226 protein-coding genes, 16 pseudogenes and 1 riboswitch (2 of these 243 running past the window's edge) are annotated in these 230,686 nt (G+C 35.1%); of the genes and pseudogenes, 163 read left to right on the plus strand and 79 right to left on the minus strand.

What is annotated here, in order from left to right:
• Positions 1-1,107 carry the 5' portion of a YheC/YheD family endospore coat-associated protein gene (locus MKX31_RS02690; protein ID WP_064473845.1) on the minus strand. It extends 354 nt beyond the left edge of the window, so only the first 1,107 of its 1,461 coding nucleotides appear in the window; its start codon is at positions 1,105-1,107; the stop codon falls past the left edge of the window.
• A 20-nt stretch (positions 1,108-1,127) separates the two neighbouring features.
• A complete protein-coding gene (locus MKX31_RS02695) occupies positions 1,128-2,180 on the minus strand; it encodes a YheC/YheD family protein (protein WP_103655138.1) in 1,053 nt (350 codons plus the stop codon).
• 134 nt (positions 2,181-2,314) lie between these two features.
• Here MKX31_RS02695 and MKX31_RS02700 point away from each other — a divergent pair, with 134 nt between their 5' ends.
• Both MKX31_RS02700 and MKX31_RS02705 read left to right on the plus strand, forming a co-directional pair.
• Complete coding sequence (locus tag MKX31_RS02700) at positions 2,315-3,451, plus strand: DUF445 domain-containing protein (protein ID WP_154131714.1); 1,137 nt, start codon at positions 2,315-2,317, stop codon at positions 3,449-3,451.
• 142 nt (positions 3,452-3,593) lie between these two features.
• Complete coding sequence (locus tag MKX31_RS02705) at positions 3,594-3,950, plus strand: YlbF/YmcA family competence regulator (RefSeq protein WP_064473844.1); 357 nt, start codon at positions 3,594-3,596, stop codon at positions 3,948-3,950.
• Between the two features lie 42 nt (positions 3,951-3,992).
• On the opposite strand, the gene MKX31_RS02710 is transcribed toward MKX31_RS02705, so the two are convergent.
• Positions 3,993-4,589: an NDxxF motif lipoprotein gene (locus MKX31_RS02710; RefSeq protein WP_088047948.1), complete on the minus strand. Its 597-nt coding sequence runs from the start codon at positions 4,587-4,589 to the stop codon at positions 3,993-3,995.
• 24 nt (positions 4,590-4,613) lie between these two features.
• Positions 4,614-5,171 (minus strand): HAAS signaling domain-containing protein, encoded by a 558-nt coding sequence (locus tag MKX31_RS02715; protein ID WP_064473842.1) that lies wholly within the window; start codon positions 5,169-5,171, stop codon positions 4,614-4,616.
• Between the two features lie 359 nt (positions 5,172-5,530).
• Here MKX31_RS02715 and alsS point away from each other — a divergent pair, with 359 nt between their 5' ends.
• Positions 5,531-7,219 carry an acetolactate synthase AlsS gene (gene alsS, locus MKX31_RS02720; RefSeq protein ID WP_340979873.1) on the plus strand — a complete coding sequence of 563 codons (1,689 nt, stop codon included), beginning with the start codon at positions 5,531-5,533 and terminating at the stop codon, positions 7,217-7,219.
• A gap of 16 nt (positions 7,220-7,235) precedes the next feature.
• Positions 7,236-7,994: an alpha-acetolactate decarboxylase gene (gene alsD / locus MKX31_RS02725; RefSeq protein ID WP_088047945.1), complete on the plus strand. Its 759-nt coding sequence runs from the start codon at positions 7,236-7,238 to the stop codon at positions 7,992-7,994.
• Between the two features lie 36 nt (positions 7,995-8,030).
• On the opposite strand, the gene MKX31_RS02730 is transcribed toward alsD, so the two are convergent.
• Together MKX31_RS02730 and MKX31_RS02735 are read right to left on the minus strand one after the other, a co-directional pair.
• Complete coding sequence (locus MKX31_RS02730) at positions 8,031-8,387, minus strand: hypothetical protein (protein ID WP_064473839.1); 357 nt, start codon at positions 8,385-8,387, stop codon at positions 8,031-8,033.
• A 21-nt stretch (positions 8,388-8,408) separates the two neighbouring features.
• Positions 8,409-9,026, minus strand: coding sequence for a DNA-3-methyladenine glycosylase (locus MKX31_RS02735; protein ID WP_340979876.1), 618 nt, complete (start codon positions 9,024-9,026; stop codon positions 8,409-8,411).
• 134 nt (positions 9,027-9,160) lie between these two features.
• On the opposite strand from MKX31_RS02735, the gene MKX31_RS02740 reads away from it, so the two are divergent.
• Positions 9,161-10,033, plus strand: coding sequence for a Cof-type HAD-IIB family hydrolase (locus MKX31_RS02740; protein ID WP_048562434.1), 873 nt, complete (start codon positions 9,161-9,163; stop codon positions 10,031-10,033).
• Between the two features lie 392 nt (positions 10,034-10,425).
• Complete coding sequence (locus tag MKX31_RS02745) at positions 10,426-12,741, plus strand: SpaA isopeptide-forming pilin-related protein (protein ID WP_340979880.1); 2,316 nt, start codon at positions 10,426-10,428, stop codon at positions 12,739-12,741.
• Between the two features lie 56 nt (positions 12,742-12,797).
• On the opposite strand, the gene MKX31_RS02750 is transcribed toward MKX31_RS02745, so the two are convergent.
• Positions 12,798-14,537, minus strand: coding sequence for an S-layer homology domain-containing protein (locus tag MKX31_RS02750; RefSeq protein WP_340979881.1), 1,740 nt, complete (start codon positions 14,535-14,537; stop codon positions 12,798-12,800).
• Positions 14,538-14,797: 260 nt separating this feature from the next.
• Between MKX31_RS02750 and MKX31_RS02755 the strand changes: the two genes are divergently transcribed.
• Both MKX31_RS02755 and MKX31_RS02760 read left to right on the plus strand, forming a co-directional pair.
• Positions 14,798-16,288 carry a coproporphyrinogen III oxidase gene (locus tag MKX31_RS02755; RefSeq protein ID WP_340979882.1) on the plus strand — a complete coding sequence of 497 codons (1,491 nt, stop codon included), beginning with the start codon at positions 14,798-14,800 and terminating at the stop codon, positions 16,286-16,288.
• A 205-nt stretch (positions 16,289-16,493) separates the two neighbouring features.
• Positions 16,494-18,050 carry a fatty acid--CoA ligase gene (locus MKX31_RS02760; protein ID WP_064473717.1) on the plus strand — a complete coding sequence of 519 codons (1,557 nt, stop codon included), beginning with the start codon at positions 16,494-16,496 and terminating at the stop codon, positions 18,048-18,050.
• 27 nt (positions 18,051-18,077) lie between these two features.
• Here MKX31_RS02760 and MKX31_RS02765 read toward each other — a convergent pair whose 3' ends face one another.
• On the minus strand, positions 18,078-18,542 hold the full coding sequence (locus MKX31_RS02765) for a hypothetical protein (protein ID WP_064473718.1): 465 nt from the start codon (positions 18,540-18,542) through the stop codon (positions 18,078-18,080).
• Between the two features lie 188 nt (positions 18,543-18,730).
• Here MKX31_RS02765 and MKX31_RS02770 point away from each other — a divergent pair, with 188 nt between their 5' ends.
• Entirely contained in the window at positions 18,731-20,209 is a 1,479-nt protein-coding gene (locus tag MKX31_RS02770) for a SulP family inorganic anion transporter (protein ID WP_257133739.1), read from the plus strand.
• Positions 20,210-20,407: 198 nt separating this feature from the next.
• Positions 20,408-20,779 carry a hypothetical protein gene (locus MKX31_RS02775; protein ID WP_064473720.1) on the plus strand — a complete coding sequence of 124 codons (372 nt, stop codon included), beginning with the start codon at positions 20,408-20,410 and terminating at the stop codon, positions 20,777-20,779.
• A 110-nt stretch (positions 20,780-20,889) separates the two neighbouring features.
• Here the strand turns inward: MKX31_RS02775 and MKX31_RS02780 are convergent, their stop codons facing one another.
• Positions 20,890-21,771 carry an accessory Sec system S-layer assembly protein gene (locus tag MKX31_RS02780; protein WP_087979592.1) on the minus strand — a complete coding sequence of 294 codons (882 nt, stop codon included), beginning with the start codon at positions 21,769-21,771 and terminating at the stop codon, positions 20,890-20,892.
• Between the two features lie 14 nt (positions 21,772-21,785).
• Positions 21,786-24,152 (minus strand): accessory Sec system translocase SecA2, encoded by a 2,367-nt coding sequence (secA2, locus tag MKX31_RS02785; protein WP_098275418.1) that lies wholly within the window; start codon positions 24,150-24,152, stop codon positions 21,786-21,788.
• 282 nt (positions 24,153-24,434) lie between these two features.
• Here secA2 and MKX31_RS02790 point away from each other — a divergent pair, with 282 nt between their 5' ends.
• The 4 genes from MKX31_RS02790 (at position 24,435) to MKX31_RS02805 (ending at position 33,636) form a co-directional block, all read left to right on the plus strand.
• Positions 24,435-25,955: a putative polysaccharide biosynthesis protein gene (locus MKX31_RS02790; protein WP_098537933.1), complete on the plus strand. Its 1,521-nt coding sequence runs from the start codon at positions 24,435-24,437 to the stop codon at positions 25,953-25,955.
• Positions 25,956-26,095: 140 nt separating this feature from the next.
• Positions 26,096-27,193, plus strand: a complete 1,098-nt coding sequence (gene csaB / locus MKX31_RS02795; RefSeq protein ID WP_087979595.1) for a polysaccharide pyruvyl transferase CsaB — start codon at positions 26,096-26,098, stop codon at positions 27,191-27,193.
• Between the two features lie 684 nt (positions 27,194-27,877).
• Positions 27,878-30,334 carry an S-layer homology domain-containing protein gene (locus tag MKX31_RS02800; RefSeq protein WP_340979889.1) on the plus strand — a complete coding sequence of 819 codons (2,457 nt, stop codon included), beginning with the start codon at positions 27,878-27,880 and terminating at the stop codon, positions 30,332-30,334.
• A 713-nt stretch (positions 30,335-31,047) separates the two neighbouring features.
• Positions 31,048-33,636 (plus strand): S-layer homology domain-containing protein, encoded by a 2,589-nt coding sequence (locus MKX31_RS02805; RefSeq protein ID WP_064473726.1) that lies wholly within the window; start codon positions 31,048-31,050, stop codon positions 33,634-33,636.
• Between the two features lie 104 nt (positions 33,637-33,740).
• Here the strand turns inward: MKX31_RS02805 and patB1 are convergent, their stop codons facing one another.
• Both patB1 and MKX31_RS02815 read right to left on the minus strand, forming a co-directional pair.
• Entirely contained in the window at positions 33,741-34,931 is a 1,191-nt protein-coding gene (gene patB1 / locus MKX31_RS02810; protein ID WP_340979891.1) for a secondary cell wall polysaccharide O-acetyltransferase PatB1, read from the minus strand.
• Positions 34,932-34,955: 24 nt separating this feature from the next.
• Complete coding sequence (locus MKX31_RS02815; RefSeq protein WP_088047937.1) at positions 34,956-36,371, minus strand: MBOAT family O-acyltransferase; 1,416 nt, start codon at positions 36,369-36,371, stop codon at positions 34,956-34,958.
• A gap of 268 nt (positions 36,372-36,639) precedes the next feature.
• Here MKX31_RS02815 and MKX31_RS02820 point away from each other — a divergent pair, with 268 nt between their 5' ends.
• Entirely contained in the window at positions 36,640-36,948 is a 309-nt protein-coding gene (locus MKX31_RS02820; RefSeq protein ID WP_088047936.1) for a putative quinol monooxygenase, read from the plus strand.
• A gap of 36 nt (positions 36,949-36,984) precedes the next feature.
• Here the strand turns inward: MKX31_RS02820 and MKX31_RS02825 are convergent, their stop codons facing one another.
• Positions 36,985-38,364, minus strand: a complete 1,380-nt coding sequence (locus MKX31_RS02825) for an O-antigen ligase family protein (protein ID WP_064473729.1) — start codon at positions 38,362-38,364, stop codon at positions 36,985-36,987.
• A 308-nt stretch (positions 38,365-38,672) separates the two neighbouring features.
• Between MKX31_RS02825 and MKX31_RS02830 the strand changes: the two genes are divergently transcribed.
• The 3 genes from MKX31_RS02830 (at position 38,673) to MKX31_RS02840 (ending at position 40,235) form a co-directional block, all read left to right on the plus strand.
• Positions 38,673-39,461 (plus strand): enoyl-CoA hydratase, encoded by a 789-nt coding sequence (locus MKX31_RS02830; RefSeq protein WP_088047934.1) that lies wholly within the window; start codon positions 38,673-38,675, stop codon positions 39,459-39,461.
• Between the two features lie 112 nt (positions 39,462-39,573).
• Positions 39,574-39,891 (plus strand): hypothetical protein, encoded by a 318-nt coding sequence (locus tag MKX31_RS02835; RefSeq protein ID WP_088047933.1) that lies wholly within the window; start codon positions 39,574-39,576, stop codon positions 39,889-39,891.
• Between the two features lie 17 nt (positions 39,892-39,908).
• Entirely contained in the window at positions 39,909-40,235 is a 327-nt protein-coding gene (locus MKX31_RS02840) for a nucleoside triphosphate pyrophosphohydrolase (protein WP_064473732.1), read from the plus strand.
• A 21-nt stretch (positions 40,236-40,256) separates the two neighbouring features.
• Here the strand turns inward: MKX31_RS02840 and MKX31_RS02845 are convergent, their stop codons facing one another.
• Positions 40,257-40,436, minus strand: a complete 180-nt coding sequence (locus MKX31_RS02845) for a hypothetical protein (protein WP_063263308.1) — start codon at positions 40,434-40,436, stop codon at positions 40,257-40,259.
• A gap of 126 nt (positions 40,437-40,562) precedes the next feature.
• Between MKX31_RS02845 and MKX31_RS02850 the strand changes: the two genes are divergently transcribed.
• The 3 genes from MKX31_RS02850 (at position 40,563) to MKX31_RS02860 (ending at position 44,537) form a co-directional block, all read left to right on the plus strand.
• Positions 40,563-41,612 (plus strand): M42 family metallopeptidase, encoded by a 1,050-nt coding sequence (locus MKX31_RS02850; protein WP_088047932.1) that lies wholly within the window; start codon positions 40,563-40,565, stop codon positions 41,610-41,612.
• Between the two features lie 240 nt (positions 41,613-41,852).
• Complete coding sequence (locus tag MKX31_RS02855) at positions 41,853-43,442, plus strand: N-acetylmuramoyl-L-alanine amidase (protein WP_088047931.1); 1,590 nt, start codon at positions 41,853-41,855, stop codon at positions 43,440-43,442.
• 141 nt (positions 43,443-43,583) lie between these two features.
• Positions 43,584-44,537: a TRM11 family SAM-dependent methyltransferase gene (locus MKX31_RS02860; protein WP_088047930.1), complete on the plus strand. Its 954-nt coding sequence runs from the start codon at positions 43,584-43,586 to the stop codon at positions 44,535-44,537.
• Positions 44,538-44,699: 162 nt separating this feature from the next.
• Here MKX31_RS02860 and MKX31_RS02865 read toward each other — a convergent pair.
• Positions 44,700-44,885 (minus strand): annotated as a pseudogene (locus MKX31_RS02865) (YflJ family protein); the annotation flags it as partial.
• A 147-nt stretch (positions 44,886-45,032) separates the two neighbouring features.
• Here MKX31_RS02865 and MKX31_RS02870 point away from each other — a divergent pair.
• The 8 genes and pseudogenes from MKX31_RS02870 to MKX31_RS02905 all read left to right on the plus strand — a co-directional run bounded on the left by MKX31_RS02870 (position 45,033) and on the right by MKX31_RS02905 (position 49,547).
• A complete protein-coding gene (locus MKX31_RS02870; protein ID WP_088047929.1) occupies positions 45,033-45,494 on the plus strand; it encodes a VOC family protein in 462 nt (153 codons plus the stop codon).
• A 186-nt stretch (positions 45,495-45,680) separates the two neighbouring features.
• Positions 45,681-46,733, plus strand: a complete 1,053-nt coding sequence (locus MKX31_RS02875) for a proline racemase family protein (protein WP_340979898.1) — start codon at positions 45,681-45,683, stop codon at positions 46,731-46,733.
• A gap of 19 nt (positions 46,734-46,752) precedes the next feature.
• On the plus strand, positions 46,753-47,730 hold the full coding sequence (locus MKX31_RS02880; RefSeq protein ID WP_098111177.1) for an ornithine cyclodeaminase family protein: 978 nt from the start codon (positions 46,753-46,755) through the stop codon (positions 47,728-47,730).
• 231 nt (positions 47,731-47,961) lie between these two features.
• Positions 47,962-48,630, plus strand: coding sequence for a hypothetical protein (locus MKX31_RS02885; RefSeq protein WP_340979901.1), 669 nt, complete (start codon positions 47,962-47,964; stop codon positions 48,628-48,630).
• A 13-nt stretch (positions 48,631-48,643) separates the two neighbouring features.
• Positions 48,644-48,736, plus strand: a pseudogene (locus MKX31_RS02890) (DUF4176 domain-containing protein); the annotation flags it as partial.
• 11 nt (positions 48,737-48,747) lie between these two features.
• On the plus strand, positions 48,748-48,939 hold the full coding sequence (locus MKX31_RS02895) for a hypothetical protein (RefSeq protein WP_071759192.1): 192 nt from the start codon (positions 48,748-48,750) through the stop codon (positions 48,937-48,939).
• Between the two features lie 113 nt (positions 48,940-49,052).
• Positions 49,053-49,244 (plus strand): DUF4176 domain-containing protein, encoded by a 192-nt coding sequence (locus tag MKX31_RS02900; protein WP_000639128.1) that lies wholly within the window; start codon positions 49,053-49,055, stop codon positions 49,242-49,244.
• Between the two features lie 21 nt (positions 49,245-49,265).
• A complete protein-coding gene (locus MKX31_RS02905) occupies positions 49,266-49,547 on the plus strand; it encodes a hypothetical protein (protein ID WP_088047924.1) in 282 nt (93 codons plus the stop codon).
• Positions 49,548-49,630: 83 nt separating this feature from the next.
• On the opposite strand, the pseudogene MKX31_RS02910 reads toward MKX31_RS02905, so the two are convergent.
• Positions 49,631-50,028 (minus strand): annotated as a pseudogene (locus MKX31_RS02910) (tyrosine-type recombinase/integrase); the annotation flags it as partial.
• Between the two features lie 382 nt (positions 50,029-50,410).
• Here MKX31_RS02910 and MKX31_RS02915 point away from each other — a divergent pair.
• The 3 genes from MKX31_RS02915 to MKX31_RS02925 all read left to right on the plus strand — a co-directional run bounded on the left by MKX31_RS02915 (position 50,411) and on the right by MKX31_RS02925 (position 51,693).
• On the plus strand, positions 50,411-50,935 hold the full coding sequence (locus MKX31_RS02915; protein WP_340979905.1) for a hypothetical protein: 525 nt from the start codon (positions 50,411-50,413) through the stop codon (positions 50,933-50,935).
• Positions 50,936-51,222: 287 nt separating this feature from the next.
• A complete protein-coding gene (locus MKX31_RS02920) occupies positions 51,223-51,384 on the plus strand; it encodes a hypothetical protein (RefSeq protein WP_179194465.1) in 162 nt (53 codons plus the stop codon).
• Between the two features lie 150 nt (positions 51,385-51,534).
• On the plus strand, positions 51,535-51,693 hold the full coding sequence (locus tag MKX31_RS02925) for a hypothetical protein (RefSeq protein ID WP_340979906.1): 159 nt from the start codon (positions 51,535-51,537) through the stop codon (positions 51,691-51,693).
• A 217-nt stretch (positions 51,694-51,910) separates the two neighbouring features.
• Here the strand turns inward: MKX31_RS02925 and blaIII are convergent, their stop codons facing one another.
• Positions 51,911-52,858, minus strand: a complete 948-nt coding sequence (blaIII, locus tag MKX31_RS02930) for a class A beta-lactamase BlaIII (protein ID WP_340979908.1) — start codon at positions 52,856-52,858, stop codon at positions 51,911-51,913.
• Between the two features lie 512 nt (positions 52,859-53,370).
• Positions 53,371-54,693 carry an MFS transporter gene (locus MKX31_RS02935; RefSeq protein ID WP_064473741.1) on the minus strand — a complete coding sequence of 441 codons (1,323 nt, stop codon included), beginning with the start codon at positions 54,691-54,693 and terminating at the stop codon, positions 53,371-53,373.
• Positions 54,694-54,917: 224 nt separating this feature from the next.
• Between MKX31_RS02935 and MKX31_RS02940 the strand changes: the two genes are divergently transcribed.
• From MKX31_RS02940 to MKX31_RS02955, 4 genes and pseudogenes are all read left to right on the plus strand, one after another.
• On the plus strand, positions 54,918-56,555 hold the full coding sequence (locus MKX31_RS02940; RefSeq protein ID WP_340979910.1) for a sensor histidine kinase: 1,638 nt from the start codon (positions 54,918-54,920) through the stop codon (positions 56,553-56,555).
• A complete protein-coding gene (locus MKX31_RS02945; RefSeq protein ID WP_064473743.1) occupies positions 56,527-57,204 on the plus strand; it encodes a response regulator in 678 nt (225 codons plus the stop codon). The genes MKX31_RS02940 and MKX31_RS02945 overlap by 29 nt, the downstream gene beginning before the upstream one ends.
• Positions 57,201-58,163 carry a tripartite tricarboxylate transporter substrate binding protein gene (locus MKX31_RS02950; RefSeq protein ID WP_340979912.1) on the plus strand — a complete coding sequence of 321 codons (963 nt, stop codon included), beginning with the start codon at positions 57,201-57,203 and terminating at the stop codon, positions 58,161-58,163. The genes MKX31_RS02945 and MKX31_RS02950 overlap by 4 nt, the downstream gene beginning before the upstream one ends.
• A 102-nt stretch (positions 58,164-58,265) precedes the next feature.
• Positions 58,266-58,546: pseudogene (locus MKX31_RS02955) on the plus strand (MrcB family domain-containing protein); the annotation flags it as partial.
• A gap of 417 nt (positions 58,547-58,963) precedes the next feature.
• Here MKX31_RS02955 and MKX31_RS02960 read toward each other — a convergent pair.
• A complete protein-coding gene (locus MKX31_RS02960; protein ID WP_098633285.1) occupies positions 58,964-59,254 on the minus strand; it encodes a hypothetical protein in 291 nt (96 codons plus the stop codon).
• 175 nt (positions 59,255-59,429) lie between these two features.
• Here MKX31_RS02960 and dcm point away from each other — a divergent pair, with 175 nt between their 5' ends.
• The 3 genes from dcm (at position 59,430) to MKX31_RS02975 (ending at position 64,028) form a co-directional block, all read left to right on the plus strand.
• On the plus strand, positions 59,430-60,614 hold the full coding sequence (gene dcm / locus MKX31_RS02965; protein ID WP_340979913.1) for a DNA (cytosine-5-)-methyltransferase: 1,185 nt from the start codon (positions 59,430-59,432) through the stop codon (positions 60,612-60,614).
• Positions 60,615-61,051: 437 nt separating this feature from the next.
• Positions 61,052-62,692 (plus strand): AAA family ATPase, encoded by a 1,641-nt coding sequence (locus tag MKX31_RS02970; RefSeq protein ID WP_098633283.1) that lies wholly within the window; start codon positions 61,052-61,054, stop codon positions 62,690-62,692.
• Positions 62,673-64,028: an LlaJI family restriction endonuclease gene (locus MKX31_RS02975; protein ID WP_098633282.1), complete on the plus strand. Its 1,356-nt coding sequence runs from the start codon at positions 62,673-62,675 to the stop codon at positions 64,026-64,028. The genes MKX31_RS02970 and MKX31_RS02975 overlap by 20 nt, the downstream gene beginning before the upstream one ends.
• Before the next feature lie 144 nt (positions 64,029-64,172).
• Here MKX31_RS02975 and MKX31_RS02980 read toward each other — a convergent pair whose 3' ends face one another.
• A complete protein-coding gene (locus MKX31_RS02980) occupies positions 64,173-64,316 on the minus strand; it encodes a hypothetical protein (RefSeq protein WP_158227756.1) in 144 nt (47 codons plus the stop codon).
• A gap of 641 nt (positions 64,317-64,957) precedes the next feature.
• Between MKX31_RS02980 and MKX31_RS02985 the strand changes: the two genes are divergently transcribed.
• Both MKX31_RS02985 and MKX31_RS02990 read left to right on the plus strand, forming a co-directional pair.
• A complete protein-coding gene (locus MKX31_RS02985; protein WP_340979916.1) occupies positions 64,958-66,205 on the plus strand; it encodes an HNH endonuclease in 1,248 nt (415 codons plus the stop codon).
• Positions 66,206-66,282: 77 nt separating this feature from the next.
• Positions 66,283-66,888 carry a hypothetical protein gene (locus tag MKX31_RS02990; protein WP_340979918.1) on the plus strand — a complete coding sequence of 202 codons (606 nt, stop codon included), beginning with the start codon at positions 66,283-66,285 and terminating at the stop codon, positions 66,886-66,888.
• 245 nt (positions 66,889-67,133) lie between these two features.
• Here MKX31_RS02990 and MKX31_RS02995 read toward each other — a convergent pair whose 3' ends face one another.
• Positions 67,134-67,418 carry a hypothetical protein gene (locus tag MKX31_RS02995; RefSeq protein ID WP_240380633.1) on the minus strand — a complete coding sequence of 95 codons (285 nt, stop codon included), beginning with the start codon at positions 67,416-67,418 and terminating at the stop codon, positions 67,134-67,136.
• A 20-nt stretch (positions 67,419-67,438) separates the two neighbouring features.
• Positions 67,439-68,335 (minus strand): hypothetical protein, encoded by an 897-nt coding sequence (locus MKX31_RS03000; RefSeq protein ID WP_340979919.1) that lies wholly within the window; start codon positions 68,333-68,335, stop codon positions 67,439-67,441.
• Positions 68,336-68,665: 330 nt separating this feature from the next.
• Between MKX31_RS03000 and MKX31_RS03005 the strand changes: the two genes are divergently transcribed.
• Both MKX31_RS03005 and MKX31_RS03010 read left to right on the plus strand, forming a co-directional pair.
• Positions 68,666-69,178 carry a hypothetical protein gene (locus MKX31_RS03005; protein WP_340979920.1) on the plus strand — a complete coding sequence of 171 codons (513 nt, stop codon included), beginning with the start codon at positions 68,666-68,668 and terminating at the stop codon, positions 69,176-69,178.
• Between the two features lie 642 nt (positions 69,179-69,820).
• Positions 69,821-70,593: pseudogene (locus tag MKX31_RS03010) on the plus strand (site-specific integrase); the annotation flags it as partial.
• A gap of 343 nt (positions 70,594-70,936) precedes the next feature.
• Here MKX31_RS03010 and MKX31_RS03015 read toward each other — a convergent pair.
• Positions 70,937-72,145: a hypothetical protein gene (locus MKX31_RS03015; RefSeq protein WP_340979921.1), complete on the minus strand. Its 1,209-nt coding sequence runs from the start codon at positions 72,143-72,145 to the stop codon at positions 70,937-70,939.
• Between the two features lie 332 nt (positions 72,146-72,477).
• Between MKX31_RS03015 and MKX31_RS03020 the strand changes: the two genes are divergently transcribed.
• The 6 genes and pseudogenes from MKX31_RS03020 to dnaB all read left to right on the plus strand — a co-directional run bounded on the left by MKX31_RS03020 (position 72,478) and on the right by dnaB (position 76,537).
• Positions 72,478-72,816, plus strand: a complete 339-nt coding sequence (locus MKX31_RS03020) for a DUF4870 domain-containing protein (protein ID WP_240380637.1) — start codon at positions 72,478-72,480, stop codon at positions 72,814-72,816.
• Positions 72,817-72,819: 3 nt separating this feature from the next.
• Positions 72,820-73,069 (plus strand): annotated as a pseudogene (locus MKX31_RS03025) (hypothetical protein).
• A gap of 8 nt (positions 73,070-73,077) precedes the next feature.
• Positions 73,078-73,821, plus strand: coding sequence for a MerR family transcriptional regulator (locus MKX31_RS03030; RefSeq protein ID WP_340979922.1), 744 nt, complete (start codon positions 73,078-73,080; stop codon positions 73,819-73,821).
• Between the two features lie 48 nt (positions 73,822-73,869).
• Positions 73,870-74,195: pseudogene (locus tag MKX31_RS03035) on the plus strand (nucleoside triphosphate pyrophosphohydrolase).
• Between the two features lie 198 nt (positions 74,196-74,393).
• Entirely contained in the window at positions 74,394-75,254 is an 861-nt protein-coding gene (locus MKX31_RS03040; protein ID WP_340979923.1) for a DnaD domain-containing protein, read from the plus strand.
• A complete protein-coding gene (gene dnaB / locus MKX31_RS03045; RefSeq protein WP_340979925.1) occupies positions 75,251-76,537 on the plus strand; it encodes a replicative DNA helicase in 1,287 nt (428 codons plus the stop codon). Before MKX31_RS03040 ends, dnaB begins: the two co-directional genes overlap by 4 nt.
• 91 nt (positions 76,538-76,628) lie before the next feature.
• On the opposite strand, the gene MKX31_RS03050 is transcribed toward dnaB, so the two are convergent.
• Positions 76,629-77,414: a TrmB family transcriptional regulator gene (locus MKX31_RS03050; protein ID WP_340979926.1), complete on the minus strand. Its 786-nt coding sequence runs from the start codon at positions 77,412-77,414 to the stop codon at positions 76,629-76,631.
• 110 nt (positions 77,415-77,524) lie between these two features.
• Between MKX31_RS03050 and MKX31_RS03055 the strand changes: the two genes are divergently transcribed.
• Entirely contained in the window at positions 77,525-78,292 is a 768-nt protein-coding gene (locus MKX31_RS03055; protein WP_340979928.1) for a TSUP family transporter, read from the plus strand.
• Positions 78,293-78,461: 169 nt separating this feature from the next.
• Here MKX31_RS03055 and MKX31_RS03060 read toward each other — a convergent pair whose 3' ends face one another.
• A complete protein-coding gene (locus tag MKX31_RS03060; RefSeq protein ID WP_088047909.1) occupies positions 78,462-79,349 on the minus strand; it encodes a DMT family transporter in 888 nt (295 codons plus the stop codon).
• Positions 79,350-79,461: 112 nt separating this feature from the next.
• On the opposite strand from MKX31_RS03060, the gene MKX31_RS03065 reads away from it, so the two are divergent.
• Positions 79,462-79,608 (plus strand): hypothetical protein, encoded by a 147-nt coding sequence (locus MKX31_RS03065; protein WP_229135844.1) that lies wholly within the window; start codon positions 79,462-79,464, stop codon positions 79,606-79,608.
• A gap of 49 nt (positions 79,609-79,657) precedes the next feature.
• Here MKX31_RS03065 and MKX31_RS03070 read toward each other — a convergent pair whose 3' ends face one another.
• Complete coding sequence (locus tag MKX31_RS03070) at positions 79,658-80,233, minus strand: TetR/AcrR family transcriptional regulator (RefSeq protein WP_340979932.1); 576 nt, start codon at positions 80,231-80,233, stop codon at positions 79,658-79,660.
• Between the two features lie 142 nt (positions 80,234-80,375).
• Here MKX31_RS03070 and MKX31_RS03075 point away from each other — a divergent pair, with 142 nt between their 5' ends.
• A complete protein-coding gene (locus MKX31_RS03075) occupies positions 80,376-81,851 on the plus strand; it encodes an MDR family MFS transporter (protein WP_340979934.1) in 1,476 nt (491 codons plus the stop codon).
• A 41-nt stretch (positions 81,852-81,892) separates the two neighbouring features.
• Here the strand turns inward: MKX31_RS03075 and MKX31_RS03080 are convergent, their stop codons facing one another.
• The 4 genes from MKX31_RS03080 to MKX31_RS03095 form a co-directional block, all read right to left on the minus strand.
• On the minus strand, positions 81,893-82,420 hold the full coding sequence (locus MKX31_RS03080; protein WP_340979935.1) for a permease: 528 nt from the start codon (positions 82,418-82,420) through the stop codon (positions 81,893-81,895).
• Complete coding sequence (locus tag MKX31_RS03085; protein ID WP_340979937.1) at positions 82,417-82,899, minus strand: hypothetical protein; 483 nt, start codon at positions 82,897-82,899, stop codon at positions 82,417-82,419. Before MKX31_RS03085 ends, MKX31_RS03080 begins: the two co-directional genes overlap by 4 nt.
• Positions 82,892-83,233 (minus strand): PadR family transcriptional regulator, encoded by a 342-nt coding sequence (locus tag MKX31_RS03090; protein ID WP_340979938.1) that lies wholly within the window; start codon positions 83,231-83,233, stop codon positions 82,892-82,894. Before MKX31_RS03090 ends, MKX31_RS03085 begins: the two co-directional genes overlap by 8 nt.
• 223 nt (positions 83,234-83,456) lie before the next feature.
• The gene (locus tag MKX31_RS03095) at positions 83,457-83,582 is read right to left on the minus strand and encodes a YjcZ family sporulation protein (protein WP_000540385.1); all 126 of its coding nucleotides are present in this window, start codon (positions 83,580-83,582) and stop codon (positions 83,457-83,459) included.
• Positions 83,583-83,781: 199 nt separating this feature from the next.
• Here MKX31_RS03095 and MKX31_RS03100 point away from each other — a divergent pair, with 199 nt between their 5' ends.
• Positions 83,782-84,027, plus strand: a complete 246-nt coding sequence (locus MKX31_RS03100; protein WP_000013662.1) for a hypothetical protein — start codon at positions 83,782-83,784, stop codon at positions 84,025-84,027.
• A gap of 341 nt (positions 84,028-84,368) precedes the next feature.
• Here MKX31_RS03100 and MKX31_RS29200 read toward each other — a convergent pair.
• Positions 84,369-84,453 (minus strand): annotated as a pseudogene (locus tag MKX31_RS29200) (carboxylic ester hydrolase); the annotation flags it as partial.
• Positions 84,454-84,696: 243 nt separating this feature from the next.
• Between MKX31_RS29200 and MKX31_RS03105 the strand changes: the two are divergent.
• The 3 genes from MKX31_RS03105 to MKX31_RS03115 all read left to right on the plus strand — a co-directional run bounded on the left by MKX31_RS03105 (position 84,697) and on the right by MKX31_RS03115 (position 87,457).
• The gene (locus tag MKX31_RS03105) at positions 84,697-85,809 is read left to right on the plus strand and encodes an RNA-guided endonuclease TnpB family protein (RefSeq protein WP_445661301.1); all 1,113 of its coding nucleotides are present in this window, start codon (positions 84,697-84,699) and stop codon (positions 85,807-85,809) included.
• Positions 85,810-86,198: 389 nt separating this feature from the next.
• Entirely contained in the window at positions 86,199-86,783 is a 585-nt protein-coding gene (locus MKX31_RS03110) for a CGNR zinc finger domain-containing protein (RefSeq protein WP_001158041.1), read from the plus strand.
• 119 nt (positions 86,784-86,902) lie between these two features.
• The gene (locus MKX31_RS03115; protein WP_000065737.1) at positions 86,903-87,457 is read left to right on the plus strand and encodes an HPP family protein; all 555 of its coding nucleotides are present in this window, start codon (positions 86,903-86,905) and stop codon (positions 87,455-87,457) included.
• Between the two features lie 118 nt (positions 87,458-87,575).
• On the opposite strand, the gene MKX31_RS03120 is transcribed toward MKX31_RS03115, so the two are convergent.
• A complete protein-coding gene (locus MKX31_RS03120) occupies positions 87,576-87,686 on the minus strand; it encodes a YjcZ family sporulation protein (RefSeq protein ID WP_000505686.1) in 111 nt (36 codons plus the stop codon).
• Positions 87,687-87,979: 293 nt separating this feature from the next.
• Positions 87,980-88,246 carry a YmzC family protein gene (locus tag MKX31_RS03125; RefSeq protein ID WP_222660821.1) on the minus strand — a complete coding sequence of 89 codons (267 nt, stop codon included), beginning with the start codon at positions 88,244-88,246 and terminating at the stop codon, positions 87,980-87,982.
• A 558-nt stretch (positions 88,247-88,804) separates the two neighbouring features.
• On the opposite strand from MKX31_RS03125, the gene licT reads away from it, so the two are divergent.
• From licT to MKX31_RS03155, 6 genes are all read left to right on the plus strand, one after another.
• Positions 88,805-89,653, plus strand: coding sequence for a BglG family transcription antiterminator LicT (gene licT / locus MKX31_RS03130; protein ID WP_064473768.1), 849 nt, complete (start codon positions 88,805-88,807; stop codon positions 89,651-89,653).
• 145 nt (positions 89,654-89,798) lie between these two features.
• The gene (locus MKX31_RS03135; RefSeq protein WP_098537909.1) at positions 89,799-91,691 is read left to right on the plus strand and encodes a beta-glucoside-specific PTS transporter subunit IIABC; all 1,893 of its coding nucleotides are present in this window, start codon (positions 89,799-89,801) and stop codon (positions 91,689-91,691) included.
• A 95-nt stretch (positions 91,692-91,786) separates the two neighbouring features.
• A complete protein-coding gene (locus tag MKX31_RS03140) occupies positions 91,787-93,226 on the plus strand; it encodes a 6-phospho-beta-glucosidase (protein WP_098103686.1) in 1,440 nt (479 codons plus the stop codon).
• A 158-nt stretch (positions 93,227-93,384) separates the two neighbouring features.
• Positions 93,385-93,843, plus strand: coding sequence for a MarR family winged helix-turn-helix transcriptional regulator (locus MKX31_RS03145; RefSeq protein WP_064473772.1), 459 nt, complete (start codon positions 93,385-93,387; stop codon positions 93,841-93,843).
• Positions 93,836-94,420: a CDP-diacylglycerol--serine O-phosphatidyltransferase gene (gene pssA, locus MKX31_RS03150; protein WP_242289846.1), complete on the plus strand. Its 585-nt coding sequence runs from the start codon at positions 93,836-93,838 to the stop codon at positions 94,418-94,420. The genes MKX31_RS03145 and pssA overlap by 8 nt, the downstream gene beginning before the upstream one ends.
• A 39-nt stretch (positions 94,421-94,459) precedes the next feature.
• On the plus strand, positions 94,460-94,831 hold the full coding sequence (locus MKX31_RS03155; RefSeq protein WP_242289845.1) for an ATP synthase subunit I: 372 nt from the start codon (positions 94,460-94,462) through the stop codon (positions 94,829-94,831).
• A gap of 143 nt (positions 94,832-94,974) precedes the next feature.
• On the opposite strand, the gene MKX31_RS03160 is transcribed toward MKX31_RS03155, so the two are convergent.
• The 4 genes and pseudogenes from MKX31_RS03160 to MKX31_RS03175 form a co-directional block, all read right to left on the minus strand.
• Positions 94,975-95,409 (minus strand): hypothetical protein, encoded by a 435-nt coding sequence (locus tag MKX31_RS03160; RefSeq protein WP_098275371.1) that lies wholly within the window; start codon positions 95,407-95,409, stop codon positions 94,975-94,977.
• Positions 95,410-95,435: 26 nt separating this feature from the next.
• Positions 95,436-95,792 carry a hypothetical protein gene (locus MKX31_RS03165; RefSeq protein ID WP_340979947.1) on the minus strand — a complete coding sequence of 119 codons (357 nt, stop codon included), beginning with the start codon at positions 95,790-95,792 and terminating at the stop codon, positions 95,436-95,438.
• A gap of 92 nt (positions 95,793-95,884) precedes the next feature.
• On the minus strand, positions 95,885-96,049 hold the full coding sequence (locus MKX31_RS03170) for a hypothetical protein (protein WP_340979949.1): 165 nt from the start codon (positions 96,047-96,049) through the stop codon (positions 95,885-95,887).
• 186 nt (positions 96,050-96,235) lie between these two features.
• Positions 96,236-96,607 (minus strand): annotated as a pseudogene (locus MKX31_RS03175) (dihydroxyacetone kinase subunit DhaK); the annotation flags it as partial.
• Between the two features lie 37 nt (positions 96,608-96,644).
• Here MKX31_RS03175 and MKX31_RS03180 point away from each other — a divergent pair.
• A pseudogene (locus tag MKX31_RS03180) lies at positions 96,645-96,764 on the plus strand (ATP synthase subunit I); the annotation flags it as partial.
• A gap of 105 nt (positions 96,765-96,869) precedes the next feature.
• On the opposite strand, the gene MKX31_RS03185 reads toward MKX31_RS03180, so the two are convergent.
• The 4 genes and pseudogenes from MKX31_RS03185 to MKX31_RS29205 form a co-directional block, all read right to left on the minus strand.
• Positions 96,870-96,974 carry a YjcZ family sporulation protein gene (locus tag MKX31_RS03185; protein ID WP_075310385.1) on the minus strand — a complete coding sequence of 35 codons (105 nt, stop codon included), beginning with the start codon at positions 96,972-96,974 and terminating at the stop codon, positions 96,870-96,872.
• Between the two features lie 897 nt (positions 96,975-97,871).
• Positions 97,872-99,047 (minus strand): MFS transporter, encoded by a 1,176-nt coding sequence (locus MKX31_RS03190; RefSeq protein ID WP_340979951.1) that lies wholly within the window; start codon positions 99,045-99,047, stop codon positions 97,872-97,874.
• A gap of 282 nt (positions 99,048-99,329) precedes the next feature.
• The gene (locus MKX31_RS03195; RefSeq protein ID WP_064473777.1) at positions 99,330-99,641 is read right to left on the minus strand and encodes an ArsR/SmtB family transcription factor; all 312 of its coding nucleotides are present in this window, start codon (positions 99,639-99,641) and stop codon (positions 99,330-99,332) included.
• Between the two features lie 193 nt (positions 99,642-99,834).
• Positions 99,835-99,912, minus strand: a pseudogene (locus MKX31_RS29205) (TetR family transcriptional regulator); the annotation flags it as partial.
• 160 nt (positions 99,913-100,072) lie between these two features.
• Between MKX31_RS29205 and MKX31_RS03200 the strand changes: the two are divergent.
• The 3 genes and pseudogenes from MKX31_RS03200 to MKX31_RS03210 all read left to right on the plus strand — a co-directional run bounded on the left by MKX31_RS03200 (position 100,073) and on the right by MKX31_RS03210 (position 101,801).
• The gene (locus tag MKX31_RS03200) at positions 100,073-100,699 is read left to right on the plus strand and encodes a VanZ family protein (protein WP_064473778.1); all 627 of its coding nucleotides are present in this window, start codon (positions 100,073-100,075) and stop codon (positions 100,697-100,699) included.
• A gap of 45 nt (positions 100,700-100,744) precedes the next feature.
• Positions 100,745-100,999, plus strand: a pseudogene (locus tag MKX31_RS03205) (hypothetical protein); the annotation flags it as partial.
• 148 nt (positions 101,000-101,147) lie between these two features.
• Positions 101,148-101,801: a DUF2306 domain-containing protein gene (locus MKX31_RS03210; protein ID WP_098103358.1), complete on the plus strand. Its 654-nt coding sequence runs from the start codon at positions 101,148-101,150 to the stop codon at positions 101,799-101,801.
• 98 nt (positions 101,802-101,899) lie between these two features.
• Here MKX31_RS03210 and dhaQ read toward each other — a convergent pair whose 3' ends face one another.
• Both dhaQ and dhaS read right to left on the minus strand, forming a co-directional pair.
• Complete coding sequence (gene dhaQ / locus MKX31_RS03215) at positions 101,900-102,898, minus strand: DhaKLM operon coactivator DhaQ (protein ID WP_064473779.1); 999 nt, start codon at positions 102,896-102,898, stop codon at positions 101,900-101,902.
• Between the two features lie 19 nt (positions 102,899-102,917).
• On the minus strand, positions 102,918-103,484 hold the full coding sequence (gene dhaS / locus MKX31_RS03220; protein WP_000204216.1) for a dihydroxyacetone kinase transcriptional activator DhaS: 567 nt from the start codon (positions 103,482-103,484) through the stop codon (positions 102,918-102,920).
• Between the two features lie 178 nt (positions 103,485-103,662).
• Here dhaS and dhaK point away from each other — a divergent pair, with 178 nt between their 5' ends.
• The 4 genes from dhaK to MKX31_RS03240 all read left to right on the plus strand — a co-directional run bounded on the left by dhaK (position 103,663) and on the right by MKX31_RS03240 (position 107,654).
• Positions 103,663-105,414 carry a dihydroxyacetone kinase subunit DhaK gene (gene dhaK / locus MKX31_RS03225; RefSeq protein ID WP_098103360.1) on the plus strand — a complete coding sequence of 584 codons (1,752 nt, stop codon included), beginning with the start codon at positions 103,663-103,665 and terminating at the stop codon, positions 105,412-105,414.
• A gap of 224 nt (positions 105,415-105,638) precedes the next feature.
• Positions 105,639-105,989: an SH3 domain-containing protein gene (locus MKX31_RS03230; protein WP_000946188.1), complete on the plus strand. Its 351-nt coding sequence runs from the start codon at positions 105,639-105,641 to the stop codon at positions 105,987-105,989.
• A 421-nt stretch (positions 105,990-106,410) separates the two neighbouring features.
• Entirely contained in the window at positions 106,411-107,520 is a 1,110-nt protein-coding gene (locus MKX31_RS03235; RefSeq protein ID WP_340979959.1) for a response regulator aspartate phosphatase, read from the plus strand.
• A complete protein-coding gene (locus MKX31_RS03240) occupies positions 107,517-107,654 on the plus strand; it encodes a Phr family secreted Rap phosphatase inhibitor (protein WP_000821340.1) in 138 nt (45 codons plus the stop codon). The genes MKX31_RS03235 and MKX31_RS03240 overlap by 4 nt, the downstream gene beginning before the upstream one ends.
• Positions 107,655-108,120: 466 nt before the next feature.
• On the opposite strand, the gene MKX31_RS03245 is transcribed toward MKX31_RS03240, so the two are convergent.
• Complete coding sequence (locus MKX31_RS03245) at positions 108,121-108,231, minus strand: YjcZ family sporulation protein (RefSeq protein WP_000540371.1); 111 nt, start codon at positions 108,229-108,231, stop codon at positions 108,121-108,123.
• A 403-nt stretch (positions 108,232-108,634) separates the two neighbouring features.
• On the opposite strand from MKX31_RS03245, the gene MKX31_RS03250 reads away from it, so the two are divergent.
• The 4 genes from MKX31_RS03250 to MKX31_RS03265 all read left to right on the plus strand — a co-directional run bounded on the left by MKX31_RS03250 (position 108,635) and on the right by MKX31_RS03265 (position 112,783).
• Complete coding sequence (locus tag MKX31_RS03250; RefSeq protein ID WP_064473783.1) at positions 108,635-108,916, plus strand: LCI fold-containing protein; 282 nt, start codon at positions 108,635-108,637, stop codon at positions 108,914-108,916.
• A gap of 441 nt (positions 108,917-109,357) precedes the next feature.
• A complete protein-coding gene (locus MKX31_RS03255) occupies positions 109,358-109,498 on the plus strand; it encodes a hypothetical protein (protein WP_170957612.1) in 141 nt (46 codons plus the stop codon).
• A gap of 786 nt (positions 109,499-110,284) precedes the next feature.
• Positions 110,285-112,021 (plus strand): S-layer homology domain-containing protein, encoded by a 1,737-nt coding sequence (locus tag MKX31_RS03260; protein WP_088047896.1) that lies wholly within the window; start codon positions 110,285-110,287, stop codon positions 112,019-112,021.
• Positions 112,022-112,147: 126 nt separating this feature from the next.
• Positions 112,148-112,783: a hypothetical protein gene (locus tag MKX31_RS03265; RefSeq protein WP_340979961.1), complete on the plus strand. Its 636-nt coding sequence runs from the start codon at positions 112,148-112,150 to the stop codon at positions 112,781-112,783.
• A 454-nt stretch (positions 112,784-113,237) separates the two neighbouring features.
• Here MKX31_RS03265 and MKX31_RS03270 read toward each other — a convergent pair whose 3' ends face one another.
• A complete protein-coding gene (locus MKX31_RS03270) occupies positions 113,238-113,705 on the minus strand; it encodes a hypothetical protein (RefSeq protein WP_098103367.1) in 468 nt (155 codons plus the stop codon).
• A gap of 192 nt (positions 113,706-113,897) precedes the next feature.
• Here MKX31_RS03270 and MKX31_RS03275 point away from each other — a divergent pair, with 192 nt between their 5' ends.
• The 3 genes from MKX31_RS03275 to MKX31_RS03285 all read left to right on the plus strand — a co-directional run bounded on the left by MKX31_RS03275 (position 113,898) and on the right by MKX31_RS03285 (position 114,865).
• Positions 113,898-114,287, plus strand: coding sequence for a general stress protein (locus MKX31_RS03275; RefSeq protein WP_000448807.1), 390 nt, complete (start codon positions 113,898-113,900; stop codon positions 114,285-114,287).
• Positions 114,288-114,337: 50 nt separating this feature from the next.
• Positions 114,338-114,538 (plus strand): CsbD family protein, encoded by a 201-nt coding sequence (locus tag MKX31_RS03280; RefSeq protein WP_000004264.1) that lies wholly within the window; start codon positions 114,338-114,340, stop codon positions 114,536-114,538.
• A gap of 75 nt (positions 114,539-114,613) precedes the next feature.
• Positions 114,614-114,865, plus strand: a complete 252-nt coding sequence (locus MKX31_RS03285) for a GlsB/YeaQ/YmgE family stress response membrane protein (protein WP_000522902.1) — start codon at positions 114,614-114,616, stop codon at positions 114,863-114,865.
• Positions 114,866-115,046: 181 nt separating this feature from the next.
• Here MKX31_RS03285 and MKX31_RS03290 read toward each other — a convergent pair whose 3' ends face one another.
• Positions 115,047-115,247 carry a methyltransferase gene (locus tag MKX31_RS03290; RefSeq protein ID WP_340979963.1) on the minus strand — a complete coding sequence of 67 codons (201 nt, stop codon included), beginning with the start codon at positions 115,245-115,247 and terminating at the stop codon, positions 115,047-115,049.
• Positions 115,248-115,443: 196 nt separating this feature from the next.
• Here MKX31_RS03290 and rsbV point away from each other — a divergent pair, with 196 nt between their 5' ends.
• The 5 genes from rsbV (at position 115,444) to MKX31_RS03315 (ending at position 118,988) form a co-directional block, all read left to right on the plus strand.
• Positions 115,444-115,782, plus strand: a complete 339-nt coding sequence (gene rsbV, locus MKX31_RS03295) for an anti sigma b factor antagonist RsbV (RefSeq protein WP_064473788.1) — start codon at positions 115,444-115,446, stop codon at positions 115,780-115,782.
• Positions 115,783-115,788: 6 nt separating this feature from the next.
• Positions 115,789-116,271: an anti-sigma B factor RsbW gene (rsbW, locus tag MKX31_RS03300; RefSeq protein ID WP_000970215.1), complete on the plus strand. Its 483-nt coding sequence runs from the start codon at positions 115,789-115,791 to the stop codon at positions 116,269-116,271.
• Positions 116,234-117,010: an RNA polymerase sigma factor SigB gene (gene sigB, locus MKX31_RS03305; protein WP_098103368.1), complete on the plus strand. Its 777-nt coding sequence runs from the start codon at positions 116,234-116,236 to the stop codon at positions 117,008-117,010. The genes rsbW and sigB overlap by 38 nt, the downstream gene beginning before the upstream one ends.
• A 70-nt stretch (positions 117,011-117,080) precedes the next feature.
• Entirely contained in the window at positions 117,081-117,521 is a 441-nt protein-coding gene (locus tag MKX31_RS03310) for a ferritin-like domain-containing protein (protein WP_064473790.1), read from the plus strand.
• Positions 117,522-117,845: 324 nt separating this feature from the next.
• On the plus strand, positions 117,846-118,988 hold the full coding sequence (locus tag MKX31_RS03315; RefSeq protein ID WP_088047891.1) for a fused response regulator/phosphatase: 1,143 nt from the start codon (positions 117,846-117,848) through the stop codon (positions 118,986-118,988).
• A 39-nt stretch (positions 118,989-119,027) separates the two neighbouring features.
• On the opposite strand, the gene MKX31_RS03320 is transcribed toward MKX31_RS03315, so the two are convergent.
• The 3 genes from MKX31_RS03320 to MKX31_RS03330 all read right to left on the minus strand — a co-directional run bounded on the left by MKX31_RS03320 (position 119,028) and on the right by MKX31_RS03330 (position 123,048).
• Entirely contained in the window at positions 119,028-119,885 is an 858-nt protein-coding gene (locus tag MKX31_RS03320; RefSeq protein ID WP_064473792.1) for a CheR family methyltransferase, read from the minus strand.
• A 16-nt stretch (positions 119,886-119,901) separates the two neighbouring features.
• On the minus strand, positions 119,902-122,592 hold the full coding sequence (locus tag MKX31_RS03325; protein ID WP_088047890.1) for a response regulator: 2,691 nt from the start codon (positions 122,590-122,592) through the stop codon (positions 119,902-119,904).
• 204 nt (positions 122,593-122,796) lie between these two features.
• Positions 122,797-123,048, minus strand: a complete 252-nt coding sequence (locus tag MKX31_RS03330) for a hypothetical protein (protein ID WP_002011075.1) — start codon at positions 123,046-123,048, stop codon at positions 122,797-122,799.
• 222 nt (positions 123,049-123,270) lie between these two features.
• Between MKX31_RS03330 and MKX31_RS03335 the strand changes: the two genes are divergently transcribed.
• The 4 genes from MKX31_RS03335 (at position 123,271) to MKX31_RS03350 (ending at position 124,798) form a co-directional block, all read left to right on the plus strand.
• Positions 123,271-123,411, plus strand: coding sequence for a hypothetical protein (locus tag MKX31_RS03335; protein WP_001004564.1), 141 nt, complete (start codon positions 123,271-123,273; stop codon positions 123,409-123,411).
• 36 nt (positions 123,412-123,447) lie between these two features.
• A complete protein-coding gene (locus MKX31_RS03340) occupies positions 123,448-123,978 on the plus strand; it encodes a general stress protein (protein WP_001100080.1) in 531 nt (176 codons plus the stop codon).
• Between the two features lie 166 nt (positions 123,979-124,144).
• Complete coding sequence (locus MKX31_RS03345) at positions 124,145-124,348, plus strand: DUF4028 family protein (protein ID WP_064473795.1); 204 nt, start codon at positions 124,145-124,147, stop codon at positions 124,346-124,348.
• Between the two features lie 138 nt (positions 124,349-124,486).
• The gene (locus tag MKX31_RS03350) at positions 124,487-124,798 is read left to right on the plus strand and encodes a YbjQ family protein (protein ID WP_000637510.1); all 312 of its coding nucleotides are present in this window, start codon (positions 124,487-124,489) and stop codon (positions 124,796-124,798) included.
• Between the two features lie 791 nt (positions 124,799-125,589).
• Here MKX31_RS03350 and MKX31_RS03355 read toward each other — a convergent pair.
• Both MKX31_RS03355 and MKX31_RS03360 read right to left on the minus strand, forming a co-directional pair.
• Positions 125,590-125,896, minus strand: a pseudogene (locus MKX31_RS03355) (hypothetical protein).
• 117 nt (positions 125,897-126,013) lie between these two features.
• Entirely contained in the window at positions 126,014-127,009 is a 996-nt protein-coding gene (locus MKX31_RS03360) for a zinc-dependent alcohol dehydrogenase family protein (RefSeq protein WP_064473797.1), read from the minus strand.
• A gap of 349 nt (positions 127,010-127,358) precedes the next feature.
• Between MKX31_RS03360 and MKX31_RS03365 the strand changes: the two genes are divergently transcribed.
• The 4 genes from MKX31_RS03365 to MKX31_RS03380 all read left to right on the plus strand — a co-directional run bounded on the left by MKX31_RS03365 (position 127,359) and on the right by MKX31_RS03380 (position 130,307).
• Complete coding sequence (locus MKX31_RS03365; protein WP_098103373.1) at positions 127,359-128,576, plus strand: sensor histidine kinase; 1,218 nt, start codon at positions 127,359-127,361, stop codon at positions 128,574-128,576.
• The gene (locus MKX31_RS03370) at positions 128,566-129,210 is read left to right on the plus strand and encodes a response regulator (RefSeq protein ID WP_064473799.1); all 645 of its coding nucleotides are present in this window, start codon (positions 128,566-128,568) and stop codon (positions 129,208-129,210) included. The genes MKX31_RS03365 and MKX31_RS03370 overlap by 11 nt, the downstream gene beginning before the upstream one ends.
• A gap of 159 nt (positions 129,211-129,369) precedes the next feature.
• Positions 129,370-129,804 (plus strand): hypothetical protein, encoded by a 435-nt coding sequence (locus MKX31_RS03375; RefSeq protein ID WP_064473800.1) that lies wholly within the window; start codon positions 129,370-129,372, stop codon positions 129,802-129,804.
• Between the two features lie 104 nt (positions 129,805-129,908).
• Complete coding sequence (locus MKX31_RS03380) at positions 129,909-130,307, plus strand: hypothetical protein (protein WP_064473801.1); 399 nt, start codon at positions 129,909-129,911, stop codon at positions 130,305-130,307.
• A gap of 66 nt (positions 130,308-130,373) precedes the next feature.
• On the opposite strand, the gene MKX31_RS03385 is transcribed toward MKX31_RS03380, so the two are convergent.
• Entirely contained in the window at positions 130,374-130,514 is a 141-nt protein-coding gene (locus MKX31_RS03385; RefSeq protein ID WP_000273536.1) for a YflJ family protein, read from the minus strand.
• A gap of 153 nt (positions 130,515-130,667) precedes the next feature.
• Here MKX31_RS03385 and MKX31_RS03390 point away from each other — a divergent pair, with 153 nt between their 5' ends.
• Complete coding sequence (locus MKX31_RS03390) at positions 130,668-131,030, plus strand: hypothetical protein (RefSeq protein WP_000582796.1); 363 nt, start codon at positions 130,668-130,670, stop codon at positions 131,028-131,030.
• A gap of 24 nt (positions 131,031-131,054) precedes the next feature.
• Here the strand turns inward: MKX31_RS03390 and MKX31_RS03395 are convergent, their stop codons facing one another.
• Positions 131,055-131,240: a YhzD family protein gene (locus tag MKX31_RS03395; RefSeq protein WP_000539550.1), complete on the minus strand. Its 186-nt coding sequence runs from the start codon at positions 131,238-131,240 to the stop codon at positions 131,055-131,057.
• Positions 131,241-131,574: 334 nt separating this feature from the next.
• On the opposite strand from MKX31_RS03395, the gene MKX31_RS03400 reads away from it, so the two are divergent.
• The 19 genes from MKX31_RS03400 to MKX31_RS03490 all read left to right on the plus strand — a co-directional run bounded on the left by MKX31_RS03400 (position 131,575) and on the right by MKX31_RS03490 (position 152,383).
• Positions 131,575-132,816 carry a metallophosphoesterase family protein gene (locus MKX31_RS03400; RefSeq protein ID WP_064473802.1) on the plus strand — a complete coding sequence of 414 codons (1,242 nt, stop codon included), beginning with the start codon at positions 131,575-131,577 and terminating at the stop codon, positions 132,814-132,816.
• Positions 132,813-135,737, plus strand: coding sequence for an ATP-binding protein (locus tag MKX31_RS03405; protein ID WP_098111552.1), 2,925 nt, complete (start codon positions 132,813-132,815; stop codon positions 135,735-135,737). The genes MKX31_RS03400 and MKX31_RS03405 overlap by 4 nt, the downstream gene beginning before the upstream one ends.
• 41 nt (positions 135,738-135,778) lie before the next feature.
• On the plus strand, positions 135,779-136,723 hold the full coding sequence (gene yhaM / locus MKX31_RS03410; protein ID WP_000726645.1) for a 3'-5' exoribonuclease YhaM: 945 nt from the start codon (positions 135,779-135,781) through the stop codon (positions 136,721-136,723).
• 495 nt (positions 136,724-137,218) lie between these two features.
• Positions 137,219-137,548: a hypothetical protein gene (locus MKX31_RS03415; RefSeq protein WP_000566281.1), complete on the plus strand. Its 330-nt coding sequence runs from the start codon at positions 137,219-137,221 to the stop codon at positions 137,546-137,548.
• 630 nt (positions 137,549-138,178) lie between these two features.
• Positions 138,179-139,126, plus strand: a complete 948-nt coding sequence (locus tag MKX31_RS03420; protein WP_340979969.1) for a ring-cleaving dioxygenase — start codon at positions 138,179-138,181, stop codon at positions 139,124-139,126.
• 27 nt (positions 139,127-139,153) lie between these two features.
• On the plus strand, positions 139,154-140,131 hold the full coding sequence (locus MKX31_RS03425; RefSeq protein ID WP_064473806.1) for a ring-cleaving dioxygenase: 978 nt from the start codon (positions 139,154-139,156) through the stop codon (positions 140,129-140,131).
• Positions 140,132-140,319: 188 nt separating this feature from the next.
• Complete coding sequence (locus MKX31_RS03430; RefSeq protein WP_240380665.1) at positions 140,320-141,423, plus strand: response regulator aspartate phosphatase; 1,104 nt, start codon at positions 140,320-140,322, stop codon at positions 141,421-141,423.
• Positions 141,423-141,677: a Phr family secreted Rap phosphatase inhibitor gene (locus tag MKX31_RS03435; RefSeq protein ID WP_061131481.1), complete on the plus strand. Its 255-nt coding sequence runs from the start codon at positions 141,423-141,425 to the stop codon at positions 141,675-141,677. Before MKX31_RS03430 ends, MKX31_RS03435 begins: the two co-directional genes overlap by 1 nt.
• A gap of 237 nt (positions 141,678-141,914) precedes the next feature.
• On the plus strand, positions 141,915-142,787 hold the full coding sequence (locus tag MKX31_RS03440; protein WP_142315402.1) for an alpha/beta fold hydrolase: 873 nt from the start codon (positions 141,915-141,917) through the stop codon (positions 142,785-142,787).
• A gap of 76 nt (positions 142,788-142,863) precedes the next feature.
• Positions 142,864-143,064 (plus strand): sporulation YhaL family protein, encoded by a 201-nt coding sequence (locus tag MKX31_RS03445; RefSeq protein ID WP_000449229.1) that lies wholly within the window; start codon positions 142,864-142,866, stop codon positions 143,062-143,064.
• A 214-nt stretch (positions 143,065-143,278) separates the two neighbouring features.
• A complete protein-coding gene (locus tag MKX31_RS03450; protein ID WP_088047884.1) occupies positions 143,279-144,130 on the plus strand; it encodes a DUF2935 domain-containing protein in 852 nt (283 codons plus the stop codon).
• A 349-nt stretch (positions 144,131-144,479) separates the two neighbouring features.
• A complete protein-coding gene (locus tag MKX31_RS03455) occupies positions 144,480-144,929 on the plus strand; it encodes a helix-turn-helix domain-containing protein (protein ID WP_340979974.1) in 450 nt (149 codons plus the stop codon).
• Positions 144,930-145,017: 88 nt separating this feature from the next.
• Positions 145,018-145,578 (plus strand): glycerol uptake operon antiterminator GlpP, encoded by a 561-nt coding sequence (glpP, locus tag MKX31_RS03460; RefSeq protein ID WP_000394295.1) that lies wholly within the window; start codon positions 145,018-145,020, stop codon positions 145,576-145,578.
• Positions 145,579-145,801: 223 nt separating this feature from the next.
• Positions 145,802-146,623 carry a glycerol uptake facilitator protein GlpF gene (glpF, locus tag MKX31_RS03465; protein WP_064473812.1) on the plus strand — a complete coding sequence of 274 codons (822 nt, stop codon included), beginning with the start codon at positions 145,802-145,804 and terminating at the stop codon, positions 146,621-146,623.
• A 12-nt stretch (positions 146,624-146,635) separates the two neighbouring features.
• Positions 146,636-148,126 (plus strand): glycerol kinase GlpK, encoded by a 1,491-nt coding sequence (glpK, locus tag MKX31_RS03470; RefSeq protein WP_064473813.1) that lies wholly within the window; start codon positions 146,636-146,638, stop codon positions 148,124-148,126.
• Positions 148,127-148,259: 133 nt separating this feature from the next.
• Complete coding sequence (gene glpD, locus MKX31_RS03475) at positions 148,260-149,942, plus strand: aerobic glycerol-3-phosphate dehydrogenase (RefSeq protein ID WP_340979977.1); 1,683 nt, start codon at positions 148,260-148,262, stop codon at positions 149,940-149,942.
• 222 nt (positions 149,943-150,164) lie between these two features.
• Positions 150,165-150,698, plus strand: coding sequence for a sigma-70 family RNA polymerase sigma factor (locus tag MKX31_RS03480; protein ID WP_340979979.1), 534 nt, complete (start codon positions 150,165-150,167; stop codon positions 150,696-150,698).
• Between the two features lie 4 nt (positions 150,699-150,702).
• On the plus strand, positions 150,703-151,110 hold the full coding sequence (locus tag MKX31_RS03485) for a PadR family transcriptional regulator (protein WP_340979981.1): 408 nt from the start codon (positions 150,703-150,705) through the stop codon (positions 151,108-151,110).
• Between the two features lie 7 nt (positions 151,111-151,117).
• The gene (locus MKX31_RS03490) at positions 151,118-152,383 is read left to right on the plus strand and encodes an FtsW/RodA/SpoVE family cell cycle protein (RefSeq protein ID WP_340979983.1); all 1,266 of its coding nucleotides are present in this window, start codon (positions 151,118-151,120) and stop codon (positions 152,381-152,383) included.
• A 6-nt stretch (positions 152,384-152,389) separates the two neighbouring features.
• Here the strand turns inward: MKX31_RS03490 and helD are convergent, their stop codons facing one another.
• Positions 152,390-154,726, minus strand: a complete 2,337-nt coding sequence (gene helD / locus MKX31_RS03495) for an RNA polymerase recycling motor HelD (protein ID WP_340979985.1) — start codon at positions 154,724-154,726, stop codon at positions 152,390-152,392.
• Positions 154,727-155,003: 277 nt separating this feature from the next.
• On the opposite strand from helD, the gene MKX31_RS03500 reads away from it, so the two are divergent.
• On the plus strand, positions 155,004-155,249 hold the full coding sequence (locus MKX31_RS03500; RefSeq protein ID WP_340979987.1) for a cytoplasmic protein: 246 nt from the start codon (positions 155,004-155,006) through the stop codon (positions 155,247-155,249).
• A gap of 218 nt (positions 155,250-155,467) precedes the next feature.
• On the opposite strand, the gene prsA is transcribed toward MKX31_RS03500, so the two are convergent.
• Entirely contained in the window at positions 155,468-156,334 is an 867-nt protein-coding gene (prsA, locus tag MKX31_RS03505; RefSeq protein WP_064473820.1) for a peptidylprolyl isomerase PrsA, read from the minus strand.
• A 279-nt stretch (positions 156,335-156,613) separates the two neighbouring features.
• On the opposite strand from prsA, the gene MKX31_RS03510 reads away from it, so the two are divergent.
• A complete protein-coding gene (locus MKX31_RS03510; protein ID WP_002007073.1) occupies positions 156,614-156,727 on the plus strand; it encodes a hypothetical protein in 114 nt (37 codons plus the stop codon).
• 30 nt (positions 156,728-156,757) lie between these two features.
• On the opposite strand, the gene MKX31_RS03515 is transcribed toward MKX31_RS03510, so the two are convergent.
• A complete protein-coding gene (locus MKX31_RS03515) occupies positions 156,758-156,952 on the minus strand; it encodes a hypothetical protein (RefSeq protein ID WP_000172690.1) in 195 nt (64 codons plus the stop codon).
• Positions 156,953-157,070: 118 nt separating this feature from the next.
• Here MKX31_RS03515 and MKX31_RS03520 point away from each other — a divergent pair, with 118 nt between their 5' ends.
• Complete coding sequence (locus MKX31_RS03520) at positions 157,071-157,406, plus strand: DUF1878 family protein (protein ID WP_340979989.1); 336 nt, start codon at positions 157,071-157,073, stop codon at positions 157,404-157,406.
• Between the two features lie 5 nt (positions 157,407-157,411).
• Here MKX31_RS03520 and MKX31_RS03525 read toward each other — a convergent pair whose 3' ends face one another.
• From MKX31_RS03525 to MKX31_RS03535, 3 genes are all read right to left on the minus strand, one after another.
• Positions 157,412-157,969, minus strand: coding sequence for an HTH-type transcriptional regulator Hpr (locus MKX31_RS03525; protein WP_000834920.1), 558 nt, complete (start codon positions 157,967-157,969; stop codon positions 157,412-157,414).
• A 298-nt stretch (positions 157,970-158,267) separates the two neighbouring features.
• Positions 158,268-158,630, minus strand: a complete 363-nt coding sequence (locus MKX31_RS03530; RefSeq protein ID WP_000030297.1) for a YtxH domain-containing protein — start codon at positions 158,628-158,630, stop codon at positions 158,268-158,270.
• 185 nt (positions 158,631-158,815) lie between these two features.
• The gene (locus MKX31_RS03535) at positions 158,816-159,250 is read right to left on the minus strand and encodes an HIT family protein (RefSeq protein WP_128805705.1); all 435 of its coding nucleotides are present in this window, start codon (positions 159,248-159,250) and stop codon (positions 158,816-158,818) included.
• A 559-nt stretch (positions 159,251-159,809) separates the two neighbouring features.
• On the opposite strand from MKX31_RS03535, the gene ecsA reads away from it, so the two are divergent.
• From ecsA to ecsC, 3 genes are read left to right on the plus strand one after another with little or no spacing between them, the layout of a single operon-like run.
• Positions 159,810-160,553, plus strand: a complete 744-nt coding sequence (ecsA, locus tag MKX31_RS03540) for an ABC transporter ATP-binding protein EcsA (RefSeq protein WP_071711167.1) — start codon at positions 159,810-159,812, stop codon at positions 160,551-160,553.
• Positions 160,546-161,757 carry an ABC transporter permease EcsB gene (gene ecsB / locus MKX31_RS03545; RefSeq protein ID WP_088047881.1) on the plus strand — a complete coding sequence of 404 codons (1,212 nt, stop codon included), beginning with the start codon at positions 160,546-160,548 and terminating at the stop codon, positions 161,755-161,757. Before ecsA ends, ecsB begins: the two co-directional genes overlap by 8 nt.
• 13 nt (positions 161,758-161,770) lie before the next feature.
• Positions 161,771-162,478, plus strand: a complete 708-nt coding sequence (gene ecsC / locus MKX31_RS03550) for an ecs operon protein EcsC (RefSeq protein WP_064473824.1) — start codon at positions 161,771-161,773, stop codon at positions 162,476-162,478.
• 39 nt (positions 162,479-162,517) lie between these two features.
• Here the strand turns inward: ecsC and MKX31_RS03555 are convergent, their stop codons facing one another.
• Positions 162,518-162,670: a sporulation protein YjcZ gene (locus MKX31_RS03555; RefSeq protein ID WP_075310498.1), complete on the minus strand. Its 153-nt coding sequence runs from the start codon at positions 162,668-162,670 to the stop codon at positions 162,518-162,520.
• 156 nt (positions 162,671-162,826) lie between these two features.
• On the opposite strand from MKX31_RS03555, the gene MKX31_RS03560 reads away from it, so the two are divergent.
• The 7 genes from MKX31_RS03560 to MKX31_RS03590 all read left to right on the plus strand — a co-directional run bounded on the left by MKX31_RS03560 (position 162,827) and on the right by MKX31_RS03590 (position 167,447).
• Positions 162,827-163,408 (plus strand): TetR/AcrR family transcriptional regulator, encoded by a 582-nt coding sequence (locus MKX31_RS03560; RefSeq protein WP_340979997.1) that lies wholly within the window; start codon positions 162,827-162,829, stop codon positions 163,406-163,408.
• Between the two features lie 8 nt (positions 163,409-163,416).
• The gene (locus MKX31_RS03565) at positions 163,417-163,602 is read left to right on the plus strand and encodes a hypothetical protein (protein WP_064473836.1); all 186 of its coding nucleotides are present in this window, start codon (positions 163,417-163,419) and stop codon (positions 163,600-163,602) included.
• A 206-nt stretch (positions 163,603-163,808) separates the two neighbouring features.
• A complete protein-coding gene (locus tag MKX31_RS03570) occupies positions 163,809-164,285 on the plus strand; it encodes a PH domain-containing protein (RefSeq protein ID WP_064473826.1) in 477 nt (158 codons plus the stop codon).
• Complete coding sequence (locus tag MKX31_RS03575; RefSeq protein ID WP_340979999.1) at positions 164,278-165,717, plus strand: PH domain-containing protein; 1,440 nt, start codon at positions 164,278-164,280, stop codon at positions 165,715-165,717. The genes MKX31_RS03570 and MKX31_RS03575 overlap by 8 nt, the downstream gene beginning before the upstream one ends.
• Positions 165,718-165,907: 190 nt before the next feature.
• Entirely contained in the window at positions 165,908-166,561 is a 654-nt protein-coding gene (locus MKX31_RS03580) for a DUF975 family protein (protein WP_098102750.1), read from the plus strand.
• A 188-nt stretch (positions 166,562-166,749) separates the two neighbouring features.
• On the plus strand, positions 166,750-167,187 hold the full coding sequence (locus tag MKX31_RS03585) for a hypothetical protein (protein ID WP_340980002.1): 438 nt from the start codon (positions 166,750-166,752) through the stop codon (positions 167,185-167,187).
• A complete protein-coding gene (locus MKX31_RS03590; protein WP_340980004.1) occupies positions 167,184-167,447 on the plus strand; it encodes a CPCC family cysteine-rich protein in 264 nt (87 codons plus the stop codon). The genes MKX31_RS03585 and MKX31_RS03590 overlap by 4 nt, the downstream gene beginning before the upstream one ends.
• Positions 167,448-167,512: 65 nt before the next feature.
• Here the strand turns inward: MKX31_RS03590 and MKX31_RS03595 are convergent, their stop codons facing one another.
• Positions 167,513-167,896 carry a hypothetical protein gene (locus MKX31_RS03595; protein ID WP_340980006.1) on the minus strand — a complete coding sequence of 128 codons (384 nt, stop codon included), beginning with the start codon at positions 167,894-167,896 and terminating at the stop codon, positions 167,513-167,515.
• A gap of 332 nt (positions 167,897-168,228) precedes the next feature.
• On the opposite strand from MKX31_RS03595, the gene MKX31_RS03600 reads away from it, so the two are divergent.
• The 3 genes and pseudogenes from MKX31_RS03600 to MKX31_RS29210 all read left to right on the plus strand — a co-directional run bounded on the left by MKX31_RS03600 (position 168,229) and on the right by MKX31_RS29210 (position 174,537).
• On the plus strand, positions 168,229-168,765 hold the full coding sequence (locus MKX31_RS03600) for a TetR/AcrR family transcriptional regulator (protein WP_000028006.1): 537 nt from the start codon (positions 168,229-168,231) through the stop codon (positions 168,763-168,765).
• Positions 168,766-168,936: 171 nt separating this feature from the next.
• Positions 168,937-169,029, plus strand: a riboswitch (cyclic di-GMP riboswitch).
• A gap of 242 nt (positions 169,030-169,271) precedes the next feature.
• Positions 169,272-174,035 (plus strand): annotated as a pseudogene (locus MKX31_RS03605) (SpaA isopeptide-forming pilin-related protein); the annotation flags it as partial.
• Positions 174,036-174,201: 166 nt separating this feature from the next.
• A complete protein-coding gene (locus MKX31_RS29210; protein WP_445661307.1) occupies positions 174,202-174,537 on the plus strand; it encodes an LPXTG cell wall anchor domain-containing protein in 336 nt (111 codons plus the stop codon).
• Between the two features lie 252 nt (positions 174,538-174,789).
• Here the strand turns inward: MKX31_RS29210 and MKX31_RS03610 are convergent, their stop codons facing one another.
• From MKX31_RS03610 to MKX31_RS03625, 4 genes are all read right to left on the minus strand, one after another.
• Positions 174,790-175,239 carry a DUF1453 domain-containing protein gene (locus MKX31_RS03610; protein WP_262786941.1) on the minus strand — a complete coding sequence of 150 codons (450 nt, stop codon included), beginning with the start codon at positions 175,237-175,239 and terminating at the stop codon, positions 174,790-174,792.
• Positions 175,240-175,339: 100 nt separating this feature from the next.
• Positions 175,340-176,008, minus strand: a complete 669-nt coding sequence (locus tag MKX31_RS03615) for a response regulator (RefSeq protein WP_262786942.1) — start codon at positions 176,006-176,008, stop codon at positions 175,340-175,342.
• Entirely contained in the window at positions 176,005-177,162 is a 1,158-nt protein-coding gene (locus MKX31_RS03620) for a sensor histidine kinase (RefSeq protein WP_064476892.1), read from the minus strand. The genes MKX31_RS03615 and MKX31_RS03620 overlap by 4 nt, the downstream gene beginning before the upstream one ends.
• A 233-nt stretch (positions 177,163-177,395) precedes the next feature.
• On the minus strand, positions 177,396-177,914 hold the full coding sequence (locus MKX31_RS03625) for a hypothetical protein (RefSeq protein ID WP_064476891.1): 519 nt from the start codon (positions 177,912-177,914) through the stop codon (positions 177,396-177,398).
• A gap of 234 nt (positions 177,915-178,148) precedes the next feature.
• Here MKX31_RS03625 and MKX31_RS03630 point away from each other — a divergent pair.
• Positions 178,149-178,535, plus strand: a pseudogene (locus tag MKX31_RS03630) (transposase); the annotation flags it as partial.
• Positions 178,536-179,127: 592 nt separating this feature from the next.
• Here MKX31_RS03630 and MKX31_RS03635 read toward each other — a convergent pair.
• On the minus strand, positions 179,128-179,940 hold the full coding sequence (locus MKX31_RS03635; protein ID WP_000440177.1) for a MerR family transcriptional regulator: 813 nt from the start codon (positions 179,938-179,940) through the stop codon (positions 179,128-179,130).
• A gap of 84 nt (positions 179,941-180,024) precedes the next feature.
• Here MKX31_RS03635 and MKX31_RS03640 point away from each other — a divergent pair, with 84 nt between their 5' ends.
• From MKX31_RS03640 to MKX31_RS03670, 7 genes and pseudogenes are all read left to right on the plus strand, one after another.
• The gene (locus MKX31_RS03640) at positions 180,025-181,197 is read left to right on the plus strand and encodes an MDR family MFS transporter (RefSeq protein WP_000384374.1); all 1,173 of its coding nucleotides are present in this window, start codon (positions 180,025-180,027) and stop codon (positions 181,195-181,197) included.
• 128 nt (positions 181,198-181,325) lie between these two features.
• Positions 181,326-182,756 (plus strand): IS4 family transposase, encoded by a 1,431-nt coding sequence (locus MKX31_RS03645; RefSeq protein ID WP_340980011.1) that lies wholly within the window; start codon positions 181,326-181,328, stop codon positions 182,754-182,756.
• 415 nt (positions 182,757-183,171) lie between these two features.
• A pseudogene (locus MKX31_RS03650) lies at positions 183,172-184,008 on the plus strand (ribonuclease).
• A gap of 63 nt (positions 184,009-184,071) precedes the next feature.
• On the plus strand, positions 184,072-184,602 hold the full coding sequence (locus MKX31_RS03655; protein WP_340980013.1) for a cell envelope integrity protein TolA: 531 nt from the start codon (positions 184,072-184,074) through the stop codon (positions 184,600-184,602).
• Positions 184,603-184,977: 375 nt separating this feature from the next.
• Positions 184,978-185,439, plus strand: a complete 462-nt coding sequence (locus MKX31_RS03660) for a CarD family transcriptional regulator (RefSeq protein ID WP_000486311.1) — start codon at positions 184,978-184,980, stop codon at positions 185,437-185,439.
• A gap of 552 nt (positions 185,440-185,991) precedes the next feature.
• A complete protein-coding gene (locus MKX31_RS03665) occupies positions 185,992-186,138 on the plus strand; it encodes a BC1881 family protein (RefSeq protein WP_000738547.1) in 147 nt (48 codons plus the stop codon).
• 265 nt (positions 186,139-186,403) lie between these two features.
• Positions 186,404-186,637, plus strand: a complete 234-nt coding sequence (locus MKX31_RS03670) for a hypothetical protein (protein WP_340980016.1) — start codon at positions 186,404-186,406, stop codon at positions 186,635-186,637.
• A gap of 328 nt (positions 186,638-186,965) precedes the next feature.
• Here the strand turns inward: MKX31_RS03670 and MKX31_RS03675 are convergent, their stop codons facing one another.
• The gene (locus MKX31_RS03675; protein WP_064476888.1) at positions 186,966-187,241 is read right to left on the minus strand and encodes a hypothetical protein; all 276 of its coding nucleotides are present in this window, start codon (positions 187,239-187,241) and stop codon (positions 186,966-186,968) included.
• Positions 187,242-188,207: 966 nt separating this feature from the next.
• On the opposite strand from MKX31_RS03675, the gene MKX31_RS03680 reads away from it, so the two are divergent.
• From MKX31_RS03680 to MKX31_RS03695, 4 genes are all read left to right on the plus strand, one after another.
• Positions 188,208-189,080 carry a hypothetical protein gene (locus MKX31_RS03680; protein WP_098111602.1) on the plus strand — a complete coding sequence of 291 codons (873 nt, stop codon included), beginning with the start codon at positions 188,208-188,210 and terminating at the stop codon, positions 189,078-189,080.
• Between the two features lie 249 nt (positions 189,081-189,329).
• On the plus strand, positions 189,330-189,626 hold the full coding sequence (locus MKX31_RS03685; RefSeq protein WP_103655563.1) for a protoporphyrinogen oxidase: 297 nt from the start codon (positions 189,330-189,332) through the stop codon (positions 189,624-189,626).
• Between the two features lie 73 nt (positions 189,627-189,699).
• Entirely contained in the window at positions 189,700-190,176 is a 477-nt protein-coding gene (locus MKX31_RS03690; protein WP_098573187.1) for a PH domain-containing protein, read from the plus strand.
• Positions 190,169-191,587 carry a PH domain-containing protein gene (locus MKX31_RS03695; protein ID WP_340980021.1) on the plus strand — a complete coding sequence of 473 codons (1,419 nt, stop codon included), beginning with the start codon at positions 190,169-190,171 and terminating at the stop codon, positions 191,585-191,587. Before MKX31_RS03690 ends, MKX31_RS03695 begins: the two co-directional genes overlap by 8 nt.
• A gap of 150 nt (positions 191,588-191,737) precedes the next feature.
• Here the strand turns inward: MKX31_RS03695 and hmoB are convergent, their stop codons facing one another.
• Positions 191,738-192,241 carry a heme-degrading monooxygenase HmoB gene (gene hmoB / locus MKX31_RS03700; RefSeq protein ID WP_088047876.1) on the minus strand — a complete coding sequence of 168 codons (504 nt, stop codon included), beginning with the start codon at positions 192,239-192,241 and terminating at the stop codon, positions 191,738-191,740.
• Between the two features lie 128 nt (positions 192,242-192,369).
• Here hmoB and MKX31_RS03705 point away from each other — a divergent pair, with 128 nt between their 5' ends.
• The 4 genes from MKX31_RS03705 to hemY all read left to right on the plus strand — a co-directional run bounded on the left by MKX31_RS03705 (position 192,370) and on the right by hemY (position 198,114).
• Positions 192,370-194,487, plus strand: coding sequence for a transglycosylase domain-containing protein (locus MKX31_RS03705; RefSeq protein WP_340980024.1), 2,118 nt, complete (start codon positions 192,370-192,372; stop codon positions 194,485-194,487).
• A gap of 189 nt (positions 194,488-194,676) precedes the next feature.
• Complete coding sequence (gene hemE, locus MKX31_RS03710; RefSeq protein ID WP_000252608.1) at positions 194,677-195,723, plus strand: uroporphyrinogen decarboxylase; 1,047 nt, start codon at positions 194,677-194,679, stop codon at positions 195,721-195,723.
• Between the two features lie 14 nt (positions 195,724-195,737).
• Complete coding sequence (gene hemH / locus MKX31_RS03715; protein WP_064469230.1) at positions 195,738-196,673, plus strand: ferrochelatase; 936 nt, start codon at positions 195,738-195,740, stop codon at positions 196,671-196,673.
• A gap of 19 nt (positions 196,674-196,692) precedes the next feature.
• Positions 196,693-198,114, plus strand: coding sequence for a protoporphyrinogen oxidase (gene hemY / locus MKX31_RS03720; protein ID WP_222655101.1), 1,422 nt, complete (start codon positions 196,693-196,695; stop codon positions 198,112-198,114).
• A 39-nt stretch (positions 198,115-198,153) separates the two neighbouring features.
• Here hemY and MKX31_RS03725 read toward each other — a convergent pair whose 3' ends face one another.
• Positions 198,154-199,506, minus strand: a complete 1,353-nt coding sequence (locus tag MKX31_RS03725; protein WP_340980028.1) for a DUF4026 domain-containing protein — start codon at positions 199,504-199,506, stop codon at positions 198,154-198,156.
• A gap of 247 nt (positions 199,507-199,753) precedes the next feature.
• Between MKX31_RS03725 and MKX31_RS03730 the strand changes: the two genes are divergently transcribed.
• Both MKX31_RS03730 and MKX31_RS03735 read left to right on the plus strand, forming a co-directional pair.
• Complete coding sequence (locus MKX31_RS03730) at positions 199,754-202,114, plus strand: DUF6359 domain-containing protein (protein WP_340980029.1); 2,361 nt, start codon at positions 199,754-199,756, stop codon at positions 202,112-202,114.
• A gap of 134 nt (positions 202,115-202,248) precedes the next feature.
• Positions 202,249-202,548 (plus strand): hypothetical protein, encoded by a 300-nt coding sequence (locus MKX31_RS03735; protein ID WP_340980031.1) that lies wholly within the window; start codon positions 202,249-202,251, stop codon positions 202,546-202,548.
• Between the two features lie 87 nt (positions 202,549-202,635).
• On the opposite strand, the gene MKX31_RS03740 is transcribed toward MKX31_RS03735, so the two are convergent.
• Complete coding sequence (locus MKX31_RS03740; protein WP_064476878.1) at positions 202,636-203,490, minus strand: hypothetical protein; 855 nt, start codon at positions 203,488-203,490, stop codon at positions 202,636-202,638.
• Between the two features lie 230 nt (positions 203,491-203,720).
• Between MKX31_RS03740 and MKX31_RS03745 the strand changes: the two genes are divergently transcribed.
• From MKX31_RS03745 to MKX31_RS03770, 6 genes are all read left to right on the plus strand, one after another.
• On the plus strand, positions 203,721-204,122 hold the full coding sequence (locus MKX31_RS03745; protein WP_088047870.1) for a BlaI/MecI/CopY family transcriptional regulator: 402 nt from the start codon (positions 203,721-203,723) through the stop codon (positions 204,120-204,122).
• Positions 204,123-204,124: 2 nt separating this feature from the next.
• Positions 204,125-206,023, plus strand: coding sequence for a M56 family metallopeptidase (locus MKX31_RS03750; RefSeq protein WP_242290335.1), 1,899 nt, complete (start codon positions 204,125-204,127; stop codon positions 206,021-206,023).
• 212 nt (positions 206,024-206,235) lie between these two features.
• Complete coding sequence (locus MKX31_RS03755; RefSeq protein WP_098275586.1) at positions 206,236-206,808, plus strand: TetR/AcrR family transcriptional regulator; 573 nt, start codon at positions 206,236-206,238, stop codon at positions 206,806-206,808.
• Between the two features lie 215 nt (positions 206,809-207,023).
• Positions 207,024-210,191 (plus strand): YhgE/Pip family protein, encoded by a 3,168-nt coding sequence (locus MKX31_RS03760; protein WP_340980034.1) that lies wholly within the window; start codon positions 207,024-207,026, stop codon positions 210,189-210,191.
• A gap of 141 nt (positions 210,192-210,332) precedes the next feature.
• Positions 210,333-210,545: a hypothetical protein gene (locus tag MKX31_RS03765; RefSeq protein ID WP_002096814.1), complete on the plus strand. Its 213-nt coding sequence runs from the start codon at positions 210,333-210,335 to the stop codon at positions 210,543-210,545.
• A 38-nt stretch (positions 210,546-210,583) separates the two neighbouring features.
• On the plus strand, positions 210,584-210,889 hold the full coding sequence (locus MKX31_RS03770; RefSeq protein WP_064476873.1) for a DUF2087 domain-containing protein: 306 nt from the start codon (positions 210,584-210,586) through the stop codon (positions 210,887-210,889).
• 34 nt (positions 210,890-210,923) lie between these two features.
• Here the strand turns inward: MKX31_RS03770 and MKX31_RS03775 are convergent, their stop codons facing one another.
• On the minus strand, positions 210,924-211,277 hold the full coding sequence (locus tag MKX31_RS03775) for a PH domain-containing protein (protein WP_141669148.1): 354 nt from the start codon (positions 211,275-211,277) through the stop codon (positions 210,924-210,926).
• A 124-nt stretch (positions 211,278-211,401) separates the two neighbouring features.
• Here MKX31_RS03775 and MKX31_RS03780 point away from each other — a divergent pair, with 124 nt between their 5' ends.
• Positions 211,402-211,911, plus strand: coding sequence for a GNAT family N-acetyltransferase (locus tag MKX31_RS03780; protein WP_064476871.1), 510 nt, complete (start codon positions 211,402-211,404; stop codon positions 211,909-211,911).
• Between the two features lie 237 nt (positions 211,912-212,148).
• Positions 212,149-213,165 (plus strand): LacI family DNA-binding transcriptional regulator, encoded by a 1,017-nt coding sequence (locus MKX31_RS03785; RefSeq protein ID WP_064476870.1) that lies wholly within the window; start codon positions 212,149-212,151, stop codon positions 213,163-213,165.
• A 40-nt stretch (positions 213,166-213,205) separates the two neighbouring features.
• Here MKX31_RS03785 and yhfH read toward each other — a convergent pair whose 3' ends face one another.
• The gene (yhfH, locus tag MKX31_RS03790) at positions 213,206-213,334 is read right to left on the minus strand and encodes a protein YhfH (RefSeq protein WP_000567010.1); all 129 of its coding nucleotides are present in this window, start codon (positions 213,332-213,334) and stop codon (positions 213,206-213,208) included.
• A 179-nt stretch (positions 213,335-213,513) separates the two neighbouring features.
• Between yhfH and MKX31_RS03795 the strand changes: the two genes are divergently transcribed.
• From MKX31_RS03795 to MKX31_RS03820, 6 genes are all read left to right on the plus strand, one after another.
• Complete coding sequence (locus MKX31_RS03795) at positions 213,514-214,248, plus strand: MBL fold metallo-hydrolase (RefSeq protein ID WP_340980037.1); 735 nt, start codon at positions 213,514-213,516, stop codon at positions 214,246-214,248.
• A 9-nt stretch (positions 214,249-214,257) separates the two neighbouring features.
• Positions 214,258-215,247 (plus strand): lipoate--protein ligase, encoded by a 990-nt coding sequence (locus tag MKX31_RS03800; RefSeq protein ID WP_088047865.1) that lies wholly within the window; start codon positions 214,258-214,260, stop codon positions 215,245-215,247.
• 171 nt (positions 215,248-215,418) lie between these two features.
• The gene (locus tag MKX31_RS03805; protein WP_088047864.1) at positions 215,419-215,862 is read left to right on the plus strand and encodes a hypothetical protein; all 444 of its coding nucleotides are present in this window, start codon (positions 215,419-215,421) and stop codon (positions 215,860-215,862) included.
• A gap of 146 nt (positions 215,863-216,008) precedes the next feature.
• The gene (locus MKX31_RS03810) at positions 216,009-217,541 is read left to right on the plus strand and encodes a fatty acid--CoA ligase family protein (protein WP_064476868.1); all 1,533 of its coding nucleotides are present in this window, start codon (positions 216,009-216,011) and stop codon (positions 217,539-217,541) included.
• A 112-nt stretch (positions 217,542-217,653) separates the two neighbouring features.
• On the plus strand, positions 217,654-217,905 hold the full coding sequence (locus MKX31_RS03815; RefSeq protein ID WP_340980042.1) for a hypothetical protein: 252 nt from the start codon (positions 217,654-217,656) through the stop codon (positions 217,903-217,905).
• An 89-nt stretch (positions 217,906-217,994) separates the two neighbouring features.
• Entirely contained in the window at positions 217,995-219,020 is a 1,026-nt protein-coding gene (locus MKX31_RS03820) for an S-layer homology domain-containing protein (protein WP_154131641.1), read from the plus strand.
• Positions 219,021-219,093: 73 nt separating this feature from the next.
• Here the strand turns inward: MKX31_RS03820 and MKX31_RS03825 are convergent, their stop codons facing one another.
• The gene (locus MKX31_RS03825; RefSeq protein ID WP_340980045.1) at positions 219,094-219,639 is read right to left on the minus strand and encodes a TetR/AcrR family transcriptional regulator; all 546 of its coding nucleotides are present in this window, start codon (positions 219,637-219,639) and stop codon (positions 219,094-219,096) included.
• 168 nt (positions 219,640-219,807) lie between these two features.
• Here MKX31_RS03825 and MKX31_RS03830 point away from each other — a divergent pair, with 168 nt between their 5' ends.
• Positions 219,808-220,725, plus strand: coding sequence for an alpha/beta hydrolase (locus MKX31_RS03830; RefSeq protein ID WP_258125610.1), 918 nt, complete (start codon positions 219,808-219,810; stop codon positions 220,723-220,725).
• Positions 220,726-220,871: 146 nt separating this feature from the next.
• Positions 220,872-221,978 carry a metallophosphoesterase gene (locus MKX31_RS03835; RefSeq protein WP_258125611.1) on the plus strand — a complete coding sequence of 369 codons (1,107 nt, stop codon included), beginning with the start codon at positions 220,872-220,874 and terminating at the stop codon, positions 221,976-221,978.
• Positions 221,979-222,121: 143 nt separating this feature from the next.
• On the opposite strand, the gene MKX31_RS03840 is transcribed toward MKX31_RS03835, so the two are convergent.
• Positions 222,122-223,012: a CPBP family intramembrane glutamic endopeptidase gene (locus MKX31_RS03840; protein ID WP_340980048.1), complete on the minus strand. Its 891-nt coding sequence runs from the start codon at positions 223,010-223,012 to the stop codon at positions 222,122-222,124.
• 33 nt (positions 223,013-223,045) lie between these two features.
• Complete coding sequence (locus MKX31_RS03845) at positions 223,046-223,399, minus strand: DUF5412 family protein (RefSeq protein ID WP_098102774.1); 354 nt, start codon at positions 223,397-223,399, stop codon at positions 223,046-223,048.
• A gap of 340 nt (positions 223,400-223,739) precedes the next feature.
• Here MKX31_RS03845 and MKX31_RS03850 point away from each other — a divergent pair, with 340 nt between their 5' ends.
• The gene (locus tag MKX31_RS03850) at positions 223,740-224,717 is read left to right on the plus strand and encodes an HD domain-containing protein (protein ID WP_088047856.1); all 978 of its coding nucleotides are present in this window, start codon (positions 223,740-223,742) and stop codon (positions 224,715-224,717) included.
• Positions 224,718-224,752: 35 nt separating this feature from the next.
• Here the strand turns inward: MKX31_RS03850 and MKX31_RS03855 are convergent, their stop codons facing one another.
• Both MKX31_RS03855 and MKX31_RS03860 read right to left on the minus strand, forming a co-directional pair.
• A complete protein-coding gene (locus MKX31_RS03855) occupies positions 224,753-225,877 on the minus strand; it encodes an anti-sigma factor (protein WP_242290143.1) in 1,125 nt (374 codons plus the stop codon).
• A gap of 5 nt (positions 225,878-225,882) precedes the next feature.
• Complete coding sequence (locus MKX31_RS03860) at positions 225,883-226,368, minus strand: RNA polymerase sigma factor (protein WP_064476859.1); 486 nt, start codon at positions 226,366-226,368, stop codon at positions 225,883-225,885.
• Positions 226,369-226,505: 137 nt separating this feature from the next.
• Here MKX31_RS03860 and MKX31_RS03865 point away from each other — a divergent pair, with 137 nt between their 5' ends.
• Positions 226,506-227,408: an AraC family transcriptional regulator gene (locus tag MKX31_RS03865; RefSeq protein WP_088047854.1), complete on the plus strand. Its 903-nt coding sequence runs from the start codon at positions 226,506-226,508 to the stop codon at positions 227,406-227,408.
• A gap of 198 nt (positions 227,409-227,606) precedes the next feature.
• On the opposite strand, the gene MKX31_RS03870 is transcribed toward MKX31_RS03865, so the two are convergent.
• Together MKX31_RS03870 and MKX31_RS03875 are read right to left on the minus strand one after the other, a co-directional pair.
• Positions 227,607-229,349 carry a sensor histidine kinase gene (locus tag MKX31_RS03870; protein WP_064476857.1) on the minus strand — a complete coding sequence of 581 codons (1,743 nt, stop codon included), beginning with the start codon at positions 229,347-229,349 and terminating at the stop codon, positions 227,607-227,609.
• 9 nt (positions 229,350-229,358) lie between these two features.
• Positions 229,359-230,063 (minus strand): response regulator transcription factor, encoded by a 705-nt coding sequence (locus MKX31_RS03875; protein ID WP_064476856.1) that lies wholly within the window; start codon positions 230,061-230,063, stop codon positions 229,359-229,361.
• Between the two features lie 134 nt (positions 230,064-230,197).
• On the opposite strand from MKX31_RS03875, the gene MKX31_RS03880 reads away from it, so the two are divergent.
• Positions 230,198-230,686, plus strand: partial view of a CPBP family intramembrane glutamic endopeptidase gene (locus MKX31_RS03880; RefSeq protein ID WP_081257412.1) — the 5' portion only. The gene runs 375 nt beyond the window's last position; 489 of the gene's 864 nt are visible here — the first part of the coding sequence; its start codon is at positions 230,198-230,200; its stop codon lies off the right edge, out of view.

Consider the following 230,686-nt stretch of genomic DNA (forward strand, 5'->3'; position numbering starts at 1 on the left):
ATTTTCAATTTGAACTTGTTTCGTCGAATCCGGAAAAAGTTCTTGCAGTAATTTTGTATCGCCACCGCTATTTACATGCGTTGTTAAGCTACCTTTGCCAGCAATTTTTGCAACGATTGCACTGACCATCCATTGGCCAAAATGATTTTTATTTGTGTGAATGCGAAAATCAACAGGTTGCCCATCGAAGCGAAGTAAGGAAATACCTTGTTGTACGATAAATTTTTTTAAATCATGTCCTTTTAATACATGGTTCAGAAGCGTTTCTAATGATTGGTACTTTCTTAGTTTATTTTCTTCATTTTCGCGATAACGACAGTAGTAGCAATTCTCTGTTTGAGAGTAAAATATTTGATGAATGTTTCTCCCGAAGCTACCGTGTATCGGTTTCATGTAAACAGATTTATACGTGCCAAGAAAGCGTTCTACTTGTTCGAAATGTTGAAAAGCTTCCGTGTTTGGTAATAAGGGAATAATGGATTCATCTTTCATAAGAAGTTGATGCACTTCCCATTTATTGAAAAAGCCTGGATTAAACCATGGAATAGCATAGTCATGCTCTAATTTTCTTTTTGCTCTTACGATCGGTTTATAATTTTCGGCTTTCCGATTTGGTAATCGATCATAAATGACATTCGGTAAAGGGACTTTTTTCTTAATCCACTGTTCCTCTTGAAAGAAATACCCTTCAATTGTTTCGTCTGCCCAGTTTATATGTTGCACACCAAAAACAAATACAAATGGTCGCAAGGTGAATGGCGGCGTTAGTAACTCACTGAGAGAAGTTGAACGGTTTCCTAAAGGATTAGAAGAGTCATCGTTAAAACCAGTTGTGAAAATCCCGATTAACGGTCCGAAAATAATGGTTTCATTTTGCGTGAATGCATGGATAGTAGTGGAATGAGGAAGTAAAAGTTTCTCTGCAATTTGTTTTCCGATAATGATTTCGCGAGTAAAGGAATAATGAATTTTCACCTCTTCACTTGCAACATGGCGTACGCCGAAGGAAAGAGATGCAATTGGTGGTGTAATGGAAAAAATATAAGGTAAAGTAATACTATTTGGATGCTCATCTGAAATATTTAATGTATATATGTGCTCTTTCAAAATGGTGTTACCTCCTTTCATTATGGTGTGAAGCGACTAAACTTTAGTGGTCCGTGATATATTTTTTCGGCTAGTGCATCACTATGACGAATGTAATGTTCGTACGGGGGAATCGTGTTGACATACATAAGCCAAATTGCCCCTTTTTGATCCATAATGGTGGAAAGCTCTAGCTCGAATAAAGAAGAATAAGATTCATCTAATGTTTGAAACACTTCATTTATAATGTCATGTAAAGCGTCTTGTAATAATTGTACACCGGTACTAGATAGTACGTATTTAATTTTTGAAAATGAATGCAGCGAGGAATCATCTGTTGCTGAAAGTAAAAGTTGATTCGGAAATGAGCTTTTTTGTATAAATTGGCCGATAGCAGTCCACTTCTGTTCTTTATTTTTTTGCAAAATGGTTCGAATATGAAGCGGGTATGTTAATTGATTTGGTGGTTGCAGCATTGTATGGGTGATGTAACGTGCTGATCGTATGTTAGATTTGTACCAAGATATAAATTCATCTGTCCGTTTGATTGGAGTAGAAGTATGATAGTCATCATTTATCGTATCGATATGAAACGTTTTATTTTTATAAGCGATCCGGTACAGACTTTCATTGGAATGTGTGTTAGTAGGCCGTATAATAATATCTTTTGTTTTTAATAACAGTTTGAAAATGTTTTGTATCGTTGCTATTTCGAATTTTGGTATATAAGGAGATAATTTTTTATTCGTGAGAAATACATCATGTAGTTCGCTCAAGTCAATGAGTGTGTTATTTAAAAAGGTAGTGGAAGCACGGTTGTGTAATGAATGAATAATTGATTTTGCTTTGTCGAAGTCAGTTTCCTCGTTAAAAGAAGAACGATCGTAAATATAAGAAGGAATAGGGAATATTTGCTCTTTCCATTTTCCTGTATCTGTATCATAAATCAGACCAGAGACAAGATCTGTTTTAGGATCAATACCAAATGGCGTAAACTGGGCAACGACATTATGATAAAACCGAGCGCGTTTAGCGATTTCGGTGTAATACATTTGCTCATAATGAGGGTGAGAAGTTAAAATACCGAGAACCAACGAAATCACTCCTTTACTAACAAAATGTTGACATAATAGGCATAGCTATATATTGCAAATACGTTTTTATACCATTATACTTTTGTCCGTATGATGATATGCTATAGTTTTGGAGAAGCGAAAGGTTGATTGTAATGAATATATGGTTAAGTATGTTAACGACGACAGGGCTCGGAGCGATTATTGGAGGATTCACAAATCATTTAGCGATAAAAATGTTATTTCGTCCTCATCGCCCTATTTATATTGGAAAGTTTCAAGTTCCATTTACACCAGGGTTAATTCCGAAGCGCCGCGATGAACTTGCTGTTCAATTAGGAAAAATGGTTGTTGAACATTTGTTAACGCCAGAAGGAATCGGAAAGAAATTAACAAATGAAGAGTTTCAAAAAAGTTTAATTCAATGGACACAAGTAGAAGTGGATAAAGTAATTACGAATGAACAGTCGTTACGAAAAATGTTAGAAAAATGGAACGTAGCGCATGTAGAAAAAGAAGCAACCGAGAAAATCGAACATGTGATTACAGAAAAAATAGAGGCATTTTTAGCAGAGTATTATACATATACATGGGAACAGGCTTTACCTCATTCTGTTCATGAAAAAATAGAGAATACAATCCCAAATGTCTCGGCGTTTATTTTAAATCGAGGAATTCGTTTTTTTGAAAGTGAAGAAGGAAAAGCACGTCTTTCAAAAATGATTGATGATTTCTTTGCTTCTAGGGGAACGCTACTTAACTTAGTCGGAATGTTTTTAGGGAATGTAAGTGTAGTGGATCGTGTGCAACCAGAAGTTATTAAGTTTTTAGGGCAAGATGGCACAAAGCAACTTTTAACTGACGTACTGCAAAAAGAGTGGGAAAAGTTAAAAGGAAGAGATGTAAAAGAATTAGAAACGTTTGTAGAAAAAGAAATGATTGTAAGCTCCATATTGTCAGCAGTTAAAGTTGAAGAAACAGTGAATAAGTTTTTAAATCAATCTGTGCAGCAAGTATGTGAGCCAGTTCGAGAAACAATTATTGAAAAAGTGCTTCCAAGTGCAGTAACAAAAGGCTTGAAGTGGGGAACAGAAAACGTAGAGAGTATATTAAGCAATCTCCACCTTGCGGAAATTGTCCAGCAAGAAGTGTCTACGTTTTCAACAGAGAGACTAGAAGATTTAGTGCTGTCCATTACGAAAAATGAACTGAAAATGATTACGTATTTAGGAGCACTATTAGGCGGGATGATTGGGCTCTTGCAAGGACTGTTACTGTTGTTTCTTAGATAATAAGGTGAGTACATAGAAATAAAAGTGAAATTTCTTCACATCTCTTGCATAGTTTGATATGGTAAGAAGAGGTGCGTATGTAAATGCACTTAAAAGGCAGTGTGAGCGAAAAGCGCTAGCCTTCTAAAGGAGGAAAAATAAAATGACAAAAAACATTCATGATGTTGCATATGAATTACAAAAAGCAATCGCTGAAAACGAAGATTTCCAAACATTAAAAGCAAGCTACGCAGCAGTTCAAGGTGATGCGGCTTCAAAGAACTTATTCGATGAGTTCCGTACAATGCAACTTGGCTTACAACAAAAAATGATGCAAGGTCAAGAAATCACTGAAGAAGATAACCAAAAAGCACAAGAAGTTGTAGCTCGCATTCAACAAGATGCTAAAATCACAAAGTTAATGGAAACTGAACAACGCCTAAATATCGTTATCACTGACGTTAACAAAATTATCATGCAGCCACTTGAAGAATTATATAACGCGCAACAACAAGCGTAATAGTGGAAGACGCTCCTGGTATGGGAGCGTCTTTTTTGTTTGTTATTTGTGGAAATACTCAGTCTCAATCTTCTTTTCCTTTAAAAACTTTTCAATTTCTTTTTGCTTCCTACCATTAACTTGCTCAAAGCGTTTTGTAAAAGAAAAATCAGTTTTGAATAAGTTACCATCTTGCGCGATTTTGTCTAATTCTTGCTCTAGTTCTACTGAAAGTGCCGTAGACGCTGAAATAAAATCATGAATTTCCTTCGAAGGCTGTTTGTAATCATCAGGGATCGTATTGTTACTAATAAAATCATGGAAATTCGCATCATTTTGTTTTGCTAAATCTACTAGTTGTTTTAATTTCTTTCGGTTGGATTCCGTGACTTCCTCGTCAGACATGGCTGATGAAAGTGGAACGATATTTTCGTCTAACTCCCCGCTATAATCTAAATACGTTTTTATATTTTGTTTCATTTCGTCTTCGTTAATCGTTACATTCTTTTGTGAGGAAGTGAATATAGTTTCTGGAATTTTAATCGTTACATCTTTAATAGATTCTATATCGTTTTCTTCCGTAGGTTGTGCACTGTTTGAACAAGCTGATAGAAATAAAATTGTAAGTAACATGAGTAGATATAAAGTATACTTCTTCATTTTAATCTCCTTTTATATTCATTATTATCTTTGTAAAATAGCTATATTCCATTTCAAATACTTTACTAAAGTTGCGTATAGATGTTTTACCATTTGGTAAGATATGACGGATATGAGCAAACCGCTGCAAAAAGCGATGAACACATTATAAACATCGGAATAACTAATTTGATGAAACCCTTTGAAAAATCCTAATCCTATTAATAAAATAGGTGAAATAATTAATAATGGAGTAGCAATGATAAGTGCTAGAAGGATCGGTAATAAAAAGAGTAATACGAAAAAGGCGATAATGATAAAGGTAAAGTTTAAAACACTTAAGCTCATAACAGAAAATAGTGCAGTTATCATATTTTTAAAGCTTCGTTTATTGTCAGCATTGCTTATTGCATAGGAAACAGTAAGTTCTTTCGCGATCGTTTTAGGGTTTCCTAGTTTTCTAGCAATTTCTTCTTCACATTTCCCATCTTGTTTACCACTGATAAAATGAGTTTCATACTCCGAAATAATATCTTTCTTTTCTACATTAGGCATATTCCGCAGGGAAGAACTAAGTTGTTCCAAAAATTCACTTTTGTTCATAACAATCACTTTCCTTTATAAAATGATGAATTACAAAACACATTCCAATTGCTGGGTATTCCAATATTTACAAATATATCATTTAGTAGTGTTCTTTGCAAGGTACTGTAATGTTTTTAATACTGTGACTAGATGAAAGTTTTTCGTGCATTTTTAGATGAGATATAAAATTATTATTCTAGGATAAACAAAGGGTTGTAAGCGTATTCCTTAATGGTTGTCAAAAAAATGCCAAATTCATATTGTTGGAAAAATAATGCATTTGTAATATAATGATAAATAATACTTCACCACATTAATTAACTAGGTGAAATTAAAAATCTTTATTACACACATTATGAAATAAAGGGATGATTAGTTTGAGTACAGGTGTAAAAGCAAACGACGTGAAAACAAAAACAAAAGGAGCAGATCTTGTTGTTGATTGTTTAATTAAACAAGGTGTGACACATGTTTTCGGTATTCCAGGAGCGAAGATTGACTCTGTATTTGATGTACTGCAAGAAAGAGGACCAGAGTTAATTGTTTGTCGTCATGAACAAAACGCAGCATTTATGGCAGCTGCTATTGGTAGATTAACAGGGAAACCGGGTGTATGTCTTGTAACTTCAGGACCAGGGACATCGAATTTAGCGACAGGTCTTGTTACTGCGAATGCGGAGAGTGATCCCGTTGTTGCTTTAGCTGGTGCAGTTCCACGTACGGATAGATTAAAGCGTACGCATCAATCTATGGATAATGCTGCACTATTCGAACCAATCACAAAATATAGCGTAGAAGTAGAGCATCCTGATAATGTGCCAGAAGCACTTAGTAATGCATTTAGAAGTGCGACTTCCACAAATCCAGGAGCTACTTTAGTAAGTCTTCCGCAAGACGTTATGACTGCGGAAACGACTGTAGAGTCTATCGGTGCGCTTTCTAAGCCACAGCTTGGAATCGCTCCCACACATGAAATTACATATGTAGTAGAAAAAATAAAATCAGCGAAATTACCAGTTATTTTACTCGGTATGAGAGCGAGCACGAATGCAGTAACGAAAGCGGTTCGTGAATTAATTGCTGATACAGAACTTCCTGTCGTTGAAACATATCAAGCAGCTGGCGCGATTTCACGTGAGTTAGAAGATCATTTCTTCGGCCGCGTTGGATTATTCCGTAACCAACCAGGTGATATTTTACTAGAAGAAGCAGACCTTGTTATTTCGATCGGTTATGACCCAATTGAGTATGATCCGAAATTCTGGAATAAACTTGGAGACAGAACGATTATTCATCTTGATGACCATCAAGCGGATATCGACCATGATTACCAACCAGAGCGTGAATTAATTGGCGATATCGCTTTAACTGTAAATAGCATTGCAGAAAAATTACCGAAACTTGTATTAAGTTCGAAATCAGAAGCAGTGTTAGAACGATTACGCGCGAAATTATCAGAACAAGCAGAAGTTCCAGACCGTGCTTCAGAAGGTGTTACGCATCCGCTTCAAGTTATTCGTACACTTCGTTCTTTAATTAGTGACGATACAACTGTGACATGTGACATCGGTTCACATTCTATTTGGATGGCAAGATGTTTCCGTTCTTATGAACCACGTAGATTATTATTTAGTAACGGTATGCAAACGTTAGGTGTTGCACTTCCTTGGGCGATTGCCGCTACTTTAGTTGAACCGGGCAAGAAAGTTGTTTCCGTGTCAGGTGATGGTGGTTTCTTATTCTCTTCGATGGAATTAGAAACAGCGGTACGTTTAAACGCACCGATCGTACATCTTGTATGGAGAGACGGTACGTATGATATGGTTGCGTTCCAACAAATGATGAAATACGGTAGAACATCAGCTACAGATTTTGGCGATGTCGATCTTGTGAAATATGCAGAAAGCTTCGGTGCAAAAGGTCTTCGCGTTAACACGCCTGATGAATTAGAAGGTGTATTAAAAGAAGCACTAGCAGCAGACGGCCCTGTCATTATTGATGTTCCAATTGACTACCGTGACAACATTAAATTAAGCGAAAAATTATTACCAAACCAATTAAACTAATGGAGGCATGATTGAGATGACTGTTGCACAATTCATTGATATTGATGCAAAAAGAACGAAAACGAGTAATGAAGTATATCAAACATCTACAATGCTTGCGCTATTAGATGGTATATATGATGGTGTGATTAGCTTTGAGGAATTGAAAGAACGTGGTGATTTCGGCATCGGCACATTTGATCAATTAGATGGTGAAATGATTGCGTTTGATAACGAATTTTATCATTTACGTTCAGACGGTTCAGCAGAAAAAGTAGAACCGGAAGAAACAACACCGTTTGCGACTGTAACGTTTTTTGAAAAAGAAATGAGTTATACAGTAGAGCGCCCGATGAATCGTGAAGAAGTTGAGGCATTATTACATGAATTAATGCCAAGTAAAAACCTATTTTATGCGATTCGAATGGACGGTACATTCCGTGAAGTAAGAACGAGAACTGTTCCAAGACAAGAAAAACCGTATACACCGCTCGTTGAAGTGACGAAATCACAACCAATCTTTTCATTTAAACATACAGAAGGTACGCTTGCTGGATTTTGGACACCAGATTACGCGCAAGGTATTGGTGTAGCGGGTTTCCACTTACATTACATTGATGATGAAAGAAGCGGAGGCGGACATGTTTTCGATTATGTGGTAGAAAACTGTACGATCCAAATTTGTCAAAAGGCTCATATGCATTTAGCACTTCCAGAAACAGCTGACTTTATGGCGGCTGAATTATCAAGAGAAAATTTAGAGGATAATATTGCGACTGCGGAAGGCGCGGAGTAAAAAGAGAAGCCGATTTGGCTTCTCTTTTATTTTAGGTTACTCCCGATATGCGGAACAATGCTCATCAGAAATGAAATAATTCTCTTTACCTGTTACGGCTGATACTTCTACCAATCGATGTCCAAGCCCATCCCATACTGTAACAGTATATAAGGATGACCATTCTATATTTCCACGAGCTAGTCGGAAAGAATAATAGTCGTTATCTGTTGTGACTAAAACTTTGCTATAAATAATATGTTTCGTTTTTCTATTTTGTAGAATAAGCACAAAGTCTAATTGATTTTCTGCTTTCGGAACTTGTAGTATTCGCGCTACAAACATTCCGTTCGGGTTTTTCTTCGTTTTATATACTTTTTCTGATTCTATTTTTAGTTCAGGTTTACCCCTCATAGTCTCTCCCTTTACATATGCTTATTTCTTTGAAACGAACGGATTCCCCTCGTAATAAAAACGCCACGGATAATGTACAGCTTCTTCTGCATAGGCGATGTTAATACGAGGACCTGCTGTTATTTGATATTGTGATGACATGTGTTCTTCTTCTCGGACGAGTTCAATATGTAATGTGTCACTTTGTAACGATACGCCGCGTTCTTCTAAAGTAATTCCGAGTGCACGGCATAGTTTGCCAGGACCGTTCGTTAAATTTTTATATTGTGCCTTCGTAACGTCTGTTTTGTTGTAACGTGCTAGTTTTATTTCTTCAATCCCGTCTACTGGTTCAAGGGCTCGAATGAGAATGCCTTGCGGGGTGCCAACTGGCGCTGTAATGACGTTAAAACAATGATACATACCATAAATTAAATATACGTAAGCATGCCCCGGTGCGCCAAACATGACTTCTGTACGGTCCGTTCGTCTGCCGCCGTAACTATGTGCGGCCTTATCATCGGGACCCTTATATGCTTCTACTTCTACAATGATTCCGCTTCGTTTTACCCCGTCTACAATATGTACAAGTTTTTGTCCGAGTAATTTCTTTGCGACTTCTAACGTATCGCCTTCATAAAAGGAAGGGGGTGCTTGCATTGTACTATCTCCTTTGCTGAGTGTATATGTATATAGTAAACCAAATTTTCAGTAGTAATTCTAACTCGTTCTATTTGTTACATTTATTTCATAAATTATGGATAGAGTACAACAGCGAAGAGGGGGAGTGCGACATGATTTATCGCTTACTAGCTCTTAATATAGATGGGACACTACTATACAACAACGGAAAAATCGCAAAAGGATTAAGAGAAACAATTGAATTTGTGAAAAGAAAAGATGTATACGTTACATTATTTACGAGCCGTAATTTTCAGTCCGCTCATAAAGTTGCAAAGGCGTTAAAATTAGATTCTATATTAGTGACACACGGCGGTGCTTTCGTTTCAGCAACGATGGATAAACCGTACGTTCAAAGAAGATTATCGGAAGAGAAGACGTTTAACATTGTGCAAGTGTTAGAGCACTTCGATTGTAACGTCCGCATTTCTCATGAACGGTTTTCAATCGGAAATCGTGAGAGAAATACACCAAACTTAATTGCGCGTACTGTATTATCAAGCGCAGATCCGTTATTTTATCCAGTTCAGTTTGTAGACTCGTTAGGTGATGCGCTTCGTGATCATCCAGTAGCGGCGCCAAAAATTGATGTGATTTTCCAAAGTAAAGGTGAAAAAGAACGAGGGTTAAATACATTACGAAAAGCATTCCAAGATATAGAGTATGTTGAGTGTGATTCAAAACGAATAGAAATTTTGCCGCAAAATGTATCAAAATTACGCGGATTACAATTGCTTGGAGAGCATTTAAATATTTCGCTAAACGAAATGGTTGCGATTGGAGATAGTTTAGAAGATCTAGAAGTAATTGAAAATGTAGGGCTTGGTGTAGCGATGGGGAACTCGCCAGTAGAGTTAAAACAAGCAGCTGACTGGATTACACGTTCGAATAGTGAGAACGGTGTAGAGTATATGATTAAAGAACATTTTCGTAAGCAATTCCCGCTTCCATTTTTGAAGAATCATAAAAATACACCGAAACGATGAAAGAAAAACGTAGCTTTTTGGCTACGTTTTTTTGTTAGTTTTATTCGAAAAATGAAAACGTTTTACCGAATAAATTGTGTCTGAAGTTCATACAATTCACTTGAATCATTTAGAAAATTGTTGTAAAGTGGTTGATGTTGCCAAAATAGTTACACCACATGAAATATTCTCCAGATTAATTTTATTGAGCTCCATATGCAAAAATACTTCCGCATGATAGTTTCGTTCACGTATTATCTCAAAAATGAATTGTAGTAATTTTATTGATCAGTTGTAGAGTTTCTTGTTTTTATTTAAATGGATGATTTTAAGTTATTGTGAGTAAGCCTTGGTACATATGAAAGGTGCTTTTTTGTTTGGTTTTAGGAAGTTTAAAAGGGGGAATGAATTTCTTGAGGAAATCATTTAATCAAAAAATAAAAAAATTAAGTAGTAGTTTTATAGTTATGTTACTAGTATGTATGAATTTTTTAATCCATTTACCATATAAAGCAGAGGCAGCTACAACAGAATTAAAAGGTTTAGGTGATGTATCTTATTACAATGCAATCATTTTTGGAGATCATAGTGCAACGAGTGCGGATATTGAGGGTGCGATGGCTGTTCAAAAAAATATGAACGCATCAAGTTATACAGTCTTAGCGGCTGCAACGGGAGCGCATAACTTAGCTGGAGCAACATGGGTAGATGAAGGATATCCATCATTATTACTAGGTGGTCAATTTACGAAAGCGGGAACAGGACAAGTAATTATTCAAGATGGAACAGTGGCGATGACAAAAGATGGTGATCCAGAAGGTGCAATGAAATTATCATATGACCGCATCTCTTATAAAGAGCAAGCGGAGATTGATGCTAAATTTAAAGAATTTAGAAAAGACGTTGATAGCGTAATTGAGGATGCGGGCCAATTACATACGGATAAACCAAAATCGGGTATGACCTTTGGGATCGGTGAAGATGTAAATAATCCTAATATTTATGTCTCTTCAGGATTAGAAGGGCAAGAACCATTCAATGTAAAGGATGTTTATCTTCCAAATGTAAATAACAAAGATTTTATTGTTATTCATTCAGATGCGGAAGAAGTTAATTTTGGTGGCGGTGCAATCTTGTATGATACAACAGATAAGGGCGGGTTCACATTAGTTAATACATCTCAAGCATATGACCCTAATTCCTTTTTTACTGAGTTAGCTAGTAAAGTCATTTGGGTGTTCCCTAATGCTACAAAGATAACAACTAAAGGATATGGTGTAGTAGGAAGTGTATTTGCGCCTAATGCAGTTGTAGAGACAAAAGGTGGCTCTATTAACGGACAAGCCTATGTTGGTGGCTTACATCAAAGAGATGGATTTGAGGTTCATAATTTTAAATTTAATTGGCCGAAATGGAATAAGCCATCCGTTGAAAAAGTAACAGGTCAATTTGAAATTGTAAAAGTTGATGCAAGTGATGAAACAAAGTTATTACCTGGTGCCGAATTTGAAGTGTATAAAGATGGTAAACAAATAGATACATTACGAACAGATAAGACAGGTAAAGTAATCTCTAAGAAATTAGAACCAGGTAAATATACATTAAAAGAAACGAAAGCACCAGAGGGATATAAATTACTAAAAGAAGAAATTGAAGTTACTGTGGAAGAGAACAAAGTAGTACCGGTAATAGTTAAAAATGTGAAAGCGTTGGGAAGCTTACAGGTAGTCAAAAAGGATGCTGAGAGCAGAAATGTGCTAGAAGGCGCGGAATTTAGACTAAAAAACGAAAATGGTCAAATAGTTGGAGAGGCGAAAACAACAAATAAAGATGGTGTTGTTACATTTGAAAACTTAGTGCCAGGTAAGTATACGTTAGAAGAAACGAAAGCACCAGAAGGTTACAAAGCGATAGACGCTACAGTAGAAGTAAACGTTGTAGCAAATAAAGTAGCGAAAAAAGAAGTATTGAATGAAAAAGAACCAAGTAAAGGTCCAGAAAATCCAGGTGAGGAAACAGAAAAACCAGGTGGAGAAACAGAAAAACCAGGTGAAGAAACAGAAACACCGGGTGGAGAAACAGAAACACCGGGTGGAGAAACAGAAAAGCCAGGTGAAGAAACAGAGAAGCCAGGTGAGGAAACAGAAAAACCAGGTGGAGAAATAGAGAAACCAGGTGAAGAAACAGAGAAACCAGGTGAAGAAACAGGAACACCGGGTGAAGAAACAGAAAAACCAGGTGGAGAGATAGAAAAACCAGGTGAAGAGACAGGAACACCGGGTGAAGAGACAGGAACACCGGGTGAAGAAACAGAGAAACCAGGTGAAGAAACAGGAACACCGGGTGAAGAAACACAGAAACCAGGTGAAGAAACAGAGAAACCAGGTGAAGAGACAGGAACACCGGGTGAAGAAACACAGAAACCAGGTGAAGAAACAGGAACACCGGGTGAAGAAACAGAGAAACCAGGTGAAGAAACAGGAACACTGGGTGGAGAAACAGAAACACCGGGTGGAGAAACAGAAAAGCCAGGCGAAGAGACAGAGAAACCGGGTGAAGGAATGGTAAACGTAGATAAAGAACAACCAACCTTACCAGAAAAAGGACAAGATGCATCTCATGCACAACGCCTTCCAGCCACAGGACATGATATGAATTATCTTCCATTCGTTGGTTTTGCCCTTGTTTTATTAGGAATACGACTTAGATTTATGATTAAAAATAGTTAATAGTTTTATAAAAGGCATAAGAGAAATGTTATCTCTTATGCCTTTTAGTTTTTTGTTTAAGCTTCAATAACTTTAAGCATTCGATTTAAAAAAGCGGCTGATTCAGCACGTGTTGCTGTGCCTTTTGGTACGAATTCATTACGCTCGTTCCCTTTTACGATTCCGTATGCGTAAACATTTTGTAATGCCTTCTTATCGTATGCTAAATTTTGATCAGTGAATGGTAATTTCATTTCTTTTCTATAAATCCAGTTATATGCTAATGCACGGTCAATCATAATAACAGCTTCATCACGTGTTATTGTAGCGGTTGGATCAAATTTATTATTTCCGCGACCACTAATGATACCTGCGCTAGCAGCACGGTTAATTCCATCTACTAAAGATGGATGCGCTTCGTTTAAATCTGTAAATTTAGCGTTTCCGGCAGGTAATTTTAAAGCTCGCGACATTAAATTCGCAAATTCAGCTCGTGTTACGAGGCGGTTTGGCCAGTAAGAACCATTTCCATCACCGAACATAATTTTCCTAGCTGCTAACTGACGAATATCTTGTTCATACCATCCACCTGTAATGTCGTCTTTTTCATGAGGGACTTCTGGCGGCGGAATAACATCTTTACGGTGTTCATTATAGTAAGCGTTTGTGCCCTTTAAGAAAGCATCCCATTGCCCGCGTTGAATCATAAATGCAGGGCAGTTTTTTCCGCTCCAAAATTGATGCTTTTGCACGTGATCTAGAGATATGTTTAATTCGTTCATTAAATAAGCAGCTAATTTCCGGGCATTTTCTACCGCTTTCGTATAATTTCCATCACTATTCACAGCAATTTCAATTCCGATAGATTCATAGTTTCCGGTCTTATTTCCAGCATGCCAACCAACTTCATTTAATGGAAGGTGTTGATAAATTTCTTTATCATCGACAGTAAAATGCCAAGATGCTGAACGATCAGTATTTCCGCGGGCTTGACTATCTAAGTACTTCGCATGATTTAACGCGTTAGCACCTTTACTCGTATTAGCAGTTTCATGAATTGTAATGTATTTCGGTTCCATTGCGTATCCAGGACGAATGTTTTCATTCCCTTTTGGAACGATCATTTCTTTAAATGTAACACCATAAACGTTATTTGTAGGCAAATTAGATGGTGTTTTGAAGAAAGTTGCGCTTCTTTTTTCGATAGAACCTGTTTTTTCAAATAATGATGCTTTCGTACCTTCGAATGTAGCTGAAGGAGCATAAATCCATTTCTCAGTTCCGTTCAGTTGAATTTTAAACCAATTTCCAGCTTGTTCAGTAGGAGCTACTGTTTGTGGCTGTAATATCGTTTCTTCTTTAAACGATTGGAAAGGGAATGAGTATACTGATGTTTCTTCAGTTACAATTAGTTTTTGATTTGAAAGTTTATGAATCTCTTGTATTTCTAAACTATTATTTTCCTTATTAACCGAACCAGAACCGGATGTAGTTTGTACGTAATATGTATTACCTTTTTTCTTCGTTGCCTTTACTACTCGTTCAGTAATTTCAATATTTGTTTTGGTTTTTAAGTCGTTTGCATCGTATAGTGGAAGTTTTGTTGATAAGTGGAGAAGATATTCACCTGAGATTTCAAGGTCGTTTTCCTCGTCATGTCTATGCTGCTTTGCATGTTCTTCAATGCTTTTTAAAGCTTGTTCATCAATAGACAATTCCGCAGTTTTCTCTATATTTTCTGCGAATGAAAGGGTAGGTGCTACAAATGTTTGTAATGCCAAAGTTAGTGCCAAAATGTTGTAAAACCTTTTTTTCATAGTTGTTTTTTAACACGTTATAGTATCTATGTCGTGTTAACAGTCCTCCTTTAGATGTATTTTAAATTAGTAGCAAGTACTAATACGTTCTAGATTGTAACAAGAGTATATTACAATGTCTATACAACTAAGAAAAGTTCGTGAAAAACCAATATTCAGTTTGTTTTAAATAGGATATAGAAATAAGGTAAAACCTTCTGTATTGACCTACAAACGCCCTTCAAGTAAACTAAAGAGAGTTTGCAAATGAAAAGGTGATAATGTTGTTAATTTCAATTAAAACGTTACAAGATGATCGTTTTTTACGTCCGCTGCAAAATATTGGCGGCTTATTTTTTGAAGATAGTAAGATTGGGTTTGAACAAGAGGAAGCAAATCTTATCGTTGATATACACATTGAAGAGAATGTGAAAGCATCTGCTCGTTTAACAGATGTTGCTACTGGAAATGTGTATGAAGAAACATTCGCAAAAGATTTATCTGCTTTCACAGATGAAAAAGAGCGTATGAAGCAAGTGAAGCACGTTGTTTCTTATGTATATCTTTCTGTTCTTCAGCAGTTAACTGGTCTTGAACAAAGCTGGGGCATTTTAACAGGAGTTCGTCCGACAAAACTTCTTCATAAAATGCTTCAAAGTGGTATGTCAAAAGAAGAAGCACACCAAGAACTTCGTGAAAGCTATTTAATTCATGAAGAGAAAATTGAACTTCTTCAGCGTATTGTGGATTGCCAATTAGCGGTAGTTCCGGATTTATACCGTTTGAAAGAGGAAGTAAGTATTTATATCGGTATTCCATTCTGCCCAACAAAATGTGCATATTGTACATTCCCGGCGTATGCAATTAACGGACGCCAAGGTTCTGTTGATTCATTCTTAGGTGGTTTACATTATGAAGTTCGTGAAATTGGTAAGTTTTTAAAAGAAAAAGGTGTAACAGTTACGACGATTTATTACGGCGGCGGTACACCGACAAGTATTACAGCGGAAGAGATGGATATGCTGTATGAAGAAATGTATGAAGCGTTCCCAGATGTGAAAAATGTGCGTGAGGTAACAGTTGAGGCAGGTCGCCCAGATACAATTACGCCAGCAAAACTAGAAGTGTTAAATAAATGGAATATTGACCGCATTAGTATTAATCCGCAGTCATACCATCAAGAGACATTAAAAGCAATTGGACGTCATCATACTGTAGAAGAAACAATTGAGAAGTATCACTTAGCTCGTGAAATGGGAATGAACAATATTAATATGGACTTAATTATTGGTCTTCCAGGTGAAGGGCTAGATATTTTCAAGCACACGTTAGATGAGACAGAAAAGTTAATGCCAGAATCGTTAACAGTTCATACGTTATCATTTAAACGTGCTTCTGAAATGACGCAAAACAAACGTAAATATAAAGTAGCAGGTCGCGAAGAAATTACAGCGATGATGCATGAAGCAGAAGAGTGGACGCAAAAGCATAATTACGTACCATATTACCTATATCGTCAAAAGAATATTTTAGGTAACTTAGAGAACGTTGGTTATGCAATGCCGACGCAAGAAAGTATTTATAACATTGTTATTATGGAAGAAGTTCAATCGATTATCGGACTTGGTTGTGGTGCATCAAGTAAATTTGTTCATCCGAAGACAGGTGCAATTACGCACTTCGCAAATCCGAAAGATCCAAAATCATATAACGATGGCTTCGTAAAATATACAGAAGACAAACTGAAAATTTTAGAAGAGCTATTTGTATAAGAAGAAAGAGGTTGTTCCAATTTGGAACAGCCTCTTTTTTATATTGTTGTGAGTAAGTTGCTATAATTTCATTTACCAAGAGACCACACTGTTTGTAAAACTATGTCGATAATAATCAGAAAAATTAGTCAAAACATTAGAGGACAATGTCTACTTATGGACGAAATGATAGATTTATGAAAGAGAAAAGGGGGAAATTGTTGGCATGTACATGACGATAGGGAGAATATTTGATTTAGCGGTTGGTAAGTATCCAAATAAAGAGGCGTTAGTAGAGCCGGAAAAAAATATTCGCTGGACATATAAACAGTGGGATGAGCAAATAAATAAAACGGCGCAAGCTCTGTTGAAAGAAGGGGTAAGAAAGGGAGATACTGTATCTGTCTACTTATATAATTGCCGTGAATTTGTAAACGTTTACTTAGCCTGTGCGAAAATTGGGGCAATCTTTAACCCGATTAACTTCCGTTTAAAAGCAAAAGAATTATCGTATATCCTTCAAGATGCAGCTTCGAAAGTAGTAGTCTTTGAAAAAGCGGTTGAATCAACTGTTGCTATCATTGAACGCGATTTTCCAAATTCGGCTTTTTGGTATGTAGAAGAAGATACACCTTCCTATGCTAGTTCTTACCATGAAAAAGTTAATGCGGCATCTTCTGAGAAAATAGATATCGAAATTGATGAAATGGATTATTGTTCTATGTTATATACGAGCGGTACGACAGGTCATCCGAAAGGCGTATTGCATCGTCATCGTGAAATGACTGAGCATAGTATGATTTGTACGTATTTCTTAAAATATAATAGAGATAGTGCCGGACTTGTTGTAGCACCTTTATATCATTGCGGCGAGTTAAATGCTGGAATCATTCCGCGCATTCAAGTTGGCGGAAAGAATGTTATTTTGCATCATTTTGATACGGATAGAGTATTACATACGATTCAAGAAGAGAAGATTACGACGTTTTTTGCAGCACCGACGATGTGGAATATGTTACTGCAAAAAGATTTAACACAGTACGATTTAACGTCGATGAAGATTGGTATATATGGCGGAGCGGCGATGGCACCAGCATTAGTGAAGGAATGTAAAGAACGTCTTTATATTGATCTTGTACAAATTTACGGAATGACAGAAATGGGGCCAGTTGTTGCGTTTCTCGTAGAAGAAGATCAAATTACGAAAGCGGGTTCAGCAGGCACGCCATGCTTTAGTCATGAAATTCGCATTGTAAAACCAAGCGAAGATGCACCAGCAGAACCGGATGATGTATTGCCTCCTTATGAAGTTGGGGAGATTATTTTGCGCGGCCCGACTATGATGGCTGGTTATCATAACCGAGAAGAAGCAAATGCAAAATCGATGTATAAAGGATGGTATCACTCGGGTGATTTAGGTTATTTCGATAAAGATGGCTATTTATTCGTCGCAGATCGTGTGGATGATATGGTAATTAGCGGCGGCGTTAATATTTATCCACGTGAAATTGAAGATTTCCTTCATAGTCATCCTGGTGTATTAGATGTTGCAGTGCTTGGAGAGCCAGATGAATTATGGGGAGAACGTGTTGTGGCTGTTATTGTAAAGAAAGATGAAGCGATTACCGACGATGATTTAGAAATATATTGTAAAGAAAGTGATGAATTAGCAGATTATAAACGTCCGCGTCATTATTTATTTGTGGATGAACTGCCCCGTAATGCGAGTGGAAAATTACAGAAGTTTGTGCTTAGAGAGTCTTTAAAAGGAGCAAAAAAATAGAAAGTGGGGGATACCCACTTTCTATTTTTATTTACGTGAAAAACCTTCTTCATCAAGGTATTCCGCAGCTTCTGGATAAGAGTTGAATGTACCGTCTAAGTTTACACCAGCGTACACGTTCCACATATCATCCTCTGAGATAAGAGTAAGGATATGACCGTCTTCGTTATGCCATTCTTCTTCTTTTGCAGGTTCTGCAGGAATTACTACTTCTTCTTGTGAAAGTAATTCAATTGATTGCTCGATTACTGAGCGTAATTCATCTGCTGAAAATTCGCGGATGTTAATCATACCTTTATCATCCGTTTTGTAACCTTTAATACCACTTGCATATACAAAGCCGTTTCCATTTGGATGTAAGTGATAAACAACGTTCTTTTTATCTAAACGACTTTCTTCGAAGTGAAAGTTCACGCGTTTTAATGATACGTTTTTTCTTTCTAATTCAGGGAAAGATTCAATAATCGATAATTTTTCTTCAAAAGTTAGCATAGTGCCTCCAAATATATAATAAAAGATTTAATTTATCTATTATAGCATAGTTATAATGGTTTCCAAAGATGTGATGGGAGCTTACAATTGAATGCGTTTACGTCACGATACTGTAAAAAGTGGACTAACGAATGTATCTTTTTAGGTGTACAATGGAAAATGGACTTAATGTGAAGGTGGTTATTTATATGTTTCAAAAAATAGCAAAGGAATGTTTAGCTGGTTTTACTGTTGCGATTGTTGCGTTGCCACTTGCCATTGCATTTGGTATTGCTGCAACGGGAACGTCTGAGGGAGCACTAGTCGGATTGTATGGTGCGATTTTTGCAGGTTTATTTGCGGCGTTATTTGGTGGTACACCTGGGCAGGTAACTGGGCCAACTGGACCGATTACGGTTATTGCAACAGGGGTTATTGCGACGCACGGGTTAGAGGCGAGTTTTATAGCCTTTATGATGGCGGGACTGTTTCAAGTTTTATTCGGTGTATGTAAGCTTGGCTCTTACGTTCGATACATTCCGTATCCTGTCGTTTCAGGATTTATGAACGGTATTGCATTGATTATTATTTTAGGTGAAATGAAGCATGTGCAAAATAGTTTTCTACTCGTAGTATTAACGATTATTGTAATGATTGTTTCTGGAAAATGGATTAAGGCCATTCCGTCTAGTTTAGTTGCATTAGTCGGTGTAACTGCTTTGCTTCCTTTATTTTCTTCTGCGTTAGAAGGGCTTTCAGTGAAGTTACCGATTATTGGAAATCTGTCATTAAATAAGGTGATTGAAAAGATTGGAATGATTCCAGAAGCGATGCCGACGCTTCATATTCCAACTTTAAGTGGAACAGGGATCGCAGAACTTATTTTACCAGCGCTTAGTATTGCTTTATTAGGATCGATTGACTCGTTGTTGACATCGGTCGTAATGGATAATGTGACAGGTACACGTCATAAAAGTAATAAAGAACTGGTCGGACAAGGTATCGGTAATATGATGAGCGGGTTGTTTGGCGGATTAGCAGGGGCAGGGGCGACTGTACGGTCTATCGTTAATATAAGAAGCGGTGGTAAAACGGCGCTTTCAGCATCTATGCATAGTGTTATATTATTTATTTTCATTATGGGACTAGGCTCGGTCGTACAATACATTCCGCTTGCTGTATTATCAGGTATTTTAATTTTAACTGGTATTGGCATGTTTGATTGGGAAAGCATGAAGAAAATGCATGTAGCACCAAAAGGTGATGTCATTGTTATGCTCGTAACGATGGTTGTCACAGTGAAGTTTGATTTAATGATCGCTGTTGCATTCGGAATTATTCTTTCGTTCCTTATATACATGGTAAAATGTAAAGAACGTAAAGCTTCTATTGTAAAAGAAAAGGAAGCGACGTATAAAATTAAAGGCCCACTTTCTTTTTTAACAGTGGATCGTATTTTTTATGCTTTACAAGACGTAAAGTCTCCAGTTGTTTTACGTATGAAAGATGTACGCTATATGGATGTATCAGGAGCTATGGCGTTGTTAACCTTTGTTGAGCAGTCGGATAAAGCGGGCGCGAGTGTGACGCTGGAACATGTACATCCGCATGTTGAAAAGACGATAGTGACGCTGGCGAATGATGAGCAAAAAGATAAATTACAGTTTGTAAAAGCTGAGGTTATATAAGGAGATGCCCTCGTATGAGGGTATTTTTTCATTGTATTTAATATCTCTATATAGAAATGTTTTACGATTATTGACATTTATTAATCTTAGCAGTATAGTAACATCTTAGATTAGCAATATGCTATTATAAGAAGGTATATGAATTTTGAGATTCCTTTATATTCAGAAGGAAGAGCTTTAAGCTGGAGGGAATATTTGATGTACAAACAGTTACCACATGGAGTGAAGATCGGGATTACGCGATCAATTGTTGTTTCTTTTGAGAAGTATATGAAAGAAATTGAATGGAATGAAGAAAAATTTGATATGCAGCAATTTGTTGAACAGTGGAAACAATATTTATACACAAAATCAACTTGGATTAATAAAGTAGACGAAGAGTTGAAAGGACATCCAGATTTCCATCAAGCATTAGCGATGAAAGTGAATGAAAAAATTAACGAGTTTATTAATGAAAAACCGAGTGAAGAGCAAGTAGAGCATTTAAAGAGGCATGAAATGCAACACGCAGATGAAATGTGCAAATTAGAAGCTGAATATCATATTGAACGTTTATTAGTAACGAAGTAAATTTTACATAAAGAATAAGCCTGTCCAAGGAGGTGTGATGACCATCTTTTTGAACAGGCTTTTTGTATGAAAAAGAATAAGAGAGGCTGCTTTGGAAGCAGCCTCTCTTATTAGTCTTGTGGTACAAACGCTTTCCAAGAAGATAGATCCATATCTTCTTTTAATATAGATGAAGCAGGGAAGACAAATGACCACGGTTTTGTAGTGTTCGCTTTAATTTCAAGATTCGGTAATGTGAAAGCACCTTTCACAACAACTGCACCAGAAGCATCTTCAATATGAAGAGGAAGCTGCTCTAGTTGAATGTTGTCTTTGCAACCGTTACGAATAAGAAGTGTTGTATGTAAATCACCGTTTTCTTTTCTTGCAGCTTGCAGACCTAGGAAGTTAATTTCACCATCATTTGGAGGTGTTAAATTGTCTACGAAATTACGTAAAGCTTCTTTGCTTGCTTCAGGTAACTGAGCTTCCCAAGATGGGTCTAAATCTAATGCATGCTTACTTTCAAGTTCAAACGCTAATTCCCAATCTGTTTGCGATAATTCGGCATCTGTAATTGTTTCTTGCTCAAATGTAAAGATGAATGGCATATTTACATTTGCAGGAATATCTCCTAATGCAGAAAGGTTAAATGTTTTGCGGGCACATAGTTTCTTCTCTTTATTTAGAAGAATTAATGTAACCTCTTCGAAAGAAATTGGTTTCGGAACAGTGCTACGAATAAATACAGCTACGTCATAACCATTATCACGTTTTTCAATCTCAATTCCAGATAAAGAAATTTGATATTCTTGTAAACGTGTTAGTTCTTTATGTAAAAATTGATAAATGTATTTTTGTTCTTGTGCTACTGCACCCCAGCTTGGGTGGAAGTAAAGCGTTGGTTTAACAGTTTTATTTTCAGTATTTGTTTCTTCTTGTCCGAATAATTGATTACTAGAGACAGTCGTATCTTTTCCGCTTTTCTTAGCTCTTTTTAGGAATGATAACATTATCTTTCACCTCGTTATTGTACGTTTTCAGGAACACCTAAATGTCTTGCAACATAGCGGCACATTTCTTTTTCGAAATTACCATATGTGTATAAAAAGATATCTAAACCTTCTTTTTGATACAGACGAGTAGGGTCTTCTTGTTGATATTGTCTTAGCCCGATGCCTTCTTTTAGGTGGGTCATCGCATCTAAGTGATTTACCCAGTTCTGATCTAGGAAATGAAGGGCAACATATCGTAGCGACTGCTGTAAATCAGTATGGCTATTTAGTTCATTTACGCGCTCTTTATAAAGAGATAATGTTTCTTTCAAAACGGATTGTAAATCTTCCGGTGAATGTACATTATTCGCTGATAGTGATGGCATATTTGTTACTGGTAAAATTTCGTTTATATTTTCTGTTAAACGAGCGAAATCCCATTCTTCCGGAAGCATACCTTCTAAAAGATGTTGCTTAGAAATGGCGTCTACAGCGTGATCAATCATTGGAATAATGATTTCAATCATATTTATATCTTCTTGTAACAAGTTATTACGTAATTTATAAATAACGTTACGTTGGTCATTTATTACATCATCTAACTTTAAATTGTACTCGCGCATTGAGAAATGGCTACCTTCACAAATTAATTGTGTACGGTTCACGAAGTCATGAACTTTAGAAGTTAGAATAAGTCCTGTTTCATCTGACTTCAGTGATTTATTTAATTTCTCCATTTCTTCATGTGCGAAACGTTTTAGCATTTCATCTTCTAAAGAAAGGAAGAACTGAGAGCTACCTGGATCTCCTTGACGACCAGCACGACCTTTTAATTGATTGTCAACGCGTCTTGATTCATGGCGTTCTGTCCCGATCACATGTAATCCACCAATCTCATGGACACCCTCACCTAGTAAAATATCAGTACCTCGTCCGGCCATATTCGTCGCAATTGTAATTTGTCCTTTTTGTCCAGCGGTTGCGATTAAATCCGCCTCTTGTTCTGCGCTTTTTGCATTTAATAATTGATATGTAATATGCGCTTCATCTAAGTAACGAGCAACGGTTTCTGATTGTAAAATAGACATTGTCCCAATTAAAATCGGGCGTCCTTGTTTATTGTGTTTTAGAACATCTTCACGTACAGCTTTATATTTAGCATCGGCTGTTACGTACACGACGTCATTTTTGTCTTCACGAATGATAGGACGGTTTGTCGGAATTGGCATAACTTCCATGTTATATACACGGTTAAATTCTTTTTCTTCTGTTTTTGCTGTACCTGTCATACCAGATAATGCTGGATACATACGGAAGAAGTTTTGAATTGTAATGGACGCTTGTGTTTGGTTTTCTTCAGTGATTTCTAAACCTTCTTTGGCTTCAAGAGCTTGGTGTAAACCATCACTTAAAGAGCGACCATCCATAACGCGGCCTGTGAAAATATCTACAAGTAGAATTTTTTCATCGTGTACAATATAGTCAACATCACATTGGAAAGCGACATGAGCTCGTAATGCTTGAATCATATAATGATATAAAGTTTGATGTTCTAAATCATATAGGTTATCGATATCAAATAAATCTTCTGTTTTTGTAATACCGTCTTCTGTAAAACTAGCAGATTTCGTTTCTGCATCGTACGTGTAATGAAGAGTATCCTGGAATGACTTAATAACTTTTGCACATAAATAGTGTAAATCAGAGCTGCTTGATTTCTTACCAGCGATAATAAGAGGCGTCTTCGCTTCATCAATTAAAACGCTATCAATCTCATCGATAATAGCAAAATGATAGGGACGTTGTACCTGCTCATTTTTTGAAGAGGCCATATTATCACGTAGATAGTCAAAGCCAAATTCTGTTCCAATACCATATGTAATATCAGCTTCGTAAGCAAGTTTCTTTTCGGCAGGATCGATTTGAGGAATATTCAATCCAACCTTTAAACCTAGAAATTCATGAACTTGGCCAATTAATTCTTTATCTCGTTTTGCTAAATAGTCGTTTACAGTAATAACGTGAACGCCTTTTCCTTCAAGAGCACGTACGTATGTTGGAAGAGAAGAAACTAATGTTTTTCCTTCGCCGGTTGGCATCTCTGCAATATTAGCTTCTAATAGTACAAGGCCACCAATTAACTGCACATCGTAGTGACGTAATCCAAGTACACGCTTTGCAGCTTCACGTACAACAGCGAACGCCTCTACTTTTATATCATCCACTGTCTTTCCATCGTGTAGCATGTTTTTAAATGTGATAGTTTTATGACGTAAGTCTTCATCAGATAAATCAGATAGTTTTTCTTCTAGATTATTAATTGCTTGAACAAGTTGTTCATATTTTTTTAGTTTTCTCTTTTGAGAATCTCCTAACAGCTTTTTTACCGAATTCAGCATGTTGTAAACACTCCTCTTACTGACAATAGCTACATTATAGCACATGTCTATCCTGAATAAGTAGAAGTAGTAAATTGAAGAAAAATCTGGATAAAAATAAGGTGTTATTACATATGATATATTTAAAAGCCGTAAAGAAAGAGAGTATTCAATGTATAATAAATTTGGTATGATAGCTAAATGAGATAAAGTGAAATTTTTCTAAAAAGAGAAGAATATAGTTATCTCGTTTTATGATGTAATATGTATGGAAATTATATATTGAAAGAAAAGAGCTAGAAGATGAATAATAAGTTTGTGAAAGGCGCTGCGATTTTAACGATTACAACGTTTTTATCGAAAGTGTTGGGAAGTTTTTTTCAAATCCCATTACAAAATATAGCAGGAGATGAAGTGCTTGGAATTTTCCGCCTTGTTTTTCCTGTATATATGATAGCTTTAACTTTATCAGTAGCGGGAGTACCGCTAGCTATATCACAGTTAATCGCTGAACTTCATGAGAAGAATGATAAAGATGGGATTGCTAAACTATTTACGTCAGCATCTATTATTGGAGTAATATTTGGGGTGCTTGGATTCTCGGTTATTATGATTGGATCAAGTATGTTTGCAAATATGCTTGGTGGACAAGATACAAGACTCCCATTAATTGTCACTTCGTTTGCTTTATTAATCGCACCATATATGGCGGTATATCGAGGGTATTTCCAAGGTTTTGGAGATATGATTCCTACCGGGGTGTCACAAGTAATTGAGCAGTTCATTCGTGTTTTCTTTATGTTAGCAATTGCATTCTTATTCGTATCTTGGAATAAAGATAGTGATGTTATAACAGGCGGTGCAATGATTGGTTCTTGCCTTGGGGTAATTACGTCACTTATTTATTTGAGATTGAAGTATGTAAAAAGTATATATCGTTATAAAAGTAATACATATTCACTGCAAGACTTTAAAAAAAATTCCAAAAAAATACTTCGGGTCTCGATTCCAATTGCGATTGGAGCATTATCGATGCCGTTGTTAAATTTAGTTGATTCTGTAACGATTCCACATATGTTGCATGAATCCACTACAACGATTCAAGAACAATTTGGTATATATAGTCGTGGCTTTGCGTTTACACAATTAATTGTCGTGTTTGCAAGCGCGATGGTATTTCCGTTAATCCCGTTGTTAACCGCTGCATTAACAAAGAAAGATATAGCGTTAGCAAAACACACAATTGAACGAACAAATGAGCTTGCTCATGTTTTAACAACGCCGATAACAATCTGGCTCATGGCACTTACAGTCCCGTTAAATGTTGGGTTGTTTACAGATGCTAAAGGGAGCGGCATGTTAGCTATTTTAATTGGTAGTTCGTATTTCACATCACTTATGGTATTATCAATAGGAATTTTGCAAGGAATTAACCGTTCTAAGCAAGCGGCGTGGATAGTTGTTGGAGCGAGTTTTGTAAAAGTCATATTAAATATAGTACTTGTAAGTCAATTTGGCATAACTGGTGCGGCTTATAGTACACTTATCATATATATCATGATTTGTATCGTAAATTATATATACATTCGAAAAGAATTGGCTTATTCGATTCGCATGGGGAGATTTTTTGCTGTAATTGGAGTATCTAGTATAGTAGGTATAGGATTATATTTCACATCTACTGTAATAAATGTGGTAGATTCTAGACTTATTGCAGTAATATATAGTGGTTTAGCATTTTGTGTGGCCTTTTTCATATATGGCATATGCGCATTAAAGTTGAACTGGATATCCAAAAAGCAAATTCCATTTTTACGTAAGTAAATTTGTCTATAAATGAGTAGGGCTATTTATATGTTTGTGAAAGAAATCAATTTGAAGTTATCCAACTTTTCTTATTAAAGAGTTGATAGCAATTTGTTGAATGACAAAAGTTGATTGCGAAATGTTGGAGGAGATTAAGAGTGCGGTTAGTTTTATCAGGATATTATGGTTTTTATAATGTTGGGGACGAAGCAATTTTGCAATCAATTATTAAAGCGCTACATGAAGAGGATCCTACTCTTGAGCTTGTTGTACTTTCGAATGACCCCGACTATACAAGAAAAATGTACGGTGTAGAGGCAGTAAATCGCTGGGATATAAGAGCAATTTATAAGGAAATAAAGAAAAGTAACGGTTTAATTAGCGGAGGGGGAAGTCTCCTTCAAGATAAAACGAGTATTAAAAGCATTTTGTACTATACAGGTATTATGCGGATTGCTCGTTTTTTGAAGAAGCCGTATTATATTTATGCGCAAGGAATTGGTCCAATTACGAAAAGACAAAATCGTTTATTAGTGAAATGGCAAGTATCAAAAGCGGCATATATATCAGTTCGTGATGAAGATTCATTTTTGTATTTAAAAGAAATGGGTATTAAGAAAGAGATCGAACTAGTTCCAGATCCAGTATTGGCATGTCAACCAGAAGGAATGAAGTCGGAGTGGCTGCAAAAACATTCGATTCAAGGGAAAGTAATTGCAGTTAGTGTGAGGTATTGGGACGCGAAAGAAGATTATATGAAGAAGCTAGCAGATACGCTGAAAAAATTTAAGCGTGAAGGGTATCATATTTTATTCGTACCAATGCATGGACCATTTGATCAAAATGCATCACGCGATATTATTAACTTAATGGGAGAAGAAGCTCATATGCTTCCGTATAAGCTGGATATTCATGAGAAAATTTCAATTTTGTCGGAATGTTCGCTTCTAATAGGTATGAGACTTCATGCGCTTATATTATCAGCGGTTGCTAATATTCCTATGGTCGGTATTTCATATGATCCAAAGATCGATTCATTTTTACAACAAGTAAATCAGCCGATTATCGGAAACGTAGATGGTGACTGGACGGCTGAAACTTTGTATAACGTGGCAACGAAACAACTAGAACAAAAAGAATATGTACAAGCAACATTGGAACAAAGAGTAGAAGAATTGCGAGAACAAATTTCAACAGCGTCTCGCTACATCATAAGCGACTTGAATTCAAAAGAGTTCGAAAAAAGGGGAATGTAATCTTAATTTAAGAGGACATCCTCTTTTTTTATTATTTAAAAAATAGAAAATGTCGAAAGAAAATAAATATTTGTAGAAAAATGTCGAATTGTATGAATGATTTTGAATGTATGCTCATAAAAATGAAATTTGAGAGATAAGATGTATGTTTGATAATCCTAATATTCTTATATAGAGAATGTTAGGATTATGCGTTTTATTTGGTAAATTATAAGAAAATAGGTTTGGTAATTTTTAAAAATGAGAATGTAATAAAAATGTCGAATTATATAAAAATAAGCTGTCGATTAATGTCGTAATATCTTCATAGTTAAATATTGAAATTGGAAACGTTTTTCTGTTATAGTTGTAAATGGTTATAAGAAGATTGTTAAAAATGTAATTCTGACGCGTTTTTCCGTTCGTTTAAAATATTCTGATTTTATAATCTGGATGTTTTAAAATAAAAGTCGAAAAAATGATCGTTCAGAATTTCGAAAATTCACTTTTTTGTCGAATTTGAGATTTTAAATTGGATGAAAAGAGTGTATGATTTCTTTAAGATTCTGTAATATAGGATATTCTATTATTCTGTACAAAGAATACGTTAACCACATTTATATCTACTAGTTTCAAAAATAAATAGAATATCTATTTAAAAACTTATGGAACTAGTATTACATTCCTAAGGAGGAAATATATAAAATGGCAAAGACTAACTCTTACAAAAAAGTAATCGCTGGTACAATGACAGCAGCAATGGTAGCAGGTGTTGTTTCTCCAGTAGCAGCAGCAGGAAAATCATTCCCAGACGTTCAACCTGGTTCTTGGAGTGCAGAGTACATTGATTATTTAGTAGCAAAAAAAGCAATCGAAGGTAAGCCAGACGGAATATTCGCTCCAACTGAAGCAATTGACCGTGCTTCTGCAGCGAAAATCATGGCAATTACATTAGGTTTAGACGTTAAAGATGGTGCAAAACCAACTTTCAAAGATGCTCAAGATTCATGGGCTGCTAAATATATCGCAGCTGTTGAACAAGCTGGTGTAATTCAAGGGGATGAAACTGGTAAGTTTAATCCAAACAACCAAATTAATCGTGCTTCTATGGCAACAATGATCGTAAAAGCATACAAATTAGAAAGCAAAGTAAGCGGACAATTAGAAACTAAATTCTCTGATTTAGAAAAGCACTGGGGTAAAAAAGCTGCTAACATCTTAGTTGCTTTAGATATCACTAATGGTACTGGTAATGGTTGGGAGCCAGATAAATCTGTAACTCGTGCAGAAGCTGCTAAATTTATTGCTAAGACTGACATGCAGTTCGGACAAAAAGCAGAAGCTAAAGTTGAGTCTATTAAAGCAATCAACGCTAAAGAGATCGAAGTTAAATTCGGTACTGAAGTTAAAGATGTAACTGCTGCAAACTTTGCAGTTGTAGAAGGTTCAAAAGAACTTGATATTGAAAAAGTTGAGTTAAGCAAAGATAAAAAATCAGCAACTATTACATTAAAAAATGCACTTGTAAATAAACAAGCTTATGTTGCACATGTTAAAGATGTTAAATCTGTAGATGGAAAAGACATTCCAAAAGCATTAGAAGTAATTTTCTTTAACGATGAAGTAGCTCCAACTGTATCTACAGTATCTACTCCAGACGGAAATGTTAAAGTAGTATTCAGTGAAAAGTTAAGTGCAGATGAAGTAACTGTTGTTATTAACGGTACGAAATTCACAGCTGCTCCTGTAGACAATACAGTTACATTAACAAAAGCTGATGTTGCATCTGTAGTTAAAAACGGTGAAGCGTTTAACGTAATCGTAACTGGTGCTAAAGATTTAGTTGGTAACACAATGGAAATGTATGAAGGTAAAGCTACTTATAAAGTAGAAAAAGATGTTACAGCTCCAGAAGTTAAAGAAGTTAAAGTAAAAGAACTTGCTGAAGGCGTAGCTACATTAGAAGTTACATTCTCAGAAGAACTTTCTGCAGAAGGTAAAGTAGTAGTTAAAAAAGGTAATAAAGTAGTAGAAGGTACTACAATCGCTCTTGATCAAGATACTACAAAAGCAATTGTTACAGTACCGGGAGCTCTTACAGAGAAAGAAACAGCTGCAAACATTACAGTTGAATTTGTTGGCTACAAAGATGCAGCTAACAATGTAGGTACTAAAGTAACTAAAGAAGTAAAAGTTACAAAAGATGTTGTAGCTCCTAACTTCGTAAAAGTTGAAGCTAATGAAAATAAAGCAGCAACACTTACTTTCGATAAAGATGTAACTGCGCAAGAAGGAAAACTTCGTGTAATTAACTTAGATACAAGTAAAGATGTAACTAAAGAAGTAGCTGTTGCTCCAGTTGAGGATAATAAAAAAGCTATCACTTTAACATTCCCAGAAAAGGGTAACTATAAAGTTGCTGCTACAAAAGGATTTGTAAAAGATACAGCTGGTAATGAATCTGCAGCATTTACTAAAGAAGTAAAAGTTGTAGAGAAAAAAGAAGAAGGTAAAAAAGATGAAGTAGCACCAAAAGCAACTAAAGTTGAGCGTGTTGCAGATAGCAAAACTAAGTTTACAGTAACATTTGATAAAGAAGTAAAAGGTGGCCAAGGCACTGATTCAGCTGCTAATGTAAACAACTACACATTAGCTGGTGCTAAATTACCAGAAGGTACTTTAATCGTTGTTAATGCTGATGGAAAATCAGTAACAATTGAATTACCAGAAACATTCACTTTCGAAAAAACAGAAACAGTGAAATTTACAGTAGCTAACGTTGCAAATAAAGACGGAGTAAAAATGGGTACAACAAACTTATTAGTAAATGTTGTAGATACAAAAGCTCCTGAATTCAAATCGGCTAAAATTACAAAAGTTGATGCTAAAGAAATCACTTTAACATTCTCTGAAGCTGTAAACATTGATACAAATGACTTCACAGTTGATTTAAACGGTGTAGCATTAACTGTAGCAAAAGCTGACGAAAAAGCAGAAACTGTAGTTCTTAAAGTAACAGCTCCAGCAGATGTTAACTTAGCAACTGGTACAGTAACAGTAAAAGCTAAAGAACTAGAAAATAATGCTAAATATGAGTTCAAGACTACTGACAAAGCAGGAAATGCACTTGCTGCTTTCAAATCAGTAACAGCAACTCGCTAATTGAAATTTATTTCAATGAAAAGAGTCCACAATATGTGGGCTCTTTTTTTGTCTGATTTTTTATATAAAAAGAGATATGAAAAGTAGATCATATTTTGCAAATTAGTAGTTCGTTTTATTGAGAAACAAATCGAAAACGTTTTCAAAAATAGAAGAATACCTCATCGATATGTAAATTATTTGTAAATTAAAACCTTTTTTTGTTAAAAAATCATTCGAAAAGAAGAAGAAAATGTCGAAATACAATATTTTTAGTCGGATATAGTCTGAAAATTGTATTTATTGTAAAAAATAATTAAGTGATGAAGTGGAAATATATGCTATAATTCCAATTGTGTATTCGATATGAAAAATATACGAAGCGCAGTGAGGGTGGTTTATAGGAAAACAGTTTGTTCATTTCTATATTTGAGTATTATTAATATAATAATGATACGATTAAAAGACTGAAATATCAGAATATGTCGAATCTTCTTTTGAGAAAGTTCTTGATAACGAATGTTTTTGTATAGTATGATGAACTTGTTTCAGAAAATGGTATTTAAACCTTATATTTACATCTAGCGGTTTGTATCATTTTGTTATGTGAACTACTTTTCATTATAGTATTTTTGTTTGTGTTTTTATTGTTTTATGGTTTTTCTAACTAGCTAGTTTCAAATTTAATATGATATGAAACTAGTAGCATATTCCTGAAGGAGGAAATTTATAAAATGGCAAAGACTAACTCTTACAAAAAAGTAATCGCAGGTACAATGACAGCAGCAATGGTAGCAGGTGTTGTATCTCCAGTAGCAGCAGCAGGTAAATCATTCCCAGACGTTCCAGCTGGTCATTGGGGATTAGATTCTATCAATTACTTAGTAGATAAAGGTGCAATCGAAGGTAAGCCAGATGGTACATACGCTCCAGCTGAAGAAATTGACCGTGCTTCTGCTGCGAAAATTATGGCAATTACATTAGGTTTAAAAGTTGAAGAGGGTGCACAACCATCTTTCAAAGATGCTAAAAATCATTGGGCTTCTAAATACATTGCAGCTGTTGAAAAAGCGGGTGTTGTTAGAGGTGATGGTAAAGAAAACTTCTCTCCAGATAAAAAGATTGACCGTGCTTCTTTCGCTTCTATGATAGTAGGTGCTTATAACTTAAAAGATAAAGTTAACGGCGAGTTAGTTACAAAATTTGAAGATTTATTAGATCATTGGGGTGAAGAAAAAGCAAACATCCTAATCAATCTTGGACTTTCTGAAGGAACAGGCGGAAACAAATGGGAGCCAAATAAATCTGTATCTCGTGCAGAAGCAGCTAAATTTATCGCAGTAGCAGATAAAAAATATGGCAAAAAAGATAATGCACAAGCATATGTAACTGATGTGAAAATTTCTGAACCAGCGAAATTAACATTAACAGGAACTGGTTTAGATAAGCTTGCTGCTGATGATGTAACTCTTGAAGGAGACAAAGCTGTTGCAATCGAAGCAAGTGCTGACGGTACTTCTGCAGTTGTAACACTTGGTGGTAAAGTAGCTCCAAATAAAGATCTTACTGTAAAAGTGAAAAATCAATCATTCGTAACGAAATTCGTATACGAAGTGAAAAAATTAGCAGTTGAAAAACTTACATTTGATGATGATCGTGCTGGTCAAGCAGTTGCCTTCAAATTAAACGAAGAAAAAGGTAACGCTGATGTTGAGTACTTAAACTTAGCAAACCATGACGTCAAATTTGTAGCAAATAACTTAGACGGTTCACCAGCAAACATCTTTGAGGGTGGAAACTCTACTTCTTCTACAGGTAAACTTGGTGTTGGTCTTTCACACGGTGACTATAAAGTAGAAGTACAAGTTACAAAACGTGGTGGTTTAACAGTTTCTAACACTGGTATTATTACAGTGAAAAACCTTGATACACCAGCTTCTGCAATTAAAAACACTGTATTTGCGGTAGATGCAGATAAAAACGGTGTAGTATACGGTAATAAACTTACTGGAAAAGACTTTAAGCTAAATAGCCAAAACTTAGTTGTTGGTGAAAAAGCACAAATTCATAACGTAGTTGCTACAATTGCTGGAGAAGATAAAGTTGTTGATCCAAACTCAATCAGCATTAAATCTTCAAACCACGGTATTATTTCTGTAGTAAACAACTATATTACGGCTGAAGCTGCTGGTGAAGCTACACTTACTATTAAAGTAGGCGACGTTACAAAAGATGTTAAATTTAAAGTAACGACTGATTCTCGTACATTAAAATCAGTAAAAGCTAACCCAGATAAATTACAAGTTGTTCAAAATAAAACATTACCTGTTACATTCGTAACAACTGACCAATATGGCGATCCATTTGGTGCTAACGTAGCTGCAATTAAAGAAGTTCTTCCAAAAACTGGTGTAGTTGCAGAAGGTGGATTAGAAGTAGTAACGACTGACTCTGGTTCAATTGGTACAAAAACTATTGGTGTTACAGGTAACGAAGTAGGAGAAGGTACAGTTCACTTCCAAAATGCTAACGGTGAAACTCTAGGTTCATTATATGTGAACGTAACAGAAGGTAACGTTGCATTCAAAAACTTCGAACTTGTATCTAAAGTAGGTCAATACGGCCAATCACCTGATACAAAACTTGACCTAAATGTTTCTAACACAGTTGCATATCAATTATCTAAGTACACTTCAGATCGCGTATACTCTGATCCTGAAAACTTAGAAGGTTATGTAGTTGAATCTAAAAATCCAGCTGTAGCTGAAGCTAAAATTGTTGGAAATAAAGTTGTTGTTAAAGGTTTAAAACCAGGTAAAGTTGATATCCACTTAACGAAAAATGGTGCAACTGCTGGTAAAGCAACAGTTGAAATCGTTCAAGAGAAGATCGCTATTAAATCTGTAAACTTCAAACCAGTTCAAACAGAAAACTTCGTTGAGAAGAAAATTAATATCGGTACTGTATTAGAACTTGAGAAGAGTAACCAAGATGATATCGTAAAAGGTATTAACTTAACGAAAGATACACAACATAAAGTACGCGTTGTGAAATCTGGTGACGACCAAGGTAAACTTTACCTTGATACAAATGGCAATGCTCACTTCGATTTATTCGATCAAGAGCTTGGTCATGTAACAGTATCTCAAACAAGTGATTCTGCACTTCCAAACTTCAGTGCAGACATTTACAATACTTTAACTACTAAGTACACTGACAAAGGTACATTAGTATTCAAAGTATTAGGTGAGAAAGATGTTCTAACAAGCGAAATCGGTTCACAAGCTGTACACGTGAACGTGCTTAACAACCCAAATCTATAAGTTGATTATAGATAAAATGAAAAATCAGTGGGGATTCATCCCCGCTGATTTTTTTTCATAAATATCGAAAAGAAGCCTCTTGTAAAAATTACAAGAGGCTTCTTTTATTGCTTAAACTTAAACATATCCCCACTCAAATTTGAATCACTATACACGAACAATACCATGTTAATATTGTTGTCTTTCATGTATTGATATACATCTTTTTCGTGATAGTGACGCAGGTCGAGGATAGATGTGTGTTTGAAGCTTTGTGCTAAGTGTGGCACGATTGCGTTTGCGAATGAGTCTTTTAGGACTAAGGCGCGTACTTCATTTGGTGCATTGTTATTTTCGGTGACGATTTCTGGATAGTCGTCCGTGTAATATCCTGCGTATGATGTTGTATCTTTTTGTTTTTCTACGCCGTATATGTCATCTAAGTTTTGATGAACAGTACCTTTCACATCTTTTGCGGTAACGCTTGTGAAGTTGAAACCGCCTTTCGGTGTGTAGTAGCACAATTTTTCACCAGTTGCATCGATGAGTTGGTATAGTTGGTTGTTGAAGCTTCCGACTAAATGTTTATTTTGCGCATATGTACGAGTGTAGTCTTCTTTTTTTATTTCTTTTCCTTTATATATAGAAGATTGTTGCCCGATTGTGTTCATTATATATTGGTAGCCTAAGAAGGCACCGTCCATATTCCAATGATGATCTGTTTTGAAATACATGTCCTGTATTTCTTCGTTCGTATAGTTCTGTTTATAGTGTTCCATCAGTTTTATTGGCTTTACGTCAGCTGGAAGTTTTTTTAGAAAGTAATTTAAATTGTCCTGTGCATAAGTGTGAATATGAGAAGGTAATTTAAATGATAATGCATTCGTTTTTGACGGTGGTAAAGCAAAGTAAAACTCGACGTTTTGTTCTTTTAAAAACTGAGATAAGTCGTTTATAGCGGGCATGGATTGATCAATTTCATTATACTTTTTCGTCCACGCTGGATTTTTAAGGAGCCATTTATCATCAGTCAAAATAATGTCGTTAATGAGAGATTTGCCCATATTAATTTGGGCAATTGTATAGCTTTTAATAAATTCATCTCGTCCGATTAGTTGATCATTTGTGTATGTTTCAAAATCTTTAAAAAAGCTACCAGTTAGGAGAGCTTCTTTCGTCAGTGCTGGTTTTTGAGCGAGCGGCCGATTTTCAACTGGTGAAATGGCTCGGTCTGGTTTGAGTAACGATAGTATGCCAAATGAAAAGATAATGGTGAGAAAACCAATTAACAGGATGAGGTTCCCCAATTTTTTCATAATAACTTTTCCTTCCTACATAAGTTAAAACCTGAAATAAATAAATGGATTATATGTTGAGTTAATCAAGTACATAACCGAAATCATAAATAATGTTAGCAATAATATAGGACGTACAAATTGCATCGTGAACATATACGTTTTTGGCGCAAGTTCTAATATGTTTTTTATTCGTTTTAAAATTGGTGTCGCTGCGATAAAGGCAATGAGAAATACGATAATGTATTCATGTACGTATAACATTGTATTGTCATCGCTGAAAGATTGTCCTCCTATACCGAACATCGCTTTTAAGTATTGGAACGAGTAAGCGAAGTTGTCAGCTCGGAAGAAGACCCAGCCAATCATAACGATTATTAATACGTATGCATGTTGCAGCGGTTTCCATAGTTTGTTTAATATTTTTTCGAATCCAGCTTTTTCAATTGAAATAATAAAGCCGTAATATAAGCCCCAGGCGATAAATGTCCAGCTCGCCCCGTGCCATAAACCAGTTAATCCCCATACGATGAAGAGGTTACGATAATTCGCTAGTTTTGAAACGCGGTTTCCGCCGAGCGGGATATATATGTAATCGCGGAACCAAGAACCAAGTGTAATATGCCATCTTCTCCAAAACTCTGAAATAGATTTAGAGATGTACGGGTAGTTGAAGTTTTTTGGGAAATCAAATCCGAACATTTTTCCAATTCCGATTGCCATATCAGAGTACCCTGAGAAATCGAAATAAATTTGGAGGGTGTAGGCGATAATACCAATCCATGCCGTTCCAACACTTATTTCAGATGGTGGTAAGGCGAATATTTTATCGGCGACAAATCCTACTTGGTTGGCGATTAATATTTTTTTTGCTAATCCGAGAACGAAAATTTGAATACCTTCTGTGAATCGTTCAAAAGAATGGATGCGCGTTTTAATTTGCTCAGCGACGATATTGTAACGAACAATTGGTCCGGCAATAAGCTGAGGGAAAATAGATATATATAGCGCTAAGTTAAGTGGATTTTTTTGAACATCCCCATCTTTACGGTATATATCGATGACATAGGACATCGCTTGGAATGTATAAAATGAAATTCCGATTGGTAGTGGAATAGGTTCCACATGAATAGATAAATGTAAAGCGGTGTTTAACATGTCTGTGAAAAATGAAATGTATTTAAAATAAGACAGTAATAAAATATTTCCGACCACAGCCATAATTAAAAATGTGACTTTCATATTTTTTCGTTTATCATAATGATGCACGAGTAGGCCAAAGCAGTAGTTTAATACGATGGAAAAGAGCATTAAAAGAACGAAACGCGGTTCGCCCCATGCATAGAAAATTAAACTAAATGCAAGTAATACGAAATTACGTAGCTCGGCACGCACTATAAAATAGAGAAATAATACGAGAGGTAAAAAGATAAATAAGAAAATCGAACTACTAAATACCAAAGGACTCTCCTCACTTTTTTCGAAATACATTTCGTGCAAAAAAAACCGACATATCTATTATATATTCTTTTATATAATAGTGCCTTTAATATTTTATCATGTTAATAATTCGATTAAAATAATTATTCTATATAAGTAGTTTCTCATTTCATACATAAGAAAGGTGTGCCATTAAGTGTTTTTTTAAATGGAAAAGAAGGTATTTGAGCGATTTATGGGAATTATTAATTTTGAGATAAGAGAAGTGGCATAATTAGGGGGGAGAAGAATGAGTAAATTCGGATTGTATGGTAAGTTTATTGTGGAAGAACGTAATCGGGAAGAATTAACGAATATTTTGCTAGAGGCTGCGGAATCGATGAACGCACTTCATAGTTGTGAGGTATATATTGTAAGTACTTCTGATGACGAGCCGAATGCTATATATGTTTTTGAAGTATGGAGTAATGAAGAAGCACATAAAGCATCTTTAACGTTAGCGTCTACACAAAATTTAATAAAGCGAGCAAAACCAATAATTACTGGAGCAGAAAGAATTAGCACTTTGAATGCTAGAGGCGGTAAAGGGTTGGAGTAGAAAAGAAGCAGCATCCAGATGGATGCTGCTTCTTTTCTATTCTATTTCTAAATCAACAATTAAGTAAGCGAGTATCACAACAAAGAAAATGCTAACGGCTGGTGCTGTTAATACGTGTCCAGACATAAAGCCGATACCGAGCGATAAGACGAGTGTGCTAGCTAGTAGTATATGTTTTACGCTAAATAGTTTCTTGAAGTTTGTGATCAAGCGAATGAATATTTTTATACCGAAATAAAGAAGCGGCAGTAAGTACATAAGGAAGCCAACAATTCCGAATGCGAAGAATAGGTCATGGAAATCCATTTCGACTAACTTCATTTTCGTTGTATAGTTACCTGCGTAACCCATTCCAAATAGTTTTTGAGATAGTGGTGCTTCTTTATAGTATTGTTTATATACTTTTAAAAACTTGTCGCGATCACTGTAAATTAAACTTTTCATTTCAGAGTCTGTTAGTTCGCCTTGCTTATGTTCTTCTTCTGTAACTACTTTTCCTTCTTTCCGGTCTTTTTCTTCTTGTACTGATTTTTTGTATTCATATATTTGTAAATGGATGGTCATGTTTTTTGCGATAGGAGTTTGCGGTGTAAGTACGAGTAACCCTCCTAATACGACAGCAGCAACAACTGTATTTACAAGATATGTGAATCCTTTTCCTTCTTTTTTACGATGTATCATATATTCAATGAATAAGAAGAAAAGGGCGATACCAAGTGTAATAACGATGGCACCATAGCCTACTTTCGTTCCGATCATAATGCTTGCATACATTGCAACTACAGTTGGAATCCAGTAATACGCTTTTGAGAAAGAAGTTGTTTTATGGACTGAGTATAAGACAACGATTGGGAACATAATTGCAAAAATGGAACTTAAATCATTTCCAGCAAAGAACCATCCTCTTGAACCGATCTTTGAGTTCGGATAGCTTGGGAAATCTGTACCAGTTGCCATAGCCGCGATAATTGAAATACTTAAAATTAACGTTGCATATAAGAAATACGTAATGATTTTATGAAATACATATTCGTTATTTTTTAATTCTTTTAGTGCGATAATATATCCAAACAGTAGTACAATTGGATATACACTTTTCAAAATAAATTTCACTTCTTCTCCAAATGAAACTGGAGATTTGACCATTAAATTATTCACAAGGCCAATTGCGAGTACAATGCCAAATAGACATAAATAAAGAATATACTTTTTCGCGCCTTGTTGTTTATGATGAAGAAGTAGATAACCTAATGCAAGAAGCATAAAGGCGAAACGGACTACGATTCCGACTGTTGCGCTCATGTGTAATACATAGATTGAAAAAGATGTTAATAAATCTAAAATTGGTTGAAACACAATGAATAGCAGTAGGAAATGCGGGAAGTAGTTATCCGTCTGTTTGAACTTAGTAACCATATGTTCCTCCATTTCTTCATTCCTTTATTTCAGAACCTCTATATAAATAGGAAGGAGAATGAATTTCTATATTTAATTTTTATATCAGACTTAAGAATACACCATTTCATTGTAATGGTAAATAGATGAAGAGAGGTGATAAACCGACTTTAATTTCTATATTTTTCAACGGAATTGTATGTTTTATACAAGGTCATATACAAATTACGAGATTATTAGACAGAAAATTGAGAAAAAAGAAGGGTTTTTCACCACCTTTCTATAATTATATAAGTATAATCTTTATGTAGAAAAGAGGGGTATATATAATGGAAGTAACAAGTAAAACAGAATCTGTCGTTGTGAAATATGAAGGGCACGTTGCAACGGTTATGGTCAATCGCCCAGAGGTGTTAAATGCATTAGATGAGCCAACATTAAAAGAGTTATTACAAAAATTGAAAGAAGTAGCGGAGAGTTCTGCACACATTGTTGTGTTATGCGGAAGTGGTCGTGGTTTTTCTGCGGGTGGAGATATTAAATCGATGCTTTCAAGTAATGATGAAAGCAAGTTTGATGGCATTATGAATACCATTTCTGAAGTTGTTGTGACTTTATATACGATGCCGAAGCTTGTTATTAGTGCTATTCATGGACCAACTGCTGGTCTTGGGTTAAGTATTGCGTTAACAGCTGACTATGTGATGGCAGATATATCATCCGTTATTGCGATGAACTTTATTGGAATCGCTTTAATTCCAGATGGTGGCGGCCATTTCTTCCTTCAAAAGCGTGTCGGTGAAAATATGACGAAGCAAATTATTTGGGAAGGAAAGAAATTATCAGCAACAGAAGCGCTTGATATCGGTTTAATTGATGAAGTAATTGGCGAGGATTTCCAAACGGCTGTGAAGCAAAAAATTAGTGAATGGTCACAAAAGCCGATTAAAGCGATGATTCAAACGAAGCAAATTTTATGTGAAGTAAATCGCTCCAATTTAGAACAAACGCTGCAACTTGAAAAGCGCGGCCAATATGCGATGAGACAAACAGCGGATCATAAAGAAGGCATTGCTGCATTTTTAGAAAAACGTTTGCCTGCATTTAAAGGGGAATAAAGTGAAATTTGAATTAATGGTAGTTTTACTGCCGGTTAATTTAAGGTAAAGGGGAGAAAGTGCTAACACATTTTAGTATAATTGTGTTAGCACTTTTTTTTAGGAGTAATATATGAAGAAAATTATTGGTGTTATCGGCATGATTGTCATAGCATATTATGCTTTGCATAGTACACCATCTATGGCTGTGCGAACTGCATTGTTTTTTGAAGGACATCCAAGCGTTGCGTTTTCTGGCGAAGTGACGAAAGAAATAGATGTGAAAAAAGAAGCAATTCCAGCTGAGTACGAAACTCTATATGGTAAGGAAGAAGAATTAGAGCACTATTTCTTTCCTCACGTAAGGGCACATGGGTCAGGAATTGATATGCTTAGTGCGTGCGTGAAGAAAAAATGGTTTTTCTATAAAGCAGAGCTCGGATGTTATTAAACATAGGAGGATGAATGATGTCAGCATATAACAAGTTAGTAAGAGATCGTGTTCCAGAGAAGATTTTGATGTCTGGAAAAACATATACAGCACAAAAATTAACAGGACAAGCATACATACAAGCTTTAGCGAAAATTGGAACGGAAGAAATTCGTGAATTTGCTTCTATGAAAGAGCGTGAACATGCGCTAGATTCTCTTGCGGATGCACTGGAAGTAATCATTTCATTAGCGCGTGCAGAAGGTGCAACAATTGAAGATATAGAACGTCTTCGTAAGAAAAAAGAAATAGAGCGCGGTGGATTTGAAAGAGGCATTTATTTGTTGGATGTTTCAGAAGAATAGTTTTGTAAGGGAAGCATAGCGTTAGTGAGTGACGCTATGCTTTTTTGTTGCAATTAAACTAATAATGAAGAAGATAGCTGTTAATACCCAGCCAATGGTAATAGAAGTAGTAGTGTGAACTGCATAAGAAACTTGTAAACAAAATAATGATGCTAAAAACCAAATGAGTGCAATGTGTATATATTTTTTTGATATATTCATATTTTATAACTCCTTTTGTATACTAAAAAGAATTTTACCGCAATTTAGAAAATTAAGCTATATGAGTAGAGGATTTATAGTAAATTCGGTATACTAAATAATAGAGAAAATGAGGAGGGAACGACAATGGCACATCATGCGAAAGAAACGATGGAACTTATTAAGGAGCTTGTCTCTATTCCAAGTCCATCTGGAAATACAGAGAAAATCATTCGTTTTATTGAAAACTATGTAAGTGAGTGGAATGTAGAAACGAAGCGTAACAATAAAGGCGCTCTTATTTTAACGGTAAAAGGAAAAAATGATGCACAGCACCGTTTATTAACGGCACACGTTGATACGTTAGGGGCGATGGTGAAAGAAATTAAGCCTGACGGTCGTCTAAGTCTTTCTATGATTGGTGGATTTCGCTGGAACTCTGTAGAAGGGGAATATTGCGAAATTGAAACATCAAGCGGTAAGACGTATACAGGAACGATTTTAATGCATCAAACATCTGTGCATGTATATAAAGATGCAGGTGAAGCGAAACGCGACGAGAAAAATATTGAAGTTCGTATTGATGAGCGTGTCTTTTCAGCTGATGAAGTACGTGAATTAGGAATTGAAGTAGGAGACTTCGTTTCATTCGATCCGCGCGTTCAAATTACAGAGAGTGGATACATAAAATCACGTCATTTAGATGACAAAGTAAGTGTTGCGATTCTATTAAAATTAATTAAAAGATTACAAGATGAAAACATAACATTACCATATACAACTCATTTCTTAATTTCTAATAATGAAGAGATTGGATACGGTGGTAACTCTAACATTCCAGAAGAAACGGTTGAATATTTAGCAGTTGATATGGGAGCGCTAGGTGATGGACAAGCATCTGACGAGTATACTGTATCTATTTGTGCAAAAGACTCTAGTGGTCCGTATCATTATGCACTGCGTAAACATTTAGTAGAGCTTGCGAAAACGAATCATATTGAATATAAAGTAGATATTTATCCGTACTATGGATCGGATGCATCAGCTGCGATTCGCGCTGGATTTGATGTGAAACATGCATTAATTGGGGCGGGTATTGATTCTTCTCATGCATTTGAGCGTACACATGAAAGTTCGATTGCTCATACAGAAGCACTTGTTTATGCATATGTATTATCAGATATGATTGCAGAGTAAGAAAAGAAATAGGCTACCTCTAGTAGCCTATTTTTTGTTTGTAGAGAAATCGACTTTATTTAACAAAAAGTAAATTAATTGTATTTTATTTTACAATATTAAGAAAGTAGGTTTACTACATAATTCGAGTATTATAGAATGATAGAGGCGCATTAATTTTTTTTGTTCGGATTTATCGAAATTTATATATTAAGATTACGCGTTATTAAAAGGTGATTGTTGAGAGGAGTATTATTTTTTATGAAGTATCGTGCAGTCGCGGCAGGTATTTTAGCCGCAAGTTTATTATCGTCTCCAGTAAGTAGTTTCGCAGCAGCGAAGAATTTTTCGGATGTTCCTACATGGGCGCAAGAATCAGTTGATTATTTAGTAGGAAAAAAAGCGCTTGATGGAAAGCCAGATGGAACGTTTTCTCCATCTGAAGCAGTAGATAGAGGATCAGCTGCAAAAATCATAGCAGTCGTTCTTGGTTTACCGATTGATCCAAAAGCAAAACCATCTTTTAAAGACGCACAGAGCCATTGGGCAGCACCGTACATTGCTGCAGTGGAAAAAGCAGGTGTAATTAATGGAGATGGTACTGGTAAATTTAATCCATTCAATAAAATGAACCGTGCATCTATGGCATCTATGTTAGTACAAGCGTACTCATTAGATAAGAAAATTATTGGAGAACTTCCAACACAGTTTAAAGATTTGGAACCTCATTGGGGTAAGAAACAAGCTAATATTTTAGTAGCCTTAGAGATTTCTAATGGTACGGGAAATGGCTGGAATCCTGAAGGAACTGTAACTCGTGCAGAAGCAGCTCAGTTCATTGCGAAGGCTGATGGAAATAAAACAAATACATCAAAAAGAATGTATATGAATAGAAACTTTATTACATATCATCAACCATCATTATCATCTGGTATTACTGACGTTCAGCATAAGCCACAAATGGTTGAAGTGAAAGAGCAAAGAGCAGACGGCTGGTTGAAAATTGTAACAAGTAAAGGTGAGAAGTGGACACCTCTACAAGAAAAAACAGAGACAATTAACCAAGACTTTACTGCATATGAAACAGCTTCACATAGTTCTAAAGTGCTAGGTACATATAATGCACAAACAGTAACGATTATGGAGGAGAGTGGCAGCTGGATTCGTATCCGCGTAGGCGCTGGTTTCCAGTGGGTTGATAAAAATCAATTAAACCCAGTAAAACAAGAGAACTTCTTAGAAGGTAAAGCAATTATTATTGATCCAGGTCACGGTGGAATTGACTCGGGTAATCCTGGTTATTATGAGAAAGAAAGTGAAACTGTATTAGACGTATCATTACGATTAAAGAAAATATTTGAGCAAAAGGCACCATTTACTGTTATGTTCACTCGTACAGATAATACACGTCCAGGAACAAGTGGTCCTGATTCATTAAAGAAACGTGTAGAATTTGCACAGGAACATAATGGAGATATTTTTGTAAGTATCCATGCCAATGGTTCTGAAAAGAAAAATGGACAAGGTACAGAAACGTTATATTATCAGTCAGCAAGAGCAAAAGTAACGAATCCGCATGTAGAAGACAGTAAGTTATTAGCACAAAAAATTCAAGACCGTCTTGTAGCAGCACTTGGAACAAAAGATCGTGGTATAAGACATCAGGACTTATACGTAACTAGAGAAAATACAATGCCGGCTGTATTAACAGAACTAGCATTTGTAGATAATAAAAGCGATGCAGATAAAATTGCTACACCAAAACAGAGACAAGATGCAGCAGAAGCGATTTATCAAGGGATTTTAGATTATTACGAAGCAAAGGGTAATAAAGTATCTTCTTTCCGTTAAGGAATCAAAAGAGATTGCCAATAGGCAGTCTCTTTTATTTATTAACGTTTCTCTTTATTTCCGGCATGTGATATCATTTAATTTTATATGAAAAAGTATTGTAGTAATTGCAATTATAACGATATAGAGGATGATAATAGATTGAATAATCATAGTAAAACACCTGCATGTATATATACGTATGCATTTCGTGAGGAGGAGCGTGCTTTATGTTACTTGGAGATGCGCTCGTTCTTTGGAATGGAGTCTCACGTTAATATTTTGAAAAGTGATGTCAAAATTGCCCCGAGTAGAAGTGCATTTATTAAAGAGCGCGTTGAGGTTATGTATGAAGGAGACGACTTAGAAAGTATTTTAAAACAAGTAGAACAAATTGATTTGGCGGGGGCGTCATTTAAAGTTATCTTCGTTAAAATCAATGATCTCGGCAAAGAAAATAAAATTGAATATGGGGAAAGACGTCTCATTGAACGCGACCTCGGTATGCATATTGAAGGAGAAGCGGATGTTCGTAATCCAGAGCGTGTATTCGGGATTGTTCCTCTTGGAGGACGCTGGTACTTCGGACACTATGTAGAAAGTGAGCCAGTTTGGTATCATCACATAAAAAAACCGCACAGTTATTCGACATCTCTTAGCACACGTGTTGCGAGATCAGTTGCAAATATCGCTGTACCAAATCCAGATGGAGTACGAGCAATTGACCCGTGCTGCGGTATTGGAACAGTAGTAGTAGAAGCACTTTCTATGGGAATTAACATCGTTGGTAGAGATATAAATCCACTTGTAGTTCTTGGAACGAGAAAAAACATCGCACATTTCGGATTTGAAGGGACAGTAACAATAGGGCCAATTGAGGAAATTACTGAGAACTACGACGTTGCCATTATCGATATGCCGTACGACTTATTTACGCATGCAACACCAGAAGATCAGTTCTCCATTCTTTCAAGTGCGCGCCGCATCGCTAAAAAGGTAGTCGTTGTCACGATGGAAACAATGGACGACATGATTCATGAAGCAGGATTTGAAATTACAGATCGCTGTATTACAAGAAAAGGATCATTTACTAGACAAATTCTTGTTTGTGAATAAGAAAGGAAGGTCACCCGTTTGGGTGACCTTTTTTGTTTGGTATTGATGTGTGATTGGTTGGTAGTGTAGATAGATGAATTAGGGGGATTTGTCGGTAAGTCGATATCCTATGTCGAATCGCCGATATATTCCGAGAATCGAAGATATCGTTACATTATTATATTACTGTTCTTTTAATTTCTCTTGTTGTGCAAGTAATAAATTGCGTAAGACGTGTCCGCGGTAACTTTCTAATTTTCGTCCTTCATGATAGCGTACGCCTAATTTTTTTAGTTCGGCTACGTACCAACCTTTTGTTCCGTAGTACATTGGATCACTTCCTTTTTGCTTTTGAACAGTATATGTGGCGGGGTGAGAGAATTTTCTTTTTTATTCTGTATTAGGGCTACAAAATTGAAAAAACATGTAAGGGAAATATGATATTACTTCTATTTCTAGTTTATTAAAATAGGCTTTATAGTAAGAATTTCTAAAAATATTAAGGGGGAATATGCTTTGTTTCCAGGTACTTTATATGAAACACATGTTAAAACAAGAAATTTAGAAGTAGCAAAAGAATTTTATACGAAACTTGGATTATTTCATGCTCGCACAATTGAAGAACGCCGTGTAGCATTCTTTTGGTTTGATAAAGATAATAAGAAGGAACAAATGTTGGGTATTTGGGAGGTATCAGAAGAGGAATTCCATAAAAGTCACTTTGCATTCAAGGTTAACTATGAAGAAATCATTCATGCAAGAGAATGGCTTCTTAATAAAGGAATAAACCCAAGGGCGGCTTTCGGTCTTGAACCCTCTGAGCCTATGGTTCAGACGTGGACACCTACTGCGAATCTTTATTTTTATGATCCTGACGGTAATTCTTTAGAATTTCTATGTTTACTTCCTGAAAAGAAAAACGTAAAACAAGATGTCATGCATTTAAGTGAGTGGGAAAAATTGCCGAGTGAAATATAAATTTGATTTTGGCCCAAATCCCGCGAAATAATTAAGAAAGGAACCATAATGTTGCTCAAGTAGTGACGTTATGGCTTTTTTGTTTTGCGCAGGCTAATAATCGCGCACTGTCTACTGTATAAAAAAATAGACAGTAGTGTATGCTTTTTTACACAACGTATACAAATTTATACCCTATGCGTTGGCATGATATTTGCAATGAAAATAGTATCAACATATAGGGGAGAGGTAGAAATGAAGGTTAGTAAAGTGTACACGACAATTGATGCTCACGTAGCTGGGGAACCACTTCGAATTATTACAGGCGGCGTGCCAGAAATAAAAGGAGAAACGCAGCTAGAAAGACGCGCATATTGTATGGAACATTTGGATCATCTTCGCGAAGTTCTTATGTATGAACCGAGAGGACATCACGGTATGTACGGTTGTATCATTACTCCGCCTGCGAGTGCTCATGCTGATTTTGGCGTATTATTTATGCACAATGAAGGCTGGAGTACGATGTGTGGGCACGGTATTATTGCTGTTATTACAGTCGGAATTGAAACAGGTATGTTTGAAGTGACAGGTGAGAAACAAAAGTTCATTATTGATAGCCCTGCCGGGGAAGTGATTGCGTATGCAACATATAACGGGAGCGAAGTAGAGTCTGTATCATTTGAAAACGTTCCTTCATTTGTATATAAGAAAGATGTTCCTATTAAAATAGATAACTATGAATTTCAAGTAGATATCGCGTTTGGCGGAGCTTTTTATGCGGTAGTAGATAGTAAAGAATTTGGTTTGAAAGTCGATTTCAAAGACTTAGCTGCTATTCAAACGTGGGGCGGTAAAATTAAGCACTACATCGAGAGCAAAATGGAAGTAAAGCATCCACTTGAAGAAGGCTTAAAAGGAATATACGGCGTTATTTTCTCAGATGAACCGAAAGGAGAAGACGCTACGTTACGAAGTGTAACGATCTTTGCTGACGGGCAAGTTGATCGTTCTCCTTGTGGCACAGGAACTTCCGCAAGAATCGCAATGCTTTTTGAAAGAGATGCCTTACAAAAGGGAGAAATTTTCGTCCACGAATGCATTACTGACGGGAAATTCGAGGGGAAAGTATTGTCGGTAACAGCGGTAGATACATATGTAGCTGTCGTTCCGAAAGTAACGGGGCATGCATTTATTACAGGATTTCATCAGTTCGTTGTAGACCCGAGAGATGATTTGAGGCGGGGATTTTTGTTAGGATAAGAGGAGGAGGTGGAAAGATATGCTAGTCATAAGCGCGAACGAACAAAGAAACTTAGTAAATATGAATGAAGTCATTGAATACGCGGCGCTTGCTTTACAAGAATTTTCCGCAGAAAGAACGATCACACCAATTCGCGGCTCATTACCATTTGCGAACGAGCAAAATACGGCATTAATTATGCCTTCAGTAGCGGAAGGGCTTGAGGCAATTGGCTTAAAAGTCGTAACAGTAGTCCCCGAGAACAAAAAGATAGGAAAGAAAACGATAAACGGGATTGTGATGCTATCAGACTTTCAAACGGGAGAACCGCTCGCACTTTTAGAGGGATCCTACTTAACGATGATTCGAACAGGGGCTCTATCAGGAGTAGCGACAAAACATTTAGCTCGTCATAATGCAAAAACTTTATGCATAATCGGGACCGGTGAACAGGCGAAAGGGATTGCCGAAGCTGTATTCGCAGTTAGAGATATCGAGAAAGTCATTTTATACAATCGAACAGAAGAAAAAGCACACGCATTTGCTCAATATATACAAGAGAAATTCAATAAACCTGCATATGTTCACACAAATGCAAATGAAGCAATAAGCGAAGCAGACATCATCGTTACAACTACGAACGCATCCACACCAGTCTTCTCAGAAAAACTACAAAAAGGTGTCCACATAAACGCCGTCGGCTCATTCAAACCGAACATGCAAGAACTACCATCTCGCGCCATCGCGGGCGCAAATAAAGTAGTAGTCGAATCAAAAGAAGCAGCACTAGAAGAAACAGGTGACCTCCAAGTTCCGATACAAGAAGGTTTATTTGAAGCAAGCGACATCCACGCCGAACTCGGACAAATCATAAGCGGAGAAAAAGCCGGCCGCGAAAACGATGAAGAGATTACTATTTTTAAATCAGTTGGTTTGGCGGTGGTAGACATTATTGTTGCGAAGTATTTGTATGAGAAAGCGGTGGAGCGTGGGGTGGGGAATAGGATTGATTTTTGAGAGGCTGCCTTTTGGTGGTCTTTTTTTGCGTAAAATCTTGTAAAGCAAGAAAGAGTAGAGTATTTCATGATTAGAATTGATAATATTCAATAGAAAGATGAAATGTTTAAAAATTCACAATAAAGTATTATAATATATTTAGTAAAATTAACCAATGTATATTTTACTCATTATGTATTAAAGGGGAAATGAAAAAAGCTTGGTCAACGGTAGCGGGGTGATTTAATTAACATGAAAAGGAATACAGATTTTAATAAAAAAGCTTTTGAATATTATATGGCTTTTTATGCTGTAAATGATATAAGATCGACTATAATTACTCTTGTTATTGGGATAGCAGATATATTTGTGCTTTTGCCTGCTTTTGCGAATCCTTTTCAACCACTATATATGTATATTATGGTTCCACCAGTTGTTTTTTTAAATGTATGGACAATATGGATTGTTATAAATCCTCGGAAACGGCAATTACAATACACTCTATTTCGTGGAGTATTTGGCATCGTATGTTCAGTAGGATTATTAGTTATAACCCAAAAGTTTGCATATGGAATGTTAGGATTACAAACTCCAATCTATTTTGTTTTTTCAGTTGGTTTGTATATTTTTGCTTTGAATCATTATTATAAAAATCATATTAAAAAACTTCAGGAACCAATCAAAAAATCAAAGTCATCGAAAAAAAACTCTGGTTTCGGAGTAGTGGCTTTTGTAGGATTGGGTCAACTCATTGCTAATATCAGTCTTGGTTTTGCAACACAAAAGTTGGTAGCAATTGTATTAATGTGTGTATATTCAATGCTTTCGTTTATGTTGTTTCATTTCATTATGGAACTCCATAGGTATTATTATTTAAGGAAGCATATAGAAGGTGGAGGTAGAACACATGAAACCTTTTAAAGAGGTTTATTGAATTCTAAGTATTGTGATTTATGGAAGGAAACAAAAACTTATGGTTAAAGAACCTGTGATGTATGACTATATTGGCTGTTTTTATCCAGAAGGAGGAAAGCTGATATGCAAGCATTTAAAGTTGGGAAATTAGTCACATTCGTTGCAATTATAATACTTCTTGTAGTTGCTATTTTATCTCCTTACAACTTATTTAAAAAGATTTATTTTATTATGGGTGTTCTTATTATTGGCGCAATTTCACTTGGTGCAAATAAATTATTTGAACTGGTGCACAGTAAATTTAATAAGAAATGATATTACTTATGTGATAGGGGAATTCAAAATATGAATAAATCAATAAGGATTTAAAGGGGAATTTCCACAATATAATTTTACAGGATTACATAGAAGAAATTAATCAACCTCTTATGATTTATGGAAGAAAGCAACAACAAGCTGATAATAAATTATGGGATTATGTTTCTTGTCCATATCCTCATGGTAATTTATCAAAAGAATATAATGTGTTTTTTAATCATAATCAAATAATTCATTTATTATTTAAGGGTTTCGAAACAGAGGATGAATTAGAATTAAGAAGTAAATTATCTGAGTTTTAGTGGAAATGGAGAAAATATAATATGGTTTTTGGAATTTCATATTCTGATATTTTTCGTATCATAATTATTGTTTTGGTTTTTTTCATTTTTTGGAGATTGAATACTTGGTATAATAAAAAATATAATGTTCCTAAGGTTTTTCAATGGTTTCCTAGAAGATGGGGAAAAAGAAAAGTTTCAGAGCATTTGTCTCAACTAGATAAAAAGTTAGAAGCTGAAGGTAAAGGTATCTGGGTTACAATCTATGCTATAGATTTGTACATTGTAACTATTCCTTGTACAGTAAAAAAATATAAATCTTAATACATATATGTTTATAAAAAAGACCTTTTATTTTAAAATAAAAGGTCTTTTTTATGATGATTGAAATAGTAATTTTAAGTAAATTAAATTTGAAATGTATCAAGAATATTATCTTTATCTTCTTTATTAATTTTAATATATTTCAGGGTGATGTGTGGTGTGCTATGGTTAAGAATTTCTTGTAACATAGCAACATCTTTTGTTTGTTTATAGAACCAATAGCCGAAGGTTTTTCGCATGGTGTGAGTACCAATGGATTCTACACTGGCAAAACCTCCGGCTTTTTGCAATTGTCGATAAGCCTGGATTTTACTAATGGGTTGATCTCCCTTTCGGGATGGGAATAACCATGTATTTTTTAGGGGGGGGCATACGAATAGACTTCATCAAAAATAGAAGTAAGATTAATCATGCGTTCTTTCTTTGTTTTTCCTTCTTTGATTTTGAATTCTTTTCTTTTTTTTCGTTTTACTTTTATTATATAAATTAAGGATATCAGGGTTTTTGGTTCGAAGTTAATGATTTAGGGGAAATGAATGTAAACTAATAATAAAAAGTTTGCTTTCAAATTAGAAAAGGTTAGTCCTCACTCCACTCCAGCTAAAAACCTTACACCTAAAAACAAAGGGGAACTCAATTGTTCAAACTCATATAAAGTTTCAATTTTGTCTAAGCATCCATTAGGATATACAATTGATCATCTATTTTTCTTTACATAATCTCCAGATACAGTCCATATCAACTATAGATTCTTGTCTTATGCTAAATGTAATCAAAAAGCAAGTAGATAAAGATAATGACTAAAACATTAACTCTAGATACTTTTTTGATGAATATTACAAATAAACAGGAGGTAATGAAAAATGATTAAAACATTATTAGCAGGAGCACTTTTAAGTACAGGATTGGTAGCGGGAGGTGCAGTAGGTGCAGATGATGCGAAAATGGACAATTTAAAGTCAAATGAAAATAGTCCAAATCAAGTAATTACACAAAGTGCAGATGGAACAACGTCTTTCTCACAAAACTTTGATTTACCTAAAGATGCAGTGCCAGCAACTCCTAAAGGAGACGCAAAAACTGTTGAAAGAACAGAAGGTACAGGTTCTCAAGAAGGAAAAATGGTACCAGCAAAAGAAGGTACAGATTCTCAATCTGGATTTGAAATGGGAGCCCCTGAAAAACCAGAACATGCAAAAACTGTTGAAAGAACAGAGGGTACAGACTCTCAAGAAGGAAAAATGGTACCAGCAAAAGAAGGTACAGATTCTCAATCTGGATTTGAGATGGGAGCCCCTGAAAAACCAGAACATACAAAAACTGTTGAAAGAACAGAGGGTACAGACTCTCAAGAAGGAAAAATGGTACCAACAAAAGAGGGAAATTAAATAATATATAGTTATAACGAAGAGCATCCAAAAGGGGTGCTCTTTTTATATTGTAGGGATTAACTCGTTTTACTCAATATAGAACTGTAGGAGGAATTGAGGCTAGAATATAGGTTACTGTCTCTTCAAATCATGGTGTTGGAAGCACTAGTTTTGGTGGTAACGTTACAACATAAACATTTTATTAGAGATTTTCTAAATTTACATACACTCTAGATGGACTACATATCAACTTCAGATACTTGTTTTATGATACAAGTAATCAAACAAAAGGAGGGCAATACAAAATGATTACAACAGTATTAACAAGGCACTCTTTTAAATACAGGAGATTATTAACAGGTGGAGAAAATGTTGAAGATGTACAGACAGATAAGTATATTCCATATGAACAAAATGAATGGCAGCAAACTCTAGAAAAGTATGATTCGAAGAAATTTGAGTTATAAAAAGAAAATAGATAAATATAGTGAAAATAGATAAATTGACAAGAAAAAAGCACTTTGTGTATATCACAGGTGCTTTTTATTTTCATTTTGATATAGGGCTTGAATTAAATTTTTAGACTAAAATATATACGGCAAAAAGGGGGGAGTTCATTGCACAAAGTTATTTATGGAATATTAATTTTAATTTATACTTTGTATTCATTTTTTGTAAGTGATGGAAGTGAAGTAAGGTTTATTATGGTGTTAACTATAGTACTTATCTTTTCTGTAGTTTTAGAAAAAGGAAATGCAAACAAAACGATTGATTAAAGGTCTTTTTGTTTGCATTTTTTAGTTGGCTATTAAAGTCCAGATGTTTTAGGGATAGCACCAAATTGCCATCAAGCTTAAAGAATCATTTATCCCCAAACAATAAAAATGAGCTTTTTATTACAAGTTAGCACCAAATTTCGTTTTTGGGACACTATTAAATTTTTAGTTGATGAAAACACCCGCCTAAAATAGAAAACTTTTAATCTATTATCATTTATTCCGTAGCTTTTAAGGTATTTAACACGACCTTGGTTGCGTCTGCAATAAGTTTATCATCGTATTTAGCATCTTCTTTATCATGATTAGAAAGTATAGCAAGAACAATCGGCTTTTTATTTGGTGGCCAAATAATTGCGATATCATTTCTTGTTCCGTAAGATCCCGCGCCTGTTTTATCAGCTACTTCCCATCCTTTTGGTACGCCCGCACGAATCAATTTATCTCCAGTTGTATTTCTCTTCATCCAATCTACTAATAGTTCACGTTTTTCTATTGGAAGTGCAGTTCCTAATGTAAATGATTGAAGTGTCTTAGCTATCGCTTCTGGTGTGCTGGTATCATGTGTTTCTCCTGGATGCACTTCATTTAATTCAGGTTCAAATCGTTCTGAAGTAGTAACAATATCTCCCATTTCTCTCAAGATTTTTTCAAATTCAGAGGGCCCCCCTAACTGTTTAAGAATCAAATTATGTGCTGTGCTGTCACTATATCGAACAGAAGCATCTGCAAGTTCTTTTAACGTCAGTCCTGTATCAACATGCTTTTCAGTAATTGGATTATAATTAGAAAGATCTTCATGAGTATACGTAATCCTTTGATCAAGAGCTTCTAATGAGTTCTTGCGTAAAAGAGCGCCCACAGCTAATGATTTAGATGTAGATGCAAATGCAAAACGATCATCTGAATGATAAGCAACAGTTTGATTTGTACCTGTGTCCAGTGCATAAATACCAAGCTTAGCATCATATTCTTTTTCAAGTTTAGCGAAAGATTGGTTACCTGTATTTTCTTGTTTAATTTGATTAGCTTGATTCGTTTGTTTAGGTGGTTCAGATTGAGTGTTACTATTGGAACATCCTATAAGTGATACACATGAAAGTAATACTACAGGCACAATCTTTTTGTAATGTAAAATGTTAAAGAACTTGTTTAAAACGAACATAAATTTTCAACCTCTTTCAAGAATATATGGATTTTGTCTAGGTATTCTAAATACCAATGCAATTAAAGATGGCATAGGGAATACTACTGCAGCTAAATTTTCACAGGTTAAAGGACATCCAAAACGTTTATATGATTGATAAGTCACAGTTTGCGTTATTTCTTTTTTGTTTCCACTTGTAATGGTTCACCTGTGAAAGTATTACAATACATGTTTTTTACTTTTGGGAATAATAAGTCCTTTCATTTTTTTATAATACATAAAAATAGATGTCAAACGGGATATGTTGTATCCAATCTGGACAACTCATATTAGAAATACACTTATTAGACACTCTCAGTAATAAATTTGTTCCACTTCAAGATGAGGAAGAATTTGGGATTTGTAAAATAACAATGGAACTACGTGTTTTTTCGTCATACAAAAACCTCTACATATAAGTAGAGGTTTTTAAATTGCATATTAATGAATTATGCTTTTTCAGATAAACGAAGATTATAGAATACATCATTTTAGCTAGATTTATTATTAACTAATGTATCCCCACCACCAAGCTCCGCCTCAATCTGCGAAGTCTTCGATGACTCATCCATACGCCAATATGTGATAAAGCTTATCGCGATACATCCAGCTACGTAGAAGTAGAATAGTGATTCCATTCCGATGCTCTTTAGCCATAAAGCGATGAACTCGGCTGTTCCACCGAATATCGCAACGGTTAGTGCATATGGTAAACCTACGCCTAGTGCGCGAATTTCAGTTGGGAAGAGTTCTGCTTTTACAATTGCGTTAATGGAAGTGTAGCCAGTAACGATAATGAGCCCGACCATCATGAGTAAAAATGCTACGATTGGTTCTGTTGTTTTTTCCATAAAGAAGAAGATTGGTGCTGTTAGTAATGTTCCGAGAATACCGAATGCCATTAATAGTGGGCGACGTCCAATTTTATCGGATAGTAGCCCCGCAATTGGTTGAAGTACGACGAAAATAAGTAGTGCGACAAAGTTAATCCAGCTTACAATTTCTTTCGGAAGACCGACTGTGTTTACCATGAACTTTTGTAAATATGTTGTGTACGTATAGAATGCGACAGTGCCTCCTAATGTTAGGCCGACTACTGTTAATACTGCTTTCGGGTGTTTCATAAGAGCGCGAACAGTTCCTGCGCTTTCGCGTTTTTGTGATTTTATGTTTGCGAACTGTTCCGATTCATCCATCGTGCGACGAAGCCATAATACAGCTACTGCGCCCATCGCTCCAATAATGAATGGAATACGCCATCCCCAAGATTTCATATCTGGTTCGCTTAGTAATTGCTGAAGAACAATTTGAACGCCTAAAGCAACCATTTGTCCAGCAACGAGCGTTACATATTGGAAGCTTGAATAAAAACCACGGCGTCCACTACTGGCCATTTCAGATAAATATGTTGCGGAAGTTCCATACTCTCCGCCGAGTGATAATCCTTGAAGTAAACGGGCAAGAACTAAAATAATTGGTGCCATAATACCGATGCTTTCGTAACTAGGTGTACAGGCGATAATTAAAGAACCACCGGCCATAACCGTAATAGAAAGCGTTAATGCTGCCCGGCGTCCGTGCCGATCTGCATAACGTCCCATTAGCAAACTTCCGATAGGGCGCATTAAAAATCCAACTGCGAAAATAGCGGCTGTGTTCAGTAATTGGCTTGTTGGATCTCCTTTAGGAAAGAACTCTGCTGAGAAGTAAACAGCGAAAGCAGAGTAAACGTACCAGTCGTACCATTCAATTAAATTGCCGACTGAACCTTTGAAAATATTTCCGGCGACTCGATTTGATTTTGCTTGAGCCATAATCATTCCTCCTCTTGCTTAGAAATAAAAGTAAAATATGAAAGCGTTTTTATTGTAGTTGAATTGTACTGTCTATAGAATGAAATCTCAATATTATGACAATTTTATTCTTTTTGTACTTTATGTACATGGAGAGTTTTAATAGTTGCTTCATTATTAGTTTTGTCATAATAATAGAAAAAGGAGATTGATAGTTTAGAATATTTTATCAAAGGATATGAAGCATGAAGAAATCACGCAAAGTGTCATTACAAACAAAAATAGTAAGCTTAATTATTACGTTAATTTTATTTGTCGTTCTCCTATTAGCGGGAATATTTGTGTACATTCAGTCCGTTGATACAAAGCGCCAAGTGGAACAGTTAGCACTGCAGACAGCTAAATCTCTTTCTTTTATGCCAGCTATAAAAGATGCGTTTCAAAATAACGAGCATAAAAGTACGATCCAATCCATTGCGGAACAAGTTCGTGAGCAAGCTAGTGCAGATTATGTCATTATAGAAGATCGCTTTGGGGTTATGTATTCCCATTCTAATTCGGAGTTAATTGGCACAAAGAGTAACAATCCATATAACTATGAAGCACTTACTTTTGGAGGCTATTATACGCTTGAAGGAAATGGTGAAAGTGGTCCTGCTTTAATGGCGAAGGCGCCCATTATTGTTCATAACGGAGACTACGATCAAGTCGTAGGTGTTGTGACAGTAGAGTTTTTAATAAAAGGTATTGAATCTAACATACTGAGCAGAACGAAAGAAATTATACTCTTTTCTTTAGCTGTATTATTAGCCGGCATTGTTGGTGGCATTCTTTTAGCACGTAGCATTCGGAAAGATACACTCGGTTTAGAACCGAATGAAATCGCAGCGCTATACCGGGAACGAAGTGCGATATTACTATCTATAAAAGAAGGAATTATCGCCATTGATCAAAACGGTTTTATTACGATGATGAACACTTCGGCAGAAGAGATGCTTCATGTAAATGGTGATTATATGCAGCAGCACATTTCAAAAGTTTTACCGGAATTTAATATGGAAAGAGTGCTAGAAAACGATCAAGAAATCGCGTTTCAAGATAAAGTGTTTATTTTAAACATGACACCAATACTCGAAAATAACAGTACTGTAGGCGGTGTATGTAGTTTTAGAGATAAAACAGAACTGCAAAACTTAGTGAATACAATATCTGAGGTAAGAAAGTATTCGGAGGACTTACGCGCTCAAACACATGAATTTACAAATAAGCTTTTCGTCTTATCGGGATTACTTCAGTTAGGACATTACAAAGAAGCGATTGAATTTATCCAGCAAGAATCTAATATTCATCAAAGCCAAAACCATATTTTATTCCATCAAATTCATGATGCGAAAGTACAAGCTATTTTATTAGGGAAAATCGGAACGGCATCTGAGAAGAAAATCGATTTTCATATTGAAGAAGATAGTGCGCTTCATCCGTTACCAGACCATATAAAAGTTTCGCACCTTATTACGATCCTTGGAAATATAATCGACAATGCGTTTGATGCGGTGAGTGAGCAAGAGGAAAAGAATGTTTCCTTCTTTGTGACGGATATTGGGCACGATATTGTGTTTGAAGTGATAGATAGTGGAGCAGGGATACCAGCTGAAAAAATCACGACCATTTTTCAAAAAGGATTTTCAACGAAAGGAAATGATCGTGGTTACGGACTAGCAAACGTAAAAGAAATGGTAGATCTACTAGGGGGAACAATTGAAATTCAAAACGAGAAAAACGGGGGAGCTATTTTTACAATTTACCTTCCGAAAACATTGAGAGAAAGTACAAGACAAACAGGGGGATGGGCATATGTTGAAGGTTGCCATTGCAGAAGATGATTTCCGCGTCGCGCAAATTCAGGAAGAGTTTTTATTAAAAATAAAGGACGTAAAAGTGATTGGAAAAGCATTGAACGCGAAAGAAACGATGGAACTACTACAAGGGGAAGAAATCGATTTACTTCTATTAGATAATTATTTACCAGACGGAATCGGCACAGACTTATTGCCGAAAATCCATGCTGATTTTCCAAACGTTGATGTCATTATGGTTACTGCGGCAAATGAAAACCATATGTTAGAAAAAGCAATTCGAAATGGCGTAAGCAACTACCTTATAAAACCGGTCACGTTAGAAAAATTCGTTCGCACAATTGAAGACTATAAAAGAAAGAAACAATTATTACATAGTAACAATGAAGTGAATCAAACACTCATTGATAACTTCTTCGGCATTTCGCAAACACAAGACATGAAAAACTTACCGACAGGTGTCGATCCGTTAACATTGCAAAAAGTGAAAGGGATTATAAAAGGATTCGAAGCGGGCATTACAATAGAAGAAATGGGAGAACAAATGGGTGCCTCCAGAACAACCGCAAGAAGATACTTAGAATATTTAGTAGCGATAAACGAATGCACAGTAGAGTACACATACGGCATTATCGGACGACCAGAACGAAAATATCGCATAGGACGAGGACTATGAAAAAACGATTATTACTATGTATATGGATCATGACAGGAGTAATAGCTGGTTGTTCCGTAGAGAAAACCCACACGAATAAAGTGAAAATAGAAGAAGTAGAAATCGTTGCACCAAACGTTCAAGGAGCAGGATGGGACTTAACGGCGCGAGCGATGCAAAAAACGCTAACAGAAGAAAAAATCTTCACGAAACCAATCACTGTCACAAACAAAGTAGGTGGTAGCGGTGACGTCGGATGGAAATATATGAAACAAAAAGGTGGTCACGTACTGGCGATTAACTCAAGCTTACTCATAACGAACAACCTACTAGGCCACAGTAAACTAACATATAAAGACTTCACACCGCTCGCAACACTTGCGTCAGACTGGGAAGTCGTTGTCGTATCAAACGAATCAAACATAGAAAACGCAAAACAACTAATGGAACAACTAAAACAAAACAAGGAAAACTTCAAAATCGGTGTTGCCCCCGGCCTAGGAAACGACGATCACCTATCCTTCGTACAAGTAAGCAAAGCATTCGACATAAACCCTGCCGAACTACAATTTTTTGTCTACGAAAACAAAGAAAAAATCATAAACGCCCTAACGAACAAACAAATCAGCGCCGCAACCATGACCCTATCCGAAGCCGAAAAGCAATACAAAGCCGGCAAAATAAAAATACTAGCCGTATCCGCACCAAAACGGCTAGACCGCCTACCAGAAATCCCAACATGGAAAGAACAAGGAATCAACGTCATATTCCAGCACTGGAAAGGAATTATGGGTCCGAAAGATATGACGGAGGAAGAGGTTGCTTATTGGGATAGTATTATTAAGAAGATGGTTGAGAGTGATAGTTGGAAGGGGATTTTGAGGGAGCGGGGTTGGAATTCTTATTATAAGGATAGTGGGGAGAGTAGGGTGTTTTTGGAGGAGAGTAGTCAGGAGTATGGGGAGTTAGTGGGGGATTAAATCATACGGTTTGAAGTATGATTTTTCTTTTGTGAATAATTTGATTAAATAGTGGTAATTATAATTTTTGTGACGGTGGGGGTAAAAGTGTTAGGTTAACTCATGATTGTATTGGTTAAATTAACAAGGCAAGTCGAGGATATTCAAGGTGATAAAACTTATTTGATTATAAACAAGAATGATAAAAGATTAGACGTTGAAATTAAATTTTCACGTGAGCTTTGAACTTCTTAAGAATGTTTTTGAGGGGATTTATCGCTATGTGTACGGTAAAGAGAGGAGATTTTGGACAAGCAAGTGAATGTAATGCTTTCTTTTCACGGATTCCATTTGTGAATGTGACTAAATCAGCAGCTATTACATTTAATATATACTATTTTGACATGGACGGATTTATTGGTTGCTGTGAATTTATTGTTTTGTAGAATTTTATCCATATATAGTGGGAGTAATTCATTTAAAATTAAGTCTAATATATATGAATAAAAAAAATCGTGAATTCTCTTCAAAGGAAGATTCACGTTTTTTTTGTTTTTGGAAAGGAATGATTAAAGGTAGTATTCAGGAAGAAGTATAAAAGAATGGAGTTAATGAGGGTGTAGTTGAAAAGTTAGGTAAAACATACTGCGCTTATTCTAAATCACCCCCAGCTTGTATCAATATGTCAAATCGAAATGTTTATAAAAAATAAAAAACTATACCCAGAAATTGAATTTCATTTAGGAGTAAAAGGAGGAGTGTATACAGTAAGAATAATCTTATAAAGAAAAGGAACAGAAACAAAAAAGATATAGAGGAACCTATATCTTATCAAAGTACTTTACACTAAACTGCTCAGCTTTTGACAGCTGGTTTATAAGCTGGTTGTCAAACTCATCATCAAAATAATGATTTGTATAAAGCAGATCTATCTCTTGCAAAGGGAAGTTTAGCAGTTCGTTCAGCTGATTTTGATCATTATAGCTGTCTAAAAATACACCGATTATTTTATGAGTGGTTTCTAGATTTTTAATTGTTTTTTTTACATTTTCAATGGAATTTTCTACACTCTCATTTTTTTGTTGTCGGTAATAAAGCACTGTTTTTGACACTAGTCTAACCTCCCTAAATAGGGGTAATTTAAAAAGAACTTAAAAATATTATCACATAAAATTACAATAATACAAATAAACTTTGATAAAAATAATATTTTTAGTGGACAAACAAATAAGTGTTCGGTATAATTTGTGTCATAAACAGGACAAATAGACCTGAAGGAGACACGATATGGAATATTCTAAAATTAAAGAGAAACGAGAGAGACTTGGTCTGACTCAAAAAGAGTTTGCAGATGCTTTAGAAATGGGGAGAAATGGAGACAGAACACTAAGAAGATGGGAAAATGGAGAATCTTATCCTTCTCCATTGGAGTATAAATCCATTATGGAATATCCGGAAGAACCTCCCTTCATGTTTAAAGGAACCCCACGTTTTACTATGATTGATTTATTTGCTGGGATAGGGGGAATTAGACTAGCCTTTCAAAAGCATGGGGGGTTATCAGTCTTCGCTTCTGAATGGGACAAATTTGCTGCTAAAACTTATAGAATAAATTATGGTGAAGAACCCGCTGGTGATATTACTGAGATTCCTACTAATCAAATTCCTGAACATAATATTCTTTTGGGTGGTTTCCCATGTCAGCCATTCTCGCAAGCTGGTCTAAAAAAAGGATTTGAAGATACAAGAGGTACACTTTTCTTTGAAATTGCTACAATTCTAAAGGAAAGAAGACCACAGGCGTTTTTATTGGAAAATGTTAAACAATTAAGAGGCCATGATAAAGGTAGGACATTAGAAACAATATTAAAAGTTTTAAGAGAAGAATTAGACTATACTGTTTACTACGATGTTTTACGTGCTGCTGATTTTGGGGTTCCACAAAACAGAGAACGTATTTATATAGTAGGTTTTTATAATCCGCTTGGGGGGAAATCAATACCTTTTTCATTTCCTAAACCTACAAATAAACCTACTAGACTAGGAGACATTTTAGAAGAAAATGTTGATGAAAAATACACGATTTCTGATAAATTATATCAAGGGCATTTAAGAAGAAAACAAGAGCATAAAGAAAAAGGAAATGGTTTTGGTTTCTCACTATTTAACTCAGAAAGCCCCTATACTAATACTATTAGCGCCCGTTATTATAAGGATGGTAGTGAGATTCTTATTGATCAGGGTCCTGATAAAAACCCAAGAAAGTTAACTCCAAGAGAGTGCGCGCGTTTACAAGGATTTCCGAAAGAATTTTTAATACCCGTTTCAGATACCCAAGCTTATAGGCAGTTTGGAAATTCAGTAGCAATGCCAGTGGTTGAATTAGTTGCTAAAAATATGGTTGATGCAATAGAAAATAGTGTTGGTTTTCAATATAGTAATAATCAACAGAATTTAGTGGAAAATAGATAAAATAAAAGGATTCCTGCTCATAAAGGAATCCTTTTTAGAGTTGCAGATTACTTATAATTTCTAAAAACAACCCAATTCCCCTTTGCTAATCACCCTAAAACTATTGCAACCTTCTCTAGTGTAAGTATCTATATGTGTTCTAATACTTGAGAATTGTAAACGAGCTTGCGAGAATAGGTATATATTTTACTGATTATTTATTTACAATATTAGTTTCTTTTAGTGCAGTAGCATGTTTGTTTGCTAGTTCATAAATGATTAGTTTTTTATATTTTCAATAACATTCTTTTCCCCCTTGTCACTCGTAATTACATCAAAGTTCCCATACTCCTTTTTACTAGATAGTAACAAAAACTTATTTTTTAATTATTATGGTCTATATGAACAACCCGAAAGACTATATAATGAAAATATCTTTTACAATTGGAGGAATATAAGTGCTTAGAGATCTAAATGAACTAACTAGAAGGACAAAAGAAAGTTATAAAAATACATTTTTTAACAATGATTTTAAACTCAATAGAGATTTTAAGGACAGATTCAGCCGAGCTATGGAAGCTAAAAATAATGAAATACAATATTTCAACTATTCTGCAGAGATAACAATCAATAAGGGCAATAAAATCTTTTGTCCTAATCAGTGGTTTTACCTCGCTACATTTGTTGTTCCCTACCTTAGTGAGCTTCTTAAATATAAAAGAATAATAGACAAATTGGCCAATAGCAGTGTGAACGGTATGCCAAAAAATAGTTTTATGGAAAAAATCAAAAACTTAAAGGGAAAAGATATTGATGAAGTTGCTCCGCAAATAAAAGAGGCGATAATCAATTATTTCGGAGAAGACATAGAGAGTGGCAATTTCTTATGCAAGTTTTTAACAGAATATGACTGGTGGCTTGGCAGCAAAACAATCGATAGAAGTGATTTTTTTTACTCCCCAGTCCTTAACTTACTCGGAGTAGTAAATGTAAGTCAGAGCTACGTTGCAGAAATTGCCTTGCTTTTAGCTTCTGATTCAGAATTGATGAACAGCGCCCGCCATTTACAGGAGCAGGAGTTTAGGGAATCTGATGTCCTTCCTGGAGAAAATTTAATAGTTTATGGTGCGCCTGGAACAGGGAAGAGTCACTACTTGAAGGAGAATTTCTCAAACAGTACTAGAGTCGTTTTTCATTCCGAGTACTCATACTATGATTTTGTTGGCAGTTACAAACCTGTTCCGCTCTACTTGCAAACAGGCACAACTATAAGGCGATTAAATGGTCAAATTTTTGATAATGGTGAGCCTAGAATTGACTATCAATTTGTTCCTGGTCCATTCATCAATGTATTATTACTTGCTTTACGAAGTCCTAACCAGACATTCACTCTTTTAATAGAAGAAATAAACAGAGCAAATGCACCAGTTGTTTTTGGTGATATATTTCAGTTGTTGGACAGAAAAACAGATGGAACCAGTGAATATTGCATTCAGCCAAACCAGGATTTATATAATTATTTACTTTCACTTGAGGATATTGGCGATAAATTTGTGGAAGGTTTATTTCTTCCTGCAAATATGAATATTGTTGCTACCATGAATAGTGCAGATCAAGGAGTTTATGTACTTGATTCAGCCTTTAAACGCCGATGGAAATTTAAATACATACCAATAAGAGAAGTGGGATTTAAACATGAAAACCACTTAATAAATTATGCGGGTAATACTTTCTCGTGGAGAGTAATTCTTTCGGCCATTAATAAAAAGCTTAAAGATCTTCAGATTAATGAGGACCGACTAATTGGCCCATATTTTATTAGTCCAGAAGAAATTGAAGACATCAGTAATTTTTCATCGAAACTGTTAATTTACCTTTGGGATGATGTTGTTCGATACAAAAGAAGAGAGTTTTTTAATCCGGATATCAGAACGTACTCTGATTTAGTTGCCAAGTTCTTTGATAATGAGGATATCATGGGTATCACAGAGGATATGTGTTTATTGCTTAATGAGGAACAACTTCAGGCAGAAGAGGAAATTGAAGTAGAACAAGAGGGGTTAGAAGGCAGCTTGAGAAATGATGTGGTATCAGAATGAGGAAAGAACTCAATTTTGGCGGTGGAATAGAGTGGCAATAGAAAATGCATACCATACATTTATTGAGTATAAGGAATATCCAAATACTTTCCCAGAAGAACTTTTAGGTATCTGGCTGAAAAAAGGGATATGTATTTTGAAGAGGGATAGGATCATATTTAAAGTTACAGGACTGTTGATTTATAAAAACACATTTTTTATTATTTTTCCGAAATCCTATGAATTACCGGCTTTGGACTTAGATGAAAAAAAGCATATTGAGGTACTAGCCAAAACCTTATTAAAATATAGAAATGAAGCGGTGTTAGATCCGCTTGAATCTGAATTGTTAGACGGAGAAAAGGGTCAACATAAAGGAAACCTTATTACAGTTTATCACCTAATTCAAGATTTTCTTCAAAACGGTTATCTAATCAAAAAAATGTGCGTAAAGGCGGCAAATCAGACTGGTGTGATTGATTGGGCATCAACTATCAACAAAAAACAACCTGTTTTTTCAGGAAGTTCTATAATATATATCGATCCTATTTATAAGAAAATAATAGTTGACGAGCAAAACTTATTGTTAAAACTCCACAGGTTTTGTGTTTACCAAGGGATTAAAAATTACGGTTGGTTATTGGGAATATCTTCAGGTTTTGTAGAACCAGAGGAAGATCTTTTGAGTAATTATGACTTGGATTTTATATTGAGTTTTTTGAACAAAGAATTAAATGACACTTTTGTGGAGAGAGAAACTAATGTAATAACTTTGCTTATCCAATACTTTTCCGGTATCAATCCAGAGAACCCTGAAGAAAATATTGAAACATTGGCTACCCCCTACTTTCAAAATGTTTGGGAAACAATGTGCAGTGTTAACTTTAATAATCAATACCATTTACTCAAACAAATGATTCCAAAGTTAAAATGGGAAATCGGCAGTAATGCTCCTGTCAAATCTCAGAGGCCGGATTTGATGATAATAAGAGAAAAAACGTTATATATACTTGATGCAAAGTATTATAATATTGAAAAAAATCTTCCGGGTTGGGGGGATATTGTTAAACAGTTATTTTATGCTTATACTATTCGTGAGAATATTCAGTCTAAAAAAGACTTGATGCCTCACTTGAAATTGGATAATATCACTAGGACCTATAATGCTTTTTTGTTTCCGTCAAGTGAATTAGAAGCTATTAAGTATGAAGGAAAAGTTGAAGTTGAGGGAAATGATCAGTTGGGTGATGTAAAAGCTTTTAAGGTAAATACTTTTTTTATGATGAAGTGCTATATAGGAATTGAAAAATTTTCTTATATAAATAATTTTATTAAGGTAAGTAGTGAAATAATATAAGCTGAGAAGATCATTACTAAATTTAATTTCGGAAGTTTCACTGTAGTGACATAAGAAATACTTTTTTCAGTTGTTCCATTACTTATTTTACTTATTATATTAAAAAGGATTCAGCGCCTAAAATAAAAGGTCAGCGAATCCTTTTTAATACATGAATTGTCTATCCAAAAAAATATTTAGAAAATCTTCTGCAGTTTCTTTCTTCTTCGCATTTTCAATCACAACATCTACATTAAATCCTTCTAAATCCCTTAGAACAGTAAGTTGCTTTTGTTTCTCAAAGTCCATATGCTTTTTCAGCCTTTGGTGAGATTCAGCGAGATGTACAAGTTGATATTGGATAAGACTATTTTTTTTACAGAAGGCAATAAAATAGTGAGTTATTCGTATATTGAGTTATATTTAAAAATGAATCTGAAGACATTTTGTAAGTCTGTTGAGTTCTCACTTAGTGTGTTGGTGACGCAGAAACCACCCTTATTTACAAACTGACACTCGGTAAATTTCCAATACAACTCAAATAATTGACATGCTGAAGACCATTAAGTGAGTTAAAGTGTCAGCAATTTACTAATGGAGTTCGAGACCAATTACATAAATCTAAATAAGTCCATCTTTCATCTTATTGGATAGAATTTATTATGCTATCTACGAGACAGGTGTAAACTAAACATGTTGAGTTTCAAAAAATACATCTACATCCTATTTTTGATGTTAGTGAGTAAATTTATAATTTGGGTAATTTATCCATTAGAGGTGTTTTGATGTAGAAATCAATATTTTGAAGAGAAAGATTTGAATTAGATTAACATGGTACAATATTCCTGTGAGTTTATGAAGGATAAAAAGTAAAGAGATTTTTATAATACAATTCGAGTGAGCCAGAACTATATATGTATCAGTATTTTAATTAGAAAAGGTGAGGGATAGTGATTAGTAATCAGGGATTTTTAATCCATTTTCCAGAAATCGTTTTATTTAGCGACAACGCTAAAGTAAAAAGAGACTATGAGGATTTTAAACAATTTTTTACTGAAGAAAAAGTTAACGCTGAATATGAAATATGGGAATTTAAATTAGATTCCAATCAGTACCTATTATCTATTAGAGATAAGGAAGTAAGTCTACACTTAGAATATTCTTTAAATAAAATGGAAGGAGAAAGTTCAACTAGAGAAAAAGCTTTGAAATATTTTATACAAAAATATGGAGACAGCTTTGTTAAATATAGCGGAAAGATGGCTGTATGCTCTTATTCGAGTTTTAGAAGAGGAGTATCTAAGAAAAATCCTTTGAAAAAGAGATATCACAGTGTTAAAGGTTTATTTAAAAAGGCTAAATTAGAGATTGTTGAACCAAATGAATCTAAACAGATTTCAATTATAAAAAGATTAGAACCTAAGAAAAGGTCTAGGGAATTCGACTCTTACGAAGAGGGTGTTAGAGATAAAGCTATATATGAGTATCTATTCAATTCTAGAACCCATCGCTGGTTAGACGGAAATATTATAGGTCTGAACCCTGACGAGAGTCGTGGATATCAAGCAATGGGAATATTGCATTTCATTGGATTGAAAGATAAGCATAAAGGGATATTTAAGAATTTGAGTATTGGAGAAGCTATAAATTTACTAGAACAACAGGACGATGATTTTAGTGTAGTTATTCAATCTCTTCGAAGATATGAACAACGAGATACCGTTGATAGGAACACAGTAGTGGGGTCTCTAGAAGATGATTATACTGAATTAAAATCAATTGTAGCGGTTACGCCAGAAAATATTGAGGTAACAGAGACTGAAAGAGAGCAAGTTATTAAATCTAGAATAGGTCAATCAACCTTTAAGAAAGAACTATTAAATATTGAAAAGAAATGTAGGTTATGTGGTATAGCAGATGAAAGATTTTTAGTAGCTAGTCATATTAGGCCATGGAGTCAATCAAGTAATCAAGAACGGTTAGATGTTAATAATGGATTACTATTATGTCCTAATCATGATGCGTTGTTTGATAAGGGGTATATTAGTTTTGAGGATGAGGGAACAATTATGATTTCAGCTACTTTGGGTGAAGCTACAAAAGTTTTTCTTAATATCAATGATAAGTTAAGAATTCAAATCAACGAGGTTCAACAACAATACATGAAATGGCATAGGGAAAACTTATTTATAAAGTGATTATTGAAAAGGGCCGTCCAATACATTTATCATTTTCTGCGATTTATTCAAACAAGGTTATAGGAGGATTGTTTCAGATGAATGACTTAATTAAAGATATAATATACTCTTCTATTATGAATTTATTAAAAAACCAAACAGAAATTTTTGAAAATACGGACCAGACGAATTTAACAGAGTGGAATCTTAGTCATCATTTATCTAATGAAATTAAAAAATATATCTTTTGGTTAGATTATGATCTGGATGTAACAAAACGTAATTATCGTAATAATAGACCAGATATCATTTTTCATAGAAGACAGGTCAACACATTTAATTTTTTAGTAGTAGAATTGAAAAAATCTAGATATGATAATCAATCTGATGTAAAAAAGATAAAAGAAGATTGGATGAGTGAACCACTAAATTATAGATTTGGGGCATACATTAATATCTGGGGTGTAGGTAAATATAAAGCAATATTATTTGAAAAAGACGGGAAAAAATCTGATGTAAATGAATTGTGCAATTATATTCATGTACCTAATTTAAGCAATGAAGTGTTGTTACAATACAAAGAACTTATTGATGGGAGTAAGTCTATCAATAATGATATTGAATTAATGAAAAATTTATCTTTAATAGATAGTCAGATATACAATATATATGCAAAAGATAACAGTTATTTGACTTTGAAATAAATTTAGTTATAGGTTAAAAAGAGATAATTGAAGATCCTTTAAATCAATGGATAAATTACATTTAAGGTAAAAAATATTGTAAATATGAAATACATAATAAAATTTTGATTTCAGTAGATTTTTGGGGATTAAAGGAAGAGAAAGTCTTGTTCTTTGTTACATGATTTTTATAACTATTCATACATCCTCTCCCTTTATTCCTTAACCAGGAGTATAAATATTCCTAAGTTTTAAACCCTTTTACTTTAATAACTTAGGGATTTAGATTTTGTTTGTATTGTATAGGCTTTGGCATAAGAACCATCAAATTCTGTCACTTTGAGGTTGTTACCTTCTAATATTTTGGATGTTTCATTGCAAACTAGAATCCCTCCGCCTGTTTTGCTTATCCCTTCACAGAGGTGAGAGGCTAAGTTTACTGCTGAACCTATAAGCTTTCTTCTTCTTTCATTTGGATGTCTAACTAATCCAATTTGACTAAATTGTTTACGTTTTAACGCTTCTGACCGATTCATAATCTTTTTTAGCATGTTCCAGTCCTTCTATATGTTTAATTCTCCTCCGATTCTTCCAGAAGAACGTCCAGAGACGTAATTGAATATATTACATTAAATAATCTCAAAGCGTCAACTCGTTTCCAGTTACTCGGAATGTCTCGACCATGTAGCACCCAGTCCCTATTGATAATAGGGTATCTTTCTGGATTTTTATCAAAATTTCCACTCTTGAACACTTCATTAAAAAGCTCAAGTACAGATACGTATATAATTATATAGATATCGTCGTGAGCAACATCCTGTTTTACTTTCTCATATTGATTTCTCAAATTAGTTCTGTTACTGAACTTTCTATATTTTTGAAACTTTGGAGATACAAGCATATGTGCAAGACCTTCAATAATAATGAACAGGCTTGGAATTGCAATGTAATACTGTTCTTTCTCATAATTCTCAAAACATTGTTCTAAGAGTTCTTTCCAACCCAGAATGAACTCATGGGTAAGAATGTCTTGCTTCATCTTTGCATAGTTCCCATTCGTTGAATAAAATTCTTCAAATTCCCTTTCTAGTTCCTTATGACTTTCAATATTAGCAAGATATGCAATCATAGAATGTGACATCATTTGCGGAAAAGTCCATCCTTTTTTAGATACTATCTCAGCAGATTCCAAAGCATCCCTCCTTTGCTTTTCCCAGAAGTCAAAATCAAAAAATGGTGAGAACATCTCTTGTAGTTGCTCTTCTGTCCAATTATGCTTCTTAAACAGAGCGTACATCTTTTGTAATTCCTCGTCTTCTTCGCCTCCATCGAGTAACACTTGAAATATTTGTTCAGCTTTTGATGGAGAAATCTTCATTTTCCGAGATACTCTTTCTTCATACTGCTTTTGATAAAACTCTTTGTTCTCCTTCCAGTCCGTTAAAACTTCTTGTTTCCCATTTTTCATGCTGTTCCTCCTCTTTAATATCTCGATTCAATGATACTGCAAATTTTGGTGAATATCGAAAAAATTTGGTATTTATGCAATGCGAACAATTGTATAATAGTCCTATATATTCCAATTTGGCGACAAAGAGGTCTTCTACTCGTATAAATTGGGTAAGTCAGGTCATTGTCAGAAATGTTACAATGGATATGTGGAAGTAGAATTGGGGCGAATGAACCTATATTTTTAGTAAGGGAATTAGGAAACCACTAGTAGCTTAAATGAAGATATAATAAAAAGCAGTTAGAATCCTCGCATTCTATTGTGAAATAAATGAATGGAGTAGTGAGTATGGCGAATAGAGATGAAAAATTCGGTAATAAGCTATCGGCATTATTCAAAGAATATCCTTTGGAGTTTTTATTAAAATTGTGTATTCCTATTTTTTTATTTGCAGGTGGTGGTGGAATATGGTTGAACGAAAGGTTCAATGATAGTAAGGTTACAGAAAATGAAAGTTTAAAAAAAGAAAATGAAAGTTTGAAAAGGAAAAATGAAAAATTAAAAAAAGAATATGATATTGATGGTAATATGATTTATGAGACTGCTAATCCATTGAAAGAAAATCAAAGTATAACTGTTTTAAAAGGAAAGGTAACTATATTAATACACGACATTCGGCCAGATGCTGTTACTTTTGAATTTAGTTATGAAGGAAAATCTAATTTAGAAATGGATGAAAGATGGAAAGAGGGTTCTAAAATACATAGAATTCCATTTGAACATGAGGGGAAATCTTATTTTATTGTAGTAAATGAGATTAATGATGAGGGAGTAAGTTTTTCTGTTCATTTGAAGGAATAGAATCTTTTATTCTTTGGTAATAGACACTTCCAATAGTTAAAATTCTTTATCGTATGCATCTATTATTAGTTAGTATATAGAGTTTGATTATAGATTATTTTAAAGTATTTAACTGGTTTTTACTCAAAATCATGTTCTTCAAAAGATATTAAAAGAGGGGTGTTCCAAATGGGAATCGCTCCGTATTCGAGATGTAGAAGTTATGATGTATCAATGTTTTCAAACATAGAAGTGCTACAAGAACGAGTGAAATAAGATTTAAGCTGGCATCCAAATTAAATTGGGTGTCTTTTTGGGGTTTTCGAAATCAGCAAGCAATGCCTTCACAGAAACATGTTCTACAATTTGCACTGTAGTTTCCATTATTTCTTCCTGTAGGGGTACTAGTCTTCTTTGTTTATATATAGCCTCAAAAAAGCTCATCTGGATAGATACTTCTCTCGGATGCTTATTAGAATAACTTATTTAGCAGATTAAATCTCTCGTTATTTTCCTTCAACTTGTTAGAAAACATCTTCAAGTTACATTCAGCTATCTTTATGCTGATATAACGTAAATTTCTAATCTATAATACCAAGATTATCCGCTATAATTAAATTACCATATACAGCACAGTTAAGGACTTCAAGGAGGCTCTTAACAATGAAAGTAAGCGTCAACAAAGATAAGAAAACAGGAAAGTATTTTTATATTGTAGATATTGGTATTGATCCTTTAACAGATAGAAAAAAGCAAAAGAAGAAAAGGGGATTTACTACCAAAAAAGAAGCAGAAAATGCTTTAACAAAGCTGCTCTCAGAAGTTCATACTGGAACATACGTAGAACCTAGTAAGCTGCTTTATGATGAATATCTTGAGAGTTGGTTTAATACAAAGAAGCACAGCGTTGGTATCCCAACAGCAAAGGTACTGAAAGGGTATTTAAACAGTCGTATCATTTCTTCACTAGGCAATGCCAAAAGCTGGCCAAGTTAACATCAATGCATATGCAAAACTACGTCAATTTATTACGAGGCAAGGGTTTAAAGCGAGGAACAATTGAGAAGATAACCAAAATCATTAGGAACTCTCTTGAGCATGCAATAGATTTGGGGTTAATTACTAAGAATGTTGCAGCTAAAACGAAGTTGCCTAAAGCTGATAAGGAAGAGCTAACTGTGTGGAATGAACAGGAAGTACAGTTGTTTTTAAAGGATGCACAGGATAGCAGGTATTCTATTGTCTTTCATATGGCTCTTGCGACTGGAATGAGGCAAAGGAAATTGTTAGGCTTGCGGTGGAAAGATGTTGATTTAGAAAAAAGGTATTAAGCCATTATCCAAACCTTAATTTATGATGGAAAGGCGAAATCAAGTTTAAGGAAAATATTATTATCTGCATTAACATTAGCTATAAGGAAGGTGACCAATTCTGTGACCACTGGCTATATGGAGAGTGTGAACGGAAAATAAAAAACTACATCAAATATTAATTTGACACGATTTTTAAAACTATGATCCCGGAGAGGTTCGAACTCACGACCTCCACCCTGTCAAGGAAGTGAAATGATTTTAAAGTGTATTAAAACCTAATTTTAAAGGGATTTATCCGTTATGCAACTGAAGATGAATTTTTTGAACTTCGCCATTTCGTCACTACTACTGTGTTGCCAACAACTAGCACTCTAAAGCCTAATATTTCTTTGAAGTTTTCAATATCGCTGTTACATTGGTTTCTAAAACATCCCTTACATAATTTCAACAAAAAAGAGTAACAGCCTCAACTATTACCCTCATCCCTATATCTTCGTCTAGGTATCTCTAATTCATCTATAGTATCATACAATAATTTCTTTCCTATTCTAGCCTTACTTAATATGTTATGTATTACTTCGCCTTGTAAATACATTTGAATAGCAATATCAATTCTATCTCTATTATTGCTAAAGCGACTAGGGATTCTAGTTGGTATTCCTAATTTATGTACTGTATTAAAAAGTGTTTTCTTATGAATACGTGTTTTTTTATAAATCTCGTGAATTTTCACGCCATCTTGATACAATTGAATAGCCTTATCTAACCTATTTTCCAAAGTATCTAATGACGGTTTTCTAGTTTCAACACCACGTATTTTTAAGTGCTTATACAAAGAATTTTCAGATAAATTTGTATAATCTGTTATCTCTTTTTTTGTAGCCCCTGCTTTATACATTTTTATAGCTTCATTCAACCTGTTAGTAAAAGATATATAATAACTACTGTTATTATAATGAGTTGGTACTTCTTTAGGATTTTCAAAACACCAGTAATAATATTCTCTATATTTTTCTAGTGTCATACTATTCCTTTTAGCTACTTCAGTCATTACCTCATAAAATTGTTCCAGCGTAAAACTTAAGCGACTATAATTGCTTTCAGCCCATTCGAAAATATTATAAGCCTGTTTACTGCTATTTAATGTACTAGCCAAAGGTATTATATTTTCGTAGACAGTTCCACTATGACCAGTAGCTAAAGGGATGACATGGTCTAAGTGTAGATTATTTGTTGAACCTGTAAGACAGCACTTACCTTTATACATATTCATTATTGTTGTATAGTCTTCGTTATCAAAATCGTTAACCATGTTTCTTTTCTTAGCCCTGTAAATATGTCCGGAGTACAAACTCCTCTCATAACGTTCTTGAGATATACGTTTTAACTCCTCTGCAGTGGGTTTAGGTTTTCTATGTTTATTATCTCTATTCCATTTTGTTGCACGTTCGATAGCTTTACATTTGTTTTTATCTTTACCATACCACTTCTTTATTCTCTTATTACTACATTCTTTACAGTTAGTCCCCCTACCCCTAAATCGTTTAGAACTAACACAGAATTCTGCTTCGCGTTTAATACTATCACACGTTTTACAATCTAAATATACATTTCCTAAATTATCTTCATAGGCATTTCGCCCCTTTTTTGTAGTTTCAAGTATCCTTAATTGCAAATAATCACCCTTATTTCTTTATATTTGTAATTTTTCGAGATACAGTCATACCTAATTTATCATCAATACATTATAGGCAGAAAAATTAACTTTTAATCTTACTCCCACTATTTTTCGAATGAATATTACCATCATTATTATGGGTGCTACCGTTAGGAGTATCAGTTGTATTTTTAGTATTTTCTTAATCCGCCTATAAAACCTATCAAGGTAAATGTCTTATTTTATCTATATTGGTGTTACTAAATTTTTCTATACATTCCCCTTGCACCTCCCCCAACGTCACCCCCTAACCTAAAGAAGACAAATCAAAAAGGGGGACCAAACCACTCATGAAAACCACCACAAAAGAAAAAAGAAACGCCATCATCATGCTACTACTCTCAGCCGCAATAGGAATCTTTTCACCACTACTCATGTACATCACGCTAGCACGTAAAAATGAGGTGTACAAATACCATTGTCGAAAGGCGTTTAATTTTCATTTGTTAATCTTTCTTCTATTTAATATTAGTTCGCGTATTAGTGATGTTTTGTTTTGGATTGTATTTGCCTTTGAGGTTGTTCAAGTGATCATTGTTGCGTGGAAAGTAATACGCGATGAACCCTATCGTTATTCCATTCGGCTTCCGTTATTTAAAGAAGATAAGTATGTAGTGGAAGGAGAATAGGTGATGAAACAAGAAGTGGAGATGAAGGGAAAGAGAATTTTTATCATGGTCACTGTGTTGTTTATTGCGATTTATATTGTTTTACGAAAAAGAAAATATGAGTACTTTTATGATGGTATTAGCGAGTATGAAAATCGTTATAGAAGTAATGGTCCTTTTTTATTGATTGTTATAGGCTTGTTTCAATATTCCAGGCAATGAGATGAGCTTTTCTCAGATGTTTCAGTATGCGAAAGAGAAGTTAGCGGAGTAGGTGATGATATGGCGTGGAGGATTAGTGAGTTTGCAAGTGTTGGGGATGTTACGGTACGGACGCTTCGTTATTATGACAAGATTAATTTATTAAAGCCGAGCGATTATACTGAGGGTGGGCATCGGTTATATACGAAAGATGATTTGTATGTGCTGCAGCAAATTCAATCGTTTAAGCATCTCGGTTTTTCGCTTGGTGAAATTCAAAATACTATATTGCAGCGTGATATAGAGACAGAAGAGTTTTTAAAGAAAATACATTTTCAAAGAGAGATGCTTTTGGCAGAGCAAGAAAGAATTGCGAAGGTACTTTCGCATATGGATGAGATGACGAAGAAGTTTCAAAAGGAAGAACGAGTGGACATCGCTTTATTTTCTTCGTTTTTGCAAACTTTTATATGGGAGAAAGAAAATAAGGAATGGTTAGAGGAACATTTTTCGAAGGATAGTGTTCAATCTTTTTATAATAATAAGGAATTAAAAGAAAAGTTTGATCGACGTTTTATGGATGTGATAGGGAAGTTGAAAAAGTATAAGGAAGAAGAGAAGGATCCGAGTCATCATGACGTTCAAGTTACCTTGAAGGAATTTTTCAATTTAATAGAAGAAGTAACGAACTATCTTGATACCCCTCCAAGTGATATAGAGAGTATAATCCAAAAATCAAACCTCCCACTATCCGAATTCCCAACCCTCTTCACAACCGAAGAAGAAAACTATATAAAAGAAGCAATTCAGCAGTTTAACACCTAGTTAAACTGCTTTTCCATTATAATAGAAAAATCAAACGGAGGGACCCCCATGCCAACCTACAACAAACTAATCCGAAACAAAATCCCACAAATAATAAAAGCTAACGGAAAAACACCCACAACAAGAATCCTACCCGAAGAAGAATACATAAAAGAACTATGCAAAAAAACAGAAGAAGAACTAACCGAATATCTAGAAGCAACAACAAAAGAACATAAACAAGAAGAACTATCCGACCTCCTAGAACTAATAAACACCCCAGCCAAACACAAATGCACAACACTAAAAAAATCAACAACATCCGTAAAAAGAAAGCAAAAGAACGAGGCGGCTTCTCAAATCGAGTCTTCCTAATCGAAGTAACCGACAACTAGCCCCTTACATACCCCTCCCAAGCCCCTACCAAGTAATAAATCACTAAGAAAAAACACAACAAAACAAAAACACCAACAAACACCGTAGTAGTAGTCAAAAATTTTTTTTGAAATAACACGCCAAAAACCCACCCTTCCTTCCTATATATAGTACAAAGAGGAATTTTTCATTTTTGAATGAGAATGGGAGGAATTGGGATGGCGGTGTATCGTAATGTGCAGGTGAATTTTTGGCAGGATGATTTTGTTTTGGATTTGACGCCGGAGGAGCGGTATTTTTATGTTTATTTGTTAACTTGTTCGAAGACGACGCAGTGTGGGATTTTTCCTTTTCCGAAGCGTTTAGCTGAGATGGAGACGGGTTATAATCGGGAGACTGTTGATAAGCTTGTGCAGCGTTTTGTTGATTATGGGAAGATTCTTTATGATGCGGATACTCGGGAGTTATTCGTTTTGAATTGGCTTCGTTATAATCCTGTGACGAATACGAATGTGGAGAAGTGTGTGCTTCGTGAGCTTAAGGGTGTGAAGAATAAGGAGTTTGTACATATGTTTCTTCAGAAGTGCGTAGAGGAGGAGCTGAGTGTTCCGATGCTTTTAGCACATTTCGGTATGCCTGATGATTTGGCTGTGGATGATGTTGAGCCGATTTGCGAGGAGACAGAGGAAGAAGAGGTTGTAGAGGAAGAAACGGGAAGTGGCGTGTTTTCTTTTTATGAGCAACATTTTGGTAGTTTGTCTCCGCATACGGTGGAGGAACTGAGTGCGTGGATGGAAGATTTGTCAGAGGAGCTTGTGCTGAAGGCTCTTCAAATTGCGTTTGAGAATAATAAGCGGACGGTTGCTTATGTGAAGGGCATTTTGAGAGGGTGGCACGGGAAAGGTTTTACGAAAGTGTGTGAGGTGGAGGCTGATACGGCTAAGTTTCGGAAGAAGGATTCGTCTGTTAGTACGGGGGAGACGGAGGAGTTTTTGGCGAGGTGTGAGGAGTGGGAGAAGAATGCGCCGTCTGAGGAAGAGTTACAGCGCTTTTTAGCGGAGCGCGGGTGGCGTCCATGAGTATTCAAAATGTGGAGGCGGAAAAGACGGTGTTAGGTTCTCTATTACTTGATGGAGAGCTTATTAAGGAGCGCCGTTTGACGGAGCAGTATTTTTCTCTGTCAGTGCATAAGTCTATATTTCAGTTAATGCGAAAAATGGAAGAAGAGGGGCAACCAATTGATCTTGTGACGTTCATTTCTAGGATAGATCCGAAGTTTTTAGAGGGGATCGGGGGAATGGAGTATTTTATAGGGTTAATGGATGGTGTGCCTACAACTGCCAACTTCTCTTATTATGAGGGGCTTGTTCGAGGTGCTTGGAAAATGTATCAGGCGGGTGTTCTCGGGTATAAGATGGGAGAGCGTCTTATTGCGGAGAAGAATGAGAAGATTATTGGTGAGACGATTACGGCACTTTGTGAGTTAGAGGAAAAGGACTGTGTATGTGAGTTTGATTTGAAGGATGCGTTAGTTGATTTATATGAAGAGCTGCATCAAGATGCGAAAGAGATTACTGGTATTGAGACTGGTTATACATCGCTAAATAAAATGACGTGCGGATTGCAGGAAGGTGATTTTGTCGTCCTTGGTGCACGTCCTTCTATGGGGAAGACTGCGTTTGCGTTAAATGTTGGACTGCATGCGGCGAAGTCTGGAGCGGCGGTTGGATTGTTTTCATTAGAGATGAGTAGTAAGCAATTGTTAAAAAGGATGGCGTCTTGCGTAGGTGAAGTGTCAGGAGGTAGGCTGAAAAATCCGAAGCATCGTTTTGCGATAGAGGACTGGGAAAAGGTGAGTAAGGCGTTTGCGGAAATCGGGGAATTACCATTTGAGATTTACGATAACGCAGGCATTTCGGTGCAAGATATTTGGATGCAAACTCGTAAGTTAAAGAGGAAGCATGGAGACAAAAAGCTTTTAGTCATTGTAGATTACTTGCAGCTTATTACGGGCGATCCGAAGCATAAGGGCAATCGATTTCAAGAGATTAGTGAAATTTCTCGTAAGCTTAAAGTATTAGCACGTGAATTAAATGTTTGTGTAGTAGCATTATCGCAATTATCTCGTTCCGTAGAAGCACGTCAAGATAAGCGCCCTCTTTTATCTGATTTAAGAGAGACAGGACAAATTGAACAAGATGCGGATGTCATTATGCTTATGTATCGCGAAGATTATTACGATAAGGAAACGATGCAGAAAGAGATGACGGAGATTCATGTCGCGAAGCACCGGAATGGGCCTGTGGGGAGTTTTAAGCTGAGGTTTTTGAAGGAGTTTGGGCGGTTTGTGGAGGGGAAATAGTTGAAAGACTTGAGTATGACTTTGCAAATAAAGCATAAGTTTTTCATTTCATTAACTTATGCTTTATTCTTTGATTCTTTTAATATATTTCTTATTTTCCCATAAAGAAGGATTTTCTCTCTGCAGTGATCCATTGCTGCAAATCGTCTTGGCTACGTCGGACAAGTCGGTTCACTAAAACGTCATGCCATACATAATCCTCAAGTAAGTATATATGAACCGGATCATCTGTATAAAAAGCAACGTTACGCTCTTCAAGTGATGGTCCATAAATCATCTCTTTAGAATCTATGGATAAAATAAACCAATGTTCTGTAGAGCGAGTTTCTGTATAGGGTGTGATACGATGGGCTTCTAGATTTTTAATTGGATTTTCAACATGTAGGGTAATACCTTGTACTGTAACTTTATCAGATACCGCAGATAGTTCCTCTTTTAATGCTTCATACATCTCATCCCACATTGAAATGACAATACGTTTTTCGGCTTTTTTTATTAATGTCTGACAATAGCTAATGATTGTTTTTTTGTCTTTTAAAGTAATCACTCGATTATCCGTTTTTTCCTCGGAAGTTTCTAGTTTTTTTAATGACTCACTGATTCCTTCATACGTAGACTGCCATTCTGATTGAGCCTTTTGTAAAAAGATTTCAACAGGTAGAGGTGAATAGCGAGTGGTGTCATTTATTTCTTCCTTCATGACAATTCCTTTTTCTACAAGGTTACCTAAAATCTCATAAATTCGTGCTCTTGGGACACCTGAATCTTTACTCACTTGGTAGGCTGTGACAGGTCCCTGTTTAACAAGAGATACATAAGATTTAGCTTCATATTCATTAAAACTCATTTTTTTAAGCTGTTGTACTATGTAGTCCACTTTTTTTGTCCTCCGATGTTTACTTTTATATTTTAACGTTACAATAACTGTTTACATTTAGCAAATTATTAGTTACTATTCGAATAGTGACTAAAGGGGAGGTTAATAGTATGGACTTTTATTTAGACCCATCAGTATTAATTATTTTGATTGCTTTTGGATTTTTAGCTGCATTTATTGATTCAGTGGTAGGTGGTGGTGGACTGATCGCCTTACCCGCTTTATTATTTACAGGACTGAATCCAGCAAGTGCAGTAGCTACGAATAAACTAGCGTCTACAATGGGGTGTGCAACTAGTAATATTGTGTTTTATCGTTCTGGTAATCTTGATTTGAAATCGGCGTTTAAATTAGTTCCACTCACTTTCATAGGTTCCATAATAGGGGCATGGACCGTTCATTTAATGAACCCAGAAGTACTGAAGCCATTGATGCTGATTATGCTTGGTGCGGTTGCTATTTATACGATATTCAAAAAGGATTGGGGTAGTATTTCCACTCATAAGAAATTGTCTGGTCGACACGTCATTATTTTTACTTTTTTTGTTTTTGTTATTGGTTTTTATGATGGATTTCTAGGTCCTGGAACAGGTTCGTTTTTAATGTTTTCTCTTTTATTTATTGGATATGATTTTTTAAAAGCAGCAGGTAATGCGAAGCTTCTTAATTTAGGAAGTAATGTTGGTGCGTTGTTGATGTTTATGTGTGTAGGGCAAGTAAACTATGCGTATGGTTTTATAATGGGGATTGCTCAAATTGCTGGAGGGATTGTTGGCTCCAAATTTGCTATAAAAAAAGGAAGTGGGTATGTTCGTGCTCTTTTCATTACAGTAACTTGTTTATTGTTAGCGAAAAATCTGTATGACTATGTGCAGTAAGTAATGTAGAAAAGGTTAGCTATGCAGGCTACATAAATATAATAATTCTTTGTAACATATTTTAGATGCTACCTTATTCAAAGATAGCATCTAAAAAAATTAAGGTAATAGGGTGAAAATAATACAAACGAATATTTTCGGGGTATGTTTATGTACTTTAGCGAAATAACTATTCCATATTCTTCTTATAATTAACACGCAACAACCCCTTAAAATCCACCTCAGCAATCAAAACACTGACTAATATAAGTGTCGCGCCTAAGTATCCTTTCCCAGTAAGTGTTTCACCTGTGAAAACGAAAGCAAAGCCTGCGGAAAAGACAGGTTCTAATGAAAAAATAAGTCCTGTATGTGTAGGCGTAGTGTATTGCTGGGCAATTACTTGCACGATGAATGCGACTGCTGTGCAAAATATGCTTAAAGCTAATATGATTAGCCATGAGTCGATCGTGCTAGGAAGTTTTGGTGTTTCTATAATGAATGAAAAAATAAGACTAAATAGACCGACGAAACCTAGTTGTATGACTCCAAGTGCAATGGAATTCACATGTTTCGTTACGCTTCCAGTAATGATGACGTGAATCGCATAAAATAAGGCAGATAGTATGCAAAATATATCGCCGTTACCGATTTTGAATTCGCTAGTTAATGTTAATAATCCGATTCCTATTATCGTTAACACAATTCCTAATATAACTTTCTTTTCGGGAATGTGTTTTAAAAATATAGCTGATAATATTGGAATGAAAATGACTGTGAGACATAGTAAGAAACCAGCATTAGAAACGCTTGTATACTTTGTACCGAAAGTCGCAAAAATGTAAACGATAAATAAGACAGAAGCGAGTATAAATGCATATTTTACCGTTTTAAAATCGACTTTGAATAAATGTTTGTAAAATATTAAACCTGATAAAAGAAAGGCAATAATAAATCGTAATGCGATTAAGTTGTATTCTTCGATGCCTTCAAGTCCAACCTTTGTAAGTAAGATGGATGCACCCCAAAAGAATGTAACTAGTAGTAGTCCTAAATCCGCTTTTAATTGTAGTTTCATTTCTATTCCCTCGTTATGTATAAAATTTATAATCCCATACCCCTATCCCCATTTTATATTTTAATATTAATTCTGAATATTTGTAACTTAAATTTATCGACGTTTTATTCCATTGATGAAGCCTTTTCATCCACTTTTGAAGAAATTCGGCAGTGTAATTATTTCAGAACAATTAGGAAGAGCGATGGTGCGAGTTGGGAAAGATGGATATGCTCATGCGATTATTGAAAATTCGGATTTGAAGAAAATTGGTATGTAGTATGTACAAAAAACGCCTATTTCATATAGGCGTTTTTTTGATGGTGAAGTTATTCTTTTTCAAACTGAAAAATATCCCGGTTAATAAGTTGGTGGAGATACCTATCCATTTCAGCCGCAGAAACGCTTCTTTCATTTTTAAACCACCATGCGCTTAATGAGGTGATTGCCCCTGAATAAAATTCAATGATTAAATCATTTGGCATAGTATGATTTTTACAAAGTTGATTTAACGCTTCTATTTCTTGTTTTCTCGTTTCGTGACTTAAATACTGTGTCCGGCTAAGAAATTGTTCATCAGACATTTGCGTCTCTAATATTTTACCGATTTCTTCATGGTGTAGAAATTGTTCCATTACTTGAAATGGTTTGCTTAATCGATCTGAAACCGGTATTCCCGCAATCATCTTGCTGTATCGTTTAAATCCAAAGGCTAATAAAGCATCTTTATCTTCAAAGTGTTTATAAAAGGTTGTTCGGTGTACCATCGCGCGGTCACATATTTGATTAATCGTGATGGTACTATATTTCTGTTTTGATTGCGTCATTAATTCAAATAAGGAATCCCACAATAATTTATGTGTACGTCTAATACGTAAATCAAGTTGTTTTTCACTATCGTTCATCTACAATTCTCCTTTTTTGTAGATTAAATATACAATGGCTGAAAATTGATTCTCCCTTTTTAATCTACATATGTATATTATATTACATGTGTTCGGGTTTATTTAAAGCTTTTTAAGTAAGAAACAGGAGGAGAATTTGCAAATGAATATGACAACTAAGAGCCCTACAAGTGGCAAAGTTGATACTTCTAATATGAAACATACCCCCATTTTAATTGCATTACTTTTAGGGGCAATGGTTGCATTATTAAACGAAACATTACTTGGTAATGCGTTAACCGTATTAATGAAAGAATTTGGCGTAACAGCTTCAACGATTCAATGGCTGTCTACAGCATACATGTTAGTGGTTGGTGTTTTAGTCCCGATTACAGCGTTACTTCAGCGATGGCTCACAACGAGAAAAATGTTTTTAATCGCTATGGTAACGTTTTTAGTAGGTACATTAATTGCGGGATTCGCACCGACATTTTCCGTTTTATTAGTCGGCCGTATTGTCCAAGCTGTAGCGACGGGGTTAATTACACCGTTATTAATGAATACGATTTTAATCATTTGTCCGCCTGAAAAACGTGGTGCCACAATGGGATTAATCGCACTTGTGATGATGGCAGCTCCGGCAATTGGTCCTACATTATCTGGAGTAATTGTGGATTCATTAAATTGGCGCTGGTTATTCTATGTTGTGGTTCCTATCGTGATCATTTCCATTATGATTGGAATGAAGTACATTCAAAATGTTTCAGAGTTAACAAGGCCAAAAGTAGATTATCCATCTATCCTTTTATCAACATTAGGATTTGGCGGGTTTGTGTATAGCTTTAGTGCATCAGGTGATTTAGGATGGTCCGATGCGAAAGTGTATGGCACTTTACTTGTTGGGCTTATCTCATTATGTATGTTTGTCGTTCGACAATTGAAAATTGAGAATCCAATTTTAGAATTACGTGCATTTAAAGTTCCGATGTTTACATTATCAGTTGGATTAATCGTCATTGTGATGATGTCGTTATTTTCAACGATGACTTTATTACCAATGTTCCTGCAAACAGTTTTACTCGTTACAGCCTTTAAATCAGGAATCATCATGCTTCCGGGAAGTGTTATTAGCGCCATCATGGGACCAATCGCAGGTAAACTATTTGATAAATTTAGTCCGAAAGTTATTATCGTTCCCGGCATTGTATTAGTAGGGATTGCAATGTTCTTATTTAAAGGCATTACTCCTGACACATCAATGGTACAAATTATTGTCATGCATAGCGTATTAATGGTTGGGCTCATGTTTGTCATGACAGCACAAACATACGGTTTAAATCAGTTAACACCAGATTTATATCCGCACGGAACAGCACTATTTAGTACGTTGCAACAAGTAGCTGGCGCAATTGGAACAGCTATCTTTATTTCGAAAATGTCTTCAGGAACAGCTAGCTATATGGAAAGTTCCGCAAATCCAATGGATCCAGTAGAGAAGTTAAATGGTTTAACATCTGGATTCCAAGGTGCATTTGCACTAGGGTTAGTCTTTATCATTATTGCATGTATCGTATCGCTGTTTTTAAAAGAAGAGAAAAAGGGAGTAAAGGCAGCGAGTGTTTTACAGAACGAGAATTAAGGTTTATATAAAAAGACATCTTTACGATTAAAGATGTCTTTTTACATTTCCTCCGTAACATCATACCTTAGCAACTGCCCCTGATCATAAAACCTCTCAAAAAGAACCCCCATTACATAGAAGAATACTAAACCGAAACAAATGTGAATGAGTGTAAAAGTAGCTCCAAATGAAGAGAATTCATACACGAGAATCGGCAATTTTGCAGTTGTCCAAACGCCTAAGAAAAATACGATGTACCGAATGCTTGCGCTTTTTTGTAAGAGTAGTGCTGCAATTGGGAAGGCAACGTAGAGCGGACCAGCTGCAATGCCGCCTAATAATAGAGAGAATAAGATTCCGTATACGCCGGATTTTTCGCCCATATATTTCATGAGCGTTTCTTTCTTCACCCATTGATCAAGTAATCCTACAAATACTAGGACAGGGGGAAGGAGAAACAGCATATCTAAAATGCTATTCCCTGTTAGTTGTAATGCGCTCCATCCTAAAGATTGATTAATAAAAGTTAATACAAAGAGCCCCAGTAATAAAATGAAAAAGAAGCGATATTTTTTTAGTTCCTTCATACCATCACCACCCAAATGATATAGGAGAATAGGAGAGACATGAGCAAAGCAGATGCATTACGTGCGTAAGCAAAACTTCGCCCGAATATCTTTTGTTCCATCGGTAAGGTTGTAAGCCCTACTGACATGAGTGTAGACATAAGTGCCGCAACTTGAGGAAGTCCTGCGCCGTGTTGCACTAACGTATGACCAAGTGGGAACACGACGAAGCTTGGAATAAGTGCAACGGATCCGAGTATTGCTGAATAAATAATACCGATGAATCCAGATTGCTCCCCAATAATAGAAGAGATGAAAGACGGCGTTAATATAGAAAGTGATAAGCCAACGAAGAGCATGATGGAGAGCATCGCAGATAGAAGATTGCGAAACATTTTCCATGACTTCATTAAAGCTTCTTTCGTTTTCGTGCGGTCTTTCATAAAAGAAATCCCCGTAAGAATAATGGCTAAAGTGTAAAGAATCACGCCGTTAATCATGATTGGATTCCTTTAAGTCGTTATATTTGTCTAAGAAAAAGGATAAGTTCTTCATTTTTTCTTCAATATCCATTTGAAACTCTGCCAATTGTTCCTTTCCAGCAGGCGTAATTTTGTACATTTTTCTCGGTTTGTCTTGATGATCTGTACTTACATAAGATTCAATTGCACCTTCGTTTTCTAATTTCTTTAGCGTGCGATATAAAATAGCGCTATCGATTGGATTGACGGGAAGTTCTTCTTCGCACTTTTGCAGTAATTGCCCGCCATAGTTATCACCCGCAGCTAAAAATAACAAAAGAAATGCACCTGTATGTCTTCCTGTATGTTTCATGGATATACCTCCTTGAATGAATTAGGATTTATACTGTTAATGACAGTATACTGTTGTTAACAGTATATGGTGCATGAAGTGCTATGTCAATTTTAAAATGTGCGAATTTCGAGGGAGAATTACAAGGATACTATTCTCTAACTATTAACGTTGATAAACTATTAATGAGAAGGGTTGTACATCAAAAAACACAAAAAAAAGACACTCTCAAGAGTGCCTCTTATTAGCAGCCGAATCCGCCGCCCCAACAGCTAGCGCCAACGATGATTAATAAGATAAAGAGTACAACAAGTAAAGCGAATCCGCCGCCGAAACCGCAGCCTCCACCACAAGTACCTCCATAGCCCATATTAACTCCTCCTTCCATAAAGACCATTAATTAATGGATTTAATTTACTTTATGTTTTTACGGATAAACTTGAGCAGGTCCTTTTGAAAAATAAAAGGTGCTTAGATTTTATAAGAGTTGACGACCTTATTTTTGTCACGGGTATTATGCTGATGACATATTGTATTTTATTCTGTGTATTGGGGGAAGGAGGATCTTTATGGCCAATTCTGAAATGATTTTACGATTACTTACAGATTTAAAGATTGAACAGCAAGCTTTAAAAGAGCAGTTGGAAAAAATACAAACAGCTGTAATTGCTCTTGAAGAAAAATCAGCGATTGTGGAAGAGAAACCAACGACTATTGAAGAAAAACCAGCTGTTGCTGCTGCAAAGCAAAGAGCTCATTCTGGACACCCAACATCTTTTCGTGCTTGGAGAGCATCTGCTCAAAGGAATTCATAAAAATATAAGAAAAGAAGACATCTAGTAAGATGTCTTCTTTTACTTGTACAATCCAAATGAGTTAAGAAGGTATATATCCATATTGCTTTAAAAATAAGAAGAAAATAACGATTGTCGACTCCTTTTTTAGTATAGCATGTAATGATAAGATTTTTTATGTAATATTGCATATATATAGATTAAATGATGTTAATCTTATATATTTTAGTTGTCTGTTATTTGTTTTAATTCATTTACTTATATTATTTTTTGAGCGCCCCATTGATGGGGCCTTTTTTTATAATTGTTTTAAGGTGGAAACCCCTGAAGCATTATGAGGGGTTTCATGACTAGATAAATGATTATTGGTGCTTAATGAGATGAAGTTCAGGATATTGCGTCTGAATTTCTTCTAAATGGATTACTATTTATTTTTAACGTATTATCCGAAAGAAGTCTCCTTCCTCAGGCGTGTGAAAGACGATAGTCTAGCGGCAGGTGGGAGATGAATTTCGGTTTGGCGTAGCCAAACATTTGGTTTTCCTATTTATTTCGCCTTTGATATAATTATTCTTATAAGAGGTAAAGTTTGGTATAACAATGAAAGTAGATAATAATTTTGTAGTGTTCAGGTTGTGTGGTTACCGTCATAGCTTATGGGAAATGAAGCGGAAAATGGGGTGAATGGATATGGCAAAGCAGAATAAGGCTTACAAATTTCGTCTGTATCCAACAGAAGAACAAGCACATCTCATACGTAAAACATTCGGCTGCGTACGATTTGTATATAATAAAATGCTGGCTGAACGAAAAGAAGCATATGAAAAACACAAAGCGAATAAGGAAGAACTGAAGAAACAAAAATTCCCTACTCCTGCGAAATACAAAATGGAGTATGAATGGTTGAAAGAAGTCGATTCCTTAGCGTTGGCCAACGCGCAATTAAATTTGCAAACTGCGTATAAGAATTTTTTTAGTGGTCAAAATGATTTTCCAACATTCAAAAGCAAAAAGAGTAGAAAATCCTATACAACGAATCGAGTAAATGGAAATATTATGTTATTTCATGGTTATATCAAATTACCGAAATTGAAAATGGTGAAACTGAAGCAACATAGAGAGATACCGCAAAACCATATCATCAAATCGTGCACAATTTCGATGACACCAACTGGTAAGTATTACGTGTCTATTTTGACCGAATATGAAAAAGAAATCACACCAAAAGAAGTAGAACGTGTAGTTGGATTAGACTTCGCAATGGCTGAATTGTACGTGAGTAGCGAAGATGAGAAAGCCAATTATCCTCGCTTTTATCGTCAGATGTTAGATAGATTAGCAAAGGCACAGCGAGTGTTAGCAAGACGTGTGAAAGGTTCAGAACGCTGGAATAAACAACGCATTCGTGTAGCAAAGTTGCATGAAAAGGTCGCCAATCAACGTAAAAATTTTCTTCATCATAAGTCTAAAGAATTAGCTACGAGTTTTGACGTTGTAGCAATCGAAGACTTACATATGAAAGGTATGTCACGAGCACTTCGCTTTGGTAAAAGTGTAGCGGACAACGGTTGGAGGATGTTTACGACATTTTTAGCATATAAGCTACAAGAACAAGGAAAACAGATTGTAAAAATAGATAAATGGTTTCCTTCTACAAAGATGTGTAGTAATTGTGGAAATAAAAAAGAAATGCCATTATGTGAACGCACGTATGCGTGTTTGTGTGGACTCATAATTGGCCGTGATTATAATGCAGCGATCAATATCAAAAAGGAAGCCATCCGCTTATTAGTGTTGGCATAAATAGTAACAAAATAACCTTTGGAACAAGGGAGTTAGCTCAGCTGTCCTAGGACAAATTCGTTAGCTGTCAAAAGTAGCGATGAACCGAGAAGCCCCCACTCGGGGTAGGCTCGTAAGAGATACTAAGTGGTGGGTAGTTCACACCGTTCCCCATAAATGATAAACCATACCGAAAACAAAAAATGCTAGTCCTACAAACAAAACAATTAAAGCAAGCATTCCATTTTTATTATGTTCCATACAGTCAGCTCCTTTTTGAGTTATATACAAAAAGCCTTTAGTCGTAATTATGGCTAAAGGTTTTGGTCTTCATACTTTGTAGTTTATAAAAAAGTTGCACTTCTGTATTAATTTGGAATATGATTGTTTAAAGAGTAGGTGATGAGTACATGCAGGAAAGAAAACAATTCCCGCTTATATCTGGAAATCTCTCATTAGATTTAGTGAATACAGAGTTAGTTAGGCGTGGACAACGTTATGATTTATTAATAACAGATGAAGATGTATTAGAATGGCTACATGTAATAAAGGTTAATCTTCCTTTTTGGAACGAAAAAACACTTATAGGAATTCAAGAGCGAATGAATCAAGTTACATCTAGCATACTAGAGCTAAGAGAATTACTGAGAAAACAGTTTGAGGCAATTGCTGATCAGCACGAAATTTCTGATGATTTTATTACGTATTTAGAAAAACAAATTGAGAAGGCACCATTTACATATAAAGTTATTGAACAGAGTTTAGTACCTATTCCAGTTGGAAAAATTGAGGATGTACTTGTATCGTTAATTGCATTTGATGCTTTAACGTTAATAGCAGAAAATGAGCTTATTTCTCTTAAAAGGTGTTCAAACCCTGACTGTGTTTTATTATTTATAGATAAAAGTGGAAAGCGAAAATGGTGTTCTATGAAAATATGTGGGAACCGAAAAAAGGTAGCAAAATTTCAGGTTCGAAAGTCTGAAGAAGTTTAGGGAATCAACTTATAACAGTTGATTCTTTTTTTTCTGCGTCTTTAAACTAACCTCTAAAATCAACATTGACTGGTTAGTTAGTTCGGGATATAATTATTGGTAAATAAAGGAGGAGAATGATGAGTAATATAACAGCAGCTAAGCAGAAAGAGGATCAACCAATAAGTGTACGATATTTTGCAAAAATGAAAGGGAAAGGAAGAAGTCCATTACAAGTAAATATAAAGGACTCTTTAACTGGATTATTGGGAGGATTTTTAACGATTCTCACCTTAACATATTTAACGAGTATAACTTCTACAGAATTACTAATGGCTCCATTTGGAGCGAGTTGTGTATTAGCGTTTGGAGTTTGGAATGCACCGCTATCTCAGCCGCGTAATATTATTGGAGGACATTTGATTTCAACTTTCATTGGTCTATCAATATATCATTTGTTTGGGAATGAATATTGGACAATTGCTTTAGCAGTTGGTATGTCGATTGCTATTATGATGTTAACAAGAACAACGCATCCTCCGGCAGGGGCTGATCCCATTGTCGTTATTTTAGGAGCATACAGTTGGAGTTATTTAGTAACACCGGTTTTAGTTGGTTCCCTTGTTATTGTAGTTATTGCTTTATTTATTAATAATATGAGTAGTAAAAGGAGCTATCCAACTTTTTGGATATAATGTATAAGGTGAAAAACAATTTTAGTAAGTATCCCATTTTTACTATGTTTTCATTTCACATACATTTTAGTTTACAAAGAAAAGACACCCATATAAGAGTGTCTTTTCCAATAGTTTTTTAGCAGAAGCAAGAAGCTCCAACAATGATCAATAAAATAAACAATACAACTAGTAAAGCAAATCCTCCAGAAAAACCGCAGCTTCCGCCGCAACTACCACCAAATCCCATAATAGTTCCTCCTTTAATAAGAGGGGAAAACAAAGGGTCACTCATGTTTTTTAACGGATTCTATTTACTTTATGTTTGACGTATGAATATGAGCAGGTCCTTTTGAAAATAAAAAAGACACCTTGAGGTGCCTTTATCCCGCTTTAACGGGCAGTAAGACCCCCACTTCAAAATTCAGCGAAAGCAAAGAATTTAGATGGGGGGTGGGCTGCCCATAAAAGTCCGATTGGTTCAACTAATAATCAGTGGGGGATGAAGAAAACCCCCACTGATTAAAGTTTCACTTTATGTAATTAATATTCGTTAGCATAAAACTCTTTTATTAGTTTTATTTCATTTGTATTCGGGTCAAACTTAAATATTTTAATTTGATTAGATTCGTCTTTATAGGCAAATGTATTATCGCCAACTGGGGTCATATTGCTCGTGTTTACGATAGGTTCACTACCGTGATCAGTGATTTCCACAGTTTTCTCACGATCCCAAAATGCAATGACAATGATCAAGATAATAAGGCATATACGTATGTTACGTAGTTCTCTCGATACAGTATTCTCCATTCGATAGTCTCCTTTGTTGTTTAATAGATTTTGTTAATAAAAGAGATAATTCTTATGAAAATAAATAAAAAAGACACTGTAAAGTGTCTTTTTTATTTGAGTTATGCGCATTGCTTAATAAGACGCTAGTTCCTCAGTTTGAATATGAGTAACTATGTAGGGTAATTTTATTATAACATTTTAACCATTACTGGGTCTATATGGAATTTTATTAATGATTATGTTTGATTATTCAGGATGGTAAATATGGTAAAATACGTAAATTATCTACGGTAATTGTAAAATATAATGATGTATATATCTAGTCTTGTAATGAATGCAAGCAACAGCTGATCGATTGTTAGTATTTTTCTTTGTAAAAAAATATTCAATAATTTATTATTGCAACCGCTTACTCTTTGTGTATAATAAAGGTAAGTTAATAAGTAAAAGGATTGTTACTGTTCGGCAGGCAAAACCTAAATTGATCTAGAGGCTACGGGTGTAGTGTGGCTTTTGGAATCAGTTTAGGTTTTTTTATTACCTTTTGTGACTTTAAGAAGAAGAAGGCGGAACAATATGAGAATCCATAAAATCTTAAATAACAATGTTGTTTGTACGATGAAGGATAATGAGACAGAAGTTGTACTGATGGGCAGAGGTTTGGGATTTCAGAAAAAAGTTGGCGATGCTATTGATGAATCTAAGATAGAAAAGACCTTTGTGCTAGAGACAAAAGAATTATCAGAGAAACTTGCTAGGTTGCTAACTGAAATTCCTGTAGAAAATTTAGAGATTACAGAGAGAATTATTCAGTTTGCTAAGACAGCTTTGCCGGGGACTTTAAGTGATTATATTTATCTTACATTAACGGATCACTTAAGTTTTGCCTTAACGCGGCATAAAGAAGGAATGGATCTCAAAAATACTTTGCTTTGGGAGATTAAGAGATTTTATCAGAAAGAGTTTGAAATTGGTCTACAAGCTTTGAACATAATTGAAGAAGAGACTGGGCTTACACTTTCTGAAGATGAAGCAGGGTCAATTGCACTACATTTCGTTAATGCGCAGCAAGGAGAGCCGGCGATGCAACAAACGATAGCGATGACGAAAATCGTCCAAGATATTTTAAATGTTGTAAAGTACCACTATAAGATGAACTTAGATGAAAGTTCATTTAATTATAGTCGGTTTGTAACGCATTTACGGTATTTTGCGCAGCGTTTAATGCAGAAGGAATTGAACTCGGCCGATGATGATTTTTTATATGAGCAAGTGAAAAGTAAGTATGAAGAGGCGTATTGTTGTACAGAAAAAATTGAAGCGTATTTACGAAAAGCACATAATAGTCATCTTTCAAAAGATGAAAAAGTGTACGTAACGTTGCACATTCATCGTGTAACGAAACGCAATGAATTATGTAATTGAATAAACGGGATTGTTACTGCTTGGCAGGCAAAACCTAAATTGACTTGTAATGGAGTGATTCGTATGTATCACGCCGTTACGGTTAGTTTAGGTTTTTTCTTTTATAAAATAATAAATGGGATGATTGTAGGGAGGGAAAGTTACTATGAAGTATGAAAAATTAGCAAAAGACATACTGAAGAATGTTGGCGGGAGAGAAAATATACATAGCGTTGTACATTGTATCACTCGCTTACGATTTCAGTTGAAAGATGAGGGAAAGGCAAATACAGAAGTACTGAAAAGTATGGAAGATGTTGTGACTGTTATGAAAAGCGGCGGACAATATCAAGTTGTTATTGGTAACCATGTATCTGACGTATACAAAGCGGTTATCGCTGCTGGAGGGTTTCAAGAAGCTGAGGAAGAAAATGAGAGTGAGAAGAAAAAGAGTAGTCTTATAGATATTCTTTCTAGCATTTTTACTCCTATTTTAGGAGTATTAGCTGCAACTGGTATGATTAAAGGATTTAATGCACTATTTGTAGCGTTAGGTTGGTTAAGTACACAGTCAGGAACGTATCAAATATTAAATGCAGTTGGCGATTCGTTATTTTATTTCTTCCCGATTTTCCTTGGTTATACAGCAAGTAAGAAATTCGGAGGCTCACCATTCATCGGTATGGCAATTGGAGGAGCTTTAGTTTATCCAGCTTTATCCGGTTTAAAAGCAACTGAGCCATTATATACGTTATTTGCAGGGACGATGTTTGAATCACCAATTCATATTACGTTTTTAGGAATACCAGTTATTTTAATGAACTATGCATCATCTGTTATTCCAATTATTCTCGCTGCTTATTTTGGAGCGAAAGTAGAACAGTCTTTAAAGAAAGTGATTCCGGATGTTGTGAAAACATTTTTATTACCATTCTTCACATTATTAATCGTTGTACCAATTACATTTCTCGTTATTGGCCCAATCGCGACGTGGGCAGGTCAGTTTTTAGGACAGGCGACGCTTTGGGTGTATCATGCAAGTCCATTAGTAGCGGGTGCCTTACTCGGTGCTTTCTGGCAAGTACTTGTCATATTTGGCCTTCATTGGGGCGTTGTTCCGATTGGCTATAACAATTTAGCAGTAAACGGTGTTGATCCAATATTAGCGCTTATATTTGCTGCCTCATTTGCTCAAATTGGTGCTGTGCTTGGCGTTTGGATGAAAACGAAAGACAAGAAATTAAAAACACTTAGCATTCCAGCTTTTATTTCAGGTATTTTCGGCGTTACAGAGCCGGCGATTTATGGCATTACACTACCTCTTAAAAAGCCGTTTATTATGAGCTGTATTGCGGGAGGAATTGGCGGCGCAATACTTGGCGTATTTGGTACACAAGTTTATATGACAGGCGGACTTGGTATATTTACGCTTCCGACATTTATTAGTCCGAAAGATGGGATTAGTGCTGGATTTTGGGGAGCAATTGTTTCAATGGTTGTTTCTTTAATAGTAGGTTTTATTCTGACTTACTTATTTGGTTTTACGAAAAAGAAAACATCTACAGAAACAGAGGAAACAAGTAATAAAATTGCTGCATCAAACGATGATGAAGTAATCTTTAGTCCTTTCCATGGCGCCGTTATGCCGCTTCAAAACATTGACGATGCTGCATTTGCATCAGGTGCGCTAGGTGAAGGAGTTGCGATTGAGCCTTCAGAAGGAAAGTTGTTTTCACCAGTTTCAGGTACGATTGCTGCGCTGTTCCCGACGAATCATGCAGTAGGAATTACGGCGGATTCAGGTGCTGAAATTTTAATCCATATTGGGATGGATACTGTGAAATTAAATGGTGAATTTTTCTCTTCTCGTATTGAACAAGGAGCGAGAGTAGAAAAAGGGCAATTACTGATTGAGTTTAATATAGCTGAAATTCAAAAGGCGGGTTATATTGTGACAACACCAGTTGTTGTTACAAATTATGATAAATATAGCATCAAAAAAACGGAAATAGAAAAGATTCAAGCAGGAGATTCTTTACTAAAGTTAGGAGTTAAATAGTAGTTACATTTCATACAGGTTCAAACGAAGAAAGGTATTCTTTAAAACTTACAATAGCTTTCTTCGTTCATTCTTATATAAAGGAGTTTTTCTATATGTCTAAAGTTAATTTTCCAAAAGGATTTTTATGGGGTGGAGCAACTGCAGCCAATCAAGTTGAAGGCGCATATGTAGAAGACGGAAAAGGGTTAACGACGGTTGATTTATTACCAACTGGTGAAAACCGTTGGGATATTATGAAAGGAAATATTCATTCCTTTACACCGGTAGAAGGAGAGTTTTACCCTTCACATGAGGCGATTGATTTTTACCATCGTTATAAAGAAGATATCGCTCTTTTTGCAGAAATGGGATTTAAAGCGTTACGTGTATCGATTGCGTGGACGCGTATTTTCCCAAGTGGTGAAGATGAAAAGCCAAATGAAGCAGGATTACAGTTTTATGATAATTTGTTTGATGAACTGTTAAAGCACGGTATTGAACCAGTTGTTACGATGGCTCACTTCGATGTACCTGTTCATTTAGTAGAAAAGTATGGAAGTTGGAGAAGTAGAAAACTTGTAAACTTCTTCGAGACGTACGCAAAAACTATTTTTAATAGATATAAAGATAAAGTGAAATATTGGATGACGTTTAATGAAATTAATATGCTTTTACATTTACCTTTCATGGGAGCAGGTCTAGCGTTTAAAGAAGGGGATAACAAAAAACAAATTCAGTATCAAGCAGCGCATCACCAACTTGTCGCAAGTGCGTTAGCTGTAAAAGCATGTCATGAAATCATTCCAGATGCAAAAATCGGTTGTATGCTTGCTGCTGGTGCGACGTATCCGTACACATGTAATCCAGATGATGTACTTCGTGCAATGGAACAAGACCGTGAATCATTCTTCTTTATTGATGTACAAGCAAGAGGCGCATATCCTGGATACGCAAAACGCTTCTTTAAAGATAATAATGTAACAATTGAAATGGAAAAAGAAGACGAGGGAATTTTAAAAGAGCATACGGTTGATTATATTGGCTTTAGCTACTATTCAAGCCGAGCAACAAGTACAGATCCAGAAGTGTTAAAAAGCATAACGAGTGGGAATGTATTCGGTTCTGTTGAAAATCCATATCTTGAAAAATCAGAGTGGGGATGGACAATTGATCCGAAAGGCTTCCGTATTACAGCGAACCAACTGTACGATCGTTACCAGAAACCTTTATTTGTTGTTGAAAACGGTCTCGGTGCAGTCGATCAATTAAATGGTGAAGACGAAGTGAATGATGAATACCGTATTGATTACTTGCAAAAACATATGATTGAAATGTCTGAAGCGATTCAAGATGGAGTAGATATTATCGGATATACAAGCTGGGGCCCAATTGACCTTGTAAGTGCTTCTACTGGAGAAATGAAAAAACGTTACGGATATATATACGTTGATAAAGATAATGAAGGAAAAGGTTCATTAAAAAGATCAAAGAAGAAAAGCTTCGATTGGTATAAAGAAGTAATTAAGACGAATGGTAAGAGTTTGGAGTCTTGAGTATGAAAGGGAGACATCTTAATTGATGTCTTCTTTTTTTCATTGTGAATAAAGTACGGAGCGATATTTCCCTTTACACAAACATAAAGGTATAATATAGTTTAGTTAAGTTAACTAAACTATTTGAAAACGAAATAACAGCATGGAGGAAGAACGCTATGACTAAATCGTATAAAGAAGTAATTAATGAAATGAATCGAGCCTACACGGAACTCTACATTTTACTATTTCAAGATTTAAAGGATGAGTTCGGTCTTACTGGGCAGCAAGAGAGCATGCTATTTCATATTCATTTAAATGAAAACACGACAGCAAATAACATTGCGAGTACGTTTAATATAACGAAAAGTGCGGTGAGCCAAGTTTTATCGAAACTGGAAAAGCAACAGATGATTTCAAAACAAGTTAATCCGAACAATAAAAGGGAGTATTTCCTTACAATTGGTCCAAACGGTAGTAAGTATATAGAGCAATTGGCAAAGTTAGATGATGTATTAATTGAAAAATACTTCTCAAAAATTGATATCAATGCCTTAGAGCAAATGACGGATACGTTAACAAAAATAAATAAAGTGATATTGGAAGAAAAGCAGAAGGATCTTGAGTCTAATGAGTAAGAAGCAAGATGAAGCAATTAGTAGAAAGGAGGAGAAGCGTGTGATGAGTTACATACCAAATATGATTACGATAGCAAATTTTGTTTGTGGACTTTTGGCTATTCACGCTGTTTTCGTTCACGATATGTATGGTGCAGTTATGTTCATTATTACAGGTATGGTATTCGATCTTTTTGATGGCATGATTGCTCGGAAACTAGATGCTGTTTCGGAAATAGGCGGAGAGCTAGACTCATTTGCGGATTTAGTGACCTTCGGTGTAGCACCATCTATTCTTGCATATAGTGCCTCGTTAAAAGAGTTGCAGTTTATTGGGATGATATGTGCGCTTGCTTATAGTATTTGCGGAATGCTGCGGCTTGCGAGATTTAATACACAACAAAGCAAACTCCCAACATTCATCGGAATGCCCATTCCATTTTCGGCAATGTGTCTCCTCATTTTATGCCTCCTACATAATCCAGTTTCCGTGGCATTTGGCACATGCGTACTCGCTTATTTAATGGTGAGCAAAATCAAATTCCCCCATTTTAAAAAAGATATATCGGAAAGCTTGAAGTCCGAAAGATGGGATTGATGATACGGTATTATAATGAGAAAGATAAAGGAGCATAACATGATTCGTATGGCATTAAGATTATTTAACATACAAATATATTGTTTGCTAGGCGTGATGTTACTGGGATGGTTGATGACACCTTTCCGAGCCCAGTTTATAGGGATAAGCATTGGCCTTTTAGTTAGTATGTACTGCGCCTGGATTTTAGGAAGGCGTATTGAAAAGTTCGGAGATAGCATTGTAAAAAAAGAAAAAGCACCGATGCTTGGCATGATGAATCGGTTTGCAGCCGCAATACTCGGTGCGATTATTATGTATGAAATTGAACACCATGAATTCATGTGGACATTTGCCGCTGGAATTATGGGTGGGTATTTCTTGGTTATTGTTAATTTGGGGTATTATAGTATGAGGGATGCGGAGGAATAGATTAGTACATTTTAAATTAGAAATTAACCTCCGCCTCAAGCATGGAAAGATATACTTGAGGCGGATTATTAACACTTACAATAAATTTCTCCCAAAATAAAACAATGAAAGCAAGTACTCCATTTTGAGTATGTTCTATAAAACTAGCTCTTCTTATTTTTTATTTTTTTAAACATAAATTTGTAAATTAACCATGTAATAATGATTACCACAGGAGTAATTAATGCACCGTTAAACATTTTTTTTGATATGTATAACATATTTAAAATTAATAAAGAAATTATTGTAATGATCATATTATATTTTGAAAAGGTTTCTACAAATTTAGAATGTGCAAATAACTTTTTGTATATAAAGTAAAAGATTACAAAAAGGATTGTTGTTACTAAACTAAAAACACTAATTTGAAGATAAAATATAACTATTAAATTTGTTATTGCTATTATCATTAACCAAAAAATTATAAAAAAATTAGATAATACTTCTACACTTACTAATAGAGCTCCTAGTGTTGCAATAAAAGCAGCAATTTTATTTGAGGAATCATCTTTGTTATTAGAAGAATTTTGTCTATTCATGAATAAAAATCAGCTCCAATTTAATTTCAACGATTGTTAAGTAATTGATTTATTTTTTGCTCAAACAGGACATCATTGAGATTCGTTAATGATAATGTTCCATCATTTTGTTCATTTTGAGAAAACAACCATTGTTTTCCTTTGGTTTCAATAATAAAGAAGCCATTATCAGAAGTGATTTCTTTATTATCTTTTGTTTCAAGTTTTATTATGCTATATATATTTTTTGTTGTTTTTAGGTCTTGTATGAATTCTTCTGCAGATTTTATATTAAAATCATGAGCAGTTAAAATTTTAATACTTTCTTGAGAGGGTAGTGTTATTAGTTTTTGAATGTTTTTTATTAAGTCAGTAGATATTGATCCATACTTTTTATTTTGCAAATGATCTTCTTTAATTGTAAGTTGTAAAAGAGTCTTTGATTCTACATATAATTGCTCATTGTTTATTTTTTGTATTTGATGGGTAATACCATTTAAACTTTGATATCCAATAATTGTTTTATCACTAAAATAGATATTTCCAGTTGTTGTTGTTGTTGTTGTTGTTGTTGTTGTTGTTGTTGTTGTGATTGCTCTTGTGCACTTTTAAATTTATTTGCTGTTTCTTCTAATAGCTCAGGTGTTACTAAAATTTTCAACTTTCTTTATCCCCCTTAAATAAGATAATCATTTATATATGAAAAAAATTCCATATATAAATGATTATCTATTTTATATTATCAGAATTTCGTTTTGTGTGGAATTGTATTATGTGGTTGTTAGGCTTTTTTTAACTAGGTGCATATAAAAAACAAGATGGGAACCTAGAGTCCCACCTTGTTTTATCACCAATTACCCACTCCAACATCGGACTTCACCCACTTCACCCAATCCAAATCCTCTACCTTAAGCAAACTGAGCGAAACACCTTTCGTATCTAAAGAAGTTAGAAGGGTAACAACTTTTACGAATGTAACTTGTAATCCTTCAAGCTCACATAAACGGCGAATATGGTTTGCGAAAATGTATTGTTCCATTAATGGCGTTGTGCCGAGTCTGTTAATGAGGATGGCTAAGTTGTCCCCTTTTCTCCAGTGATAAATGCTTTTTAGTTTATTCATTAGTTCGATTGCTAATATTTCAGAAGAGGACAGCGCTTCTTTACAGTAATCTTTTTCAACACGAATACCGACAACGCAAAAGACTTTATCAGCGTTTTTAAAAGCAAGGAAAGTAGCTATTTCAATAGCTTTTGTGTTGTATGAAATTGAACACCATGAATTCATGTGGACATTTGCAGCTGGAATTATGAGTGGGTATTTCTTAATTATTATTAATTTAGGTTATTACAGTATGAGGGATGCGAAGGAATAAAGTGCTGTGTAAATCACTAATTTGGATGTGAAAACTTTCCTTTATAGAGAGCTTTTTATTACAAAGAAAAGACACCCATATAAGAGTGTCTTTTCCGATAGTTTTTTAGCAGAAGCAAGAAGCTCCAACAATGATCAATAAAATAAACAATACAACTAGTAAAGCAAAGCCGCCGCCACAATTACTACTACAACTACCACCAAATCCCATAATAGTTCCTCCTTTAATAAGAGGGGAAAACAAGGGGTCACTCATGTATTTTAATGGATTCAATTTACTTTATGTTTTTTACACAATAATTGAGCAGGTCCTTTTGAAAATAAAGAAAAGACACCCTAAGGTGCCTTCCTCCGACTTGAACCATCTTAATTTTAATAATATTGGACTCCCGTCCGAATATTATTTTACCATGTTAAGTTGTTTTTGGAAATATTTCATATCGATAATTGCAATACACGTTTTAGTTTTTGAATTATGTATCTGTCTAAACGTTGAAATTAATAAAGGAACGACATACTTGAGGGTTTTTATCCCGCTTTAATGGGCAGTAAGACCCCCACCTCAAAATTTAGCGAAAGCAAAGAATTTAGGTGGGGGATCAACTGCCCATAAAAGTCCGATTGGTTCAACTAATAATCAGTGGGGGATGAAGAAAACCCCCACTGATTAAAGTTTCACTTTATGAGTGATTACAATCATACCATTAAAAAGAACCCCATAAATGATAAACCATTCCACTAACAAAAAACACTAATCCTAAAAATAAAACAATTAAAGCAAGTACTCCATTTTGATTATGTTCCATAAAATTAGCCCCTTTTAGAATTATTTTTATCCCGCTTTAATGGGCAGTAAGATCCCCACCTCAAAATTCAGCGAAAGCAAAGAAGTTAGGTAGGGGATCAACTGCTCATAAAAGTCCGATTGGTTCAACTAATAATCAGTGGGGATGAAGAAAACCCCCACTGATTAAAGTTTTACTTTATATACAAAAAAGCCTTTAGTCGTAATTATGGCTAAAGGCTTTGAGCGTTATACTTTTTAGTTAATAAAATCTTATAAGAAGAATTTATAATGTTTTTTATCGAATTTGGAACTGGCAATGTACTAGCTTGATAATGAAGCCTGGCTATTAGAATTGAAAAATTTTAGTTTTATTATAATTAATAGAAATGAGATTAGTGTGAATATAAATCCGCTCCAAATAAGCTGGTGAATACCTAAGTTTGAAATGAACCAGCCTCCAATAGTAGTTCCTAAAGTAATTCCGAGATTTGAGAACGAAACGAATAGACTGTTACCAAATTCGGGTGCTTCTTTAGCTTCACTTATTAACCATGTTTGACCAACAATTAATCCACCAGCATGTACGATTCCCCAAATGAATACTATAAAAATCATGGGAACAAGGTAGGAACCTAAATAATAAACCAATATGTAAACAATAGAATATAGAATAGGGAATGATATTACAGTGTTGATTATGCTTTTTTGCAGAAGACCACCAAATAAATGATTACCTAAAATCATAACTATACCAAATATGAATAGCATGATACTGATGAGAGATCCATTCATAGAAGTTACTTTTGCAAGGTACTCAGCGAAGTAGCTGTATACGGAAAACATGGCTGCAAAAAGGAATGTGACGGTTAAAATATTTAACCATAATCCTGGTTTTCCGAGTATACGAATTTGTTTGCCGAAAGACATTTTTTCTTTAACAGGCATAGAAGGAAGTAGGAGTAGTATTCCAATGAATGCAACAGTGTTAACGAATGCTCCGAATAAGAAAGCCATTTCGAGTGAAAATTGGTCTGCAAGGTAAGAGGTTAGTGGTACACCTAAAGCAAAGCCAACAGTAATTCCCATGAAAACTTTTGTAACCGCTTGACCGCTCTTTTCTGGAGGGACAAGTTTAGCAGCTGTTACAAGAGCGATTGAAAAGAAGAGTGGATGAAGCGCTGCCGGTAAAATACGAAAAATAAGCATGATTTCAAATTGCGTTGTATAAGCGTAGATTAAATTTGAAATAACAAATATGAAAATTGCTGTTAATAAAATTATTTTGCGATTCATACTAGAGACGAGCAGAATTAAGAACGGACCAGAAATAGCAACAACTAGTGCAAATATACTTACTAAAAATCCAGCTTGTGTAGTTGAAATTCCGAATTTTTCAGTGATTTGTGGTAATACGCCGACAATACCCATCTCGGTAGTAATAATTCCGAACACACCTATTGCGAGTGTCAGAATAAGTAAAGGATTTACTTTTTTCATTTATTAAACTCTCCATTCGTATCAGTATTTTGAAAGTAAATTCATTAACAAAGAAGCATTATTATAAGCATGATTGGATGCCAATATGATCAGGCGTATGTAATTTTAAATACAATAACAGATATCTAAATAACTAGATATGATATGTTAAAAAAATTTCTCCTTTCGATGTTTCTTGCTTTTATAGGCAGTGCAATTTATACAAAAGTCATTGGATACCTGTAAAAAGCAGAATGTATGAAAGCTAATAATCAATTAGTATGTTGATTATTAGCTTTCATTTTATAATTCGTTTTGGACGTATTCAGAAAACTTTCGTATTGTTTTTTCATTTCGACGATAGTAGGTCCATTTTCCAATTCGATCAGACTCTAGTAAGCCTGCTTTTTTCATAGTTAATAAATAACTAGAAATAACCGATTGGGCTAAGCCAGTTTTAAGCTGGATATCTCCTACACATACGCCAACTTGAAAGTTAAGGCCTTGTTCTAGATAAGGTTTTTCATCGAAATGGTTTTCTGGATTTTTCAACCATGATAAAATTTGACATCTTGTTTCATTTGACAATGCTTTATAAATTAATAAAGGTTCCATAAGGATATTATATCTACTTTTATAGATTTGTAAATGGGTTTTAGTGATTTTAAGGAAATAAGGTATAGTTGATCCCCTTGAATAGGAATAAGGTGCTCTTGATCTGTACCCTTTGTAAAGGACATTCTAAAAAAGTTAGGCAACCTAAAAAAGATGATTTCTGTATGCAAACAGGAGTCATCTTCTTTACATTCTATTGATAGAAAGAGTGATTATAGTACGTCATATATTTCTTAATTTCATGTGTTAACTGAACAAACGATTCACATGGTTATATACTACAAGGGTTGCATGTGAAGATTTAAGAAAAATTTTATATTTACCCCACTTTTTATTTTAAAAGTTTTTCCTATCCTATAAACAAGTTACATCAAGAAGGATACTAAAAACGACAAAGTCATAGATGAAATTGTAAAGTTAGGGGATTCCACATGCATACAGAAGTTTGGATGAGTTATTTGTATACTTATTTCTTTACTATTATGTTTTGTATTGTGTTTCAAATTGGATGTTATTTTAAAGCGAAAAACAATATATCTATTCTGCATTTTCTATGGGTATATGTTTTTCTATTCTACCTTTCGCTAGTGTATAAGGTGACGCAAATCGCGACTGTATGGGATATAAGTAGATATGAAACGTGGATTCGTGTAAATCAAATTAACTTGACTCTATTTGATACGGCAGGTAGTACGACGTATCTTTTGAATATTGTACTGTTTATGCCGTTCGGTTTTTTATTACCGGCTATTTGGCCACAGTTTAGAAAAATGAAAAACACAGTATGTGCAGGATTCTTTTTTTCATTGGCAATTGAGTTAAATCAATTACTAAATAATAGAATTACAGATATTGATGATCTATTTACGAATACCCTCGGGGCAATTGTTGGGTATGTAATATATAGAGTTTTATTTAAAATGTTTAAAATGATATGTAAAAGAGAGGGAAAAAAGCTTGATACGAACTCTTCTTTAGTCATAAAATACGAAGCTATTTTTTGTTTAGTGTGTTCATTTGTAGGTGCGATGTTCATTTATTATCCTGGAGACCTGTAAGCTTCCAATAAGATGGTTGCGATCTCGTTTATAAAATGATTCTAGTATTTCTTCCAATCAGCACAAGATTCTCTCTATACGCTATTAAGCTATTCAGCAGACTGTAAGATTATCAGTAATCGTACTGGTGGGATTGAAATAAAAGCGGACAGTTTCTATCCAAGCTTTTCATTTATGTATGATGCGCAAGAATTATTTATTATTGGTGGAGAAGAGAAATGGTCTGATACCTATTATATAAAAAGGTTTTTCCATCTTGAGCAGATTACAGATGAGCTAATTATTGATTTAAGAAAATGAGAGACGAGAAGGAATAAATGAATAAACCCTCAAGTATAGAACGATATACTTGAGGGTTTTTATGTATGAAGAATGCTTTTCTATTTTTCCCTAGAATGAACAGTAATGTATAATCTAATTACTTAATGTAATAAGGAGGCAGTAAAATTTGAACAGGAAAATTTGGTTTGTATTTACTTTTTTTGCTCTTTTAGTAACTGGCTATGTTGTTGTCCAATATTTTATTATGGATGGATTTCAAACAGGACTTGTAAAAGCGAAGCTTATGTTTGGATCTAAATTAAGTGCGTTCTGGTATATGATGCTATTTATACATATTACAACTAGTATAGTAGCATTAGTAACTGGCCCTTTTACATTATCCACTAAATTTAGAGAAAAGAATATCAACCGTCATCGAATAGTTGGGAGAATCTATATGTTTGGTATATTATTAGGAGGCGTTTCTGGACTGTACCTATCCTTTTATGCTACGGGAGGGTTGGTAGCGAAGTTAGGTTTCGGTTTGTTATCCGTATTTTGGCTAACATCAGCATATCAAGCATTAAATAGAGTTAAGAATAAAAAAATTAAAGAGCATCGGAATTGGATGATTAGAAATTATTCTTTAACCTTTGGAGCAGTTACATTAAGAATTTGGCTACCGTTGTTTATCGTTCTATTTGGAATAGAGCGGTTTGAACTTAGTTACGCTATTATTGCTTGGTTAGCGTGGGTACCCAATTTAATTGTTGCAGAATTATTCATAAGAAAAAGACTTAATAAAGGAAAATACGAAGGAAATGAGGATTTACATTTTTAATGTAAATTTGCTGTAATATTGAGGGCAGAATTTTTTTTATAGCTGAATTACATACAAAAATAGGATGGCCCATTGAAGCCATCCTATTTTTATTTGTATTACCAACTAGCAGTTTCCGTATTTTCCTTCAACCACTGCACCCAATCCGAATCCTCTACCTTAAGCAAACTAAGCGAAACACCCTTCATATCTAAAGAAGTTAGAAGGGTACCAGCTTTTACGAACTCCACATGTAAACCTTCCAGCTCACATAAACGACGAATGTCATTTGCGAAAATATATTGTTCCATTAATGGAGTTGCGCCTAGTCCGTTAATGAGAATGGCGAAGTTGTCACCTTTTCTCCAGCGATAAATGCTTTTTAGTTTGTTCATTAGTTCGATCGCTAATATTTCAGAAGAGGATAGTGCTTCTTTACGGTAGCCTTTTTCGCCGTGGATACCGACGCCATAAAAGGCTTCATCGTCGTTTAATGTGAATGAAGCTTTTCCTTTCACTGGATCGTTTGCAGGTGAAAGGGCGACTCCTAATGTGTGTAAGTTTTCGGCGATAGAACGGCCGAGTGTTGTTAGTTCATCTAAAGAGTGACCTGCAAGAGCGGCCGCACCGAGTATTTTTTGAACGAAAACAGTACCAGCGACGCCACGTCTTCTTTTATTAAACGAAGCATCATCTTCAATTGAAACGTCGTCATTTACGATGATGTGATCAATTTGTCTTCCTTCTTCTTTTGCGATTTGTTCTGCCGCTAAAAAGTTTTCTACGTCATCTTTAAAGTTTTTTATGATGAATAAAATACTTTTATCTTTGGGCATTAAGCGAGTTGCCATTGTAATTTGTTCCACTGTAGGCGGAGTGAAAATACAGCCATTTACTGCCGCCGTAAGCATTCCGTTTCCTACATAACCAATATCAGCAGGTTCGTGTCCACTACCACCGCCGCTTATAATGACAACGTTTTGCTTCATTTTTTCGATATCTTTTACATAAATGATGTTATGTGTTTCGTCGTAATTTACTTTGTCGTTATGTTCAAAATAAAAGCCATGCATCATATCTTGAACGATATTTTGTACATCATTCATAATCTTTTTCATTGCTTTTGCCACCCTTTAATTACTTTGCCGATTGCTCCAGTAATAGTAGTAATTGATTGTTTATCATATTTTTCATGAGTGAAGACATAATGGACGGATCTACTTCGCATTTGCTTTCAATCCAATCTTTAATCGTTCCAACGAAGCCGTGACTATAAAAAGAGGCAATCGTATTTTTCGTCTCATCAGAAAGGCTGAATCCACAGCTCATCGATAGTTCATCAATAATCTTCATATATAAGTTTTTCGTATGCTCAAATAAATAGTGATTAAACGAGTTTTGCTCAATGACTTTAAAAGCATTTCGGTAAAATTTTTGATTTTCATAAAAGTAATCAAATAATAAATCGAAAATATTTTCCCACGTTTCATAGTCGAGAAAGTCGATAATGTTTTCTTTCGTTTCTTCTCTATAAATCCAGCTTAATAGCTCAAATTTATCTTTAAAATGATAATAAAAAGTTTGCCTACGCATTTGACAGTGTAACATAATATCGCTCACTGATATTTTATGAAACGACTCTGTTTCCATTAAATACTTCAATGAATTTGCGATTATCTTTTTAGAAATTATAGAAGAGGTCATCTGAATCATCCCTAGAATGTTAGTAATATGAAAATCCTACCTACAAATGAGAGCGGTGTCTTTAGACAGATTGTCCATTTTGTCCGTTTACTATAAAACGCTTTCATTTTAACATGGATAGTAAGAAGAAGATTTCAAATATATCACAATATATTAAAGGAATTGAGGGAGAATCACAATGAAAAAGATTATAAACAAACCAGAAACATTAGTAATGGAAATGTGCAACGGAATGGTTATGGCTCATCCAGAGCTTGAGCTTTTGAAAAAATATAAAGTCATTAAGAAGAAAGAAATGAACGAAAATAAAGTAACGTTAATTAGTGGCGGCGGTAGTGGTCATGAGCCAGCACATGCAGGATTAGTCGGAAAAGGAATGTTAGATGCGGCAGTGTGCGGAGATGTGTTCGCGTCGCCTTCACAAATTCAGGTGTATCAAGCGATTAAAGAGACAGCTAGTAAAAAAGGTACGTTATTAATTATTAAAAATTATAGCGGCGATATTATGAATTTCAAAAACGGAGCACATTTAGCGACGGAAGATGGAATTGAAGTTGACTACGTAAAAGTGGATGATGATATTGCGGTAGAAGATAGTCTATATACAGTAGGACGCCGCGGCGTTGCGGGCGTTATTCTCGTTCATAAAATTGCTGGCGCAGCAGCGGAAGCAGGTATGGATTTAGGAGCGGTGAAAGCTGTCGCAGAAAAAGCAGCGGCTAACGTGCGTACAATCGGTTTAGCGTTGACGTCTTGTACAGTTCCAGCGAGCGGATCACCTACTTTCACACTTGCGGAAGATGAAATGGAATACGGCGTAGGTATTCACGGCGAACCAGGAATTAAACGCGAAAAAATGTTGTCAGCGGATGAATTAGCTAACCGTATGACAAATGATTTAATGAAAGATTTAGGAGTAAAAGACGGCGAAGAAATTGCGCTTTTAGTTAACGGTTTTGGCGGAACACCACTGCAAGAACTTTACTTATTTAACAACGCAGTTACGAGAGAACTAGCTGCTAGAAGCATTAAAATAAACAGAGTATTCGTTGGCAACTATATGACGAGTATCGATATGGCTGGTATGTCTTTAACAGTAATGAAACTAGATGATGAGCTAAAAACATTACTATCGAAAGAATGTAATACACCAGCGTTTAAAGTAGATGGACCAGTTGAAAGTGTAGAGTACGTGAATGTACTTGAAGATGTAGAAGAGAAAGAAGTTTCCTTCGAAATAGAAACAGCGGAAGAGCATGCTGTTATAAAAGATAATGTCATTACATTAAACAACATGATCTATCTCGTTGATAAAATGAGTGACGTTATTATTAAAAACGAAGTACCGTTCTGTGAGTTAGATACACATGCGGGTGACGGCGACTTCGGAATGAGTGTTGCAAAAGGATTTAAGCAACTAAAACGTGAGTGGCATTCTATTGTAGATCAAGAGAACGTAACGATCGGATCATTCCTTGACGGCTGTTCAATGATTATTATGGAACATTGCGGCGGCGCATCTGGTCCAATTTGGGGCGGAGCATTCCGCGCAGCTAGTAAAGCAGCAGGCGAAAAACGTGAGTTAACAGTGAAAGAATTCGCTGAAGTGTTGCAAGCAGCACTGCAAGGCATACAATCTATCGGTGAAAGATCATTCGGTAGAGGAGCAGTAGTTGGTGACAAAACACTTGTTGACGCACTTGCTCCATGTGTAGACTCTTGGTTAGCTAGCGCTTCAAACGAAGAAGATATGAAAATTGCCTTTGAGAAAGGAGCAGAAGCAGCAGTTAAAGGAGCAGAGTACACGAAAGAAATCGTTGCTCGCATGGGCCGCGCCGGTACAGTTGGTGAAAGAAGTTTAGGCTACCCAGATGCAGGTGCACATGCACTTGGAGTTATCTTTACGGAGATTGCGGGTAGTTTGAAATAGAAATTAGAAAGTCCCTCTGTCTTAAGGCGGAGGGACTTTTATATAGTTGGTAGAAGACTACTTTCGGGCTCTCTCTGTAAAATATGAGTTTGTTAATGTTTTTGATAAAATCTTATTTCAAAACTACAACTAATATTTCTCAACATTAATATATTGAAAATAGTTAGAATATTTAAGATAATCATTTATGAAGCAATATATTATAAAAAAAGGGGGAATTTATTTTGTTACGTCGCTTATCTATTTGTACTTTATTAACAGCTTTTATGTTTACTTTGTTTACATTTAACGGCTCTGCTTTTGCGGCTACGAATACTACTGAAAATAAAACTGTAGTAGCAGCTTGTGCAAAGGGAGGTACGGTAGGTGTATATGGTGCAAAGATGCGCAGTGGTTACACTGTTGGATCACCTGTCTTACATACATTTAATGATGGTGCGAAAATTACTGGAACATGGGTAACTGGTGAATATGTTCAAGGTCATTACAGTAATTCTAAACAGTGGTTAAAAGTTACATATAAAGGGATGACAGGTTATGTATCCCATACAACATTATATAACGTTTGCTCATAAAACTATGTACTATAATAATAACTCTGGATAAAAAGAACTAATCTCTTTTAGGGATTAGTTCTTTTTATCCCTTTTAAAATATCCACATTTAACCAATTCAGTGTATAGATAACCATTTTTTTCTAAGGGTTTATTGGATTAATAGTTTTAATGTTAGTTGTTAATTAGTATGGGGAAATTTATCATGCAATGAAGAGTGAGAAATCAAGAATTATAAAAAATTATAGTATCTTTGATTTATATGTTTATTTTTTATATAGAAACGAATAAGGGACAGAAAAAGTTATAAGTTTAAAGAGTTGAAATGGTGAAAGTGTATTGAGAAATTTTTTTGAAACAATAATATTCAGAAAATTAAATGTTTTATAGGTTTATTTTTGTTATTATGTTAGTAATCTATAGACAAAGGAGAAGGATCTATATGAGTGTACATGCAATAAAAAAGGAAGAAATCACTTTACTTTTACATGAGTGGTATCGAGAAATTCGTTCACAGAATTTCGTTAAGGCAAAGGAATTAAAACAAAGTATTGATACAAAAATTAATAGTATGGAAGAAGATCAAAAGAATACAGAGTTTTATTCACTTTTAGATTTTAGATTTAAAATGTTAAGTGCAGAGTTTTATCCCCATCAATCTGACATATCTAAGAATGATCTAAGAAAAATGAAGTTAGATGAAGCGCCATCAGATCAATCTTTATTATATTATTACCATTTCTTTAAGGCTTCTCATGCTACGGTAAACGGTGATTTTAAAGTGGCTGAAAAGCATTATGGAATAGCAGAATCTTTATTGGAAAATATTCAGGATCCAATCGAAAAAGCAGAATTTAACTTTAAGCTATCTAGCTACTATTATCATGTTTGCCAGCCTATTTTAGTTATTCAATATGCAACTAGAGCAAGAAATACATTTGAAGGGCTGTACGGGTATAGTAGGAAGGTCGCAGCATGTGACAATGTTCTTGGGTTAGCATGTGTAAAGCTAAATGAATTTGAGCAGGCAGAAGTTTATTTTATGTCGTCTCTGGATATTTTGAAAAAGCAAAATGAAGAGGAGTTAATGTTACGAGTTCGACATAGTTTAGGGGTTATGTATGCAGAGCAAAACCTATCTGATTTAGCACTTCGTTATTTATCAGAAGTATCACAAAAAATCCCGAATCACTTTAGAGCGATTTTTTTGGAAGCTAGAGAGAATTTAAAGTTAGGAAAAACAAAGCTTGCAGCGTCTTTAATTGAAAAAGGATTAGTAATCTGTAATGAACTAGAACAAAAAGAATATGAACATCATTTTAAAATTCTAAAGGGAATGAATGAGAATGTTTCTGCTGAAGAATTAGAGTTAGCTATTTCTAAAGGAATTTCTTTCTTTAATGAAGTAGGTTTATGGCAATATGTCCAGGAATATGCTGAAAAGTTAGCGGTTAAATATCATAAAGAAGGAAATTCAATAAAATCTAGTGAATACTTCTATTTAGGATATAAAGAAAAAGAAAAAGGTTTTCAGAAAGGGGCTTTAAAATGAAAAGAATCATAAGCAGCTCAATTGGATTAATAATTACGGTCATACTATTAAATGGAGTAAATGCTCCAACAGACCAATCAAAGGTTAATACAACAAACGTTATACAATATACGCATGGAGAGCCGTGGGGCTGATGGAATATTGAAGTATAAAGAGTTGTTAGATCAAAGTGAAGAAAAAGTAATTATTAGGTATTATATAGATGAAACGCTCAAATGAGCGTTTTTTTATTTTATAATCAGATGATTTATTTTCATATGTACCGCAGTAAAAACTTATTCCTGACTTAAAAAAGAGCCTCACCGGAATGGTGTTTTTTATACGATTATCTATTCTTGGATATTATAAATAGCATCTATATGAACTTATTTTTTATTAAAAATAATAGAGTTTTTCAACAAGGTATTTCCTTTGTGGGAGAAAATGGTCCCAAATTCTTTTAGTTAAAAGCTCATGTCTTAAATCGATTCATATTTGAGGTATGACGAATGCGAAAAATGAAAAACACGAATCCAATCGTGATAAAAGTTTGGAACTAGATAATGAATAAGGCACATAAAGAAAAGGTACCCATATATAGGTACCTTTTCTAATAGTTTTTTAGCAGAAACAACTACATCCGATAATGATTAATAGAATAAATAATACAACTAGTAAAGCAAATCCTCCAGCGAAACCGCAGCCTTCGCCGCAACTACCACCATATCCCATAATAATAGTGCCTCCTTTAGATAAGAGGGTAAAACTAGGGTTCATTCCATAGATTTTAACGGGTTCACTTTACCTTATGTTTTAAAGAATGAATTGAGCAGGTCCTTTTGAAAATAAAGAAAAGACGCCATTAGGCGCCTTCCTGTTAGGTAGATAAGACTTTAGTTTTCCAATCTAAAGAAATTTTGTATCAGCTCTTTGTGAGTATATCATAATATCTGATTGATTTATTATGCATTGTTACATACTTTTCTAATACCCTCTATTTTCCATTTGATAAAATAAAATCCCAATATTACCAAAAAATAAATAAATATTTCTACATATTCAAGATATTTATAAAAATTACAAAAGTGATACATTTAAGTTGTAAGCTATAAAAACTATTAAAGGGGGATTTATTATGTTCAAGAAATTAGTAGTGGGAGCATTGGCAACTGGTATTGCATTAACAGGAGGAATTGGGGCAGCTTCGGCTGATACGCAAAAAGCTGTGAACTCTCCGAAGCAAGCAGCATGCTCAATTCCTTATGAGTATTCTAATGGTAAATTCAAAAGAACTCTTTATTACTCAAATGGAGTATATGCTAATAGTTTTAATGAAAATGTTTGTGGCGGGACGATTACGTGGTATTTAAAACATGTTCAAAATGGAGTTGCTTTTTACGAAGGTAATTTAAAATAGTAGATTTTTTGAACCTCATTTATTGAGGTTCTTTTATTTTTAGTTTTTAAACTGATTCTCCATAAAAAAGGCACTCAAAGGTTCTTTCCTCCGATTGAATATTATTTTATTATGTTAAACAATATGGGACATTGAGCAATATGATTCAATCCTATTATTAATCAACTTTATAGAAAGGTATGTTCAAGCGTTGTCATAAAGGCTAGGGGATTTATTAAATAGAAATAATTAGTGGTAATATAAAGTGTTTTTTACCTAATAAACCTTTTGAATTCTAAATATTAACTCCAAAGTAATTCATTTCATAAATTTTAATTTTTTGCTAACGCTGTTATTATTTTATACATTATTATTCCAATAAGCGTTGTGTTAATTAGTTATTTTCTGATAATATCTCTGTGTGTTTTACTCTAATAATTATAAAAAGGTGGTGTTTTCTTTATGTCAAACATGTTTCATAAAATTGGTGATGCGATTGAAAGGAGTATGTATTTTAAATCTTGTTTTTATATCTTAACAGGGGCTCTGCTTATTTATATTGGTTACATTGTAGGTAAGTGGGTGGGTTCTGCTGTATTTTAGAGTGAAAAATGGAATTTAATCAAGAAAAAAGAATTTTTTCAAAAGGTGTATTAATATAAAATTAATATTACTTAAACGTAATATAATTAACTTAAGAATAATAGATATCGTTATGAATTCAGTATTAAAAAAAGAAATGCCTAATTTAGCAGTATAAAGTAATAAGGAATTAAAAAACATTGATGTTCATGGTGTCTACAGCAGTTTTTTTACTGGTCACTTTACTGTGTATTACGTTATATTTTAAAACACACGATAAACGTTTTATGTATCTTGGATATGTATCATTATTTTTAACTTTTTTTGTTATTGGTACTTTTTTATAATTAAATGTCCAGTGGTTTATCACAAATTAAATTAAGAAGAGCATATATAAGAGAGAAAAGGCATTCATAAGAATGCCTTTTCTTTATCAATAGCCCGAGGAGAAGAGAATATACAGATTTTGATGTGGTACTTCTTGAGCAAATAGTTGTAATTCATCAGATACAGAAATAGACATACAAAAACGCCATCTTTTCCTATGATTCTACAGAAAGAATTAGGATAGAAGTAAAGCAATTTGGTTATAAATGATATTTTCGACATGATACAATAGACCCTTTTATATATCCGCAAGTAAAACAACATAATATTAATACGGAAAAATATAATAATATGAGTTTTTGCATATTTCGAAACTTAATATATCCTTCAAAAAATTTTAATAGTATAATATGTTTTGTCATATTATTTTAGATTTTTCGACAAAATATAAAAATAGAGAACGTATTGGGAGAAGGAATTATGTACACAAAACTATTAAAATCAATTACATCATTAACGCTTATTGGTGGCGCTTTATTATATACAAATGGCAGTGATGTGAAAGCTGCTGAGGCAGGTATTTTTTCTGATGTTCCTACATCGCATTGGTCGTATCCCGCAATTAAAGATTTAGCGAGTAAAAATATTATTTCCGGTTATGGAAATGGAATATTTGGTTTTGGAGATGTTGCGACGAGAGAGCAAGTTGCAGCTTTAATTTATCGTGTGTTAGTACCGAATAAGCAAGGTGGTACGTTCAGTAATGAAGGTGCTCGTTACGTATTAAAAGATGGATCTACTTTAAATAATCCGTATCGAGATATTCGCTCAGGTTCAACATTGTTTCCAGAAGAGGTTTTAACGTTAACGAAATTAGGGGTTTTTAAAGGTGATGCAAACGGTGGATTTAGACCGAAAGACTCTGTTAGCCGCGCAGAAATGGCACAAATTCTTACAAACGCTTTCCATCTTTCTGCGAAACAAAAGCATACATTTAATGATGTTCCAAGTGGTTATTGGGGTGAAAATGCAATTAGTGCGGTGCAATCAAACGGGATTGCTTCTGGTACAGGCGAAGGGGGATTTGAGCCATATAGCACGGTAAAACGTGAACAATATGCACAGTTTTTATATAATACTTTGAAATATAAAAAGCCTGAAGTTGCGGTGCAAAATACAGGAGATGCGGCATTATTAGCGGCTTTTAAAGATGAAGTGCAAAAGCGTATTAATGCGTATGAAACGAATATTACACTTCCATATAAAACGAAAAATAGTAATCATGAAGAAGTAATGAAGACACTTTTCAACGCCTATAAAGAAGTCGCAAGTAAAAATGAGTATACAAATTATAATAGATCGAATGTTTCATATGGAATTTCTGGATCACCTGGAAATTATACGTTTACGTTAAAGATTACATATCGTGAAACGAAAGAACAAACGGAATATGTAATGAAGCAAGCAAAGGCAATTGTTTCTTCTATTACGCAAGTTGGAATGGATGATCACGAAAAAGTGAAGGCGATTCATGATTATGTCGTAAAGCATATTTCTTATGATACGTCTTATAAAGCTTACACAGCATATGAAGCACTCGTAAATCGTTCTGCAGTTTGCCAAGGTTACGCACTATTAACCTATCAATTATTAAAAGAAGCTGGAGTTGAGAATCATTTTGTAGTAGGAACTGGAGATGGTCAGCCTCATGCTTGGAATTTAGTGAAAATCGAAAACAAATGGTATCACCTTGATACAACATTCGATGATCCGATACCAGATGAACAAGGCCGCGTAACATATTCTTATTTCAACTTATCAGATGAGCAAATCGCAAGAAATCATGAGTGGAACAGAAGTGATTATCCGCAAGCTACAACAAATTATTATAGTACATTAACAAATAAAATTGCGGCAGGTAGTACGAAAATCCCTGCATATCAGCAAATATTAAAAGATACAAAGTTAAATTATTTAGGAAATGAATACATCGCAAACAACTATAATGAATTCAAAAATAAAATGCAGCAACGTTATAACGAAAAGTCACCAAAGATTGAAATTCTTTATAAACAATCAATGGATGGCGCATTGCAAGATGTGAAAAAAGTAATTGGAGAAATTGGTTATCCACAAGGGGCGAACCGTGTTTCTTATAAAGCTGAGCCGTATAATGCGAAAGAAGGATATTCTTTAGTGACGATTACGTTTATGTAGTGAGAATGAGAAAAAGCATCTGTTTCAGATGCTTTTTTATTATTTTAGTTCGACAAAATATGACAAAGGAACATAGCTACATCTGTTATGATGACTTTGGTAATTTTACATTTTGGAGGATTAATAATGAACAAAAAGAAGATTTTAGCTGCGTTAATAGGAATCATAGTGTTACTTGTAATTATTAATGTAGTTATTGCGAAGGGAAAAACGACATCAACTAGTGAAAAAATGTACACTGAGAAAGAATACAATAAATTAGTAGATGAACATTATGAAGAAATGCAAAAGTTAAAAAGTGATATGGGTGTATTAGAAACTGAAAAAAAATCTCTTGATGCGCAAGTTAAGAAGTTAAAAGATGAATTAGCGAAAAAAGAGCAAGAAGTAGTACAACAGCCAGTTCAACAAGAACAACCTAAGCAACAACCAGCCCCAGCTCCACAGCGGGAAACGAAAGAAGAGCCGAAACAAGAACAGCCTATAGGGGCATTCGCAAACCCTGTGAAAAGTATAAATAAAACAGATGCAATGAACAAAGTGAAAGAAAAAGCGAAGCAAGACTTTCAAGATGATTATATGACGCAAAACTTTGTTGCGGATGAACAATCAAAAGCATTTGATTTCTTAAACGGAGTAGAGATCAAATCACAAGAAGAATTGAACGTGATGAAGAGGGCATTGGGAGATTTTCCTAACGATTTTATGACCGCAAAGTTTGTTTATGAAGAGCAAATGAAAGCAAAGAATAAGCAAGGGTAATACAAAAACGCTATCTTTTTAAAAAGGTAGCGTTTTTGTTATGGGTTATAAAGTCGTTCCTGCATTTTACATATACAGTCAAACTGTATAAAATCAAACTTTGATATAAATAAAAACAATCTTAAAATAGATATAAGCGTAGAGAAGCAAAATTCTAGTAGTGATCTAATGCGTGTTAGAATCCACAATTAAAAAGAGGAGTGAAATTTCACTCCTCTTTTACTTTTTATGTATAGTGACTATGACTAAAGTTAATAAAAATTGCTTCTTTTAAAAGAAGCAATTTTATAGAGCATGCCTACAATTTAGAATTTACTACATACATTGTCGTGAATATGTATAATTACATAAAAATTCAGAGGAAAAGAGAGTATACTTTCTTATTGTGTAATAAAGATAAGGCCCGCCTACGGAAATAGGTGGGCTTTTTTAATATACAAAGAGAAGACATCTTCTAAGGTGCCTTCTTAAAGAAATCCTTCATCATTTTAACATCCTCAATATTCAATATCACACCTTCAACCTTATCTTTCTTCTCATCTTTAGCAATCGTAATTTGCTTCTTATTATCAACCCACACAAGAAACTCTTCTTTTGCGTCATCTTTATATGTAACGGTAATAGTAGAATGTGCTGATTCTCTCTTTTTTTGATCTAGTGTGATTGTTTTAGGTGTGCCTTTTTGAACTGCTGAAACGATAGATTGTATCATTTCTTCGTTGTCTGTTTGAGATTTTGAAACGTTGTTATTTATTGTGCTAAGTATTTCAATATCTGTAATATTTGCGGAGTTTAATTGAAAGGTAGTTTGTGTATGTTCTTGCTTAGCTTGTGAAGCTTTATCTGTAGCTGAGGTGCTTGTACATCCTATTAAAGTGAAAGATAGAGCGGTTAGAGCGCATATAGATATGATTTTTTTCATAGTATCCCCCTTTACCTTAAATTATAACGATTTTCTGTTAATTTAGGTAGTTATTGTAAGTAGATTTGTTCTACTAGTTTTAGGATAGAAAAAATTCACATAACTTTTTTCATATTTTATGTTTAACATTTCGAAAATGGGTGTACTACATATAATATAACAAATAATTCATTTTAGAGGAGGAAGTTAAAGATGGAAACGAAGTATAGTAAACCTTTTGTATATGAATTTATTACGGAGAAAGAGGTCATGAATGCGGCGAATGATCTAGTGAAGAAAGGGATAGACCAAAAAGATATTTACGTATTAACACATGAGAAAGAAAGGACAGATAGAATCGCAGACAATGCAGACGTGAATACAATTGGAATAAAAGAGGAGGGACTTGGGACAAGCATTATTAACGTCTTTCAAAAAACGGGAGATCAGTTAAGAAATAAGATGCAAGAGTTAGGACTTAATGAGGAAGAAGCTAACTTTTATGAAGAAAAACTGGATGAAGGAAAAATCTTGTTATTCGTTAAGGATTTAGAAAGAATCGGTGAATGGTTACAAGAAAGAAGATGCACGTATTCTATTTAAATTTGTATCCTTTAAATCTATAAATCTATTACGAAAAGGAGATTGGAAATATGAGTGAGAGCGGGCTAAAAGAACAAATTACCGGTAAAGTTGAAAAGAAAAAGGGGCAAGTAAAAGAAGGAATTGGTGAAGTTACAGAAGATAGAGAGTTGAAAAATGAAGGGAAGTGGGAGAAGACGAAGGGAACTGTAAAAGAAAAAGTCGGAAAAGTGAAACAAAAGATAAGTGATGGATTGGATAACAAAGAATAATACATGTTTATCAGGCTTTGGTTAAACGCCAAAGCTTGATAAATCCATTATAAAAATAATATAGGAGGTCTAATTATGGGACTTATTATTACGTGTATTGTAGGTGGACTTATTGGTGCGTTAGCTGGAATGATTACGGGAAAAGACTTTCCTTTAGGTATAGTTGGTAATGTTATTGCCGGATTAATCGGATCTTGGGTAGGTAGTGCCTTATTTGGTCACTGGGGCCCTGAATGGGGAGGTATCTTTATTCTTCCAGCTTTATTAGGTGCAATCGTCTTTATTTTAATCGTTACATTCTTTTCTAGAATGCTACGGAAAGCGTAAGTATGATAATGAATAGTAATCTTAAGTTTGTTATATATAGCTATAAGGTTAACGAACTGATAAATATACATAAAAAAGCATCCAATTAAACTAATTTGGATGCTTTTTTTATGTATTTTACATAGGAATGAGTGGAGGATGAAGAACCCCCACTCATTGAAATTACAATTTCTATTATGTATTAAACCATTGTTACTTTTTCACAATTATTTATTCTTACGACCTGCCTTGGTTCTATATGAGATAAGTCATTGCTATTGCCTATATCAACTACAATTGTATTCGTTAGTATGTTAATAATGGAACCAATTAATTTTGTAGCATGATCGTGTCGATAAGAAAATTGAACGAAATCTCCCTTTTTAAAGTTGTGCTCTTCCATAGATAGATCCCCCTAAAAATAATGTTTATACATTATACATACACAAATTTATAAGGTTTAAACATTTGGTAGTATTTTTTTAGTGTTAAGCTGAGAAAGGTGTAGAAAATTTATTTATAATTAAAATGAAAAAATATGTTTAAAACTAATTTTTATGGGTAATTAAATAGTAGTAGTTTGAGATAAGGGGGCGGAAATGATGAATTTGGCAATAAATATTTTGCAAAATGATTTAGGTTATACAGTACAACTTAATGGTGAGATTGATGCGTATACAGCATCAGATTTAAAAAATAAGGTAATGCCTATTGCAAGTGAGAAAGAAGTTTATATAGTAGTAGATTTTAATAAGGTAGATTATATGGATAGTACAGGTTTAGGCGTTTTTATAGCGCTATTAAAAGCAATTAAGAAAAATGATGGAAAATTAGAGTTTATTGGTGTATCTAAAAGGTTAAAAAGATTATTCGATATTACAGGACTAACAGAAATATTAAATTTGAATTCAGATATTGAAAAAGTAGAAAGAAGGTGACTAGGGATGATGGAGAAATTTGAAAAGATAGAAATGAAAATTCCTGCAAAAGCAGAATATGTGGCTATTATTCGTTTAACAATGGCTGGTGTTGCGAATCGAATGGGCTTTGCTTATGACGATATAGAAGATATGAAAATTGCTATTAGTGAAGCATGTACAAACATTGTACAACATGCATATAAAGAGGACGTTGGAGAAATTACAATTGTCTTTGGTCTATATGAAGATCGATTAGAAATTATGGTTGCGGATAATGGAGTTAGCTTTGATTTTAGCACCTTAAAAAGTAAAGTTGGTCCGTATGATATTAATAAACCAGTAGAACATTTGCCGGAAAATGGTTTAGGTTTATATTTAATAAATACGTTAATGGATGATATACAAATTATGCATGATGAGGGCATGACAGTTTTAATGACAAAATATATACAAAGAGAGCAGGTGGAGAATGATGGAAATCCAATCTCAACCTACAAATCTTACTAAAGAAGACGTTATTAAACTAATTGCAGAATTCCAACAAAACCAATGTGATGAAGCGCAGGAAAGATTGGTTAATCATTATAAAAATCTCGTATATTCCATTGCATATCGCTATTCAAAAGGTGGGCCGATGCATGAGGATATTATACAAGTAGGAATGTTAGGGCTCTTAGGCGCAATAAGAAGGTACGATTATTCGATAGGGAATGCTTTTGAGCCATTTGCAATACCTACGATAGTAGGTGAAATAAAGAAGTATTTACGTGATAAAACTTGGGGTATTCATGTTCCAAGGCGAATTAAAGATTTAGGCGGGAAAATTAAACTTGCGATAGAGGAGCTAACAGATCACCTGCAACGTTCACCGAAGATTATAGAGATTGCAGATCATTTAGGACTATCCGAAGAGGAAGTGCTAGAAATTATGGATGCGAAAAATAATTATCGAGTATCTTCCTTAGATGATGTAGTTGAAAATTCATCTGATGGAAGTTCGGTAGCGAGAATTGAATCTGTAGGTGAAGTAGAGCAAGGATATGAAGAGACAGAAAGACGTCTCGTTTTAAAGGATATTTTTAACGTATTAAATGATACGGAAAAGAGTGTTATTCATTATATATTTGGTGAAAATTTAAATCAAAAGGATACAGGGGAACGGTTAGGTATTTCACAAATGCACGTTTCTCGTATTAAAAGGCAAGCGATAAGTAAATTGAAGCAAGCGGCGTTTTTAGATACATAAAAAAATTTAAATAATTATGTTTAAAACATGAGAAAAGGGGTAGTTATTAAGTATAGGAGGAGATATAAAAATGTCACACGATGTGAAAGAACTAATCGAAGGATTGAATGAAGATTTAGCAGGAGAATACTCGGCAATTATAATGTATAACCATAATGCAGCTACAGTTTCTGGTATATATAGACAAGTGTTAAAGCCTTTCTTTGAATCTGAAATTAGTGATGAACAAGGACATGCCTTATATTTAGCGGAGAAAATTAAGACGCTAGGTGGTACACCTACTACGATCCCTTTACCAGTGAAACAAGTAGAAGATGTTAGAGAAATGTTAGAAGAAGCTAGACAAGCAGAATATGAAACAATTAAGCGCTATGAAACGAGAAAAGAACAGGCAGCGAAATTAAATATGACAGAGTTAGTTGTAAAGTTAGAAGATATGATCGCAGATGAAACAAATCATATGGAAGAATTAGATCGTCTTTTAAAAGACAAAGCGATGGTGTTAAATTAATAGTGGAAATTTACCCCACTTTAATGGGCAGTAAGACCCCCACCTCAAAATGCAGCGAAAGCAAAGAATTTAGGTGGGGGATCCACTGCCCATTAAAGTCCGATTGGTTCAACTAATAATCAGTGGGGGATGAAGAACCCCCCACTGATTAAAGTTTCACTTTATAGAGTGAAAGAACAAACCCTCATTTCTAGGGGGTTTGTTCTTTTGCTGTATAAATATGTTTGAGTAGGAAATTTTCATTTTGTAACTGAGTATGCAATACTAGAAAAATAGAAAATGATAATAGATTTACATTTTAAATAAGAAAAGGGGAAATAACTTGTGTCCATTTTAATTGTCGATGATAATCCGGTTAACATTTTTGTAATTGAAAAAATTTTAAAACAAGCCGGATATCAGGATCTTGTATCGCTTAATTCTGCACAAGAGCTTTTCGAATACATCCATTTTGGAAAAGATTCTTCCAGGCATAATGAAATTGATTTAATACTATTAGATATTATGATGCCTGAAATTGACGGACTTGAAGTTTGTAGGCGATTACAAAATGAGGAGAAGTGTAAAGATATTCCTATTATTTTTGTAACAGCTTTAGAAGATGCGAATAAATTAGCTGAAGCGCTTGATATAGGCGCAATGGATTATATTACGAAACCTATAAATAAAGTTGAATTGTTAGCGCGTATGCGTGTAGCATTACGCTTGAAATCGGAATTAAATTGGCATAAAGAACAAGAAGAAAACCTTCGTAATGAATTAGATTTAGCTACACAAGTACAAAGAAACTTATTAAGTAGCCCATTAAGAGAAGATCATATAAAAATTGAAGCAAGTTACTTACCTTCATTCAAACTAGCTGGAGATATGTATTATTGGTATAAAATCGATGAAAACCGCTATGGTATTATATTATTAGATGTGATGGGACATGGTGTATCTGCTTCATTAGTTTGTATGTTTATCTCGTCTGCATTACGTGAATCGATTAAATGTTTAATCGATCCAGAACTTGTCATTAAAGACTTAAATAAATATATGACCCTTTTACATAATGAAAATGACAATATCCCATATTATTTTACAGCGATATACTTAGTAGTGGATACAGAAAAGAGAACAATTGAATATGTAAATGCAGGACATCCTTCTGGGTACGTTTTAGTTGATGAAGCGAATGTAGTGGAACTAAATCGCGGGAGTTGTGCGGTAGGATTTTTTGATGAAATAAAAGTTGAAAAGACAGTTATACATTTTGAGAAGAACGCTCAAATCGCACTGTTTACAGATGGTGTTCTTGAAGCAATTGCAAATGATGAATTTGAGTCTGAAGAGAAATTACGTGCTTTTACAGAAAGAAAATGGGGAGATTTAGAAGAAGAGATAGAAGGGTTTTATAAGGAAGAACAGAAGAAAACACAATCAGATGATATGTGCCTAATTATGATACAAACGAATGCGAAATAAAAAGCGTATGAAATCCAAACAGAGGATTTCATACGCTTTTTATTGTATTTTTTGATAGATTTGTTCGTTAGGATTAAACTGGATATAATGCGGCATTATATGTGAAAAACGAAGAGTTTCTTTATTTCCTAAACATAGGAATCCATTGTGGCCTAAACTTTCATAAAATAGTTGCTGTACTTGGTTTTGAAGTTTACCTGTAAAGTAAATTAAAACGTTACGGCAAAGTATAATATGAAATTCGTTAAAAGATTGATCGGTTACTAAATTATGCTGCGCAAAAATAATGTTTTGTAACAGGGATGGATTAAAATAAGCAAAACGACTATCTGTTGAATAATAGTTAGAAAATGCTTGTGTACCGCCAGCTTGTAAATAGTTTTTCGTATAAGTTTGCATTTTATTTAACGGAAGGATGCCTTGTTTTGCTTTTTCTAACACATTTGTATTCATATCTGTTGCGTAAATAACAGCTTTTTCACTTAATCCTTCTTCGTGAAGTAAGATGGACATTGATAATACTTCTTCACCGGTTGCGCATCCAGCGTGCCAAATTCTAATTTCAGGATACTTTTTTAATTCAGGAATCACATGCTCTCTTAGTGCCTTAAAAAAAGCAGGGTTACGGAACATTTCAGTTACGTTAATGGAGAAATCATTTAATAACTGTTCTAAAAACCCTTCCTCATGAATTACTTTTTCAATTAATTTTGAAATGGTAGGGATATTAGAGAGCTGCATTCTATTACAAATTCTTCTATAAATAGATGTGCGAGCATATTGGCGAAAATCAAAGCCAGATAGTTTAAATACCGCTTCCAATAGTAATTCAATTTCTAAGTTCGTGCGCTTATCCATATCTACAGATGGGTCAAAATTATAATACTTATTTTCCACTTAAACTAAACCTCACTTATTTTATTAACCATACACTCATTACTGAATAGAGTTGATGTAAATTTAATGGTTTACTTATATAATCTGAAGCGCCAGCAGATAAACATTTTTCTTTATCATTTGGCATTGCTTTAGCAGTTAGTGCGATAATAGGTACTTCATGTAACCGTAAGTTCATTCGGATATGTTCCATCGTTTCATAACCGTCCATATTCGGCATCATAATATCCATTAAGATAAGGTCAATATTTGTATTGTTTTTTAGTATTTCTAAACACTCTATGCCGTTTTGTGCAGTAATAATGTTGGCATGTTGTTTTTCTAATGCATTTTGTAATGCAAATATATTTCGATGATCATCATCGACAATTAAAATAGTTTTCTCTTGGAAGACGTTATTTGTTTCTGCCGTCACAATAGTTTCCTCAATAACTTCAGCAGGAATAACATCTTCTATCGTTGCTGCGACTTCTAAATTGGATACTTGTATATCAGTTAACCCATTTGGAAGGTTAGGGATATATACGGTGAAAGTACTGCCTTCTCCTACGTTACTCTCTAACGTAATCCAACCACCTAATAATCTAGCAAACTCTTTACAAATAGATAACCCTAAGCCTGTACCACCATATTTTCGAATCGTTGCGCCATCTGCCTGTTGAAAGGCTTCGAAAATGAGTTGATGCTGTTCTTTTGCAATACCAATACCAGTATCTTTTACTGAAATTGTCATCCAATCTTTACTTATATACTGCATATCATGACTCAAATTAGTTGTTTCTATCGAATCGAAATGTAAAGTGACGGATCCTTTTTCCGTGAATTTAAATGCATTGGATAATAAGTTTTTAATAATTTGTTCAATCCGTTTTGCATCTGTGTAAAACAAATCAGGAATCGTATCACTGTCTTCAATCATAAATTCAACATTTTTTTGTGCAGCTATATGTAAAAAGTTTTGCTGCATATTTGCTGCCATGTCACTTATGTTCGTTGCTTCAAAAATCACATCTAGTTTTCCGGCTTCTACTTTAGATAAATCTAGTATGTCATTAATTAAAGTAAGTAAATCTTTCCCTGATGAATGAATAACGGTCGCTAATTCAATTTCATCATCGGATAAATGATTATCATGATTTTCTTTTAACATTTCAGATAATAGTAAAATACTATTTAACGGTGTGCGTAATTCGTGTGACATATTTGCTAGAAATTCTGATTTGTATTTTGAGCTACGTAATAACTCACTTGCTTTTTCTTCTAATTCTGATTTAGTAATTTGTAAGTCAGCTGTCTTTTGCTCGGCCTCTTCCGTTCTAGACTCTAGTTGTTCATTCGTTGTTCTTAATTCTTCGGCTTGCATTTGTAGTTCTTCAGCTTGCGTTTGCAATTCTTCTGATTGAACTTGTAACTCTTCTGTCATTGCTTGTGATTCATGTAAAAGAGTTTGAATTCGCATACGTCCCATAATACTATGGATCGTTAAACCTAGGTTATCAACAGTTTGTTGAATTAAATCTTGATGTAAGTCTGAAATCTCAGTTACACTTACTAACTCCATTACTGCAATCACTTCATCTTCAAATAAGATAGGGATGACTAGTAGGTTTTGAGGGCGTATTTCTAATAGGCCGCTAGTGACATAACGAAATTCTTCTGGTATTTCTCGAAGAATAAAGATTTGTTTTTCTAAAGCACATTGCCCAATTAAACCTTCACCCATTTTAATGGATTGTTTTCCGACATCAGAACCTTGATCGGCGAAAGAAGCTTTTTTCACATAGTAGATAGTTTCTTCAATTTCTTCACGTACATAAAATGCACCGCAAGAGGTTTGCGTTTTTTGTATAACTCCACTAAGAATTTTTTTACCTAACATCTCAATAGAAGGTACACCTTGATACATTAAAATTAATTCTGCAAGCTCGGTTTGTAACCACTCTCTTTTAGATATTTCGTCTAGTAGGTGGTTCGTTGTATGAGCAAGATCTTTTATTTCATCCCGCGTGTTTACATGAATTCTTTCAGTAATTTTTTCTTTAGAAGAAATGGATTTAATAGCTTGAATTACATTTTTAATCGTTTTTGTAATGGAATTCGAAATATAGAGTGAAATGATAATAGAAATACAAGAAAGTAAGAACAATAAACTGTATAACCAAATCTCTAATTTATTATTTTCAGTATCTAATTGTGCAGCTCTTTTTTTCGTTAGTTGCTCCTCTACACCACGGAAGTTAGTTATCTGCGATTGTAATGACTGAATTTGAGTCGTGTCGATTGCTTGTATGTTATTACTATTGTGATTTGTAATGAATGGGTGAATCTCTTTATTAATCCAACTATTGATGTTTTCATTAATCTGTTTTAATTTTTCTTGCTGAGAGGGGTTATCCTCTAATAGAGCAAAAAGATCTTGATAATGTTTTTCGTAATCCTTTTCCGCAGTGTTAAGGGATTGAACGTAATTTGCATCATTAGAAGTAATAAATCCTTTCGCTTTATTTTCAATTGTTAGCAATTCTTTCTCCACTTGATTCGTTAAATTAAGAACTTTAAAATCGTGATCAATAATAAAATTACGAGATTTTTGTAGATTGGAAATCTCATTGTTTAACATAATGAAAGAAATAAGTAAGAACAAAATCATAACTAAATAACCAGCCATAATTTTGTAGCGAATACTAAATTTTGCTTTCGATTTCATTAAAAATTCCTACCTTCAAGGTTATTAAAAGTTTTCTATTGTAAAGAATGAAAAACGTAATATATATTATATCAGTTTTCATAAGGCCAAACTAGAAATCCCCCTATTGTATAAGGGGGTCTCGTTTTGAATAGAGGAAATCATTTTGAAATATAAACATATATGAAAAGTAACGATCGAGGGAATCGGGGGATAATAAAACTTTTAAGAAGGAAAGAGTGTGCTTAAAGCTTTTTTTGCATCTATTCCTTCAAAGATAAATAATACAAGCTCTCTCTTTTTTACAGTAAGGAAAAAGGATATTAATGTGCTTAAGCTTTTAATAGAAGTAAGTGTTCCATGTTTACTTATAAATAAATTAGTTTGAAATGTTGTCATTAAAGCATAAAAATGATGAATCTGCGTTATTGTAGGTGTTTCATTATAAAGAATAGTAGTAGATTGGATTGCATTCATCGAAATATTCCCTTCCATATAGTAAGCATAACAATATAAACATACCCGTTTTAAAAAATGTTAAACATATAAATAAGAAAAAATATAATTATAGTATTTTAGGTTTAGAAAGGGTTACGAAGGGTATACATATACTACAAAGAGATTGACTGAAGATGAATTATAAGATTTCTAGTCTATAAAAATATACTTTTACTTTAAATAAAAAGGAGTCTGGTATACATGAATGAAATGATGATTGATATTACATTTGATTTAATTTACTTGTTAAGTAGTTCGCTTGTAATCCTTTTATTATTCGCTTTTTTCGTAAATGGTTATGTTAATAAGAAGATTAGTGTATACAGAAATGAAGAAAGATAAAGATACACTATATAAAATTTTAGGAGGTTAATAGTTATGAATGTAGATAGAAAAATAGTAGGTGTTTTTAGAACAATTGATGATGCGGCATGTGTTATTAATGAATTAAATGATAAAGGATACTCGGCGGATAATATTTCAGCTATTGCGAAGGATCAAAAGGAAATTGAACATCTGGAAGAAAAATCGGGTGAAAAAGTGAATCATGAAACTGCACATAAAGCGGATATCTTTTCAGCGACAGGGCTTGTGGCAGGAGGAGTAGCAGGCGGACTCGGTGGTTTATTAACAGGTCTTGGTATACTTGCCGTTTCTGGAATGGGTCCAATCGTAGCAGCGGGACCTATCGCAGCAGCTATTGGAGGGGCCGGTATAGGCGGAGGAGCTGGAAGTTTAATAGGAGCATTTATCGGATTAGGAATTCCCGAAGAACATGCTAAGAAATATGAAGAATACATTTACGATGGAAATATATTAATTTTAGTAGATGCAAAATTAGATGATAAGTTAGAAATCTATAAAATATTTGATAAGCATAATGCTTATAACTCTGATTTCTTTAAATAATATTTACTTCGCATATCAATGATGCAAAATATAAACATAGTGAATATCGTTTTTTGATCTTACAACTTTGGCGCGGCCGAGGAGTCGTATGACTATAAGAGAGGAAGGGCTTATAGTAAAAGATCAAGTTCTATTATGATATTAAAAAGGGAAGAGGTGTCTTTTCGTGATTGTAAAAATAGTAAAGGATAGTAGTAATAGTTTCCTTTGTACAGTTCAAAATCAAAATGGGGAGAAGTATGTAAAGAAATGGTTTCATAAACAGAAAAACAAGGAAGAAGTAGGGCGACCAACTTTTAAAGAAGTAGAAAAGGATTGGAAAGAAAATAGAGAATCATTTATGTATCCGAATGTTAAAGCAATTTATTAAGCATAATAGGCGCTTTAATCTTACAAAATTGTCACACTCCTGTAAGGTAATTCAATAGATTAGATACTTTTTCCGTGTCATAATAAAGACATAAGAAAGCGCATTAAAAAATTACAACTTATTAGGAGAGTGTCAGTCATGATTGTAACAACAACGTCTGGAATTCAAGGTAAAGAAATTATTGAGTATATTGATATTGTAAATGGTGAAGCTATTATGGGTGCAAATATTGTCCGCGACTTATTCGCTTCCGTTCGTGATGTTGTCGGTGGTCGTGCTGGTTCTTACGAAAGCAAGCTAAAAGAAGCTCGTGATATCGCAATGGATGAAATGAAAGAACTTGCAAAACAAAAAGGTGCGAACGCTATCGTTGGTATTGACGTAGATTACGAGGTTGTTCGTGATGGAATGTTAATGGTTGCTGTCAGTGGTACAGCTGTACGTATATAAGTAAATGAAAAACAGGCTCCCCCTTGAAGTTGATGCTTTGAGGGGATTTTTTTGTTTCATGATTAAAGTTAAAATGAAGAAGAGAGGATGGATTTTTATAAGTGGAAAAAATAAGATGAGGGCGAATGTACTAGCTTACTCAAATGATATAACCGTTTAAGTGATAAAGTTGAAAAGAAACTATAATTTACATATGTTTAAAGTGGCCAAAACTTTTTCGTCAAACGTTATTGTATAAAATGCTAGGATTGCTCCTAGCATTTCGTGAGGGGATATTGCACGGGAATTTAGATAATAAGCAGACGTATCCGCTTATTTCAAATGTAGTATATATTGTTTTCAAGGAGAAAAGTAAGAAGTACAACAATCTTTATATATGTATAATGAGAGTGTCAACTTTATGATAAATAATAAAATTGTTATTTGAGGTAAGGGGAGAAATAATGGTATGAATAACTTTAGAGGGTGTATAGTTTATAGAAATAAACGATTGAGCATGTAAGGCGTTGTATTACATAAAATTTATAAAGCATTGGAGGCAGTCACATTATGTTTTGGTTAGGATGTTTTTTAGGATATATTGTAGGTTCAGTTATTACATGTGCTCTACTTTACTATGGGTATAGATCCAATGAAAATAAAAAAGTGGATATACAAAAGAGGGAGGAGAGGAAAATCAATAAAAAAGGTGTATAGGATGTGAAAGGCAAGGTGATAGCATTGATGCAAAAGTAAAGGACAGTACATATTGTATATGACTACTATGTACTGTCCTGATTATTCTTTTTGGATTATGAAAAATTATCTCCTGTCTTACTTATAAATTTCATAGGCGAAATAACCAAATAAATAGCCTATTCCGGCCCCTAAACTAACTGAAAGCAGGGAGAAGTCCGGGAAAAACATACCGAAAATCAAACCGATCATACAGCCAACAAGCATTCCCATAGGTATGAAACTATTTAATAACAGTTGAGCTTTTTGAGATTTTTTCTTACCTAATTTTCCGTTCTTATATTTATGTTCCAATCTTTTCATTACAAATACTACAATTCCACCAACTATTACAACAGGCGCGATTGCCGAAATGAACCACATGTGAAAATCTCCTTTTACCTTTTAATGGAATTATACCAGGTGTTTATAATTATATGTTTCTAAACGTATTATTTAGTCTATTTAAAAGGTCAATCAAAAAGACTTCTTCAATTGCATTTAATAACTCGTCAAAAACACTTTCCCTTTCGTTTTCTCAGCAGACTGCACGACATCAACTGCTGCTTTCACATCCGCTAAGTCATACGTAGAATGTACCGTCATAAAACGTAATTGCTTATTTTCTACTAAACGAATTAAGTGATGAAACGTTTCTTGCCATTTATATGGTGACACTTCTTTATTCCAATGTCGTAAGTGAAATATGTTCGCGTGCACTTTTGCTTTCGTGACAATCTCTGCCCAGTTCACTTGTATTCCTGATAGAAGACCGATCGTTAAAAAGTGCCCGTTTGGACGTAAGGAGAAAGCTAATGCATTTCCATCTGGTCCTCCGATAGAATCAATCGCAGCATCCGCACCGAGCCCGTTTGTTAATTCCATAACTGTTTCATAAAGCGGGGCAGTGGAAGTATCAATTACATACTTAGCACCAAGGCGTAGTAATTCTTCTGTATGCTTATTATTTCTTGTAATAGCAATTAATCGGAAGTTTAAAATTTGTGATAACTGTGCAAATAAATGTCCAATAGCGGATCCGCAAGCATTCACTAATAAAACGTCATTACGCTGTAAGTTTAACGTTTCTGTACATGTAACCCATGCCGTAAGTGGATTAATATACATTTGTGCCGCTGTGAAATCATCGATGGAATCAGGAATAGGGACTACAAAATCAGCTGATGTCTTCACATACTCTTGCCAAGTACCTTCGCCTCGTAACGGTAAAACACGTTTACCGATAAGCTCTCTAGTAACGCCCGTACCTACATCTTCGACAATACCAACACCTTCATAACCAGGTATGTTAGGTAAAGGGATTCTATGAGCGTACGCTCCGGTTATGGGAATTAAGTCAGATGGATTGATCGGTCTAACTAACATACGGATTAAAACTTCATTATCTTTTAATGGTTCTATATTTTTATATTCAACTTGTAATACATCTTTTGGGTTCCCAAACTCATGAAATCGAATGTGTTTTCCGTGCAAGATAAATGTGCCCCCTTAGTTTGATTGGGTTTATTATAGCATTTTCAGTTTAAATGATTATTTCATTAGCACTAAGTAAAAGGGAACAGAAAGTCGTCGTTTATACTTTGAGGAGATTTTGATTGTGCAAACTTTTAAAATATACATTAATTATGTAGCATTGCTGAATAATAATCTTACATAAATATCAATGCATTTCGATATACAATAATTAATATTTGTATTTGGTAATGAGGATGAAGAGGAATAAGTGACTTATCCCGCTATTTGTGGGAGTCGGGCTGTATGTAAAAGCCTTCACTTTATCAAAATGTAAGCTGTATCTTGTATAATATAATGGTGGAGGTCGAATATGAAAAAAATAAATTCAAATATAGATTTGGATAAAAATGTATTGGAAGCGGTATTTATTCCAAGAAGGTTTATTATTTTATGGATTACACTCGTATATATAGCTTCAATGCTTTTAGAATTTCGTAATAGTATTCTCTCAATGGATAGTTTCTTCTTTACAATAGTCATTGTTATTCATACTGTTTTTCATTGGTATGCTAGTTCATTAAGGAATAGGCAATTGTTATACTTCTTTTTTGTACAACTTTTCATTGTGTTTTTGGCTGCATTTATTGTACCAAATGCTTCGATAGCAATTTTTGTTGGATTAACACCTATTTTAATTGCCCAAAGTCTATATGTTTATCACAATATATTTAAAGTAATAGCAGTTTTTACTCTTATGTACGCCATATTTTGTACTGCAATTAGTATAAATTATGGTGTGAATAAATTAGCTATTCTTATTTCTATGTTTCTTTTAGTGTTAGCAATTATTATTCCTTTTTCTTATATTAATAAGCAGCAATTTGATGCACGTAATCGTATACAGAGTTATATTCAAGAGTTAGAGTCTGCATATATGAGAGTGGAAGAATTGACATTAGCTAATGAAAGACAGCGAATGGCAAGAGATTTACATGATACGTTAGCGCAAGGTGTAGCGAGCTTAATTATGCAATTGGAAGCAATAGATGCCCATATGCAAAAAGGGAATACAGTGCGATCTCAAGAGATTATGAAACAAACTATGATAAGAGCGAGACAAACTTTACATGATGCAAGGCTGGTTATTGATGATTTGCGTCATACTACCAATTCATTTAATAAAGCAGTAGAGGAAGAAGTTCAACGTTTTTCTGAGGCTACGTCTATACACGTGAGATTTACTATTCAAAGCCCTCCGCATATTTCAAGCGTAGTAAAAGAGCACTGCTTATATGTAATTAGTGAATGTTTAACGAATATCGCAAAACATTCGCAGGCAACAGAGGTAAATTTAAAAGTTGAATATATCGATGATCTTGAAAAACTTACTATTGAAGTTGAAGATAATGGAATTGGTTTTGACACTGGAGATATCGGTAAGAATCCTGGACATTACGGCTTAATTGGCTTAAATGAGCGTGTTCGATTGATGAATGGAGAAATACATATATTGAGTGAAAAGATGAAGGGTACGAAAGTGTATATTCAAGTACCTATCAATCATGAAGGAGATAGCCATGAAGTATAACGTATTAATTGTGGATGATCATTTCGTTGTAAGAGAAGGTCTGAAATTAATAATAGAAACGAGTGATTCATTTCAAATTATAGGTGAGGCTGCAAACGGAGAAGAAGCCCTTTCTTTCATAGAAAAAAAGAAACCTGATGTCATTTTAATGGATTTGAATATGCCTAAAATGAGTGGTTTAGAAACAATTGAGGCTTTGAATGAAAAACAAAACCATACGCCGATTATTATATTAACTACTTATAACGAAGATGAATTAATGTTAAAGGGAATTGAGTTAGGGGCAAAAGGATATTTGCTAAAAGATACGGATCGTGAGAATTTGTTTCGAACATTGGAAGCGGCTATTCGAGGTGAGATATTACTACAACCCAATATTATGGAAAAGATAGTGAATTATAAAAGGAAAGAAATACATGCTAATATGGTTGAAGAAAATAACTTAACAGAAAAAGAATTGTTTGTGTTGAAAGCTATTGCGCGTGGAAATAAGAATAAAGAAATTGCATTCGATATGGGAATAGCTGAGCGAACGGTAAAAGCGTATTTAACAAATATATACAATAAATTAGGTGTTAATTCAAGGTCAGAAGCAGTAGCTGTATCTATTGAAAGGAAATTAATTCATTTTTAAAACATTATATATGCCCAATCGTACATTATAGGCTTGCCCTTTTGTACGATTTTTTTATTTCTTTCTCATGTTATGCTTTAGAAAGTATGAGAGATTTAAGAACGCTCTAATTGCGTTACACAGACGTTTTTAATGTGGGAAAGGAAGAAGAATAATTAAATGGCAACTTTGTTTTTAATTTCTGTAGTAATTTTCTTTATTTGGCTGCAAAGCAAACAAACAAAATTAAACTGGATACATATTATTACTTTTCTCATGATGATAGGGATTATTACTTATACGGCGCCGCAACCAATGACTAGAGATTTACAAGCAGAGTTATTGGCAGTTATGCTTTTTTCTTTCGCTATTGGTGTTTGGCAAGGTGGGGGAATTACAGTCTGTTATGAGGATGGAATTTTATATATTACAAATGGAAAACAGTATTCCATTTCATGGATTCTCTTAATAATTGGCAACATAATTATTATTAATATATTTGAAGATGGATTTACATTTAATGGACCGTGGTTTCTTTTATGTAGTGTTGTCATGGCATCTGGGGTGAAAAACAGTATTCTATGTGTTCTGTACAAATTAACAGTGCGAAATTGAATAGGAAATCAAAGCTGTTTTCTTTTATCCCAACATAAAATGTATTGTTATAAGTTCATAAAAATGAGAAGAACGTATTGGAAGAATGGGGGGAGTTAACTTAGATGTTTTTACCTATTACTATATTTGATAGGTTTAATTGGCTGGGGAATGTTGCTTTCTCTTCAGAAAAGACTAGCAGGAATCGAGCACTTTCGAGGGCGGAAGAAAGCAATGTTAATTTGTGTGAAAATAAATGTAGAGATTCAGTTAATAATATTCATCAAAAAATAAATGTGGATGCTTTGGACTATAGTAATAGTCGTATATGGGGCCGTGCAGAACCTCATTCAACAATTATCATAACAAGTGGTGATATGTATGTTGGAAGCGGACGAGTTAATAAGTATGGAGAATTTAAAATATATACAAATGATTATCTGGAAGAGTATTTGGTACTAGAGATTCAGTTGATAATGGGTGGTTTCTATCAAGGAAGTATAACGGTAAAGTTAATAAGTTAAGGTATGATGATTTTCTTTTTATTTACTAAATAAAAAGGAAGCAACCGTAGTTGCTTCCTACATCAATTAAGCCGAAGCCTTCTTCATTCTCTCAAGTAAACTAGATAACACATGCGTACGATATGATTCTAGTTTTTTACCTTCGTAAGTACGAATACCTAATTTTTTAAGTTCTTTTACATACCAACCTTTGCTTCCGAAATACATGTGATCGCTCCCCTTCAACTTTGTTTTTTGTTTGTTCTGATCATACTTGGAGGTACGGGTATTAATGAAGGAAATGAATTTCGCGCGAAAATGGTTAACTTTGTTGCAAAAGACATATATACTAAGGATAGTATATAACGAGGTGGACAAGACGTGATTATAGAGAAGCACGAAATTCAAATTGACCAAATTACGAGCGGTAAAGTGAATATCTTTACTTTCTATAGGAATAGAAAGCAAGTTGATGATCATTTTTTACGATTGCAAGAACCATCGCTTACAGCAAACTACTTCTTCCATTTTCATTTTGATGCAGAGAGCTTGCATCTACTGCAGGAAGAGTTTCCGAGCGTATATCCGTACGCCGGTAGTGAAACGATTCACGACTGGACGGAAAAGATGAAAGCAGAATTGCAACATCAGATCCAAACAGGAAAATGGAATAAGCGCGTACGTATCGGTAATCGCATTCTAGATGTGGTGTTTACGTGGTGTGACGAAGATATAGTAGAGTAAAAAGAAGCGGATGACGCTTCTTTTTTAGCGCTGGAATAAAACGAGCTTACCTGCAGAAGATGTACAGCGATGTGTTTTTTCGTGCAATCCTTTTTCTTGTAAAATAGATTCACCTTTTGCTTTCGCTTCTTTTTCAGTTGCCGCCTCGAATGATTCATCTAATGCTTTTGAACCATCTTTTTCAAAGACTGTTAGAACGTATACTCCCATGAAAATCCCCTCCAATAATAAAAATCAGAATCTTATAACTATTTTGGCATAAATCACTAGAATATGCAAAGAAATATATGACATTGCGTGTTACAATAAAGTGAAACTTTAATAAGCAGGGGAGTTTTTTATCCCCTGCTTATTATTAGTTGAACCAATCGGGTATTTATGGGCAGTTAACTTTCAGATAAGCTTCTTTGTCTACTGCCCGTTAATACGGGGTAAGGTGAAACTGTAACTATTGGGGAGTCTATTCATGCCTACTTATTAAAGTTTTCAGCAATTTTAATATTGATAAAATGAAACTTTTGAAATATAGAAAGGATCGTTATTTGTGAAACAAGTGAAGTTTATACATGCGGCTGATTTGCATTTGGATAGTCCGTTTAAAGGGATGGAGATGAATGTACCACAGTCTGTTTGGGAGAGAATGAAACAAAGTACGTTTGAATCGTTCGAACGTATTATTGATAAAGCGATTCAAGAGCGCGTTGATTTCGTATTACTAGCCGGGGATTTGTATGATGCGGAGACGAGAAGTTTGAGGGCGCAAGTGTTTGTGCGCGAGCAAATGAAGAGACTGTCGCAGTACGATATCCCTGTTTTTATTATTCACGGTAACCACGATCATTTAGGGGGAAGCTGGGCAGCAATTGAGTTTCCGGAAAATGTTCATGTGTTTACGGAGCCTTATGTAGAAGAGAAATCATTTTATAAAAATGGTGAGCTATTCGCTTCTATTTACGGGTTTAGTTATTTACAGCAAGCGGTAACGGATAATATGACAGCGCAGTATATGAAAATGAGTGATGCGCCTTTTCATATTGGCATGCTTCACGGAAGTGTGGAAGGAGATGCAGAGCATAATCGCTATGCACCGTTTCAAATTCGTGAGCTGAAAGAAAAGCAGTTTGATTATTGGGCTCTTGGTCATATACATAAACGTGAAATTTTATTAGAAGAGCCGTGCATTATTTATCCAGGGAATATACAAGGGCGTCATCGTAAGGAAACTGGAGAGAAGGGCGCGTATCTTATTGAACTTACGAAACAGGGAACGCAATGTTCATTTTTCCATACAGCGGATGTTGTGTGGGATGAGGTAGAAGTGAGTATCGATGGACTGGAAACTGTTGATGAACTTATGACGGTGATATCAACCATGATGAATGAATGCCGAAGAGAAGAAGAAGGGACACTATTAACTGTCATATTTACAGGGCAGGGCCCACTTTCTCCTTATTTACGTGATGACAAGCGCGCGGAAGAGATTTTTCATATTTTAGCAGCGGGAGAAGAGCGAAAAGATTTCGTATATGCGATGAAGTGGAAAAATGAGACGGTTTCTTTTGCGGAAATCGAGCGTTTGAAAGAAGAAAATCATTTCGTCGGTAGTGTGCTAAAAGAGTTAGAAGCGTTCACTAATATGGACGGCGTGTTGCGCACGATTTGGACATCTCCTGTAGCGCGTAATAGTATTGAATCTTTTACAGAAGAAGAGAAGAAAGAGATTCAAAAGGAAGCGGAAAATATTATTTTAGAGCAATTATTCCAGCAAGAGAGGGATAAAAAATGAGAATTGAAAAACTCCATATTTATGGGTACGGAAAATTAGAAAATGTGGAAATGGATCTTTCAATGCTGACGGTGCTGTACGGTGAAAATGAAGCGGGGAAATCGACAATTCGCTCGTTTATGAAAAGTATTTTATTCGGTTTTCCGACGAGAGGACAGCGCCGTTATGAGCCGAAAGAAGGCGGCAAGTATGGCGGTGCGATGACTGTGCAAACAGAGAAGTACGGTCGTTTGAAAATTGAACGATTGCCAAAGACGGCAGCTGGTGAGGTGACCGTTTATTTTGAAGACGGAAAAACGGGCGGCGAAGAAATTTTACAGGACATACTAAGCGGGATGAATGAAAGTTTATTTGAATCTGTCTTTTCATTTGATATGCACGGTCTTCAAAATATTCACCAGCTAGGCGAAGCGGATATCGGCAATTATTTATTTTCGGCAAGTGCAGTCGGAAGTGATGCGTTATTACAGCTAGATAAAAAGCTAGAAAAAGAAATGGATCAGCGCTTTAAGCCGAGTGGTCGTAAACCAGAAATTAACGTGTCACTGCAAGAGATGAAGAAGCTTGAAGAGAAGATGAAAGAGTGGCAAGGGAAAATTGGCACGTATGAAAAGCAAGTGGAGCAGTTAAAAGAAAGTGAAGAGAAACTTGCTGCTGTTCGCGTGGAAAAAGAGAGTGCAGAAAAGCGAAAGCAAGATTATGAAATATTAGCTGCGCTTGAGCCTCTCGTTATTGAAAAGCGTGCGCATGAGAAAGTGTTACAAAACGAGAGCGGGCAATTTCCTGTAAACGGGATGGCGCGTTATGAAGCGATTAAGGCGAAGATGGAGCCGCTCCAATTACAAGTTGATTCGCTCTATAAAAAAATAGAGAATGTGCAATCGGAAATGGAATCGATTCAAATAGATGAAGAGTTTTTACAAAAAGAAAGTTATGTAGAAGAACTTCGTATGCAGCACATGTCTTACGAAAATGCACGCCAAGAAATGCGTGATATGACAGGAACGATTACGAATATAAAAGAAGAACTTACGGAGCTAGAGCAACAAATCGGTGCTACTTTTGAAAAAGAAACAGTTCTTTCGTTTGATATGAGTTTGGCAACGAAAGAGTTAATTACCCAAGCAGTGCAAAAGGCGCGCGAACTAGAAACGCAAAAAGCGCAGCTCGATGACCGTTTTAAAGTGGCGCAGGAGCAATTAGAAGAACAAGAAGAAAACATAAGACAGATTAAGCAACAAATGTTAGCGGAGGAAGAGCGAAATACGTTAGCGGAGAAAGAGAAGTCGTTCCAAGATGCGGCGTTTATCGGTATGGGCGCAGAGAGAATGAAGCGCAAGTATGAGGAAAAAGCAGGAGCAGCTATGCAAAAGAAAAAGCAGTGGCAAAGAGTTTGTCTTCTGTTACTTATTATTAACACGCTTGTTTTATTCACGAGTTTATTTATAGATAACCGCCTACTCTTATTTATTAGTGTCATTATTTTTGTAGGGATTGTTCTGGCCCTCGTTTTATATAAAGATCCGTCAAGTGGATTACAAGAAGAGTTTCTTACTCTTCAGCAAAGTGCTGGCGGGAGACAAAGTGAAGAAGCGATGTCTGTTCGCTATCAGTTAGAAAAAGATGAAGAGATTCGGAAGCTATTTGAGCGCGAGTCGTATAAGTTACAACAAATGGAACGAGCGTATGATAAAGTCGTTTCATCGTATGAGGAATGGGAGAGAGAAACGTTCCGCACTAGCGAACAAGTAGATGTGTATAAAATGCGCTATATGTTCCCTGAATTTTATACGTATGCACACATATTGCCAGCGTTTGAGCGTATGGAAAAAATGCAGCAATTATATCGTGAGTTAGAGAAACAAGGCGCTCGTAAATCTTCATTATATGAAATGATTTCGCAATTTGAACATAAACTAGAAACTGTTATCGGTAGTGCGGAGTATAGTAAGCTGCACGAGGCACAAAGCCGTATGCAAAATGAGAAAGAAAAGCGCCAAACTTGTAAGCAGAGAAAAGAGAAGCTGGCGGAATGGCAAGAAGAATATGAGTTCATGCAAGAGCAATTGAAACAACTGTTAGTAGAGCGAGATAGTTTATGGCATATCGCACATTCTACTGATGAAGAGATGTTTTTAGAAGCAGGTAAACTATCGGAAAAACGTGAAGATGCTGAGAAGCAAGTAGGGCGTTTATTACCGCAAATTGATTTGTTAGAACAGCGTTTAACGAGTTTATCATTAGCTGAACATTATGAGGCTGACGGTTATGAGGAAAAATTAAAGCAAGAACTGACAGTTGCACAAAACTGTCTTACGAAAGAGAAAGAACTGACAGAGCGCATGGCGAAACATCGTATGGAAATTGCGAATTTAGAAGAAGGTAGTACGTACGGTGATTTATTGCATGAATGGGAAATGAAAAAAGCGCAAGTGCGTGAACAAGTGAAGAAGTGGGCTGCGTATGCGGCCGCAAAGACAGTGTTAACGAAAACGAAGCAATATTATCATGAAGTACATCTTCCTCGTATTTTACAAAAATCAGAAGAGTATTTCGTCTATTTAACAGGCGGACGATATAGTAAAATCTTTTCACCGTCAGAGGCGGAACCGTTCATCGTTGAGCGTAACGACGGTATGCGTTTTTACAGTCATGAACTAAGCCAAGCGACAGCGGAGCAGTTATATTTATCGTTACGATTTGCATTAGCGAAAACATTTGAGCATGACTATCCGTTTATTATTGATGATAGTTTCGTACATTTTGATGGGGTAAGGACAAATCGCACAATTGAACTAATAAAGGAAATTGCGCAAGATAGACAAGTAATCTTCTTTACATGCCATGTGCATTTACTAACGTATTTTACAGAAAAACAGATTATAAAATTAACGCATAAGCGTAAAGAAAATGAGTTGTAGTATGCTATACTAAAAGTAATTGATTTGGTGGAGGAATTCGAATGAAAAAGAAAATTGCAGAATATGAAGTTGGTGAACAAGTCGATGTTTTCTTGTTAATTAAAACAGCGACAAAAGGTTTAGCAAGCAATGGAAAGCCGTTTTTAACAGTAATCTTACAAGATCCAAGTGGAGATATTGAAGCGAAGCTATGGGACGTATCACCAGAAGTTGAGAAACAATATGTAGCAGAAACAATCGTTAAAGTAGCTGGTGATATTTTAAACTACAAAGGACGTATTCAATTACGCGTGAAACAAATCCGAGTTGCGAATGAAAATGAAGTAACGGACATCTCAGATTTCGTAGAAAAAGCACCAGTGAAAAAAGAAGATATGGTCGAAAAAATTACGCAATACATATTTGAAATGAGAAACCCAAACATTCAGCGTCTAACAAGACATTTGTTAAATAAGCACCAAAACGAATTTTTAGAATATCCAGCAGCGACAAAGAACCATCACGAGTTCGTATCTGGACTAGCTTATCACGTCGTATCGATGCTTGATTTAGCGAAAGCTATTGCGGCTTTATACCCATCGTTAGATAAAGACTTATTATATGCAGGCGTTATTTTACATGACCTTGGTAAAGTAATCGAATTATCTGGTCCAATTTCCACAACATACACGTTAGAAGGAAATTTACTTGGCCACATTTCTATTATGGTGAACGAAATTGGTAAAGCAGCAGACGAGCTGCAAATCGATGCAGAAGAAGTATTAATCCTTCAGCACATCGTCCTTTCTCACCACGGAAAAGCAGAATGGGGTAGCCCAAAACCACCATTAGTAAAAGAAGCAGAAATTCTGCACTACATCGATAACTTAGATGCAAAAATGAACATGATGGACCGCGCATTAGGACGCACAAAACCAGGCGAATACACTGAGCGTGTCTTTGCACTTGATAATCGTTCGTTCTATAAACCGACGTTCCATAATTAATAATGTGAATCAAATGGCCTCATTAAGTGTTAATAAGCTTAGTGAGGCTGTTTTTTATTGAAAATGAAATAAAATAGTTAAGAAGTACGCATGGGTGTAACGGAGAACTAATAAAACATATCTTGCCACTAGAATGGGAGCATAGCAACTTTTTAGGTGAGTACCGCCAGCATTTCAGAAAAATATGCTAAGCAAAAAATACAATAAGCTGCCCATATGGGCAGCTTATTTACATAATTTTCGATATAGGAAGTAGTTTTAAGCATTAGGCAATATAAATTTCATTTCCTGGCTCTTATTTTCGGCGGGTTTTTAGCTTTCGCCAAGCTGAACCGCCAGTTAGCGAAAGGCAAGGCGGTGAATATATTTACAAAATGACAAAACTGTAAGAATACACGAATGTTTGTAAGAAAGTTCGATGTTTTCCTTTTTCTTTTTTTATTATAGTGAAAAAGAAGAACGAAATATTCTCTTATGTAGGAAAGGAAGATAATAATGATTGATCTATTAAACAAATGGATGTTAGAAAGTACAGGCAATTTCAATATCGTTGTAGGACTTACAGCACTTCTATTTTTGGGTTCAGTAATTGCACTTATTATTATTTATAAAAAAATTGGTAAACCAGATGAAAGAACAAATGCTATTTATTTTAAAATTATTTCTTGTATGTTTACTACTCAAATTCTAATGAATTGCATATTTATTTCTTTAGTTGGTAAAGATATCGAGAATTTCCGTCAAATCTTTATATTATTTGAAGCCTTTGTATTCTTCGTTGGAGCTATTTATTCGTTTAAATTATATAGACAGGAATACAAATAATTCACTTATAAGAAACAATAAAAAATGTAAACTTTTCATTTTTAGTTAACTGTATATTCTATACATATGAGGTTAACATAACGTCTCATTATCGGTAGCAAGGAAAAAGGAGAAGCCTGCTCTCACAAGGGAACCCTCTTTTTCTGCTCTATGAATCTATACATTTTTTTATACATTTCTATCCTGAAGGGGATTTTAAGATTTCTGTTTGTTACTGAATTAGCTGAAAAACTGTAAAAAACCTTGCATACTCTTAGCGTGTTTTTTGAATGCTGGCGATATCCTACATCCATCAACTTATGAATTTTATAATGTCTCCAAACCAAGAATTTCTTGTGTTTTTAGTCCGAAATTTTATGCAATAAAAAATATCTCGAATTTGAGATGAATAACTTGCTTTTTAATCACTTGAGTTGTAAAGTGATAGTAACGAAAGCGATTGAGTCATATGAAAAACATACACTCAATTGCTTTCGATTAAAAAAACGAAGTAACTTATTCAGTAAAAACTAAGATGAATTTACAAAAACATAATAAGCATAAATTGAAAAGTTAATAACCATATTATTTGTTGGAAATATTATTTTTTAGGTATCACTTGACTAGTAAAATGAAACGGAGGAATTATCAATGTATGAAATTAAAGGGCATCATCACATTTCAATGGTTACAAAAAACGGAAGTGAGAATAACCATTTTTATAAAAACGTACTTGGTTTACGCCGTGTGAAAATGACGGTAAATCAAGATGATCCGTCTATGTATCACTTATTTTACGGAGATAAAACAGGAAGTCCAGGTACGGAATTATCATTTTTTGAAATGCCTTTAGTAGGAAAAACATACCGTGGTACGAATGCAATTACTCGAATCGGATTACTCGTTCCTTCAGAGGAAAGCTTACATTACTGGAAAGAACGATTTGAGAAACTTGGTGTGGAACATAGTGAAATGACAACATATGCAAATCGTCTTGCTTTGCAATTTGAGGATGCGGAAGGTCTTCGTCTCGTACTACTCGTTTCAAACGGAGAAAAAGTAGAGCACTGGGAAACGTGGGAGAAATCCGAAGTTCCTGCACAGCATCAAATTCAAGGAATGGGTTCTGTGGAAATGACAGTGCGTAGACTTGATAAACTGGCGAATACATTAACAGATATATTTGGTTATACAGAAGTTAGCCGAAGCGATGAAGAAGCGGTTTTCCAGTCTATTAAAGGAGAAGCCTTCGGAGAAATCGTTGTGAAATATTTAGATGGTCCTACTGAAAAGCCGGGCCGCGGTAGCATTCACCATTTAGCAATTCGTGTAAAAAACGATGCAGAGCTAGCTTATTGGGAAGAACAGGTGATACAAAAAGGTTTCCATTCTTCTGGCATTATCGATCGTTTCTATTTTAAAAGCTTATACTTCCGCGAATCAAACGGAATCCTATTTGAAATTGCGACAGATGGACCAGGATTTACAGTTGATGGAGATGTAGAACATTTAGGAGGAAAACTTGATTTACCGCCGTTCTTAGAAGATCAGCGAGCAGAAATTGAAGCGAAATTAGCACCTATTGAAGAGAAAATATAAAATTAAAAACCATTGGAGGAATATAAAATGAACCAATTAAAAGGAATTCACCACGTTACAGCAATTACAAGTAGTGCAGAAAAGAACTATGAGTTTTTCACTCACGTTTTAGGAATGCGTTTAGTTAAAAAAACAGTAAACCAAGATGATATTCAAACGTATCATTTATTCTTTGCAGATGATAAAGGTAGTGCAGGAACAGATATGACATTCTTTGACTTCCCAGGTATTCCAAAAGGAGTACACGGTACAAATGAAATTTCAAAAACTTCATTCCGAGTGCCAACTGATGCAGCGTTAGCATATTGGGTAAAACGCTTTGACCGTCTTGAAGTAGAACATACAGGCATTAAAGAGCAATTTGGTAAGAAAACTCTTTCTTTCGTTGATTTCGATGATCAACACTATCAATTAATCTCTGATGAATTAGATAAAGGGATCGAATCAGGTACACCATGGCAAAACGGTCCAGTTCCATTAGAATATGCAATTACTGGCTTAGGCCCTGTATTTATTCGTATCGCAAACTTTAGTTTCTTCAAAGAAGTGTTAGAAAAAGTTCTATTATTTAAAGAGATTGCGCAAGAAGGAGAATTCTATTTATTTGAAGTAAACGAAGGCGGAAACGGTGCTTCTGTCATTGTAGAACATAATACGGTTCTTCCGGAAGCACAACAAGGCTTTGGTACAGTGCACCATGCTGCATTCCGCGTAGAAGATCGCGCTGTATTAGAAGAGTGGATTGAGAGAATCGGTAGCGCCCAACTTCCGTCATCTGGATATGTAGATCGTCACTTCTTCGAGTCATTATACGCAAGAGTAGCACCACAAATTTTATTTGAATTTGCAACAGACGGCCCAGGATTTATGGGGGATGAGCCATACGAAACACTTGGCGAAAAGTTATCATTACCTCCGTTCCTAGAGCCAAAGCGTGAAGAAATTGAAAAATTAGTTCGTCCAATTGATACAGTAAGAAGTACGAAGGAATTTATTAAAGAGTAAAATAGAAATAATAAGTAGGAGAGCAAGTAGTTTTAGCGGATCGCTGGAACTGCTTGCTTTTTTATTTGGGCTATAAAATTTTCTGACAATTATTTTTCAATACATAGAAAAGAGGTGGTGATATACAATTTGAATAATTGTATAAATATCCTAATTTTGTAAGTTTGGAGAAAAGGGGATGCGAGTGTATGGGAGCAGATGTAGTAACACGGGAGCAAATGAAACATTCTTTAGATGATTGGTATCGTGTAATGTTGCAGCAAGATATAGAGAAAGCTAGGGAAATGAAGGAAGATATTGAGAGTGAATTTTCTAATGTAAAAGAGGATGGGGATTTATGGCTATATTACTCTTTATTAGATTTTAGATATAAAGTGCTGGCGGATGGCTTACAAATTACTAAAAATAGTTTTGATAAAATTGATAAAATTGATGAAATTTATAAAACGTCTGAAAATCGTTTGTCATATTACTATTATTTTTTTAAGGCAATGCATGCAACTCTAATATCAAATTACAATGATGCAAGTAGATGTTATGAGAAGGCCAAAACACTAATAAAATATATTCCTGATGAATTAGAATATGGGGAATTCTGTTATCGTCTTTCTGCATTTTTCTACAATACAAGGCAACCAATGAATACAATAAAATATGTAAATAAAGCTAAAGAAATTTTTTCAAAACAATCAGGACAAGATATGAATATTGCTTTATCTCAAAATCTTTTAGGACTAACTGCCATACAAATAAAGCAATATGAACAAGCAGAAGAGTGTCTAAATTCAGCGATAGATATTCTACAAAAACAGGATAACGCTATATTGCTTTTAAGGGTACGTCATAATTTAGGATGGCTATACGCAAGTCAAAACCTTTCTGCACTAGCTATTCGACATCTTTCGGAAGTAACAGAGAAATTCCCAGCACATTTCAAAGCGATTTTCCTACAAGCTAGGGAACATTTTAAACTGGGAGAAACAAACATTGCTGAAGAATTAATTGATAGAGGATTAAATATTTGTATGGAGTTAGAAAATGAAGAGTATATACATCATTTTAGTATTTTAAAAGCAGTAAATGGTAATGTTCCTATTAAAGAATTAGAGCAGATTATCCTTAAAGGAATTACTTATTTTGATAAAGAATCTTTATATAGTTACACTCAGGAATATGTGGAAAAACTTGCAATAAAGTTTCGTGAGGATGCTAATTACATGAAAGCAAGTGATTATTTTTACAAAGCATTACAGGCAAAAGAGAAGAAGATAGAGAGAGGAGCATTAAAATAATGTTTAAAAAAATAGGTATGGCTGTAACTGGTATAGTGTTAGTTGGTATTGTATCTGTCGGTTTAAATAGTTCTTTTGTACAACAAGCGGAGCACGGTGATGTTCCAGCACCAGCAAGACCAGACTACGTTAACATTGGAGAGACAGGTGGAGCACCAGCAGATAATAGAGGCGATGGAGGAGCACCGGCCAACTTCAATAAAGGTGACGGTGGCGGTATTAGCAAGCAAGACTCACACGCTGACCATTTTTAAATTAAATAATAAAGTGAAGGGACCTCATAACGAGGTCCCTTTTCTTTTTGGTCGTAAAAAGAATTGACTTACTTTAAATATGTAACTATAATAGTTACAAAGTAACCATCACTAATGGCAATGAGTAATATTTTTTTAGTATAATTGTAACTATCGTGGTTACAATTAAAAATAATCATAAAACAACCAAATAATGTAAAAACTTTAAGTAGCAACTTGAGAAAGGAGACGGGAATTTTGAAACGGTTTAAATTTTATTTCATTAGCGGTATTGTGCTCGTTTTGTTAATTGTATGTAACTTCGTTGATAAGCCGATTGCGAAGGTTGGAGAAGTGAAAAATACTGTTATGATGAAGCTGCATACGAAAGAGAGTATGGCGCAAATTGATGGGCAGACGATTTACTTTAAGCAAATTGGTGAGGGGAAGCCGCCTTTACTTATGCTTCACGGGTTTGGTGGTTCTTCAGATGGGTTTAGTGATATTTATCCGGAACTTGTAAAGGACCATACGATTATCGCGGTTGATATTTTAGGATTTGGACGTTCTTCGAAGCCGGTTGATTTTCAGTATTCGTTTCCTGCGCAAGTGAATTTATATTATAAGTTAATGAAGAAACTCGGATACGATCAATTCGCAGTACTTGGTCATTCGATGGGCGGAGAGATGTCTCTAAATTTAGCGTATTTATATCCGGATGCAGTAACGCATCTCGTTTTAGCGGATTCTACAGGGATAGAGTCTTTCCAGCAAAAAGAAAGCTATGAAGTGCCACCGCTATCAACGGACTTACAAACTGTAACAGAGATTACAGATTATAATAAAAATGCAGTGAAAAATAGTCGCGATGATAAAGAGCATTATGATCAACTGACGAAAATGAGAGAGCGCCGCATTGCGATGGAAGCCGATAAAATTAAGGTGCCGACTTTAATTATATGGGGACGACACGATAAGAGCGTTTCTTGGAAAAATGGTGAACTGTATCATGAGCTATTTGCAAATAGTACGTTTCATATCATTGAAAAAGGATACCACGCACCGTTTCGTCAGGAACCAATAGAGTTTATGGAATATGTACAAGCGTTCTTCGCGAAGAATCCGCAATAAATTTTAAGCATAAATCCACTTCTTTCCTCATACAGTGAAACTAATAAGGCTTGTCTAAGGAAAGGAATGAAGTACAGTGGAAACTTTACCATGGTGGGTGTATCTTGTAATCGTCGGGATCGTATTAAGTGGCTACATGGTTTTATATACTTCAAAAAAAGAGCAAGAGATGGATAATGAGTTTATCGAAAAAGAAGGCGAAGTGTATATGAAGCGTTTAGAAGAAGAGCGAGAGAAACGGAATCAGGATAGTGATAAAGATTCGGTATTGCTTTAATAGACATTTTGAAAGGCTACCAACTAGGAGAACTTTACATCTAGGTGGTAGCCTTTTTTCTTTTTTTGGAGCAGTATATGTTCATCAAGCTAAGCTTATATAAGCTTAATTCTACATGTATATGATATTCATCATGAACTTTTATTGATGGTATTTATATATATGTTCACTCATAAGAATGGAAATAGCGCAGTATCTACAGGGGGGATTAACAATGCATGGGGATGAAACAACATTACATCCTGATACAGGTGTTACATCTGTAATGTTTGTTGAGCGTTCATTAAATGAAATTCGTTTTTGGTCTAGAATCATGAAGGAGCATTCTTTTTTTCTTCGCTTAGGGTTTAGATGTGAGGATACGCAACTAATCGAAGAGGCTAATCAATTTTATCGATTGTTTGAACATATCGAACAAATAGCGCATTCCTATACAAATGAAACAGATCCTGAGCAAATAAAAAGATTTAATTCAGAAGTACAACAAGCCGCAACTAATATTTGGGGATTTAAACGAAAAATTTTAGGGTTAATTCTCACGTGTAAATTGCCAGGACAAAATAACTTTCCACTGTTAGTTGACCATACAAGTAGGGAAGCTGATTATTTTAGAAAACGTTTAATACAATTAAATGAAGGGAAATTAGATGCTCTTCCTGATGCTATTATTAAAGAAAATGTTTTCTTTTTAAGGATTATGGCAGATCACGCTAAATTTATTGGTCATCTTCTTGATCCATCGGAAAGAAAGCTTGTAGATACAGCTCGGAATTTTAGTAATGATTTTGATGAATTGATGTATCAAGCAATTGACTTAGAATCTATGAAGCCACAATCCCAAACAGTCCCTCTTTTAGATCAATTTTTAGATCAAAATCGTGTGTCGGTTACATCTCTTCGGGATTTTAAGAAAACAGCGCGTGATTTAATTGAGCAATGTAAAATAAAGAGTATCATTCATCCGTTATTAGCAGACCATGTTTTTCGTGAAGCTGATAGATTTCTTGAAATCATTGATATGTTTGATGTTCATCTTACAAATATTCAATCACAACCTAGATATTAGAAGATAAGGAAAGATAATATTTTATTTTCAGCTGAGAAGTTAACAGTTTATGGTTAGCTTCTTTTCTTTGTGATGAAAATGTTTAAAAATGAAACTGTACGTTATTCTTTCTGGAGAATGATAAGAAAGGATGGCGTATTTTTTATGCTTAATCTAGTCTTAACTAGTATCGGTTCGTTATATTATTGTTCGGGAAATTATTATAGGAGCATATCATATGAAATATACACACTACATAGCGCCATTACAACCTGTAACGTAAAAGTTGCACAGCTAACGCAACGACAACTCGCTTTACTCTTCATCAGTTATTTGACCATACTAGACGTAGAGAGGTGATAAACACAGTATGATTTTTAGTGAACGTTTAAAACAAGAACGAGAGAAACGAAATTGGTCGCAAAATGATTTGGCTGAAAAAATTCATGTAAGTAGGCAGTCTGTTTCGAAATGGGAGACGGGAAAGAACTATCCGAGCATTGAAATTATTATTCATTTAAGCGATCTGTTCGGTATTACGATTGATGAATTATTAAGGAGTGACGAAGAGTTGACGCAGAAAGTAATTGAAGATAGTAAACAGTTAGCATATCCAAAATGGAAGGTGTTTTTCGATAGTTTATTTATGATGGGCGTATTTTTGTTTATTACAAAAATCGTTGTATGGATGTTAAATAAGTTTGCCGGAGCAAGCATTACACTTGTAGCAGATGCACCATATGTAATGAATTTTTTACCCCTCATACTAATGGTTATAGGTGGCACGGCTTCTGATAAGTTGAAGAAAATATATAGATAGAGGAAATAATTCCACCGCACTAGCTGTTCTTTCTACTCAAATTGTGTACTATAAAGGATAGGATGACATAAAGAAGGGGACATTTAGAATGGAATTTCATGAACAGAAGATTTTGCCGGCAGTGAGGCAAATTAAAGATTTGGAAAAGCTATTACATAGTTCGTATGAGTATATTGTTATTTTAGATATTCATGTTGGTCAATTGAAGAGTGTTGTGTCACTTGCGAAGCAGCATAGTAAAAAGGTGTTTTTACATGTTGATTTGATCCATGGATTACAAAGTGATGGGCATGCGACGGAGTTTTTATGCCAAGAATATAAACCGTACGGGTTACTTTCGACAAAGGCGAGCGTGATTATGAAGGCGAAGCAAAAGGGTGTCGTCTCTATTCAGCGCATCTTTTTAATTGATTCTAGCGCGATGGAAAAGAGCTGTAATTTGCTAGAAAAGACGAAGCCGGATTATATAGAGGTGCTTCCTGGTGCGCTAACGGATGTGATTGCTGAAGTGAAAGAGCGTACTGGTGTCCCGATTTTAGCGGGTGGTTTCATTCGTACTGTGGAAGATGTTGAAAGAGCTTTAAATGCTGGTGCGACAGCAATTACGACATCAAAAAAAGAACTATGGAAACATTACCAAAAAAAGTGACGAAAATGTGAAAAAATTCTGTTGACACCGCTTTCATGAAAGGTTAACATTATAGACAAGTTAATAAACGTGACGGAGAAAAGAAGAGATCCACATTTTATTGTTTCTATATATTATATAGAAGCATGTAAGCTGTGGATCTTTTTCTTTTGAAAAAACGAATGGCCATTCATTTTACCTCTATCACATTTGAACGCATTTAAATTGATTGTGGAGGGATTTTATGTCAGCATTTTTAGGGGAGTTAATAGGGACTGCATTGTTAATCTTACTTGGTGGCGGCGTTTGCGCTGGTGTAAGTTTAAAGAAGTCGTTTGCAAAAGATTCAGGTTGGATTGTCATTACAATGGGCTGGGGCTTAGCGGTAGCAGTTGCAGCGTACGCGGTTGGATCAATTAGTGGGGCACATTTGAATCCAGCTTTAACGATAGGACTAGCATTTAAGGGAGCGTTCCCATGGAGTGACGTACCAGGTTATATCGCAGCACAAATGATTGGGGCAATTATCGGGGCAGTTCTTGTATATTTACATTACTTACCACACTGGAAAGAAACAGAAGATCCAGGAACAAAATTAGGTGTATTTGCAACAGGTCCAGCAATTCCGAACACATTTACAAACCTTTTGAGTGAAATGATTGGAACATTCGTTTTAGTATTTGGTATATTAGCAATTGGAGCAAATAAATTTGCAGATGGTTTAAATCCATTTATCGTAGGTTTCTTAATCGTAAGTATTGGTTTATCATTAGGTGGAACAACAGGATACGCGATTAACCCGGCTCGTGATTTAGGTCCGCGTATCGCACACTTCTTCCTTCCGATTGCAGGAAAAGGCGGTTCAAACTGGAAGTATGCATGGATTCCAGTAGTCGGTCCAATTTTAGGTGGATCACTTGCAGGATTATTCCATCAAGTTGTATTTGAAGGAAAACAAAATGTAGCACTTATTTATGTGATTATTGCAACTGTGATTGTACTAGCAATCTCTTATATGACAAGTAAAAAAAGTGAAAGCAATACAAATAGTAGAAAAGTAGCATAGGGGGAAACCGATATGAAAAAATATATTCTTTCTTTAGACCAAGGAACAACTAGCTCACGCGCAATTCTGTTCAATAAAAAAGGTGAAATTGTTCATTCAGCTCAAAAAGAGTTTACACAACATTTTCCAAAGCCAGGTTGGGTAGAGCATAATGCACAAGAAATTTGGGGATCTATTTTAGCAGTTATCGCAACTTGCTTAAGCGAAGCTGATGTAAAACCAGAACAAATCGCTGGTATCGGTATTACGAACCAACGTGAAACAGCGGTTGTTTGGGATAAAACGACTGGAAAACCAATTTACAACGCAATCGTATGGCAATCTCGTCAAACAGTTGAAATTTGTGATGAGTTGAAAGAAAAAGGTTATAGCGAAACGGTTCGCGAAAAAACAGGTCTTTTAATTGACGCATACTTCTCTGGTACGAAAGTAAAATGGATTTTAGATAACGTTGAAGGTGCAAGAGAAAAAGCAGAAAACGGCGATCTATTATTCGGAACAATTGATACGTGGCTTGTATGGAAACTATCTGGTGGAAAAGCGCACGTAACGGATTACTCAAATGCATCACGTACATTAATGTTTAATATTCACGACTTACAGTGGGATGATGAGCTTCTAGACATGTTAACAGTACCAAAGAGCATGCTTCCAGAAGTACGTCCATCATCTGAAGTTTATGGCGAAACAATCGACTATCACTTCTTCGGTCAAAATATACCGATTGCAGGCGTAGCCGGTGACCAGCAAGCAGCATTATTTGGACAAGCTTGTTTCGGTGAAGGTATGGCGAAGAACACGTACGGAACTGGTTGCTTCATGTTAATGAACACAGGTGAAAAAGCAGTAGCTTCTGAGCATGGTCTATTAACAACAATTGCATGGGGAATAGATGGTAAAGTAAACTACGCATTAGAAGGAAGTATTTTCGTAGCAGGTTCTGCAATTCAATGGTTACGTGACGGAATGCGCATGTTTAAAGATGCAAGCGAAAGTGAAGTGTACGCATCACGCGTTGCATCAACTGAAGGTGTATACGTTGTACCAGCATTCGTAGGTTTAGGTACACCGTACTGGGATAGTGAAGTACGCGGCGCTATGTTTGGTGTAACGCGCGGTACGACGAAAGAGCATTTCATTCGTGCAACGCTAGAATCTTTAGCGTACCAAACGAAAGATGTATTATGCGCAATGGAAGCAGATTCAGGTATTGAACTGAAAACATTACGCGTTGATGGCGGAGCAGTTAAAAATAACTTCTTAATGAAGTTCCAAAGTGATATTTTAGATGTTCCTGTAGAGCGTCCGGTGATCAATGAAACGACAGCTTTAGGGGCAGCGTACTTAGCTGGTCTTGCAGTTGGATATTGGAAAAACCAAGATGAAATTAAAGAACAGTGGCATATGGACAAACGCTTTGAACCAACGATGGAAGCGGAAACAAGCGAAGAGCTATATGCTGGATGGAAAAAAGCAATTGAAGCAACAAAAGCTTTCAAATAATCATAAACAGTGTTATAATGGTGACAAGTTAATAATTCGGTAGGAGATTTGGAGAGACCACAACACGCTATAGAGGCGAAATCTATAGCGGAGTTCGTGGTCTCTTTTTTCGTTATCAAAGGGAGGAATTACCATGAAATTTTCAAGTAAACAACGTAAAGACGTATTAAACGGAGTAAATAAACAAGAGTTAGATGTGATCGTAATTGGTGGAGGTATTACTGGTTCTGGTATTGCATTAGATGGGGCAACACGCGGGTTATCAACAATTGTGTTTGAAATGCAGGACTTTGCAGCAGGTACATCAAGTCGTTCAACGAAGCTTGTACACGGTGGTCTACGTTATTTAAAACAACTTGAAGTGAAAATGGTAGCAGAGGTGGGGAAAGAGCGTGCAATCGTATATGAGAACGGTCCCCATGTAACAACACCAGAGTGGATGTTACTTCCGTTCCATACAGGCGGTACGTTCGGATCATTCAGTACATCAATTGGTCTTCGTGTATACGACTTCTTAGCAGGCGTAAAACGAAGCGAGCGCAGAAAAATGTTTAACCGTGAAGAAACATTAAACAAAGAGCCTCTTGTAAAAAAAGAAGGATTAAAAGGCGGCGGTTACTACGTAGAATATCGTACAGACGATGCTCGTCTTACAATTGAAGTAATGAAAGAAGCAATTGAACATGGTGCAAAAGCTGTTAACTACGCAAAAGTAGACGGTTTCTTATATAAAGATGGAAAAGTATGTGGTGTACGTGTAATCGATTTACTAGACGGTGAAGTATATGAAGTTTACGGTAAGAAAATTGTAAACGCAGCTGGTCCTTGGGTAGATACACTTCGTGAAAAAGATAACTCGAAAAAAGGAAAAGTACTTCAGTTATCAAAAGGTGTTCATTTAGTAATTGATCAAAAACGTTTCCCATTAGGGCAAGCTATTTACTTCGATACACCAGATAAACGTATGGTGTTCGCGATTCCTCGCGGCGGAAAAACATACGTAGGTACAACAGATACGTTCTATGATAAAGACGCAGCTGTACCGCACATGACAACAGAAGATCGCACATACATCATTAATGCGATTAACTACATGTTCCCAAGTGTAAAAATTACAGAAAAAGATGTAGAATCAAGCTGGGCTGGTGTACGTCCATTAATTTATGAAGAAGGTAAGAATGCATCTGAAATTTCTCGTAAAGATGAAATTTGGACTTCTGAATCTGGTTTAATTACAATCGCAGGTGGTAAATTAACAGGATACCGTAAAATGGCTGAAATGGTAGTAGACTACGTAACAAACCTATTACAAAAAGAAGGTCATAGTGCATATCCGAAGAGCGACACGAAACATATGCCAATCTCTGGTGGACATGTAAGTGGTTCACACGGATTCCCAGCATTCGTTGCGAAAAAAGCAGACGAAGGTACGAAATCTGGTTTAACGAAAGCACAAGCAGAAGAATTCGCGAAATTCTACGGCTCTAACGTAGATGTACTATTCGACTTAGCGAAAAAACATAAAGACGAAGCGAAAGAATACAACATGCCGCTAGACGTTCTAATCCCACTTGTATACGCAATGGATTACGAAATGACAGCAAAACCAGTTGACTTCTTCGTACGCCGCAGAGGCGCTGTATTCTTCAACATCCACTGGGTATACGAGTGGAGAGAAGCAGTAATCAACTACATGGCTGCGAAACTAGGCTGGAGCAAAGAAGAGCAAATGAAATACACAGCAGAACTAGAAAAAGCATTAACAGACGCTGTAATTCCTGTAGATCAACAAGAGCAGGCAGCTGCATTAGCGTAAAATAGAGAACCACCTGAAGGGGAGCCTTTAGGTGGTTTTTTGTTTTATTATGAATGTGCTAAAGTCTTGATTAAAGTGTTGTATCACAATAAAAGGTTTACTCTTAGTGAAGAAAAATTAAAGTTAAAAAACGATACGGACACTATCATCCGTATTTTTTTATAAATTAATAAAACTTTTCCATACGGTGCGTCGTCTAATATATGGGGAGGAGGAAATGGTGTGGATGAATTAACGGTAGAAGCGTTTGAAATAGAAGATAAGGAACTCCTTATCGATGAAATCATGAACAAGTATGGACAAGAAGTCTTACAGCTTGTGTATTTATATGTGAATAATAAAGAGGTTGCTGAGGATGTAACGCAAGATATATTTGTGAAATGTTATAAATCTCTTCATACATACAAAGGGAAGTCGAATGTGAAAACGTGGTTATGGAGAATTGCGATTAATCAATGTAAGGACTATGTAAAAAGTTGGTATAGCAAAAAGGTGATCGTGACAGAGGATGAATCGGCTTATATTGGGGTTCAAAATGATAGTGTCGAACAAACTGTTATTCAAAATGCGGAGGACCGTGAGCTCGCTTCTGCAGTAATGAATTTACCGATAAAATATCGAGAAGTCATTTATCTATTTTATTATGAAGAATTATCAATTAAAGAGATTGCTATTGTAATAGACGTGAAAGAAAATACGATAAAAACGAGACTGAAAAAAGCGAAGGAGCTTTTGAAGAAAGGATTGGAGGAATAATCAAATGGAAGATCGATTAAAAGGCCTGCGAAAATCAATGGAGAATACAACGTTTAAACATTTGAGTTTTTCTGATCAACATCGAAAGCAGGTGCGCGAAAAAATCAATGCTTCAAACGAAAAAGAAGAGGACATCTCTTTAGCCATTTTACAACTCCTCAGTAATGAAAAAACAGGATACGAATTGTCACAGCTACTACGAGGGAGAGGGATTGGAAAATTCGAAGGAAATGAAGGTTTTTTATATACCGTATTACATCGTCTAGAACAGAATCGTTTTATTCAATCAAGTTGGGATCATGAAGGAGCGAAATATTATCAATTAAATGATAAAGGCAGAAAGATGCTACGAAAGGCAGAGAAAAATGCTAAGAAGGTACAATTTATATTAAAAGGCTTAGTACAGGAGTGAGGCGAAATTGAATAAAAAAGGGGAGCGTTTTGTAAGCGAAGTTACCAATCATATTAAATCAAAAGAAGCAAAGAGCTTTGTGGCAACTGAACTAGACTTTCACTTAAAACAGGCGAAGAACACATGGATAGAAAAAGGATTAAGTGAGGAAGTCGCTGAAAATAAAGCTGTGGAACAAATGGGAAGTCCGATTAAATTAGGGCAGGAGCTTAACAAACTACATAAGCCAAAGGTGGATTGGTTCTTATTTATTTTATTAGTGGCTGCTATGGGGGTAGGGTTTTTGCCAGTTTTAGCTTTTGAATATACGAATGATGTAATAATGAATAAGGTGATATTTGTTATTCTCGGTGTTATAACAGCGATTGGGATGATGTTACTTGATTATCGGAAATTAGAGAGAATGGGATTGTTGTTTTACACAATCGGAGTAGTTGTCCTGTTAATGCTATACTGTTTTCCAAACGCTTCAATGATTGGAGAACCGTTAATAAAAATTGGTCCAATTGCAGTTGACTGTTTAATGGCAGTACCTTTCTTTTTTCTAGCTTGGGCTTCTTTTTTCAATAATAATAGGCTAAAGGTTATACATCTTGTGGTTTTATATTTATTTTCTTTGTATTTATTTTTAATTGTATCCACCCTTTCGTCAATTTTTGTTTATATGACAATGGTATTCGTTATGCTTTGGTGGAGTAAGTTAGGAAAGAAAACGGCGTTGATTATTACGATTGTACCCATTTGTTTATTTATTATTAAGGCATCGGTATCCTGGTCTTCAGGATACCACTTAGATAGAGTTTTAGGGTATTTAAATCCTGAGAGTGATGCAGGTGGCGCAGGATTTATGTATATACGTTTAAAAGAGGTAATGTCGTCGGCTGGTTGGTTTGGTACATCTGGAGATACAAAGTTCATCCCTGCTGCGGATACTGATTTTGTGTTTGCAAGTTTGACTTACTATTATGGGTATGTGCTTGCGCTAATTCTTGTTTCCGTTCTTTCTCTTTTTGTAGCAAGATTAGTAATCATATCTTATAAAATAAATGACCGATATGGTAAATTGCTTCTCGTTGGAGGAATGACTCTTTTCGTAGTCCAGTTTATTTATAACGTGGGCATGATTTTAGGTTTATTACCGATTGCTTCTATATCGTTGCCTTTTATTAGTTATGGATTAACACCAACTGTATTCCATGCGCTTTTAATAGGGATCGTGTTAAGTGTATATCGACGTAAAGATATGTCGTTTAGCATGAGAAAAACACCTTGATAATTATCAAGGTGTTTTCGTTATAAGCTCAAAACTCTCCGAATTAGCCCCAAGTATAAAAGGACTAACCTCGCCAACGCTATAAAGTTGCAGTTCATGCATCGCGCGCGTACAAGCAGTGTAGAACAATCTACGAACGCTCTCATCGCTGTACACATCTTTAGAAGCATCGTAAATAATGACAGCATCAAATTCGATACCTTTCGCTAAGTAAGCAGGGATCACGACAATGCCTTGCTCATACTCGGCTGAGTTACTTTTCACGAGTTTAATATTCTCGATATGACTAAGTGCTTCGTAGGCAGCGGCGCTTTCAGCTGCAGATTTACATATAATTGCGATCGTATTATGCTGCTCTTTTTGTAGTTCAGCAACTTTGGCAGTAATATGTTCGTGCAGTTCGCTGTCATTCGATACTTTCGTCACTGTAGGTTTCTCACCGTCACGTTCAAAGGCGTGAATGTTCTCTCCTTCCGGTACGAGAGCACGTGTAAATTCAATAATCGGTTTTGTTGAGCGATAGCTACGAGTTAAGTTGATACCGTTCGTTTCATCTGGTCCGTATAAGCTAGTAAGTGTATTGAAATTCACTGCTTCACTCGCATGGGCAAATATCGCTTGGTTAAAGTCTCCAAGTACAGTCATTCTTGCAGCAGGGAAGAGACGTTTTAAAAACTCAAATTGAAACGGCGAATAATCTTGTGCTTCGTCTACGAGTACATGTTTAATCGATCTATTCGTTTGGAAGCCTTCAATTAATTCTTTTAAAAGTAAGAATGGAGTCGCATCCTCATAATATAGCTTTCCTTCATCGAGCATGTTTACTGTTAATGAGCAAATGTCATCCCACTCTTTCGGTTTTTCCTCAGCAACCCATGATGCATCTGTGAAGAGTTGTTTATATATGCCTGTGAAGTTGATGAAGCGCAATGTTTGAACACCTTTACGAAGCGGCTTCAATTTTTTACGGACAATCATACGTCCAAGTACTTTCGTTTCTTTCTCAAAATCATTAAAGGAGTTGTCGTCAAACTCGCCTTTTTTCTGTAAATATTTATAAGCCTTTTGGTATTCATCTTTACTAAGTAATTCAATTTCCTCTTCTACCCAAGGCTTTTTCAGTTCTGTTTTTTCAATTGCATCTATTTGTTTATTTAGCCAATCCGTTAACTTTTCAATTCGATTATGGAAGCGGAGGGAGGAGTCAGTATTGTAAAACTGCTCTGTAATTTCTTTAGCAGAAGCAATTAACTTTCCTCTAAATTTCATTCCTCTAAATAGCATGCCTGAAGATTCAAGAGATTGTCTGTACGCTCGAATCATCTCGAAAAATTGGGTGGATGCTTTAAATCGAATGCTCGCATTTCTCGTTTTATAGGTAGGGCTATCCGTTTCAGTTAACATATATTCTAATTGTTCATAAGGATCTTCAACGTCAAATGACTTGCTTAGTCTATGGTTTAAATATTCTTGGAATGTCACTTGCTGCATATTTTCTTCACCGAGTTCAGGTAGTACGTTAGAAACGTAGCTGTTGAACATAGAGTTAGGGGAGAAGAGAATAATTTGATCCGCTTTTAACCATTCGCGATATTTATATAGTAAGTAGGCGATTCGTTGTAGGGCAGCTGACGTTTTCCCGCTACCAGCAGCTCCTTGCACGATAAGTAGTCGGCCTTCATCGTGACGAATAATTTCATTTTGCTCGCGCTGAATCGTAGCAACGATACTTTGCATATGTTTGTTCGTACCTTTTCCGAGCGCTTGTTGCAGAATTTCATCGCCAATTGTAAGACTCGTATCGAACATAGAATCAATCTCGCCATTTTGGATAATGTATTGTAATTTTTTCTCCACATTACCGTGGATTACGCCGCCTGGTGTACTGTATTCAGCCGGTCCTGGTGGATAATCGTAGTACACACTCGAAATAGGTGCGCGCCAGTCATATATAAGGAAGTTTTCTCCGCTTGCATCAGTAAGTGTAGCTACGCCGATATAAATTTGATCCGCAGCAGATTCTCCTTCTTCTTTGAAATCAATTCGTCCAAAGTAAGGTGCTTTATGCATACGTCGTAGTGCAGCAAGTCGATTAAAGGTGTGCTTATGGGTAATTTGTGTGACAGCTAGTGACTGAGCTTGTTGTCTTAAGTTGATAACTGTTTCAAGATAATCATCAAAAGTATCAGTATTCACTTTTACGTCATCCCAAAAGTGTTTACGAATATGGATTACTTCTGCCCGGCGTCTGCCAGTTTCGTTTTCCAGTTTATCAATTTGCGCCGTAATCGTTTCTATTACGGTATCCAATCGTTTTTGCTCTAAATCAAGTTTTTTGTTCATACGGTAAGCACTCCTTTAAAAGTGAAAAATAGAGGTTGACTGAAGATGTGTTTTGGTGTACAATTAAGATACGGATAAATACGTTCTGTATATTTTCTAAAACGTGTTTCTGTACTAATTTAACATAGTTTTTTAATTTAATCAATGATAATAAGATAAACCTTGGTTCCGTGTGTGATGGAATCAAGGTTTTTGGTTTTTCTTTAAGAAAGAATTGAAATTTTGTCGAGGAGAACCTAAGTAGAGCATAAAAGAAAATGAGGAATAGGGGATACTGATGGAAAAACATTTTGAGGAAGCGCATCGCTTTTGTTCTCGTAATAGAAAACATTTAGAAAAAGATGTTGTATGTGGTTGTTTTTATTGTTTGGAAATTTTCAATTCAGGCAAAATTACAGAGTGGTGGGATGATGATAACACAGCAGTTTGTCCGCATTGTGGGATTGACGCTATTATCGGAGAAAGCTCTGGATTTAAAATCACAGAAATGTTTTTAAGTGAAATGCATAAAAGATGGTTTTAGTTAAATGAATGACAAAATCAACTTCTGTTAACGAAGATTATGTAAATATATAAGTAACTAAGATTTTACACGATCCATAAAACGAAAAAGATGTTAACCTTTCTGTAGAATCGGGGAAGTAATCATATAATTTCATTTATCCAATCTACACGTAATGTATCACGAGAAGAGAGCATACAAAAAAAGCTTGGGCCGAAGCCCAAGCTTTTTTCACTTCATTATTTCTTTTCTTCTTTCTTATCGTCAGCTTTTTGCTCTTTGAAAAGATCTTTTAAATCTTTATCGTCAACTTTTACGTCAGCTTTTTTGATTTCTTTCATCATAAGATCGTTCATGAATTCAGCGTCTTGTGCTTTCTTCGCAACTAGCTCTTTTTTCAGGTCAGCTTTTGATTGCTCGAATGGTTTTTCTGGCTCTTTAATGTCTGTAACTTTAATGATGTGGTAACCGAATTGTGTTTTTACAGGTTCGCTTACTTCATCTTTTTTCAGTTTATAAGTAGCATCTTCGAATTCTTTAACCATTTTACCATGTTCGATGAATCCTAAGTCGCCACCTTTTTCTTTTGAACCAGTATCTTCAGAGTATTGTTTCGCTAACTCTTCGAAAGATTTACCTTGTCCAAGTTCCTCTTTAACTTTTTTCGCAGTCGCTTCATCTTTTACAAGAATGTGGCTTGCTTTAACTTCAGGCTTGTAGTTATCTTTTAATTCTTTATCAGTGATTGTTTTCTCGATAGCTTTTTCTTGAGCTAATTGAGCACGCACACCAGTTTTTAAAGTTTCTTCTTTAATACCTTGTTGTTTTAATAGTGTATCGAATTGATCACCGTATTGTTTTTTCATTTCATCGAACTTTTTGTCTACTTCTTTGTCTTCAACTTTGTAGTTTTTAATAAGTACTTTTTCCATAACCATGTTGTTTAGTACTTGTTTACCAGCTTGTGTCTTCATTTGATTGTAGAACTCGTCTTTTGTAATGTCACCAGCTTTAGATGTAACGATTTTGTCTGATGATGATCCTGTTCCACATGCTGATAATGCGATTACACTTGTTGCGGCTAAGGCAAGCATAGCTTTCTTCATTCGATAAACACTCCTACTATTATGTATTTTTAATTTATCCTACACCAATGAATTTTGGTTCATAAGAGCCCGATTAAGTCTCACTGATACTTTTGCTTTTTTCGTTGGTAAAGCGCGCTTAACAGGGCTTACCGAGGCTGAGGATAAAGTTAAGATGCGTGTCATTTATTTCATAGTATAAGCAATATGTACAAAATTTAATATATCATATTTCGACTCAATTTCATATTGATAAAGAAAATTTAACCAGTACGTGTCAGATTTTGAAGGTGTTCCGTATTGGGCGCATGCCGCATATATAGAAAAGAGGAGGGGATGGGGATGAATTCTCAACTTATTTTATTACTTGTACTGTTTATTTTATTGGTTATAGTAGGTATAATTTGCTTATAGAGGAAAAAAGTGAGGAAGGGGCTTCCTTCCTCACTTTCCATGAAATATAATTTCTATATAACTAGAAATTAATAAAATTGTTATACATACATTGATAACCCGAAAGACACCGGGTTGGCGGCTCGCAGCTATTTGTTTTCGTTCACACAGTGTATGTGTCATAAAATTCGTGTAAAATATAACAAGAAGTGCGAATGCGACAAAAACAACTGTTATAAGTGTCATGAGGCGAGACCTCCTTTTGGCTAAAATACATATACTTTATATATTGTATCATACGATATTTTGTTCGTGTTATAAAATTCAGAAATAGAAGACTTTGTGTTAGAAAGTGAGGGAGAAAATGGACGTTGTTAGAAGATTAGAACAAGCTGAATACTACGTAGACCTACTATTTAAAATGATTGATGAAGAAAAGTGTCCATTTTATTCTTTAATCATAAAGAAAAAAGCTCGCAAAAAAGATATTGAACGTATACTACATCTTTGTGAAATGCTGAACGAGCAATATGTAGTGGAGAAAGCAGAAGGGCTTCTTTTGTTCGATGCGCTGTTAGAGCAATTTGAAAAAGCGCTTCCACATCAGCTCGAAGTACACGAAACTGCGGAAGCGCTAGCAAAACAAGGTTTATTTAAGCCGCTTATGAATGAATTCTTAAGCATGATTGAGAAAAAATAAATAGATTACTTCTTAACTAACTTCTGATCGGATTCCGTAAAATTCTCCTCAATATTCTCTAATGATTTCTCAAAAATATCGATGAAGTCTTGTCCGTAAATGTTGCGCAAGATAGCGATAAGTTCGATATTTTCTGGGAACTTACCATAGAAATTACGAAGTGCAAGAGCCCCATTAAATACAGAGTTATTTTCAGGATCATACTCCTCCATTAAGCGAAGTAGTAATTCTTCCCCTTTGTCTGTAATCTCAATGTACGTATTTCGTTTATCATCTTCTTTTTTCGAGAACACAAGATAGCCGCGTTCTTCTAGCTTTTTCGAGAAGTTAAACGCCGTTGATACGTGCATAACTCCAAACTTAGCAATCTCAGAAATAGAAGCCCCTTTTAAATGATAAGCGATTGACAAAATATGATGCTCATTAATGTTTAAATCGTAAGGCTTAATCCACTGTTGCCAATCTTTCTCTACGCATTTCCATAACGCTTTCGATAATTGAGCAATGCGTTGGCTGAAAATCATCGCTTCTTTTACCGAGTAATCTTTTTCTCCACTTTTCATTTACTCACCCACTTTAACATTCTTTTTCATTACTATCTATTATGCCAGTAAAGTAAAAATTAATAAAGTCTTTTTGTGAGAATTGTGAAAATTTTTCGGAAAAATGACATTCTATACAAATCATGCATAAGCATGGAAGCGTTTTATGAGTCGTGAATACATGTGTTGTCCTTACATGTTAAGTGATAACATATATTGTAAATGCATAAAAACACGGCATATCTGTGTGATATGCCGTGTTAAGGTCAATTTATATAAAAAATATTTGTTATATGCAAAAAACTAAGCAGGAATTTGTTTACGCTTTTTCCGGAACAGCTTCTTGTAGTTTCTCAATTGATTTTTGAATGTCCAAAATTTCTTGCTCAATATGTCGTTTGTTTTGAGAAATATCTTGCTTCCAGTTAGAAAGCGTGTCTTGCATATCTTCTTTTAATTCTTGAAACACTTCTTTACCTTCCGAAGCAGTTTCAACGATTTGACGTTTTAATAATTTTGTATCAGCTGTAATATCAGCTAAAGTCTTTTTAATATCAGTTCCTTTTTCTTTCAGCTTACCGCGCATAGCTTTACCAGAAGAAGGAGTAGAGAAAAGAACGGCTAATCCAGCAACTGCTCCGCCGCAAATGACACCTGTAATAAAGGATTTAGCTTTTGACATAAAAGGAAACCTCCTTATTTTTTGTTCGTATTCATGATGTGAAAAAATATGCATATCTTTAAGACGAGGGAAAGAAAAGTGTGTAATGCACATTCCCTGGCATCTTGAATGGAGAAACAAGCCGTGCAATATGTAATCACTTTAGGAAAGTGGCTTGTTATGTATTACTTCTTATTATAGTGTCATTATTTCACACTATTTGCAATTGTACTTGCGATGTTTTGTAAATTTTCCATTGTGTATTCATTTTGATGTGATTTCCAAACAGCACCGAAACCATCGTTTTCACTGTAGCGTGGAATTAAATGAAGGTGGAAGTGGAACACAGTTTGTCCAGCTTTTTCACCGTTATTGTTAAGTAGGTTGAAGCCAACTGGATTAAACTCTGCTTTAATCGCATTTGCGATTTTCGGAACGACAGAAAAAATGTGTGATGCGATTTCTGGCGTTAACGCAAAAATGTCTTGTTTGTGAACTTTTGGAATAACAAGAGTATGTCCTTTTGTTACTTGACTAATATCTAAAAATGCAAGCACATGTTCATCTTCGTATACTTTTGAGCAAGGGATTTGCCCGTCAATAATTTTACAAAAAATACAATTATCCGCTGTATGGTTCATTGATCTCATCCTTTCAAGTAGCCTTAGCCGTATTTTACCATAATTATATAAGAGAACAAACACGAAAAACAGGAAGCTGAGTCAGCTTCCTGTTTTCTGAAGAGGGATTGAAAAAGCATTATCGTAATTTACGTTTCGCAGACACCTCATTTATTTAAGAAATGCACGGTAAATCGGCTAAAGTTTCTGCCGTAGACACCCCATTTTCAAGTGAAATGAATTGCAATCTTTATAAAAGGAAATTGTTTATTTTTTAAAACAGTATATGCTCTTTCGGAGACACCCCGTTTCTAAAATGAAACAAATGATCTGGTTATGTGTAAATTTCTTTGTCCAACATGGACACCCCATTTCATGATGACTTCACTATGTTGTTGTACTCATCAATTGGTGGTCGCTTTTTCAATGTGTTCCTTCTTCACTAATTATGATGTCCGCTTTCGTAAAAATATATGCGAACAAATTTAAATTTTTTTTGAGGGCATCGATACTATGTAGTACAGCGCTATTTTTGGTAAGATGAATATAGAATGAATACTAATGAAGAAAGTGGTGTCGTATGAGCGAGTTATTGCGTGTAGAAAATGTTACAGGAGGATATACGAAACGACCTGTACTAAAAGATGTTTCGTTCTCTGTGAATAAAGGCGAACTTGTCGGCTTAATCGGTTTAAATGGAGCCGGGAAGAGTACGACGATTAAACATATTATCGGTTTAATGGAACCGAAAAAAGGAACTGTCACAATTAATGGGAAAACAATTCGTGATGATATGACAGCGTACCGTTCTAGTTTTTCGTTCATCCCAGAAACACCGGTATTATATGACGAGCTAACGCTAGAAGAACATTTGAAGTTAACAGCGATGGCGTACGGTGTCGATGAAAAACAATATGAAGAACGTGTAGGGCAACTATTACAAGAATTTCGCATGAAAAATCGTTTAAAATGGTTTCCATCTCATTTCTCAAAAGGGATGAAACAAAAAGTAATGATTATGAGTGCGTTTTTAGTGGAACCATCTCTTTATATTGTGGACGAACCTTTCGTTGGGCTTGATCCGTTAGCGATTCAATCACTTCTTCAAATGATGGATCAAATGAAAAAGAGCGGTGCAGGAATCTTAATGAGTACACATATTTTAGCGACGGCAGAGCGTTATTGTGATTCGTTTATTATTCTGCATCAAGGCGAAGTAAGAGCGAAGGGGACATTATCTGAACTGCAATCCGATTTTAATATGCCAGGTGCAACGCTAGATGATATTTATATTGCATTAACGAAGGAAGAAGATTATGAATAGCACAGCATTATGGAAAGAACGATTTCGTCACTTTCTAAAAGAAGTTCGTACATATAGTAAATACGTATTTAATGATCATTTGAAATTTATTTTCGTATTCATCATCGGCGCAGGAGCGTATTATTACCAGCAATGGTTACAAACGTTAACACCGTCGTTTCCGACAGCGCTCGTTATGGCAGTGTTGCTTGGACTCGTATTAACGGCCGGATCGATACAAACGTTATTAAAAGAAGCGGATCTCGTTTACTTGCTGCCAGTTGAACAAAAGTTAAAACCTTATTTTACAAAGGCATTTCTCTTTACGTTTATGATTCAGTTATACATAATCGCAATCGTAGCGGCAGCGCTTGCCCCGTTATACTTCCAGCAAATGAAGCAAACAGGAGCTGCTTACATATGGATTGTACTCGCGTTTGTCATTGTAAAAGCGTGGAACTTATTCGTCGCGTGGGAAAAATCATTTTTAACAGACCAAAATATACAAAGAGCTGATTGGTTCATTCGTTTTATTTTAAACGGATTATTTGTATACTTCCTTGTAGAGCGTACTTCCGTCATTTTTGTTGGCGGAATCGTCCTTCTCATGATGTTATACCTTGTAGTACTACATCAAATGGTGAAGGGAAAGCCGCTAAACTGGGAGTATTTAATTTCTGAAGAAGGTAAGAAGATGATGCTGCTGTACCGCATCGCGAATATGTTCGTTGATGTACCTGCATTAAAAGAAAGAGTAGCACGTAGAAAATGGCTTGATTTCATTCTTTCAATGATTGGTGAAAAGCGTACATATTTATACTTATATACAAGAACGTTTTTACGATCTGGTAACTATTTCGGTTTATATGTGCGTTTGCTCGCTCTTGGAGGAGTTATTCTTTACTTCATTCCATTTTTATATGGACGATTTATCGTAAGCCTTATTTTCCTATATTTAATCGGTTATCAGCTATTAACTTTATGGAAGCATCACCGCATGAAGATTTGGCTTGATTTGTATCCCGTCGGGGGAGAAGAGAAGAAGAAAGATTTTCTTGTCTTATTAAATACGATCCTTATTACCGGCAGCGTTGTATTTACAGTTATATTCGCCTTTGCGACGAAAAATTTCATGATGACGGGAATTTTACTAGTCGTAAGCATAGTATTTAGTATCGGTTTCGTTTATCAATACGGGGCGAAACGTATTGAGCGTTTAAATTGAAGGGAATGAACCTATGATTACATACGAAGAGAAGGTTATAAAAGAATTGGAACAGTGGAAAGCTACATTCATGAAAGATTCTTCGATGATGACACGGTTCTCTAAGAAAGTGCAGACGAAAGTACAACAGCTTATTCCGGCGAAAGTGCAAAAAGTATTAACAGAAACGATTCGGATGATGGTGCAAACAATTAGTGCCGGATCAAACTTTATAAAACCAAAATTAAAAGAGACGAACTGGTCATTGCAAAGAAGAGACGACGAAGTACGTAAAAAAATGGATGAGTACAAAAAAATAGCAGCGGCAGAAGGAGCAGGGACGGGAGCTGGCGGTATTCTCCTTGGTCTTGCTGATTTTCCGCTTTTACTTGGCATTAAAATTAAATTTTTATTCGATGCAGCAACGTTGTACGGATTTGATACGAGCGATAAAGAAGAGCGTCTTTTTATCCTTCACGTTTTCCAACTTGCTTTTTCAAGTGACGATTACCGAAAAGAAATATGGAAAGCAATCGAAACGTGGGATACAGAAGAAGAAAATCATATGGACTGGGAAAAGTTCCAAACAGAGTACCGAGACTATATCGATTTAGCAAAAATGCTTCAGCTCGTACCAATAATCGGTGCCCCAGTCGGCGCATATGCGAACTATCAACTACTGCAAAGACTCGGAGAAGTGACGATGAATTGTTATCGTATGCGATTACTGAATAGAAATTAAAAAGAAAGCATCCTAAATTGTGGTTTAGGATGCTTTTTTTTAGAAGTTAATGCCGTTATAGCCAACTCCGACTACAATCAATACGATAAAGAGCACAATGAGTACTATATACCCACTACTAACGCTCTTGCCATCTTGTCCAGCTTCACCGCCACCAGTGCCACCACTACCGCCTTTACCGCCAAGTCCCATAGGAATATCCTCCTTATTGTTATAGGTTGCTTTTACTTTATACTTTTCTGCATTTACCAATAAATCCCTTCTGTTACTCTAACTAACTTGCAAATCATTTCGTTTCATTTTATAATTTATTTACCGACCGGTAAGTAAAAATAAGTGGGGTACAGTATGACAAAGAATTTACAAACATCGCAAAACATTGTAGAAGCATCATTTAAACTCATGGCAGAGCACGGCATTGAGAAGATGAGCCTTTCCATGATTGCGAAAGAGGTAGGTATTTCAAAACCGGCTATTTATTATCATTTTTCTTCTAAAGAAGCGTTAGTTGATTTTTTATTTGAAGAAATTTTTTCTGGGTATCATTTCGTGAGTTATTTCAATAAAGAACAATATACGAAAGAAAATTTTGCAGAAAAGTTAATCGCTGATGGTTTACATATGCTCTCTGAGTATGAAGGACAAGAAGGCATACTACGCGTCATAAATGAATTCATCGTAACTGCATCGCGAAATGAAAAGTATCAGAAACGCTTATTTGAAATACAAGAAGATTTTTTAAATGGTTTCCACGATTTATTGAAGAAAGGTATGGAACTTGACGTTGTGTCACAACAGGCAACGGAAGAAAATGCACATACGTTAGCGCTCGTGATCGATAATATGAGTAATTACATGTTAATGGGATTCCAGTTAAAGTATAAAGAAATTTGGATTCGAAATGTGAAAAATGTAATGAAGGAGGAATAAAAGTGAAAATGCAAAAAAACTGGTGGCTCGGTTTTCTTGGATTCATTGGGCTTTATCCCGCATTAACGGGCAGTAAGACCCCCACCTCAAAATTCAGCGAAAGCAAAGAAGTTAGGTGGGGATCAACTGCCCGTAAAAGCCTGATTGGTTCAACTAATAATCAGTGGGGGATGAACAAAACCCCCACTGATTAAAGTTTCACTTTATAAAATACCAGGTATAATAGAGGCTTTTCAAGCGGATGGAAGTTGGCTGAAGTTAATCGGTTTCATTTGGTTACTTTGGTTCGGATATTTTATCCCTGAGAAGAAAGATAATTAAATTACAATTTTCTGTAAAGTTATGTAAAATATAGTTTGAGAGTATTCGTATATTAGATTACTAGATTTGGAGTGGTTACATGGATCCATTGAAAAATGAAATTCATCCTGACATGGTCAAGGTGTGGAAAGTTCGTGCTGTAATTGAAGAAGGGATCGGTATTCTTGTCATTTTAGCTTACCTTTTCCTCATGATAAAGTTTGATTGGTGGGCGTGGATTTTGTACGTGTTAATCGGCTTAACGGTTGCACTAGCACCATTTGAGTACTTCGTATTCCCGAAACTTCGTCAGCGTTATTATAGCTATCAACTAAATGAAGAAGAACTTGAAATTCAGCACGGTCTTTTCGTCGTAAAGCGCGTATTAGTACCGATGATTCGTGTGCAGCACGTGACGATTGAACAAGGGCCAATTATGAGGAAATATGGATTAGCAGAATTACACATTTCAACAGCGGCAACTTCTCACAGCATCCCAGGCTTAACGATGTATGAAGCAGAAATGTTGAAAACGAAAATTGCAGAATTAGCGAAAGTGAGTGATGAGGATGTATAAGAGGCAGCATCCCATTACGATGTTATTAGAATTAAAAATAACAGATTTTATACCACTCATTATTTTCATGTTTAGTTTAAACGGAAAGTTCCCGTTTTGGTATTTAATTCCCGCTGCATTCGGTTTACTTACCATCTTTTCAGCGTTTGAAAAATGGTATTACACAACATATTGGGTTGAAAATAACGTATTACATGTGAAACAAGGGCTCTTTGTGAAGAAGGAGAGCTACTTAAATAAAGAACGTGTGCAAACGATTAATACAAGTTCTAACGTGCTATATCAAATGCTTGGTTTAAAGAAAATTCAGATTGAAACAGCTGGTGGGGGCGATGATGCAGAAGTTAGCTTAGCTGGCATTACAGTAGAAGAAGCAACCGAGCTTATCGCAATGCTAAATGAGCCAACTCGAGAATTGAAAGCAGAAGAAATATCAGAAGAAGTAGTAGAAAAAGAAATCGTTACAGAGGAAAAGCAAGCGACAGAATACAAATTAACTTGGAAAGAAATTCTATTAGCATCTGTTACATCTGGGCAGTTTGGATTGCTATTTTCTTTAATATTCTTCGTTTATAATCAAGTGGATGAATACATTCCGAAATGGATAAAAAATAAAGTAGAGTCATATGTAATGGATCATGATATATACGGCTGGATTTACATGGTAGCTATTTTACTTGTCATTTCTTGGATAATATCCACAATCGGTTATGCGTTAAAACATGGAGATTTCACAGTGAATCGAAGAAATGATGAAGTCCGCATTTTGCAAGGATTACTTGAGAAAAAAGAACTCGTCCTAAAGTTACATCGTATTCAAGGTATTACGATAAAAGAAAGTATTTTACGTCAGCCATTCGGTTATTGTGCTGTGCAAGTAGAAGTCATTCAAAGTAAAGGACTGGGTGACGAGAAAGAAAAAGTTACACTGCATCCTATCATTCGAAAAGATCGCGTACAACAGTTACTTGCACATTTACAATTACCATACGAACTGAATACAAACATTATTTCATTACCAAAATCGGCATTGCGTCGTTACTTAATTGATAGTTTTATATTCTTCGCAATGCTAGCAATCCCGCTTACTGGAATAAGTATATACTTTGAAAAGTATTACATCATGTGGGCGTTGATTCCACTCGCGATCCTTATCTTTACACTTGGATACGGAACGTTTAAAACAAATGGTTACAGTGTAAACGGGGAGCAAATTACGCTTGTATATCGCAGCGTCGGAAAATATACAGGTCTTGTTAGAAGAAGACATGTCCAATCAATGGAAAAAACACAATCATATTTCCAGCGCCGAGCGGATTTATGTACGTATAAGTTCTCTAACGCATCATCGAATTATAAACTAGAGCATACGAGAGTAGCAGATGCGGAGAGAATGCAGGATTGGTATAAGAAGGAATTAAGTGAAGATTAACTTGAAAAAGCTTGCCTATTATGAAAGGCAGGCTTTTTTTATTATAGGAAAACGAGGGGCTTAATCCATATATTAGTACAGCTACAGCGCACATATATCGAAAAAGTAGTATACTTCTATTTCAGGGAAATCTGTGGAATTTTTCATATAAATGGTATACTAATATAGAAAAAGTATTAGGAGGCTATATATGATAAGTCAGTTAAAAAGAGCAGCACTTGATGCATTAAAAGGAAAATGGGGGTTAGCGGTAGGGGCAACCTTATTAGTCGGAATCCTTATTGGAGCTGTTGAAATGCTAACCACAGGTATTTTCTCGATGTTTTGGGGTTGGGAAGAAGCAAATGAGTCACTTACAGTAACTATTATTGCAATGTTTATTATCGGTCCGTTAACAGTGGGTGCTTCTTATTTTGTTTTAAATGTAATTCGTGGGACTAATGCTCGTATCGGTCATATATTTAGATGGTTTAACGATGGAAGTAAGTTTATGAAATCGTTTTTAACATATTTACTAATGAATGTGTACTTGATTCTATGGACATTACTTCTTATTATTCCAGGTATTATTAAATCATTTTCTTATTCTATGACATATTTTATTTTGAATGATCATCCAGAATATACAGCGAATCAAGCGATTACTGAAAGTCGTCGTATGATGAATGGACATAAAATGGATTACTTTTTACTATGCTTAAGCTTCTTAGGTTGGTTCATTTTAAGTATTCTTACTGTAGGAATCGGTTTCTTATGGTTAGTACCTTATTTCTACACGACATCAGCTGCATTTTATGAAGAGATTTCAAAAGAATATTATAAAAAAGAAGACACTACTTTCTAATAACCACCTATCCCCTAAAGAATATAAGGCACAGATAGTTTAGATGTTCTGTTTATGGGGAGCACTTCAGGATAAGGTATAGGTTATTATATAAAAATTCAGCCCTCTATGTTTTAGCATAGAGGGCTATTTTTTCATGTGAAAATAATGAATAATATATGTGAAACAAAAAAGCGAGGTGAATGAGAGTGAGCAAGTTTTTAATTCCGTATTCATTTTCTATATTAAGTTTCTTTATTTCAGCAACAGCACTTGATTTATATGATAGGATGGGAAACAATAGTGAGCTGGTTTCGCCGAACTTACTTGGTAAAATAATTCAATCTACTGCGCAAATGGGAGTCCTTACATTGTATTTCGGAGTACCTATCATTTTAGGTGGCTGTCTACTTGGTGAACTATTGTTTAGAGGTATCATTTTACGATTTAAACTCAGCTATATTATATCTTTATTATTATATTTACTTTTAGCTTGTAGTATTGTTTCCGTAACGGTTGGGATTCCAACTACATATGAAGATTCTAATGTTTCTTTCATGGGAATAACTATGATTTGCGCTGTTACATTCTTTGTGGGCCGGAATATATGGGAGAAAAAAGAAATGAATAATGGAGTGACAGAATGAAATACACATGTCCGTGCTGCGGGTATAGAACAATAGAAGAAGAACCACTAGGTACATATGAAATTTGTAATATATGTTATTGGGAAGATAATGAGGTTCAGTTTAACGATCCTGATTTTGAAGGCGGGGCGAATATAGTTTCGTTAAGACAAGCACAGAAAAATTTCCTTGCATTTGGTGCTTGCGAGGAATACTTTGTGAAATCAGTTAGAAAGCCGACTAGTGAAGATGTGAAGGATGCTAGTTGGAAGCAAATTTAGTAAGGAAAATGTTATTACTCAATTTATCAGGAGTAATAACATTTTTTTATGCAATGATGAAAGAATTAACACCGTCTTATAAGATAAAACATTAAAGATGATACAGTAATAGGAAGGCCAGTATTCAGAAAGGTTTCTAAAGTAAAGGATAGAAAATCTCTGTCGTTAGACCACATAAAGAATAAATGACTGTAGGAAATACCTAACAATATAAATAAAGGAATTCCGATCTTTAATTCGTGACTTCTTTTTATTTTTCTATAACAAAATTCACCTAATAAACAACCGATAAGAACAGGGATGCTTCCAAGAATTGAAAACATAATAATAGATACCCAAATCGGTCCCCAGGAGTCAGCATAATTTGGAACTAGTGTATACTGTAAAACGTTCACAATGATAGAAAAAACCAGTAAGCATATTAAATAACTAATAGAAAATTTTTTCAATGGAATCATCCTTATAAAATTTCATTTTATTTTTATGAAAATATAAACCTCTTTAAATTATAGATTAAATATATAAGGATAATCAATTTGTATGCATTTCTTGTTTATGGATATATTTTCAACGAATATAAATGTATAGATGTATAGTCAATTGTGAGTGTTTGATGTTATCATATTGAATGATATGGAAATTTTTAATAGAAGAAGCAACGAACAATTCAAAGGTAGTGAAGCCTTTGTTGTATACAGAAAATATTTATTATTACTCAGCAATATTAAAAATAAGATACGTATTTATATAAATTTAGTAGAAATGGGGGTTTTAAAAAGGAATGAGTATAAGTATAACAAGGCAAAAGATTTTAGCAGCCGCTTCTCAAATTGTGCAATGTAAAGGGGTTGCTAAGTTAACTTTAGAAGCGGTAGCAAAAGAGGCGGGGATAAGTAAAGGTGGATTGTTGTATCACTTTTCAACTAAAGAAGCTTTAATAGAGGGCATGATACTCAAAGGGACGGAGGAGTATCAAGATGCTATTCACAATAAAGTAGCGGAGGACTTAGAGAAGAAAGGAAGGTGGGTACGCTCTTTTGTAGAGGAAAGATTAAGTAATGAGAGAAGAGTAGAAGAGCTAGGTAGTAGTATGATGGCAGCATTAATGCTAAAACCTGAATTACTTGAACCGTTACAACAATCATTTCAGCAACTGCAAAATAAAATAGAAAATGATGAGATAGATTCAGTTTGTGCCACAATTATTAGATTAGCGGCAGATGGATTATGGTATTCAGAATATTTAGGGGTTGGAAGACTAAGCCCCGAATTAAGAGAAAAAGTGATTCAAGCTCTTATTTATAATTCGTATAAATAGAATATACGAACTATATAATGTAAAATAATTCACCATTGCTTATTTAATGCACTGGTGAATTATTTTTTTTATTAGAAAAATAGAACAATTTTATAGAGTATTGAATTATAACCGTCCAGACGGTATAGTAATATTTGGTTTAAGAGGAAAATGAAACAAAAAAAGAATAAAAAATATTTTTAGCACACTATTCGAAAGGATAGGCCGCAAAGCTTAGAGTCTACGGTAATACATATTGGTTACTAAGATCGTCTGGTTGCACATTTTTGATGCAACCGGACGGTCTTTTTTTGTTATATAAATATAAAAAATAGGAGGGAATTATGCAAATGAAAAGTACTAAAAGGCATATTTCGATGGTTTCATTAGTTTTTCTAGTATTATTTTCAGTACTAAATGTGTGGGCTCCAGTTATTCAAGCCGCTGTGATAAAAAATCCAGTGGACGAGATTAATATCTCCCGTACTGATGGTACAACGTCTGAACCATATCAAGCCTCAGATGGTATGAAAGTAGAAGTGAAGTGGTCAGCTAAAGAAAAAATAAAAAGTGGAGATCAATTCACAATTGATATGCCAAAAGAATTCAGAAAAGATCTTATGAATATGAGTTTTCCTTTAAAAGATGCTGAAGGAAAAACAGTTGGTACATGTGAGATGAAAAAGGGTCTATTGACATGTACTATGGGTGATTACGTAGAAGGAAAGAATAACATTAAAGGTTCTTTATTCGTAGAATTTTATTTTGGTCTAGAAGCATATGATGGTATTAAAAAAATCCCATTAGAATTTAACGTTGATGGTCAAATCGTAAATAAAGAAGTAAGTGTAAATAATACGACAGAGAGACCGAAGCCACAGCCCAATACAGATAATCTATTGAAATGGGGTTCTTATAATCAGGAAGACCCTTCAATTGCAGACTGGACGGTATATGTAAATGCAACTGGAACAGAAATGCAAGATCTTAAATTAACAGACACATTAGGACCTGGGCATGAATTAATTACAAATAGTTTAGTATTAGAAGAGGCTGTATTTGAAGATGGCTATGCACCAACAAATGTTAAGCCAGCAGATTTATCTAAAATTAAAATTAATGCAATGAAAACTGGATTTACAATTGAATTTCCAGACAGCTCAAAAGGTTATATTTTAAGATATAAAACAAAGATTACTAATCCTGCTGCAAAGCCTCATAAAAATACAGTGAAATTAGAAGGTAAAAATATTGTAACTGAAGAAAAAGTGGGAGAAGTATTCGTAAGTGGTGGGGGAGGAACCGGTTCAGGTGACGATAATCCACCTAGCATTGAAAAAAATATAGTAGATGAGAATGGTAAGCTTGTAGAGAATCAGCAGTTAACACAAATGGATCAAGCTATTCAATACCAAGTTGGTACACATATACCGAAAAATTCACCTAATTATACGTCAATGGTAATTAGTGATGATTTAGAAGATGTTTTAGAAGTATTAGAGGCAAAAGTATATGATCAAAATGGTCAAGATATTACTTCTAAAGGAACGTTAAATATAGACAAACAAAGAAGTGAAGTAACATTTGCGTTTGGTGAGAATTTTGACTATAAGTCATATGAAGACCAGGTAATTAACCTCAGCATTAAGGCGAAAATTAAAGCTAATGCAGATTTATCTTCTTACGTAGATAAGAAGATTCCTAATAAAGCGGAATTACATTTTGATGATAAAACATTAACATCGAAAGAAGTAATTGTTACGCCGCCTGAAGCTCCAAAAGAAGGTACAGTATCGATTCATAAAATAGATGCTGAGAATCCGAACAAAGGGTTGAAAGGTGCTGAATTTGAAGTTCGAAATAGTGCAAATGAAGTTGTTGCAAAACTGATAACGGACGAAAACGGCTTTTCAATACCTCAAACTTTAGCTCCTGGGACGTATAAAATTTATGAAACAGTAGCACCAGAAGGATATCAAAAATTAGCAATTCCAGTAGAGGTTACGCTTCAAGCTGGTGCAACAAAAGCCATTGAAGTCAAAAATACTTTGCAAAAGGGTCAAATCGAATTAAAGAAAATTGATTCGGAAAATGGTGAAAAACCATTAGCAAATGCAGAGTTTGATATAGTAAAAGACAGTGTAGTAGTTGAGCATATTGTTACAGATAAAGATGGTAAGGCAATCTCTAAACCGTTAGCGCCAGGGAAATATATTTTAAAAGAAACGAAAGCGCCTGAAGGATACCAATTAAAAGAAACAGAGTTCGAAGTAAATGTAACAGGGGACGGCATATTCCCAATAACAGTAAAAAATGCAATGACAGACAAAGGTAATGTAGAAATTACAAAGGTGGACAAAGAAAACGGTTCAGTATTAGCGGGTGTCGAATTTGAAGTTCAAGATGAGAAAGGTGAAGTAGTAAAAAAAGTAACGACGGATAAAGAAGGAATGGCAAACGTTTCAGATCTTTCAGTAGGAAAGTACAAATTAGTAGAGACGAAAAGCTTACCAGGTTACAAGAAACTAACAGAGCCAGTATCGTTTGAAATTACAAAAGGTATGACGAAAGTCCTATCATTGAAAGTAGAGAATGAACAGTTAGATAAAGGTTCAGTAGAAATTACAAAAATAGATAAAGACAGCCAGAAAGCATTAAAAGGCGTAGTTTTCGAAGTACGAGATGAAAAAGATAAAGTAGTAAAAGAAGTAACAACAGATAAAGAAGGAAAAGCGAACGTTTCAGATCTTTCAGTAGGAAAGTACAAATTAGTAGAGACGAAAAGCTTACCAGGTTATAAGAAACTAAAAGAACCGGTATCATTTGAAATTACAAAAGGTATGACGAAAGTCCTATCATTGAAAGTAGAGAATGAACAGTTAGATAAAGGTTCAATAGAAATTACAAAAGTAGATAAAGACAGCCAGAAAGTATTAAAAGGTGTAGTCTTCGAAGTACAAGATGAAAAAGATAAAGTAGTAAAAGAAGTAACAACAGATAAAGATGGAAAAGCAACAATTTCAGATTTATCAGTAGGAAAGTACAAATTAGTAGAAAAAGAAAGCTTACCAGGATATAAGAAATTAATAGAGCCAGTATTGTTTGAAATTACAAAAGGCATGACCGAGATCTTATCATTAAAAATAGAAAATGAAATGGTAGATACGGGGAATGTAGAGATAACAAAGATAGACAAAGATAATAAAGCACTGCTAGCGGGAGTAACGTTCGTTGTCCAAGATGAAAAAGGTAACGAAGTTAAAAAAGTAACGACAGATAAAGAAGGAAAAGCAAATGTTGCAGATTTACCTGTAGGCAAGTATGAATTAGTAGAGATAGAAAGTTTACCAGGTTATAAAAAGCTAGAAAAACCAGTATCATTTGAAATTACAAAGGGCATGACCAAGATACTATCATTAAAAGTAGAAAATGAAATGATGGATACTGGAAATGTAAAGATAATAAAAATAGATAAAGATAGTAAAGCACCATTAAAAGATGTTGTATTTGAAGTACGTGATTCAAAAGGAAAAGTAGTAAGAAAAGTAACAACAGATAAAGAAGGAAAAGCAAACGTTTCAGATTTATCTATTGGAAAGTATGAGTTGGTGGAAGTAGGAACACCAGTAGGATACAAACCACTTGAAAAGCCAATTTCATTCGAAATTGAAAAGGGCAGAGTAACAGCATTAAAGCTAACAGTCGAAAATGAATTAGTAGATACAGGAAATGTAGAAATTACAAAAGTAGACAAAGAAAATAAAGATGCTTTAGCTGATGCAGTATTTGATATTCAAGATGAAGCAGGACAAGTAGTCGCTAAAATAACGACAGATAAAAAAGGACAAGCACAAGTCACTAATTTATCAGTTGGAACATATAAGCTAGTAGAAGTGAAAGCACCAAAAGGATATAAGCAATTAGTAGATCCGATTGCTTTCCAAATTGAAAAAGGTATGACAAAATCTCTTGCTTTAACAGTAGAAAATGAAATGTTAGACAAGGGTAACGTAGAAATTACAAAAGTAGATAAAGACAGTCAAAAAGCATTAGCAGGCGTAGTCTTCGAAGTACAAGATGAGCAAGGAAAAGTAGTAACGAAAGTGACAACAGATAAAGAAGGAAAAGCAAACATTTCAGATCTATCTGTAGGAAGTTACAAATTAGTAGAGGTAGAAAGTTTACCAGGTTATAAAAAGCTAGAAAAACCAGTATCATTTGAAATTACAAAAGGTATGACGAAAGTCTTATCATTGAAAATAGAGAATGAATTGGTAGACAAAGGTAATGTAGAAGTTAAAAAAGTGGATAAAGACAGTGGAACAGTGTTAGCGGGCGTAACTTTCGAAGTGCAAGATGAAAAAGGCAAAGTAGTAACGAAAGTAACAACAGATAAAGAAGGAAAAGCAAACATTTCAGACCTATCTGTAGGGAGTTACAAATTAGTAGAAGTAGAAAATTTACCAGGCTACAAAAAATTAACAGAGCCAGTATCATTCGAAATTAAAAAAGGTATGACAGAAGTTTTATCACTAAAAGTAGAGAATGAACAGTTAGATAAAGGTTCAGTAGAAATTACAAAAGTAGATAAAGATAGTCAAAAAGCATTAGCAGGCGTAGTCTTCGAAGTACAAGATGAAAAAGGAAAAGTAGTAACGAAAGTAAAAACAGATAAAGAAGGAAAAGCGAAAATTTCAGATCTATCTGTAGGAAGTTACAAACTAGTAGAAGTAGAGAATTTACCAGGCTATAAAAAATTAACAGAGCCAGTATCATTCGAAATTAAAAAAGGTATGACAAAAGTCTTATCATTGAAAGTAGAGAATGAACAGTTAGACAAAGGCTCAGTAGAAATTACAAAAGTAGATAAAGATAGTCAAAAAGCATTAGCAGGCGTAGTCTTCGAAGTACAAGATGAGCAAGGAAAAGTAGTAACGAAAGTAAAAACAGATAAAGAAGGAAAAGCGAAAATTTCAGATCTATCTGTAGGAAGTTACAAATTAGTAGAGACGGAAAGCTTACCAGGTTACAAAAAGCTAAGCGAACCAGTATCATTTGAGATTAAAAAAGGTATGACAGAAGTTTTATTACTAAAAGTAGAGAATGAACAGTTAGATAAAGGTTCAGTAGAAATTACAAAAATGGCTGCTGAAAGTAAGAATGTATTATCAGGGGCAGTGTTTGAAGTTCATGACGAAAAAGGAAAAGTAGTAACGAAAGTAACAACAGATAAAGAAGGAAAAGCGAAAATCTCAGACTTATCTGTAGGTCACTACACACTTGTAGAAGTAGAAGCACCAAAGGGTTATGAAAAATTAACTAATCCAATTCCATTTGAAATTACAAAAGGAATGATAAGTCCAGTTCAATTAGAAGTATTAAACAAATTGACTTCTTTAGCACCACCAGGCCCAGAGAAACCAGAAACGACGGATCCAGAAAAACCAGAAACAACGGATCCAGAAAAACCAGAAACAACGGATCCAGAAAAACCAGAAACAACGGATCCAGAAAAACCAGAAACAACGGATCCAGAAAAACCAGAAACAACGGATCCAGAGAAACCAGAAACGACGGATCCAGAGAACGACGGATCCAGAGAAACCAGAAACGACGGATCCAGAGAAACCTGTAACAACGGATCCAGAAAAACCAGAAACAACAGATCCAGAGAAGCCTGAAAAAGAATTACCGAAGACAGGACAGAAAATGCCTGTGGAACCATATATGGGAGCACTTCTTATTATGATGAGTTTTGGATTGCTCGTATTAGGTAGAAAACAGCAGAGATAATAAAAATGAAAAAGGTATCCTCAAAGTATTGGAGGATACCTTTTTTATTTGGCATAAAAAAACATTTAGCAAAAGGGGTAGCAGCACATGCCCATCAAGCTAAAAGTACGAATTACCCCAAAACAATAAGTACGAGCAAAATGCACAAAATTTTCGCTCTGGGGTATTTGCTTTTCTTAGCTTGATAGCAATGTGTTGGTGTTAGAAAAACACTGAAATTTGCTACACTACAAAAATTACCCTTAGCAATACTTAATGTTTTGAATGCATCAAACTTTTTGCTTTTAAGTATAGAATCACTCTTTTTATACACGCACTCGCCGCAATAAGGCGAAAAATACCATTCGTTACTAAGCCTAGCGCATACTGACTTGAACCTTTAAAAATATACGTTACGATAAAACGTAAAATAAATACAACAACCCATATACCTAAGGCGATATAAGAACTTTTAGCATAAACCTTCCCATTACTTTTATCGATTCGTATTATAGTTGTAGAACCACGCACAGCTCCTACAATTCCTCCAAGAGCAAGTAATACTACAAATAAACCAGTTTCGATTAATGTGAGATCATTAAATACATGAGTAAATGTATAGTATGCGATTAATACAGGAGCAATCCATATTCGTTGAAATTTCAATTCCCTTTCTTTTAGTTGAAGGAGAATTAAAATAATAAGACCAGTTGTATTATCCATGCTATACTCTCTTTCTTTTTTATTATGATCTGTTTAATTTCAATTAGAAAAACACTATGTTAATTTAAAATTTTATTCTTTTTACTACATACAGCAGATATCACTTTACAATTTTTTTTCGAATTGCCATTACAGCTGCTTGTGTACGATCTGTTACATCTAGTTTTTGAAGAATATTGTGGATATGAGTTTTGACTGTCCCTTCGGAAACATAAAGGATTTTAGCTATTTCATGGTTTTGTTTTCCATAAGCTAATAATTGTAAAACATCAATCTCCCGCTTAGTTAGAGTTTCCGTATGTTCAAGTTCTTCGCTAACTAAATTATAATCATTATTATCGTGTTTTATAAATTGTGTAAAAGCTTGATTTGCTGTCGTGCTATTATAAATCATTGCTCCTTTATTCATAGATCGAATACTATCTAACATTTCCTCCGTTTCAGTATCTTTTAATATATAACCCACTGCACCAGCTCGAATACCGTCTAAGACATACTGTTGTACATCAAAAGTCGTCAATAGAACAACTTTTGTATTTGGTAATATACTCATAATGTTTTGGGTAGCCATAATACCTGATAAATCAGGCATTTGAATGTCCATAATTACCATATCTGGTGCAGTTTTTAAGGCAACTTTAATTGCTTCCTTCCCATCTTTACATTCCCCAACTATCTCCATATCATCTTGCATTTCAATAATATAGCATAGGCCTTTTCGAACAAATGGTTCATCATCAGCTAGCACAATACGAATCTTTTCTGTCATATTTCTCCTCCATTTTTCTGAATTGGAATAGTGGCTTCAACTCGAAGTCCTTTTGGTTCATTTAGAAAAAAGGAACAATTACCTCCAACTGATTTACAGCGTTTTATCATACCATTGAGTCCAAAGCCATATTCTAATGGCTTATCCCCTGTATATATACCATTATCATCAATTGTGAGTTTTACTACTCCGTCTATTTCTGTTACGTTTACAATAACAGAATCTGCATTAGAATGTCGTAAGACATTAGTTAAAGACTCTTGTAGAATGCGATACAGAATTGTACTTTCCTCCATCGTCCACTCTGTTATATTTCCAGCTTGAATGAACTCAATTTGTAATAAAGAATTCGCTTGAACCTGTGAAATCAATCCTTTTAATGAAGTAAGCCCGAGATCTTTTTCATCACTTGTCCATTCTCTAACAGCAACTCGGATTTCTTCCATTCCTTTTCGTGCCACCTTTAAAAGTTCTTCAACATGAACTTGGGCAGCAACAGGATCTTTCCTTAACATAATCTTAAGAGCCTGTAATTGAATAATAAGTGAGGTCATTTGATGTCCAAGTCCATCATGAATCTCTCTTGCTAATTTTGTTCTTTCCGTAAAAGCTGCATATCGCATAGAAAATACCGTTGTTTCTTGTAGTTCAGCATGTGCTTCGTCTAATTCTTTTAGTTGTTTTTGATTTTTTTGATATGCGTCTCTTAGCTTGGATGTACTTCGGATCGAGACATAGAGGCCGATAATAATTAATGTTTCTTGGTAAGGAAACGTATTCGCATGTATAAATAGAATAATAACTATCCCCGTTATAGCAACTAAAATTGTCGTTACTCGTGTCCACTTTGGTTCTGCAGCGGCAAGAAAAACTATGAGTGGCCATAACGCATAATTCGGAAAATTTGGATGAGAAAAATATAATACACATGATATGCTTATTAATATACTCGTAAATAAAGCGTACTTCCTTGCATTCCACCAAGATTTTGGTGAATACAACATCCATAGATAAATTGTTACAAAAACGCTACAAACCCATATTGCAAAGGTACCATGAGGTGCGAAACCTTGATAAAAAAATACGCATAATAAGATGATTCCTATCGCATTTCCTGCATGACTATCAATAATTTTTAAAAATACTTTTTCCATGTACTTATTCCCTCCCAACCTTACTGTTTAGTTTCTATATTTTTTGGCTATAGATGAATATCAATTTCTTAATTTAAAGGCTGGAAATTTACAACTCCCAATTATAATAGTTCATAGATGAGTTAAATTCCTTTAATGCATATCATCTAAAATCTGAAATTAAAAGAATAATGAAGTAGTTAGTATAGTGTGTTTGTTTTACCTACTTCATTATGCAAAAGAAGTTGTTTTTCTTAACCTATTTCTTTAATTTGTTTTAGATTTTTTCTATATCTTTGTATCCTAATCACAATTCCAATAGTACGAATAACTACCATCGCAATTGTAAAAAATACGAAAGCAGGGGCTATAACATTAAAATCCAAATGATTCGATACCATGAAATCTACAAATTGTTGTGGATACCAGTCTGTCGCTACATAAGCTAATACGACACGCCATCCAAGTCCAATAATCCATAAACATAAATAAGGAATACCAGCAGTTACGTACGCTTTATTGTCAGAACCATATTCTACTTTCACTGTAAAAAGCATTAGCCCTCCCATGATCATGCCGACCATTGTCATGATTATGAGTGCGGTCATATTTGAACCTGAGGTAGGTATTTCCTCGACGAATAAATAAACACTTATACCACAAAGAATAAATGGCAATACAGCCTTTGTGGTTGTAAATACTTTCCTTCCGATTTGTGTTAATAATACAATTGTTAAAAATGCACCAATCATTATCCAAGCTTGAGTATTCAAATTAAAACCCCCATAAAGTATAAATTTATTGTTTATTTGCTTACTTACTGGAGGATTGTAACATCCCTAATATTTTAGAACATCTATCTGAAAGATGATTTTTTTGAATACCCTCTATCTATAGATAGAGTTTTTTATGATTCTTTTGTGAAAAAAGCCACTTGAATATATATAACTGGATATATGGGACGCATTGAAAAAACACTGTTTATCCTAGACTATATTTCTAGCGAAACTTTACGCTGGCAAATTGAAATTTTGTTCAAAACATGGAAATCTTTCTTTCAAATTCACAAGTGCAAAGAAATTAAGAAAGAACGCTTAGAATGCCATTTATATGGGCAACTTATTAGCATTTTACTCTGTACATCTACCATGTTTAAAATGCGTCAGTTACTCTTGAATAAGAAAAAGAAAGAGTTAAGTGAATACAAATCCATTTATATGATAAAGAATTATTATCTATTGTTTTACCAAGAATTATCAAAGATTTTCCTACGTCTGTTCAATCTTTTAGAGAAAAACGGACGGAAATCTCACCGTTACGAAAAGAAAACAGTCTTTGATATCCTAGGCGTTATGTATGAGTGTACGTTGTTAAAGAGTTTCAAAGTTGCATAATATTTTTCAAAACACCCTTTTGGTAGGTTTATTTGTTATGCATATTTTTAGTGTAGCCGTAGAAATTTCAAAAAAATACACTCACATATACCCTCTTGATATCCTTAGCTTGATGGGCATGTGGTGCTACCCCATGCCCATCAAGCTAATATTTTATAGTACCCCCAGAACCAAATTTTTATCTCTCTACAGTTATTTATGTGAATTCAACTCGATTTTTTGTTTTGTGGGATAATTAGTTTTTTAACTTGATGGCGATAGGGAAAATGCTTTTCGTGTAAGCGTCAAATATTCCCCACCTACTATTTTTATTGTATATTTTAGAGTTACTTGATGTTTACTCTATTCGGGGTACCGCCACATCACCATCAAGCTAAGAAAAGCAAATACCCGAAAATGAGAAAATTGACGTCTCCAGATTAAAACGTACAATTTTCTCGTTTTGGGGGTATTTTAAAATTTCAACTTGATGATGGGGTATGCCCTACTAAACATAAAGTTCGATTCTCTTTTTATCACTTTTTTTAAAAGTACTCGCTGCAATTGTTTTTCCTATTTTTAATTTTTACTAAACAAAGATAACATTATAGCTTTAACTCTTTAAACACTTTGTTACCTGTATACTAATTTTAGTAAGATATTCCTCCTTATTATTAGTTCTTAATGGATTGTAGAAGTAATCTTCATAGGCATTTCCTTCAATAACATAGCCCTCTGATTTGATAAATTCCGTGATATTGTGGTATGCGGATTCAATATCTTTATAAGATCCTTGGTGATAATATATGACATAAATTCCTCCTGGTTTTGATTGACCTGTTTCTAAATCACTATAACAAAATAAGTGATCTACCTCCTCATATCTTTCTTGAATCAGGCTCTCTCTTGTTATCACGGATCCAATAGGAGCAGGAACAAACAAGCCTATTTGCTTGCTAAAATGTTTTACCCAATCGAAATCGGTCATGCTATTTTTCGAATTTACATCGCTTAAGAAAATAGATTTTTTCTGTGTCTTTTGGATATAAACCTTCCCAACTTCAACGTTTTTTCTTTCTTCTTCCATTGAAATAATACCCTTAAAGAAACGACGAATTTGAATTAATTTCTCAATTTCTTCTTCCACCAGAACTGTCTGCTGTTTTGCCATTTCAACAAGTTTGTAAGTGTTGGGAGAATTAAGATATTCTTTTAGTTCCTCAATCGAAACTCCCACTTTCCGAAGAGATTGGAGTGTTGAGAATGTATTAATTTGATCGTAGGTATAATATCGATAACCATTGGGAAGTTTACCGGCAGGTTTAAAAAGATTGATTCTATCATAATAAAACAAGGTGTCTTTTTTCACCCCAAAATAACTAGCAAATTCTCCTGTACTTAAGGTTTTAAGGTTTTTTCTCTCCAAGTTAAAAACTCCTCTTGACTATAGACTAACTCCACACTTCATACTAGCATAAGCAAACGCATGTTAATACAGGAGGTTTTTATTATGGATTATTTTCACCCCCTCGTCTGGCAGCTGCTCGGTGGTACGACCTTCGCCCGCACAGCTAGCTTTATGACGATACCATTTTTAGCACTTTATTTACAAAATGATTTACATGCCTCACCAATTATGATTGGTTTAGCAGTCGGTATTTCACAATTGACTGCGACATTTGGTGGCTTCTTCGGTGGTTTCTTTACTGACCGGTTTGGCCGAAAAAAAATTATCATCATATCGATGTTCTGTTGGAGTATAGTCTTTTATGGCTTTGCATTCGCAAACTCTGTTTGGATATTCGTTCTATGCAATGCTCTCAACGGTATCTGTCGTGCATTTTTTGAACCAGCTTCACAAGCTTTGATGATTGACTATACTGACGAAGATAGGCGTCGTCGCCTATTTTCAATTCGATATACTGCCATCAATTTATCAGCTGTGATCGGCCTTTTGCTCGGTATTGTCATTTCAAAAGCATCATCAATAAGTTTTCCATTCCTTATTACTGCAACGATGTACTTATTGTATGCGATTTTCTTAGTCATCACTTTACGACGTATAGAGGAGCAGAATACGGTCAATGTTACGCAAGATATTGGCGACTTGATGCGTGTTCTTTTACAAGATAGCACACTTATGTTGCTCATTATTGCGAGTGTTATTTGCAATTTCGTATATATGCAAACAGAGGCAACAATGCCACAATTGCTTAATTTAACTATGGCAGACGGAGTAGCATTATATTCAGTTCTAATTGTGATTAATGCTGCAACAATCGTAATTCTTCAATTGCCACTCGGCATTTTAAGCGAAAAAGTAGCAATCAAAACAAGTCTTATTTTCGGGGGCGGACTATTAGCACTTGGTATGTTAATCTTCCACTTCGCTGATAATTGGACACTTTTTATTGTCGGTATGGTTGTGTTCTCACTTGGTGAAATTTTTGTTTTCCCAATGACGAGTGCTATAGTCGAAATGATTGCACCCGCGCATCAAAAAGCAACATATCTTGGTTTTATGCAATTTCAAAACTTAGGTGGCTTCTTAGGCCCAGTGCTTGGTGGCTGGTTGATTATCCATTTTGCACCACAATTGTATTTGGTGATGGTTAGCCTATGCTTAGTAGTTATTATTTGCTACATAGCAGCTTTACGTGGCAAATCATTTCGAATGTCTTAATACAAATAAAAACTGTGACTACATGAGGTACGGTCACATTACCATAAAGCTAAGGTTTCACACTATTCATTAAGCAAAAAAGACGTTATTCTTACTGTAGAATTATAGGAAAGGATGGCGTTTTTTGTATGTCTAATTCTGTATCTGACGACTTACAATTATTTGCACAGGAGATAAAGAGTCTTTTATCCCCAAATACCTTACAGAATCTAGCTAGAGATGTTGGATTTGTACAGCGAACAAGTAAGTATCAAGCACAAGAGTTAGTAGCTTTATGCGTATGGCTAAGCCAAAGTGTAGCAAAAACTTCCTTAACCCAGTTATGTAGTTGTTTAGAAGTATCAACAGAAGTACTCATCAGTCCTGAAGGACTAAATCAAAGATTTAACGCCGCAGCCGTCCAGTTTCTACAACAAGTTTTAGCCAAACTTCTAAACCAAAAGTTATCTTCAGCTAAGCTAATTTCTTCTCCATATACTTCTATTTTCAAGCGTATTCGTATCTTAGATTCAACTGCATTTCAACTCCCGGATGTATTTTCATCGGTTTATCCAGGTGCAGGAGGATGCAGCCATACAGCTGGGATAAAAATTCAGCTTGAGTATGATTTGTTAAGCGGACAGTTCCTACATATTCATACAGGTCCAGGTAAACAACATGATCGCACTTACGGCTCTCTGTGTGCCCCAACTGTGGCAGCGAATGATTTATGTATCCGAGATTTAGGTTATTTTCATTTAAAAGACCTTCAATATATACAAGATCAAGAGGCCTACTATATTTCTCGTATCAAGTCGAATACACGTATTTATCAAAAAAATCCTAACCCTGATTATTTTCAAGATGGAAGAATTAAGAAAGGTACAGAGTATATACAGTTAGATATGGAGACGGTAATGAACTCCCTTCAGCCAGGACAAACATGGGAAATAGCTAATGCTTATGTAGGAATGATTGATAAAGTGTCAGCTCGTGTAATTGTCCATCGATTAACAAAACAACAGCAACAAAAACGATTACAAGATCAAGCTGTAAGAGAAAAAAAGAAAGGAATGAAGAATTCTCCTCGTAGTAAACGACTCAGTGGTATCAATGTATATATGACAAACACTTCTACAGATATTGTCCCGATGGGACAGGTACATGACTGGTATTCTTTGCGTTGGCAAATCGAAATTTTATTTAAAACGTGGAAGTCATTCTTTCAAATCCATCATTGTAAAAAGATAAAATCAGAACGATTGGAGTGCCATTTATATGGCCAATTGATTGCCATTCTACTCTGTTCTTCTATCATGTTTCAAATGCGCCAATTGCTCCTCATGAAGAAAAAACGAGAGCTTAGTGAGTATAAAGCCATATATATGATTAAAGACTATTTTCTTCTTCTATTCCAAACTATACAAAAAAACACCCAAGAGCTATCAAAGGTGTTACTCCGCCTGTTCAATCTCCTACAGCAAAACGGGCGGAAATCTCATCGATATGAGAAAAAAACGGTCTTTGATATATTAGGTGTCGTTTACAATTGTACCATGTCTGATAATCAAGCCGCTTAATTCAAAAAAGTGAAACCCGTTAGGGTTTATTTCGTATGCAAATCTTTCAATCACCTACACTTGCCCTTTAGAAAAAGAAACAATCTCGCCTAAAATTGACTTTGCATAAGCTTAGCTTGATAGCGATGTGGTGCTCCCCCAATATACACATTTTATAATGACATTGGATACTCTTCAACAACAATCCCAAAAGGTACACTTTTTGATACACGCTCCCATCCACAGTAAAAACATATATTCCTATAGATTTGATACAAAACATTATTCAATATTTGTAAATCCTAGTTGAACTTTTAATCAGAGAAAAAGGCATCCTTCTAATTTTCATTCGACAAAATATGACAATATACAAATAACTTGTTTGCTACCATGAGATAAGAAATCTTACATTTTAACAACCGAAAGAGGTAATTACATGCAAATATTAATGTCATTATTCTTTATAGCTACAGTCGTTTCTTTTATATTAATGACTAAAGCTTCTAAGAAAAACCAAAGTAAAAAGAGGTATTTCATTTCCGGATTAGCATGCTTTGTGTTAATGATGATTTTTTACGCACTGTCTCCGAAAGAAGAAATCAATAAAAATGAAGCTAAAATCGCTAACACTGAGGTGAAAAAAGAAGATACACCTAAAGAAGGTGCTTCTAAACAAAAAGAAGAACAACAAAAAGCTGATGAGCTGAAAAAATTAGAAGAGAATCGTAAAAAAGAAGAGGAACAAAAGCAGAAAGAAGAACAGAGAAAACAACAAGATGAAGCTAAGAAAAAAGAAGAGCCAAAACCGGTTGTAAATGCTGATAAAACTACATATGAAAACGAAATTAAGCCTACTATTGATGAAATGATAAAAGAATATGATGAAATTTGGAATTAGGACTGGAGACCTATTTGGGGAGAAGCGAGCAAAGGCCCTGAATCTCTTGACAAGAACACTTTAAAAGAGAAAATGGAGTCAGTTACAAATCGATATGATGCACTGTCCAAGAAAAATATAGCATTTAAAAGCGGATTAAAGTTAACTGATTCTGTATTAAAAGAAAAAATTGAGAAATTCAGAGTGGAGTTTGGACTAGCAACTAACTACAGAAGCAATGCTGGAAGAGCAGTAACTCAAGGGATAAAAGGAGTAGCTCCATTGAAAGGAAGAATGGAAGAAGCTCAAAAATCAATTCAACTTTCTGATCAGAAGCTAATTAATGCTGTAGCTAGTTTAACTGAAGTGGAATCAAAACTAGGTGTTAAACGTTAATAAGCACTCGAAAGGGTGCTTTTATTTTGCTCTCAGACATAAATAAAATTAGAGGTGATGTATGTGAAGAGGAAGCCTATTTTTATAATAGGTGGTTTAATTTTAATTGCTTTTGGAGTTATGGGATGGAATAAGTATTCGGATTACAAATACGAAAAAGAACGTGCGCAAATTCATGCAGATTACGAAAAAGAACTTATAGAAATGGAAAAAGAACAAGCCAAACAGCTAGCTGCCGAAGAGAGTAGGTTAGAAAAGATAGAAGAACAAAATCGAAAAGAAGAAGCTAGACAGCAGCGTATGATGGATACTTTCAATAATTTACGTCGCGGTATGTCTTACGAAGAAGTTGCAGCAGCATTCGGTGAAGAAGGAGATTTAAAAAAACAAGGTACATATAGTAATGAATGGAAAGATTATATAAAGAATCATCCCTCTTATTTTTGGAACTATGACAGTATGTACAATATAGATTTTGTTCACTTTTACGATACATTTATGAAACATTCGTATGTTACGTTATATAAGTCCTTTTTTGAATCATTTTCATTCTGTCAAAAAGTCCTAGTCCCCTCTAGGGCTTTTTACGTTTAGATAAAGAAATGTACCGTATTTCTCAATGCACAACATTACTTAACATGGTAAAATAATAATTGGATGGGAGTCCAATACATATTATTAAAATTAAAGTGGTTCAAGTCGGAGGAAGGCACCTTAGGGTGTCTTTTCTTTATGGAAAAATCCCTACATAAAATGTAGAGATTTCAGAATATAAGCGGGGAAATTCCTCTTCCCTTTATGCGGAATCTGACACACTCCCTATCATTTTTGGAGGTCTTTTTTACTTAATTTAATTTTTTTAAAAAGTAGTTGACTACAAAAATATCTTTATGATATTATTAAAATATTTGATAAAAAAACACATATATGTTAAAGTTAAGAAGGTTACCATATATGGAGGTGGATTATATGTTTCAAATTGGCGATAACATTGTTTATCCAATGCACGGAGCAGGTATAATTGAAGCCATAGAAGAAAAAGAATTCTCAGGAAAAAAACAACAGTATTATGTTATAAAAATGTCAATCAGTAATATGAAAGTCATGATTCCTATGGGGAAAATATTAAGTTCGAGTATACGCCCGGTTACTGATATACTTGCATTAAAACACATTATACACATTTTTCAGCATGGAGAATCAGATAGATTATTAACGTGGAAACAAAGGTATAAAGTGAACACGGACAAAATAAAAACGGGTGAAATACAAGAAGGTGCTGAAGTTGTACGTGATTTAATGCGTATGAAGAAAGAAAAGGCACTTAATACAAGCGAAAAAACAATGTTGGATAACGCACATGAATTTTTGATTAGTGAACTAGGATTAATTAAAGGGATCACTGAAAATCAAATAAAAAGTTTCTGTTAGGATTCATTATAGATAATGTATTACATCCCCCGAAAATATCCTGAATTTTTCGGGAATATGATGATTATTAAAAGTAAATCATTTCAAAGACATTCAACTTCTTCAACTCACTTTTAGAGTAGGAACCTCTTTTGTTATTACTTCAATCTAATCCATTTTTATTTTTAAATTTCTTTTACGAACGTTCGAAGTTTCATCAAATAACTCGATTAAATAGTCACTTGATTTTTGCAATCCTGATTCACACTGGCACGGACAAGGATCCGTAAGGATGAAAGAGAGGTAGGGCTTTCATTGTTTTAGGTAATATATTATCTAGGTCATTATTTCTAGAAGAAAAAACAATCGATCTCACCGCTATCTCTTTAAGAATTCCTTATATCTACTGAGACAGTGAATAGGTAATTGTTTATCTCTTCTTTACGTAAAATTGATAAACGAACTGGTAACACCATATGGTCAACTACAAAAAAATGGTTTCCAGACCAGGAAACCATTTTTAACTTCATTTACATAACAATAATAAATTAAGCAGTAAAAAGGAGTACACACATGAAAAAAATGTTAACAAAAGAATTAAGTAATGAATTAAAGAAGCGGGAAGGGATCATTTCTATTACAGTTGAGCCTTATGAAAAAATCGAAGTTGGTGGCATTCGTGTAGATGGACCAGCTGTTATTCTAATTAATCAAGAATAGTTGAATGCATGAAGAAAAGGATCAACCTTTAAAAGAAGGGAGGATCCTTTTTGTTTGCTACTTTTATCTGATGTGTTGGAGTTAAAACGGAAGGAGAGGGTCGGGATTATCATGGTGGAAAGCTTAATATTGGTAGGATTTCTTTTTACGTTATATAAATTAGTTGATAAAAAAATAAGCTGATTATTTAAAAAGATATATTCTTTCCCTTTTAAGGGCGAGATTTATTTGATAGTGAAATGGATAATGTAAAGGAGGAATTTAGATGGATGCAAGGAAAGAACGCATAAAATACAAGAAGATGTCAAAGAACTATGAACATATTTATTTAGTTTCGTTACTACTACTAATTGTACTTGTTTGTAGTAGTGTGGTTATCATAGGAGCGACAGGGGGAACATATGGAGTGTTTTTGTTGTTAGCAATTTTACTTAACGCACGTATTACGAAAGAATCTCAAAAAAAGTATGAGCACGATTCTAATAAAGGGCGTATTTAAAATGATACATAGCCTGAAAGGAACAACCTAGATGTACATGCAAAGTATCCCTATATCATTACCTATTAACTAGTAAAAAAAGAATCGTATATAAATAATTTAGGAATAGAAAACGTAACTTATTAAAATGTTATTTTCGTTCATATAATGAATTATCCTTCTAGCATATTTATAGATTTATATCATATAGTAAGAGAAAGAAGTCTTATAGAATGAGTTATTTGGAGGGAAATGACTTTAGTGAACAAAATATGGTAAGTGTACCCAATCCCTTAATTTGATTTATAACAGATTGGCGTCATAGACGACCAAATAAAAACACAGTGTTTTATCTCTGTGTTTCTTCAAATTTCCGTTTTTGAATATATGCTTGGGCATGAATAAGTTCTTCCTGAAGTTCTTTTAATTCTTTTATAGATTCTGATTCAATAGCGATGTAAGTAATAACTAAACTGATCATCATATCCATCTTGTCTACTATATTTTGAATGACCTGTTCAGAATGCTCTTTTTTAGGGTGTTGTATTGCCTTTAATACATTTTCCATATAATTGTTTTTTCTTTGCTGGATATCATAAATAAACTGTTTTGTGTTTGAGTTCATTTGTTGTTCCTCCGTTTTGGATATACTTCTATTCTATCATATTTGAATAGAAAATATTGGATTCCCTTAAATTCACACCTGTCTCGTACATCTCCTCAAATATACAAACTAATTCCTTAACTTACAGGGAACAAATCAAAAGGTGTCAATTTTATGTCTAAACATACAATTTTCTTTTTTAGGTATAGTGCCCCCCTATTATATAATTTCACGTACTATATCAGATGTGTAAAATCTAATTCTTCAATAAGGGGTAGCACCAAAAGAACTCGATACAAATAAAAACAAAAAGGAAGACAAAGTTCGTCCTATTTTCTTAATGCGGTTATATCAAAAAAGTTAGCTATATATATTTAATGTGAAAGTAAAAGGTTAAAGGTCTTCGTAATGTTTGGGTGAAAAAAGAGTTATCTATGTAATTAATTTGAGTACTTTAAGAAAGAGGGCTTTTTCCTAAAGTATTCAAAGGATGATAGTCCAATAGTAGGTGGGAGATGAAACTCGTTTTAGCACTGTATTAACACCTTAAAATGTAGATAGGGGAAAATAATGTAAAAAAACTATTGTATGTATAAAAACCTTATGTTACAAGGGAGTTACGAAAGGTAACTTATATTACAGTTTGTTTTCTTTTGTTTTTCGGTATGTTACGAATTGTGGTTCGTATCCAATCAACCAAGAATATGTAAAGCTGAAAAAATAGCAAACTAAAAATAGTTTTTCTATGTGTATAAGAGTGTGTGTAGTAAAGAGCCTGGTGAGAACTTTACGCACATGATTAAAATTCCTTTCTGTCTTAAAAGAAGAAAACCAACTACCAACTATTTAGGAGTTTTAAGTAATGATAGTAAATGAAATGTACTTCCTTTCCCACACACAAAGTACATCTTTATTTTCAGTCTAATTACTACACAGACCTTTATACATATGAAGTTATTGTTTTAGGAACATATAGGGGGAGAAAGAATGAAGAAGTTATTAACGGTAATTGGAATTACATTTTTAATGTTAGCTGGATGTAGTAATGGAGATTTTGAAAAAGAAATGGATGCAGGGAAGACCGCGTTAACGAATAAAGAATATAAAAATGCCTTATCATCATTTGAAAAAGCGCTAGATGAGAAACAAGACGATTCAGATGTAATGGTGCTTGTAGAACAAACGAAAATAATGATTGAAGCAGTGAAGTTAAAAGAAGAAACAAAGGTAGAAGAATCAATCAAGTCATTTGAAAAAGTAGAGAACATGAAGGATGGGAATAATACACTTATAAAGCAGGCAAAGGAAGAACGAACAGCATTACTAGCTGTATTAGAACAAAAAAAGAAGTATAGTGAGCAATTGGCGAAAAGTGAAGAGTTAATAAGTAAGAAAAATTATGCAGAAGCGAAAGAGATAGTAAATAAGCTAGTTGCAGAAACAAAAGATAATAAGAATCTTGAAGAATATAATAAAAAAGCGGTAGGATTAGTTACTAAAATGAATGAAGAGGAAAAAACTGCAAAGAGTGAAGCGGCAGCGAAGGCACAAAAAACAAATGTAGTAACGAATCAAAAAGTAGCAACAGAAAAGACTCAAAAAACTGAGGCAGAAAAGAACCAAAAAGTAGAGACAGGAAAGAATCAAAATGCATTTACTTTTGAGAAAGCGAAAGAATATATTAAAAATGAATATAAAGAAGAATATGATTACACGCTAGAGAATACGCAAGTAGAGAATGGAAAGAAGTATTATCAAATTAGAGTGCGTACGACATATAAAATAGAAGGCGCAGCTGGAGCAGGATTTACTGGCGTATTCAAAGTATTCGAAGATGGTACAATTATTGAAATGCAATAAATCGATGAAAAAGGTATCCTCAAAGTATGTGAGGGTACCTTTTTTAGCATAAAAAAAGGCATCTAGCAAAAGTACTAGATGCAAATAAAAACACAAGGGAAGACAAATTTCTTCCCGTTTCCCGTATGTAATTATATCAAAAAATATATAAAAAACTAGCTTTATTTTTTATATATTTGATGTGTAAAGCTATGAAACGATAAGATTACACTGTTTTCATAGTGTTTTATTAAAAAAGGAGCTGTGTATATGATTAATTTTAAACCAGAAAATTTGAACCAATTATTAAAAGTGATGTTAATTAGTGCGAATAAGTCTTATGATGCGATTAAAGATTATGAATTTACAGGAGAAGCAGTAGTATTCCGTGTAGACTTCGGATATATTGACGTTTCTTTAATGATTGTAGATATGTTAGGAAGATCAGCTTCTAAATTTACCATCTTGCCATATGTCCGTCCGAATACGAATGAAATAGATTACATTCAGTTTCAAGTGTATTCAATTAATGAAGGGAATTTTAAAGAAATGATGGATACGATATAAAAACTATAATTTTACAAATATGTATATACCAACTAATATATAATTAATAAATTCATATAATTGGAGTGATGAAATGCAACCGTTAGAAAGGGAGATTCATTCTAATATGCTGAAAGTGTGGCGAATCCACGCTTTAATTGGGGCGGCAGTTATACTAGCAGTCGTAATTGCATATTTCTTTTTTATGATCAATTTTAATTGGTGGGGCTGGTTGTTTGGCTTGCTAGTAACAGGAGCTATTACATTTATCCCGCTTGATTATTTTGTGTTTCCAAATTTACGTCAACGTTATTATAGTTACAGATTAAATGAAGAAGAGATTGAGATTCAAAAGGGAATGTTCGTTGTAAAACGCGTACTTATTCCGATGATGCGTGTGCAGCACGTAACGATTGAACAGGGCCCAATTATGAGAAAGTATAATTTAGCAGAATTACATATTTCAACAGCGGCAACTTCTCATAGTATTCCAGGCTTAACAAAGGAAGAAGCAGAGCAGCTGAAAAGACAAATTGGAGAACTTGCGAAAGTGAGTGATGAGGATGCATAAGAGGCAACATCCGATTACGATTTTATTCGGGATTCGAATTGCGGGTTTATTGCCTTTTATTTTTCTTGTTCTATTTCAATCAGATGGCCAAGTAAAACCTTGGTATGTCTTTCATCTTGTTCTTTTGGCCATATTATTTATTATGGCAATTTTCTCAGCGATAAAATGGTATTTCAAAGTGTACTGGGTTGAAAATAATATTGTACATATAAAGCATGGTGTGTTCGTTAAGAAGGAAAGCTACTTAAATAAAGAACGTGTGCAAAATATTAGTACGTCTTCTAACATCATTTATCAAGTGCTCGGACTGACGAAATTAAATATAGAAGTAGCGGGCGGCGGTAGTGAGCCAGAAGTGATGTTAGCTGGTATTAAAGAAGATGAAGCGAAGGAACTGATTGCTTTATTAAATAAAAAAAGAAGCGCTGCGAGTGAAGAAGTACCCATGCCAGAAGAAAGTAAGACGATTTATCAGTTAACGATGAAAGAGATTTTAGCAGCTTCCATTACGTCTGGTAGATTCGGATTAGTTTTTTCAGGATTACTTCTTATTTACACAGAGTTTAATCAATTTCTTCCAGAATGGCTCATAAATAAAGTGGAAGCGTATGTGATGGATAACGATGTATATCAATTAATCGTTATGGCCGCGATTTTAATGGCGGTTTCGTGGGTCGTTTCGACAGCTGGCTATGCGTTAAAATATGCAAACTTTAAAATAGAGCGAAACGGAAATGAAGTTCGCATCGTGCAAGGGTTATTTGATAAGAAAGAGTTTGTTTTAAAATTACATCGCATTCAAGCAATTACGGTGAAAGAAGGAATTCTCCGCGAGCCTTTCGGTTATTGCTCTGTCGAAGTAGAAGTTATTCAAAGTATAGAAGCAGCTGGAAATGAAGTGATGTTACATCCTTTTATGAAAAAGAAAGATGTCCAGCAGTTACTTACATATTTGCAGTTACCGTATGAAATGGAAGAGGAAATCGTTCATTTACCGAAGGCTGCATTACGTCGTTACGTCATAATGGGCTGGATTACAAGTGCTATGCTCGCACTGCCAATCATCGGTGCGAGTATATATTTCAAACAAAATAATGCGTTATTCACGCTAATACCACTATTTATCGCATTTACGTTACTTGCATACGCTCGGTATAAAAGTGGCGGATATTTGATACGAGACAATCAATTAGTCATGGTATACCGCGGCCTTGCCAAATATACAGGAATCATACGAAAAAGGCATGTTCAAGCAGTAGGGTACAATCAATCGTATTTTCAAAAGAAAGACGAGTTATGTACAGCTGCCGTATCAGTAGCGGGGCATAGATATAAAGTGAAGCATATGCGAAAAGAAGACGCGCTTCGCATATATAATTGGTATAAAGAAAAAGGAAACACCGGTGCGTAATGGTGTTTCCTTTTTTTGTGTTGTGGTTTGTCGATAAGTCGATATATTTCAAAAATTGCTGATATATTTCGAGTTGCGCCGATATATTCGAAAAATCGTCGATATAATTTCATGTACCGCAACCTTGGAGAAACGATAGTACAAAACCCCTTAAACTAGCACATCAAAAGTAGTCACAAATGATGGACGAGAGAAAATACTTTTCTGCTGTTCCGCATGTGGATGCGCCTGAGCCTGAGCTTGTCCTTCTGCTTGTGCAGGGCGTTTTTTATGAGCGTTTTCGAATGAACGTGATTCTGTCCAGTCTTTAAAGTTTTGCTCCGTTTCCCACATCGTTAAGATGACATATGTATCGTTACTTAATGGGCGTAGAACGCGGATCACTTGGAATCCTGGTTCGTTTTCGATAAGGCCTGCGCGGTTTTTGAATCGATTTTCAAATACTGGGCGACCTTCGTCTGTGACAGAAATGTTGTTACAAACGATGTAGCCAGGTTGTCCTTTAAATTCACCAACAGCGTCTAGTACGTCATACTGAAGAGAACCTTCTACAGATTCTTCTGTATTTTCTTTATAAAACATATCTTTTTCATTATTTTTTGCAGTGAAATGTGCTTGTTCTAGAGGTGTTTCGTATGAAATAATAGCCTTCATTTTAATGCCCCCTTTAATTGTTTGTTTCTATTATATCAACTCTCGTAAAAAACTTCGAAGATTATATACATAAAGATACTTCTTTTTCAAATAATAAATGTACCATCATTTGGAAAGAAGGCCGATGTATGAAGAAAGTAAAGTGGACTTTATTAGGTGGGTTAGCAACGCTCGTATTAGCGATTGTATTTTATAAACTTATTGTGTTAGCTGGTGGCTATATGACGGATGAAAAGCAACTCGTTTTTCACTCTTCATCACGTATCGTTGACCAGAAAGGGAAAGAAATTACGAAATTATACGTAGAAAATAGAGATCTCGTACCAATCGAGCAAATTCCAAAATACGTGCAGCAGTCGTTTATTGCGGTGGAAGATTCTCGTTTTTATGAGCATCAAGGAATTGATTACCCGTCTATATTCCGGGCTCTTTATAAAGATACGTTAGCTGGAGAAAAGGTCGAAGGTGGTAGTACGATTACACAGCAACTCGCTAAAAACGTTTTTTTAACTCGTGAAAAAACAGTTACGCGTAAATTGAAGGAAGTCGCAATTTCCCTTCAATTAGAGCAAAAATATACGAAGCAACAAATTCTTGAAATGTATATGAATCATATTTATTTTGGCCATGGGGCATACGGTATTCAAGCAGCAGCAAAGTTGTATTTTAATAAAAGTGTAGAAGATTTAACAGTAGAAGAAGGAGCAATGCTTGCAGGTCTTCCGAAGTCGCCAAACGGATATTCACCGTATTTCTCTCCAGAAAAGAGTAAGGAGCGCCGTGATCTCGTATTGTCACTGATGCATAAACAAGGCTATTTGACTGCCGAAGAGAGCGTACGTTATCAAGGAAAGACCATTGCTCTTTACAAAAACTTAGATGAGAATGAACTCGCATATATGCCGTATATTGATATGGTTATAGATGAAGCAGCACGTTTATACGGGTTATCTCATCAAGAAGTACTCCGAGGAGGATATACGTTTGTCGTTCCGATGGATGAAAAGATTCAAAAGGTAGCGTATAACCAGTTTCAAGATGCGAGGAATTTCCCTGGTAAAGAAGAGGGGGCGCAAGGTGCTTTTTTATTAATGGATAATCGTACGGGCGGAATTAAAGCAGCGATTGGGGGAAGAAAGTATGTCCCGAGAGGCTTTAATCGTGTTTTTGCAAAAAGACAGCCGGGATCTGTGCTAAAACCACTTATTGTCTATGGACCAGCACTCGAAACGAAAAAATATAATCCGTATTCTTTATTAAAGAATGAAAAAACTTCTTTTGAAGGTTATGAACCTCGAAATTACAATCGTCAATATACGAAAGAAATGACGATGTATGATGCGATTTTAGAGTCAGCAAATGTACCGGCAGTTTCTTTATTAAATGAGCTAGGGGTAGAAGAAGGAAAGCAATATTTAGAGAAAGGCAATGTTCCTATTGCCGATGCTGGTTTAAGTACAGCGCTTGGCGGATTGAAAAATGGTGTTTCAACATTTGACCTTGTGAAAATGTATCGTGCATTTTTAGCAAATGGCGCTATTATTGAGCCGCACGTTATAGAAAAGGTGTTAAATAGACACGGCGCAGTCATTGGAGAATCGCCAAAAGTAGAAACGAAAATTTTCTCGAAACAAACGGCATGGTATATGACGAAAATGTTAGAAGGGGTTGTGAAGGAAGGGACAGCGAAAGCAGGCATATATAGCGGTGCATTAGCTGGGAAAACAGGTACAACTTCCTTACCAAATGACGATAATGGAGCTAGAGATATGTGGTTCGTTGGCTATACGCCAAATTTAGTAGGTGCTGTTTGGATTGGTTATGACCGTACGGATAAAGAGCATCAGTTGCAAGGAGAAAGTGCGTCAGCAACGAAATTGTTTAAGAAAATTTTAACGAAGGCAAATGTAGAACAGAAAGAGCAGTTTATGAAACCAGAAGGTGTGGAAACAATCGGTACTCCGATTCGTTTGCGCAAGATTGAAGATGTGAAAGTGAAATTAGCGTTTAGCCCTTTCGGTTTATTTAAAGCAAAATTAAGCTGGACACCACTTCCAGATGAAAGAATTATGTATCGCATTTATAGAGTGGAAAATGGAGTCCATACGCATGTAGGCACTGTAAATGGTGCCGGGGAATATGAGGAAAAGTTCGTTAACATCTTTTCAAAACCGAGTTTTTACGTTGTACCATATAACACACAAACGAATCGCGAAGGAGAAAAGTCAAAAGTAGCTAAACCATAGTTTTTCTCTGTGCTATAATAAGAATGTTGTGAAAATAGTAAGCGGTTTTACGAATGTTTGTGTCAATTTCATGAACAACGTACATAATGTTATGCATTTTGTTTTTACAAGCTGTATAGTAAAAAAAGATAAATATCGGAATAGAACGTATTTAGAGCAAAAGCATTGGCAAGGAAGGGAGCAAGGGTCTTGGTAAGAACTATAAATGAGACATTTTTAAAAGCATGTAGGGGGGAACGTACTGATTATGTACCAGCATGGTATATGCGTCAAGCAGGTCGTTCGCAGCCGGAATATAGAAAGATAAAAGAAAAGTATTCTTTATTTGAAATTACACATAATCCAGAGTTATGTGCTTACGTTACAAAGTTGCCAGTTGATCAATATAACGTAGACGCAGCAATTCTGTATAAAGATATTATGTCACCACTACCTGCAATTGGTGTGGATGTAGAAATTAAATCAGGTATTGGCCCAGTTATTGATAATCCAATTCGTTCTTTACAAGACGTAGAAAAACTAGGGGAAATCAATCCAGAAGATGACGTACCGTACATATTAGATACGATTCGTTTATTAACGACAGAAATGCTAGACGTACCGTTAATCGGTTTTTCAGGGGCTCCATTTACACTAGCGAGCTATATGATTGAAGGCGGTCCATCTCGTAATTATCATAATACGAAAGCGTTCATGTATGCAGAGCCGAAAGCTTGGTTCGCTTTAATGGATAAGCTAGCAGATATGGTTATTACATATTTAAAAGCGCAAATTAATGCAGGAGCAAAAGCAGTTCAAATTTTCGATTCTTGGGTTGGAACAGTAAATGTAGCAGATTACCGCGTATTTATTAAACCAGCAATGGAGCGTATTTTTGCAGAAGTTCGCCCGATGGGTGTACCGATGATTATGCACGGCGTAGGAGCTGCACACTTAGTAAATGAATGGCACGACTTACCGCTTGATGTAGTAGGCTTAGATTGGCGCTTACCGATCGAAGAGGCACGCGCACGCGGCGTTCATAAGGCGGTACAAGGAAATATGGACCCTTCATTCTTACTTGCGCCATGGTCTGTTATTGAAGAACATGTAAAAGGTATTTTAGATCAAGGGATGAAAGAGCCTGGTTATATCTTTAACTTAGGACACGGTGTATTCCCAGAAGTAAATCCAGATACATTAAAACGTTTAACTACATTTATTCATGAATACTCTAAAGGGCAGTTAGCGAAGTAAAGGAGAATTGTTGTATGAAAAAGAAAATTGGTTTGCTTGTAATGGCATACGGAACGCCATATAAAGAAGAAGATATTGAACGTTACTATACACATATTCGCAGAGGAAGAAAGCCAAGTCCTGAAATGCTAGAAGATTTAACAGAGCGTTACCGTGCAATTGGTGGCATTTCTCCTTTAGCTACTATTACATTAGAGCAAGCTAAAAAGTTAGAACAGCGTTTAAATGAAGTACAAGATGAAGTAGAGTACCATATGTATCTTGGCTTAAAACATATCGAACCGTTCATTGAAGATGCAGTGAAAGATATGCATAACGACGGTATACAAGATACAATAGCACTTGTTCTTGCGCCGCACTATTCTACATTTAGCGTGAAATCGTATGTAGGACGAGCACAAGAAGAAGCTGAGAAACTTGGAAACTTAACAATTCACGGCATTGATAGCTGGTATAAAGAACCGAAATTCATCCAGTACTGGGTTGATGCAGTGAAAGGTATATATAACGGTATGTCAGAAGCAGAGCGTGAAAAAGCAGTATTAATCGTATCTGCACATAGCTTACCAGAAAAAATTATTGCACTTGGCGATCCATATCCAGACCAATTAAATGAAACAGCTGACTATATTGCAAGAGGTGCTGAAGTAGCAAACTATGCAGTAGGTTGGCAAAGTGCAGGAAACACGCCAGATCCTTGGATTGGTCCAGATGTACAAGATTTAACGAGAGAACTAAACGAAAAGTATGGATACAGTTCATTCGTATACGCACCAGTTGGATTTGTTGCGGAACATTTAGAAGTTTTATATGACAATGACTTTGAGTGTAAAGTTGTGACAGATGAAATTGGCGCAAAATATTATCGTCCAGAAATGCCAAATGCATCGGACGCATTTATTGATTGCTTAACAGATGTTGTATTAAAGAAAAAAGAATCTGTATTGTAAAAAGAAAGGGGGAGCATGCTTGAGGAAAAAAGTTGTAATCATCGGCGGTGGCATCACAGGATTAACAACAATGTATAACTTACAAAAAGATATTCATGACAAGAACTTGCCGATCGATACATTACTGATAGAAGCATCGGGTAAACTTGGCGGGAAAATTCAAACCGTTCGAAAAGATGGATTTACAATTGAACGCGGACCGGATTCTTTCTTAGCACGAAAAGAAAGTGCAGCTAGATTAGCGAAAGAATTAGGTCTTGGCGATGAACTTGTAAATAATAAGGCCGGTCAATCATTTATCCTCGTAAACAATCGGTTACATAAAATGCCGAGCGGATCGATGATGGGAATTCCAACGCAAATTACGCCGTTTCTATTTTCCGGGCTGTTCTCCCCAATTGGTAAGCTAAGAGCTGGTTTTGATCTGTTAATGCCGAGATCAAAGCCAGTATCTGACCAATCACTCGGGCAGTTTTTCAGACATCGCCTCGGCAATGAAGTGGTTGAGAATTTAATCGAACCATTACTATCGGGTATTTATGCAGGGGATATTGATGAAATGAGCTTAATGTCAACATTTCCGCAAATGTATCAAATTGAGCAGAAGCATCGCAGTATTTCACTCGGTATGCGTACACTTGCTCCGAAAAAAGAGACATCTGAACCGAAAAAAGGAATCTTCCAAACAGTGAAAACAGGTTTAGAATCTATTGTAGAATCTCTCGAAGTGAAGATGCATGAAGGTACGATAATAAAGGGAACCCGCATTGAAAAAATTGCAAAACTTGGTGATGCTTATACGATTGCTCTTAGTAACGGAAAAGAAATAGAAGCGGACGCGGTCGTAGTGGCAAGCTCACATAAAGTATTGCCATCTATGTTTGCGCAGTACAAGCAGTTTCGTTTCTTCCGCAACATTCCGTCCACATCAGTTGCGAATGTGGCAATGGCTTTCCCGAAATCAGCCATTCAGCGCGATATTGATGGTACAGGATTTGTCGTATCTCGAAATAGCGACTACACAATTACAGCATGTACGTGGACACATAAAAAATGGCCACATACAACGCCAGAAGGAAAAATGCTACTTCGTTGTTACGTTGGACGCCCTGGTGATGAAGCAGTTGTAGAACAAACAGAAGAGGAACTCGTTCAGCTTGTACTAGAAGATTTACGAAAGACGATGGATATTACAGAGGATCCAGAATTTACAGTCGTAAGTCGCTGGAAAGAAGCGATGCCCCAATATACAGTAGGCCATAACGAGCGAATGAAGAAACTCACAACATTTATGGAGAAAGAGTTGCCAGGTATATACTTGGCAGGTAGTTCTTACGCTGGTTCTGGTCTTCCGGACTGTATTGATCAAGGTGAGAAAGCCGCAAAGCGTGTACTCTCTCATTTGGAGAAAGTAATGGATACCGAATTAATTGCACAATAAAGTGAAACGCCTTCAATCACATTGAAGGCGTTTTGTTACTTATTCACCAATAAACATATATAAGTTATTTGGCTTTATAACGGCATCTCCTGCATAAATAACCCACTCTGTTAAGTTTTCAAACTCTAAATGATAACTATTTCCTTCACTCATATCTTCTATAAAATATGGTTCATTAATGAGTATTCCTTGAATGAAATCTTCCGCGATTTCTTGCATTTCAAACCACATATGTTCACTTTTTCCTTCTTCGTAGGAGACACCAAACTTAGCGAGGAAACGAAAATCTTCATTCGATTGTTCAATGTGAAAAATGTTGCTGAAATATCCGAAAGTATTCTTCGCATTGTAAGCCATACGATCGGTTTCACTATTTGTTTTATAGAACATGAGCCCTGTAGCTTCCTCGTGTTCTTGGAAAAAGCTTTCAATATATTCTTCTGAAGTATTACATTTGAATAAGAAAACGGATGGAGATTGATGGTATTCATCTCGGTCATCCATACCGCCTAAGAATGTGTTTTGCGAATCTATTGGTTGTAGTTTCACTTCTTCATCCTCGATTGAAGATAATTGATCCATGCTCGTTTTATGCCCAATATAAGATAATCCCTTTTCCCATGGAACAGCTACTGTATGTATAGAACCTTGCTGACTATGCGCGATAACGATAGGCTCATTCATAGGGACTTGTCCATTCTCAATGGCATTATTAGCAAATGTTTGAAAAAGATCGCCAATGCCGTAGTAGGAAGAGATGCGATTTGGAATAATTAATTCTATTTCTGTTACGCCTGCTCTTAAAAGGCCATGTGTATGAAACCAATATTGCGTAGGCGCACCTTCTTTATCGTCTTCATAAACAGAATGAATAACGTACAAGTCAGGAATGTCAGGTAATAATTCATTTTCAACGTGATATTCAATATAGCTTCTAGATATCACTTTCATTGCTGCACTTGAATCGATTACAAATAACAAGTCTGGAGCGAGGTTCCATAAAAACTGTAACTGCTGGAAAAAGCAGTCCAGCACATCGCCTACAAATAGCGTACGAGTGAAAATTTCAGTTCCATAAGCAGCATCTTCAAAATTACGATCTACGAGTGTAGAATCTTGTCTATTGTACATTTTATATTCTTCTGGGTCATTCGCCTCATCAATATGCAGTTCATACGGTGTAATTTTTTCATCCATATGTAACTCAACAATAATGCTTGTCTCATCACTATAAACAATTTTCAATTCGTCAACTTTAGTAGCGATTGTTTCTAGCCGCTGTTTTAACTGCTCAATTGTAATTTTAGTTGGTATAACGGCAATCATATCTGAAAAATGACGTTCTAATGTTCCATTCATAGCTGCGCGGTATGTTTCTGTTTGCACTTCCATCCAATCACTCCTATTCAAATGAATCCATTTTACATGCCAATGAAATTTCGATATTTTCTGTTTTCTCTCTCTAACATTATAGAGTGCATTCGTAGAAGGTGTAAAATTATTATTTTGTATTATAGTTTGAAAGCTTGTAAATTAAATAAATTTTTTGTAAAACTTGTCGAAATATAGTTCTATATAACGAATCATTTGATATGATAGAAATGCTGAGAAAATATGAAATAGGGAGAGGAAAACGACTGTGAAGAAATTGTTAAGTGTCTTTTTATCATTCATACTATTGCTTTCATTTACTGGAACTTTAGTACAAGCAGAAGAAAATACTTCTATGTCAGTAGAAAAAGCAATTCAAGTATTTAAGCAGCAAGGGAAAACGAAGGGGACAGTGGAAGGATACATCGTTGGATATACGCAAAGTCCTTCTAAATACACGAAAGATCCTGCTAAGTTTGATGATACAAACGTAGCAATTGCGGATTCGCCAAATGAAACGAATCCAGACAAAATCATGCCTGTTCAGTTGCCAAAAGGCGATGTGAGAGCGGCAGTAAACGTGAAAGATCATCCAGAAAATATCGGGAAGAAAGTTAGTTTAACAGGAACGCTTGAATTATATTTTAGTAGCCCAGGTTTAAAATCGGTAACAGCTCATAAGTTTCAAGGGGAAGGACAAAACCGTGTTAGCGATGTAGTAGCTTCGCCTGGTAGCGGAGAAGTTGCGAAGGGAACAGCGGTAACATTAACAACGAATACAGAAGGAGCAACAATCTACTATACGTTAGATGGCTCTAACCCTACAAATAAGAGTGTTCGTTATAACGGACAAATTGTAGTGAATGAAAATAGTGTGATTAAAGCAATTGCAGAGAAAGAAGGGCTTACTTCTTCAGCCATTTCAACATTTTCATTTATTATCGTAAATAATGAACCAGTTCGTATTCATGATATTCAAGGGAAATCACATATTTCTTCCTACAAAGGAAAGAAAGTATACAATGTGGAAGGCGTTGTAACAGCGCTTGATAAAAATGGTTTTTATATAGAAGATAATCAGCCGGATAATGATCCAGCTACTTCAGAAGGTATGTACGTATACAAAAAAGATGCGAATGTAGCAGTAGGAGATCTTATTCAAGTTGATGGAGAAGTAGAAGAATATGTTGGGCCTGGATATGCAGAAAGGTTTGACACAGATTTAACGACGACGGAAATTAAGGCGAGCCGCGTTGCTGTAATTGCAAAAGATCAACCTTTACCAGCGCCGATTGTACTTGGAGAAAACGGTGTAAAAATCCCTGATCAAATCATCGATAATGATGCATTCGGTTTATTTGATCCAAATGAAGATGCAATCGATTTTTATGAAAGTGTAGAAGGTATGCGTGTCACGATGCCAACGCCAAAAATTATTGCACCTCAGAAAAACGGGAATTTATATGTAACAGTAGAAAATGGTGGAGATAAAGTCGTAACGAAATATGGCACACCTGTATTAGATGAAAATCAATTAAATCCAGAGCGTCTTTCTGTAAAGGTCCCTCGTGATTATGTAGCAAAAGTAGGAGATACTTTCACTGGAGATATAACAGGGGTAGTCGGATATGATTACGGTTCGTTCCGCATTTCGCCAATAACGGAATTACCATCAGTAGTGGACGGTGGATTTAAGCAAGTAGGGGCAAATATTCAGCCTCGTCTTGATAAGTTAACAGTTGCTACATATAACATTGAAAACTTCTCGGCGAATAAAAAAGAAACAACAGATGAAAAAGTAAAAGCGTTAGCGTATTCTATTAAATACAATTTAAAAATGCCAGATATTATCGGTGTAGAGGAAATGCAAGATAATAACGGAACGATTAATGACGGTACAACAGATGCTTCATTAAGCGCAAAACGTATCATTGATGCAGTTTTAGAAATTCGTGGACCAAAGTATGAGTATGTAGAAATTGCTCCGAACAATAATCTAGACGGAGGAGCACCAGGAGCGAATATTCGCGTCGGTTTCTTCTACAATCCATCACGCGTGAAATTAGCAGCAGTACCGAAGTTACTTGATAAAAATGTCGTTCGCATTGGAGACGAAAATCAATTATTTGAAAGTACACGTAAACCGCTTGCGGCAGAATTTACGTTCCAAGGACAAAACGTTGTTGTCGTTGCAAATCACTTAAACTCAAAAATAGGGGATGCAACGCCATTTGGAAAAGTGCAGCCGCTCGTATTAAAGAGTGAAGAAAAACGAATTCAGTTAGCGCAAGAAGTAAATCAATTTGTACAAGGAATTCAGAAAAAGAACACAAATGCACCAGTTGTTGTGTTAGGAGATATGAACGATTTTGAGTTTGCTAAACCACTAAAAGCACTAGAAGGAACAAACTTAAAGAATATGTTAAACACAGTGCCGAAAGAGAACCGCTACACGTACATTCATGAAGGAAATGCACAAGTGTTAGATCATATTTTAGTAACAAACAACATCGCACCATACACAATTGTAGATCCAGTACACTTAAACTCAAACATTATGAAAGAACATGGACGTGTAAGTGATCACGACCCAGTACTTGCTCAAATCGATTTGAAGAAAGCTTCTTAAATGAGGGGAACGCTTAGGCAACTAAGCGTTCTTTTTTGTTTTTGTAGCGTCATAGAATGGTACGAGATGATTCCTTTTTTTATAATCTGGTGATAAAATTAATTGAATATTTAGTCTTCAGGAGGAGGGCAACGATGCCAGCACAAATAAATGGGAAGCTAATGAATCAGTTAGCGATTTTTTTTAGTACAATCGTCATGCTCCAATTTGTGGCTGATGTAACAGGACTTACTCAAAATTTAGACATTACGTATAACTTAATACATACAGCAGTTTCTTATATAACATTTAGTTTGGCAGTGATTTTTACTTTAATAGGTGCAAGAAGAGAATTAAGTAAATATGCAATTATTTTATTATGTTCAGTTGTAGGTATTAAAGCGATTTATTTTGCGACGGTCGTTATTTTATGGGGATTGGCAGGTACGCCGTAAAGGGGAGGATGATTATATGAGTAATGAGAATAAGAGCGTAATTCTCTAAGATAACTTAGAGAATTACGCTCTTATTCATTCAATTATTTAGTCTGAAATTGCTTGAAATGCTTTTCTACACCGATCTCTTTTTTGCAGTCTTCTTTTATATTTTTTTCTATCCCGCCTTACTCCTTGTATATACATAAGAGAGCTAACGAAAAAGAAGAAAGTACATTGCAACATTAAAATATATGGTGACATGCCTTGCAATGGTTGTTTCGGATCATATAAATGAAAAGGTGCTCCCCCAATTGAAGGAAATATTGTATTTAGCAGGACATACGGAATGGAGGCGGCTGCGAATGGAAAGAGAATTGCCATATAGTCCTTTTGTGACCATACAGATGCAGCAAGTCCTAAAAGAGCCATTAAACCCGCAAATAAAAAATTAATTCCGATATATACAGTAATGTAAGCGAGAGGCGCATCAAAATATAGGTTTGCGAACATTCCATCAGCATTTATGATGCCTGAACCAATCGTAGGTGTTCCGTCTGGAATGGTTAATTTGCAAAATAATAACGATAAGATGAATGGAAGCGTATAAAGAAATCCTCCGCAAAAAAACGTAACGATATATTTCATTACTGAATAAGGGAATAAAGAAATCCCCTTACTCACAAACGGTTTAAAACCATCTGACTTATCCGAATTGTAACTTGTACTAAAGGGAAAACTCGCAATAACTGGCATTAATAATAAATAAACATCCATTTCATTGTCGCGAAATCCGATCCATTTTATATCTGTTGAAATAGGTCCACTCGCAGCGTCTCCTAAATAACGAAGTACATAATAATAGTGATAAATGCAAATAAGAACGAATCCACTAAGCATCATAATTAAAGAAATACGACTACAAAAAGCTTGCTTTATATTTAAACGAAGCGCACGCATCATGACTGAAAAAGCCTCCACTATTTTGATAAACTTGTCTATTTTCTATATTACTATTAAATGTAAGGATTTTCTTGTTTTTTTATTTGATTATTTGAAAAAGAGGAATTTTGTTGTTGTGAAGTAAGGTTTAACTGAAATTAAATTTTTCTAAAATATGGTTGACAATTAAGTATTACATTTGTAATCTTAGTTATAGATTACAAATGTAATACGAGGGAGTGATATATACTATGACAAATCAATTACCTAAAATATCTGAAGCAGAATTAGAAATTATGAAAGTACTTTGGTCGAAATCTCCACAAACAGCGAATGAAATTATAGAAGAACTAGAAAATGCAATGGATTGGAAACCGAAAACAATTCGTACGTTAATTAATCGGTTAGTACAAAAGGAAGCTGTTTCTTACCATCAAGATAAAGGGCGCATGTATGCTTATTATCCGTTAGTATCACAGGATAATTATTTGCAAGTTGAAACGAAATCTTTGCTAAAGCGTTTTTGCGGCGCAGCGTTTAAGCCATTACTTGTTAATTTCTTAAAAGAGGAAAAATTGTCTTCAGAAGATATTAATGAACTGAAACGTATTTTAGATGAGAAGACTGAGGAGAATAAGAGGAAGGATAGATAATGATGAAAGACATGATTATAAATGTATACCTTCCTCATTTTTTTGATTGGCTTATAGAAACGTCACTTATGGCCAGTATATTAGTGGGTTTTATTTTATGTATAAAAATTTTATTTAGAAATAAATTAACGCCCCGGTGGCAATATATGCTGTGGATCGTACTAATGATAAGACTTCTTTTACCATGGTCACCAGATAGCTCTTATAGTATTTATTCATTACTTTCTTATAGTTCTAGTGTGTCGGAAGTTATTCAGAAAAATACACCTTCACCTGAGAATACAGTGAATGACGAGATGCAACATACAGTGGAATTAGAATCAAATTCTAAAACTGTGATAAAGAATAGTGAACCTGAAGTAAACGTGAGTTCGGAACAACAGACTACATTGTCTTTATACAAAGTTGCTCTATATGTTTGGTTAGCTGGGGTAATCATATTAGTAGTTATGACGTTTATTACAAATAGACGGTTATATTCGTACATAAAGAAACAACCGGATATTACGGATGAACAGGTCGTTACAGTTTTTAATCGCTGTAAGCAGTCTATGAAAATAAAGAAGGCAGTTTCATTACGTTTAGCAGGAAAGATTGCGAGCCCAACTGTTTTTAGTTTCTTTCGCCCGAAAGTATTACTATCAAAAAAACATATGAAAGTATTAAATGAGCAACAATTACAATATGTCTTTTATCATGAGTTAGCTCATATTAAGAGAAACGATGTAGCGGTAAATTGGATTATGTATAGTTTGCTGCTATTAAATTGGTTCAATCCGATTCTTTGGTACGCCTATTTCTGTATGCGAGAAGATCAAGAATTAGCCTGTGATGCATATGCACTTACTTTTATAGATAAAGAGGAGCAAATTGCATATGGTCATACAATTATTACCCTTTTAGAACACTATTCCTATCAAGCACCAAGCCTAGCAAATTTAAGTAGAAATAAACGAACATTAAAAAGGAGAATCGTTATGATTAAAAAGTTCCAAAAGAAATCGTATCGTCTTTCTTTACTTGGAGTTATTGTCATAGTTGCTATAGCATCCCTCTCTTTATTCAATGCACGTGCAACGGAAGGAAAAGAAAAACAAAAAGATCAGGTAGAGCACTCAAAGGATGCTTTCCAAAATGCTGTAGATATGCTGTATGGTACAGAAGAAAATGCGAAAAAAGAATATCATTATTCAGCAAGAGTGTATGAACAAAAGACAGATTATATATATTTAGCTGAAAAGGCTTTAACAAAAGATGAATTCCAGCAGTACATAAAATTATCTAAAGAAATTATTAATATACAGAAAAAAGGGGCTCCGAGAGATTCTGACTACGAGTCAACATTTTTTAGAGAAGAGCGTTTATCAAAAGCCGATCGTGACAAATTATATGCACTTTATGATCAAGCAAAACCATTTGATGACAAAGTGCATGAATCTTTAAATTATACGGTGAAGGAAGCGCAGGAACATGTTGATTTTCAAATTAAGAAGCCGACGTATACAATTGAAGGATACAATCTGAAGGATGAAAAGGTATATTATTTTATTAAGAGAAGACCTGAATTAATTATTGAATTAGAATATACGAACGGAAAAGGAAATTATATAATTTCGCAATCACAAGTTTTTGGGGAAAGTAAAGATCCGTTCCATGCTTTGTTTGGTGTAGAAGAAAACATTGAGCAGTACGAATTAGACGGTAATCAAATATTCTATGCGACTGATAACTCGGATAGTAATTTACAAGGTATGAAGATGATTGTTCCAGCAAAAGGGAAAAATAGTGCATACCAAATCGTTATTATTAATCATAGTTTAGAGCGTCAAGGAGAAGCAGTATTTGATAAAAATGTAAGTAAGGAAGAGTTAGAGAAGATTATGCTTTCTATGTTGAAATAAAAAAAGGTGTTCTTGAGATGTATATCTTAAGAATGCCTTTTCCTTTTCTCTTTTCTTCTGATAAACTATGGACAGTATGATACACACTGACTGGAAATTTTTATACTGGAAATAATAAAAAAGAGAACTTGTATAGAATGTAAGCGTGTGGTAATATCAAAGATGTACTGATTGACTATATTATCCAATTGGTCATTTTTGGAGGTGAAGATGTGGCGATAGATCGAAAACGTTCTATTATTGATGCTGCAACAAAGTCTTTTTCAGCGTTCGGTTATAAAGCAACAACGATGGATCAAGTAGCGAAGTTAGCGAATGTAGGAAAAGGAACGATTTATACTTTTTTCAAAAATAAAGAAGAGCTATTTGGTGAAATTATTTCTAATTTAATTACAGAAATGAAGCAAGTTGCAGAGAATGCAATTCGTTCAGATGTTTCATTTTTTGAAAATGTACATAGAGCATTATATAGCATATTAGAATTCAGAAAAGAACATCAGCTCATGATTAAGTTAATTCAAGAAGAGCGTGATATGGGAACGAAAGAAGTACAAGAAGTGATGCAACAAGTAGATGTGGAAATCGTTTCTGTCATTCAATCGTATTTAAAGATTGCGATTGAAAAAGGTGAGATTGGCAAATGTGATCCAGAAATTACAGCATTTATTATGCTTCGCTTATACGTATCGCTTATTTTTGATTGGGAAAAAAATCATGAACCGCTAGAAAAAGAAAAAATCGCAGAATTATTTGAACTTTATTTATTAAAAGGATTGTCAAACTAAGATAATCCTTTTATTATTATAAAAAGTGACCACTTGAACGATTTGGTCATGTATTTAATTTAAGGAGGGAAAATAGAAATAGTAATTTCATATTGAGTAAAAGTTGCATAGTATAAATTCGGGGATAAGGCATATGTATGAATAGGTATAGCCTTTTTATTTGGGAGAAAATGACCAAATGAACAATTTGGTCATTTAGAAAAGGGGGAGAAATGATGAAATGGAATCAGTTGCTTCGTAAAGAGTTTACTGAAATTATAAAAAGTAAAAAAATATTAATTCCAATTATCGCGGTATTATTCGTACCAATTTTATATGCAGGTATGTTTTTATGGGCCTTTTGGGATCCGTATAAACAGTTAGATGATTTACCAGTTGCGGTAGTCAATTTAGATAAAGGTGCAGTATTTGATGGGAAACCAATTGAGGTCGGAAAAGGGCTCGTTGATAACTTAAAAGATAATACAAGTTTCAAATGGGAATTTGTAAGTGAAAAAGAAGCGAAAAAAGGAATGGAAGGTAGAAAGTACTACATGTTAGTACGCATTCCAGATAACTTCTCAAGTAATGCTACAACGTTATTAAAAGATGATCCAAAACCATTAAACTTAGAATACATTCCAAACGAAAGCTTAAACTTCTTATCTTCACAAATTGGCGGAACAGCAATTGAAAAAATTAAAGGTGAAGTATCAAGTACGTTAACGAAAACATATGCAGAGAAAATGTTTGATTCCATTCAAGACGTCTCAAAAGGATTAGCAGATGGGGCGGAAGGAGCAAATAAACTACACGACGGATCAAGTGAACTGCATGATGGTTCAAGTAAAGTGACGGATGGCCTTCATACACTTCAAGGGAAGTCTGGAGAGATGAAGGATGGAGTTGGGAAACTATTTGATGGATCTGGGAAAGTGACAGCAGGTTTAAATACGTTAAACGACAAAACAGGTGAGATGCAAATAGGAATTGGAAAATTAGTAGATGGATCAGGCAAAGTAACAGATGGTTTACATGTATTAAATAGCAATGCAGGTATCGGAAAATTAGTAGATGGATCAGGCAAAGTAACAGATGGTTTACATGTATTAAATAGCAATGCAGGTATAGGGAAACTAGTAGATGGATCAGGCAAAGTAACAGATGGTTTACATGCATTAAATAGCAATGCAGGTATCGGGAAATTAGTAGATGGCTCCGGAAAGGTGACAGACGGTTTAAATACGTTAAATAGTAAAACAGGTGAGATGCAAACAGGTATCGGGAAATTAGTAGATGGGTCAGGCAAAGTAACAGACGGTTTAAATACGCTGAATAGCAAAACGGGTGAAATGCAAAAAGGAATTGGCGAATTACGTGATGGATCTGAGAAAGTGACCGGTGGTTTGAACAAATTAGTAAGTAAATCCGGTGAATTAGAAAAAGGAACAACAGATCTATCAAATGGTATGGGAAAACTTGCTGAAGGGCAAAGTCAATTAGAAAAAGGGTCTCAAGAAATCCAAAAGGGCTTGCAAGATTTAAATAGTAACGTACAAAAGTCTGCTGCAGGTTTAGAGGAAATGCAGTCGAAATTTCCTTCTATATTGAATACAGTAAATGAGAAAATAGATGGAGCTGGAGAGAATGTAAATCAGTTACATGAACTTACGCAATCAACAGCAGGAGATGCAAAAAATGCAGCGCAAGATGTAGCGAATTTACAAAAGCAAATTGAAAGTTTACCAAAAGAATATCAAGAGCAGTTACAACCATTCGTAACAAGTGCTGTAAAAAGTACAGCGACAGTTCAGCAAAAAGCTGCCGGAGTAGCAGGCGGAACAAATAAATTAAATGAGGAAGTAAAACAATTAAAGGGTGAAATACATCAAACAACAAATGGGTTGCAAAACAAATTACCAAATCCAGCAGGGGTGAAAACGCTAGCGGGTGGTATTGCGAAACTAACGAACGCACAAAATGAATTTGTTAGTAATTTTCATGGATTTGGTGAGGGATTAGATAATGCAAAAATAGGTGCCGATAAATTAAAAGATGGATCAGTTCAATTAATTGATGGAGTAACGAAATTACAAAGCGGATCTGGAAAAGTGACAGCTGGATTAGATCAATTATCTGCAGAAGCAAATCAAATGGCAGGTGGAATAAATCAATTAGCAGATGGATCTGGTCAAGTAACAGGCGGTTTAGGAACATTATCTGAAAGAGCAAACCAAATGGCAGGTGGAATAAATCAATTAGCGGATGGATCAAGCCAAGTAACAGGCGGTTTAGGAACAGTATCTGTAGGAGTATCCAAATTAGCAGATGGATCAAGCCAAGTAACAGGCGGTTTAGGAACAGTATCTGTAGGCGTAACGAAATTAGCAGACGGGTCAAACCAAGTAACAGGCGGCTTAGGTACATTATCTGTAGGTGTAACGAAATTAGCAGACGGGTCAAACCAAGTAACAGGCGGCTTAGGTACATTATCTGCAGGAGCAGGCCAAATGACAGGAGGAATAACGCAATTAGCAAATGGCTCTGGTCAAGTAACAACAGGACTAAGTACATTATCAACAGGCTCAACCCAGCTAATCGACGGCGTAAATAAACTAGCAGACGGCTCTGGAAAAGTGACAGATGGCCTCGTAAAAGTAAACGATGGTTCAGGTGAACTTGCTGAGAAACTTGGCGAAGGAGCAGAGAAAACTGGTGAAGTGAAAGGGACGGATAAAACGTATGATATGTTTGCAAGTCCTGTAAAAGTGAAGACGGAGAAAATGGCGGAAGTTCCTAACTACGGAACTGGGTTTACACCGTACTTCTTATCACTCGGTTTATTTGTTGGGGCATTACTATTATCTATTGTTTATCCATTACGTGATACAGTTGGCGTTCCGAAATCAGGATTTAGTTGGTTTATTAGTAAGTTCGGCGTACTACTATCAGTCGGTATTATTCAAGCGATTGTAGCAGATGTTATATTGCTATTCGGATTAGGTGTAGAAGTCCAAAGTATTCCGTATTTCATACTCTTTAGCATCGTTACAAGTTTAGCGTTTATCGCATTAATTCAATGTTTAGTAACAGCATTTGGTGATGCAGGGCGTTTCATCGCCATCATCACATTAATTATTCAGCTTACAACAAGTGCTGGAACATTCCCGCTAGAATTGATTCCGAAGTTTTTACAACCATTCAATGCTTGGTTACCGATGACATACTCTGTATCAGGATTGAAAGCGGTCGTATCAAGTGGAGACTTTGATTTCATGTGGCAAAACGTAGGAATACTCATGATCTTTATCGTTGTATTATCACTTGGAACAATCGCATCCTTAACTTGGATGCACAAACGACAGTTTAGAAATATTGCGGAAAACCAATCGGTTGAAGCGTAGAAAAAAGCACCTTTTCGGTGCTTTTTTTATTTTAATGGAGGGGTCTTTTCTGTAGTTTATATAAACCTTTTTACAAGATATAGAGACGAAAGAAAAGGATTTACAACAATTTACAGAGAAACATAGGGTAGAGGAGCTGATATGATGAGAGGAAATCTTACTTATTATTTCATCGTAAATCCGCTAATCATCTTTCTGGTTTACGCCCTTTCACCTATCTTGTTTCACAAAGAAAAATATATAAATATGAAAGATGCACTAGGAATACTTTTAGTTTACTATGTGCTAATTAGCGGGTATTACCTTATGGATGTTATAAGTGAAAGAATGAAGAAAAACGGTAAAGACAAATAAAAAGTTTTAGTACATAAAAACAGATGGAGGATAACAAAATGACCGAAAGTAAAATGAAATTCAGGGATACGACGATTCGTAACTTTTTCGATAAAGAGGACCGCCTAAAATCGATTCCAGGTCAAAAGAAGAAAAAACTAGTATTGTTAGAGCATTTAGTTAGCAAGTTAAATACTGAAAATCAATATACAGAAACAGAAATTAATACATTTATAAAACAATATCATGATGATTTTTGTACAATTAGACGCGAGTTTATTGTGCATGGGTTTATGGATCGAGAGGATAATATGTACCGTATAAACGGGAGAGAAGTGTGGACGAAGTGGGAGGAGTTAAAATAATGAATCAGCGGGGAAATCCCCACTGATTACGAGTTTAAGCTAGTTGTGCATTTTTTTTTAGTAAGTCTAAGAACTCTTCAATATTTAAACTTGTAATGTATCCCAACGTTATATATTCATCTTCATAGTAAAATATTATTTTTTTATCAAAGATTCTTTTCTTCGTTTCTATAGATACAATTTTTTTATACTCGAATTCGGCAATGAATGTATTTTTAGACTTTCCATAAAAGAGAAGCCTTCTATTAGTAGCCAGTAGCATGCCTGGATGCGGAACTTTATGCGTAATCATATAGCCAGTAAGTGAACAATTTAAAGTAGATATAATAACTTCGTCTTTATGTAATAGTTGTTTTGCAGCTGTTAAAATTGGATTCATTGTATACATTCCTTTTATTTTTATATATGAATATTGTATCAAGAGTAAAAAAATTCTCAATATGTAATATTGCATATTGAACGTTTTATAGTTGTAATATTATTTTTAAAAAGAAAAAGTACGAGGTGATTCAATGATACGGTTAGCAAAAGAGGTTGATGCAGAATCAATTATAGATATTAGAAAAGAAATTATATTATCGGAAACTACTACAAAGTTTTTCATAGTATCTCCAAAGAAATTACCAAATGATATGAATGCAGAAAGAGAAAAGATACGGAAAAGTAATGAAAAAGGTAATCTTTACATAGTTTATGAAGTAGATAAAAAAGTGGTTGGCTTTTTAATTTTCAATCGATATGAACTAGAACGCTTACGACATGCAGGTACAATGGGAATGGGGATTAGGGAGGCGTACTGTAATCAAGGCATTGGTACGAAACTAATTGAATTTCTTATTAGTTGGGCTAAAGAGCAGAAGGGTTTAGAGAAAATTTGTTTAGGCGTAGTTTCTGTTAATGATAGAGCGATTAAGGTGTACAAACGTATGGGATTTGTAGAAGAAGGAAGACAAAGAAAACAAATTAAATATGAAGATGGATCGTATGGAGATGACGTATTGATGGGTTTTTATATAGATTAAAATTTGATTTTATAAAGGACGTATTAATAAGCTGATGTATATACGTAATGTTATGTACATCTTTTTTTATGCCTACTGTAAACTTCTAAAAGTAGTATAAACTCTCCTCCCATTAACAGACTTTTCCCTATGTATAATATTAATATAGTAAAATCATAACAACCCATATTGCAGTTTCCAATAATATACTATATAATCAGTTTAAGAAAACGTTTTCATGCAAAGGGGGAGAATTTCGTGTCGACTATAGAGGACGTGGCGAAATTAGCGGGGTTATCAAGGACAACGGTTTCTAGGGTGATTAATAATCATCCATATGTTTCAGATGAGAAGAAAAAAAGGGTTCAATTAGCAATGAAGCATTTAGGTTTCGTTCCTAATTCTGCGGCGAGAAGGCTTCGTAAACAAAAGACGGAAACAATTGCGGTGCTCGTTCCAAGGATTACAAATCCTTTCTTCAGTCGATTTATTGAAGCAATCGAGATTGCTGCTTCTGAACATAAATATAAACTGATTATTTGTCAAACAAGATATTTACCGGAAAAAGAGATGGAGTATTTACAATTATTATCTACGAAACAAGTAGATGGGATTATTCTATGTTCACTAGAAAATCCTTGGGAAGATGTAGAGCCATACTTACAGCACGGTCCAATCGTGTTATGTAATGAATATATTGAGGAAGCAAATGTTCCAACAGTGAAGTTTGATCATGCGCAAGGAGCATACATAGCTGCTAAGCATGTGTTAGAACAAGGATATCGTAATCTTATTTTTTGTCGTGGTAACGAAACCAAAGTGGTTAGCCAGCAGCGAAAAATGGGCTTTTTACGTGCAATAACTGAGAAGAGCCGCCAAGTAGAAGCGATCGATTTTCTTGAAAACGCTTTCGCTTGGGATGATGGAAAGAGAATATTCCATGAAGTATTAAAGGACAAAAAAAATCCTACCGCGATTTTGGCAGGAGGCGACGAGGTTGCAGCTGGAATCATTTCAGAGGCAAAACGCCATGACTGGAGCATTCCAGATGATCTCGCTGTTATCGGTTTTGATAATCAAATATTATCACAGATTACTGAGCCAGGTATTACGACAATTGAACAGCCAATCGATGAGATGGCCCGAAAAGTTGTCGACCTGATGATGGATAAAATCCATACGAAAAATTATCGACAAAAAGAATTGTATGAGTTTGAATTGGAGCTCTTGGTGAAAGGTTCAACGATGAAGAAGGATACGATGTTATTAGCCTAGTAGACTATGTCTGCTAGGTTTTTTTTATGTTCATAAATTACTATTCTTCGTGAACGCAGTCATCACATTTGTTATGGTATGCTTCGTGCTGCTCATCAATTTCTTTCCCACAGTGCGCACAAGTTTTCGTCGGTAAATTTCTGAAAAACTCCATTGGTTGATCGATCATGTCAATCCCTCCATTTCCATTTCTTACTATCATTGTATTAGTACAAAAAACAAAAGTCAACAACTGTTTTATAACAAAATGAAAATTAATGAAAAAGTTTAGGAAATGGATTATAGTTAACAATGTAGAATGTAAGTGAAACATGCATTCCTACTCGGTTTTAGAAAGGATGGATACATATGAAAATGACTGTTGTCGGCTTTTGGGGCGGCTTTCCAGAAGCGGGAGAAGCAACGTCGGGGTATTTGTTTGAACACGATGGTTTTCGTTTACTTGTCGACTGTGGTAGTGGTGTACTAGCACAGCTTCAAAAATATATAACACCATCTGATATAGATGCAGTTGTACTGTCACACTATCATCATGATCATGTTGCAGACATTGGGGTATTGCAATATGCGAGATTAATTACGAGTGCGACAACAAGGCAATTACCGGAATTACCAATATACGGTCATACGTTTGACGAGAATGGATTCCATTCTTTAACGCATGAACCACATACGAAAGGAATCGCGTACAACCTAGAAGAAACACTTCAAGTTGGACCGTTCTCGATTTCATTCTTAAAAACTGTTCATCCTGTTACCTGTTTTGCGATGCGTATTACAGCTGGTAGTGACGCTGTCGTATATAGCGCTGATTCCAGTTATATTCCTGAATTTATTCCATTCACAAAAGATGCTGATCTTTTCATTTGTGAGTGTAATATGTATGCACATCAAGAGGCTGCAAAAGCAGGGCATATGAATAGTACAGAAGTAGCAAGTATTGCGAAAGATGCGAATGTAAAAGAACTTTTATTAACGCACTTACCGCATACAGGAAACCCATCTGATTTAGTAACAGAAGCAAAACAAATTTTCAGTGGCCATATTACGCTAGCGCATAGTGGTTACATCTGGAACTCATGAGGTGATACGATGTTATTTATTGATAATAAAGGGATTACAGATCCTAGAATAAACTTAGCGATTGAAGAATATTGTGTGAAGAATTTAGATATTAACGAAACATATTTACTGTTCTATATTAATGAACCTTCTATTATCATTGGTAAAAACCAAAACACAGTAGAAGAAATTAATGCAGATTACGTAAAAGAACAAGGTATCCATGTCGTTCGTCGTCTATCAGGCGGAGGCGCAGTATATCACGATTTAGGAAACTTAAACTTTAGCTTTATTACGAAAGATGATGGAGACAGTTTCAGCAACTTCAAAAAATTCACAGAGCCTGTAACGAAAGCGCTTGGTAAATTAGGCGTAAATGCAGAACTAAGTGGTCGTAACGACATTTTAGCTGAAGGTAGAAAAATTTCAGGTAACGCGCAGTTTTCAACGAAAGGTCGTATGTTCAGTCACGGTACGTTACTATTTGACTCTGAAATCGATCACGTCGTATCAGCGTTAAAAGTAAAAATGGATAAGATCCAATCAAAAGGAATTAAATCAATCCGTAGCCGCGTTGCGAACATTACAGAATTTTTAAACGAAAAAATGACGACAGAAGAGTTTAGACAACTTCTTCTAGAAACAATTTTCGAAGGGGAAACAGAAATTCCAACGTATGAATTAACAGAAAATGATTGGAAAGAGATCCACAAACTTTCTGAAGAACGTTACCAAAATTGGGACTGGAACTACGGAAAATCTCCGAAGTTCAACTTACAACATTCACACCGCTTCCCCGTTGGACAAGTTGACGTTCGTCTTGAAGTGAAAAAAGGAACAGTAACAGAATGTAAAATTTACGGTGATTTCTTCGGATCATTAGATGTGCATGACATTGAAGAGCGTCTAACAGGCGTACAATTTGATAAAGATGCATTCACTACAGCTTTAGAAGACGTAGATATTAAACGCTACTTCGGTAATATTACAACAGAAGATTTCTTACATTTATTCTTTTAAAAATGAGGGAGGCTACCGTAACTGGCAGCCTCTTTTTTTTCGCAGATTGTCACGTTTTGTCGGTAAGTCGATAAATTCAAAAAATCGCCGATATAATTTCATATACCGTAAAATCACAGGACATTTGCCCCTTGTAAAGGAATATATATATTCAAAAGGAGGCGGTTCGAAATGAAAAGGGTAATGTACGTCGTATTATTGCTCGGCTTCGTCATCGGAATGACAGCCTGTAACGATGAAACGTCCTCAAGTCGTACACTTTTATCGATTGGAAAGCTAGGGAAGGATAATGTCATATATTTTACGCATACGGATAACAAACGAAAGATAGATGATATACAAACTATGTTTCAAAATAAGAAATGGAAAAGAAATGAAACGTTTAGCGCTGTGAATAAAACACCGGATCTTGTCTTGTCGATAGATGAGGCCAATACCGGGTTACCGACATTATATGTTACATTGTTTTTTCATGAAAATGGAGCGGATGCAATCAACTTGTATGGGGAGCAGACGAGCTTGAATAAGGAGGAACTAGAAAAACTTAGCGAAAAGATGAGTGCATATTATCCTGAAATGATTTTAGCCTTCGTTTCATCATTTGCTAATAAATAAAATTCCCTTATCCTTCCAAAGAGAGTCAACAGGAGGTGATCGTTGTATATGCAATTAATGGAATATCACTTGCTACTTTAATTTTCTTTTAATATAATTAATTTAGAATTTTTAAATATTCTAAATTTTATAAAGGTGGGGTTTTTGTGAATCTCGTTCAATCTTTGGCTGAAACGGCGAAAAAGAAGGGGGATAAACCGGCTTATATATTTATGGATCAGTCGGTCTCGTATGACCAATTAAACAAAATGGTCACAAGGTTTTCTAGCAATTTAGCAGCAATGGGCATTGGAAAAGGGGACAATGTCGCATTAGTTGTTGGAAATTCACCACATTTTTTGGTCGGTTTATACGGAACAATGAAAGCTGGAGCAACTGTCATTCCAGTTAATCCAATTTATACAGCAGACGAAATGCATTATATTTTACAAAATGGAGATGTAAAAACAATCATCGTACTCGACGTCCTTCTACCTGTTATACAATCTCTTACAACAAGACTTCCTTCACTTGAAAACATCATCATATGCGAAACCTCATCAGATTTTAACCATACAGAAACCGAAAAAATGAAAACGTTTACGAGAATGATAGGGGCTGGAGATTTAACTTACGAAGGCCCAGATTTAGATGAAGAAGATGTAGCGGTTATTCTATACACTTCAGGCACAACTGGAAAACCGAAAGGCGCTATGTTAACACATAAAAATTTATATAGTAATGCGAGCGATGTGGCGTCGTATTTACAATATACGGCTGATGATCGCGTCGTTGCGGCACTGCCGATGTTCCATGTATTTTGCTTAACAGTAGCAGTAAATGCGCCAATTGTGAACGGAGCAACTATTTTAATGTTACCGAAATTTAGTCCGAAAGAAGTATTCCGTATTTGTCGCACGTACGAGCCAACGATTTTTGCTGGTGTACCGACAATGTACAATTATTTATATTTATTTGAAGAAGCAAGCGCAGAAGATGTGAAGACGCTTCGCCTTTGTATTTCAGGTGGTGCATCAATGCCTGTTGCTCTTCTGCAAAACTTTGAAAAACGATTTGATGTAATTGTTTCAGAAGGATACGGTTTATCAGAAGCATCACCAGTTACTTGTTTTAACCCGCTAGATCGTCCGCGTAAACCTGGATCAATCGGTACAAATATTTGGCATGTAGAAAATAAAATTGTGAATGAACTTGGGGAAGAAGTACCTGTTGGCGCAGTCGGTGAATTAATCGTTCGCGGACCTAACGTTATGAAAGGATATTATAACGCGCCGGAAGATACAGCTGCGACATTGAAAGACGACTGGCTGTATACAGGTGACTTAGCGAAAATGGATGAAGAAGGTTACTTCTATATCGTTGATCGTAAAAAAGATATCGTCTTAGTTGGCGGTTATAACGTATACCCTCGTGAAGTAGAGGAAGTATTATATACACACGAATCTGTAGCAGAAGTTGTCGTAATTGGCGTTCCTGATGAAAACTTAGGAGAAGCAGTGCGAGCTTACGTCGTTCTAAAACAAGCTAACGTAACAGAAGAGGAACTTATGCATTATTGCAAGTTACATTTAGCGAAATATAAAGTGCCAATGAGTATCGAATTTTTAACAGAGTTACCAAAGAATACGACAGGTAAATTGTTAAGAAGAGCTTTGAGAGAAAAAGCGATACAAGTATAAAAATAGGGGCAACCATCTTTATGAAGATGGTTGCCTTTGTATTTTTTAGAATTGGTTAAGCTATAACCCCATATATTTAAACCGTAATATGACTAATAAGGAGGAGATATACGTGGAGCAAAAGGAATTACGTTTACGGAGAGTTCAATACCTTATTTGTGACATTATGGATGAAATGAATTCTGAAAATGAGAAGAAAAACTTAGAAATTTTGCAGCAAGTAATCGATCATCTTTCAGGTGCAATAGGTGATTTAGTCGATCCATCAAGCTCGTATTCTATTGATTATTTGGAAAGAAAAATTCACACGGCGCATTATTTACTTTTTAATAACGAGCGGAAGGCGTACTTATGTAGGAAATAGTATTATTAATTTTATTTGACATTGATAATCATTATCAATATGATAGTTATGTTGGGTATATTCATATAAAAGGAGATGTCGTATTGATAATGATTAAGAAAAAATATGTTAATGCGTTCGTTATAGCAGCAACTTTAGCAGTTCCATTCAGTGGTATTATGGCACCGATTGCGAAAGCAGAAGCGGCAGTAGAAATGAAAGTAAATAGCAAACTAGCAGATGGCACATATGACGTTATTTTAAAGACTTATAAAGATCAAACGAATGATACATCAGTTGCGTCTACATATTTAAAAAATCCAAAAGTAACTATTCAAGGTGATAAAAAAATTGTTACGTTAACAGTTCAAGATAGTAGCTATTTTCAGTATCTTAGAGTAGAAGATCCAAATAAAGTAGGAACATTCCATGATGTAAAAGTAATCTCCGAAGATAAAACGAATAACGGTACGAAAGTTGTTCAATTTGAAATTGGGGAGTTCTCGAAAAAATATAATATGCAAATGCATATATTAATTCCAGCAATTAAATATGATCATAAATATCAACTGCAGTTTGAAATTGATGCGAGTACAATTAAAAAGGAATCTAAATTCCCAGATGTACCAGCTTGGGCACAAGAGTCAGTTCAATATTTAGTAGATAAAGGAGCAGTGAACGGTAAGCCAGATGGTACATTTGCTCCGGCTGAAAATATCGATCGTAGTTCAGCTGCAAAAATATTAGCAACTGTTTTAGGGTTAGAAATTAAGAAAGATGCAAGGCCATCATTCCGTGATGCACAAAATCACTGGGCAACTCCATACATTGCTGCTGTTGAAAAAGCAGGTATTGTAAAAGGTGATGAGAAGGGTAACTTTAATCCGAGCGGGTTAATTAACCGTGCATCAATGGCTTCTATGCTAGTAAATGCATATAAATTAGAAAGAAATGAAAATATGAAACTACCAAAAGAATTTGCTGACTTAAACAATCATTGGGGTGCGAAGTATGCCAATATTTTAATCCAAGAAAATATTTCAATTGGAACAGATAATGGCTGGGCTCCAGATAAAGCAGTAAGCCGCGCAGAAGCAGCACAATTTATTGCGAAGACGGATAAGTTGAAGAAATAAATTGAAACGTATACTAGATTTAGCATAAATAAAAAAGGAAAATTTGCAGTTCAAATTTTCCTTTTTTGCATTGTTATATATTCCTCTTCATTAACTCCCCAACCTGCGTCGCAACATACTCAATATCATTATCAATTTCATCCAATACGTAAGATTCCAAAATGCCCATGACAGCTGCTCCTAAAAATTTTAAAACGATGTGTGTATCAATGTTTTTATTTACTGACGTATTCGTGTTTAGTTTTTTCGCTAGTTCCCCCATGATGAACGTTAGGAACTTTTTCTGAAACGATAATGTGCTGTTGCTTCTAAATAACGATGCGAAAAATGGTTTGTGTTCTTTGAAGTATTCAAACCATATGACAGTTCCTTCTATATAGCCTTTTGTTTGTTTTATATCGCATATTTCTCTTAATTGATTTAAATGGTCGTCCACAATTTTGTCTAATAAATTGTATTTATCTAGGTAGTGTAGGTAGAAAGTTTTTCTGCCGATGTTTGCTTTTTCTGTAATGTTTTTTACTGTAATTTCATCAAAGCCATCTTCAATTAACATTTCGATAAATGCGGATTGAATGGCGTTTTGTGATTTTATAATTCTTCTATCGATTTTCTCCATATAATGTTCCTCCGTTATTGATACACATATTTCGTTATGTGTGTATTATCACCCAAATGCGCAAATGTGGTCATTGAAACAAGTGGTTGCTCGCTTTATTATAAATATACACGTGAGTATTAATTCTCACAAGTGTAAATTTAAAATACAGTAAGGGTGGTTTTATATATGGCAGTTACGAAGAGAAATGTACGTTTTTATGCAAGAGGATTACAAGTTGCAGGTATTTTAAATATTCCTGTAGGTGCTGAGGAAAAGAAACAAAATGCAGCGATTGTTTGTGTGCATCCAGGTAGTAGCTGTAAAGATCAAACAGCAGGATTGTATGCGGAGAAATTAGTAGAACAAGGTTATGTAACGCTTGCGTTTGATGCATCGTATCAAGGTGAAAGTGAAGGTGCACCGAGATATATGGAAGAACCAGCTGCGCGCGTTGAAGATATTCGCTCAGCGGTAGATTATGTAACTACTCTTCCTTATGTAGATGAAGAACGTATCGGTGTGTTAGGTGTTTGTGCGGGCGGAGGATATGCGGTAAGTGCTGCGATGACAGAGCGCCGTATTAAAGCAGTTGGCACGGTCGTTGGTGCAAATATCGGCCGATTAAATCGTGAAGCTGATCCAATTGGGGTGTTAGAGGCAATTGGTAAACAACGTACTGCTGAAGCACGCGGAGCAGAGGCGATGATTACAAACTGGATTCCTAAAAATGAGGAGGAATTAAAGGCAGCAGGTATGACGGATATAGATATTGTAGAAGCAGTTCAGTACTATACAACACCGCGAGGGCAAAGTGTTAACTCTCCAAATAAGTTAAACTTTACGAGTATGGGATCGGTAATTGGTTTTGATGCGTTCCATTTAGCAGATACATTATTAACACAGCCGTTGCAAATTATTGTCGGCAGCAAGCAAGGCGCATTCGGTTCTTATAAAGATGGTCATGAGCTTTATGAGAAAGCAGCATCAGAGAAAAAAGATTTACTTGTTGTGAAAGGTGCGAGTCATTACGATTTATACGACCAACCAGAACCAGTAAAAATTACAGTTGAAAAATTAACAAGTTTCTATAACGAAAATCTGTAAAAGTAATTTTGACTTGAATTGCACCTCTAATTGTTAGGTTTGCATCTAGCGGTTAGAGGTTTTTATTGTGAAGATTGCTGTGCTTAATATTTACGTTAAACGTGCATAACAAGATATAATAGAAGAAATTACTAAGGAGGCTAGCAGTGAAAAAATTTCGTTATTTCAATATATTTACTATTTTAATTGTATACACACTACTCATGTTTTACATCGGTTGGAACGGCTGGGTTTGGCTTAGTAGGGTGTTTGGCTGGGAATCTTGGGGATATTACGCTTTCGTAGTCGGTTTTATTTCATATGCGTACATTCTCGTGCAAGTGTTTAAGTTCTTGCCATTTCTACGAACAATAGGTTCAATTTGGTTTGCGGTCATACAATACGCGCTTATGTTGTTGCCACTTGCTGATATTACAGTTTTCCTTCTACAGTTTTCAATGGAGAAAGAGACCGCAATTATTTGGACAGGAACGGCCGTGTTACTTGCGTTCATCTTCATTTTTGCATATGGAGTATTCAACGCATATAGCCCAGTAGTAAGAAAATATGAGGTGCACATCCCGAAAAAAGTAGAGGGACGTAAAAGCTTACGCATTGCGATGGCTTCGGATATGCATTTCGGTAAATTATCTGGCGTTTCGCATTTAAAAAGACTTGTCCGTCATGTAAATGAGATGGAGCCTGATATTATTTTACTGCCAGGAGATATTATCGATGATCATCCAGGTGTGTTCATTCAAAAAAATATGGGACCAATTATGAAACAAATGAAAGCTCCACTAGGCGTATATGGTGTGTTAGGAAACCACGAATATTACGGACGAGCGGTTCCTGAATTTTTACAAGAGATGGATAAGATTGATATTCGTATTCTGTTAGATGAAGTGATTACAATTGAAGATGATTTTTATATCGTTGGAAGAAGAGATAAAACAGAGCGTGATCGTCAAAGCTTTGAAAGTTTAATGAGTACGGTAAATAAATCTATGCCAGTTATCGCAATGGATCACCAACCATTTGAGTTGAAACAAGCAGCGGATGCTGGCGTCGATTTACTATTATCCGGCCACACGCACCGCGGACAAATGGCGCCGAATCATATTGTAACGAGAAGAATGTACGAATTAGACTGGGGATACGCACAAAAAGGTGCATTCCACGCAATTGTTTCTTCTGGTTTCGGATTCTGGGGACCACCGCTTAGACTTGGCAGTAGATCAGAGATTGTACAGGTGGAAGTTACGTTTGAATAGTGTTATAAAATTTTACTTATTTAGAAGTAGAATCACATACGCATTAAGCTGAAAATTTCATCCGTTACTAGAATTTGAAGTGTAAAAAGAGGATTATACATGACTAATATGTATAATCCTTTTTTGTTTCGCAACCGCGCCCGTTACTTAAATAAAATTTCAATTAATTGTAGTGGATGTGCATTAATTAGTCCATGGACAATAATAATTGCCCATACTTTGCGATAACGTGCCCACAAATATCCGAGGAATAGACCTACGATACCAAGGTTCACAATAACTGTAGCTGTATCAATATCCCAATGACCAGAGCCATGTAATGCGATATGCCAGCTCGCCCATAACAATGATGTAAGAAGAATAGCCGGCCAAGTGCCTAGTAATAATTCCAAACGTGTTTGCAACCAAACCCTATAAAAAAACTCTTCCAGTACACTATTTATAAGAAAGCCTACAAGTAAAATTAATATTAAAACTATGGGTTCCATTTTAGCCGAAACAAATGGTGTAGAGAATGTAGAAAAGAAGTTGAAGTACCCCCATATTATAATGACAATAAGTGGTGTAAAACGATACCATTTATGATTTTCTATTGATTTGATAGATTTCAGTCTCTCTTTTTGGGGATTACTTTTATAAAACAAAAGAAGCATGAATGGGGTGAATAATAATAAAATGATTTTAAATATCATAAACCAAAATTGTAATGCCATCCCTTCAAAGTTCGTGGTGAGAAGACTAATTGTGAAGAGGGATCCGCTCAAGAACAAGACAATAGCTTGAATCATGATGCGCCTTTGTTCAAACTGTTGAAGAGGATTATAGTTTTTATGATGAAACGGTAAGAAACGGATAAGGAGTATACCGATCATAACAGGGACCCACTTGTGCCAAAAAGGCATCGTGTCCTTATGATCTCCACTATAACGAATATTTGTTTCGCCAATCCATATAAGCCAAAGGGATGAAAGCAAAATGACAAGTACACATAATCCACCAATTAACTGCCCTATTTTTGGAAAATAACTGTCCATAGATTCCCGACCTTTCGTACTATAACTGTAAAACTAGTTTTTTCTAAAATCATACGTGTCCGTCTCTACATGTAATTTATGTTTATTAATCATCACTGTATGATTGTCTAACCACTGTACAGTTGCATCTTCTTCACGATAATTCCAGTATATATTTTTCGTGTTCATAAATTTTTTATTATTTGCTACAAGCTCTCCTCTTATAGCAAAACTAGTCGTTGCGCCGCCATTATGCCTGTATATATGTAAAGTATACGTTTTATCTGGCGAGTGTATGGATTGAATCTTTTCACCGCCTGAAACCCCAGATAAAGTGAAGAATTTCCAATATCCTAAACTAATTAATAAAATAATGATGAATAGAATGGTGAAGAAAACCTTTTTCATGTTTCCCCTCTTTCCCTTAACGGCCATACTTGTATTAAATCAAAGAAGAATAAAACTGGCAATGTTATCCTTTTTATCGCCGGAATATGTACGTTTCTATTTCTAGCGTCCTGTTCACGATTTGGAATGAAAGTCCCCATATTTTTCAATAAAAAAAGGCTCCATATAAGGAGCACTCAATAAAAAATGAATTAAAAGAAATAACAGAAATAACAGACATGTATAATATACAATATTAAAAACTAAACATCAATATATTTGGATTTAATATTTATATTGATGTTGATTTCATAAAAGAAGTACGATTATAAGACTAGGCTGAAATAAAGGGGGATTATAAGTGATCATATCAGATGTACTATACGGTGAGTTTGAAGTAGATCGAGTAGTAGAAGAATTAATTTTAAGTAAGTCTGTGCAAAGGCTGAAAGGTATTCATCAAGCCGGTGCAAGTTATTTAATGAACGAGAAATGGAATGTAACGCGCTTTGATCATTCAGTTGGCGTTATGTTGTTAATTAAGAAACTTGGTGGTTCAGTAGAAGAACAAATTGCTGGTTTACTGCATGACGTATCACATACTGCTTTTTCCCACGTGATTGATTACGTTTTTCATAATGAGGATGAAAGTTATCATGAGGAGATATTTAGTTCTGTTGTGAAAAACTCAGAAATTCCAGCGATTCTTTCAAAGTATGGTTATAACTATGAAGATATTTTGTTAGATGATTCGAAGTGGACGTTACTGGAAAGGTCAGCACCAGAATTATGTGCAGACAGAGTGGATTATACGTTACGAGATATGTATACATATGGGTATATTCCGTTAGAAGAAGTTCACAGTTTTTTAGAGGATGTCGTCGCTGTAGATGGGAAAATGGTTCTTCAAAGTATCGAAATGGCTGAGTGGTTTACAGAAACGTATTACAAAGAAGTAATCGATTTCTTTATGAAGCCAATGAATATTTACGGAAATGATATGTTAGCGAAAACGTTAAAGTTAGCTCTTCATAAAAAGGTTATTCATGCAGATGATTTTCTTCTTGAAGATGATGAGCTAATTTCGAAATTGAAGCAATGTAGTGAGCCAGAAGTAGATGCTTTATTAAGCAAAGTTCATCCGAATGTAAAAGTAAAAGAAGATAGAAACGATTATGATTTGTATCAGAAAAATAAAGTTCGTCTTATTAATCCTCTATTACTTCGTGAAGGGGAAGTTGTTCCATCGTCTGTTGTGTCAGAACGAATAAAACAGATGAGTGAGGTCGCTTATGAAAAAGCGGTGAGAGGGATGTATGTGAAAGTGATTTCGGATTAAAAAAGGAGAGCATCACTTTGCTCTCCTTTTTCTCATTAATAATCAAACCAATTCCAAACCTCAATATCTCCAAGAGTCGCATAACGCACGTGCGGTGAGTTTTGTAATTTTAATAACTCTTTCGACGGACCAGTAATGACAATGCCGTATACTTTTACACCGTTATCTTTTACATACTGATAGCGCTTATCTAAGTTCAGATCTTTTTCACGAGTCCGAGTAGCTTCACTCACAGTTTTTTTATATTCAGAAAGAATGCGCATCATTTCAATTACTTCATCTTCTTTTGTCTTCGGTTGTTCTGCTTCACTATCAGGAAGATCTATATGTTCTCGAAATCCGATAAACTCTCCGCTATGCAAGATAAAATCGTCTTCATTTATTCTCTCTTGTCCTGTGTCTAAAGCGTACCATATAGGAGTTGGCGGCATTTCTTGTGCTTCAAATGCGCTATATAGAATTGATTCTAATTCTTGTAAAGCGTAAGGTTTGTCAAACGATAGCGCTACTTCTGCAACGGTTCCCTCATGTACCTTTCCAAGTGTATCCCACACTTTTTTAGATGATTCTTTCAAAGAAGCATCTTCCTTGATTTTTGGATGAACAAAGGAAAGTTTTTTTGAATAGGCTCTGTTTTCCCAAGATTGATTTGTGACAGTTACAGATGATAAGAAACTACTCATTGTTACTGTACCAATTGGAAATTCTTTTTTGCCGATTGTTTTATATAAATTCATTTCAGTCTCTGTACGGAAGAAGGGTTTAACCTTCGTATTTCCTCCAGCGGAACGACTATTTGGCATTGTTGCTTCTAGTGCGAGTGCTGGTATATCATCCACTTTCCGGAAGTTTTTCATTTCGTTCGAATAGAAGTAAAAGGAAGATGAAAAATGACCAATAAAATAGATTGCTATACAAACAGCAAGGACAAAACTAACGGTTTGCCAACGCTGTTTCCATTTTATTTTCCAAAATGAGATTTTAAGATTTTGTGGTGGTAGTCTTTTCTTTATCGGTTCACTCTTCGAAAGCAACTCATCTAAGTAAGCTTCACACTTTTCACATGTTTCAATATGATTTTCTAACAGCTCCTGTTCATCATGCGTAAGTGTTCCATTTTCGTACTTCTTCCATAGTTTTTTAAACTTTGTACAACCCATCCCTATCACTCCTTTATGCTTTTCGTTTCTTTTCGTCCCCGGTGTAATTCAATTTTTACTTTCGCTAGTGAGAGACCAGTCATTTCGGCTATTTCCTTATACGAGAATTCGTAGTAATCTCGTAGTAGTAACACATTGCGTCTTTCAAGAGGAAGAGCAGATAAACTGTCTAACCAACTAGCAATCTCGTGTTTTACGAAATAAGAGTGCTCTGTACTTGGTACGTTTGGTAAATGGAATTCTGCAATTGTCGTTGTTTTATATCTTTTTTCTTTTCGATACCAATCGATAAAGGCGTTGTAGGCAATCGTAAATAACCAAGGCCTAATTTCTTCTCCTTTATAATAGTCAATATGGACGAGCATTCGATAAAATGTTTCTTGCATGAGATCTTCCGCGTAGTGGGAATCTCCGGTTAGGGAGAGAAGATAGCGAAATAAATCTTGCATATGTTCGGAGTAAATTTCTTCTAATGATTGTTTGCGTTTCACTACATTTCCCTCCCTTCATACATAACAACGAAATACATATAAAAAAGTTACAATTTTTCATGGAATTATAGTAAAAAACGTCAAGAATTGGATAGGATTCTCTTTTATCATAATACATATAAGGCGGGTGAACAGAGATGGAAAGCTATGAGACACAAATTCAAAGGTCAATTGATTATATTGAAGAAGATGTAATGGAAAAACAGACGCTGCGTAATTTAGCGCGTATTGCAGGTTTTTCTGAGTCGCATTTTCATCGTGTATTTCAGGCGTTAGTAGGTGATACAGTAATGGAGTATGTTCGAAAGAGGAGGTTAGCCCGGGCAGCTTATCAACTTTCTCATACGGATGAAAAAGTTATTGATATTGCATTTGAGCATGGCTTTCAATCTCATGAAACGTTCACGAGAGCCTTTAAAAAAATATTTCAAATGACACCGAGTGAATATCGAAAACAAGAAATTGAAACACCGATGTATTACAGCGTGAATGTAAAGCAAAGAAAATTAAATCCGTATTTAGGAGGCATACAAATGGAATATCGTATTGTAAATAAACCAGAATTTTTAGTGGCGGGTTATGAGCTGAAGACGACAAGTAAAGAAGGGAAAAACCATCAAGACATCCCAGCATTTTGGCAAGAATATTTACAGAAAGATCTTGGAACGACAATTCCGAATCGTAAAGATACGAGCCAATGGGTAGAGCTTGGATTATGTACTGATTTTAATTTAGAAACAGGGGACTTCACTTATATAATTGGAATGGAAGTTACAGGATTTGAAAATGTACCAAATGGAGTTGCGAAGCGTACTTTCCCAGCAGCGACATATGCTGTATTTACAACGCCGAAAGTTCCTCATGACGAAATGGTATCGTCTATCCACCAAACGTGGAATGCGGTATTTTCAGAATGGTTCCCGCATTCAGGATACGAACATTGCGGCGTTAATGAATTTGAACTATACGATGAGCGTTCCCATGCAGATAAAAGTGAGTTCGCTCAAATTGAACTTTGGATACCGGTGAAGAAGAAATAATAGAAAGAAAAGCGAGCCACTGAGTGGTTCGCTTTTTTTCATATAGGTTGCTATATTTGATGATTTTTGTCGGTAAGTCGATATATCTTGAAAACCGCGGATATATTTTGAGTTGCTCCGATATATTTGAAAAATCACCGATATAATTTCACTTACCTCTGAACTCCGCCAAAAAAAAGACGCCACATAGCGTCTTTTCTACGAATGAAACGGGAACACAAGTATAATCGTTGTTCCTTTTCCAAGTTCGCTATCAATAGAAATCGTTCCGTTATGAGCATGAACGAGCTGTTTCGTAATGGCGAGGCCAAGCCCCGTTCCGATGTTGCTTTCTTCTGTATTTGTTCCTCTGTAATATCGCTCAAATAGAAGTTCTTTCGTTTTGTCATCCATTCCTTTTCCATTATCTGAAATAGAGAGTGTAAATGAAGTAGCGTTTTGGGAAAGTTTTACGCTCACATTTGTCGTTTCATTATTATGTTTTACAGCGTTTACGAGTAAGTTTTCGATAATACGCTGGAACCATTTTTCTTCAATGAAATATTGAATTTTATTTGAGCTCGGTACGAATTCAATATTTTGATTTTGAAGTGTCGGATTATTAATAAATTGTAATAATACTTTTTGGACGAATTGATTCATTTCAATGTTTACGTGCTGCGCAGGAAGACTGTTATTTTTTAATTGATACGTTAAGCTTAAGTCATCGATTAATGTCGTCATATATTGAGATTTCTCTTTCATAACGCTGCCGAATTGTTGAATGTCGCGATCAGTCCAGTTGTACTGCTGTGATTCTAGTAATAATGCGTAGCCATATATAGAACTAAGTGGTGTTTTTAAATCATGTGTGAGACCGGTAATCCATTCTTCACGTGTTTGCTGCAGTACTTGCCTCATTGCATCATTTTTTTTGAGTGTAATAGAAAGGTGCTCTAGTGAATTTGTTACATCACTAAATAAGCGGAATGACCATTTTTCTTTCCCAGATCGCCGGAACCTGACAGGTTTCCCTTTTTTACTAACAGGCTCTTCGTACTTTCCACCAGCTATATTTTTAAGCCAGCGCATCGCATGTAATAATGGTTTTCCAAATTTATTACCGTACCAAATAGAAAGAATGACTAAATAAACAAATACGATAAGAAGGATTAATCCACATCCGATTAGAAACTTTTTAGTAAATACATCGTCTATTTCATCATCTGGATAGTAGTACTCATTTTTGGCAGTTACAACAAGAAGATAATTGCTATTTGTTTCGTAAAAGCTAGACGTGTTTTCTTTATGATTCCACGGTTCCTTTTCGCTAAGAGCAGCTTGTATGGCAGAAAACGTTTTTTTCTTTCCAGCTGGATAGGAGAATACTTCTTCGCCATCACTATTAAAGATTTGAAGTGCTGCTTTTTCTTTAGAAAGTAACTGTTTTTCTTCTTCTGTTAATGTGAACGAATCCGTAGATACAGACGGGTGCTCTTTCTGGATTGTTTTCAGTAATACATTGCTTTTTAACATACCGCCGTATATAACAAGTACGTTCTTTTCTTCTAGTTCAATTTCCCAATATGTAAATGTATAAGGGCTTTCTATGTGATTCTGTATATACGAGAATAAAGATGTTTTCGTATAAGATGTCGGTACGTCAATCGGCGTATTAAAGTGATAGAGAACTTTTCCGTTTTCCGCTACAACTTGAATCCAATCATTTTTTTCTTTAATTAGGTCTTTTACTTCAGCTTTTAACGAAATATCGCCATCTTCTGAAGAGATATATTTTGAAATCATAAAATTATCAGCATCTGGAATATTCGGTTCGTATGAAGTACTAGTAACAAGGAAAATTAAATAAGTGAAAGCAGCTACTACAGCAAGCAGTAATGTAACTAAAACAAATACGTGTTGCATGATAAACTGGATAATAAGTCGTTTATTAAAATTCATATCGTCACCCTACTTTGTAATGAACTTATAGCCAAGTCCGCGAACGGTTTTTATATATGCTGGTTTACTTGGGTCTTGTTCAATTTTTTCACGTAGTTTTCGAATGTGAACCATAACGGTATTATCATCGCCATTATAGGCAGGTGCTCCCCAAACTTTTTCGTATATTTCTTCTTTCGAAAATACGTAGTTCGGATTCTCGCAAAAGAAGAGTAGTAGCTGAAATAGCTGGGCGGAACATTCGACAACATGTCCACCTACTGTAAGCTCTGCGGAATATCGATCAATTTCAAATCTACCAAATGAACTGAAGTTTGCTTTTTGTTCGTGTGGTACTGCTTGTTTCATATGTCTTCGGAGTTGTGCTTTCATACGAGCGACTACTTCAAGTGGATTAAATGGCTTCGTAATATAATCATCTGCACCGTGTGAAAATCCAGATATTTTATCTACATCAGATGTTTTAGCTGTGAGGAAGAAGATAGGGCAATCTGTTTTTTGGCGAATGATTGGACAAATATCAAAACCAGATTGTCCAGGAAGCATGACATCTAAAATAATTAAATCGTAATCGTTTTGCTGCGTGAGAGATAACGCCATTTCAGCTGATGTTGCAGTTGTAATATGAGAAAAACCTTCTTTTTCAAGAATGGTAGTTAGTAATTGTAAAATTGCTGTTTCATCATCAACGAGCAAAATATTTGCTTCATACATAAAAATCCCTCCTAATTTCCTCGAATATCATATCACCTTTCTGTAACTTATGGAATTTTTAAGGAAATTTTAAGGTTTTCTTTCGCAAAAAATTAAGAATCAAATGATATGATAAAAGTAACATAGGGGAGGAGATGAGTGTGAATCCGTTTCAAACGATGCGAGCTAGATATTTTTTAATTGTATTTGCACTATTAACTTTAGTTGCAAGAGTCAGTAATGAATTGATAGAAAATACATTTCATATGCAAAATTCTGCTTTTATAAATATTCTTATATTCTACATCCTTCCGATTACATGGATTTTTTATGAGTATAGAAAACACCGTGTTTCCTTTTCATTATTTGTTAATAAAAATGAAACATTTAACCTGGTGCAAGTTTTATACATTGCGATTATGTTATGCGTATTTAGTTACGGGTATCTTATTTTGTACATGTATAGCTTTGCGTGGATTACACCGGAATTTATTATGAACGCATTACGTGAACCGATTATAGATAGTACAGGGGGCTATGTATATCAAGTTATTATGGTCGTATTCATCGCACCAATTATTGGTGAATTTGTTTTTCGCGGATTTTTACTGCAACGCTTTGCAGCAAAATGGGGAACGAGTATA

This window comes from Bacillus sp. FSL M8-0063 (genome assembly GCF_038005545.1).
GTDB lineage: Bacteria > Bacillota > Bacilli > Bacillales > Bacillaceae_G > Bacillus_A > Bacillus_A wiedmannii.

What these genes read in the sequence shown, in the direction of transcription:
- MKX31_RS03040 (WP_340979923.1), top strand. Translation starts at nt 74,394, where the DNA reads ATGGCGGTGTATCGTAATGTGCAGGTGAATTTTTGGCAGGATGATTTT.
- alsD (WP_088047945.1), top strand. Translation starts at nt 7,236, where the DNA reads ATGACTGTTGCACAATTCATTGATATTGATGCAAAAAGAACGAAAACG.
- MKX31_RS02895 (WP_071759192.1), top strand. Translation starts at nt 48,748, where the DNA reads ATGCAAGCATTTAAAGTTGGGAAATTAGTCACATTCGTTGCAATTATA.
- MKX31_RS02715 (WP_064473842.1), bottom strand. Translation starts at nt 5,171, where the DNA reads ATGAACAAAAGTGAATTTTTGGAACAACTTAGTTCTTCCCTGCGGAAT.
- MKX31_RS03125 (WP_222660821.1), bottom strand. Translation starts at nt 88,246, where the DNA reads ATGGAGAATACTGTATCGAGAGAACTACGTAACATACGTATATGCCTT.
- MKX31_RS03670 (WP_340980016.1), top strand. Translation starts at nt 186,404, where the DNA reads ATGGATGCAAGGAAAGAACGCATAAAATACAAGAAGATGTCAAAGAAC.
- MKX31_RS03645 (WP_340980011.1), top strand. Translation starts at nt 181,326, where the DNA reads ATGTCTAATTCTGTATCTGACGACTTACAATTATTTGCACAGGAGATA.
- MKX31_RS03580 (WP_098102750.1), top strand. Translation starts at nt 165,908, where the DNA reads ATGATAAGTCAGTTAAAAAGAGCAGCACTTGATGCATTAAAAGGAAAA.
- MKX31_RS03335 (WP_001004564.1), top strand. Translation starts at nt 123,271, where the DNA reads ATGAATGAAATGATGATTGATATTACATTTGATTTAATTTACTTGTTA.
- MKX31_RS02780 (WP_087979592.1), bottom strand. Translation starts at nt 21,771, where the DNA reads ATGTTATCATTCCTAAAAAGAGCTAAGAAAAGCGGAAAAGATACGACT.
- MKX31_RS03245 (WP_000540371.1), bottom strand. Translation starts at nt 108,231, where the DNA reads ATGGGATATGGTGGTAGTTGCGGCGAAGGCTGCGGTTTCGCTGGAGGA.
- MKX31_RS03570 (WP_064473826.1), top strand. Translation starts at nt 163,809, where the DNA reads ATGGATCCATTGAAAAATGAAATTCATCCTGACATGGTCAAGGTGTGG.
- blaIII (WP_340979908.1), bottom strand. Translation starts at nt 52,858, where the DNA reads ATGTTCGTTTTAAACAAGTTCTTTAACATTTTACATTACAAAAAGATT.
- MKX31_RS03705 (WP_340980024.1), top strand. Translation starts at nt 192,370, where the DNA reads ATGAAGAAAGTAAAGTGGACTTTATTAGGTGGGTTAGCAACGCTCGTA.
- MKX31_RS03535 (WP_128805705.1), bottom strand. Translation starts at nt 159,250, where the DNA reads ATGAACCATACAGCGGATAATTGTATTTTTTGTAAAATTATTGACGGG.
- MKX31_RS02920 (WP_179194465.1), top strand. Translation starts at nt 51,223, where the DNA reads ATGATTACAACAGTATTAACAAGGCACTCTTTTAAATACAGGAGATTA.
- MKX31_RS03665 (WP_000738547.1), top strand. Translation starts at nt 185,992, where the DNA reads ATGAAAAAAATGTTAACAAAAGAATTAAGTAATGAATTAAAGAAGCGG.
- MKX31_RS03740 (WP_064476878.1), bottom strand. Translation starts at nt 203,490, where the DNA reads ATGATGCGTGCGCTTCGTTTAAATATAAAGCAAGCTTTTTGTAGTCGT.
- MKX31_RS03795 (WP_340980037.1), top strand. Translation starts at nt 213,514, where the DNA reads ATGAAAATGACTGTTGTCGGCTTTTGGGGCGGCTTTCCAGAAGCGGGA.
- MKX31_RS02885 (WP_340979901.1), top strand. Translation starts at nt 47,962, where the DNA reads ATGAAAAGGAATACAGATTTTAATAAAAAAGCTTTTGAATATTATATG.
- dhaS (WP_000204216.1), bottom strand. Translation starts at nt 103,484, where the DNA reads ATGACCTCTTCTATAATTTCTAAAAAGATAATCGCAAATTCATTGAAG.
- MKX31_RS03235 (WP_340979959.1), top strand. Translation starts at nt 106,411, where the DNA reads ATGAGTGTACATGCAATAAAAAAGGAAGAAATCACTTTACTTTTACAT.
- MKX31_RS03750 (WP_242290335.1), top strand. Translation starts at nt 204,125, where the DNA reads ATGAAAGACATGATTATAAATGTATACCTTCCTCATTTTTTTGATTGG.
- MKX31_RS03340 (WP_001100080.1), top strand. Translation starts at nt 123,448, where the DNA reads ATGAATGTAGATAGAAAAATAGTAGGTGTTTTTAGAACAATTGATGAT.
- MKX31_RS03840 (WP_340980048.1), bottom strand. Translation starts at nt 223,012, where the DNA reads ATGGACAGTTATTTTCCAAAAATAGGGCAGTTAATTGGTGGATTATGT.
- MKX31_RS03075 (WP_340979934.1), top strand. Translation starts at nt 80,376, where the DNA reads ATGAATATGACAACTAAGAGCCCTACAAGTGGCAAAGTTGATACTTCT.
- glpF (WP_064473812.1), top strand. Translation starts at nt 145,802, where the DNA reads ATGTCAGCATTTTTAGGGGAGTTAATAGGGACTGCATTGTTAATCTTA.
- MKX31_RS02995 (WP_240380633.1), bottom strand. Translation starts at nt 67,418, where the DNA reads ATGCTAAAAAAGATTATGAATCGGTCAGAAGCGTTAAAACGTAAACAA.
- MKX31_RS03450 (WP_088047884.1), top strand. Translation starts at nt 143,279, where the DNA reads ATGCATGGGGATGAAACAACATTACATCCTGATACAGGTGTTACATCT.
- MKX31_RS03060 (WP_088047909.1), bottom strand. Translation starts at nt 79,349, where the DNA reads ATGAAACTACAATTAAAAGCGGATTTAGGACTACTACTAGTTACATTC.
- MKX31_RS03590 (WP_340980004.1), top strand. Translation starts at nt 167,184, where the DNA reads ATGAAATACACATGTCCGTGCTGCGGGTATAGAACAATAGAAGAAGAA.
- MKX31_RS02990 (WP_340979918.1), top strand. Translation starts at nt 66,283, where the DNA reads ATGAATGACTTAATTAAAGATATAATATACTCTTCTATTATGAATTTA.
- MKX31_RS03100 (WP_000013662.1), top strand. Translation starts at nt 83,782, where the DNA reads ATGGCCAATTCTGAAATGATTTTACGATTACTTACAGATTTAAAGATT.
- MKX31_RS03800 (WP_088047865.1), top strand. Translation starts at nt 214,258, where the DNA reads ATGTTATTTATTGATAATAAAGGGATTACAGATCCTAGAATAAACTTA.
- MKX31_RS03725 (WP_340980028.1), bottom strand. Translation starts at nt 199,506, where the DNA reads ATGGAAGTGCAAACAGAAACATACCGCGCAGCTATGAATGGAACATTA.
- MKX31_RS02770 (WP_257133739.1), top strand. Translation starts at nt 18,731, where the DNA reads ATGTTTCAAAAAATAGCAAAGGAATGTTTAGCTGGTTTTACTGTTGCG.
- MKX31_RS03845 (WP_098102774.1), bottom strand. Translation starts at nt 223,399, where the DNA reads ATGAAAAAGGTTTTCTTCACCATTCTATTCATCATTATTTTATTAATT.
- MKX31_RS03530 (WP_000030297.1), bottom strand. Translation starts at nt 158,630, where the DNA reads ATGTCAAAAGCTAAATCCTTTATTACAGGTGTCATTTGCGGCGGAGCA.
- MKX31_RS03250 (WP_064473783.1), top strand. Translation starts at nt 108,635, where the DNA reads ATGTTCAAGAAATTAGTAGTGGGAGCATTGGCAACTGGTATTGCATTA.
- MKX31_RS03615 (WP_262786942.1), bottom strand. Translation starts at nt 176,008, where the DNA reads ATGACAGAAAAGATTCGTATTGTGCTAGCTGATGATGAACCATTTGTT.
- MKX31_RS03780 (WP_064476871.1), top strand. Translation starts at nt 211,402, where the DNA reads ATGATACGGTTAGCAAAAGAGGTTGATGCAGAATCAATTATAGATATT.
- MKX31_RS02740 (WP_048562434.1), top strand. Translation starts at nt 9,161, where the DNA reads ATGATTTATCGCTTACTAGCTCTTAATATAGATGGGACACTACTATAC.
- MKX31_RS03380 (WP_064473801.1), top strand. Translation starts at nt 129,909, where the DNA reads ATGTTTTTACCTATTACTATATTTGATAGGTTTAATTGGCTGGGGAAT.
- MKX31_RS03325 (WP_088047890.1), bottom strand. Translation starts at nt 122,592, where the DNA reads ATGAAATCGAAAGCAAAATTTAGTATTCGCTACAAAATTATGGCTGGT.
- MKX31_RS03090 (WP_340979938.1), bottom strand. Translation starts at nt 83,233, where the DNA reads ATGAAACATACAGGAAGACATACAGGTGCATTTCTTTTGTTATTTTTA.
- MKX31_RS03375 (WP_064473800.1), top strand. Translation starts at nt 129,370, where the DNA reads ATGGCAACTTTGTTTTTAATTTCTGTAGTAATTTTCTTTATTTGGCTG.
- MKX31_RS03000 (WP_340979919.1), bottom strand. Translation starts at nt 68,335, where the DNA reads ATGAAAAATGGGAAACAAGAAGTTTTAACGGACTGGAAGGAGAACAAA.
- MKX31_RS03420 (WP_340979969.1), top strand. Translation starts at nt 138,179, where the DNA reads ATGTATGAAATTAAAGGGCATCATCACATTTCAATGGTTACAAAAAAC.
- MKX31_RS02840 (WP_064473732.1), top strand. Translation starts at nt 39,909, where the DNA reads ATGTCAGCATATAACAAGTTAGTAAGAGATCGTGTTCCAGAGAAGATT.
- MKX31_RS02935 (WP_064473741.1), bottom strand. Translation starts at nt 54,693, where the DNA reads ATGGCTCAAGCAAAATCAAATCGAGTCGCCGGAAATATTTTCAAAGGT.
- MKX31_RS03350 (WP_000637510.1), top strand. Translation starts at nt 124,487, where the DNA reads ATGATTGTAACAACAACGTCTGGAATTCAAGGTAAAGAAATTATTGAG.
- MKX31_RS02820 (WP_088047936.1), top strand. Translation starts at nt 36,640, where the DNA reads ATGAGTAAATTCGGATTGTATGGTAAGTTTATTGTGGAAGAACGTAAT.
- sigB (WP_098103368.1), top strand. Translation starts at nt 116,234, where the DNA reads ATGATGGAAATCCAATCTCAACCTACAAATCTTACTAAAGAAGACGTT.
- MKX31_RS03735 (WP_340980031.1), top strand. Translation starts at nt 202,249, where the DNA reads ATGCCAGCACAAATAAATGGGAAGCTAATGAATCAGTTAGCGATTTTT.
- MKX31_RS02765 (WP_064473718.1), bottom strand. Translation starts at nt 18,542, where the DNA reads ATGCTAACTTTTGAAGAAAAATTATCGATTATTGAATCTTTCCCTGAA.
- MKX31_RS03820 (WP_154131641.1), top strand. Translation starts at nt 217,995, where the DNA reads ATGATTAAGAAAAAATATGTTAATGCGTTCGTTATAGCAGCAACTTTA.
- MKX31_RS03155 (WP_242289845.1), top strand. Translation starts at nt 94,460, where the DNA reads ATGATTCGTATGGCATTAAGATTATTTAACATACAAATATATTGTTTG.
- MKX31_RS03145 (WP_064473772.1), top strand. Translation starts at nt 93,385, where the DNA reads ATGACTAAATCGTATAAAGAAGTAATTAATGAAATGAATCGAGCCTAC.
- MKX31_RS03600 (WP_000028006.1), top strand. Translation starts at nt 168,229, where the DNA reads ATGAGTATAAGTATAACAAGGCAAAAGATTTTAGCAGCCGCTTCTCAA.
- MKX31_RS03080 (WP_340979935.1), bottom strand. Translation starts at nt 82,420, where the DNA reads ATGAAGGAACTAAAAAAATATCGCTTCTTTTTCATTTTATTACTGGGG.
- dnaB (WP_340979925.1), top strand. Translation starts at nt 75,251, where the DNA reads ATGAGTATTCAAAATGTGGAGGCGGAAAAGACGGTGTTAGGTTCTCTA.
- MKX31_RS03695 (WP_340980021.1), top strand. Translation starts at nt 190,169, where the DNA reads ATGCATAAGAGGCAACATCCGATTACGATTTTATTCGGGATTCGAATT.
- MKX31_RS03395 (WP_000539550.1), bottom strand. Translation starts at nt 131,240, where the DNA reads ATGGGAGTATACGTTCTAACAGTCTTTGAAAAAGATGGTTCAAAAGCA.
- MKX31_RS03430 (WP_240380665.1), top strand. Translation starts at nt 140,320, where the DNA reads ATGGGAGCAGATGTAGTAACACGGGAGCAAATGAAACATTCTTTAGAT.
- MKX31_RS03660 (WP_000486311.1), top strand. Translation starts at nt 184,978, where the DNA reads ATGTTTCAAATTGGCGATAACATTGTTTATCCAATGCACGGAGCAGGT.
- MKX31_RS02900 (WP_000639128.1), top strand. Translation starts at nt 49,053, where the DNA reads ATGATTTATGGAAGAAAGCAACAACAAGCTGATAATAAATTATGGGAT.
- glpD (WP_340979977.1), top strand. Translation starts at nt 148,260, where the DNA reads ATGAAATTTTCAAGTAAACAACGTAAAGACGTATTAAACGGAGTAAAT.
- MKX31_RS03105 (WP_445661301.1), top strand. Translation starts at nt 84,697, where the DNA reads ATGGCAAAGCAGAATAAGGCTTACAAATTTCGTCTGTATCCAACAGAA.
- MKX31_RS03070 (WP_340979932.1), bottom strand. Translation starts at nt 80,233, where the DNA reads ATGAACGATAGTGAAAAACAACTTGATTTACGTATTAGACGTACACAT.
- pssA (WP_242289846.1), top strand. Translation starts at nt 93,836, where the DNA reads ATGAGTAAGAAGCAAGATGAAGCAATTAGTAGAAAGGAGGAGAAGCGT.
- MKX31_RS03875 (WP_064476856.1), bottom strand. Translation starts at nt 230,063, where the DNA reads ATGTATGAAGCAAATATTTTGCTCGTTGATGATGAAACAGCAATTTTA.
- MKX31_RS02855 (WP_088047931.1), top strand. Translation starts at nt 41,853, where the DNA reads ATGAAGTATCGTGCAGTCGCGGCAGGTATTTTAGCCGCAAGTTTATTA.
- MKX31_RS03515 (WP_000172690.1), bottom strand. Translation starts at nt 156,952, where the DNA reads ATGACACTTATAACAGTTGTTTTTGTCGCATTCGCACTTCTTGTTATA.
- MKX31_RS03565 (WP_064473836.1), top strand. Translation starts at nt 163,417, where the DNA reads ATGCAAAAAAACTGGTGGCTCGGTTTTCTTGGATTCATTGGGCTTTAT.
- MKX31_RS03680 (WP_098111602.1), top strand. Translation starts at nt 188,208, where the DNA reads ATGAAGAAGTTATTAACGGTAATTGGAATTACATTTTTAATGTTAGCT.
- MKX31_RS02915 (WP_340979905.1), top strand. Translation starts at nt 50,411, where the DNA reads ATGATTAAAACATTATTAGCAGGAGCACTTTTAAGTACAGGATTGGTA.
- MKX31_RS03370 (WP_064473799.1), top strand. Translation starts at nt 128,566, where the DNA reads ATGAAGTATAACGTATTAATTGTGGATGATCATTTCGTTGTAAGAGAA.
- rsbW (WP_000970215.1), top strand. Translation starts at nt 115,789, where the DNA reads ATGATGGAGAAATTTGAAAAGATAGAAATGAAAATTCCTGCAAAAGCA.
- MKX31_RS03190 (WP_340979951.1), bottom strand. Translation starts at nt 99,047, where the DNA reads ATGAAAAAAGTAAATCCTTTACTTATTCTGACACTCGCAATAGGTGTG.
- MKX31_RS03110 (WP_001158041.1), top strand. Translation starts at nt 86,199, where the DNA reads ATGCAGGAAAGAAAACAATTCCCGCTTATATCTGGAAATCTCTCATTA.
- MKX31_RS03415 (WP_000566281.1), top strand. Translation starts at nt 137,219, where the DNA reads ATGATTGATCTATTAAACAAATGGATGTTAGAAAGTACAGGCAATTTC.
- patB1 (WP_340979891.1), bottom strand. Translation starts at nt 34,931, where the DNA reads ATGAAAAAATTGGGGAACCTCATCCTGTTAATTGGTTTTCTCACCATT.
- MKX31_RS03385 (WP_000273536.1), bottom strand. Translation starts at nt 130,514, where the DNA reads ATGTATTTCGGAAGCAAAGGTTGGTATGTAAAAGAACTTAAAAAATTA.
- ecsC (WP_064473824.1), top strand. Translation starts at nt 161,771, where the DNA reads ATGATTACATACGAAGAGAAGGTTATAAAAGAATTGGAACAGTGGAAA.
- MKX31_RS02905 (WP_088047924.1), top strand. Translation starts at nt 49,266, where the DNA reads ATGGTTTTTGGAATTTCATATTCTGATATTTTTCGTATCATAATTATT.
- dhaQ (WP_064473779.1), bottom strand. Translation starts at nt 102,898, where the DNA reads ATGAAAAAGATTATGAATGATGTACAAAATATCGTTCAAGATATGATG.
- MKX31_RS02945 (WP_064473743.1), top strand. Translation starts at nt 56,527, where the DNA reads ATGTTGAAGGTTGCCATTGCAGAAGATGATTTCCGCGTCGCGCAAATT.
- MKX31_RS02700 (WP_154131714.1), top strand. Translation starts at nt 2,315, where the DNA reads ATGAATATATGGTTAAGTATGTTAACGACGACAGGGCTCGGAGCGATT.
- MKX31_RS03135 (WP_098537909.1), top strand. Translation starts at nt 89,799, where the DNA reads ATGAAGTATGAAAAATTAGCAAAAGACATACTGAAGAATGTTGGCGGG.
- MKX31_RS02880 (WP_098111177.1), top strand. Translation starts at nt 46,753, where the DNA reads ATGCTAGTCATAAGCGCGAACGAACAAAGAAACTTAGTAAATATGAAT.
- glpP (WP_000394295.1), top strand. Translation starts at nt 145,018, where the DNA reads ATGGAATTTCATGAACAGAAGATTTTGCCGGCAGTGAGGCAAATTAAA.
- MKX31_RS03455 (WP_340979974.1), top strand. Translation starts at nt 144,480, where the DNA reads ATGATTTTTAGTGAACGTTTAAAACAAGAACGAGAGAAACGAAATTGG.
- MKX31_RS03870 (WP_064476857.1), bottom strand. Translation starts at nt 229,349, where the DNA reads ATGAATTTTAATAAACGACTTATTATCCAGTTTATCATGCAACACGTA.
- MKX31_RS03425 (WP_064473806.1), top strand. Translation starts at nt 139,154, where the DNA reads ATGAACCAATTAAAAGGAATTCACCACGTTACAGCAATTACAAGTAGT.
- dhaK (WP_098103360.1), top strand. Translation starts at nt 103,663, where the DNA reads ATGAAAAAGATTATAAACAAACCAGAAACATTAGTAATGGAAATGTGC.
- MKX31_RS02825 (WP_064473729.1), bottom strand. Translation starts at nt 38,364, where the DNA reads ATGGTTACTAAGTTCAAACAGACGGATAACTACTTCCCGCATTTCCTA.
- MKX31_RS02735 (WP_340979876.1), bottom strand. Translation starts at nt 9,026, where the DNA reads ATGCAAGCACCCCCTTCCTTTTATGAAGGCGATACGTTAGAAGTCGCA.
- MKX31_RS02950 (WP_340979912.1), top strand. Translation starts at nt 57,201, where the DNA reads ATGAAAAAACGATTATTACTATGTATATGGATCATGACAGGAGTAATA.
- MKX31_RS03555 (WP_075310498.1), bottom strand. Translation starts at nt 162,670, where the DNA reads ATGGGACTTGGCGGTAAAGGCGGTAGTGGTGGCACTGGTGGCGGTGAA.
- MKX31_RS03160 (WP_098275371.1), bottom strand. Translation starts at nt 95,409, where the DNA reads ATGAATAGACAAAATTCTTCTAATAACAAAGATGATTCCTCAAATAAA.
- MKX31_RS03575 (WP_340979999.1), top strand. Translation starts at nt 164,278, where the DNA reads ATGTATAAGAGGCAGCATCCCATTACGATGTTATTAGAATTAAAAATA.
- MKX31_RS02830 (WP_088047934.1), top strand. Translation starts at nt 38,673, where the DNA reads ATGGAAGTAACAAGTAAAACAGAATCTGTCGTTGTGAAATATGAAGGG.
- MKX31_RS03255 (WP_170957612.1), top strand. Translation starts at nt 109,358, where the DNA reads ATGTCAAACATGTTTCATAAAATTGGTGATGCGATTGAAAGGAGTATG.
- MKX31_RS03620 (WP_064476892.1), bottom strand. Translation starts at nt 177,162, where the DNA reads ATGGAAAAAGTATTTTTAAAAATTATTGATAGTCATGCAGGAAATGCG.
- MKX31_RS02790 (WP_098537933.1), top strand. Translation starts at nt 24,435, where the DNA reads ATGAATAATAAGTTTGTGAAAGGCGCTGCGATTTTAACGATTACAACG.
- MKX31_RS02835 (WP_088047933.1), top strand. Translation starts at nt 39,574, where the DNA reads ATGAAGAAAATTATTGGTGTTATCGGCATGATTGTCATAGCATATTAT.
- MKX31_RS03520 (WP_340979989.1), top strand. Translation starts at nt 157,071, where the DNA reads ATGGACGTTGTTAGAAGATTAGAACAAGCTGAATACTACGTAGACCTA.
- MKX31_RS03525 (WP_000834920.1), bottom strand. Translation starts at nt 157,969, where the DNA reads ATGAAAAGTGGAGAAAAAGATTACTCGGTAAAAGAAGCGATGATTTTC.
- MKX31_RS03690 (WP_098573187.1), top strand. Translation starts at nt 189,700, where the DNA reads ATGCAACCGTTAGAAAGGGAGATTCATTCTAATATGCTGAAAGTGTGG.
- MKX31_RS03765 (WP_002096814.1), top strand. Translation starts at nt 210,333, where the DNA reads ATGATGAGAGGAAATCTTACTTATTATTTCATCGTAAATCCGCTAATC.
- yhaM (WP_000726645.1), top strand. Translation starts at nt 135,779, where the DNA reads ATGAAAAAGAAAATTGCAGAATATGAAGTTGGTGAACAAGTCGATGTT.
- MKX31_RS03560 (WP_340979997.1), top strand. Translation starts at nt 162,827, where the DNA reads ATGACAAAGAATTTACAAACATCGCAAAACATTGTAGAAGCATCATTT.
- MKX31_RS03195 (WP_064473777.1), bottom strand. Translation starts at nt 99,641, where the DNA reads ATGGAACCTTTATTAATTTATAAAGCATTGTCAAATGAAACAAGATGT.
- MKX31_RS03830 (WP_258125610.1), top strand. Translation starts at nt 219,808, where the DNA reads ATGGCAGTTACGAAGAGAAATGTACGTTTTTATGCAAGAGGATTACAA.
- MKX31_RS03285 (WP_000522902.1), top strand. Translation starts at nt 114,614, where the DNA reads ATGGGACTTATTATTACGTGTATTGTAGGTGGACTTATTGGTGCGTTA.
- MKX31_RS03240 (WP_000821340.1), top strand. Translation starts at nt 107,517, where the DNA reads ATGAAAAGAATCATAAGCAGCTCAATTGGATTAATAATTACGGTCATA.
- hmoB (WP_088047876.1), bottom strand. Translation starts at nt 192,241, where the DNA reads ATGAAGGCTATTATTTCATACGAAACACCTCTAGAACAAGCACATTTC.
- MKX31_RS03095 (WP_000540385.1), bottom strand. Translation starts at nt 83,582, where the DNA reads ATGGGCTATGGAGGTACTTGTGGTGGAGGCTGCGGTTTCGGCGGCGGA.
- MKX31_RS03825 (WP_340980045.1), bottom strand. Translation starts at nt 219,639, where the DNA reads ATGGAGAAAATCGATAGAAGAATTATAAAATCACAAAACGCCATTCAA.
- MKX31_RS02980 (WP_158227756.1), bottom strand. Translation starts at nt 64,316, where the DNA reads ATGGACTTTGAGAAACAAAAGCAACTTACTGTTCTAAGGGATTTAGAA.
- MKX31_RS03640 (WP_000384374.1), top strand. Translation starts at nt 180,025, where the DNA reads ATGGATTATTTTCACCCCCTCGTCTGGCAGCTGCTCGGTGGTACGACC.
- MKX31_RS03005 (WP_340979920.1), top strand. Translation starts at nt 68,666, where the DNA reads ATGGCGAATAGAGATGAAAAATTCGGTAATAAGCTATCGGCATTATTC.
- MKX31_RS03675 (WP_064476888.1), bottom strand. Translation starts at nt 187,241, where the DNA reads ATGAACTCAAACACAAAACAGTTTATTTATGATATCCAGCAAAGAAAA.
- hemH (WP_064469230.1), top strand. Translation starts at nt 195,738, where the DNA reads ATGAAAAAGAAAATTGGTTTGCTTGTAATGGCATACGGAACGCCATAT.
- MKX31_RS03610 (WP_262786941.1), bottom strand. Translation starts at nt 175,239, where the DNA reads ATGGATAATACAACTGGTCTTATTATTTTAATTCTCCTTCAACTAAAA.
- MKX31_RS02730 (WP_064473839.1), bottom strand. Translation starts at nt 8,387, where the DNA reads ATGAGGGGTAAACCTGAACTAAAAATAGAATCAGAAAAAGTATATAAA.
- MKX31_RS02755 (WP_340979882.1), top strand. Translation starts at nt 14,798, where the DNA reads ATGTTGTTAATTTCAATTAAAACGTTACAAGATGATCGTTTTTTACGT.
- licT (WP_064473768.1), top strand. Translation starts at nt 88,805, where the DNA reads ATGAGAATCCATAAAATCTTAAATAACAATGTTGTTTGTACGATGAAG.
- MKX31_RS02760 (WP_064473717.1), top strand. Translation starts at nt 16,494, where the DNA reads ATGTACATGACGATAGGGAGAATATTTGATTTAGCGGTTGGTAAGTAT.
- MKX31_RS03310 (WP_064473790.1), top strand. Translation starts at nt 117,081, where the DNA reads ATGTCACACGATGTGAAAGAACTAATCGAAGGATTGAATGAAGATTTA.
- MKX31_RS03365 (WP_098103373.1), top strand. Translation starts at nt 127,359, where the DNA reads ATGAAAAAAATAAATTCAAATATAGATTTGGATAAAAATGTATTGGAA.
- MKX31_RS03760 (WP_340980034.1), top strand. Translation starts at nt 207,024, where the DNA reads ATGAAATGGAATCAGTTGCTTCGTAAAGAGTTTACTGAAATTATAAAA.
- MKX31_RS03745 (WP_088047870.1), top strand. Translation starts at nt 203,721, where the DNA reads ATGACAAATCAATTACCTAAAATATCTGAAGCAGAATTAGAAATTATG.
- MKX31_RS03280 (WP_000004264.1), top strand. Translation starts at nt 114,338, where the DNA reads ATGAGTGAGAGCGGGCTAAAAGAACAAATTACCGGTAAAGTTGAAAAG.
- MKX31_RS03290 (WP_340979963.1), bottom strand. Translation starts at nt 115,247, where the DNA reads ATGGAAGAGCACAACTTTAAAAAGGGAGATTTCGTTCAATTTTCTTAT.
- prsA (WP_064473820.1), bottom strand. Translation starts at nt 156,334, where the DNA reads ATGAAGAAAGCTATGCTTGCCTTAGCCGCAACAAGTGTAATCGCATTA.
- MKX31_RS03270 (WP_098103367.1), bottom strand. Translation starts at nt 113,705, where the DNA reads ATGAAAAAAATCATATCTATATGCGCTCTAACCGCTCTATCTTTCACT.
- MKX31_RS03275 (WP_000448807.1), top strand. Translation starts at nt 113,898, where the DNA reads ATGGAAACGAAGTATAGTAAACCTTTTGTATATGAATTTATTACGGAG.
- MKX31_RS03485 (WP_340979981.1), top strand. Translation starts at nt 150,703, where the DNA reads ATGGAAGATCGATTAAAAGGCCTGCGAAAATCAATGGAGAATACAACG.
- MKX31_RS02800 (WP_340979889.1), top strand. Translation starts at nt 27,878, where the DNA reads ATGGCAAAGACTAACTCTTACAAAAAAGTAATCGCTGGTACAATGACA.
- MKX31_RS03030 (WP_340979922.1), top strand. Translation starts at nt 73,078, where the DNA reads ATGGCGTGGAGGATTAGTGAGTTTGCAAGTGTTGGGGATGTTACGGTA.
- MKX31_RS03435 (WP_061131481.1), top strand. Translation starts at nt 141,423, where the DNA reads ATGTTTAAAAAAATAGGTATGGCTGTAACTGGTATAGTGTTAGTTGGT.
- MKX31_RS03330 (WP_002011075.1), bottom strand. Translation starts at nt 123,048, where the DNA reads ATGAATGCAATCCAATCTACTACTATTCTTTATAATGAAACACCTACA.
- glpK (WP_064473813.1), top strand. Translation starts at nt 146,636, where the DNA reads ATGAAAAAATATATTCTTTCTTTAGACCAAGGAACAACTAGCTCACGC.
- MKX31_RS03200 (WP_064473778.1), top strand. Translation starts at nt 100,073, where the DNA reads ATGCATACAGAAGTTTGGATGAGTTATTTGTATACTTATTTCTTTACT.
- MKX31_RS02975 (WP_098633282.1), top strand. Translation starts at nt 62,673, where the DNA reads ATGATGTGGTATCAGAATGAGGAAAGAACTCAATTTTGGCGGTGGAAT.
- MKX31_RS02845 (WP_063263308.1), bottom strand. Translation starts at nt 40,436, where the DNA reads ATGAATATATCAAAAAAATATATACACATTGCACTCATTTGGTTTTTA.
- MKX31_RS03770 (WP_064476873.1), top strand. Translation starts at nt 210,584, where the DNA reads ATGACCGAAAGTAAAATGAAATTCAGGGATACGACGATTCGTAACTTT.
- MKX31_RS03405 (WP_098111552.1), top strand. Translation starts at nt 132,813, where the DNA reads ATGAGAATTGAAAAACTCCATATTTATGGGTACGGAAAATTAGAAAAT.
- MKX31_RS02750 (WP_340979881.1), bottom strand. Translation starts at nt 14,537, where the DNA reads ATGAAAAAAAGGTTTTACAACATTTTGGCACTAACTTTGGCATTACAA.
- rsbV (WP_064473788.1), top strand. Translation starts at nt 115,444, where the DNA reads ATGATGAATTTGGCAATAAATATTTTGCAAAATGATTTAGGTTATACA.
- MKX31_RS03855 (WP_242290143.1), bottom strand. Translation starts at nt 225,877, where the DNA reads ATGGGTTGTACAAAGTTTAAAAAACTATGGAAGAAGTACGAAAATGGA.
- MKX31_RS03865 (WP_088047854.1), top strand. Translation starts at nt 226,506, where the DNA reads ATGGAAAGCTATGAGACACAAATTCAAAGGTCAATTGATTATATTGAA.
- MKX31_RS02875 (WP_340979898.1), top strand. Translation starts at nt 45,681, where the DNA reads ATGATATTTGCAATGAAAATAGTATCAACATATAGGGGAGAGGTAGAA.
- MKX31_RS03020 (WP_240380637.1), top strand. Translation starts at nt 72,478, where the DNA reads ATGAAAACCACCACAAAAGAAAAAAGAAACGCCATCATCATGCTACTA.
- ecsA (WP_071711167.1), top strand. Translation starts at nt 159,810, where the DNA reads ATGAGCGAGTTATTGCGTGTAGAAAATGTTACAGGAGGATATACGAAA.
- MKX31_RS03055 (WP_340979928.1), top strand. Translation starts at nt 77,525, where the DNA reads ATGGACTTTTATTTAGACCCATCAGTATTAATTATTTTGATTGCTTTT.
- MKX31_RS02805 (WP_064473726.1), top strand. Translation starts at nt 31,048, where the DNA reads ATGGCAAAGACTAACTCTTACAAAAAAGTAATCGCAGGTACAATGACA.
- MKX31_RS02705 (WP_064473844.1), top strand. Translation starts at nt 3,594, where the DNA reads ATGACAAAAAACATTCATGATGTTGCATATGAATTACAAAAAGCAATC.
- MKX31_RS03805 (WP_088047864.1), top strand. Translation starts at nt 215,419, where the DNA reads ATGAAAAGGGTAATGTACGTCGTATTATTGCTCGGCTTCGTCATCGGA.
- MKX31_RS03775 (WP_141669148.1), bottom strand. Translation starts at nt 211,277, where the DNA reads ATGTATACAATGAATCCAATTTTAACAGCTGCAAAACAACTATTACAT.
- MKX31_RS02710 (WP_088047948.1), bottom strand. Translation starts at nt 4,589, where the DNA reads ATGAAGAAGTATACTTTATATCTACTCATGTTACTTACAATTTTATTT.
- MKX31_RS02775 (WP_064473720.1), top strand. Translation starts at nt 20,408, where the DNA reads ATGTACAAACAGTTACCACATGGAGTGAAGATCGGGATTACGCGATCA.
- MKX31_RS03140 (WP_098103686.1), top strand. Translation starts at nt 91,787, where the DNA reads ATGTCTAAAGTTAATTTTCCAAAAGGATTTTTATGGGGTGGAGCAACT.
- helD (WP_340979985.1), bottom strand. Translation starts at nt 154,726, where the DNA reads ATGAACAAAAAACTTGATTTAGAGCAAAAACGATTGGATACCGTAATA.
- secA2 (WP_098275418.1), bottom strand. Translation starts at nt 24,152, where the DNA reads ATGCTGAATTCGGTAAAAAAGCTGTTAGGAGATTCTCAAAAGAGAAAA.
- MKX31_RS03115 (WP_000065737.1), top strand. Translation starts at nt 86,903, where the DNA reads ATGAGTAATATAACAGCAGCTAAGCAGAAAGAGGATCAACCAATAAGT.
- MKX31_RS02940 (WP_340979910.1), top strand. Translation starts at nt 54,918, where the DNA reads ATGAAGAAATCACGCAAAGTGTCATTACAAACAAAAATAGTAAGCTTA.
- dcm (WP_340979913.1), top strand. Translation starts at nt 59,430, where the DNA reads ATGGAATATTCTAAAATTAAAGAGAAACGAGAGAGACTTGGTCTGACT.
- yhfH (WP_000567010.1), bottom strand. Translation starts at nt 213,334, where the DNA reads ATGATCGATCAACCAATGGAGTTTTTCAGAAATTTACCGACGAAAACT.
- MKX31_RS03185 (WP_075310385.1), bottom strand. Translation starts at nt 96,974, where the DNA reads ATGGGATTTGGTGGTAGTTGTAGTAGTAATTGTGGCGGCGGCTTTGCT.
- ecsB (WP_088047881.1), top strand. Translation starts at nt 160,546, where the DNA reads ATGAATAGCACAGCATTATGGAAAGAACGATTTCGTCACTTTCTAAAA.
- MKX31_RS03500 (WP_340979987.1), top strand. Translation starts at nt 155,004, where the DNA reads ATGGAAAAACATTTTGAGGAAGCGCATCGCTTTTGTTCTCGTAATAGA.
- MKX31_RS03085 (WP_340979937.1), bottom strand. Translation starts at nt 82,899, where the DNA reads ATGATTAACGGCGTGATTCTTTACACTTTAGCCATTATTCTTACGGGG.
- MKX31_RS03120 (WP_000505686.1), bottom strand. Translation starts at nt 87,686, where the DNA reads ATGGGATTTGGTGGTAGTTGCGGCGGAAGCTGCGGTTTTTCTGGAGGA.
- MKX31_RS02850 (WP_088047932.1), top strand. Translation starts at nt 40,563, where the DNA reads ATGGCACATCATGCGAAAGAAACGATGGAACTTATTAAGGAGCTTGTC.
- MKX31_RS03685 (WP_103655563.1), top strand. Translation starts at nt 189,330, where the DNA reads ATGATTAATTTTAAACCAGAAAATTTGAACCAATTATTAAAAGTGATG.
- MKX31_RS03265 (WP_340979961.1), top strand. Translation starts at nt 112,148, where the DNA reads ATGAACAAAAAGAAGATTTTAGCTGCGTTAATAGGAATCATAGTGTTA.
- MKX31_RS03260 (WP_088047896.1), top strand. Translation starts at nt 110,285, where the DNA reads ATGTACACAAAACTATTAAAATCAATTACATCATTAACGCTTATTGGT.